The 206976-nt window shown below is 71.7% G+C and carries 225 protein-coding genes, 4 tRNA genes, 1 pseudogene and 1 riboswitch (1 of these 231 only partly in view); of the genes and pseudogenes, 152 read left to right on the top strand and 78 right to left on the bottom strand.

Features of this window, described 5'->3' with window-relative positions:
• The 6 genes from WFK95_RS16860 to WFK95_RS16835 form a co-directional block, all read right to left on the bottom strand.
• Positions 1 to 151 (bottom strand): acyl-ACP desaturase (locus WFK95_RS16860; protein ID WP_336671311.1); only part of this gene is annotated, 151 nt, incomplete at its 3' end.
• Positions 152 to 307: 156 nt separating this feature from the next.
• Positions 308 to 946, bottom strand: coding sequence for a response regulator transcription factor (locus WFK95_RS16855; RefSeq protein WP_224647394.1), 639 nt, complete (start codon positions 944 to 946; stop codon positions 308 to 310).
• On the bottom strand, positions 943 to 2097 hold the full coding sequence (locus WFK95_RS16850) for a sensor histidine kinase (RefSeq protein WP_224647393.1): 1155 nt from the start codon (positions 2095 to 2097) through the stop codon (positions 943 to 945). Before WFK95_RS16850 ends, WFK95_RS16855 begins: the two co-directional genes overlap by 4 nt.
• Positions 2098 to 2161: 64 nt before the next feature.
• Complete coding sequence (locus WFK95_RS16845; protein WP_224647391.1) at positions 2162 to 2992, bottom strand: ABC transporter permease; 831 nt, start codon at positions 2990 to 2992, stop codon at positions 2162 to 2164.
• Entirely contained in the window at positions 2989 to 3951 is a 963-nt protein-coding gene (locus WFK95_RS16840; protein ID WP_224647389.1) for an ABC transporter ATP-binding protein, read from the bottom strand. Before WFK95_RS16840 ends, WFK95_RS16845 begins: the two co-directional genes overlap by 4 nt.
• Positions 3948 to 4229, bottom strand: a complete 282-nt coding sequence (locus WFK95_RS16835) for a hypothetical protein (RefSeq protein ID WP_224647387.1) — start codon at positions 4227 to 4229, stop codon at positions 3948 to 3950. The genes WFK95_RS16840 and WFK95_RS16835 overlap by 4 nt, the downstream gene beginning before the upstream one ends.
• Before the next feature lie 191 nt (positions 4230 to 4420).
• On the opposite strand from WFK95_RS16835, the gene WFK95_RS16830 reads away from it, so the two are divergent.
• From WFK95_RS16830 to WFK95_RS16815, 4 genes are read left to right on the top strand one after another with little or no spacing between them, the layout of a single operon-like run.
• Entirely contained in the window at positions 4421 to 5353 is a 933-nt protein-coding gene (locus tag WFK95_RS16830; protein WP_336671301.1) for a carbohydrate ABC transporter permease, read from the top strand.
• Positions 5354 to 5379: 26 nt separating this feature from the next.
• A complete protein-coding gene (locus tag WFK95_RS16825) occupies positions 5380 to 6183 on the top strand; it encodes a carbohydrate ABC transporter permease (protein WP_224647399.1) in 804 nt (267 codons plus the stop codon).
• 38 nt (positions 6184 to 6221) lie between these two features.
• Positions 6222 to 7538, top strand: coding sequence for an ABC transporter substrate-binding protein (locus WFK95_RS16820; protein ID WP_336671300.1), 1317 nt, complete (start codon positions 6222 to 6224; stop codon positions 7536 to 7538).
• 47 nt (positions 7539 to 7585) lie between these two features.
• On the top strand, positions 7586 to 8656 hold the full coding sequence (locus WFK95_RS16815; protein WP_224647382.1) for an ABC transporter ATP-binding protein: 1071 nt from the start codon (positions 7586 to 7588) through the stop codon (positions 8654 to 8656).
• On the opposite strand, the gene WFK95_RS16810 is transcribed toward WFK95_RS16815, so the two are convergent.
• On the bottom strand, positions 8570 to 9823 hold the full coding sequence (locus tag WFK95_RS16810) for a glycosyltransferase (protein ID WP_443081567.1): 1254 nt from the start codon (positions 9821 to 9823) through the stop codon (positions 8570 to 8572). The genes WFK95_RS16815 and WFK95_RS16810 overlap by 87 nt on opposite strands.
• Before the next feature lie 109 nt (positions 9824 to 9932).
• Between WFK95_RS16810 and WFK95_RS16805 the strand changes: the two genes are divergently transcribed.
• The 3 genes from WFK95_RS16805 to WFK95_RS16795 all read left to right on the top strand — a co-directional run bounded on the left by WFK95_RS16805 (position 9933) and on the right by WFK95_RS16795 (position 11364).
• On the top strand, positions 9933 to 10349 hold the full coding sequence (locus tag WFK95_RS16805; protein ID WP_224647380.1) for a VOC family protein: 417 nt from the start codon (positions 9933 to 9935) through the stop codon (positions 10347 to 10349).
• A 53-nt stretch (positions 10350 to 10402) separates the two neighbouring features.
• A tRNA-Lys gene (locus WFK95_RS16800) sits at positions 10403 to 10475 on the top strand.
• A 304-nt stretch (positions 10476 to 10779) separates the two neighbouring features.
• Positions 10780 to 11364: a YdeI/OmpD-associated family protein gene (locus WFK95_RS16795; protein WP_336671298.1), complete on the top strand. Its 585-nt coding sequence runs from the start codon at positions 10780 to 10782 to the stop codon at positions 11362 to 11364.
• Positions 11365 to 11420: 56 nt separating this feature from the next.
• On the opposite strand, the gene WFK95_RS16790 is transcribed toward WFK95_RS16795, so the two are convergent.
• The 3 genes from WFK95_RS16790 to WFK95_RS16780 are packed head-to-tail and all read right to left on the bottom strand — an operon-like array spanning position 11421 to position 12668.
• Complete coding sequence (locus WFK95_RS16790; protein WP_336671297.1) at positions 11421 to 11915, bottom strand: SRPBCC family protein; 495 nt, start codon at positions 11913 to 11915, stop codon at positions 11421 to 11423.
• Complete coding sequence (locus tag WFK95_RS16785) at positions 11912 to 12241, bottom strand: ArsR/SmtB family transcription factor (RefSeq protein ID WP_336671296.1); 330 nt, start codon at positions 12239 to 12241, stop codon at positions 11912 to 11914. The genes WFK95_RS16790 and WFK95_RS16785 overlap by 4 nt, the downstream gene beginning before the upstream one ends.
• Positions 12242 to 12281: 40 nt before the next feature.
• A complete protein-coding gene (locus WFK95_RS16780; RefSeq protein WP_336671295.1) occupies positions 12282 to 12668 on the bottom strand; it encodes a DoxX family protein in 387 nt (128 codons plus the stop codon).
• A 78-nt stretch (positions 12669 to 12746) separates the two neighbouring features.
• Here WFK95_RS16780 and WFK95_RS16775 point away from each other — a divergent pair, with 78 nt between their 5' ends.
• From WFK95_RS16775 to WFK95_RS16740, 8 genes are all read left to right on the top strand, one after another.
• The gene (locus tag WFK95_RS16775; protein WP_224647370.1) at positions 12747 to 13589 is read left to right on the top strand and encodes a sigma-70 family RNA polymerase sigma factor; all 843 of its coding nucleotides are present in this window, start codon (positions 12747 to 12749) and stop codon (positions 13587 to 13589) included.
• Positions 13590 to 13755: 166 nt separating this feature from the next.
• Positions 13756 to 13828: transfer RNA gene (locus tag WFK95_RS16770), tRNA-Glu, on the top strand.
• A gap of 25 nt (positions 13829 to 13853) precedes the next feature.
• Positions 13854 to 13930: transfer RNA gene (locus WFK95_RS16765), tRNA-Asp, on the top strand.
• A gap of 42 nt (positions 13931 to 13972) precedes the next feature.
• Positions 13973 to 14046: transfer RNA gene (locus tag WFK95_RS16760), tRNA-Phe, on the top strand.
• A gap of 82 nt (positions 14047 to 14128) precedes the next feature.
• Positions 14129 to 14410: a hypothetical protein gene (locus WFK95_RS16755; protein ID WP_336671294.1), complete on the top strand. Its 282-nt coding sequence runs from the start codon at positions 14129 to 14131 to the stop codon at positions 14408 to 14410.
• An 80-nt stretch (positions 14411 to 14490) separates the two neighbouring features.
• Positions 14491 to 14928: a DUF6264 family protein gene (locus tag WFK95_RS16750; RefSeq protein WP_224647366.1), complete on the top strand. Its 438-nt coding sequence runs from the start codon at positions 14491 to 14493 to the stop codon at positions 14926 to 14928.
• 257 nt (positions 14929 to 15185) lie between these two features.
• Positions 15186 to 15374, top strand: a complete 189-nt coding sequence (locus tag WFK95_RS16745) for a hypothetical protein (RefSeq protein WP_224647364.1) — start codon at positions 15186 to 15188, stop codon at positions 15372 to 15374.
• A 98-nt stretch (positions 15375 to 15472) separates the two neighbouring features.
• Positions 15473 to 16420 carry an LppP/LprE family lipoprotein gene (locus tag WFK95_RS16740; protein WP_224647362.1) on the top strand — a complete coding sequence of 316 codons (948 nt, stop codon included), beginning with the start codon at positions 15473 to 15475 and terminating at the stop codon, positions 16418 to 16420.
• A 13-nt stretch (positions 16421 to 16433) separates the two neighbouring features.
• Here the strand turns inward: WFK95_RS16740 and WFK95_RS16735 are convergent, their stop codons facing one another.
• Positions 16434 to 17057, bottom strand: a complete 624-nt coding sequence (locus WFK95_RS16735; RefSeq protein WP_224647360.1) for a TetR/AcrR family transcriptional regulator — start codon at positions 17055 to 17057, stop codon at positions 16434 to 16436.
• A 178-nt stretch (positions 17058 to 17235) separates the two neighbouring features.
• On the opposite strand from WFK95_RS16735, the gene WFK95_RS16730 reads away from it, so the two are divergent.
• On the top strand, positions 17236 to 18621 hold the full coding sequence (locus WFK95_RS16730) for a lipase family protein (protein WP_336671293.1): 1386 nt from the start codon (positions 17236 to 17238) through the stop codon (positions 18619 to 18621).
• Between the two features lie 7 nt (positions 18622 to 18628).
• On the opposite strand, the gene WFK95_RS16725 is transcribed toward WFK95_RS16730, so the two are convergent.
• Positions 18629 to 19690, bottom strand: a complete 1062-nt coding sequence (locus tag WFK95_RS16725; protein ID WP_336671292.1) for a ferredoxin--NADP reductase — start codon at positions 19688 to 19690, stop codon at positions 18629 to 18631.
• 87 nt (positions 19691 to 19777) lie between these two features.
• Between WFK95_RS16725 and WFK95_RS16720 the strand changes: the two genes are divergently transcribed.
• The 7 genes from WFK95_RS16720 to WFK95_RS16690 all read left to right on the top strand — a co-directional run bounded on the left by WFK95_RS16720 (position 19778) and on the right by WFK95_RS16690 (position 28103).
• The gene (locus WFK95_RS16720; RefSeq protein WP_336671291.1) at positions 19778 to 20758 is read left to right on the top strand and encodes an alpha/beta hydrolase; all 981 of its coding nucleotides are present in this window, start codon (positions 19778 to 19780) and stop codon (positions 20756 to 20758) included.
• Positions 20758 to 21612, top strand: a complete 855-nt coding sequence (locus WFK95_RS16715; RefSeq protein WP_224647351.1) for an SDR family NAD(P)-dependent oxidoreductase — start codon at positions 20758 to 20760, stop codon at positions 21610 to 21612. The genes WFK95_RS16720 and WFK95_RS16715 overlap by 1 nt, the downstream gene beginning before the upstream one ends.
• Positions 21613 to 21650: 38 nt before the next feature.
• Positions 21651 to 22574, top strand: coding sequence for a ferritin-like domain-containing protein (locus WFK95_RS16710; RefSeq protein WP_336671290.1), 924 nt, complete (start codon positions 21651 to 21653; stop codon positions 22572 to 22574).
• A 17-nt stretch (positions 22575 to 22591) separates the two neighbouring features.
• Positions 22592 to 24076 (top strand): flavin-containing monooxygenase, encoded by a 1485-nt coding sequence (locus WFK95_RS16705; RefSeq protein ID WP_336671289.1) that lies wholly within the window; start codon positions 22592 to 22594, stop codon positions 24074 to 24076.
• Between the two features lie 9 nt (positions 24077 to 24085).
• The gene (locus tag WFK95_RS16700; RefSeq protein ID WP_336671288.1) at positions 24086 to 24856 is read left to right on the top strand and encodes a MerR family transcriptional regulator; all 771 of its coding nucleotides are present in this window, start codon (positions 24086 to 24088) and stop codon (positions 24854 to 24856) included.
• Positions 24857 to 24921: 65 nt separating this feature from the next.
• Positions 24922 to 25767: a formate dehydrogenase accessory sulfurtransferase FdhD gene (gene fdhD, locus WFK95_RS16695; RefSeq protein ID WP_336671287.1), complete on the top strand. Its 846-nt coding sequence runs from the start codon at positions 24922 to 24924 to the stop codon at positions 25765 to 25767.
• Positions 25764 to 28103 (top strand): FdhF/YdeP family oxidoreductase, encoded by a 2340-nt coding sequence (locus tag WFK95_RS16690; RefSeq protein ID WP_336671286.1) that lies wholly within the window; start codon positions 25764 to 25766, stop codon positions 28101 to 28103. Before fdhD ends, WFK95_RS16690 begins: the two co-directional genes overlap by 4 nt.
• 28 nt (positions 28104 to 28131) lie before the next feature.
• On the opposite strand, the gene WFK95_RS16685 is transcribed toward WFK95_RS16690, so the two are convergent.
• The 3 genes from WFK95_RS16685 to WFK95_RS16675 all read right to left on the bottom strand — a co-directional run bounded on the left by WFK95_RS16685 (position 28132) and on the right by WFK95_RS16675 (position 31465).
• The gene (locus tag WFK95_RS16685) at positions 28132 to 29892 is read right to left on the bottom strand and encodes an MFS transporter (protein WP_336671285.1); all 1761 of its coding nucleotides are present in this window, start codon (positions 29890 to 29892) and stop codon (positions 28132 to 28134) included.
• Positions 29893 to 30009: 117 nt separating this feature from the next.
• A complete protein-coding gene (locus tag WFK95_RS16680; protein ID WP_336671284.1) occupies positions 30010 to 30843 on the bottom strand; it encodes an acyl-[acyl-carrier-protein] thioesterase in 834 nt (277 codons plus the stop codon).
• Between the two features lie 25 nt (positions 30844 to 30868).
• Positions 30869 to 31465, bottom strand: a complete 597-nt coding sequence (locus WFK95_RS16675) for a DUF1269 domain-containing protein (RefSeq protein WP_336671283.1) — start codon at positions 31463 to 31465, stop codon at positions 30869 to 30871.
• Positions 31466 to 31596: 131 nt separating this feature from the next.
• Here WFK95_RS16675 and WFK95_RS16670 point away from each other — a divergent pair, with 131 nt between their 5' ends.
• From WFK95_RS16670 to WFK95_RS16665, 3 genes and pseudogenes are all read left to right on the top strand, one after another.
• A complete protein-coding gene (locus WFK95_RS16670; RefSeq protein ID WP_336671282.1) occupies positions 31597 to 32511 on the top strand; it encodes an FAD-dependent oxidoreductase in 915 nt (304 codons plus the stop codon).
• 10 nt (positions 32512 to 32521) lie between these two features.
• Positions 32522 to 32836 (top strand): annotated as a pseudogene (locus WFK95_RS24770) (DUF6882 domain-containing protein); the annotation flags it as partial.
• Between the two features lie 70 nt (positions 32837 to 32906).
• Complete coding sequence (locus WFK95_RS16665; protein ID WP_336671281.1) at positions 32907 to 33191, top strand: hypothetical protein; 285 nt, start codon at positions 32907 to 32909, stop codon at positions 33189 to 33191.
• A 44-nt stretch (positions 33192 to 33235) separates the two neighbouring features.
• On the opposite strand, the gene WFK95_RS16660 is transcribed toward WFK95_RS16665, so the two are convergent.
• Positions 33236 to 34417: a serine/threonine-protein kinase gene (locus WFK95_RS16660; protein ID WP_336671280.1), complete on the bottom strand. Its 1182-nt coding sequence runs from the start codon at positions 34415 to 34417 to the stop codon at positions 33236 to 33238.
• Positions 34418 to 34456: 39 nt separating this feature from the next.
• On the opposite strand from WFK95_RS16660, the gene WFK95_RS16655 reads away from it, so the two are divergent.
• Positions 34457 to 34744 carry a DUF2277 domain-containing protein gene (locus WFK95_RS16655; RefSeq protein ID WP_224647334.1) on the top strand — a complete coding sequence of 96 codons (288 nt, stop codon included), beginning with the start codon at positions 34457 to 34459 and terminating at the stop codon, positions 34742 to 34744.
• A gap of 41 nt (positions 34745 to 34785) precedes the next feature.
• Here WFK95_RS16655 and WFK95_RS16650 read toward each other — a convergent pair whose 3' ends face one another.
• The gene (locus tag WFK95_RS16650; protein WP_336671279.1) at positions 34786 to 35688 is read right to left on the bottom strand and encodes a hypothetical protein; all 903 of its coding nucleotides are present in this window, start codon (positions 35686 to 35688) and stop codon (positions 34786 to 34788) included.
• 107 nt (positions 35689 to 35795) lie between these two features.
• Here WFK95_RS16650 and WFK95_RS16645 point away from each other — a divergent pair, with 107 nt between their 5' ends.
• The 9 genes from WFK95_RS16645 to WFK95_RS16605 all read left to right on the top strand — a co-directional run bounded on the left by WFK95_RS16645 (position 35796) and on the right by WFK95_RS16605 (position 44018).
• Positions 35796 to 36677: an ABC transporter ATP-binding protein gene (locus tag WFK95_RS16645; RefSeq protein WP_336671278.1), complete on the top strand. Its 882-nt coding sequence runs from the start codon at positions 35796 to 35798 to the stop codon at positions 36675 to 36677.
• The gene (locus tag WFK95_RS16640) at positions 36674 to 37438 is read left to right on the top strand and encodes an ABC transporter permease (protein ID WP_336671277.1); all 765 of its coding nucleotides are present in this window, start codon (positions 36674 to 36676) and stop codon (positions 37436 to 37438) included. The genes WFK95_RS16645 and WFK95_RS16640 overlap by 4 nt, the downstream gene beginning before the upstream one ends.
• Positions 37439 to 37487: 49 nt before the next feature.
• Entirely contained in the window at positions 37488 to 37880 is a 393-nt protein-coding gene (locus tag WFK95_RS16635; protein WP_224647330.1) for a DUF5313 family protein, read from the top strand.
• A gap of 9 nt (positions 37881 to 37889) precedes the next feature.
• Entirely contained in the window at positions 37890 to 38768 is an 879-nt protein-coding gene (locus WFK95_RS16630; RefSeq protein ID WP_224647329.1) for a DNA-3-methyladenine glycosylase family protein, read from the top strand.
• Positions 38769 to 39110: 342 nt separating this feature from the next.
• Positions 39111 to 39485 carry a 30S ribosomal protein S12 gene (gene rpsL / locus WFK95_RS16625; RefSeq protein WP_224647328.1) on the top strand — a complete coding sequence of 125 codons (375 nt, stop codon included), beginning with the start codon at positions 39111 to 39113 and terminating at the stop codon, positions 39483 to 39485.
• The gene (gene rpsG / locus WFK95_RS16620) at positions 39485 to 39955 is read left to right on the top strand and encodes a 30S ribosomal protein S7 (RefSeq protein ID WP_068522691.1); all 471 of its coding nucleotides are present in this window, start codon (positions 39485 to 39487) and stop codon (positions 39953 to 39955) included. The genes rpsL and rpsG overlap by 1 nt, the downstream gene beginning before the upstream one ends.
• A gap of 129 nt (positions 39956 to 40084) precedes the next feature.
• Positions 40085 to 42190, top strand: a complete 2106-nt coding sequence (gene fusA, locus WFK95_RS16615; protein WP_224647327.1) for an elongation factor G — start codon at positions 40085 to 40087, stop codon at positions 42188 to 42190.
• A gap of 122 nt (positions 42191 to 42312) precedes the next feature.
• The gene (gene tuf / locus WFK95_RS16610) at positions 42313 to 43503 is read left to right on the top strand and encodes an elongation factor Tu (RefSeq protein WP_224647326.1); all 1191 of its coding nucleotides are present in this window, start codon (positions 42313 to 42315) and stop codon (positions 43501 to 43503) included.
• 155 nt (positions 43504 to 43658) lie between these two features.
• Positions 43659 to 44018, top strand: coding sequence for a DUF732 domain-containing protein (locus WFK95_RS16605; RefSeq protein ID WP_224647325.1), 360 nt, complete (start codon positions 43659 to 43661; stop codon positions 44016 to 44018).
• Positions 44019 to 44025: 7 nt separating this feature from the next.
• On the opposite strand, the gene WFK95_RS16600 is transcribed toward WFK95_RS16605, so the two are convergent.
• Positions 44026 to 44883 carry a hypothetical protein gene (locus WFK95_RS16600; RefSeq protein ID WP_336671276.1) on the bottom strand — a complete coding sequence of 286 codons (858 nt, stop codon included), beginning with the start codon at positions 44881 to 44883 and terminating at the stop codon, positions 44026 to 44028.
• A 121-nt stretch (positions 44884 to 45004) separates the two neighbouring features.
• On the opposite strand from WFK95_RS16600, the gene WFK95_RS16595 reads away from it, so the two are divergent.
• Positions 45005 to 45820: an SHOCT domain-containing protein gene (locus tag WFK95_RS16595; protein ID WP_224647323.1), complete on the top strand. Its 816-nt coding sequence runs from the start codon at positions 45005 to 45007 to the stop codon at positions 45818 to 45820.
• Positions 45821 to 45865: 45 nt separating this feature from the next.
• Here the strand turns inward: WFK95_RS16595 and WFK95_RS16590 are convergent, their stop codons facing one another.
• Positions 45866 to 46024 carry a DUF5302 domain-containing protein gene (locus tag WFK95_RS16590; protein ID WP_224647322.1) on the bottom strand — a complete coding sequence of 53 codons (159 nt, stop codon included), beginning with the start codon at positions 46022 to 46024 and terminating at the stop codon, positions 45866 to 45868.
• Positions 46025 to 46123: 99 nt separating this feature from the next.
• Between WFK95_RS16590 and WFK95_RS16585 the strand changes: the two genes are divergently transcribed.
• Positions 46124 to 46942 (top strand): SDR family oxidoreductase, encoded by an 819-nt coding sequence (locus WFK95_RS16585; RefSeq protein ID WP_336671275.1) that lies wholly within the window; start codon positions 46124 to 46126, stop codon positions 46940 to 46942.
• Position 46943: 1 nt separating this feature from the next.
• Here WFK95_RS16585 and WFK95_RS16580 read toward each other — a convergent pair whose 3' ends face one another.
• Positions 46944 to 48059: an alcohol dehydrogenase catalytic domain-containing protein gene (locus WFK95_RS16580; RefSeq protein ID WP_336671274.1), complete on the bottom strand. Its 1116-nt coding sequence runs from the start codon at positions 48057 to 48059 to the stop codon at positions 46944 to 46946.
• Positions 48059 to 49081 (bottom strand): ferredoxin--NADP reductase, encoded by a 1023-nt coding sequence (locus WFK95_RS16575; protein ID WP_336671273.1) that lies wholly within the window; start codon positions 49079 to 49081, stop codon positions 48059 to 48061. Before WFK95_RS16575 ends, WFK95_RS16580 begins: the two co-directional genes overlap by 1 nt.
• Before the next feature lie 122 nt (positions 49082 to 49203).
• On the opposite strand from WFK95_RS16575, the gene WFK95_RS16570 reads away from it, so the two are divergent.
• A complete protein-coding gene (locus WFK95_RS16570) occupies positions 49204 to 49956 on the top strand; it encodes a M50 family metallopeptidase (RefSeq protein ID WP_224647315.1) in 753 nt (250 codons plus the stop codon).
• A 96-nt stretch (positions 49957 to 50052) separates the two neighbouring features.
• Entirely contained in the window at positions 50053 to 51540 is a 1488-nt protein-coding gene (locus WFK95_RS16565) for a flavin-containing monooxygenase (RefSeq protein ID WP_224647314.1), read from the top strand.
• Here the strand turns inward: WFK95_RS16565 and WFK95_RS16560 are convergent.
• The gene (locus tag WFK95_RS16560) at positions 51525 to 52136 is read right to left on the bottom strand and encodes an alpha/beta hydrolase family protein (protein ID WP_224647313.1); all 612 of its coding nucleotides are present in this window, start codon (positions 52134 to 52136) and stop codon (positions 51525 to 51527) included. The two genes, WFK95_RS16565 and WFK95_RS16560, sit on opposite strands and share 16 nt — an antisense overlap.
• A 33-nt stretch (positions 52137 to 52169) precedes the next feature.
• On the opposite strand from WFK95_RS16560, the gene WFK95_RS16555 reads away from it, so the two are divergent.
• The gene (locus tag WFK95_RS16555) at positions 52170 to 53264 is read left to right on the top strand and encodes a CaiB/BaiF CoA transferase family protein (protein ID WP_224647312.1); all 1095 of its coding nucleotides are present in this window, start codon (positions 52170 to 52172) and stop codon (positions 53262 to 53264) included.
• Between the two features lie 122 nt (positions 53265 to 53386).
• Positions 53387 to 54772, top strand: a complete 1386-nt coding sequence (locus tag WFK95_RS16550) for a serine/threonine-protein kinase (RefSeq protein ID WP_304941281.1) — start codon at positions 53387 to 53389, stop codon at positions 54770 to 54772.
• A 111-nt stretch (positions 54773 to 54883) separates the two neighbouring features.
• On the opposite strand, the gene WFK95_RS16545 is transcribed toward WFK95_RS16550, so the two are convergent.
• The 3 genes from WFK95_RS16545 to WFK95_RS16535 form a co-directional block, all read right to left on the bottom strand.
• Complete coding sequence (locus WFK95_RS16545) at positions 54884 to 55594, bottom strand: S1 family peptidase (RefSeq protein ID WP_224647311.1); 711 nt, start codon at positions 55592 to 55594, stop codon at positions 54884 to 54886.
• A 120-nt stretch (positions 55595 to 55714) separates the two neighbouring features.
• Complete coding sequence (locus tag WFK95_RS16540) at positions 55715 to 56197, bottom strand: hotdog fold domain-containing protein (protein WP_224647310.1); 483 nt, start codon at positions 56195 to 56197, stop codon at positions 55715 to 55717.
• A 39-nt stretch (positions 56198 to 56236) separates the two neighbouring features.
• The gene (locus WFK95_RS16535; protein ID WP_224647307.1) at positions 56237 to 57250 is read right to left on the bottom strand and encodes an alpha/beta hydrolase family protein; all 1014 of its coding nucleotides are present in this window, start codon (positions 57248 to 57250) and stop codon (positions 56237 to 56239) included.
• A gap of 364 nt (positions 57251 to 57614) precedes the next feature.
• Here WFK95_RS16535 and rpsJ point away from each other — a divergent pair, with 364 nt between their 5' ends.
• From rpsJ to rpsQ, 11 genes are read left to right on the top strand one after another with little or no spacing between them, the layout of a single operon-like run.
• Positions 57615 to 57920: a 30S ribosomal protein S10 gene (gene rpsJ, locus WFK95_RS16530; RefSeq protein WP_003938093.1), complete on the top strand. Its 306-nt coding sequence runs from the start codon at positions 57615 to 57617 to the stop codon at positions 57918 to 57920.
• A gap of 19 nt (positions 57921 to 57939) precedes the next feature.
• On the top strand, positions 57940 to 58605 hold the full coding sequence (gene rplC, locus WFK95_RS16525; protein WP_224647306.1) for a 50S ribosomal protein L3: 666 nt from the start codon (positions 57940 to 57942) through the stop codon (positions 58603 to 58605).
• Positions 58602 to 59255, top strand: a complete 654-nt coding sequence (rplD, locus tag WFK95_RS16520) for a 50S ribosomal protein L4 (protein ID WP_224647305.1) — start codon at positions 58602 to 58604, stop codon at positions 59253 to 59255. The genes rplC and rplD overlap by 4 nt, the downstream gene beginning before the upstream one ends.
• Positions 59255 to 59566 carry a 50S ribosomal protein L23 gene (gene rplW, locus WFK95_RS16515; RefSeq protein ID WP_068522672.1) on the top strand — a complete coding sequence of 104 codons (312 nt, stop codon included), beginning with the start codon at positions 59255 to 59257 and terminating at the stop codon, positions 59564 to 59566. Before rplD ends, rplW begins: the two co-directional genes overlap by 1 nt.
• Entirely contained in the window at positions 59567 to 60403 is an 837-nt protein-coding gene (gene rplB / locus WFK95_RS16510; protein WP_224647304.1) for a 50S ribosomal protein L2, read from the top strand.
• Positions 60404 to 60417: 14 nt separating this feature from the next.
• Complete coding sequence (rpsS, locus tag WFK95_RS16505) at positions 60418 to 60699, top strand: 30S ribosomal protein S19 (protein WP_068573204.1); 282 nt, start codon at positions 60418 to 60420, stop codon at positions 60697 to 60699.
• A complete protein-coding gene (rplV, locus tag WFK95_RS16500; RefSeq protein WP_068522669.1) occupies positions 60699 to 61097 on the top strand; it encodes a 50S ribosomal protein L22 in 399 nt (132 codons plus the stop codon). The genes rpsS and rplV overlap by 1 nt, the downstream gene beginning before the upstream one ends.
• A gap of 2 nt (positions 61098 to 61099) precedes the next feature.
• Positions 61100 to 61909, top strand: a complete 810-nt coding sequence (gene rpsC, locus WFK95_RS16495; protein WP_068522668.1) for a 30S ribosomal protein S3 — start codon at positions 61100 to 61102, stop codon at positions 61907 to 61909.
• 4 nt (positions 61910 to 61913) lie between these two features.
• Positions 61914 to 62330: a 50S ribosomal protein L16 gene (rplP, locus tag WFK95_RS16490; protein WP_224647303.1), complete on the top strand. Its 417-nt coding sequence runs from the start codon at positions 61914 to 61916 to the stop codon at positions 62328 to 62330.
• Positions 62330 to 62560, top strand: coding sequence for a 50S ribosomal protein L29 (gene rpmC, locus WFK95_RS16485; RefSeq protein WP_013128010.1), 231 nt, complete (start codon positions 62330 to 62332; stop codon positions 62558 to 62560). The genes rplP and rpmC overlap by 1 nt, the downstream gene beginning before the upstream one ends.
• Complete coding sequence (gene rpsQ / locus WFK95_RS16480) at positions 62557 to 62841, top strand: 30S ribosomal protein S17 (RefSeq protein ID WP_068573211.1); 285 nt, start codon at positions 62557 to 62559, stop codon at positions 62839 to 62841. Before rpmC ends, rpsQ begins: the two co-directional genes overlap by 4 nt.
• Before the next feature lie 85 nt (positions 62842 to 62926).
• On the opposite strand, the gene WFK95_RS16475 is transcribed toward rpsQ, so the two are convergent.
• On the bottom strand, positions 62927 to 63445 hold the full coding sequence (locus WFK95_RS16475) for a hypothetical protein (protein ID WP_336671272.1): 519 nt from the start codon (positions 63443 to 63445) through the stop codon (positions 62927 to 62929).
• Positions 63446 to 63547: 102 nt separating this feature from the next.
• Positions 63548 to 64099, bottom strand: a complete 552-nt coding sequence (locus tag WFK95_RS16470) for a hypothetical protein (RefSeq protein WP_224647301.1) — start codon at positions 64097 to 64099, stop codon at positions 63548 to 63550.
• Between the two features lie 393 nt (positions 64100 to 64492).
• Here WFK95_RS16470 and WFK95_RS16465 point away from each other — a divergent pair, with 393 nt between their 5' ends.
• Both WFK95_RS16465 and WFK95_RS16460 read left to right on the top strand, forming a co-directional pair.
• Positions 64493 to 65884 carry a DEAD/DEAH box helicase gene (locus tag WFK95_RS16465; protein WP_224647396.1) on the top strand — a complete coding sequence of 464 codons (1392 nt, stop codon included), beginning with the start codon at positions 64493 to 64495 and terminating at the stop codon, positions 65882 to 65884.
• A gap of 87 nt (positions 65885 to 65971) precedes the next feature.
• Positions 65972 to 66298 carry a bacterial transcriptional activator domain-containing protein gene (locus tag WFK95_RS16460; RefSeq protein WP_224647300.1) on the top strand — a complete coding sequence of 109 codons (327 nt, stop codon included), beginning with the start codon at positions 65972 to 65974 and terminating at the stop codon, positions 66296 to 66298.
• Here the strand turns inward: WFK95_RS16460 and WFK95_RS16455 are convergent.
• From WFK95_RS16455 to WFK95_RS16445, 3 genes are read right to left on the bottom strand one after another with little or no spacing between them, the layout of a single operon-like run.
• Positions 66224 to 69496, bottom strand: coding sequence for a helicase HerA domain-containing protein (locus tag WFK95_RS16455; RefSeq protein WP_224647299.1), 3273 nt, complete (start codon positions 69494 to 69496; stop codon positions 66224 to 66226). The genes WFK95_RS16460 and WFK95_RS16455 overlap by 75 nt on opposite strands.
• A complete protein-coding gene (locus tag WFK95_RS16450) occupies positions 69493 to 70173 on the bottom strand; it encodes a hypothetical protein (protein ID WP_336671271.1) in 681 nt (226 codons plus the stop codon). The genes WFK95_RS16455 and WFK95_RS16450 overlap by 4 nt, the downstream gene beginning before the upstream one ends.
• The gene (locus WFK95_RS16445) at positions 70173 to 71207 is read right to left on the bottom strand and encodes an endonuclease domain-containing protein (protein ID WP_224650088.1); all 1035 of its coding nucleotides are present in this window, start codon (positions 71205 to 71207) and stop codon (positions 70173 to 70175) included. Before WFK95_RS16445 ends, WFK95_RS16450 begins: the two co-directional genes overlap by 1 nt.
• A gap of 130 nt (positions 71208 to 71337) precedes the next feature.
• On the opposite strand from WFK95_RS16445, the gene WFK95_RS16440 reads away from it, so the two are divergent.
• From WFK95_RS16440 to WFK95_RS16400, 9 genes are all read left to right on the top strand, one after another.
• Positions 71338 to 71550, top strand: a complete 213-nt coding sequence (locus WFK95_RS16440; RefSeq protein WP_224650090.1) for a type II toxin-antitoxin system VapB family antitoxin — start codon at positions 71338 to 71340, stop codon at positions 71548 to 71550.
• Positions 71547 to 71960, top strand: coding sequence for a PIN domain-containing protein (locus WFK95_RS16435; protein ID WP_224650092.1), 414 nt, complete (start codon positions 71547 to 71549; stop codon positions 71958 to 71960). Before WFK95_RS16440 ends, WFK95_RS16435 begins: the two co-directional genes overlap by 4 nt.
• A 202-nt stretch (positions 71961 to 72162) precedes the next feature.
• A complete protein-coding gene (rplN, locus tag WFK95_RS16430) occupies positions 72163 to 72531 on the top strand; it encodes a 50S ribosomal protein L14 (protein ID WP_013128004.1) in 369 nt (122 codons plus the stop codon).
• Position 72532: 1 nt separating this feature from the next.
• On the top strand, positions 72533 to 72838 hold the full coding sequence (gene rplX / locus WFK95_RS16425; protein WP_068522658.1) for a 50S ribosomal protein L24: 306 nt from the start codon (positions 72533 to 72535) through the stop codon (positions 72836 to 72838).
• Between the two features lies 1 nt (position 72839).
• Positions 72840 to 73403 (top strand): 50S ribosomal protein L5, encoded by a 564-nt coding sequence (gene rplE / locus WFK95_RS16420; RefSeq protein WP_013128002.1) that lies wholly within the window; start codon positions 72840 to 72842, stop codon positions 73401 to 73403.
• 3 nt (positions 73404 to 73406) lie between these two features.
• On the top strand, positions 73407 to 73592 hold the full coding sequence (locus WFK95_RS16415) for a type Z 30S ribosomal protein S14 (protein ID WP_224650095.1): 186 nt from the start codon (positions 73407 to 73409) through the stop codon (positions 73590 to 73592).
• A 169-nt stretch (positions 73593 to 73761) separates the two neighbouring features.
• The gene (locus tag WFK95_RS16410; RefSeq protein WP_336671270.1) at positions 73762 to 75102 is read left to right on the top strand and encodes a phosphatase PAP2 family protein; all 1341 of its coding nucleotides are present in this window, start codon (positions 73762 to 73764) and stop codon (positions 75100 to 75102) included.
• A gap of 30 nt (positions 75103 to 75132) precedes the next feature.
• Positions 75133 to 75873 carry a hypothetical protein gene (locus tag WFK95_RS16405; RefSeq protein ID WP_224650099.1) on the top strand — a complete coding sequence of 247 codons (741 nt, stop codon included), beginning with the start codon at positions 75133 to 75135 and terminating at the stop codon, positions 75871 to 75873.
• A gap of 193 nt (positions 75874 to 76066) precedes the next feature.
• Positions 76067 to 77206 (top strand): cellulase family glycosylhydrolase, encoded by a 1140-nt coding sequence (locus tag WFK95_RS16400; RefSeq protein WP_255604042.1) that lies wholly within the window; start codon positions 76067 to 76069, stop codon positions 77204 to 77206.
• A gap of 10 nt (positions 77207 to 77216) precedes the next feature.
• Here WFK95_RS16400 and WFK95_RS16395 read toward each other — a convergent pair whose 3' ends face one another.
• Positions 77217 to 78452, bottom strand: coding sequence for a hypothetical protein (locus tag WFK95_RS16395; RefSeq protein WP_336671269.1), 1236 nt, complete (start codon positions 78450 to 78452; stop codon positions 77217 to 77219).
• Between the two features lie 107 nt (positions 78453 to 78559).
• Here WFK95_RS16395 and WFK95_RS16390 point away from each other — a divergent pair, with 107 nt between their 5' ends.
• Positions 78560 to 79075 carry an OsmC family protein gene (locus WFK95_RS16390; protein WP_336671268.1) on the top strand — a complete coding sequence of 172 codons (516 nt, stop codon included), beginning with the start codon at positions 78560 to 78562 and terminating at the stop codon, positions 79073 to 79075.
• Here WFK95_RS16390 and WFK95_RS16385 read toward each other — a convergent pair.
• The gene (locus WFK95_RS16385; RefSeq protein ID WP_336671267.1) at positions 79050 to 79436 is read right to left on the bottom strand and encodes a hypothetical protein; all 387 of its coding nucleotides are present in this window, start codon (positions 79434 to 79436) and stop codon (positions 79050 to 79052) included. The genes WFK95_RS16390 and WFK95_RS16385 overlap by 26 nt on opposite strands.
• Positions 79437 to 79731: 295 nt before the next feature.
• On the opposite strand from WFK95_RS16385, the gene rpsH reads away from it, so the two are divergent.
• The 9 genes from rpsH (at position 79732) to map (ending at position 85333) form a co-directional block, all read left to right on the top strand.
• Entirely contained in the window at positions 79732 to 80130 is a 399-nt protein-coding gene (rpsH, locus tag WFK95_RS16380) for a 30S ribosomal protein S8 (RefSeq protein ID WP_068533016.1), read from the top strand.
• A gap of 14 nt (positions 80131 to 80144) precedes the next feature.
• Entirely contained in the window at positions 80145 to 80684 is a 540-nt protein-coding gene (gene rplF, locus WFK95_RS16375; RefSeq protein WP_224650109.1) for a 50S ribosomal protein L6, read from the top strand.
• 3 nt (positions 80685 to 80687) lie between these two features.
• Positions 80688 to 81092, top strand: a complete 405-nt coding sequence (gene rplR, locus WFK95_RS16370) for a 50S ribosomal protein L18 (RefSeq protein ID WP_304941292.1) — start codon at positions 80688 to 80690, stop codon at positions 81090 to 81092.
• A 43-nt stretch (positions 81093 to 81135) separates the two neighbouring features.
• Complete coding sequence (rpsE, locus tag WFK95_RS16365; RefSeq protein WP_224650111.1) at positions 81136 to 81786, top strand: 30S ribosomal protein S5; 651 nt, start codon at positions 81136 to 81138, stop codon at positions 81784 to 81786.
• A gap of 3 nt (positions 81787 to 81789) precedes the next feature.
• Positions 81790 to 81969 carry a 50S ribosomal protein L30 gene (gene rpmD / locus WFK95_RS16360; RefSeq protein WP_068522648.1) on the top strand — a complete coding sequence of 60 codons (180 nt, stop codon included), beginning with the start codon at positions 81790 to 81792 and terminating at the stop codon, positions 81967 to 81969.
• Positions 81970 to 81972: 3 nt separating this feature from the next.
• A complete protein-coding gene (rplO, locus tag WFK95_RS16355) occupies positions 81973 to 82431 on the top strand; it encodes a 50S ribosomal protein L15 (RefSeq protein ID WP_068573249.1) in 459 nt (152 codons plus the stop codon).
• Between the two features lie 255 nt (positions 82432 to 82686).
• Complete coding sequence (gene secY / locus WFK95_RS16350; RefSeq protein WP_224650113.1) at positions 82687 to 84000, top strand: preprotein translocase subunit SecY; 1314 nt, start codon at positions 82687 to 82689, stop codon at positions 83998 to 84000.
• Positions 83997 to 84542 (top strand): adenylate kinase, encoded by a 546-nt coding sequence (locus WFK95_RS16345; RefSeq protein WP_224650115.1) that lies wholly within the window; start codon positions 83997 to 83999, stop codon positions 84540 to 84542. The genes secY and WFK95_RS16345 overlap by 4 nt, the downstream gene beginning before the upstream one ends.
• A 56-nt stretch (positions 84543 to 84598) precedes the next feature.
• Positions 84599 to 85333 carry a type I methionyl aminopeptidase gene (map, locus tag WFK95_RS16340; RefSeq protein ID WP_336671310.1) on the top strand — a complete coding sequence of 245 codons (735 nt, stop codon included), beginning with the start codon at positions 84599 to 84601 and terminating at the stop codon, positions 85331 to 85333.
• On the opposite strand, the gene WFK95_RS16335 is transcribed toward map, so the two are convergent.
• Positions 85317 to 86264, bottom strand: a complete 948-nt coding sequence (locus WFK95_RS16335) for a tetratricopeptide repeat protein (protein ID WP_336671266.1) — start codon at positions 86262 to 86264, stop codon at positions 85317 to 85319. The genes map and WFK95_RS16335 overlap by 17 nt on opposite strands.
• A 106-nt stretch (positions 86265 to 86370) precedes the next feature.
• On the opposite strand from WFK95_RS16335, the gene WFK95_RS16330 reads away from it, so the two are divergent.
• Positions 86371 to 87159 (top strand): MerR family transcriptional regulator, encoded by a 789-nt coding sequence (locus WFK95_RS16330; RefSeq protein ID WP_336671265.1) that lies wholly within the window; start codon positions 86371 to 86373, stop codon positions 87157 to 87159.
• A gap of 69 nt (positions 87160 to 87228) precedes the next feature.
• Positions 87229 to 87903: a hypothetical protein gene (locus WFK95_RS16325; RefSeq protein ID WP_336671264.1), complete on the top strand. Its 675-nt coding sequence runs from the start codon at positions 87229 to 87231 to the stop codon at positions 87901 to 87903.
• 24 nt (positions 87904 to 87927) lie between these two features.
• Here the strand turns inward: WFK95_RS16325 and WFK95_RS16320 are convergent, their stop codons facing one another.
• The 5 genes from WFK95_RS16320 to WFK95_RS16300 all read right to left on the bottom strand — a co-directional run bounded on the left by WFK95_RS16320 (position 87928) and on the right by WFK95_RS16300 (position 91935).
• Positions 87928 to 89142, bottom strand: a complete 1215-nt coding sequence (locus WFK95_RS16320) for an RNA polymerase sigma factor (RefSeq protein WP_336671263.1) — start codon at positions 89140 to 89142, stop codon at positions 87928 to 87930.
• Positions 89143 to 89147: 5 nt separating this feature from the next.
• Positions 89148 to 89540, bottom strand: coding sequence for a YciI family protein (locus WFK95_RS16315; RefSeq protein ID WP_336671262.1), 393 nt, complete (start codon positions 89538 to 89540; stop codon positions 89148 to 89150).
• 197 nt (positions 89541 to 89737) lie between these two features.
• The gene (locus WFK95_RS16310; RefSeq protein ID WP_336671261.1) at positions 89738 to 90160 is read right to left on the bottom strand and encodes a PIN domain-containing protein; all 423 of its coding nucleotides are present in this window, start codon (positions 90158 to 90160) and stop codon (positions 89738 to 89740) included.
• Positions 90157 to 90396: an AbrB/MazE/SpoVT family DNA-binding domain-containing protein gene (locus tag WFK95_RS16305; RefSeq protein WP_224650140.1), complete on the bottom strand. Its 240-nt coding sequence runs from the start codon at positions 90394 to 90396 to the stop codon at positions 90157 to 90159. The genes WFK95_RS16310 and WFK95_RS16305 overlap by 4 nt, the downstream gene beginning before the upstream one ends.
• Positions 90397 to 90633: 237 nt before the next feature.
• The gene (locus tag WFK95_RS16300) at positions 90634 to 91935 is read right to left on the bottom strand and encodes a bifunctional o-acetylhomoserine/o-acetylserine sulfhydrylase (protein WP_224650142.1); all 1302 of its coding nucleotides are present in this window, start codon (positions 91933 to 91935) and stop codon (positions 90634 to 90636) included.
• Between the two features lie 60 nt (positions 91936 to 91995).
• Here WFK95_RS16300 and WFK95_RS16295 point away from each other — a divergent pair, with 60 nt between their 5' ends.
• Entirely contained in the window at positions 91996 to 92529 is a 534-nt protein-coding gene (locus WFK95_RS16295) for an NUDIX hydrolase (protein WP_224650144.1), read from the top strand.
• A gap of 107 nt (positions 92530 to 92636) precedes the next feature.
• Positions 92637 to 92858, top strand: a complete 222-nt coding sequence (gene infA / locus WFK95_RS16290) for a translation initiation factor IF-1 (protein ID WP_005140011.1) — start codon at positions 92637 to 92639, stop codon at positions 92856 to 92858.
• A gap of 73 nt (positions 92859 to 92931) precedes the next feature.
• On the opposite strand, the gene WFK95_RS16285 is transcribed toward infA, so the two are convergent.
• On the bottom strand, positions 92932 to 93669 hold the full coding sequence (locus WFK95_RS16285; RefSeq protein WP_224650146.1) for a S1 family peptidase: 738 nt from the start codon (positions 93667 to 93669) through the stop codon (positions 92932 to 92934).
• A 261-nt stretch (positions 93670 to 93930) separates the two neighbouring features.
• On the opposite strand from WFK95_RS16285, the gene rpmJ reads away from it, so the two are divergent.
• The 6 genes from rpmJ to rplQ all read left to right on the top strand — a co-directional run bounded on the left by rpmJ (position 93931) and on the right by rplQ (position 97505).
• A complete protein-coding gene (gene rpmJ / locus WFK95_RS16280) occupies positions 93931 to 94044 on the top strand; it encodes a 50S ribosomal protein L36 (protein ID WP_013127970.1) in 114 nt (37 codons plus the stop codon).
• Positions 94045 to 94227: 183 nt separating this feature from the next.
• A complete protein-coding gene (gene rpsM / locus WFK95_RS16275; RefSeq protein WP_224650148.1) occupies positions 94228 to 94599 on the top strand; it encodes a 30S ribosomal protein S13 in 372 nt (123 codons plus the stop codon).
• Positions 94599 to 95009, top strand: coding sequence for a 30S ribosomal protein S11 (rpsK, locus tag WFK95_RS16270; RefSeq protein WP_068522638.1), 411 nt, complete (start codon positions 94599 to 94601; stop codon positions 95007 to 95009). Before rpsM ends, rpsK begins: the two co-directional genes overlap by 1 nt.
• A 21-nt stretch (positions 95010 to 95030) precedes the next feature.
• On the top strand, positions 95031 to 95636 hold the full coding sequence (gene rpsD / locus WFK95_RS16265; protein ID WP_224650151.1) for a 30S ribosomal protein S4: 606 nt from the start codon (positions 95031 to 95033) through the stop codon (positions 95634 to 95636).
• 80 nt (positions 95637 to 95716) lie between these two features.
• Positions 95717 to 96775, top strand: a complete 1059-nt coding sequence (locus WFK95_RS16260) for a DNA-directed RNA polymerase subunit alpha (protein ID WP_224650154.1) — start codon at positions 95717 to 95719, stop codon at positions 96773 to 96775.
• A 34-nt stretch (positions 96776 to 96809) separates the two neighbouring features.
• Positions 96810 to 97505: a 50S ribosomal protein L17, sunset domain variant gene (rplQ, locus tag WFK95_RS16255; protein WP_224650156.1), complete on the top strand. Its 696-nt coding sequence runs from the start codon at positions 96810 to 96812 to the stop codon at positions 97503 to 97505.
• Positions 97506 to 97566: 61 nt separating this feature from the next.
• On the opposite strand, the gene WFK95_RS16250 is transcribed toward rplQ, so the two are convergent.
• Together WFK95_RS16250 and WFK95_RS16245 are read right to left on the bottom strand one after the other, a co-directional pair.
• Positions 97567 to 98025 carry a hypothetical protein gene (locus WFK95_RS16250; protein WP_224650158.1) on the bottom strand — a complete coding sequence of 153 codons (459 nt, stop codon included), beginning with the start codon at positions 98023 to 98025 and terminating at the stop codon, positions 97567 to 97569.
• Between the two features lie 97 nt (positions 98026 to 98122).
• The gene (locus tag WFK95_RS16245) at positions 98123 to 99310 is read right to left on the bottom strand and encodes an FAD-dependent monooxygenase (protein ID WP_224650161.1); all 1188 of its coding nucleotides are present in this window, start codon (positions 99308 to 99310) and stop codon (positions 98123 to 98125) included.
• An 87-nt stretch (positions 99311 to 99397) separates the two neighbouring features.
• Between WFK95_RS16245 and WFK95_RS16240 the strand changes: the two genes are divergently transcribed.
• From WFK95_RS16240 to WFK95_RS16170, 15 genes are all read left to right on the top strand, one after another.
• The gene (locus WFK95_RS16240) at positions 99398 to 100279 is read left to right on the top strand and encodes a winged helix-turn-helix domain-containing protein (protein WP_336671260.1); all 882 of its coding nucleotides are present in this window, start codon (positions 99398 to 99400) and stop codon (positions 100277 to 100279) included.
• The gene (gene truA / locus WFK95_RS16235; protein ID WP_336671259.1) at positions 100276 to 101103 is read left to right on the top strand and encodes a tRNA pseudouridine(38-40) synthase TruA; all 828 of its coding nucleotides are present in this window, start codon (positions 100276 to 100278) and stop codon (positions 101101 to 101103) included. The genes WFK95_RS16240 and truA overlap by 4 nt, the downstream gene beginning before the upstream one ends.
• A 68-nt stretch (positions 101104 to 101171) precedes the next feature.
• Positions 101172 to 101816, top strand: coding sequence for a DedA family protein (locus WFK95_RS16230; protein WP_336671258.1), 645 nt, complete (start codon positions 101172 to 101174; stop codon positions 101814 to 101816).
• Positions 101817 to 101875: 59 nt separating this feature from the next.
• Positions 101876 to 102334, top strand: a complete 459-nt coding sequence (locus WFK95_RS16225) for a prevent-host-death protein (protein ID WP_336671257.1) — start codon at positions 101876 to 101878, stop codon at positions 102332 to 102334.
• 2 nt (positions 102335 to 102336) lie between these two features.
• Complete coding sequence (locus WFK95_RS16220) at positions 102337 to 102684, top strand: hypothetical protein (protein ID WP_336671256.1); 348 nt, start codon at positions 102337 to 102339, stop codon at positions 102682 to 102684.
• 68 nt (positions 102685 to 102752) lie between these two features.
• On the top strand, positions 102753 to 103955 hold the full coding sequence (locus tag WFK95_RS16215) for a type VII secretion-associated protein (RefSeq protein ID WP_336671255.1): 1203 nt from the start codon (positions 102753 to 102755) through the stop codon (positions 103953 to 103955).
• Between the two features lie 17 nt (positions 103956 to 103972).
• A complete protein-coding gene (locus WFK95_RS16210; RefSeq protein WP_224650180.1) occupies positions 103973 to 104269 on the top strand; it encodes a hypothetical protein in 297 nt (98 codons plus the stop codon).
• Complete coding sequence (locus WFK95_RS16205; RefSeq protein WP_224650182.1) at positions 104269 to 104571, top strand: YbaB/EbfC family nucleoid-associated protein; 303 nt, start codon at positions 104269 to 104271, stop codon at positions 104569 to 104571. Before WFK95_RS16210 ends, WFK95_RS16205 begins: the two co-directional genes overlap by 1 nt.
• Positions 104572 to 104674: 103 nt before the next feature.
• Entirely contained in the window at positions 104675 to 104968 is a 294-nt protein-coding gene (locus WFK95_RS16200; RefSeq protein ID WP_374201355.1) for a hypothetical protein, read from the top strand.
• A gap of 2 nt (positions 104969 to 104970) precedes the next feature.
• Complete coding sequence (locus tag WFK95_RS16195; protein ID WP_224650188.1) at positions 104971 to 106344, top strand: WXG100 family type VII secretion target; 1374 nt, start codon at positions 104971 to 104973, stop codon at positions 106342 to 106344.
• 89 nt (positions 106345 to 106433) lie between these two features.
• Positions 106434 to 106724, top strand: a complete 291-nt coding sequence (locus tag WFK95_RS16190) for a PE domain-containing protein (protein ID WP_224650190.1) — start codon at positions 106434 to 106436, stop codon at positions 106722 to 106724.
• 2 nt (positions 106725 to 106726) lie between these two features.
• Entirely contained in the window at positions 106727 to 107680 is a 954-nt protein-coding gene (locus WFK95_RS16185) for a PPE domain-containing protein (RefSeq protein WP_336671254.1), read from the top strand.
• On the top strand, positions 107677 to 108399 hold the full coding sequence (locus WFK95_RS16180; protein ID WP_224650195.1) for an ESX secretion-associated protein EspG: 723 nt from the start codon (positions 107677 to 107679) through the stop codon (positions 108397 to 108399). Before WFK95_RS16185 ends, WFK95_RS16180 begins: the two co-directional genes overlap by 4 nt.
• Before the next feature lie 69 nt (positions 108400 to 108468).
• Entirely contained in the window at positions 108469 to 108768 is a 300-nt protein-coding gene (locus WFK95_RS16175) for a WXG100 family type VII secretion target (RefSeq protein ID WP_224650197.1), read from the top strand.
• A 32-nt stretch (positions 108769 to 108800) separates the two neighbouring features.
• Entirely contained in the window at positions 108801 to 109094 is a 294-nt protein-coding gene (locus WFK95_RS16170) for a WXG100 family type VII secretion target (RefSeq protein WP_224650199.1), read from the top strand.
• A gap of 64 nt (positions 109095 to 109158) precedes the next feature.
• On the opposite strand, the gene WFK95_RS16165 is transcribed toward WFK95_RS16170, so the two are convergent.
• Positions 109159 to 110610, bottom strand: coding sequence for a type VII secretion protein EccE (locus WFK95_RS16165; RefSeq protein ID WP_336671253.1), 1452 nt, complete (start codon positions 110608 to 110610; stop codon positions 109159 to 109161).
• Between the two features lie 130 nt (positions 110611 to 110740).
• Here WFK95_RS16165 and eccB point away from each other — a divergent pair, with 130 nt between their 5' ends.
• Entirely contained in the window at positions 110741 to 112159 is a 1419-nt protein-coding gene (gene eccB / locus WFK95_RS16160) for a type VII secretion protein EccB (protein WP_336671252.1), read from the top strand.
• Between the two features lie 3 nt (positions 112160 to 112162).
• Here the strand turns inward: eccB and mycP are convergent, their stop codons facing one another.
• On the bottom strand, positions 112163 to 113422 hold the full coding sequence (gene mycP / locus WFK95_RS16155) for a type VII secretion-associated serine protease mycosin (RefSeq protein WP_336671251.1): 1260 nt from the start codon (positions 113420 to 113422) through the stop codon (positions 112163 to 112165).
• On the bottom strand, positions 113422 to 114924 hold the full coding sequence (gene eccD, locus WFK95_RS16150; RefSeq protein ID WP_224652007.1) for a type VII secretion integral membrane protein EccD: 1503 nt from the start codon (positions 114922 to 114924) through the stop codon (positions 113422 to 113424). Before eccD ends, mycP begins: the two co-directional genes overlap by 1 nt.
• A 188-nt stretch (positions 114925 to 115112) precedes the next feature.
• Between eccD and eccCa the strand changes: the two genes are divergently transcribed.
• The gene (gene eccCa / locus WFK95_RS16145; protein ID WP_308011494.1) at positions 115113 to 119162 is read left to right on the top strand and encodes a type VII secretion protein EccCa; all 4050 of its coding nucleotides are present in this window, start codon (positions 115113 to 115115) and stop codon (positions 119160 to 119162) included.
• Here eccCa and WFK95_RS16140 read toward each other — a convergent pair.
• The 4 genes from WFK95_RS16140 to WFK95_RS16125 are packed head-to-tail and all read right to left on the bottom strand — an operon-like array spanning position 119140 to position 123141.
• The gene (locus WFK95_RS16140; protein ID WP_224652003.1) at positions 119140 to 119466 is read right to left on the bottom strand and encodes a hypothetical protein; all 327 of its coding nucleotides are present in this window, start codon (positions 119464 to 119466) and stop codon (positions 119140 to 119142) included. The genes eccCa and WFK95_RS16140 overlap by 23 nt on opposite strands.
• A 47-nt stretch (positions 119467 to 119513) precedes the next feature.
• Positions 119514 to 120314, bottom strand: coding sequence for an LLM class flavin-dependent oxidoreductase (locus WFK95_RS16135; protein ID WP_224652001.1), 801 nt, complete (start codon positions 120312 to 120314; stop codon positions 119514 to 119516).
• A 1-nt stretch (position 120315) separates the two neighbouring features.
• Positions 120316 to 121749 (bottom strand): hypothetical protein, encoded by a 1434-nt coding sequence (locus WFK95_RS16130; protein ID WP_336671250.1) that lies wholly within the window; start codon positions 121747 to 121749, stop codon positions 120316 to 120318.
• A gap of 54 nt (positions 121750 to 121803) precedes the next feature.
• The gene (locus tag WFK95_RS16125; RefSeq protein ID WP_224651180.1) at positions 121804 to 123141 is read right to left on the bottom strand and encodes a hypothetical protein; all 1338 of its coding nucleotides are present in this window, start codon (positions 123139 to 123141) and stop codon (positions 121804 to 121806) included.
• A gap of 272 nt (positions 123142 to 123413) precedes the next feature.
• On the opposite strand from WFK95_RS16125, the gene rplM reads away from it, so the two are divergent.
• The 7 genes from rplM to WFK95_RS16090 all read left to right on the top strand — a co-directional run bounded on the left by rplM (position 123414) and on the right by WFK95_RS16090 (position 128765).
• The gene (gene rplM / locus WFK95_RS16120) at positions 123414 to 123863 is read left to right on the top strand and encodes a 50S ribosomal protein L13 (protein ID WP_224651183.1); all 450 of its coding nucleotides are present in this window, start codon (positions 123414 to 123416) and stop codon (positions 123861 to 123863) included.
• Positions 123860 to 124363 (top strand): 30S ribosomal protein S9, encoded by a 504-nt coding sequence (gene rpsI, locus WFK95_RS16115; protein ID WP_224651186.1) that lies wholly within the window; start codon positions 123860 to 123862, stop codon positions 124361 to 124363. The genes rplM and rpsI overlap by 4 nt, the downstream gene beginning before the upstream one ends.
• Positions 124364 to 124455: 92 nt before the next feature.
• Positions 124456 to 125790 carry a phosphoglucosamine mutase gene (glmM, locus tag WFK95_RS16110; RefSeq protein ID WP_336671249.1) on the top strand — a complete coding sequence of 445 codons (1335 nt, stop codon included), beginning with the start codon at positions 124456 to 124458 and terminating at the stop codon, positions 125788 to 125790.
• A gap of 57 nt (positions 125791 to 125847) precedes the next feature.
• Complete coding sequence (locus tag WFK95_RS16105) at positions 125848 to 126537, top strand: HAD family hydrolase (protein ID WP_255604193.1); 690 nt, start codon at positions 125848 to 125850, stop codon at positions 126535 to 126537.
• Between the two features lie 72 nt (positions 126538 to 126609).
• A complete protein-coding gene (locus WFK95_RS16100; protein ID WP_224651195.1) occupies positions 126610 to 126906 on the top strand; it encodes a hypothetical protein in 297 nt (98 codons plus the stop codon).
• A 3-nt stretch (positions 126907 to 126909) separates the two neighbouring features.
• Complete coding sequence (locus WFK95_RS16095) at positions 126910 to 128574, top strand: hypothetical protein (RefSeq protein WP_224651198.1); 1665 nt, start codon at positions 126910 to 126912, stop codon at positions 128572 to 128574.
• A gap of 8 nt (positions 128575 to 128582) precedes the next feature.
• The gene (locus WFK95_RS16090) at positions 128583 to 128765 is read left to right on the top strand and encodes a hypothetical protein (RefSeq protein ID WP_224651201.1); all 183 of its coding nucleotides are present in this window, start codon (positions 128583 to 128585) and stop codon (positions 128763 to 128765) included.
• A gap of 27 nt (positions 128766 to 128792) precedes the next feature.
• Here the strand turns inward: WFK95_RS16090 and WFK95_RS16085 are convergent, their stop codons facing one another.
• Positions 128793 to 129638, bottom strand: coding sequence for a hypothetical protein (locus WFK95_RS16085; protein WP_308011481.1), 846 nt, complete (start codon positions 129636 to 129638; stop codon positions 128793 to 128795).
• Between the two features lie 37 nt (positions 129639 to 129675).
• Here WFK95_RS16085 and WFK95_RS16080 point away from each other — a divergent pair, with 37 nt between their 5' ends.
• Genes WFK95_RS16080 through tsaE form a run of 4 tightly spaced genes read left to right on the top strand, consistent with a single transcriptional unit; the run spans position 129676 to position 133751 of the window.
• A complete protein-coding gene (locus WFK95_RS16080; RefSeq protein WP_224651207.1) occupies positions 129676 to 131082 on the top strand; it encodes an NAD(P)H-hydrate dehydratase in 1407 nt (468 codons plus the stop codon).
• 13 nt (positions 131083 to 131095) lie between these two features.
• Positions 131096 to 132235 carry an alanine racemase gene (gene alr, locus WFK95_RS16075; protein ID WP_224651210.1) on the top strand — a complete coding sequence of 380 codons (1140 nt, stop codon included), beginning with the start codon at positions 131096 to 131098 and terminating at the stop codon, positions 132233 to 132235.
• Complete coding sequence (locus tag WFK95_RS16070) at positions 132232 to 133302, top strand: alpha/beta fold hydrolase (RefSeq protein WP_224651213.1); 1071 nt, start codon at positions 132232 to 132234, stop codon at positions 133300 to 133302. Before alr ends, WFK95_RS16070 begins: the two co-directional genes overlap by 4 nt.
• Complete coding sequence (tsaE, locus tag WFK95_RS16065; protein WP_224651215.1) at positions 133299 to 133751, top strand: tRNA (adenosine(37)-N6)-threonylcarbamoyltransferase complex ATPase subunit type 1 TsaE; 453 nt, start codon at positions 133299 to 133301, stop codon at positions 133749 to 133751. The genes WFK95_RS16070 and tsaE overlap by 4 nt, the downstream gene beginning before the upstream one ends.
• Before the next feature lie 10 nt (positions 133752 to 133761).
• Here the strand turns inward: tsaE and WFK95_RS16060 are convergent, their stop codons facing one another.
• Positions 133762 to 134394 (bottom strand): VOC family protein, encoded by a 633-nt coding sequence (locus tag WFK95_RS16060; RefSeq protein ID WP_224651217.1) that lies wholly within the window; start codon positions 134392 to 134394, stop codon positions 133762 to 133764.
• Between the two features lie 6 nt (positions 134395 to 134400).
• Between WFK95_RS16060 and WFK95_RS16055 the strand changes: the two genes are divergently transcribed.
• Positions 134401 to 136806: an HNH endonuclease signature motif containing protein gene (locus WFK95_RS16055; protein WP_336671248.1), complete on the top strand. Its 2406-nt coding sequence runs from the start codon at positions 134401 to 134403 to the stop codon at positions 136804 to 136806.
• 25 nt (positions 136807 to 136831) lie between these two features.
• On the opposite strand, the gene WFK95_RS16050 is transcribed toward WFK95_RS16055, so the two are convergent.
• Both WFK95_RS16050 and WFK95_RS16045 read right to left on the bottom strand, forming a co-directional pair.
• Positions 136832 to 137695: an alpha/beta fold hydrolase gene (locus WFK95_RS16050; protein WP_224651221.1), complete on the bottom strand. Its 864-nt coding sequence runs from the start codon at positions 137693 to 137695 to the stop codon at positions 136832 to 136834.
• On the bottom strand, positions 137692 to 138045 hold the full coding sequence (locus WFK95_RS16045) for a DUF2834 domain-containing protein (protein WP_224651223.1): 354 nt from the start codon (positions 138043 to 138045) through the stop codon (positions 137692 to 137694). The genes WFK95_RS16050 and WFK95_RS16045 overlap by 4 nt, the downstream gene beginning before the upstream one ends.
• A gap of 79 nt (positions 138046 to 138124) precedes the next feature.
• Between WFK95_RS16045 and WFK95_RS16040 the strand changes: the two genes are divergently transcribed.
• From WFK95_RS16040 to tsaD, 4 genes are read left to right on the top strand one after another with little or no spacing between them, the layout of a single operon-like run.
• On the top strand, positions 138125 to 138754 hold the full coding sequence (locus tag WFK95_RS16040) for a TetR/AcrR family transcriptional regulator (protein WP_224651225.1): 630 nt from the start codon (positions 138125 to 138127) through the stop codon (positions 138752 to 138754).
• A 49-nt stretch (positions 138755 to 138803) separates the two neighbouring features.
• Complete coding sequence (gene tsaB, locus WFK95_RS16035; protein ID WP_224651227.1) at positions 138804 to 139394, top strand: tRNA (adenosine(37)-N6)-threonylcarbamoyltransferase complex dimerization subunit type 1 TsaB; 591 nt, start codon at positions 138804 to 138806, stop codon at positions 139392 to 139394.
• The gene (gene rimI, locus WFK95_RS16030) at positions 139387 to 139857 is read left to right on the top strand and encodes a ribosomal protein S18-alanine N-acetyltransferase (protein WP_224651229.1); all 471 of its coding nucleotides are present in this window, start codon (positions 139387 to 139389) and stop codon (positions 139855 to 139857) included. The genes tsaB and rimI overlap by 8 nt, the downstream gene beginning before the upstream one ends.
• The gene (gene tsaD / locus WFK95_RS16025) at positions 139854 to 140888 is read left to right on the top strand and encodes a tRNA (adenosine(37)-N6)-threonylcarbamoyltransferase complex transferase subunit TsaD (RefSeq protein ID WP_336671247.1); all 1035 of its coding nucleotides are present in this window, start codon (positions 139854 to 139856) and stop codon (positions 140886 to 140888) included. Before rimI ends, tsaD begins: the two co-directional genes overlap by 4 nt.
• 10 nt (positions 140889 to 140898) lie before the next feature.
• Here tsaD and WFK95_RS16020 read toward each other — a convergent pair whose 3' ends face one another.
• Complete coding sequence (locus tag WFK95_RS16020) at positions 140899 to 141327, bottom strand: MarR family winged helix-turn-helix transcriptional regulator (RefSeq protein ID WP_336671246.1); 429 nt, start codon at positions 141325 to 141327, stop codon at positions 140899 to 140901.
• A 139-nt stretch (positions 141328 to 141466) separates the two neighbouring features.
• On the opposite strand from WFK95_RS16020, the gene WFK95_RS16015 reads away from it, so the two are divergent.
• Positions 141467 to 142954, top strand: a complete 1488-nt coding sequence (locus tag WFK95_RS16015) for an MFS transporter (protein ID WP_374201364.1) — start codon at positions 141467 to 141469, stop codon at positions 142952 to 142954.
• Between the two features lie 109 nt (positions 142955 to 143063).
• Complete coding sequence (locus tag WFK95_RS16010; protein ID WP_336671245.1) at positions 143064 to 143327, top strand: (4Fe-4S)-binding protein; 264 nt, start codon at positions 143064 to 143066, stop codon at positions 143325 to 143327.
• Positions 143328 to 143333: 6 nt separating this feature from the next.
• On the opposite strand, the gene WFK95_RS16005 is transcribed toward WFK95_RS16010, so the two are convergent.
• Positions 143334 to 144194, bottom strand: a complete 861-nt coding sequence (locus tag WFK95_RS16005) for an AraC family transcriptional regulator (protein WP_336671244.1) — start codon at positions 144192 to 144194, stop codon at positions 143334 to 143336.
• A gap of 72 nt (positions 144195 to 144266) precedes the next feature.
• Between WFK95_RS16005 and WFK95_RS16000 the strand changes: the two genes are divergently transcribed.
• Positions 144267 to 144959, top strand: a complete 693-nt coding sequence (locus WFK95_RS16000; RefSeq protein ID WP_336671243.1) for an alpha/beta hydrolase — start codon at positions 144267 to 144269, stop codon at positions 144957 to 144959.
• A 46-nt stretch (positions 144960 to 145005) separates the two neighbouring features.
• Here WFK95_RS16000 and WFK95_RS15995 read toward each other — a convergent pair whose 3' ends face one another.
• Positions 145006 to 145464 carry a MarR family winged helix-turn-helix transcriptional regulator gene (locus WFK95_RS15995; RefSeq protein ID WP_374201365.1) on the bottom strand — a complete coding sequence of 153 codons (459 nt, stop codon included), beginning with the start codon at positions 145462 to 145464 and terminating at the stop codon, positions 145006 to 145008.
• A gap of 61 nt (positions 145465 to 145525) precedes the next feature.
• Here WFK95_RS15995 and WFK95_RS15990 point away from each other — a divergent pair, with 61 nt between their 5' ends.
• From WFK95_RS15990 to groL, 5 genes are all read left to right on the top strand, one after another.
• The gene (locus WFK95_RS15990; protein ID WP_336671242.1) at positions 145526 to 147091 is read left to right on the top strand and encodes an MFS transporter; all 1566 of its coding nucleotides are present in this window, start codon (positions 145526 to 145528) and stop codon (positions 147089 to 147091) included.
• Positions 147092 to 147138: 47 nt separating this feature from the next.
• Positions 147139 to 148890 (top strand): DUF2339 domain-containing protein, encoded by a 1752-nt coding sequence (locus WFK95_RS15985; RefSeq protein WP_336671241.1) that lies wholly within the window; start codon positions 147139 to 147141, stop codon positions 148888 to 148890.
• Positions 148891 to 148970: 80 nt separating this feature from the next.
• On the top strand, positions 148971 to 150344 hold the full coding sequence (locus tag WFK95_RS15980) for a DUF445 domain-containing protein (protein WP_336671240.1): 1374 nt from the start codon (positions 148971 to 148973) through the stop codon (positions 150342 to 150344).
• Positions 150345 to 150514: 170 nt separating this feature from the next.
• Positions 150515 to 150814, top strand: a complete 300-nt coding sequence (groES, locus tag WFK95_RS15975; RefSeq protein ID WP_068528650.1) for a co-chaperone GroES — start codon at positions 150515 to 150517, stop codon at positions 150812 to 150814.
• Positions 150815 to 150912: 98 nt separating this feature from the next.
• Positions 150913 to 152520, top strand: coding sequence for a chaperonin GroEL (gene groL, locus WFK95_RS15970; RefSeq protein WP_224650269.1), 1608 nt, complete (start codon positions 150913 to 150915; stop codon positions 152518 to 152520).
• Positions 152521 to 152596: 76 nt separating this feature from the next.
• Here groL and WFK95_RS15965 read toward each other — a convergent pair whose 3' ends face one another.
• Positions 152597 to 152899: a WhiB family transcriptional regulator gene (locus WFK95_RS15965; protein WP_224650256.1), complete on the bottom strand. Its 303-nt coding sequence runs from the start codon at positions 152897 to 152899 to the stop codon at positions 152597 to 152599.
• Between the two features lie 376 nt (positions 152900 to 153275).
• Between WFK95_RS15965 and WFK95_RS15960 the strand changes: the two genes are divergently transcribed.
• Genes WFK95_RS15960 through WFK95_RS15950 form a run of 3 tightly spaced genes read left to right on the top strand, consistent with a single transcriptional unit; the run spans position 153276 to position 155948 of the window.
• Complete coding sequence (locus WFK95_RS15960; protein ID WP_336671239.1) at positions 153276 to 154154, top strand: hypothetical protein; 879 nt, start codon at positions 153276 to 153278, stop codon at positions 154152 to 154154.
• 20 nt (positions 154155 to 154174) lie between these two features.
• Positions 154175 to 154747, top strand: coding sequence for a sigma-70 family RNA polymerase sigma factor (locus tag WFK95_RS15955; protein ID WP_224650252.1), 573 nt, complete (start codon positions 154175 to 154177; stop codon positions 154745 to 154747).
• Position 154748: 1 nt separating this feature from the next.
• A complete protein-coding gene (locus WFK95_RS15950) occupies positions 154749 to 155948 on the top strand; it encodes an anti-sigma-D factor RsdA (RefSeq protein ID WP_336671238.1) in 1200 nt (399 codons plus the stop codon).
• 77 nt (positions 155949 to 156025) lie between these two features.
• On the opposite strand, the gene WFK95_RS15945 is transcribed toward WFK95_RS15950, so the two are convergent.
• A complete protein-coding gene (locus WFK95_RS15945; protein WP_068522523.1) occupies positions 156026 to 156415 on the bottom strand; it encodes a DUF5319 domain-containing protein in 390 nt (129 codons plus the stop codon).
• 84 nt (positions 156416 to 156499) lie between these two features.
• Between WFK95_RS15945 and guaB the strand changes: the two genes are divergently transcribed.
• The 7 genes from guaB to WFK95_RS15910 all read left to right on the top strand — a co-directional run bounded on the left by guaB (position 156500) and on the right by WFK95_RS15910 (position 164766).
• Complete coding sequence (gene guaB / locus WFK95_RS15940; protein WP_304941293.1) at positions 156500 to 158038, top strand: IMP dehydrogenase; 1539 nt, start codon at positions 156500 to 156502, stop codon at positions 158036 to 158038.
• A 59-nt stretch (positions 158039 to 158097) separates the two neighbouring features.
• Positions 158098 to 159276: a GuaB3 family IMP dehydrogenase-related protein gene (locus WFK95_RS15935; protein ID WP_224650249.1), complete on the top strand. Its 1179-nt coding sequence runs from the start codon at positions 158098 to 158100 to the stop codon at positions 159274 to 159276.
• Positions 159277 to 159388: 112 nt separating this feature from the next.
• Positions 159389 to 161158 carry a GMC family oxidoreductase gene (locus WFK95_RS15930; protein ID WP_336671237.1) on the top strand — a complete coding sequence of 590 codons (1770 nt, stop codon included), beginning with the start codon at positions 159389 to 159391 and terminating at the stop codon, positions 161156 to 161158.
• 26 nt (positions 161159 to 161184) lie between these two features.
• Positions 161185 to 161841 carry a DNA alkylation repair protein gene (locus tag WFK95_RS15925; RefSeq protein WP_336671236.1) on the top strand — a complete coding sequence of 219 codons (657 nt, stop codon included), beginning with the start codon at positions 161185 to 161187 and terminating at the stop codon, positions 161839 to 161841.
• Positions 161842 to 161915: 74 nt separating this feature from the next.
• Positions 161916 to 162296, top strand: coding sequence for a hypothetical protein (locus WFK95_RS15920; RefSeq protein WP_224650243.1), 381 nt, complete (start codon positions 161916 to 161918; stop codon positions 162294 to 162296).
• A gap of 51 nt (positions 162297 to 162347) precedes the next feature.
• Positions 162348 to 163919 (top strand): glutamine-hydrolyzing GMP synthase, encoded by a 1572-nt coding sequence (gene guaA / locus WFK95_RS15915; protein ID WP_224650241.1) that lies wholly within the window; start codon positions 162348 to 162350, stop codon positions 163917 to 163919.
• A gap of 40 nt (positions 163920 to 163959) precedes the next feature.
• Positions 163960 to 164766: an SDR family oxidoreductase gene (locus tag WFK95_RS15910; protein WP_336671235.1), complete on the top strand. Its 807-nt coding sequence runs from the start codon at positions 163960 to 163962 to the stop codon at positions 164764 to 164766.
• On the opposite strand, the gene WFK95_RS15905 is transcribed toward WFK95_RS15910, so the two are convergent.
• Both WFK95_RS15905 and WFK95_RS15900 read right to left on the bottom strand, forming a co-directional pair.
• Positions 164699 to 164947, bottom strand: coding sequence for a hypothetical protein (locus WFK95_RS15905; protein WP_224650237.1), 249 nt, complete (start codon positions 164945 to 164947; stop codon positions 164699 to 164701). The two genes, WFK95_RS15910 and WFK95_RS15905, sit on opposite strands and share 68 nt — an antisense overlap.
• Entirely contained in the window at positions 164937 to 166310 is a 1374-nt protein-coding gene (locus tag WFK95_RS15900; RefSeq protein WP_336671234.1) for a PspC domain-containing protein, read from the bottom strand. The genes WFK95_RS15905 and WFK95_RS15900 overlap by 11 nt, the downstream gene beginning before the upstream one ends.
• Positions 166311 to 166453: 143 nt before the next feature.
• On the opposite strand from WFK95_RS15900, the gene WFK95_RS15895 reads away from it, so the two are divergent.
• Together WFK95_RS15895 and WFK95_RS15890 are read left to right on the top strand one after the other, a co-directional pair.
• Positions 166454 to 167881 carry a PspC domain-containing protein gene (locus tag WFK95_RS15895; protein ID WP_336671233.1) on the top strand — a complete coding sequence of 476 codons (1428 nt, stop codon included), beginning with the start codon at positions 166454 to 166456 and terminating at the stop codon, positions 167879 to 167881.
• On the top strand, positions 167878 to 168549 hold the full coding sequence (locus WFK95_RS15890) for a LuxR C-terminal-related transcriptional regulator (RefSeq protein ID WP_224650231.1): 672 nt from the start codon (positions 167878 to 167880) through the stop codon (positions 168547 to 168549). Before WFK95_RS15895 ends, WFK95_RS15890 begins: the two co-directional genes overlap by 4 nt.
• A gap of 11 nt (positions 168550 to 168560) precedes the next feature.
• Here WFK95_RS15890 and WFK95_RS15885 read toward each other — a convergent pair whose 3' ends face one another.
• Together WFK95_RS15885 and WFK95_RS15880 are read right to left on the bottom strand one after the other, a co-directional pair.
• Positions 168561 to 169733, bottom strand: coding sequence for a serine/threonine-protein kinase (locus tag WFK95_RS15885; protein WP_336671232.1), 1173 nt, complete (start codon positions 169731 to 169733; stop codon positions 168561 to 168563).
• Between the two features lie 17 nt (positions 169734 to 169750).
• Positions 169751 to 170299, bottom strand: coding sequence for a CGNR zinc finger domain-containing protein (locus tag WFK95_RS15880; RefSeq protein WP_224650227.1), 549 nt, complete (start codon positions 170297 to 170299; stop codon positions 169751 to 169753).
• Positions 170300 to 170349: 50 nt separating this feature from the next.
• On the opposite strand from WFK95_RS15880, the gene WFK95_RS15875 reads away from it, so the two are divergent.
• The 3 genes from WFK95_RS15875 to WFK95_RS15865 all read left to right on the top strand — a co-directional run bounded on the left by WFK95_RS15875 (position 170350) and on the right by WFK95_RS15865 (position 174562).
• Positions 170350 to 171855, top strand: a complete 1506-nt coding sequence (locus WFK95_RS15875; RefSeq protein ID WP_336671231.1) for an amino acid permease — start codon at positions 170350 to 170352, stop codon at positions 171853 to 171855.
• A gap of 401 nt (positions 171856 to 172256) precedes the next feature.
• Entirely contained in the window at positions 172257 to 172958 is a 702-nt protein-coding gene (locus WFK95_RS15870) for a hypothetical protein (RefSeq protein WP_336671230.1), read from the top strand.
• Entirely contained in the window at positions 172955 to 174562 is a 1608-nt protein-coding gene (locus WFK95_RS15865) for a DNA polymerase Y family protein (protein ID WP_336671229.1), read from the top strand. The genes WFK95_RS15870 and WFK95_RS15865 overlap by 4 nt, the downstream gene beginning before the upstream one ends.
• A 19-nt stretch (positions 174563 to 174581) precedes the next feature.
• On the opposite strand, the gene WFK95_RS15860 is transcribed toward WFK95_RS15865, so the two are convergent.
• The 3 genes from WFK95_RS15860 to WFK95_RS15850 form a co-directional block, all read right to left on the bottom strand.
• Positions 174582 to 175892: a hypothetical protein gene (locus WFK95_RS15860; protein ID WP_336671228.1), complete on the bottom strand. Its 1311-nt coding sequence runs from the start codon at positions 175890 to 175892 to the stop codon at positions 174582 to 174584.
• 91 nt (positions 175893 to 175983) lie between these two features.
• Entirely contained in the window at positions 175984 to 177255 is a 1272-nt protein-coding gene (locus WFK95_RS15855) for a serpin family protein (RefSeq protein ID WP_336671227.1), read from the bottom strand.
• Positions 177256 to 177278: 23 nt separating this feature from the next.
• Positions 177279 to 178187 (bottom strand): amidohydrolase family protein, encoded by a 909-nt coding sequence (locus WFK95_RS15850; RefSeq protein ID WP_336671226.1) that lies wholly within the window; start codon positions 178185 to 178187, stop codon positions 177279 to 177281.
• A gap of 91 nt (positions 178188 to 178278) precedes the next feature.
• Between WFK95_RS15850 and WFK95_RS15845 the strand changes: the two genes are divergently transcribed.
• Positions 178279 to 178740 (top strand): MarR family winged helix-turn-helix transcriptional regulator, encoded by a 462-nt coding sequence (locus WFK95_RS15845; RefSeq protein WP_224650212.1) that lies wholly within the window; start codon positions 178279 to 178281, stop codon positions 178738 to 178740.
• 9 nt (positions 178741 to 178749) lie between these two features.
• On the opposite strand, the gene WFK95_RS15840 is transcribed toward WFK95_RS15845, so the two are convergent.
• Positions 178750 to 179793 carry an FAD-dependent monooxygenase gene (locus WFK95_RS15840; protein ID WP_336671225.1) on the bottom strand — a complete coding sequence of 348 codons (1044 nt, stop codon included), beginning with the start codon at positions 179791 to 179793 and terminating at the stop codon, positions 178750 to 178752.
• A 46-nt stretch (positions 179794 to 179839) separates the two neighbouring features.
• Here WFK95_RS15840 and WFK95_RS15835 point away from each other — a divergent pair, with 46 nt between their 5' ends.
• Entirely contained in the window at positions 179840 to 180379 is a 540-nt protein-coding gene (locus tag WFK95_RS15835) for a TetR/AcrR family transcriptional regulator (RefSeq protein ID WP_224650208.1), read from the top strand.
• 10 nt (positions 180380 to 180389) lie between these two features.
• Here WFK95_RS15835 and WFK95_RS15830 read toward each other — a convergent pair whose 3' ends face one another.
• Both WFK95_RS15830 and WFK95_RS15825 read right to left on the bottom strand, forming a co-directional pair.
• On the bottom strand, positions 180390 to 180866 hold the full coding sequence (locus WFK95_RS15830; protein WP_336671224.1) for a hypothetical protein: 477 nt from the start codon (positions 180864 to 180866) through the stop codon (positions 180390 to 180392).
• 21 nt (positions 180867 to 180887) lie between these two features.
• Positions 180888 to 181601 carry an MspA family porin gene (locus tag WFK95_RS15825; protein ID WP_336671223.1) on the bottom strand — a complete coding sequence of 238 codons (714 nt, stop codon included), beginning with the start codon at positions 181599 to 181601 and terminating at the stop codon, positions 180888 to 180890.
• A gap of 112 nt (positions 181602 to 181713) precedes the next feature.
• Here WFK95_RS15825 and WFK95_RS15820 point away from each other — a divergent pair, with 112 nt between their 5' ends.
• Both WFK95_RS15820 and WFK95_RS15815 read left to right on the top strand, forming a co-directional pair.
• Positions 181714 to 185010: an error-prone DNA polymerase gene (locus tag WFK95_RS15820; protein ID WP_336671222.1), complete on the top strand. Its 3297-nt coding sequence runs from the start codon at positions 181714 to 181716 to the stop codon at positions 185008 to 185010.
• Between the two features lie 16 nt (positions 185011 to 185026).
• Positions 185027 to 185431 carry a nuclear transport factor 2 family protein gene (locus tag WFK95_RS15815; protein WP_336671221.1) on the top strand — a complete coding sequence of 135 codons (405 nt, stop codon included), beginning with the start codon at positions 185027 to 185029 and terminating at the stop codon, positions 185429 to 185431.
• Here the strand turns inward: WFK95_RS15815 and WFK95_RS15810 are convergent.
• Together WFK95_RS15810 and WFK95_RS15805 are read right to left on the bottom strand one after the other, a co-directional pair.
• Positions 185361 to 185924 carry a pyridoxamine 5'-phosphate oxidase family protein gene (locus WFK95_RS15810; protein ID WP_224651062.1) on the bottom strand — a complete coding sequence of 188 codons (564 nt, stop codon included), beginning with the start codon at positions 185922 to 185924 and terminating at the stop codon, positions 185361 to 185363. The genes WFK95_RS15815 and WFK95_RS15810 overlap by 71 nt on opposite strands.
• Entirely contained in the window at positions 185921 to 186358 is a 438-nt protein-coding gene (locus WFK95_RS15805; protein ID WP_224651077.1) for a PaaI family thioesterase, read from the bottom strand. Before WFK95_RS15805 ends, WFK95_RS15810 begins: the two co-directional genes overlap by 4 nt.
• A 56-nt stretch (positions 186359 to 186414) precedes the next feature.
• Here WFK95_RS15805 and WFK95_RS15800 point away from each other — a divergent pair, with 56 nt between their 5' ends.
• Positions 186415 to 186996, top strand: coding sequence for a TetR/AcrR family transcriptional regulator (locus WFK95_RS15800; RefSeq protein WP_224651080.1), 582 nt, complete (start codon positions 186415 to 186417; stop codon positions 186994 to 186996).
• Between the two features lie 3 nt (positions 186997 to 186999).
• Here WFK95_RS15800 and WFK95_RS15795 read toward each other — a convergent pair whose 3' ends face one another.
• Together WFK95_RS15795 and WFK95_RS15790 are read right to left on the bottom strand one after the other, a co-directional pair.
• Positions 187000 to 187875 (bottom strand): patatin-like phospholipase family protein, encoded by an 876-nt coding sequence (locus WFK95_RS15795; protein WP_224651089.1) that lies wholly within the window; start codon positions 187873 to 187875, stop codon positions 187000 to 187002.
• Positions 187872 to 188474 (bottom strand): CHAP domain-containing protein, encoded by a 603-nt coding sequence (locus tag WFK95_RS15790; protein WP_224651098.1) that lies wholly within the window; start codon positions 188472 to 188474, stop codon positions 187872 to 187874. Before WFK95_RS15790 ends, WFK95_RS15795 begins: the two co-directional genes overlap by 4 nt.
• Before the next feature lie 41 nt (positions 188475 to 188515).
• Between WFK95_RS15790 and WFK95_RS15785 the strand changes: the two genes are divergently transcribed.
• Complete coding sequence (locus tag WFK95_RS15785) at positions 188516 to 188749, top strand: DUF167 domain-containing protein (RefSeq protein WP_224651101.1); 234 nt, start codon at positions 188516 to 188518, stop codon at positions 188747 to 188749.
• A gap of 85 nt (positions 188750 to 188834) precedes the next feature.
• Positions 188835 to 189000, top strand: a riboswitch (cobalamin riboswitch).
• A 164-nt stretch (positions 189001 to 189164) separates the two neighbouring features.
• A complete protein-coding gene (metE, locus tag WFK95_RS15780) occupies positions 189165 to 191453 on the top strand; it encodes a 5-methyltetrahydropteroyltriglutamate--homocysteine S-methyltransferase (RefSeq protein WP_224651103.1) in 2289 nt (762 codons plus the stop codon).
• 54 nt (positions 191454 to 191507) lie between these two features.
• On the opposite strand, the gene WFK95_RS15775 is transcribed toward metE, so the two are convergent.
• From WFK95_RS15775 to prpD, 4 genes are all read right to left on the bottom strand, one after another.
• The gene (locus WFK95_RS15775) at positions 191508 to 194894 is read right to left on the bottom strand and encodes a pyruvate carboxylase (protein ID WP_224651166.1); all 3387 of its coding nucleotides are present in this window, start codon (positions 194892 to 194894) and stop codon (positions 191508 to 191510) included.
• A 289-nt stretch (positions 194895 to 195183) separates the two neighbouring features.
• Positions 195184 to 196299, bottom strand: a complete 1116-nt coding sequence (locus tag WFK95_RS15770) for a bifunctional 2-methylcitrate synthase/citrate synthase (RefSeq protein WP_224651108.1) — start codon at positions 196297 to 196299, stop codon at positions 195184 to 195186.
• Positions 196299 to 197213 carry a methylisocitrate lyase gene (gene prpB, locus WFK95_RS15765; protein WP_224651170.1) on the bottom strand — a complete coding sequence of 305 codons (915 nt, stop codon included), beginning with the start codon at positions 197211 to 197213 and terminating at the stop codon, positions 196299 to 196301. Before prpB ends, WFK95_RS15770 begins: the two co-directional genes overlap by 1 nt.
• A 17-nt stretch (positions 197214 to 197230) precedes the next feature.
• On the bottom strand, positions 197231 to 198736 hold the full coding sequence (prpD, locus tag WFK95_RS15760) for a 2-methylcitrate dehydratase PrpD (protein ID WP_224651110.1): 1506 nt from the start codon (positions 198734 to 198736) through the stop codon (positions 197231 to 197233).
• Between the two features lie 147 nt (positions 198737 to 198883).
• On the opposite strand from prpD, the gene WFK95_RS15755 reads away from it, so the two are divergent.
• Together WFK95_RS15755 and WFK95_RS15750 are read left to right on the top strand one after the other, a co-directional pair.
• Positions 198884 to 200323: a short-chain fatty acyl-CoA regulator family protein gene (locus tag WFK95_RS15755; protein ID WP_224651115.1), complete on the top strand. Its 1440-nt coding sequence runs from the start codon at positions 198884 to 198886 to the stop codon at positions 200321 to 200323.
• Between the two features lie 35 nt (positions 200324 to 200358).
• The gene (locus tag WFK95_RS15750) at positions 200359 to 202224 is read left to right on the top strand and encodes an alpha/beta hydrolase (RefSeq protein ID WP_336671220.1); all 1866 of its coding nucleotides are present in this window, start codon (positions 200359 to 200361) and stop codon (positions 202222 to 202224) included.
• Between the two features lie 33 nt (positions 202225 to 202257).
• On the opposite strand, the gene WFK95_RS15745 is transcribed toward WFK95_RS15750, so the two are convergent.
• Positions 202258 to 202722, bottom strand: a complete 465-nt coding sequence (locus WFK95_RS15745; RefSeq protein WP_224651128.1) for a tRNA (cytidine(34)-2'-O)-methyltransferase — start codon at positions 202720 to 202722, stop codon at positions 202258 to 202260.
• Between the two features lie 49 nt (positions 202723 to 202771).
• Entirely contained in the window at positions 202772 to 203362 is a 591-nt protein-coding gene (locus tag WFK95_RS15740) for an HdeD family acid-resistance protein (RefSeq protein WP_224651131.1), read from the bottom strand.
• A gap of 87 nt (positions 203363 to 203449) precedes the next feature.
• On the opposite strand from WFK95_RS15740, the gene WFK95_RS15735 reads away from it, so the two are divergent.
• The 3 genes from WFK95_RS15735 to WFK95_RS15725 all read left to right on the top strand — a co-directional run bounded on the left by WFK95_RS15735 (position 203450) and on the right by WFK95_RS15725 (position 206155).
• Positions 203450 to 204316 (top strand): bifunctional methylenetetrahydrofolate dehydrogenase/methenyltetrahydrofolate cyclohydrolase, encoded by an 867-nt coding sequence (locus WFK95_RS15735; RefSeq protein ID WP_224651134.1) that lies wholly within the window; start codon positions 203450 to 203452, stop codon positions 204314 to 204316.
• On the top strand, positions 204316 to 204627 hold the full coding sequence (locus tag WFK95_RS15730; RefSeq protein WP_224651137.1) for a DUF3017 domain-containing protein: 312 nt from the start codon (positions 204316 to 204318) through the stop codon (positions 204625 to 204627). Before WFK95_RS15735 ends, WFK95_RS15730 begins: the two co-directional genes overlap by 1 nt.
• A 109-nt stretch (positions 204628 to 204736) precedes the next feature.
• On the top strand, positions 204737 to 206155 hold the full coding sequence (locus WFK95_RS15725; protein ID WP_336671219.1) for a hypothetical protein: 1419 nt from the start codon (positions 204737 to 204739) through the stop codon (positions 206153 to 206155).
• Positions 206156 to 206176: 21 nt separating this feature from the next.
• On the opposite strand, the gene metX is transcribed toward WFK95_RS15725, so the two are convergent.
• On the bottom strand, positions 206177 to 206976 hold the 3' portion of the coding sequence (metX, locus tag WFK95_RS15720; RefSeq protein ID WP_224651140.1) for a homoserine O-acetyltransferase MetX. The gene runs 349 nt beyond the window's last position; the window shows 800 of its 1149 coding nt (coding positions 350-1149); its start codon lies off the right edge, out of view — the gene reads right to left on this strand; its stop codon occupies positions 206177 to 206179.

Below are 206976 nucleotides of genomic sequence, written 5' to 3'. Positions count from 1 at the left end.
GGGCGGCGAAGTTCTTGCCGTCCGACCACGGGATGTAGTCGTGGGGGCTCCAGTCCTTCGTCATCGAGAGATGGCGGTTGACGTTGTCCTCGGCGACACCGGAGAGCTCCTGCAGGAGCTCCAGCTGGGTCAGTTGGCGGGTCGACATCATTCCTCTTTCGACGTTTGGATCAGTTCCAGATTATCCCGAAAGTCTACGCACTTCGGTCGTTGTACTCAACGTCCCCAGCGGAAAGTGACCCTTTCGGGTAAGGGACGCACCAGGTGCATCGCCATGGGACGTGGGTACGTTACACCGAGACGAGGGTCACAGGATCCAGCCGAGCTCGCGGGCCCGCACCGCCGCTTCGTACCGGTTCGCGGTTCCCAGCTTCGCCATCGCGGACGAGAGGTAGTTGCGCGTGGTGCCCGCGCTGAGGTGCGCCCGCTTCGCGATCTCCTCGACCGACGCGCCGTCGACGGCGAACTCCAGCACGTCGGCCTCGCGCGGGGTCAGTGGCGAATCGCCCGCGCTGATCGCCTCCGCCGCCAGCTCGGGGTCGACGTACCGCCCGCCGCCGTGGACGGTGCGGATGACCTGCGCCAACGTGGCCGCCGGCACCGTCTTCGGCAGGAAGCCGCGGACCCCCGTCGCGAGGGCGCGCTTGAGGTAGCCGGGCCGTCCATGGCTGGTCACGATGAGCGTCGCGGCGCCGGGCGTCCGGCGCAGCAGCTCGGCCGCGGTGTCGATGCCGTCCGGGCCGGGCATCTGCAGGTCGATCACCGCGACCGCGGGCGGGAGGCCCTCGGTGACGCGGCGCTCCCACAGCGCGATCAGCTCGGTGCCCGACGCCGCCTCCGCGGCCACCGAGATGTCCGGTTCCAGGTCGAGCAGCGCGGCCACGGCCGTGCGGATCAGGTGCTCGTCGTCCGCGATGACCACCTCGATCTCGGGTGTCTCGGTCATGCCGCCTCCCAGGTTGCGGTCAGGGTGAACTCGTCGCCGTCGTGCGCGGCGTCCAGTGCCGCGCCCACCGCCCGGAGCCGCCCGCGCAGCCCGTCGATGCCCGACGGTGCGCCGTCGCCCCCGGTCGCGGGGCCGGCACCGTCGTTGCGCAGGACCAGGCCCGACGGGCGCAGCGTGAGCACGGCCTGCGTGGCCGTGGAGTGCTTGACGATGTTGGTGGTGCCCTCGCGGACGACCCAGGCGGCGGCCTCGTGGAGTGCGGGCGGGATCTCGTCGGGCTCGCCGATGACGCGGAGCTCGCAGCCCGCGGCGGAGAGCAGGGAGCGGGCTCCGGCGACCTCGGTGGCGAGGTCGATGGCGCGGTAGCCGCGGACCAGGGTGCGGGCATCCTCCATCGAGGAGACCGCGAGGGCCTTGACCTCGTCCATCTCGCCGGCGGCGCGTTCGACGGCGCCCGCCCGGGCGAGCGTGGCGGCGAGCTCGCTCTTGACGGAGATGGCGGAGAAGGCGCGGCCGACCACATCGTGCAGGTCCCGGGAGAAGCGCAGGCGTTCCTCGGCGACCTCGAGTTCGGCCGCGAGCCGCTTGCCGTTCTCCAGCTCGGTGAGGATCTGCATGCCCCAGACGGTGCTGCGCGAGGTCCACATCAGTGCGGCCCCCACCACCAGCAGCAGGAAGCTGACCTGCCAGGCTTCGGGCCCGCGGGTGAGCAGCGGGGTGAGGACGGCGCCGGCGACGAGGACGAACCAGCGGTGCCGCACGAACGGGATCACGCCCGCGGACGCCATGAAGAAGGTCATCGATGCGGTGACCGCGGCCTCGTTCTTGTCCACGCCGGGGAATCGGGCGGCGACGATGGTGGCCAGCCAGACGCCGGCGACCCCTACGACCGCGAACCGCCAGGCGAGGCGTCGCTGGCGGTCGGTCGCGCGGATCGCGAGGTCGGGCTGTGCCTCGATCCCCGCGATCGAGGCGAGGCCGGCGATGACGATGCCGATCGCCGGCCAGGCGCGGGTGCCACTGACCAGGAGCATGGTGACCACGCCGACCATCACGCTCTGCAGGACGAGCCGGGTGTAGAGGCGGTACTTCTCCACACCCGGCATGTCCCGCCACCACGCCACGACGCGGCGCAGCGGGGCGGGGATCACTCGATCACCCGCGGTCGTCCCAGCGGAACCACTTCCGAGTGAGGACGAGGGACGGCAACGGGCGTCACCCGCGGTCGTCCCAGCGGAACCACTTCTTCGCGAGGATGACTGCGATCACGGTCCATACCGCCAGTGTCGCAAGCGGGCGGCCGGTCTCGCCGAAGGTGGCGGCGAAGCCGAGCGTCGCGGCGTCGTCGGGCGCGCCGGGCGCGAGGCCCGCCTGCCCCAGCCGGATGAGGTCGGAGATCGCGGCGAAGGGCGTCCAGTCGGCGATCAGGGCGAGCCGGTCCGGGAGGATCTGCCGGATGTTCGCCATGCCCACCATCGAGATCACCATGACGGGCATCGACGTGATCTGCGCGGCCTCGGCGTTCTTGGTCATGGCGCTGGTGGCGAGTGCGAGCAGCGTGAAGATCACCAGGCCCGCGGCGAGCGCGAACACCATGAGCAGGGCGTTCACGGGCAGCGGCCCGCCCGCGCCGTACACGGCGCCGGCCACGATGACCGCGCCGAGCACGGTGAGGGCGATGCCCGGCACCGCGGGGGCGGCGAGGATCTGCAGGTCGGAGGACTCGCCGGTGCGCAGGCGCTTGAGCACGCCCTCGGAGCGACGGGTCGTGACCATCGACAGCACCGAGTAGTACTGCACGAACAGCAGCGCGAAGACGGCGAACATCTCCATCGTGATCGCCACGCCGAGCGGCTTCGGGGCCGCATCGCCCCGGGCGAGGAAGAACAGCAGTAGCGGCGTCCCGATGGGGAAGACGGTCCCCATGAAGAGCAGCGTCTTGTTCCGGCGGAACTGCAGGAACTCGGCGTGCGCGAGGGCGCGCAGCGGGTGCCGGCCGTATCCGACGGCGGGCGCGGACGGGGTCGCGGCGGTGGTGGCGGTCATGCGGGGGCTCCGATCGGCTCGTCGGCGACGGTCTCGTCGCCGCTCGCGATGGTGAGGAAGACGGACTCGAGGGAGGGGTGCCGGGCCTGCAGCCCGGACAGCGCGAGGTCGCGGCCGGCGGCCCACCCGAGGAGGGCGTGCAGGTCGTCCTGCAACCGGAAGGTGCGCAGGGTGACGCGGCCGGCACCGTCGGCCGCGGCGGACCAGCCGTCGGCGAGCGACGGCAGGGGCACGCCGGGGTCGTCGAACGAGATCTCGGCGGGGTGGCCGCCGACGATCTCGCGGAGCGTCCCGAGCCGGGCGATCGCGCCACGGTGCATGATCGCGATGCGGTCGGCGAGCGCCTCGGCCTCGTCGAGGTAGTGCGTGGTGAGCACCATCGTGACGCCGTCGCGCTTGAGCTCGCTGAGCAGCTTCCAGGTGGCGCGGCGGCTCTCGGGGTCGAGGCCGGTGGTCGGCTCGTCGAGGAACAGCAGCCGCGGCTGTCCGATGAGCGCGCACGCCAGGTCGACGCGCCGCTGCTCGCCGCCCGAGAGGGCGCCCACCCGGACGTCGGCGCGCTCGCGCAGGTTCACGCGGTCGAGCACGGCGTCGGCGGTGGTGGGGTTGCTGCAGGTGCCGCGCCACATCTCGAGGGTCTCGCGCACGGTCAGCTCGGCGGGCAGGCCGCCGGACTGCAGCATGATGCCGGTCAGCGGGCGGACCCGGCGCCGCTCGGCGTGCGGGTCGAGGCCGAAGACGGCGAGCTCGCCGGCGCTGGGCCGGGCGAGGCCCTCCAGCAGGTCGAGGGTCGAGGTCTTGCCGGCGCCGTTGGTGCCGAGGAGCGCGAAGACCTCGCCGGCCTCGACGCGCAGGTCGATGCCGCGGACGGCCTCGAAGGCGTCGGCGCCGGTGCCGTACGTGCGGCGCAGACCGGTCGCCTCGATGACGGGGCCGGGGGCGGACGCGGGGGCGCTCATCGACGGTCCCACTTCCGCATGCCGAGCACCCACCGCACCGCGAGGTGCAGCGCGGCGACGCCGGCGACGATCGAGGCCAGCACGACGGGCGGCTGCAGCACGACCACGACGAGCGCGATGAGCACGACCGTCGCGACGATCACGGCGCCCTCGCGGGCCCGGGTCGGGGCGGGGCCGAGTCGGCACACGTCGACGAAGAAGTCGTGCAGCCCGCCGGACGACGGTGCCGCCGGCGGATGGTCGGGACGGTGGGCGGTGTGGAGATCGTTGGCGTTCATGCATTCAGCTTGTCCGCGATCCGGGCCGCCCAGTAGTGCGCGCTGTCAGCGGTTTCCCGCAGGTTGTCACCGATTCCCGATGACATCTGTCATGCCGGGCGGCCGCACCGCCCCCGTGCGATCATGAATTCGTTACCGAATCTTTTCCCGTTCTTCCTCCGCCGGACGGGGAAGTGCAGCACGCTACGGCAGTGACCGCCACGACCGAACGGGTGGAGCCATCACCCAAGACGGGGCTGGCCGCCAACCTGGTACTCAAGGACAACCTGCTGTTCCTGTTGTTCGTCGTGCCGAACCTGGTGCTGCTGGCCGTCTTCACCTATCGCCCGCTGATCGACAACGTGCGCCTGAGCTTCCAGGACTGGTCGCTCGCCAGCGTGGACCCGGCGCGGTGGATCGGTCTCGACAACTATCGCGAGTTCTTCTCCAAGGCGGAGAGCTGGCAGGTCGTCACGATCACGCTGATCTTCACGGTGAGCGCGGTCATCTTCTCCATGGTGCTGGGCCTTGCGCTGGCGATGCTGCTCGATCAGAACCTCAAGGGCCGCAACCTGGTCCGCTCCGCGGTCTTCGCGCCCTTCGTGATCTCGGGCGCGGCGATCGGCGCAGCCTTCTACTTCGTCTTCAACCCGCAGTTCGGGGCGGTCGCCTCGATCCTGGCGTGGCTCGGCATCGAGAGCCCGGACTTCTACCAGAATCCGGGCTGGGCGCTATTCCTGGTGACCTTCACCTACATCTGGAAGAACCTGGGCTACACCTTCGTCATCTACCTCGCCGCGCTGCAGGGGCTCAACAAGGACCTCGACGAGGCCGCCGCGATCGACGGCACGCCGCCGTGGCGCAAGTTCGTGCGCGTCACGCTGCCGCAGCTACGGCCCGCGACCTACTTCCTGTCGATCACCGTGCTGCTCAACAGCCTTCAGGTCTTCGACATCATCAACATCATGTTCCCCGCGGGCGGCCCGCAGGGCGGCACCACGACGATGGTCTTCGACATCTACTGGCAGACCTTCCGGAACCAACGCGCCGGCTACGGCGCGACCATCGCGACGATCATGTTCCTCGTGCTGCTCATCGTGACCGTGGTGCAGGTGCGGATGATGGATCGGGGGGACGAGAAGTGAGCGGATCGCCCACGGGCACCACCGGAATGAAGGCGCTCGGCTACCTCGGCATGGCGGCGACGCTGCTGCTCGTGGCCGTGCCCGTGTACTTCATCGTGATCACCTCGTTCAAGGACCGGCCGGACATCTTCGTCTCGCCCGCGACGTGGTGGCCGCCGACCTGGTACCCCGAGAACTACAGCTACGTGACGCAGGAGATCCCGTACTGGCAGTACCTGCGGAACTCGGCGATCATCACCCTCGTCACCGGGACCATCAAGTTCGTCCTCGGCGTGAGCACCGCCTACGCGCTGGTCTTCCTGCGCTTCCCGTTCAAGAAGCTGCTGTTCCTCGTCGTGATCGCGGCGCTCATGGTGCCCAACCAGATCACCGTCATCTCGAACTACGCGCTCATGGCGGACTACCGCAACACCTTCGTCGGCATCATTCTCCCGCTCGCGGGCGTCGCCTTCGGCACCTTCCTCATGCGCAACCACTTCCTCTCGCTGCCCAAGGAGATCGTGGAAGCGGCGCGCATGGACGGGGCCGGTCACCTGCGCCTGCTGTTCCGGGTGATCCTGCCGATCTCCATCCCCACGATGGTGGCCTTCGCGGTCATCACGCTGGTGAACGAGTGGAACGAGTACCTCTGGCCGTTCCTCATGTCGGACAACGCCGCCGTCGCGCCGCTGCCCGTCGGCCTCACCCTGCTCCAGAACACCGAGCAGGGGGTGAACTGGGGGCCCGTCATGGCGGCCACCCTGCTCACCGCCCTGCCGATGCTCATCGTCTTCCTGATCCTGCAGCGGCAGATGATCAAGGGCCTGACCTCCGGCGCCGTCAAGGGCTGACCGGGACCACCACAGAAGAAACACCAAGGGAGAAACTCATGGGCGACTTCACACGGCGCGGATTCCTCGTCACCGGCCTCGCGGCGACCGCGGCGGTGGCGGCGGCGTGCGCGGGCTCGGGTTCGGGCGGCGGCTCGTCGAACTCGGGCAGCGGCGGCAGCGGCGGCGACATCACGCTGCGCTTCCTCAGCAACCACCCCGGCAGCTCGAAGGCGACCGAGCAGGCGTTGATCGACGAGTTCCAGAAGGCCAACCCCGGCATCAAGGTGGAGCTGCTCGACGGCGGCAAGAACTACGAGCAGGTGGCCCAGAAGTTCCAGACCTCGCTCTCCGGCGGCGACAAGGCCGACATCATCGTCGTCTCCGACGTCACCTGGTTCAACTTCGCGCTGAACAAGCAGATCGCGCCCCTCGACGACCTCTTCGGCGCCGCCGGCCTCAAGCCCGAGGACTACGTCGACTCCCTGCTCGCCGACACGAAGTTCGAGGGCAAGCACTACGCCGTGCCCTTCGCCCGCTCGACGCCGCTGTTCTACTACAACAAGGACGTCTGGAAGAAGGCCGGCCTCGAGGACCGCGGCCCCAAGGACTGGGACGAGTTCGCGCAGTGGGCACCCCGCATCCAGGAGGCCATCGGCGGCGACAAGAAGGCCATCGTGATCGCCGACGGCGAGAACTACATCGACTGGGTCTTCGAGGGCTGGAACTGGTCCAAGGGCGGCGCCTACTCGGACGGCTGGGACCTCAAGTTCACCACCCCGGAGTCGATCGCCGCGGCGAACCAGCTCAAGGACGTCATCGGCAAGTGGGGCCGCCTGGCCACCACCCCGGAGAACGACTTCGGCGCCGGCCTGGCCGCCGTCACCCTGCAGTCCACCGGCTCGCTCAAGACGATCAGCACCACCGCCAAGTTCGAGCTCGGCACCGCCTTCCTCCCCGGCCCCGCCGGCAAGTCGTGCCCCACCGGCGGCGCGGGTGTCGCCGTGGCCGAGGGCATCTCGGCCGACCGCAAGGCCGCCGCGGTGAAGTTCATCGAGTTCCTCACCAACACGGCGAACACCTCGAAGTTCTCGCAGGCCACCGGGTACATGCCGGTGCGCAAGGCCGCCGTCGACGAGCCCTCGATGAAGGCATTCATCGAGAAGAACCCGAACTTCGGCACCGCCGTCAAGCAGCTCCCGCTGACCCGCAGCCAGGACAACGCCCGCGTCTTCGTGCCGGGCGGCGGCGAGGACATCGGCCGGGCGCTGCAGCAGATCGCGACCGGCGGCGACGCCGCGGCCGTGCTCGGGGCGCTGCAGAAGACCATCCAGGGCAAGATCGACTCGCAGATCAAGCCCAAGCTGCCGAAGTAGTCCCGGCAGCAAACGGTTCCGTACGAACTAGGAGTGACAGGAAGACCATGGCAACGGTGCGTTTCGACGGTGCGACCGTCCAGTACCCGGGCGCCGAGCGGCCCTCGGTCAGCTCGCTCGACCTGGACATCGCCGACGGCGAGTTCGTCGTGCTGGTCGGCCCGTCGGGCTGCGGCAAGTCGACCAGCCTGCGGGCGCTGGCCGGGCTCGAGGCCGTCACCGACGGGCGGATCCTCATCGACGACGTCGACGTCACGGCGGTCTCGCCGAAGAAGCGCGACGTGGCCATGGTCTTCCAGAACTACGCGCTCTACCCGAACATGACGGTGGCGCAGAACATGGGCTTCGCGCTGCGCAACGCCGGTGTCTCCAAAGAGGACACGGCGAAGCAGGTGGCCGAGGCGGCGGCGATGCTGGAGCTGGAGCCCCTGCTCGACCGCAAGCCCGCGCGGCTCTCGGGCGGGCAGCGGCAGCGCGTCGCGATGGGGCGCGCCATCGTGCGCCACCCCAAGGTCTTCGCGATGGACGAGCCGCTGTCGAACCTCGATGCGCGGCTGCGGGTCTCGACCCGCTCGCAGATCTCCGCGCTGCAGCGGCGACTCGGCGTCACCACGCTCTACGTGACGCACGACCAGGTCGAGGCCATGACCATGGGCGACCGCGTCGCGGTGCTCAAGGACGGGCTGCTGCAGCAGGCCGCGCCGCCGCGCGAGCTGTACGACGACCCGGTCAACACCTTCGTCGCGGGCTTCCTCGGCTCGCCCGGCATGAACCTGCTCACCGTGCCCCGCACCGACGCCGGCGCCGACCTCGGCGGTGCGACCGTGCCCGTGCCGCGCACCGTCGAATCCGGTGCGACGGTGACCGTCGGCCTGCGGCCCGAGGCCTTCGACGTGGTCGCGGCGGGCACCCCGGGCGCGGCGAAGGGCACCGTCGCGCTGGTCGAAGAGCTGGGCGCCGAGGCGCTCGTCTACGTGACCGTCGACGGTCAGGACAAGCCCGTCGTGGCGCGCGCCGACCGCGCGTCGACGCTACGAGCCGGCGAGGAGACCGGCCTCGTCCCGGCGGCGGAGCAGGCGCTGTTCTTCCACGCGGAAACGGGCGACCGGCTGCGCTGACCGTCCGCCGCGCAGGAACATCCGCCGCTGCGCGGTCGCCCGGTGCAGGTCCAGCATCGCGTCCACCGCGCGGTCCCAGGTGTACTGCTCGGCACATGCCCGCGCGGCCGTGCGGTACTCGTCGCGCTCCAGGACCGCCCGCACGGCCGCGGCGAAGGCGGCCCCCGTGTCGGCCGCCGGAAGCCCGCACCCGTCGCGGGTCACGTCGGCCAGGGCGCTGTTGCGGGACACCACGATCGGCGTGCCGGAGGCCAGCGCCTCCATCGCGCTGAGCCCGAAGGTCTCGTGCGGGCCGGGGCAGATTGCGACGTCCGCCGCCGCGAGCAGGTCGGCGAGGGCGTCGCGGTCCGCGAGGTGCCCGGTGAACGTGACCGGCAGACCGCGGGCCTGCCGCCGCAGCTCGTCGGCCATCGCGCCGTCGCCCGCGATCACCAGGCGGGCGCGGACACCGTCGGCCACGAGGGCCCGCACCACCTCGATCCCGCGCGCCGGGTGCTTCTCCATCGAGAGTCGGCAGGACTGCACGAGGAGGACGTCCGCAGCGGTGTCGTGCGGCCCGCTCGCTCCGCTCCCGGCGCCGGTGGCCCAGCGGGCGCGCGCCGATGGGGTGGCGCGGTCCGGGCGGAAGGTCGCGAGGTCGACGCCGAGCGGCACCGTCTCGACGTTGGGCGCCTGCACGCGGGCGAACTCCTCGCCGGCGAAGGCCGTCGTGCAGACGACCGAGTCGTAGCTACGGGCCGTGCCCAGGTTGGCCACGTCGGCGGCCCAGGTCGCGACGCGGAGCGGGGCGCCGAGTTCGATCATCCGGTCCAGGCGCTCGTGGCTGATCATGATCGAGCCGATGCCGTGCGCCTTCGCCCACGGGCCCATGCCGCGCAGCGTGAGGCGGTCGGAGACCTCGAGGCTGTCGGCGCCGAGGCGGGGGAGGAGCCGGCGGATGAGGACCGGGCTGGCGGCCCGGTAGCCCTCCACCTTGAAGAACTTGCGGCCCGGGACGGTGATGCGGCGGACGCCCGAGTCCAGCACCTCGTCGTCGTGCCCGCGGCCCGCGACCACCAGCGTGACGGCGTGTCCGCGGTCGACGTAGCCCGCGCCCAATTGGTCCACGGCGGTCCGCAGGCCGCCGGAACGGGGCCCGTAGAAGTTCGCCAGCTGAACGATGTGCATCGGCTGCATCCCGCCAGGCTGCCCGCGAGGTCGGTCGCGGGGGTGAACGGGCGGAATCCGCTGGACGAACTGTATGAACTTGTCGGTCCACGGGAGCAGAATCAGGGGCATGACCGTACGCCTGAACCCCTACATCAGCTTCTCCGACAACGCCCGCGAGGCGCTCGAATTCTACCGGGACGTCTTCGGTGGCGAGCTCGAGATCTCCACCTTCGAGGGCATGCCGCCCGAAATGCTCTCGGACCCGAACGACGCCACCAAGGTGATGCACGGCCAGCTCACCACGGCGGACGGCTTCACCCTCATGTGCGCCGATACACCGACCGGGATGCCGCGGAACGTCGGTGACGACGTTTCCGTCTCCCTGTCGGGCGACGACCTCGCGAAGCTCACCGGGTGGTGGGAGAAGCTGTCGGCCAGCGGCTCCGTCACCGTCCCGTTCGTGCAGGCACCGTGGGGTGACACCTTCGGCATGTGCATCGACGGCTTCGGCGTGCACTGGATGGTCAACGCCGCGGCGTCTTGACCCGGCCCTGCGCATGTCCCGTCGCCGGTCAGTCGCTAGACTGACCGGCGCTAGGGCCTCTAGCTCAATTGGCAGAGCTCCGGACTTTTAATCCGTTGGTTGTGGGTTCGAGTCCCACGGGGCCCACTCAGAGTTCCTTGTTCCTTCGAGCCGACAAGCCGATCCTTGTGGTAGGTATGGCGTGTGGCCTCTCCTTACCCTCCGACGCGTCTGCCTCGCTGCGAGCTGTGCGGCGGCACCCAGGTCGGGAATCTCGCCGTGTGGGGTGCCGGACTACATCCGATGTCGCAGACAGTATGGGCAAACGTTCTGTCGGAGTTGGCCGCGGTCGTATCTCTCGGGTGCGGAAACACGAGGATGTTTGCGACCAACCTCGACAGGGTTCGGAGAGAGGCTCAGGCCCATCCCGAGCGGTTCACGTGGTGACTGCGTGCGGAGCGGTGGTCTGGATGTACTGGAATTCGTCACCGTCGATGAGTGGGAGCGCTGGCTCGAAAACCACCATGCGGACGCGGGGGAGGCTTGGCTGCGGATCGCGCGACGAGGATCCGCGGTTCCGGGGCTGACGATCGAGGACGCGCTGGACGGGGCGCTCTGCTTCGGCTGGATCGACGGGCAGCGGAGGTCGAACGACGCCGACTCCTTCCTCCAGCGCTATTCGCCGAGGCGCCGCACCAGCTCGTGGTCGCGGATCAACGTGGAGAAGTTCGAGGCGCTGGCCGCCGCGGGGAGGGTGCGGCCGGCGGGCTACGCGCAGCGCGACGCCGCGCGGGCGGATGGGCGCTGGGACGCCGCGTACGCGTCCCAGCGCACCGCCGAGACGCCACCCGATCTCAAGGCGGCGCTGGCCGAGAACCCCGCCGCTGCTGCGGCGTTCGAGGCGCTGAGCCGGTCCGATCGTTACGCCGTGATCCTCACGTTGCTCAAGGCCCGCACTCCGCAGCGGCGCGCAGAGCTCGTCGCGCGGGCCGTCGCCGACCTGAATGCCTCAGGAATTCGAGCCCAGGACCCGTAGACGTGCTCAGGTGCACCTCCATGCTCGAAGAACTCGACATCCTGAGGTGTCGGCGACTACTGCACCGCCCCGCCCTCGGCGACCGCGCGGAAGCGGTCCAGGTACAGCGGCCAGCCGTTGGCGCCACCGATCCCGGCGGACGCCTGCTCCCAGCCCTCGCCGTGCCGGTCCAGGTGGCGGTGCTCGATCTCGACCCGGGTGCGCTCCGGAGTCTCGGCGACGAAGCGGATCTCGACCTCGCTGGTCCGCGTGGGATCGGTCTCGATCTGCCACTGCGGGCTGATGTCCCAGCTGATCGTCAGCGAGTTCGGCGGATCGCATGCGAGTACGCGCGCCCAGGTGCAGACGGTGCCGTCCGTCCCGACGTCGTAGATCGTGCCGCCAGCCTGCGGTTCGAGCACGGTCTTCGCGATCGGCACGGCGAGCAGGTTGTGATCGCGCGGCTTGATCTCGTCGAAGCGCTCGGTGAACACGCGATAGGCGAAATCGATGGGCACGTCGACGGTGATGTCGACCTGCAGTGCGGTGGGGGCGGACGATGCGGCACTCATGACGGTGGATTCCCTTCCTCGGCATAGGCCTGTTCGGCCAGCTGCTTGAACGTGGTCAGCGTCTGCGTCCAGTAGCCCTCGAGCTCGCGCCGCAGGGCGGCCAGCCCGTCGGGCCGGGGCCGGTAGAGGCGCTCGCGTCCCTGTTTGCGCACGTCGACGAGGTGCGCGTCGAGGAGGACGCGGAGATGCTGCGAGACGGCGGGGCGGCTGACCGGCAGGTCCCGCGCGATCTCGGTGACCGAGCAGGGGCCGGCAGCCACCCGCGCGAAGACCGTTCGCCGAGTGGGATCGGCGAGGGCGGACCAGGGGTCGGCTGCGACGGACACAATGCGTAAGTTACTACTTACGCATTGTGTCGTCAACAGGTCAGGCGCCGTACGGCGCGAGCGCGATCCGGCCCCAGGCCACGAACGCGAGGGCGGCGATGAACACGATGTCGCCCGCCATGTACCCCCACTCGTCGCGGCGGAACCGCGTCGTCGCGGCCCCCGACATGAACAGGGCGAGCCCGCACGCGGCGAGGGGTGAGAGCACCGTCGCCACCCCGGTGACGGCGGGCAGGATCAGCCCCAGCCCGCCCGTCACCTTGATCGCCCCGATCGCCTTCAGGTGGGCGTCGCCGAAGTCGTCCACCCAGTGCTGGTTCGCGCCGAGGGCCCGGTAGCGATCGCGGGGGAGCGCGAGCAGGGCCAGGCCGCCGGCGGTGAAGCCGAGGGCCAGGACGGCGGTGATGATCCACAGTGCGATGTTCATGGCGGTGTCCTCTCGTTACCTTCGCCCGTTCGGGCTCGTCACAGGTCTGACGGATCACCGCATGGAAAGGTAACGACGATGGACCGCACTGAGCAGTTCGAGCAGCACAGGCCGCGACTGATCGCGGTCGCCACCCGCGCCCTCGGGTCCCGCGCGGACGCCGAGGACGCGGTCCAGGAGGCGTGGCTGCGGCTCGACCGGTGCGACGGTCCGCCGATCGAGAACCCGGGCGGCTGGCTCACCCGCGTGGTCGGACGGATCTGCATCGACGTCCTGCGCGCCCGTACGGCGCACCCCGAGACGGAGTTCGACGACGTTGATCCCATCGTCACCGACGACGACGGGCCGGAGGACGTCGCCGTCGCCGCGGACGCTGTCGGGCTCGCGCTGATGGTGGTGCTCGACTCGCTCAAACCGGACGAGCGCCTGGCCTTCGTCCTGCACGACCTGTTCGCGGTGCCGTTCGCCGAGGTCGGCGCCATCGTCGGCCGCTCGCCCGACGCCGCGAAGATGGCGGCGAGCAGGGCGCGGCGCCGGGTGCAGGGCGGCCCGTTGCCGATCGCCGAGCGCCGCGAGCAACGCGCGGTCGTGGACGCCTTCCTCGCCGCCGCGCGCGGCGGCGACTTCGAGGCCCTGCTGCGGGTGCTGGATCCCGACCTCACCTGGACCCGCCGGACGCCTCGCGGCGAGGTGGTCACCATCGGCGCGAACGCGGTGCTCGACGCGGTGCGACGGGGCGACCCGAGCCGGATCGAGGCACGCCGGGTCAACGTGAACGGGTCGCCCGGGATCCTGGTCTGGGGGCCCACGGGGAAGCCGGTCGGGCTCATGGCGTGCACCGTGGTCGGCGGCCGGATCGTCGACGTGGTCTCCATCATCGACCCGGCGCGGCTGGCGCGGATGGATCTGCCCGCACGATGATCGCTGGGGCCTGTTCAGCCGCTGTTCACCGCCGCGGCCCGAGGCCGTCGATTTCTGGCCCCTGACCAGCCGATTTGGGAACTGGGTGGAATGTGCCATAAGCTATCCCAGCTCCCAACGGAACACGGAAGCGGTGCGGAGAGCGGCTTCAAGTCGCCCGAAGCGAGCCCCCTTCGTTTAGTGGCCTAGGACGCCGCCCTTTCAAGGCGGTAGCGCGGGTTCGAATCCCGTAGGGGGTACGTCGCAAGACGGAAAATTGCATATGGCCCTGTGGCGCAGTTGGTTAGCGCGCCGCCCTGTCACGGCGGAGGTCGCGGGTTCGAGTCCCGTCAGGGTCGCCATCCGAGTTCGGAAGAACTCGGCGGTGACGGTTTTACCGGCACGGCCAGGTAGCTCAGTTGGTACGAGCGACCGCCTGAAAAGCGGTAGGTCGCCGGTTCGATCCCGGCTCTGGCCACAAGCAAAACCCCCTGTTCGCAGGGGGTTTTCTTGTGTCCGGAGACGGTGTGCGCCCGCGGCCGATCCGGGGGATTCACCTGATGTGCCGACGCCGGCCGCACGACAGAGTGGACGCGAGCGCCGGCACCGACGTGGGGAGCTACGGCTTCTACATCTTCGACCGGATCTCGCTCGCTGGGCAGCTCATCCGGCGTTCGGCGCCGTCGGATCCGGGACCGCCGAAGGACCGCACGCCCCTGGATCCGGTGCGGAAGGCGGAGGCGAAGCGGCGGGCCGCGGCGGGGGAGAGCACAGAGCGGATCGCCGAGGACTTCGACGTGCACCCGAGCGTGGTCTACAGCGCGGTCCACTCGTTCGACTGACGGCGCATGAGTACTTCCCCCTAGAAGGCCGCGCACTGTTACGGATTCCGGGCAACGGGCCGACGCGCCATGATCGACAGGTGAACGAATCCTCGCGCGGAGGCACCCCCGCAGCCGCCGGTCACCAGGTGCCGCAGTACCCGTACCGGGCGGCGATGCCCGTCGGGCGGCAGGTGCCGACCCACTGGCCGGCGTGGCGCATCGTCGACCTGGTGGCGACGATCGCCCTGTTCGTCGGGTACGCGGTCGGGGTCCTCGGGCTCCTCTACTTCAGCATCTTCTGGGTGATGGCGACGGACTCCTGCGGCGCGAACGACTGCGACTACGACAGGCTCGGCACCGCGTACGTGCTGAACGACCTCGGCGGGGTCGTCGTGTACGCGGTGGCCCTCGTCGTCGCCGTGATCCTCGTGGTGCGGAGACGGCCCGCGTTCTGGCTGCCGCTCGTCGGCGGCGCCGTCCAGGTCGGGCTGTTCCTCGCCGCGATGAATCAACTCAGCGGAGTGACCGCGGCGTAGGCGTTCGCCGCCCTCGCCTCGTCGGGAACGCGGGTTGTCGCCGTTGGGTCACAGCTCACCGGGATGTTCGCGCTGGTCACGGCACCGAAGTGCAGCCATCGCGCCAATGCGGTGAAGTGAAACAAGGGTTCTGTTCCGTACATGTACGGTTGCGCGGCATGCGTGCAGGCGGCAATCATGTCGTTCTCTCCGCGAAACGTCTCCGTGGGGCCCGGCCCGCGAACCGCGCGGGCCGCACGACGAAGGAACGAGCAGTGGTGACTGTGCGACTGTATCCGGGCGACCGGGTTCGATACCTCGAGGAAACCGCCGCCTTCGGCACCCTCCTCTCCGTGCCGTACGACGAGGAGGCCTCGGTACGCCTCGACGACGGCAGGGCGATCCGCGTCCCGGTCGACCGCATCTCGCGGATCTCGGAGCACGCCGCGACGAAGGTCGTCGACTGAGCTGCACTACACGGTGGTAACGATTGCCTGGTGATCACCGAACGAGAGGACGACGGCGCACCGCTGGGGGCTGCGCCGACCGTCGTTCGGGGGAATGCATGATCAGGACATCGAAGGCCGCCATCGCGCTCGTCGCCGCACTCGCTCTCACCGGCGGGTGCGGCGACGGATCCACCACGGCGGGGGACGCACCGTCGACCTTCGCGGCGCCGGCGACGAGCGCGCAGGCCGGAACCGGAGAGGCCCGTGCGGGTGCCACGACGCCGCCCGGCGCGGGCGGCGACTCACGCCCCGTGACGCAGGGGAGCGGGAAGTGCCTGGACCTCTCCTCCTCGACGGTGCGGGATGCGGTGGCGAAGCTCCCGTCGTTCCGCGGCAACGGATTCACCGCCACGCGTGGCACCGACGCGAGGGAGGGCTCCTGCCCCACCCTGATGTGGGCGCGCGCCGACCTGACCGGCGGTACGGGGAGCTCGCCCGTGTGGATCCTGTTCTTCGACCGCCAGGGCTACCTCGGCACGGCGACCAGCCGGTACACCACGTTCACCGGTGTCTTCGGCAGTACCGACGACTCCGTCGCGGTCTCGTACCGCTGGCTCAACCCGGGCGACAGTACCGCCGGCGTCTCTGGCGGCCCCGTGATCGTCACGTACACGCTCTCGGGACGCACCGTGACGCCCGACAAGGACGTACCGCCCCAGGTCTTCGACGGTGGCGCGCCCGCGCCCACTTCCACCGCGCCGCACGCGCCGACCGCGACGCCCGCGCCGGTCTCGCACTGCTCGGAGGCGACCCCTGAAACCCTGCGGACCAACGCCCAGATGAACTGGGGCGCGCAGATCGTCCAGCCCTTCGCCGTCGACTCGGTCGCCTGCGCCGACGACTGGGCGACCGCGCGCATACCGGCGCGCGAGGCCTATCCGCAGAGCGCAAAGCTGTTGTTCCGCTACACCGGCGGCGGCTGGAGCGGCGTCGCGTTCGGCAGCGGCTTCTCGTGCACGGAGAAGGGCGTTCCGGCGGCCATCGCCGCCCGGCTCGGCTGTTAGGCCTGGGCGTCGATCAGCTGAGGACTCCGGAGGTGATCAATCGCATCAGCGCCGCGGTCACGGTGGCGAGCTCGATCTCCGGGCGGGTCGCGTACTCCACGGTGGCGGCGTTCACGGCGCCCTGGAAGACGGTCCAGTCGAAGGTCCGGTCGCGGGCCTCGATGAGACCCTGCGCGGCGATGGACCGGCTCGCCGCATCGAGGATTCCGCTCCAGCTCTCCCGTGTTCTGCGCCGCTGCTCCTCCAGTTCGGGCGAGACGCCGACGACCTCGATGAAGCACAGTCGCACCCGCCGGGGATCGGCGCGGAAGTGATCGAAGTAGGCCCCGAGGCCGACCCGGATCCAGGGTTCGAGCTCTGTCATGTCGCTCGGGAATCCGTCGACCGCAGCCGTGAGGGAGGCCATGGCGTTCGCATGGACCTCCGTGTAGATCGCCGTCAGTAGCGCCTCGCGGTTGGCGAACAGCTCGTAGAACTGCCGGGAGGACAGGCCCGCCTCGGCGCACACGGCGGGCACGCTCGCCGCCGAGTACCCGTCACGGGCGAACACCTCGAGTCCCGCCTCCATGAGGCGCTGTCGGCGCTGGGCGCGCCGGAGCTCGAGCTCCTCACCGCCGTACTGCTTGGTCCGTGCCACGGGATGACGATACCGCCGAGGCGTGTGTCCGACGTCCATCTGAAACAGATTCGTTTCGATTTGGCGTTTCCGCGCCCGGCCGCGTGCTAGTGTCCGTCATCACAGTGACACACATATGTTTCACACTAACCCCCGGGAGGGTAACGTGGCAGCTCGTGGCGGTATTTCGCGACGGATCGTGAGGCTGGTCGGCGCCGTGGTCCTGGCGTTCGCGATGGCGGTGACGGGGCTGCCCGGCGTGGCCTCGGGCGACGCGGTGCGCCCGGCGACGGTGCCTGTCGAGCCGGCTCCGGCGATCCCGTTGCCGGCCGAGTTCGACCCGTCGTTCTACGCGCCGCCGGCCGCGGCCTACGCGGACAAGAAGCCTGGAGAGATCGTCGCGGCGCAGGCGATCAACGCAGCGAACTTCGGCGTTCTGCCCCTCAATGTGGACGCGTGGAAGGTGTCCTTCCGTACCGAGAACACCCGGGGAGAACCGATTCTCGGTGTGACCACCCTGCTCAAGCCGCGGGGTCGGACTGCGGGTGCGCGGCACGTGGTGTCCATGCAGTTGGCGGAGGACGGACTGGCGCAGTACTGCGCCCCGTCGTACGCGGTACAGCAGTGGTCGCTGAGCCTCCCCGTGCAGAACGCCGCGATCCCGTTCGAGATGCTGGTGGTGCAGGGCGTGCTGCAGCAGGGCTACGCCGTGTCGATACCGGACTACCAGGGCGCGGCGTCCGCCTACGGGGCGGGCCCGTTGCACGCGCGGATCACCCTGGACGGCCTGCGCGCGGCGCGGGACTTCGGTCCGCTGGGGGTGTCGAAGGACAGCCGGATGGCGATGTTCGGCTACTCGGGCGGCGCCATCGCGACCGGTCACGCGGCGGAGCTCAAGCGCAGCTACGCCCCGGAGCTGCCGATCGTCGGCGCTGCCGAGGGCGGCGTTCCCGCGGATCTCGGTGTGGTGCTCGACGTCGCGAACGGCCAGGCGACCAGCGGGCTGATCTTCGGTGCGGTGCTCGGACTCACCCGCGAGTACCCCTACTTCCGGGAATTCCTCGAGAAGCACCTCGACCCCGCGGGGAAGTTCCTCGCTGCGATCAAACAGCCCTTCTGCGTGGGTGTTCAGGCCGCGACATTGCCCTTCGTCAACCTCAAGGGCATGATCCGGTGGCCGGGCGATCCGCTCACCGCGCCGCCCGTCCGGCGGGTTCTCGCCGAGACGAGGATGGGCACAGTGCTGCCGGACATGCCGATGTACATCTGGAACTCGAATCCCGACGAGGTGATTCCAGTCGGTCAGGTCAACCGGCTGGTCGCCGACTACTGCGCCAAGCCCGGGGCGAGGGTGACGTACACGAGGGACCACTTCAGCGAGCACATCACCGGTGAGGTCGTCGGCGCGCCACTCGCGCTGCTCTGGCTCCGGGATCGCCTGGAGGGCAGGCCCGCCCCGTCCGGCTGCTCCACGAAGGACGCGGGTTCGATGGCTCTCGATCCGGCCTGGTGGCCGACCTTCTCGCAGGTGGTCGGCGGCGATCTGGCTGCGCTCTTCGGGCACGCGATCGGGGCCGGTCGCTGATCGCGGGTCAGTCGAACTCGACCTCCAGATCGTCGGCCCGGGGGAGTGACTGGCAGGCGAGCCGGACGCCGTTGCCGAGCTCGTAGTCGTCGAGGGTGTCGTTGACCAGCATGTGCACCTCGCCGCGGCGCAGCGTGAAGGCGCAGCCGCCGCAGTTGCCCTCGCGGCACACATAGGGAGCGTCGAGGCCCCGGTCCAGGAGCGCGTCGAGCAGCACCTGGTCGCGGGGCCAGGCGATGACGGTGGTCTCGCCGTTCAGGCCGACGGTGGCGGTCGCGGCACCGTCCGGCGATGTCGGGCCGCCGGCCGGCGCCCCGGAGGGCGTGGCGGCGAACGGATCGCCGGTCAGCGACGAGAAGGCCTCGCGGTGGATGCGCGCGCCGTCGATGCCCGCGGCCGCGGCGGCCTCGGTGGCGCAGTCCATGAACGGGGCGGGGCCGCACAGGTACGCCGACGTCGCGACGGTCGGCGCGGGCAGGAGTGCGCCGAGCGCCGCGGCGTTTGGCAGACCGCGCTCGGACTCGAGCCAGTGGGTCAGGCGCAGCCGCTCGCCGTACGCGCCGGCCAGTTCCGCCAGCGCGGCGTCGAACACGACGGAGCCCCGATCCCGGTTCGCGTAGACGAGCGCCACCGGCACGGCGGACTCCGCGAGGGCGGCCCGCAGGATCGAGATCACCGGCGTGATGCCGCTCCCGGCGGCGAACAGCACGAGCGCGTCGGGGGAGTCGCGCACGGTGAACCGCCCGCCGGGCGGGAGGGATTCGAGGATCATCCCCGGCTTCGCGTTGTCGCACAGCCAGTTCGAGGCGTAGCCCCCGGCCGTCCGCTTGACGGTGACCTGCAGATGCGGATCGATCCCGGGCGTGCTGGAGAGCGAGTAACAGCGCGGCGCCCAGGTGGTTCCGTCCTCCGGCGTGCCCGGCACGCGCAGCGTCAGGAACTGTCCGGGCAGGTAGTCGAAGCGTTCCCCGGCGGGGCGCGCGAAGACGAGGGAGACCGCGTCGGCGGTCTCCTCGATCACGTCGATGACCTCGAGGGGGTGCGACTGCGCGGGCGTCGATGGATCCACGTGCTCTGCTCCTTCGTCGGGGACCCGGACGCTACCGCGATAACTGTGCCATTGACAAATGGCACGATTGCTGGTGGTGTGGATGACATGCGAACAACGACACCGGCGCCGCCGGTCCCGTCGGCCTCGACGACCCGTTCCGACCTCGCAGCCGCGCTGACCCGCTACGGATTCGGCGCCGCCACCGGGTTGATCCCGATGAACGCGCCCGGGGTCCGGCTCGCCCGCGGCCTCGTGGCCGCGATCATGGGCGCCCTGGGCTCGACCCCGCGGGGGACCGCTGTCACCGCGGTGCGGGCCCCGGTGCGGGGCGACTGGGTCCTCGGTCCCGGCGTCACCTACGGCCGGCGCGCGATCTACTACGTGCACGGCAGCGCCTACGCGATCTGCTCGGCGCGCACGCACCGCAGCCTCGCCGCGCGACTGTCCGCCACCACCGGGCTCCCGGTCTTCGTCGTGGACTACCGGCTCGCGCCGGAGCACCCCTTCCCGACCGCCGCGGGCGACATCGCCGTCGGCTGGGACTGGCTCCTCACCCAGGGCTACGCGGCCGAGGACCTGGTGATCGCCGGTGATTCGGCCGGTGGTCACCTCATCTGCGACCTGCTGCTGCACCGCGCTGCCACCGATCGCCCGCAGCCCGCCGCGGCCGTCCTGTTCTCCCCGCTCATCGACCTCACCTTCGCCCTCGCCGCAGAGCAGGAGCGCGTGCGGCGGGACCCGGCCATCTCCGCCGCCGCGGCGAAGCGCCTGGTCGACCTGTACACCGCCGGCGTGGATCCGGAGCATCCGCGCCTGCGCCTCGACTTCCAACGCTCGGACCGGCTGCCGCCCTTCCTGATCCAGGCCGGCGGCGCCGAGATGCTCTCCGCGGACGCACGGTACCTCGACGCCGAGCTCCGCGCGCACGGCGGCGCGAGCACGCTCGAGATCTGGCCCGGCCTCATGCACGTCTTCCAGGCGCTGCCCCGGCTCGCGCCGGAGGCCGACGCCGCGCTCCTGCGGGTGCGCGACTTCCTCGCCGCACTCGACACCGTTGCGGCTCACACTGATTCGGAGGCCTCCTGATGTTCGGTATCGACCGATTGTTGCACCACCTCGTCCGCGATCCGATCACCGGCGACGCGAAGGCCGTCGTCACCGGCGCCGGCAGCGGCATCGGCCGTGCCTTCGCGCTCGAACTCGCCGGCCGCGGCGGGGAGGTCGTCTGCGCCGACATCGACGAGGGCCGCGCGAAGGAGACCGTCGGGCTCATCGAGGCCCGGGGCGGGAGGGCGCACGCCGTCGTCGTCGACGTGGCCGACCGGGCCGCCGTCGAATCCCTCGCGGCATTCGCGCGCACCGTCTTCGACGGTCCGCCCACCCTGGTGATCAACAACGCGGGCGTCGGCATCGGCGGCCGTCCCGTCGGCGACATCGGGCTCGACGACTGGAACTGGGCCCTGGGCATCAACCTGTGGGGCGTGGTGCACGGGTGCGAGCTGTTCGCGCCCATGCTCCGCGAGGCGGGCCGCGGCGGCATCATCAACGTCGCCTCCGCCGCCGGGTTCGCGGCCGCGCCGTCGATGGGGCCGTACAACGTCTCGAAGGCCGGCGTGATGTCGCTGTCGGAGACCCTCGCCGCCGAGCTGGCCGGGACCGGCGTGAACGTGACGGTGCTGTGCCCCACCTTCGTCAAGACCAATGTCGCGCGCGACGGCCGGATCACCGAGGGCAGCAAGAACCTCGCCGGCACCCTCATGAAGCTCACGGGCATCTCGCCCGACGGGGTCGCCGCGCAGACCCTCGACGCGCTCGACCTCGGCCGCCTCTACGTGGTGCCCCAGCTCGACGCGAACGTCATCTGGCACCTCAAGCGCCACTTCCCGACCCCCTACGTGCGCGGACTCGGCCTGCTCACCCGGCTGCTCCCCGCCTCCTGACCGGACACCCTCTCCGCCACCCCGAAAGGACCGCTCTCATGGCCATGGACCTCGACAACATGCTCCAGATGATCAAGGACCGGCAGTGGGCCCTCGTCGACATCGACTGGGACGCACCCGGCGCCGAGCTCATCGACCCCGAGCTGCACGCCAAGCTCAAGCCCTTCCTCTCCGACCTGATGTGGATCGAGAACGTGGGCGCCCGCGGCTTCGCCGCCATGGCGCGCAAGGCGCCGACCCCCACGCTCAAGAGCATCTACGAGCACTTCCACGCGGAGGAGCAGAAGCACGCCAACGCCGAGCTCGCGCTCATGCGCCGGTGGGGCATGCTCGACGACGACGAGATCCCGTCGCCGAACATCAACGTGCAGCTCGTGATCAACTGGCTCGACCAGCACTCCGACGGCATGTCGCTCTCCTTCCTCGGCACCGTCATCCCCATGCTCGAGGTCGCCCTCGACGGCGCCCTCATCAAGTTCATCACCGACGAGGTGAAGGACCCGGTAGCGCAGGAGGTGTTCAAGCGGATCAACGCCGACGAATCCCGCCACCTCGCGGTCGACTTCGAGGTCATGGACATGCTCGGCCACGCCGACCTGCGCAAGCGCACCATCGACTTCGTCGGCGGGTGGGTCAAGCCTTCGCTGCTCATCGGCTTCCTCAGCTACGTCCCGCTGCTGAACAAGATGCGCGACAACATCGTCGAGATGGGCGTCGACGAGGAGCGGCTGTACGGCGCCATGAAGCGTTACCGCGCCGCCGGCGATCGCAGCGAGTACATCAAGCGGCTCCCCATGTTCCGCGTGGTGGCCTGGCACGGCAGCTGGGTGATCAACCGCACCAACCGGCTCTACCACGTGCCCGCGGACACGCTGGTGAAGGCGACCTCCCTCATCCCGTTCCCCCTGGTGCACCGCACACCCACCTGGTCGCAGGAACTGACCTACGAGCCCACCGCCTGACGAGGATCTGATCAGCCATGACCCACTCCGTAGCCGTCATCGGCGCCGGCTTCGCCGGCATCGGCGCCGCCATCCGCCTCCGCGACAAGGGGATCGACGACTTCGTCGTCCTCGAACGCGACACCCGCGTCGGCGGCACCTGGCGCGACAACACCTATCCCGGCGCCGCCTGCGACATCCCGTCGCGCCTGTACTCCTACAGCTTCGCGCCCAACCCGGACTGGTCGCACACCTACTCCGGCAGCGCCGAGATCCTCGACTACATCGACCGCATGGTCGAGACCAGCGGCGTCGCACCGCACATCAGGTTCGAGCACACCGTGACCGGACTCGAGTACGACGCCGACGCGGGGGAGTGGACCATCGCCCTCGAGGGCCGCGAGCCGCTGCGCGCCCGGTCCGTGATCCTCGCCTCCGGCCCCCTCGCGAACTGCTCCTTCCCCGCGATCCGCGGCATCGAGGACTACGAGGGGCACAAGATCCACAGCGCCCGCTGGGACCACGACTACGACTTCACCGGCAAGAAGGTGGCCGTCGTCGGCACCGGCGCCAGCGGCGTCCAGATCGTGCCCGAGTTGGTGAAGAAGGCCGCCTCCGTCAAGGTCTTCCAGCGCACGCCCGGCTGGGTGCTGCCCCGGATCAACACCGAGACCGGCGAATTCACCAAGGGGCTGTACCGCTCGATCCCCGGCGCGCAGCAGCTCGCGCGCGCCCTGTGGTTCTGGGGCCACGAGTCCGTCGCGCTCGGCGTCGTCTGGAACACCCCGCTCACCCGCGTGGTGGAGGCCGTCAGCAAGCTGCACCTGCGGCTGCAGGTGCGCGACCCGTGGCTGCGCCGCCAGCTCACCCCCGACTTCGCCGCGGGCTGCAAGAGGCTCCTCATGACCAGCGACTACTACCCGGCGCTACAGCGCGACAACTGCACCTTGGTCACGTGGCCCATCGCGCGCATCGCGCCGCAGGGGATCCGCACCGTCGAGGGCGTCGAGCACCGCTTCGACTGCATCGTCTTCGCCACCGGCTTCGACGTCTCCAAGACCGGCTCGCCGATCCCCGTCACCGGGCTCGACGGACGCGTACTGGCGGACGAGTGGAGCGGCGGCGCGTACGCCCACCGCAGCGTCGCGGTCTCCGGGTACCCGAACCTGTACGTCACCTTCGGCCCCAACTCCGGCCCCGGGCACAGCTCGGCGCTGGTCTACATGGAGGCGCAGATCGACTACATCACGGACGCGATCGCCCAGCTGGTCGGCAACGGCTGGAAGGCGCTCGACGTGCGCGCCGACGTGCAGGCGGAGTACAACCGCGAGATCCAGCGCCGGCTCACCTCGACCACCTGGAACTCCGGCTGCAGCAGCTGGTACCTCACCGACGACGGCTTCAACGCCACCATGTACCCGGGCTTCGCCTCGCAGTACGTGGGCCAGCTGCGCGCCGTCGACCTGCGGGACTACCGGATCCTCGTGCACGAGGAGGCGGGTGCGGCGGTCGCCGCCGGATAGCATGCGGCTATGACCGAGTACCGGATCGACGACCTGGCCCGGGTGTCGGGGACGACGACCCGCAACATCCGGGGCTACCAGGAGCGCGGGCTGCTGCCCCAGCCCCTGCGCCGGGGCCGGGTCGCGATCTACACCGAGAAGCACCTCCGGAACCTGCTCGCCATCAACAAGCTGCTCGGCAACGGCTTCAACCTGGGGCACATCGCGACCTTCCTCACCAACCCCGGCGCGAGGATCGGCGACGCGCTCGACCTCAACGACATCCTCGACGAGCCGTGGGCGTCGGCGGACCGGCCGGTGCTGAGCCGGGCGGAGCTCGAGTCGCGGCTCGGGCCGCTGGACGAGGACGCGCTCGCCGCCCTCCTCGGCGCCGGCATCGTCACCGAGACCGCGGAGTCGGGGCGGTACGAGGCGGCCGACCGGCACATCATCGGCAACCTCGCGCGTCTGGTGGCCAAGGGCATGGACCTCGCCGTGCTGGTCGACGTGCAACACCGTTTCGTCGCCAAGATGAACGAGGCGGCCGAGATCCTCATGGCCGCCGCGCACGACGAGGTGGACCGGCGCCGCGGACCCGGCTGGCTCCCATCGTCCGACGAGGACGTCGCCTGGGCGGTCGGACTGCTCGGCGCCATGCGTCGCGCGGGCACCGAGAACGCCCATGCGGCCCTGGACCGGGCCCTCGACGCCGCGCTCGATCAGGAGCTGCAGGCGCACAAGGTCGCGTCGGACGACCGGGCCGGAGCCGGCGGCGACGCAGGTGGCGCGGCACGCGGCTGACGGGCCGTCTCCGCCTCCCGCCGATGCCGTGATCGCGCGGAAGACACGGGTGTAGCGTCAGGGGCATGGGTCGGATCACGGTGCGTCGAGCGGTGGTCAAGGTCACCGTCGGCGGTGATCCGCTGCGCCGCATCGACACTCTCGCCGTGGAGGAGCCACTCGAGATCCGCGTCGCCGGGTCGCCGCTCGCGGTCACCATGCGCACCCCCGGGAACGACGTCGAGCTCGCCGCGGGCTTCCTCGTCTCGGAGGGCGTCATCGGCTCCGCGGACGAGTTCCGCTCCGCCATCCACTGCGGCGGGCCCGGCACCGGCGGGGAGATCAACGAGTACAACGTGCTCGACATCGCCCTCGCGGAGGGCGTCCGCCCGCCCGCACCCGACGTGACCCGCAACTTCTACACCACCAGTTCCTGCGGGATGTGCGGCAAGGCCAGCATCGACGCGGTCCGCACCGTCTCGCGCTTCGACGTGCGGACCGACCCGGTCGTCGTCGGCGCGGAGCGGGTCGCGGCGCTGCCGGACCGGCTCCGCGCGGGACAGGCCGTCTTCGACAAGACCGGGGGCCTGCACGCCGCCGGGCTGTTCGACGCCGAGACCGGCGAGCTGCTCGTGCTCCGCGAGGACGTGGGCCGGCACAACGCCGTCGACAAGGTGATCGGCTGGGCCCTGCTGCAGGGCCGGTTGCCGCTGCGCGGGGTGATCCTCCAGGTCTCCGGGCGCGCCAGCTTCGAGCTGGTGCAGAAGGCCGCGATGGCGGGCATCCCCGTGCTCTCCGCGGTCTCGGCACCGTCGTCCCTCGCGGTCGAGCTCGCCGACGAGGCCGGCCTCACCCTGCTCGGCTTCGTCCGCGGCGACCACATGAACGTCTACTCCCAGCCCCAGCGAGTGCGACAGGAAGTCCTGACATGACCACCGATCACCAGCCCCAGGCCCCGGCCCACGTGCCCGGGCTCCTGCCCGACGTCCCCCGCCAGGGTGGCTTCGGACCGGTCACCGACGGCGCCTGGTCCAGTTCCCCGTACCACCACGCGGCGGCCTCCTGGGGCGCCGCCAAGTCCGTCGGCACCATCCTGTTCCAGCAGCGCGAGCTGATCCGCGGCACGCACTCGATGTTCGTGATGAACCACCCCACCGGCTACGACTGCCCCGGCTGCGCCTGGCCCGATGACAAGAAGCTCACGCTGGACTTCTGCGAGAACGGCGTCAAGCACGTGACCTGGGAGATGACGCCCAAGCGGGTCAAGCGCGACTTCTTCGCCGAGCACACCGTGACCGAGCTCGCGGACTGGACCGACTTCGACCTCGAGGACCAGGGCCGGCTGACCGAGCCGATGGTCTACGACGAGGCCTCCGACAGGTACGTCCCGATCGGCTGGGACGCGGCGTTCGCCCTGGTCGGCGACGCCCTGCGCGGGCTCTCGAGCCCGAACGAGGCGGCATTCTACACGTCCGGCCGGCTCAGCAACGAGGCCACCTTCCTCTACCAGCTGCTGGCCCGCGAGTACGGCACGAACAACCTCCCCGACTGCTCCAACATGTGCCACGAGGCGTCGGGCCGCGCGCTGCAGGCGTCCATCGGCACGGGCAAGGGCACCTGCGACCTGGAGGACTGGGAGGAGGCGGACGCCCTGTTCATCATGGGCGTCAACGCGGCGTCGAACGCGCCGCGGATGCTGACCGCCCTGGCCGACGCCACGCGGCGCGGCGCGCAGGTGGTGCACATCAATCCGCTGGTCGAGGCCGGCGCGACGAAGACGATCGTCCCGCACGAGATGGTCGACATGGCGCTGTTCAAGGCGACCTCGGTGTCCGACATGAACATCCAGGTGCGGCCGGGCGGCGACCTCGCATTGATGCGGGGCATGGCCAAGGTCGTCTTCGAGGCCGCGGAATCGGATCCGACGGTGCTCGACGCCGCGTTCCTGCGTGATTGCACCGCCGAGTTCGAGGCCTACCGCGACCTCGTGGCGGCCACGAGCTGGGACGAGATCACCGCCCAGGCGGGCCTGCCGGAGTCGGAGATCCGCCGCGCCGGGCGTGTGTACCTGGACGCGGACAAGACGATCATCGCGTGGTGCCTGGGCATCACCCAGCACGAGCACGGCGTGGACACCGTCCGCGAGATCACCAACCTGCTGCTGCTGCGCGGCAACATCGGCCGGCCCGGCGCGGGGCCCTCGCCCGTGCGCGGCCACAGCAACGTGCAGGGCAACCGCACGTGCGGCATCGACCACCGCCCGCCGCCGTGGATCGACAAGCTCGACGAGGTCTGCGGCATCGTCTCCCCGCGGGCCGGCGGCCTCGACACGGTGAACTCGATCGAGGGCATGCACGACGGCCGGGTGAAGGTCTTCGTCGGGATGGGCGGCAACTTCGTGCTCGCCGCGCCCGACACCGCGTACACCGCGGCCGGCCTCCGCAAGACCGACCTCACCGTGCAGGTCAGCACCAAGCTCAACCGTAGCCACCTCGTGCACGGCCGTAGGGCCGTCATCCTGCCCTGCCTCGGCCGCACCGAGAAGGACGAGCAGCTCGCGGGCCTGCAGGGCGTGACCGTCGAGGACGCGATGAGCATGGTGCACATCTCCCGCGGCAAGCGCCGGCCCGCGTCGAAGGAGCTGAAGTCCGAGATGGCGATCATCGCCGGTATCGCGAAGGCGACGCTGCCCGACAGCCGGACGCCGTGGCAGTCCTACGTCGACGACTACGACCGCATGCGCGACGTGATGGCGCAGGTGCTCCCCGGCTTCGAGGGCTTCAACGAGCGGCTCAAGAACCCGGGTGGGTTCCGCATCCCGCAGCCCGCCCGCGAGCGGGACTTCCGCACGCCGTCCGGCCGGGCGAACTTCTCGCTGGCCCCGATGCCGAACGTGATCCCCGCGGACGAGGACGTGCTCATCCTCGGCACCATGCGCTCGCACGATCAGTGGAACACCACGATCTACTCGGCCAACGACCGGTACCGCGGCATCAAGAACCTGCGCGAGCTGATCTTCCTCAACGAGGCCGACATGGCCGCCCGCGGCCTCGCCGAGGGCGACTTCGTGGACATCACCTCCACCTCGCGCGACGGTTCGGAGCGCACGCTGCGCCGGTTCCGGGCGCTGAAGTACGACCTCCCCCGGGGCGCCGCGGCCGGCTACATGCCGGAGATGAACGCGCTCATCGGGATCGCCGACTACAGCACCCAGTCCGACCAGCCGCTCATGAAGAACGTCGCGGTGCGGCTGGCCAAGTCGGCCTAGCCCGGGAGCCGGTGGGCCCCGGAACCGGTCAGTACCGGGCGATCGTCTCCACCTCGTCGGCCTCGGACTCGAGGGTCTCGGGGTCGTCGTCGGGCGTACCGTCGGCCTCCTTGCCGCCCGTCAGCAGCGAGGCGACCGCGCCGAGGAGGCAGACGACCGCGGCGAAGGAGAAGGCGAGCTCCAGGCCCGAGCGGAAGGGCTCGGCGATGAGGTGCGGAAAGAACTGCAGCCCGGTGAGGTGCTGGGTCTGCTCGGCCGTGAGGTGCAGCTGCGCCAGGTGCGGGCCGAGCAGCTCCTGCACCGGGTTGTAGCCGAGGAAGGCCGCGAACAGCACCGCCACCGGCGGCAGCGCGGCGATCTCCGAGGCGTACTGCGGGGGAACGCCGTTGGCCTGGAGCCCCGTCGACATCGCGCCGGGCAGCGAGCCCGACAGGCCCGCGATCATCAGCGAGAAGAACAGGCCGATCGAGAGCACCATGGCCGAGTTCTGGAAGGTCGTCATCATGCCCGAGCCCGACCCGCGGGACGTCGCGGGCAGCGAGTTCATCACGACCGCGCGGTTGGGCGAGCCGAACATCCCCATGCCGACGCCGTTGACGAACAGGATGACGGCGAAGGCCCAGTAGGCGAAGTCGACCGGCAGGGCGATGAGCGCGAGGAAGGTGAGCGCGGTGATGACGAGGCCCACGGAACTCAGTGCGCGGCCGCCGATCCGGTCCGAGAGGGCGCCGGAGATCGGGGCGGAGAGCAGGAATCCGACGGTCATCGGCACCATGTAGATGCCCGCCCACAGCGGCGTCTGCGTGTAGTCGTAGCCGTGCTGCGGCAACCAGATCCCCTGCAGCCAGATGATGAGCATGAACTGCAGCCCGCCGCGGCCCAGCGAGCCGCAGAGGTTCGCGGCGTTGCCCCATACGAACGCCCGGTTCCGGAACAGGTGCAGGTCGAACAGCGGGGAGTCGACCCGGAGCTCGATGACGCAGAAGACCGCGAGCACCGCCGCGCCGCCCAGCAGGCAGGCGAGCACGAACGGCGAGGTCCAGCCCATCGCGTGGCCGCCGTAGGGCTGGATGCCGTAGGTGATGCCGACCAGGACCGCGATGAGACCGACGGCGAAGGTCAGGTTGCCCCACCAGTCCATCGTGGCCGGCACGCGGGCGCCGCGGTCCTCGAGCTTCAGGTACGCCCAGACGGTGCCGATCACCCCGAAGGGCACGGAGACCAGGAAGATCAGGTGCCAGTTGATCGGCGCGAGGAGGCCGCCGATGATCAGGCCCAGGAACGAGCCGGCGATCGCCGCGACGCTGTTGATGCCGAGCGCGAGCCCCCGCTGGTCGGGCGGGAAGGCATCGGTGAGGATCGCGGAGCTGTTCGCCATGAGGAAGGCGCCGCCGATGCCCTGCACCACGCGCCAGCCGATGAGCCACAGGGCCGCGGCGTGCCCGTCGAACCAGGTCGCCGCCAAGAAGATCGACGAGATCGAGAAGATCAGGAAGCCCATGTTGTACATGCGGGCCCGCCCGAACATGTCGCCGAGCCGGCCGAAGGCGACCACGAGGACCGCGGTCACGACCAGGAAGCCCATCATCATCCACAGCAGGTAGCTGGTGTTGCCCGGCTCCAGCGGGTTCAGGTGGATGCCCTTGAAGATGTCGGGCAGCGCGATCAGCACGATCGAGCTGTTGATCGTCGCGATCAGCATCCCGAGGGTGGTGTTGGACAGGGCGATCCACTTGTACGAGTCGCTGTGCGGCTTCGATGCGGGGGTGTCGAGCAGGGCCGGCGCCAACGTTCCGTCCTTAAGGTTAGAAGATCTTATATATCTACCTCAAGGAGCTTAGGCCTGCGAATGGAGTGCCGTCACGCGGGGCGGGAGGGGTGCGCCTTTTCGACCGATTCGGAGCCGTCAGACCCGCCACTCGATCCGGTCGACCTGCTCCGGCGGCCACGGCGCGGGAGGGTTGAAGGGCTCGCCGGGGAGGGCGACCACGGAGACGGCGGAGGCGGGCTTCCGGGCGGGGGCGCCCTCGTCGTCGAGGAGGTACAGCCACTGCCGGTAGCCGGCGTCGTCCCGCTCGGACCGCACCTGCACGCTGGAACCCAGCGGGATCGGCGCGAGGTACTCGATGATCGCGCGGTGCGGGGCCGCGAGCAGGGCGTCGCCGTTCAGGTCGTCCTCGACGAGCTGCAGGTACGCGGCGTTGTTGAGGTGCTGGTACGGATCGAAGTCGGTGGCGCGCAGTTTCACGGTGTAATCGCCCGCCGAGGGTTCGGGCGGTGTGGCGGTATTGAGCGCCTTCCAGCGCAGCCGGGTCTCCGTCACGTACTGCTGCAGGTACTCCATGCCGCCATCGCTGATGTGCGTCGGCATCCCCGAGTCGGCGCTGAACCGGATCCAGAAGGCCTCGGTCTCGACGTGCCCACCGGCGCTGCCGCGCAGCGTGATCCGCATGTTGCACCACCGGGAGCTGGTGGACTCGCACCAGCGCAGGAGGGTCACGTCCGAGGGCCAGTGCAGCGGCTCGAGCACGTCGATGATGCTGCGGCGCACCAGCCAGTACGGGTCGGTGGCGTCGAAACCGCGGTGGAACATCTCGTCGTTCGCCATGTCCTGCAGGTAGCGCGCGACCCCGTCGAGCCGGACCCGCCGCTCGGGGTCGACGTCACCCGTGCGGACGGGCCAGCTCCTCTCGAAGGAGGGACCGGGCGGCGCTGCCTGCAGGAACTCGTAGTCACTCACATGGCGAGCCTAACGACGTGGGTGGTCAGTCGCGGCTGAACTTGGCCTTGAGCGCGTTGATCCGGTCCTCGTTCTTGTCGTGGCGCTCCTGCTTCTTCTGCTCGTGCGCCGCCTTGCGGGCGGCCTTCGCCGCGGCGTCCGCGGCGTCCTGCTGCGCCTCGAGCTCGCTGATCACCTCGTCGAGCGGGCGGCGCGCGATGCGGCCGCCGGCCCGCGCGACCTGCGCGTCGAGCGCATCGGTCGTCGGCTCCTCGGTCTGCACGATGATCGCGTTGTTGCCGGGCGGGAGCTGCTGCGCGAAGAGGGAGATCACGTCGTCGCTGTCGTCGAGGTTGCTCGCGTCCACCAGCGCGCCGGTCGCCGTGCCCACCGACATGCCGAGCAGCATGCCCACCGGGCCGCCGAGCACGCCCACGAGCATGCCGATGAGCGAACCGCTGAGGGTGCCCGTGCCCGTGGTGCCGTCGGTGGTCTCGGGGATGTCGTAGGTACCGTCCGCGTTGCGCTCGACGATCGCGGAGGACACCACCCCGTACGTGTCCGCGGTGTTCTTGAGGTTCGAGTACTCCTCGTACGTGGCGGCGCGGGTGGGCAGGGAGATGACGGCAACGTATTCGCTCATGGCACTTCCTTGTATCCGTGGGTGATTCGTTCGGGTGGTGACGCTGCAAAGCCTACGCTGCGATCGTGAAGAGGCGGTGGCATCGCGGGAACGGCCGCCGCGGCCGGCGGTGGGCATGACAGGCTGTCCGCATGGCTGAGGTGACGATCGTCGGTGCCGGCGTGATCGGACTGTCGTGCGCGGTGCGCCTGCTCGAGGCGGGGCACGGCGTTCGCGTGTACGGGCGGGAACTCTCGCCCGGCCTGACCTCCGCGGTCGCGGCCGCCGTCTGGTATCCGTACCTCGCCGAGCCCCGCGACCGGGTGACCGGATGGTCCGCGGCGACCCTCGCCGAGTTCTCCGCGCTCGCCGACCGCGGCGTCGACGGTGTCGTCATGACGCCCGGCACCGAGATCTTCCGCGAGCCCGTCCCGGAGCCGTGGTGGACCTCCGCCGTGCCGTCGGTCGAGCGGGTCGTGGCGCCGCGGCCCGGCTACGCGGAGGGGTGGAGCTTCGTCTCGCCCGTCATCGAGATGCCCGTCTACCTGCCCTGGCTCGCGGGCCGCGTCCGCGAGCTCGGCGGCACCGTCGAACAACGGGAGGTTCGGTCCGTCGACGAGCTGGACGGCACCGTCGTCAACGCGACCGGGCTGGGCGCGCGCGAGTTCGTCGGCGACACCACCCTGGAGCCGGTCCGCGGGCAGGTGGTCTACCTCGAGCAGGTGGGCGTGGACCGGTGGTGGATCGACGATTCCGCGCTCGACCTCGGTGTCACCACCTACGTCGTGCCGCGCTCGAACGACGTCGTCGTCGGCGGCACCGAGGACCACGGCGCCGAGGACCTCACCGTCGACCCGGCCACCGCGGACGCCATCCTCGCCCGGGCCCGCGCGCTCGTCCCCGAGCTCGCGGATGCGCGGGTGCTCGGCCACAACATCGGCCTGCGGCCGTCCCGCCCGACGGTGCGCCTCGAGCGCGAGGGCGACGTCGTCCACTGCTACGGCCACGGCGGCGCCGGGGTGACCCTGAGCTGGGGCTGCGCAGACGAGGTCGCCGCGCTCGTCTAGCATCGCGCACATGACGATTCTGTTCCCCGACCTGCAGGAACTGCACGACTACGGTGCGCTCTACGCCGCATTGAGCCAGATGCTGCTGCAGGAGGGCGTCCAGGAGCGGCTGGGCCCGTTCGACTGGTCGGTGGACCTCGAAGAGGGGACGCTGGACTTCAGCGCGCAGACGTCCGACGCCGGGATACGGACGGGCGTCGAGCTCGTGGCCAGCGTCGCACCGGGGCCCCGGTCGGTCCTCTGGGGGCGGGCTATCCGCGGTGCCGGGCCGGGCGGGCAGAGCATCCTGGAGATCGGTCGGGAGCACGGCCTCGCCAGCCTCGTCGCGGACGAGGTACCCATCCCCGTCGACGGGCGGCGGCACCACGTACCTTCCGGGCGCGGGAGGTGGGGCCGTGGCGGTGCTGTTGCTCTCGCCCGTCGACTTCGCGGTGCCGCTCGTGGACCACCGCCTCCCCGCGCGGCTATCCCTGGCTCTGGCGCAGGGCATGATCGAGGATCATCGGAGCGCGGTGAACGGCCTCGCGGCGATGTCGGGCTGGGAGATGAACTGGGCACCGGACTGGACCCGGGTCGACGTCGCCGATCCGGTGACCGGGAACTCCGCATCGCTCGAGTTCGAGCCCGAGCGCGGCAGGTTCATTCGTATCCAGGGCAGGCTGTCGCCTCCGTCTGTGTGATCCATTGTGTGACTGAGTGTTCCGACTTCCGGCGGGTGCCGCGGTCAGCGGGTGCCGTAGTCGGGCGTGCGCGGCGGGGCGGAGGCGCCGGTGGGCGGGAGGACGCGGGTCGTGACGCGGACGGAGCTGGGCGTGGTCGGAGTGACGGTGGTGTCCGAGGCCCGCAGGAACGTGAAGCCGAGGAAGCCGGCGACGGTGAGGACGCCCACCAGGAGAACCGCGATGCCGCCCTTGAGGATCCCGGTGCCGCGGGACGATTCGGTGGGCTCCGGGGCGGGCCCGGCCGCGCGGAGTTCCGTGCGTGCGAAGTGCTCGGCGGCGGGCGTCGTCGTAGGAGGCACTGCCGGCAGGGCGATCGCCTGCGTCGTCGGAGGTGGGGCGGGGACGGGCGCCGCTCCGGACAGCGCGGCGACGAACGACGCGCAGTCCTGGAAGCGGTCCCGCGGCTCCTTCGCCAGCACCGTCGCGAACACCGCGTCGAGGTAGCCGGGCAGGGTGGGCACGCGCTCGGTGATCCGGGGGATCGGCCGGTTCAGGTGCGCGGACATGAGGGCGACGGAGGTGCCGGCGTACGGGGTCGTGCCCGTGAGCATCTGGAACGCGGTGCAGCCGAGCGAGTAGACGTCGGCGCGCAGGTCCAGCGGGCGGCCCTCGATCGCCTCCGGCGCGATGTAGCTCATCGTGCCCACGGTGACCCCGGTCGAGGTCAGCGACGTCGTCTCCCCGGCGGCCTTGGCGATCCCGAAATCGACGAGCTTCACCGTCGTCGCGCGGCCGCCCGTCAGCCGCACCAGGATGTTCGCGGGCTTGACGTCCCGGTGTGTGATGCGGTGCTCGTGCCACCCGAAGTCGAGCGCCGCCCCGGCGCCGGCGACGATGTCGGTGACCAGGCCCAACGGCATCGGCCCGTTGCGCGCGAGGATCACCGCGACGTCGTCGCCCGCGACGTACTCCATCGCCAGCCACAGTCGGCCGTCGACCTCGCCGCGGTCGTACATGCCCACGATGTTCGGATGCGACAGGATCGACAGGACGTCCGCCTCCCGGCTGAACCGCGCCTTGAAGTCCGCGTTGCGCGAGACGCTCGAGTCCAGCAGCTTCAGCGCGTCCCGGCGGGGCAGCCGGGGATGCTGGACGAGGAAGACCTCGCCCATGCCCCCGCTGCCGAGGCGGCGCAGTACGCGATAGCCCGCGATCTCCTGCGCCTCCCCCGTTCCCTCTCCCATGCGACAGCAATTTACCCGGGACGGGACTACCGTCGGAGTATGTGCCGGAACATCACTGAACTGCGGGGACTCGAACCCGCCGCCACCGACGAGGAGATCGAGGCCGCCGCGCGGCAGTACGTGCGCAAGGTCTCGGGGATTCAGAAGGTCAGCGACGCCAACCACGACGCCTTCGAGCTCGCGGTCGCCAAGGTGACCGCCGCGACGGAGGAACTGCTCGACGCGCTGCCCGCGCGCCGGCAGCCGCCGAAGACGGTGCCGCCGCTGCGCCGCCCGGAGGTCAGGGCGCGGATCGAGGCAAGAGCCGCCGCGGCCGAGTCCGCGTGACCGGACCGGCCTCGCTCCCGTGACGTTCGGCGGGACTTAGCTCAGTCCCCGTCGTCGGTGGTCGTGGTGTCGCCGGACCCGGTCGCGTCGGTGGGCGTGGTGGCGTCGCCCGACCCGGGGGCGTCGACGGTGGCCGACGGGCTCTGCCCGGCGCCCGCGGCATCGTCGGGGCTCGTCGACCGCGCGCCCGCGCTCGTCGGCCCGCCGGTCGACGGCGTCGAGAGCGCCCGCTCCAGGATCCGCGCGTTCTCCGCCGCCACCGCGCCCGCGGCGTCCAGCCCGGCCTGCACCGCGGCGACGGGGTCGCCGGACTGCGCGAGCGTCGTCGCGGCGGAGTTCGCGGTCTGCGTCGCCCCGAGCAGCGAGAGCTCCGGGACGTAGAAGGCCGCGGCGAAGAAGGCGTTCGTCCCCTGCACCACCGCGGTCTCCGCCGGGCCCTGGGGCACCGGCGTGATGCCGAAGGCCGGAGGCGTCGTGAGCGGCGGCGGCGTCGGCGCAACCGGGGGCAGCGGCTGTTGCAGCGCCGCGTACAGATCGGTGCGCAGCGCCCCGACCGAGCCGGTGCCGCCCCCGATCCGCATCAGATCGAGCAGGCCGATGACCACGCCGTTCTGGAACCGCGGCACCACCTGATTGAGATCGTTGCCGATGATGCCGGTCATCGCCGCATCCGCGGGACCGGTCACCGCCGCCGCCCCCGCGCCGAGCGCGCGGAACGGGCCGCCCGCGGCCGCGGCGAGCGCCGCGCCCGGCGCGGCGACCACCCCTGCGGGCACCCCGATCGCGCCCTGCAGCGCGTACGGGCAGATCGCGGCGCAGTTCTCCAGTTGGTTCTGCGCGAACTCGCCGAGCAGCGCGCCCGGCGGCGGCGACGCCCCGAACGCAGGGGCGGCCGCGCACAGCGCCAGCGCCGCCGCGAGGGAGAGGGAGTGCCGCACACGCATGGCAGTGAATCTACTCCGTCTGTGATACGCATCACAGAGCGATCTCCACCCCGGCCTCCACCCGCGGGTGGATCCGATCGGCGCAGGTCGCGGGCATCGTCGACGGCATGACACCGGCACTGGAACTCAGATCCCTGACCAAGACCTACGCGACCCCGACGGGGGAGCGGGTCACTGCCGTCGACGGCGTCGACCTCACCGTCCGCCAGGGCGAGGTGGTCGCCTTCCTCGGCCCCAACGGCGCGGGCAAGAGCACCACCATCGACATGATCCTCGGCCTCATCACCCCGGACGCCGGCACCGCGACGCACACCGGCACCGTCGCCGCCGTGCAGCAGTCGGGCGGGCTCCTCCCCGCGCTCACGGTGCAGGACACCGTCGACCTGATCGCGTCGCTGCACCCCGGTTCCGATCCGGACGCCGCGATCGCCCGCGCCGGCCTCGACGACCTGCGGCGGCGCACCGTCGGGAAGTGTTCCGGTGGGCAGCAGCAGGCGCTGCGGTTCGCCCTGGCCCTGCTCGCCGAGCCCGACCTGCTCGTCCTCGACGAGCCCACCGCCGGCATGGACGTCGACGCCCGGCGCCGGTTCTGGGCCGCCGTCCGCGCCGACGCCGGCCGCGGCACGACGGTCCTGTGCGCCACCCACTACCTGGAGGAGGCGGACCAGTTCGCCGACCGGGTGGTCATGATCGCGGGCGGGCGGATCGTCGCCGACGGCGCCACCGCCGACGTCCGGGCCGCCGCCACCGGCCGGCGGGTCTCCGCGGTCCTCGGCCCCGACGGTGCCGCCGCCCTCGTCGCGGCCGTGCCCGGCCTCCGCGTGGCGGAGGTGCGCGGCGAGCGCACCGTCTTCGCCGTCGACGGCGACCCGCGCGCGTCCGACGACGCGCTCCGCTTCCTGCTCACCCGTACCGACGCCCGCGACGTGGAGACCCTCACGCACGGTCTCGAAGAGGCGTTCCTGCAGCTCACCGAGGAGAAGGCATGACCACCATCGCGACCTGGGGCCTGACGCCCCGCTTCCTGCTGCTCGACGTGCGGCGCCAGCTGCGCAACCGGCAGACCCTCATCATCACGACCGTCCTGCCGGTGGTGCTGTACCTGGCGCTGCACGCCCAGGCGGGGCCGGACGCGCGGTTCGCGCACGGCGACTTCGCCGCCTGGATGATGATCGGCCTCGCGCTCTACGGCTCCGCGGCGGCGGCCACGACGACCGCCGCCCAGGTCGCGGCGGAGCGCTCGACCGGCTGGGTGCGCACCCTGCGGCTCACGCCCCTGCGGCCGCCCGGCTACATCGCCTCGAAGGTGGTGAGCGCCCTGACCATGTCGGCGTTCCCCGTGATCGTGCTCGCGGCGCTGGCCGCGGTGACCGGCGCGCAGGCCGAGCCGCAGGTCTGGGTGCTCTCGCTGCTCCTCGCGTGGCTCGGCTCGGCGCTGTTCGGCGCGCTGGGGCTCGCCCTCGGGCTCGCGCTGCGGCCCGAGATCGTGATGCACGTGCCGGGGCTGCTGCTCACGGTGCTCGCCTTCGGCGGCAACGTCTTCTTCCCCCTCTCGGGCGGGATGCTGACCGCCGCGCAGCTCACGCCGATGTACGGGATCACCGCGCTCGCCCGCTACCCGCTGACCGGCGGCGAGATGCTCTCCGGCGGGCACGTCTCCCTGCTCGGGGCCGTGGTCAACGTGGTCGTGTGGTTCGCGGTCTTCGCGGGCGCCGCGGCCCTCGCATACCGGCGCAGCGGCGAGCGCTGAGCGGTTCGCCACGATTGTGAGCTGAATCACACCGGCGTAGCGTGGGGGCATGTCCACGACTACGCGAACCACACCGAACCTCCTCGAGCGGGTGAAGTACCTCATGGGGATGCGCCTGCCCGACTCCATGCGCGACTGGGTGGTCAACGACGCCACCGGCCCCGGCCACAACCGTCGCTTCTTCATCCGCGGGGCGCTGATGTTCGTGCCCTTCCTCGTCGTCGCCCTGCTGCTCCCGTCGCCGCTGTGGGTCAAGCTCGCCCTCGTCGCGATGATGGCCCTGCCGGCCATCGTCTTCGTCGGCGGCCTGCGCTCGATCTACCTGCAGGAACTGCTGGTCGACAACGGCATCGACCCGCACACCGAGAGCGGCAGCCAGCTCGCCGAGCACCGTCGCCGCGCGCAGGTCTACGAGGAGAAGTACCGGCACCGGGCGGCGTAACCTCGCCGGGTGACGGCAGAACGCTCATGGGCTCCGGGGTACTTCCTCGACCTGCACGGCACCGTCGGCGTGCTCCGCCGCGGCGCGGGCGATCCGGCCTACGCGCGCACGCCCGACGGTGCGCTGTGGCGGGCCGTGCACACCCCGGACGGGCCGGGGACGCTGCGCCTGCGCCTCGTCGACGGCACGGTGACGGCGCAGGCGTGGGGGAGCGGCGCGGACTGGCTCCTCGACCACGCCCCCGCGATGGTCGGCGCGGACGACGAGCCGTCGGCCCTGGTTCCGCGCCACGACGTCGTCGAGCGGGCGGTCGCGGCCTCGCCCGGACTGCGCCTGACCCGGTCGAACCGGGTCTGGGAGACGCTCGTCCCGACGGTGCTGGAGCAGAAGGTCGTGGGCGCGGAGGCGTGGCGGTCCTGGCGGTACCTGGTCCGACGGTTCGGCACGGTCGCCCCGGGGCCGACGGGCGGACCCGACCTGCGGGTGCCGCCGCCGCGCGCCGCCTGGGCTGCGATACCCGGCTGGGAGTGGCACCGCGCCGGCGTGGAACCCGTCCGGATGCGCACGATCATCGGGGCGAGTGCTGTGGAGGTCGAGCATCGGCCCGCGAAGCTCGGGGCCCTCCCCGGCATCGGGCCGTGGACCGTCGGCGACCTGCTGGGCCGGGCGTGCGGCGACCCGGACGCCGTGCCCGTCGGCGACTACCACCTGCCGCGGATCGTGGGAATAGCGCTCGCGGGCGAGGCGTTGGACGATCCCGGAATGCTCGACGTGCTCGAGCCCTATCGGGGTCAACGCGGGCGGGTGATCAGGCTGCTGGTCCGAGCGGGCGTCGACCGCGAACGCCGCGGGCCACGGGTGGCCGTGCGCGACTATCGTGGCCTGTAGGCAATGCATTTTGACCAGTGTGAGTTCAGGCGGGTAAGCTAGGTCGCCGTGCCTGGGTAACCAGGACTGTTCACACGTGTCCATGGCTAGGCCGGACCTCCGGAACCGCCCACGGATACGCGACACGCCCGACCTCGGGGTACGTGCGAGGCCGGTAGCTACTTCCCGGAAACGGGACTGACCAGCGGAAACGGCGAGAGTCGTTGAAGCGGGTGGGGCCGCGCTGCGGAAGTCGTTCTCCCCTTCGCGGGGGCGCGCGGCTTGCCCGGAGCTACAACCGCAGCAGCAGGAAGAGTCGACCGTGCGGTCGGCGACAGCCGAAACGAAGGAAACAGCGCTTCTATGCCAACTATCAACCAGCTGGTCCGCAAGGGCCGCCGGGACAAGGCCACCAAGACGAAGGTGGCCGCCCTCAAGGGCTCGCCGCAGCGTCGTGGCGTGTGCACCCGCGTCTACACCACGACCCCGAAGAAGCCGAACTCGGCTCTCCGTAAGGTCGCCCGCGTCCGCCTGACCACCTCGGTCGAGGTCACCGCGTACATCCCCGGCGAAGGCCACAACCTTCAGGAGCACTCGATGGTGCTCGTCCGCGGCGGTCGTGTGAAGGACCTCCCGGGTGTTCGCTACAAGATCATCCGTGGCTCGCTCGACACCCAGGGTGTCAAGAGCCGCAAGCAGGCCCGCAGCAAGTACGGCGCGAAGAAGGAGAAGGGCTGATGCCTCGTAAGGGACCGGCGCCCAAGCGCCCCGTCGTCAACGACCCCGTCTACGGCTCGCAGGTCGTCACGCAGCTCGTGAACAAGGTGCTCCTGGACGGCAAGAAGTCGACCGCCGAGCGCATCGTCTACGGCGCGCTCGAGGCCACCCGTGAGAAGACCGGCACCGATCCGGTTCTCACCCTCAAGAAGGCGCTCGACAACGTGCGCCCGTCGCTCGAGGTGAAGAGCCGCCGCGTCGGTGGCGCCACCTACCAGGTGCCGATCGAGGTGAAGGCCGGTCGCGCCAACACCCTGGCTCTGCGCTGGCTGGTGACCTTCACGCGGCAGCGTCGCGAGAAGACCATGGTCGAGCGTCTCGCCAACGAGATCCTCGACGCGAGCAACGGCCTGGGCGCTTCCGTGAAGCGTCGCGAGGACACCCACAAGATGGCCGAGGCCAACCGGGCGTTCGCGCACTACCGCTGGTGATCTGATCCCGCGGGCCGGCCCACCGGCCGGCCCGCGGGACACCGGAGAACCGCTGCCGCTACCGAGCTGCAGGTGCCGCTCCCGCGGCGGAGTTCCAACCATCCTTTAACGAGAACGAGGCTTACCACCGTGGCACAGGAAGTGCTTACCGACCTCACGAAGGTCCGCAACATCGGCATCATGGCGCATATCGATGCCGGTAAGACCACCACTACCGAGCGCATCCTCTTCTACACCGGTGTGAACTACAAGATCGGTGAGACCCACGACGGTGCCTCGACCACCGACTGGATGGAGCAGGAGAAGGAGCGTGGTATCACCATCACCTCCGCCGCCGTGACCTGCTTCTGGAACGGCAACCAGATCAACATCATCGACACCCCCGGGCACGTCGACTTCACCGTCGAGGTGGAGCGTTCGCTCCGCGTGCTCGACGGCGCCGTGGCCGTCTTCGACGGCAAGGAGGGCGTCGAGCCCCAGTCGGAGCAGGTCTGGCGTCAGGCCGAGAAGTACGACGTCCCGCGTATCTGCTTCGTCAACAAGATGGACAAGCTGGGCGCCGACTTCTACTTCACCGTGCGCACCATCGAGGAGCGCCTCGGCGCGAAGCCCCTCGTCCTGCAGCTGCCGATCGGCGCCGAGGATGCCTTCGACGGCGTCGTCGACCTCATCGAGCAGAAGGCCATCACCTGGCGCGGCGTCGTGCCGACCGGTGCTGAGCCGACCATCGAGGAGATCCCCGCCGATCTCGTCGACAAGGCCGCCGAGTACCGCGAGAAGCTGCTCGAGACCGTCGCCGAGTCCGACGAGGCTCTGATGGAGAAGTACTTCGCCGGCGAGGAGCTCTCGATCGAGGAGATCAAGGGCGCCATCCGCAAGCTCACCGTCTCGCGCGAGCTCTACCCCGTGCTGTGCGGCTCGGCGTTCAAGAACAAGGGCGTGCAGCCCATGCTCGACGCCGTGATCGACTACCTCCCCAGCCCGCTCGACGTCCCCTCCATCGAGGGTCACGCCGTGGGCGACGAGGAGAAGATCATCTCGCGCAAGCCCAGCAAGGACGAGCCCTTCTCGGCGCTCGCCTTCAAGATCGCCGCGCACCCCTTCTTCGGCAAGCTGACGTTCGTCCGCGTGTACTCGGGTCACATCGACTCGGGCACCGGCGTGCTCAACGCCACGAAGGGCAACAAGGAGCGCATCGGCAAGCTCTTCCAGATGCACGCCAACAAGGAGATGCCCGTCGAGGATGCGACCGCCGGTCACATCTACGCGATGATCGGTCTCAAGAACACCACCACCGGTGACACCCTGTGCGACCCGGCGAACCCCATCGTCCTCGAGTCGATGACGTTCCCGGACCCGGTCATCAACGTCTCGATCGAGCCGAAGACCAAGTCCGACCAGGAGAAGCTGGGCGTCGCGATCCAGAAGCTCGCCGAGGAGGATCCCACCTTCTCCGTCGAGCTCGACGATCAGACCGGCCAGACCGTCATCGGCGGCATGGGCGAGCTGCACCTCGACATCCTCGTCGACCGCATGCGTCGCGAGTTCAAGGTCGAGGCCAACGTCGGCAAGCCGCAGGTGGCGTACCGCGAGACGATCCGCAAGACCGTCGACAAGCACGAGTACACCCACAAGAAGCAGACGGGTGGCTCCGGCCAGTTCGCGCGCGTCATCATCAAGCTCGAGCCGCTCACCGAGGCCGAGGACGGCGTCACCTACGAGTTCGTGAACGCCGTCACCGGTGGTCGCGTGCCGAAGGAGTACATCCCCTCGGTCGACGCCGGTGCGCAGGACGCGCTGCAGTACGGCGTGCTCGCGGGCTACCCGATGGTCAACGTCAAGGTGTCGCTGCTCGACGGCGCGTACCACGACGTCGACTCGTCCGAGATGGCGTTCAAGATCGCCGGCGCGCAGGCCTTCAAGGAGGCCGCGCGCATGGCCGGTCCCGTCATCCTCGAGCCCATCATGGCTGTCGAGGTCACGACCCCCGAGGATTACATGGGTGACGTGATCGGCGACCTCAACTCCCGCCGTGGCCAGATCCAGGCCATGGAGGAACGCAGTGGTGCCCGTGTCGTCAAGGCGCAGGTCCCGCTGTCGGAGATGTTCGGCTACATCGGCGACCTCCGGTCGCGGACCCAGGGCCGGGCTAACTACTCCATGGTCTTCGACTCGTACGCCGAGGTTCCGGCGAACGTGGCGAAGGAGATCATCGCGAAGGTGAACGGGGAGTAATTCTCCCCGCTCTCCGGAGCGTGACGCCACAGAACAATTCCGCGGCGTCGAACAACTGAAGTAAATACACCCGCTTGTGGGGCAACCGGCCTCTCAAGCACCTACGTCCAGGAGGACATCAAGTGGCGAAGGCGAAGTTCGAGCGGACGAAGCCGCACGTGAACATCGGCACCATCGGTCACGTCGACCACGGCAAGACCACCCTGACGGCTGCCATCACCAAGGTTCTGGCCGAGAAGTACCCGGACCTGAACGAGGCCTCGGCCTTCGATCAGATCGACAAGGCGCCGGAGGAGAAGGCTCGTGGTATCACGATCAACATCTCCCACGTCGAGTACCAGACGGAGAAGCGTCACTACGCTCACGTCGACGCTCCCGGTCACGCCGACTACATCAAGAACATGATCACCGGTGCGGCCCAGATGGACGGCGCGATCCTGGTCGTGGCCGCCACCGACGGCCCGATGCCCCAGACGCGTGAGCACGTGCTGCTCGCCCGCCAGGTCGGCGTGCCCTACATCCTGGTCGCCCTGAACAAGTGCGACATGGTCGACGACGAGGAGATCCTCGAGCTCGTCGAGATGGAGGTCCGCGAGCTGCTGGGTTCGCAGGAGTTCGACGAGGACGCCCCCGTCGTCCGCGTTTCGGGCTACCAGGCGCTGCAGGGCGACCCCAAGTGGACCGAGTCGATCCTCGAGCTGATGAACGCGGTCGACACCGCGATCCCGGATCCCGAGCGTGAGACCGACAAGCCCTTCCTCATGCCCGTCGAGGACGTCTTCACGATCACCGGTCGTGGCACCGTCGTCACCGGTCGTGTCGAGCGCGGCATCGTCAACGTCAACGAGGAGGTCGAGATCGTCGGCATCCGCGAGAAGTCGACGAAGACCACCGTCACCGGCATCGAGATGTTCCGCAAGCTGCTGGACTCGGGCCAGGCGGGCGACAACGTCGGCCTGCTGGTCCGTGGCCTCAAGCGTGAGGACGTCGAGCGCGGCCAGGTCGTCGTGAAGCCCGGCACCACCACTCCCCACAAGGAGTTCGAGGGCCAGGCGTACATCCTGTCGAAGGACGAGGGCGGCCGCCACACCCCGTTCTTCAACAACTACCGCCCGCAGTTCTACTTCCGTACCACGGACGTGACCGGCGTCGTGACCCTCCCCGAGGGCACCGAGATGGTCATGCCCGGCGACAACACCGAGATGAGCGTCAAGCTCATCCAGCCGGTCGCCATGGACGAGGGCCTGCGCTTCGCGATCCGCGAGGGTGGCCGCACCGTCGGTGCCGGCCGCGTCACCAAGATCATCGCCTGATCTTCGGTAACCAGCCGTGAACGGCGCCTCTCCCTTCGGGGAGGGGCGCCGTTCCGCGTTTCCGGGCTTCTCGGGTTCGCGCCCCGGCGTTCGCGCGATCGGCGATAATCGCCACGACACGTGGGCCGGGCCCACCGGAGGCGAGGAGCGAGACGATGCCGAAGCTGATGAGGGCGGTGGCGGCCGCGGCCGTGGCGCTGGGGTGCGCCGCGCTGGTGCAGGCGCCCGCGCAGGCCGACGGCCGGCTCGACGAGGGCCGGTTCGTCGTGGCCTCGAAGAACCTCCACGACTTCACCAAGCCGTTCGGCGATCGGACCACCGACGCCCAGATGGTCCGGTTCGGCTACCGGGCGTGCGCCGCGCTCGACCGGAACCCGGGGAGCACCGCCGGGGCGACGCGCGCGCTCTACAACGACGAGCGGGCGTACCCGCTGTGGGAGCGGCAGCAGCTCGTCTTCTACGCGGCGCAGTACCTGTGCGTCCGCCACTGGGACCGGTACAAGACGTACCCCTGATGGCCGCTCAGCGCGCCAGGTAGCGCGCGAAGGTCCAGCCGTAGATCGCGGACTCCAGGTCGTGCCGGGCCGCGGCGATCGTGACCTCCACCAGCGCGCGCTCGACGAGCCGGGACCGGAGCGCCGCACCGTCGGGCGGGCCGCCGCCGGCGGTCAGCGACCGCGGCGGGGTGCGCGCCAGGTTCAGCGCATCGGCGAGGGCGTCCTGGTCGAGCAGCAGCTGATCGCCCACCGCCGCGGGCACGTCCCGGCCGGCGGCGAGGTACCGTCGCGCCTCCGCGCGGGCCTCGTCGACGCCGATCGCGTACTCGGGCTCGACGGTGATCCGCCCCAGGTCGCGGAGGAGGGCGCGGGCCTGGCGATCGGCCTCGTCGGGGTGCAGGGTGCGGATGTGCGCGACGCGGGCGGGGGAGGCGACGGCCTCGAAGCGCGTGACCCGGTACGGCAGTACCTGCCCGGGATGGCGCTCGCCGACGAGCTTCCACGGGCCGTTCGGGATGTGGTGCGCCCGGCTGGGGTGGGTGGTGGCGACCGCGTGGATCGTGTAGCCCTCGGCCTCCGCGAACTCCACCAGCTGCCGCACGGGATCGTCGACGGTGGCCCACGCGGCCGCCGTGGGGACGTTCCACAGCACGCGCACGCCCGCGGGGACGATGGTGCCGAACGGCAGCCAGCCGGCGTCGGTGGTGGTCACGACGAGCAGCGGCTCGGGCCCGCGGGTGAGGTAGGCGGCGGCCCAGTTCAGGCCCGACTCCGGCAGGTGCGGACCGCCCCGGAGCGAGCCGAGGATCGACCCGATGACGGCTCGGACCTGATGGACGGCAGGGTTTTCCGGCGGCACGCCCTCGGGTACCGGGCGGCGCACGATCGGTACGGGGATCAGTAGCGGAAGGTCGATGACACCCTCCTCGTGCGACCGTCGTAGTGCGATCGCAAGTCTATCGGATGCCCTGTGGGGTCGCCCGACGCGTCCGTACCCTGCATCCATGGACACAGCACGCGCCGATCGCGGCTTCGTCGGCACGTTCCTCCGGACCCTCGCCTTCGTGATGCTGTGCGGGATCGTCGGGCCGATCTTCCTGGTGCTGTACTTCGTGATCGGCGACCGGTCGCTGCAGTGGATGTTCTGGACCGGCGCGGCGATCACGGTGCTCAACGTGCTCATCGCCTTCGCCATCGCGTACGGCGCGGACAACCGGCGCGAGAAGATCGCCCGCATGATGGCGACGGGCCGGATGGCCCTCGCCGACCTCACGTCGGTCGAACAGACCACCGTCGAGATCAACGGGCAGCCCCTGATGAAGCTCGGCCTGCGGATCCACGGCGACGGGGTGCCGACGTTCGACGCGCAGATCCGCAAGACGGTGCCGATCGTGGCGCAGGGGCTGCTGCACCGCCGCGTGCTCGCGGTCGTCGTCGACCCCGCGACGCGGGAGTTCGAGATCGACTGGCAGGCGTCGGCGCTGGTGGCGGGTTCGGTGCCGGCGCAGTTCTCGTCGGCGGAGGACGGCCGGACCTACGACCTCAGCGGGCAGCCCGGCCCCCTGATCGCGATCCTGGAGGTCCTCCGCCGGCACGGGATCGCGACGGACGGCACCGTCGACCTGCGGAACGGCGATCCGTACCTCCGGCAGGAGGTGATGGCGATCGTCCGGCAGTACGGGCGGCAGCCGGGCGCGGCGGCCACCGACGGGAGGTCGCTCACCGAGCGGCTGGACGAGCTGGACGCGCTGCGGGCGGCCGGGCGGATCAGCGAGCGCGAGTACGGGGAGGCCCGGCGGCGGCTGCTGGGAACGACGTAGGCCCGGCGATCCCTGTCGGGTTCGCCGGGCCGTCGCGCGGTTCCGCTATCCGCTCTTGCGACGGAACTGCTGCTGGTGGCTCTCCGACCCGTGCGGGGTCGCGGGCTTCGCGGACCCGTCCAGGTGGGCGGAACCCTTGCGGTTCGACGCGTTCTTGCGTTCGAGTGCTTCCTTGAACTTGTCGGCGATACCGTCGTCGGTCATGGGGTCTCCTCTGGTCGGCGTGCGTTCACGCTAAACCGGACCGGGGCGGATGTCATCCGATTTGCCGCGAATCCGTTCGCAGGGGGAAGGATGGGGGATATGAGCATGTACGTGGTGACGGGTGCGGCGTCGGGTCTCGGCGCGGCGACGGCGGAGCGGCTGCACGCCGCCGGGCACGGCGTGATCGGCGTCGACCTGCGCGGGACCGACGTCGAGGCCGATCTCGGGACGCCCGGGGGCCGGTTCGAGGCCGTCGCGCGGATCGGCGAGCTGGTGGGCTCCGCGCCGCTCGCCGGCTTCGCCGCGTTCGCCGGGCTGGGGCCGGCCGCGGGCCGCTCGGGCGCGTCGGTCGTCGCGGTGAACTACTTCGGGGCGGTCGACCTGCTGGTGGGGCTGCGGCCCCTGCTCGCCCGCGGGCCGTCGGCGGCGCTGCTGGTGAGCTCGAACTCCACGACCACGCAGCCGGGCTGGCCGCTGCAGCTGGCCGAGATGTGCCTCGACGGCGACGAGCACGCCGCTTCCGACCTCGCCGACTCCTACGGCGAGTACGCCTCGATCCTGGCCTACCCGGCGACGAAGGCCGCGCTGGCCTACTACGTGCGTACGCACGCCGCCGAGTACGTGCGGCAGGGCATCCGGCTCAACGCCATCGCGCCGGGGCTCATCGATACCCCGATGACGCAGGCCGGGCGCGCCGACCCGCAGCTCGGCGCCGCGATGGACGCCTTCCTCGAGCTGATCCCCGCCGGCCGCGCCGGGAAGCCGGAGGAGATCGCCGCGCTCGCGCAGTTCCTGCTCGGCCCCGAGTCCGGGTACTGCGTCGGCTCCGTCGTCTTCGCCGACGGTGGCCTCGACGCCCAGCAGCGCCCGACGGACTGGCCGCGGCCCGCGTCGCCTCCGGAGGCGCCCGAGGCGTAGGTCAGAAGCGGATCACCTGGCGGACGGCGGCGCCGTCGGCCAGGGAGTCCATACCCTCGTTGATCTGCTCCAGCGTGATGACGCCGCTGATCAGCTTCTCGACCGGCAGGCGGCCGGCGCGCCACATCTCGACGTACCGCGGGATGTCGCGCTGCGGGACGGCGGAGCCGAGGTAACTGCCGATGATGGTGCGGGCCTCGGCGGTGAGCACGAGCGGGCTGATCTCGGACCGCGCAGCGGGATTCGGCAGCCCGACGGTCACTGTCCGGCCGCCGACGGCGGTCGCCGCCACCGCGGATTCGAAGGCCTTCGGGTGGCCCGCCGCCTCGATCACGACCGGCGCGCGCACGCCGGCCTCGGCGAGTTCCGCAGGGGTGTAGGCGGCGTCGGCGCCGAGGGCGCGCACCTGCTCCAGCTTTGCGGGCTGCGCGTCGACGCCGATCACGCGGCCGACGGCACCGTCGGCCTGCAGGGACAGGGCGGTGAGGACGGCGGCCATGCCGACCCCGCCCAGGCCGACGACGATCACGTCGTCGCCGTTCGACGGTGCGCCGGCGTTGAGCACCGCACCGCCGCCGGTGAGCACGGCGCAGCCGAGGACGGCCGCGATCTCCGGCGGCACATCGGCATCCACGCGGGTGACGGAGCGGGCGTCCACCACGGTGTGCGTCGCGAAGCCGGACACCCCGAGGTGGTGGTGCACCTCCGCGCCGTCGCGCGACAGTCGCCGGCCGCCGCCCAGCAGCTCGCCGGCGTTGTTGGCGACGCTGCCCGGCGTGCACGGAAGCTGGCCGTCGGTGCGGCAATTGGCGCACTCGCCGCAGCGGGGGAGGAAGGCCATGACCACGCGGTCGCCGACCGCGACGCCCTCGGTGCCGGGCCCCAGCGCCTCGACGATGCCCGCGGCCTCGTGGCCCAGCAGCATCGGCACGGGGCGGACGCGGTTGCCGTCGACCACCGACAGATCCGAATGGCACAGGCCCGCGGCCTCGATGCGGACCAGGAGTTCGCCGGGGCCCGGCGGCGCGAGCTCGAGCTCGCCCACCGAGATCGGCTGCGACCGCGCGTACGGACGCGCGCGCCCGATCTCCTCCAGCACCGCTCCGCGGATCCGCATCAGTACTCGACCTCCAACTCCGGCGACGTCGGCTTCGCCTGGCACCCCAGAATGTAGCCGTCCTCGGCGTCGTCGGGGTCGAGTCCGTCGGTCACCGCCATCGCGACGGTGCCCTTCGTCAGCTTGCACAGGCACGTGGCGCACTCGCCCGATTGGCAGGAGTACGGCACGTCGTGGCCGTTGTTGATGAGCACGTCCACCAGCGACTCGCCCTCCGGCCACGGCACGGTGAAGCTCGCGCCCAGGTTGTGGACGGTGACCTGCGGCGAGTCCGCGGTGACCTCCACCTCGTGGGGCACGATGTCGGCGAAGGCGTCGCCGGTGAGCGAGGCGTAGATCTCCTGGTGCACCTGCTCGCGCGGGGTGCCGATCACCCTGGCGGCCTCCTTGCAGGCGGCCATGAACTCGTCGCGGCCGCACAGGTAGGTCGCGCGCGAGTGGTACGGCGTGAGCAGCGCGGACAGCATGTCGGCCTCGGGGATGCCCCGCTCTGACTCCATCCACCAGATCACCGTGAGCCGTTCGTGTTCCGCCTCCAGTCGCGCGATCTCCGCGCGGAAGATCGTGGCCTCCGGGTCGGCGTTGGCGTACAGCAGCGTGACCGGCTGCGTGCCGGCCTTGAGTGCGGCCGCCAGGATCGACATGATCGGCGTGATGCCGCTGCCCGCCGCGAGCAGCAGCAGCGGCACGTCGAGGCTCTCCGGCACGAAGACGCCCGACGGCGGCAGGACCTCGAGCTCGTCGCCCGCGGTGACGTTGTCGCAGAGCCAGTTCGAGGCGTACCCGTCGACGGTCCGCTTGACGGTCACGCCGGGCTTCGCGTCGTCGAACGGGGAGGTGTACAGCGAGTAGGAGCGGGCGACGGACCCCGTGCGCTCCGACGGGACCCGGACGGTGACGAACTGGCCCGGCCGGTAGTCCCACTCCGCATCGAAGACGAAGGACTTCGCGAGCGCCGTCTCGTCGATCACCTCGGTCACGGTGACGATCTGGCTGCGGCTCGAATGGGGGGTGAGGCTCATGCGTCCAGGTTATCGGCCGAGCGTGCGGTGGATTCTGCCCGCCCAGCGGGCACTATCGACCGCACGGGCCGGGAGAGTGCGGACTCAGCGTTCCCACAGCGGCCGTGACTACCGTGCACCGGGTGGATCCCGCCCTTCCCGACGCCCTCGCCCACGCCTGGGACCGCGTCGTCGCCGACGTGGCCGACCGCCAGCCCGCGCCGAGCGCCGCCGTCCTGGTGGGCACGGCCGTCGCGGCCCTCGTCCTGGTCCTGTGGCGGCCCGCGTGGCGCCGGGCCCGGCACGTGGTGACCATCGCCCACGAGGGCGGCCACGCCGTGACCGCCGTGCTCTGCGGACGCCGGCTCAGCGGCGTCCGCCTGCACTCCGACACCTCCGGGCTCACCGTCTCCCGCGGGCGACCCCGCGGGCCCGGCATGGTCACCACGTTCGCGGCCGGCTACCCGGCGCCGACGGTGATCGGCCTGGTCGCCGCCGTCTTGCTCTCCCGCGGCTACGCCCTGGCCGCGCTGTGGGCCGCGGTGCTCCTGCTGGCGCTGCTGCTCCTGCAGATCCGCAACTTCTTCGGCCTGTACGTGGTGCTCCTCGCCGCCGCGGTCGTGGTCGCCGTCTCCTGGTGGGCGGCCCCGGACGCGAAGGTCGCGCTGGCCCACGTGGGTACCTGGTTCCTCCTCTTCGGGGCGCCGCGCGCTGTCGCCGAGCTGCAGTCCCTGCGCCGTCGCGGGCGGGGCCAGGAGAGCGACGCCGACCAGCTGGCCCGGCTGACCAGGATCCCCGGCGGCGTGTGGGTGGCGCTGTTCGCGGCGACGACCGTCGGGGGAGCGGTGCTGGGCGTCGTGCTGCTGGCCGCGCGGGCGGGCGCGACTCCGCCCTGAGTAGGAGGCGGCGGGATGCGCCCGGTTCTACACTGACGTAGATTTCAACTGACATTCCGTTCACAAAAAGGGCAGTGGACGATGGAGGGACTGGACATGACGCACGACGTGATCATCGTCGGCGCGGGGTTCGGCGGCATGGGTGCCGCGATCGAACTCCTCGGCCGCGGTCGCAACGACATCCTCATCCTCGAGCGCGAGGAGGACCTGGGCGGGACGTGGCACGTCAACCACTACCCGGGCCTCGCGGTCGACATCGCCTCGGTGACCTACTCGTACTCCTTCGAGCCCAACCCGAACTGGTCGCGGCTGTACGCGCCCGGCTCCGAGCTCAAGGCCTACGCGAGCCGGGTCGCCGACAAGTACGGGCTGCGGCCGCTGATGCGCTTCGGCGTCGACGTCACCGGCGCCGTCTGGGATCCGCAGGCCGCCGAGTGGGAGGTCACCGTCGTCCGCGACGGCGGCCTCGAACAGAAGCTCCGCACCCGCTACCTCATCACCGCGACCGGCTTCCTCAGCCAGCCCAAGCTCCCCGACATCGAGGGCATCGACGACTTCGCCGGCACCGTCATCCACAGCGCGAAGTGGGACGACGACGCCGACCTCGCCGGGCAGCGGATCGGGATCATCGGCACCGGCGCGACCGGCGTGCAGCTGGTCCCGGAGCTGGCGAAGGTCGCCGGGCACCTCACCGTCTTCCAGCGCACCCCGATCTGGGTGGTGCCCAAGGTCGACTTCGACGTCCCCGGCCCGGTGAAGGCCCTGTTCGGCCGCCTGCCCGTGACGCAGCGCGCGGCGCGGCTCGCGAACTCGACGGCGCTCGAGGTGCTCAGCACCGTCGGCGTGCTCAACTACAAGTACGGGCACCGCTTCAACGACATCGCGGCGCTGCTCGCCAAGGCGCACCTGCGCGCGCAGGTCCCGGACCCGGAGACGCGGGCGGCGCTCACCCCGTCGTACTCCTTCGGCTGCAAGCGGCCCACCTTCTCCAACACCTACTTCCCGTCCTTCAGCCGCGACAACGTGACCCTCGAGGCCTCGTCCATCGCCCGGGTGCTGCCGCACGGCATCGAGATGGCCGACGGCACCGTCCACGAGCTCGACACCCTCGTGCTCGCCACGGGGTTCTCGCTGTGGGAGAAGAACTTCCCCGCGATCGACGTGACCGGCCGGGACGGGCGGAACCTCGGCGAGTTCTGGCGCGAGGGGCGCTTCCAGGCCTACGAGGGCATGGCGGTGCCGAAGTTCCCCAACTTCTTCAGCCTGCACAGCCCGTACAGCTACACGGGCCTGAGCTACTTCTGGACCATCGAGGCGCAGATGGTGCACCTGCGCCGCGTCTTCGACGAGATCGACCGGACCGGCGCGCGCACCGTCGAGGTGACGGAGCAGGCGAACGCGAAGTTCCTGGAGACGATGTCGTCGCGGCTGGGGCGGTCCGTCTTCCAGCTGGGCGCGTGCGAGGGCAGCCGCAGTTACTACTTCGACCCGCACGGCGAGGCGACGCTGCTGCGGCCGAGCTCAGTGATCGGCGCCCGCCGCGACGCCCGCACCTTCCCGATCGAGGACTACGCCTTCGCCTGATCCAGCAGCGCGATCACGGCGTCGGCGGCCTTCGCCGGTGCGCCGGACTTCGCGGGCGCCAGGTCGTGCGCGGCCGCGACCTCGACGGTGGTGGTGGGGCCCGCGATGAGCGCCGCGGCCTCCGCCATCTCCTCCGGCGAGGCGAAGGGGTCGCGCCGGCCGTGCACCAGCACCGTCGGGACGGCGATGTCCGGCAGGTGCGCCGTGCGGGCCTTCTCCGGCCGCCCGGGCGGGTGCAGCGGGTAGGACAGGAGGAGAAGGCCGTCGGGCCGCTCCGGTCCCTCCGCGACGGCCATCGACGCCATCCGCCCGCCGTAGCTGTGCCCGCCCCACAGGATCGGGCCGTCCAGCTCCAGGAGCCGGGCGGTCTCCGCGAACGAGGCCCGGTCGGCCGCCTGGCCCGACGGTGACGGCGGCCCCTTCGGCCGCAGCCGCCGGAACGGGAGGTCGATGCGGACGGTGCGCACACCGCGCTGCGCGAGTTCCTCGCCGAGCAGCCGCAGCATCGCCTGGTCGCGGTTGCCGCCCGCGCCGTGCGCGAGCACGAGATTCGCTCGCACGTCACCGTCGGGGTCGTGAATCGAGAGCCAGGTCACCCGCCCAGCCTACGGGCAAGTTAACGTGCATTCATGACTGATTCGAAGCAGGGTCCCCTCGCGGGACTGAAGGTGGTCGAGTTCGCAGGTCTCGGCCCCGCCCCGCACGCCGCGATGCTCCTCGCCGACCAGGGCGCCGACGTCGTCTCGGTGCAGCGCCCCGGCATCGGCGTGAACGGCATCACGGGCACGCCATCGGGCGTCAAGCGCGGCCGCACCATCGTCGAGGCCGACCTGAAGAACCCCGCCGACATCGCCACCATCCTCGAGCTCATCGACCGCGCGGACGTGATCGTCGAGGGCTTCCGCCCCGGCGTCATGGAGCGCCTGGGCCTCGGCCCCGACGTGGTGCTCGAGCGCAACCCCCGCATCGTCTTCGCCCGGATGACCGGCTGGGGCCAGGACGGCCCGTTCGCGCAGCGCGCCGGCCACGACATGAACTACATCTCCCTCACCGGCCTGCTGCACGCCATCGGCCGCAAGGGCGAGCGTCCCGTGCCGCCGCTCAACCTCGTCGGCGACTTCGCCGGCGGCTCGATGTTCCTCGTCTTCGGCGTGCTCGCGGCGCTCTACGAGCGCAACACGTCCGGCAAGGGGCAGGTCATCGACGTCGCCATGGTCGACGGTGCCTCCCTCATCGGGCAGATGCAGTGGGACTTCCGGGGCCAGGGCATCTGGAGCGACGAGCGCGGCGTGAACACCCTCGACGGCGGCGCGCCCTTCTACGACACCTACGAGACCTCCGACGGCAAGTACGTCTCCGTCGGCGCGATCGAGCCGCAGTTCTTCGCCGAGCTGCTCGACAAGCTGGGCCTCAAGCAGGAGGACCTGCCCTACCAGCTCGATCAGGCCCGCTGGCCCGAGCTGCGCGCCGCTCTGGAGGCCGCGCTGAAGACGAAGACCCGCGACGAATGGGCCGAGGTCTTCTTCGACTCCGACGCCTGCGTCGCGCCGATCCTCACCTTCGAGGAGGCCTCGAAGCACCCGCACATGGCCGCCCGGCAGAACCTGCAGGAGGTCGGGGGAGCGATGGCCCCGATGCCCGCGCCGCGCTTCTCGCGCACGCCCGCCGCGACGCCCGAGGCGCCGAACCCCGAGGCCGTCGACCCGGCGACGCTCTGGCGCTGATCCCGGCTTCCGAAACCGGCGGAAATCGCGGCCGCGCCGCGCTATTCGCGGCGTGATCGCAAATAACGCCGGTTTCGGGAGGTATGCCGGAAGCCGTCGGCGGTGGCCGCTAGGATTCGCGCATGTCGATGCAGGCCGGTGCAGAATTCGCCGGGTTCCGGGTGGTCCGCCGGTTGGGCGCGGGTGGCATGGGCGAGGTCTACCTCGTCGCGCACCCGCGGCTGCCCCGCGAGGAGGCGCTGAAGATCCTCCCGCAGGACCTCTCCACGGACGAGTCCTACCGCGTGCGGTTCAACCGCGAGGCGGACCTGGCGGCCACGCTGTTCCACCCGAACATCGTGGGCGTGCACGACCGCGGCGAGGCCGACGGCAAGCTGTGGTTGTCGATGGACTACGTCGCCGGCGTCGACCTCGACGCCCTGCTCCGCGACCGGCACCCGCGTGGGCTGCCCGTCGCCGACGTGGTCTCCGTCATCACCCAGGTCGCCTCCGCGCTCGACCACGCCCACGGCAAGGGCCTGATCCACCGCGACGTGAAGCCCGCGAACATCCTGCTCGCCGAGTCGGGCGCCGACGCGGGCGGCCGCGTCCTGCTCGCCGACTTCGGCATCGCCCGCCGCATGGACGACGACGCCGGCCTCACGGCCACGAACACCGCGGTGGGCACGGTGACCTACGCGGCGCCGGAGCAGCTGGCCGACGAGGCCGTCGACGGCCGCACCGACCAGTACGCCCTCGCCGCGACGGCGCTGACCCTGCTCACGGGCCGCAGCCCCTTCGCCGGCACCACGCCGGGCGCGGTGATCAGCCGGAAGATGCGCGGCGAGGTCCCGCGCGCCGCCGACACCGATCCGCGCCTCGCGCCGCTCGACCGGGCGCTGTCCACGGGCATGGCCGCCGACCCGGCCCGGCGGTTCCGCACCTGCGCCGACTTCGCCCGTGCCCTCGAGGCCGAGGCAGCGTACCTGGGCTCGGGCCCGGTGCCGCCCGCGACGCCGCAGCCGACGCGGGCGCAGACCCCGCCGCCGGCCCCGCAGACTCTGCACACCCCGCCGCCGTACGGGCAGGCACCGGCGCCCGCGCCGTACGGGCAGGCGTCGATGCCGGGTCCCGCGGTCGCGCAGCCGGGGCCGGGACCCGGGCCCTACGGCTCGCAGCCCTCGTTCCCGGCGTTCGGTGCCGCGCCCGCCCCGGCGAAGCTGCCCTGGCAGGCGATCATCGCCGCGATCGTCCTCATCCTGTGCGGGATCTTCGGCGTGCTGCTCGGGATCTCGGGATTCGCGGACCCGGAGATCGGCGTGCCGCTGGGCGTGCTCTGGGTGGTGAGTTCCCTCGCGGGCCTGGTCGGCGCCGGCCTGCTCTTCGCGAAGCGGACGCGCACGGCGCTGATCGTCGCGACCGCGTCGGCGGTGATCCTCGGCGCCACGTGCTCGGGCCTCATCGCGACCGTGCTGGTCCCGATCCTGCTGTGGGCGCCGAAACCTGTCCGGGCCTGGTACAGCGAGTAGCGCGCGGCGGACTCTCGGATTCCGTCCGAGATGGACAGCGTGTCCGAACCGGACAGAATTCGAGAGTCGACGAGACGATGGCCGGTCCGGTCCCGGCCGCCGGCCGGGCTGCTAGCCGACGACGAGCGACGTGCCGGTGGCGCGGAGCGTGGAGCCCAGGTCGTAGAACAGCGAGCCGCTGCGGGCGAGCGGACCGTCGAACGTGGCGGCGCGGCTCGCGATGCCGAGCGCGGCGTTGTCGGAGCTGCGGATGAGCGGGCCGCCGCTGTCGCCGACCTGCACCGGGATCGTGGTGGCGATGTAGCCGCCGTCCACACTCACCACGGAGCCGCAGCGCCAGCCCGACGAGACGCCCTGGCTGCACACCGCGTCGCCGGGGCGGGCGGTGCCCACCGAGGTCGGCCGGACGCGGCCGCCGGGGGCGGCCTTCGCGAGCTTCGGGTCGAGGGTGAAGACGCCCCAGTCGGGGGCGTCGGGCACGACGAAGGTGTCGGACTTGGTCAGCGCGGGCGCCGACGAGCCGGTGTTCACGCCCACGATCCGCCCGTTGACGACCACCTGCTGGCCCTGGGCGCCGCAGTGCCCGGCGTACAGGCCCACGCGGGTGCCGTCGGCCCGCTGGCCGACGAAGCCGACGGTGCACCCGCGGCCGTCGGCGACGTTGCCGACCAGCTTGGTGACCGTGAGCACGGAGCTGCCGGGGGAGACGGTCGCGACCGGCTCCGCCTGCGCGGAGGCGGGCAGGATCAGCGCGGCGACGCCGCCGAGGACGGCCACGGACGCGGCGGCGTTCCTCGGGAACGACGTGATGGTGCGGCGCATGATCCTCCTCGGGTGGGCGCAAGACTGTGCGACGGTAGCGTGCCACACGCCACACCGCCTGTAAACCGAGTGAACGACGATGCGCAGGTCAACTCGAGTGACTCGAGTTGCGAATTTTCCCTACTTCGAGGGCTTGGGTGTGACCCAGGTCGTGATCTTCGCGTGCACGACCTCGGTGCCCTTCTTGTCGCGGACGGCGATGTCGACGACCACGTCGCGCCCGGTGGTGATCGCGTCCCAGTCGATCTCCTCGGCCAGCGTCGCGGTGGCGACGAGCGAGGACTCGGCCTTGGCCAGGTAGTCGACGGTCATCGACTTCGGCAGCCAGCGGTGCGTGCCCGGCGTGGACGCCTCCATCACCATGCCCATGCCCACCTCGGCGAGGTTGCAGGCCGCGATGGCATGGAAGGTGCCGATGTGGTTCTGCACGAACCACCACTTCGGCCCGTGGACCACGGCGCGGCCGTACTCGATCTCGGAGATGTACGGGGTGACGGAGGCGAAGTACGGCGCCTTGAGCGACGCGGCGGCGGAGAAGGCCAGCTTGCCGAGCGGCTTGTCGCTGAGCGTGCGCCACATCTTGTACGTGGTGGTGTCGGTCATGGCCGCTATCTTACTCCACGGTAAGTTCGACGGTGCGCGTCACCGGGGCGGGTTCGCCGCGAGCGCGTCGAAGCCCTCGCGGGCCAGCTTCACGATGGTCTCGCGGATCCGCGGCCAGTACGGCGAGCGCACGTTGACGGGGGTGCCGTGGTTCGCCCCGTCGAGCTCCACCAGCAGCGACGGTGCGCCGAGCGCCCGCGCCGCCGCGACGAAGTCCACCGACTCCGACGCGGGCACGATCGAATCCTCCGAGCCGTGGATCGCGACGGACGGCATGAGCGGATCGATCCGCTGGATCGGGTTCGCCAGCGCGTACCGCTCCGGCACCCGGTCCGGCATGCCGCCGAGCGCCTTGCGGACGTGGTCGTTGAGGCGCGAGCTGGTGCGCATGTCGAGCACCCCCGCCATGGAGACGAAGGCGCGCGGGGTCACCGTCGGGCCGCCGCCCGCCGGCCAGGTCACTCCGGGCGACCCCGCCGGGAGCGTGCGCCGGGTGGCCGCCCACGCCGCGAGCTGGCCGCCTGCGCTGTGCCCGACCAGGATCACGTTCGACGGGTCCAGGGCCGGCGCGGACTCGGCGAGGGTGGGGACGTAGTCGACGGCGTGGCCCACGTCGGTGAAGGTGGTCGGCCAGCCGCCGCCCGAGCCGACCCGCCGGTACTCGACGTTCCACACCGCGAGGCCCTGCGCCTGCAGCGCCCGCGCGACCTCGGCCATGTACCCCGCGCTCGACCGGTTCTTCCAGCCGCCGCCGTGGATGAGCACCACCACGGGCAGGCTGCGCGGCGCGTGGGCGCCGCGGGGGAGGTAGAGGTTGCCGTAGTTCTGGCGGGGATCCGCGTTCGGGGCGGGGTAGCGGTAGCGGATCGCGTCGTCCCGCACCGCGGCGACGGGACGCGGCACGGCCCGGGACTTCGAGGCCGCGGCCGAGGACAGTGCAGCGGCACCGTCGACGGGGGTCACCGCGCAGCCGGAGCCCAGAAGGACACCGGCGCACAGGAGGACGGCCAGGAGCAACGCGCCCGGCCTCGGCGCGACGCTCCGTTCGGTCATGCCCGATATTCTTCCAGAGCGCGCCCCGGCGACGCGTGTGACGCGAATCGCACCGGCGGGATCGACCGGTTCGATTTGAAGATGCGGCCCGAGCAGTGCATACTGGTCGGGTTGCCTTGTCGGGCGGCGCGGTCCTGTATGGGGCCGTCCCACCGGCTTCGGTATCGCCCGGCTCCCCTCGAGGGAGCCACCGGAACACACGGCGGAGTATGAGCGCCAGCGCGACACGCCCGACCGCGTGGACCGGAGCAATTTGATACATGAACAGCGTCGATCGACTTCAAGCGGGATACGTTCCCGCAGGTGATTCAGCTGTCCGTGTGTCTGGCAATACGTTTGAACACTTGACGGAAGAGGACACAGCGTGGCGGGACAGAAGATCCGCATCAGGCTCAAGGCCTATGACCATGAGGCGATCGACGCGTCTGCTCGGAAGATCGTCGAGACCGTGACTCGCACCGGCGCCCGTGTCGTCGGTCCCGTGCCGCTGCCGACGGAGAAGAACGTGTACTGCGTCATCCGCTCGCCGCACAAGTACAAGGACTCGCGCGAGCACTTCGAGATGCGTACGCACAAGCGGCTGATCGACATCCTGGACCCGACGCCGAAGACGGTCGACGCGCTGATGCGCATCGATCTGCCGGCCAGCGTCGACGTGAACATCCAGTAAGCGGCTGCGGAGAAACGATATGACTGAGAACAAGATCAAGGGAATCCTGGGCACCAAGCTCGGCATGACCCAGGTCTTCGACGAGAACAACCGGGTCGTCCCGGTCACCGTCGTCAAGGCCGGGCCGAACGTGGTCACCCAGATCCGTACCCAGGCCGCTGACGGCTACGACGCCGTCCAGCTCGCCTTCGGCGCGATCGACCCCCGCAAGGTGAACAAGCCCGTCTCGGGCCAGTTCGCCAAGGCCGGTGTCACCCCGCGTCGCCACATCGCCGAGCTGCGGCTCGCCGACGCCGATGCCGCCGCCGACTACGAGGTGGGCCAGGAGCTGGGCGCCGACGTGTTCGAGGCCGGCAACTTCGTCGACGTCACCGGCGTCAGCAAGGGCAAGGGCTACGCCGGCGTCATGAAGCGCCACGGCTTCTCGGGCCTCGGCGCCAGCCACGGTGTGCAGGCCGTGCACCGTGCGCCCGGTTCCATCGGTGGCTGCGCCACCCCGGGTCGCGTCTTCAAGGGCGTCCGGATGGCCGGCCGCATGGGCTCGGACAACGTCACCACGCAGAACCTGTCCGTGTTCAAGGTGGACGCCGAGGCCGGCGTCCTGCTGATCAAGGGCGCCATCCCCGGCCGCAAGGGCGGCCTCGTGATGGTCCGTACCGCAGTGAAGGGTGGTGCTCGCGCATGAGCAAGCTGACTCTTGATGTGAAGACCGCCGACGGCAAGGTCGACGGCACCGTCGAGCTCCCCGCCGAGATCTTCGACGTCGAGCCCAACATCGCGCTGATGCACCAGGTGGTCGTCGCGCAGCTCGCCGCTGCGCGTGCCGGCACGCACTCCACCAAGACCCGCGGCGAGGTCCGCGGCGGTGGGCGCAAGCCGTACCGCCAGAAGGGCACCGGCCGCGCCCGCCAGGGCTCGACCCGCGCGCCGCAGTTCAACGGCGGTGGCACGGTGCACGGCCCGCAGCCGCGCGACTACAGCCAGCGCACCCCGAAGAAGATGAAGGCCGCCGCCCTGCGCGGTGCCCTCACCGACCGGGTTCGCGAGGACCGTATCCACGTCGTCACCGAGCTGGTGTCCGGCCAGGAGGCGTCGACCAAGACCGCGCGCCTGTTCCTGGCCGCGCTGTCGGAGCGCAAGAAGTTCCTCGTGGTCGTCGGCCGCGAGGACCTGACCGCGCAGCGCAGCGTCCAGAACCTGCCGAACGCGAAGTGGATCTACTCCGACCAGCTCAACACCTACGACGTCCTGGACGCCGATGATCTGGTGTTCAGCCGCGAGGCTCTGGGTTCGTTCATCGCGAGCGCCACGAAGACCGAGGAGGCGAACGCCTGATGGCCACCGCAACCATCCCCGCCGACCCGCGGGACATCCTGCTCGCGCCGGTGATCTCCGAGAAGGCCTACGGCCTCATCGAGGAGAACACGTACACCTTCGTGGTGCACCCGGACGCGAACAAGACGCAGATCAAGATCGCCGTGGAGAAGGTCTTCGGCGTCAAGGTCGACAGCGTCAACACCTTGAACCGCCAGGGCAAGCGCAAGCGCACCCGTGCCGGTTACGGTCAGCGCAAGAGCACCAAGCGCGCCATCGTGACCCTGAGTGCCGATAGCAAGCCCATCGACATCTTCGGAGGCGCGAGCTAAATGGCTATCCGTAAGTACAAGCCGACCACTCCGGGTCGCCGCGGCTCGTCGGGCTCGACGTTCGACGAGGTCACGCGTTCGACCCCGGAGAAGTCGCTGATCCGTCCGCTGCACGGCCGTGGTGGCCGTAACGCGCACGGCCGCATCACCACCCGGCACAAGGGTGGCGGCCACAAGCGCGCCTACCGTCTGATCGACTTCCGTCGTCACGACAAGGACGGCATCAACGCCAAGGTCGCGCACATCGAGTACGACCCCAACCGCACCTCGCGGATCGCACTGCTGCACTACTTGGACGGCGAGAAGCGTTACATCCTCGCCCCCAAGGACCTGAAGCAGGGCGACATCGTGGAGTCGGGCCCCAACGCCGACATCAAGCCGGGCAACTGCCTGCCGCTGCGGAACATCCCCGCCGGCACGGTGATCCACAACGTGGAGCTGCGTCCCGGTGGCGGTGCCAAGATGGCCCGCTCGGCCGGTGCCAGCGTCCAGCTGCTGGGCAAGGAGGGCGCGTACGCGACCCTGCGTATGCCCTCCGGCGAGATCCGTCGCGTCGACGTGCGCTGCCGCGCCACCGTCGGCGAGGTGGGCAACGCCGAGCAGAGCAACATCAACTGGGGCAAGGCCGGCCGCATGCGCTGGAAGGGCAAGCGCCCGACCGTCCGTGGTGTCGTCATGAACCCGGTGGACCACCCGCACGGTGGTGGTGAGGGTAAGACCTCCGGTGGTCGCCACCCGGTGAGCCCGTGGGGCAAGCCCGAGGGCCGCACCCGCAAGAACAAGGCGAGCGACAAGATGATCGTCCGTCGCCGCAAGTCCGGTAAGAACAAGCGCTAGGAGGGAGTTAGAGAATGCCACGCAGCCTCAAGAAGGGCCCGTTCGTCGACGACCACCTCCTCGCGAAGGTCGACGTCCAGAACGACAAGGGCACCAAGCAGGTCATCAAGACCTGGTCGCGCCGCTCCACCATCATCCCCGACTTCATCGGTCACACCTTCGCCGTCCATGACGGTCGCAAGCACGTGCCGGTGTTCGTCTCGGAGAACATGGTGGGTCACAAGCTGGGCGAGTTCGCCCCGACGCGGACGTTCAAGGGCCACATCAAGGACGACCGGAAGGCGAAGCGCCGCTAATGAGCAACGACACAGCAGCACAGACCTCGGCGTCGGCGACCGCACGTTTCGTGCGCGTCACGCCCATGAAGGCCCGTCGCGTCATCGACCTGGTCCGCGGTAAGGACGCCGAGCAGGCGCTCGCGATCCTGCGGTTCGCGCCGCAGGCCGCGAGCGAGCCCGTCGCCAAGGTTCTCGCGTCGGCCATCGCCAACGCGCAGAACAACCTGGGCCTCGACCCGCGCACCCTGGTCGTCTCGGAGGCGTACGCCAACGAGGGCCCGACCATGAAGCGCATCCAGCCGCGGGCCCAGGGCCGCGCGTACCGGATCCGCAAGCGCACCAGCCACATCACCGTGGTGGTCGAGTCGGTCGAGTCGAAGAAGCCCGCCGCCAGCCGGAACCGGAAGGGAGCGTAAGCATGGGTCAGAAGATCAATCCCCACGGCTTCCGCCTCGGCATCACCACGGACTGGAAGTCCCGCTGGTACGCCGATAAACAGTACTCGGAGTACGTCAAGGAAGACGTCCAGATCCGTAAGCGTCTGACCGACAGCCTCGAGCGTGCCGGCATCAGCAAGATCGAGATCGAGCGCACCCGGGACCGCGTGCGGGTGGACATCCACACCGCGCGTCCGGGCATCGTCATCGGCCGCCGCGGCGCCGAGGCCGATCGCATCCGCTCGGAGCTGGAGAAGCTCACCAAGAAGCAGGTGCAGCTCAACATCCTCGAGGTGAAGAACTCCGAGGCCGACGCCCAGCTCGTCGCGCAGGGCATCGCGGAGCAGCTGAGCAACCGCGTGGCGTTCCGCCGCGCGATGCGCAAGGCGATCCAGTCGGCGATGCGTCAGCCGAACGTCAAGGGTATCCGGGTCCAGTGCTCGGGTCGCCTTGGCGGCGCGGAGATGAGCCGCAGCGAGTTCTACCGCGAGGGCCGCGTGCCCCTGCACACGCTGCGCGCCGACATCGACTACGGCCTGCACGAGGCGAAGACCACCTTCGGGCGGATCGGCGTCAAGGTGTGGATCTACAAGGGCGACGTCGTGGGCGGCCGGCGCGAGCTGGCGGCACCGTCGAACGACGACCGTCGCGGCCCGCGTCGTGAGCGCCCGCAGCGCCCGCGTCGCAGCGGCGCGTCGGGCACGACCGCCACCAGCACCGAAGCCGGTCGCGCCGCAACGGAGGAGACTCCTGTGGCGGCGGCTCCGGCTGCAACGAACCAGGAGGGCTGACGCCATGTTGATCCCCCGTCGGGTGAAGCACCGCAAGCAGCACCACCCCGGCCGTTCCGGCCAGTCCAAGGGCGGCAACCATGTGACGTTCGGTGACTACGGCATCCAGGCTCTCGAGCCCGCCTACATCACCAACCGTCAGATCGAGTCCGCTCGTATCGCCATCAACCGGCACATCAAGCGTGGCGGCAAGGTCTGGATCAACATCTTCCCGGACCGCCCCCTCACGAAGAAGCCCGCCGAGACCCGCATGGGTTCCGGTAAGGGTTCGGTCGAGTGGTGGGTCGCGAACGTCAAGCCCGGTCGCGTGCTGTTCGAGATGACCTACCCCAATGAGGAGACCGCTCGCGAGGCCCTGCGTCGCGCCCAGCACAAGCTCCCCTGCAAGACCCGCATCGTGACCCGAGAGGAGCAGTTCTGATGTCGAACACCGTCGCCGCTGATCTTCGCGGTCTCACCGCGGACGAGCTGGTGGAGAAGCTGCGCGAGGCCAAGGAGGAGCTGTTCAACCTGCGGTTCCAGATGGCCACCGGGCAGATGAGCAACAACCGTCGCCTGCGCACCGTGCGTACCGACATCGCCCGGATCTACACGATCCTGCGCGAGCGGGAGCTCGGCCTGGCCTCGGGCCCGGAGGGTGACGCCGCATGAGTGAGAACGGAAGCAATGTGACCACCGAGGAGCGGAACAGCCGCAAGGTCCGCATCGGGTACGTCGTGTCCGACAAGATGGAGAAGACCATCGTCGTCGAGCTCGAGGACCGCGTGAAGCACTCCCTGTACGGCAAGATCATCCGCACCACCTCCAAGGTGAAGGCGCATGACGAAGAGGGCGTCGCCGGTGTCGGCGACCGCGTCCGGATCATGGAGACCCGTCCGCTGAGCGCCAGCAAGCACTGGCGCCTGGTGGAGGTGCTGGAGAAGGCCAAGTAGGCCCACCCGCACCGCACAGACGACGAAGGCCCCCGTCCACTCCGCGAGGAGAGGACGGGGGCCTTCGCGTCGTTCCGGGGTGGGGTCAGAGCTTCTTTCCGACGGCGACGACCGCGTTGCAGGCGTCGTACACGCGCTGGAGGGCCGGGTTGGACAGCTTCCACGTGGCGCCTTCGCTGCCGCGGGCCGTGCGGTCGGCGGCGAGGGCGCGCGAGTACTCGGTCAGGCGGGTCTGGTAGGTCCGCAGCGCCGCGACCAACTGCGGGTTCGACGCGGCGCGGCCGATGGTGCCCGGCAGCGTGCCCAGCTCGACGCGCAGCGCGTTCTGCTCGGCGTCGAGCGTCGGGGCGATGCCCTCCCAGGTCCAGTCCTTGTTCTTGGTGGCCTGGACGGCGGCGCGGCTCGCGGCCTGCCGCGGCGCGCGGTTGGTGTTCCACAGGTCGTACGCGGCGCGGGCGGGCGAGGCCGCCGGCGCGCCGGGCGCCGCCGGCGCGCCGGGAACCGGCGTCGGCGCGGCGGCGGCGACACCGGCGAGGGGAGTGGCGAGGGCGGCGGCCAGCAGGCCGGCGGAGACGGTGCGGGCGCCCCAGATACGAATGGTCACGATGATTACCTCTCGATGTCAAATGATGAACATCAAGAAGATAGCCCGGCGAACGACGTCAGTGTACGGAAATCTTCGTGATCTCGAACACGTAGTTGTCGATCAGGCGCAAACGCGACGCACGGCGCTGGCCGCATCGCCCAGCGCCGAGAACGCCGGGTTGCTCTTGACCCAGGTGTTCTCGCCCGAGCCGCGCGCGGCCTGATCGGCCCGCAGGCCGTCGTTGTAGGCGTCGAGCTTGGCCTTGTAGTCCGTGATCGCGGTCTTGATCGTGGGCGCGAGGTTCTCCGTCGCGATGATGCCCGGCAACCGGCCGGTCTCCGTGGCGATGGCGGCGAACTCCGCGTTGATCAGGCCGGTGATGCCGTCCCAGGTCCACTTCGGGTCCTTGGTGAAGGCGACGGTGGCGCGGCTCGCGACGATGCGGGTGTCGTACCCGGACTGCCACGAGGAGCACGCGGACTTGCCCGCGGCCGCCGCGGCGGCGGCCCGCGACGACGCGATGGTGCTCTGATAGGCGGCGACGTCCTGCGGGTCCGCCGAGCCGGTCCCCGCCACCGAGCCGCAACCGGCCAGTGCGAACAGTGAAGCCCCGACGACCAGTGCCGCGCCCCCGCGGCCGCGGAGCGGATGGATCCTCGTACGTGCGGTCATGATCATGCCTCCCCTGGTGCGCGTCGACGTGCGCGCCTTATGACTGCATTGTCGCTCATGAATCGCCTCCGCGTTTCATGAGGGTGCGAACGCACAGTGTGTGAGCATCGGCACTCCACCATCGATTATGCGGGACGATGCGAACAGGTTTGCTATGCTGTGGAACATGCGGGACGGTGACGTCCCGCGCCGTCGTAGGGCACCCGGGCCCCTGACTCGCCGATCTCGGCTCGAGACCATTTCCCGGTTCTTTTCTTGCGGCGAACGGATGCGGCCACCGCCGCCTTCGCCACCACCACCGTTAGGTACCCCCTTACCGTGAGCACCCCTGTGTCCACCCGTTCCTTCGCCGACCTCGGCGTCCCCTCGAACCTCATCGCCGCCCTGAACGACATGGACCGCAGCACGCCGTTCCCCATTCAGGCCGACACCCTCCCCGACACCCTCGCCGGCCGCGACGTGCTCGGCCGCGGGAAGACGGGCTCGGGCAAGACCCTGGCCTTCGCGATCCCGCTGGTCGCGCGCATCGCCGGGCATCGCGCCCCCGCGGGCAAGCCGTCGGGCCTCGTCCTCGCCCCCACGCGTGAGCTGGCCACCCAGATCACCGCCACCGTCGAGCCGCTGGCCCGCGCCGCCGGCCTGCGCGTCACCACGATCTTCGGCGGGGTGAAGCAGACCCGCCAGGAGCAGGCGCTGAGCAACGGCGTCGACATCGTCGTCGCGTGCCCCGGCCGCCTCGAGGACCTGATGCGGCAGCGCATCGTCGACCTGTCGCGGGTCGAGGTCACCGTGCTCGACGAGGCCGACCACATGGCCGACCTCGGCTTCCTGCCCGTCGTCACCCGGATCCTGGCCGCGACCCCGGCCGGCGGCCAGCGGATGCTGTTCTCCGCCACGCTGGACAACGGCGTCGACAAGCTGGTCCGCAAGTTCCTCACCGACCCGGTCTCGCACTCCGTCGACCCCGAGAACTCGCCGGTCGTCGCCATGACGCACCACGTCTTCGAGGTGGGCGGCAAGGACGACAAGAACGAGCTGGTGCGCGCCCTCGCCTCGGGCACGGGCCGCCGCATCCTGTTCACCCGCACCAAGCACCAGGCCAAGAAGCTGGCGAAGCAGCTCACCGCCGACGGCATCCCCGCGCGCGACCTGCACGGCAACCTCAGCCAGCCGCAGCGCGACCGCAACCTCGAGGCCTTCAGCACCGGCACCGCCCGCGTGCTCGTCGCCACCGACATCGCGGCCCGCGGCGTCCACGTCGACGACATCGAGCTCGTCGTCCACGTCGACCCGCCGGCCGAGCACAAGGCCTACCTGCACCGCAGCGGCCGCACGGCCCGCGCCGGCAACGAGGGCACCGTCGTCACCGTGATGACCTCCGATCAGCGCAAGGACACCCAAGCGCTGCTCAAGAAGGCCGCGATCAGCGCCCGGCCCGTCGCCGTGACCGCCGCGTCGCCGGTCGTCGTCGACCTCGTCGGCGAGGTCGCGCCGTACGTCACCCCCGAGCCCGTCGCGCCGCAGCCGCAGCAGCAGCGCAGGTCCGGCGGCGGTCACGCCCCGGGCCGGGGCCGCGCCGGGCGCGGCAAGGGCACCGGGCAGCGGTCCGACGGTGCCGGTCGCGGCCAGGGCGGTTCCGCCGGTCAGGGCGGCCAGCAGCGTCGTCAGGGCCAGGGCGGCCAGCAGCGCTCCGGCGCCCGGCAGGCACCGTCCGGCCAGGGCCGCCCGCAGGGCCAGGGCAGCGCCCAGCAGCCCCGCCGTCGCGCCACCCGCCCCGCGGGCTGACGCCCGCCCGCACAATCGGGTAGTCGGCTACTCGTTCGCAGCGCGCCTCGCCGGGGTCCAATGGACCCAGGGAATCGGAGGTGCGCGATGGACGGATCGAACGGCGGCCGTGACGCCGTCGAGGCGGCGACCGCGGCGGTGCGCCGCGACCCGCTCCGCGCGGACGCGCACCGCGCCCTCGCCCGGGCCCACCTCGACGCCGGCGACCTCTGCGGGGCCCGCGCCGCGGTGCAGCGCTACGCGCAGCTGACGCGGCGCGAGCTCGGCGCCGAGCCGGCGCCGGACCTCTGGACGATGGTCGGGCTGCCCGCGTGGACCCACGCGCGTGCCGCCCGGTCGTCAGCCGCGGGCGATCGCCAGCACCTCGTCCTCGGTGGGCGGACTGGCGGCGTGATGGCTCAGGCACATCGGTGAGTGCAGGCGCACCGTCGCCGCGCCGGCCCCGAGATAGAAGTCGCCCGCGCCCAGCCCGCCGATGCCGTCGAGCCGCCCGCCGCGGGCGGCGGCCAGGTCCTTCGCGGCCTGGATCTGCACCGGCGCGTTGAGCTTGCCGTAGAAGTGCGTCGCGCTGTTGCCGACGATCTTGTCGTGCAGGCCCTTCGGGGCCTGCGTCGCGAACACCAGCCCCAGCCCGTACTTGCGGGCCTGCGAGGCGAGCAGCAGCGTCGACTCCGTGGACGGCTTCACCGACCCCGACGGCGCGATCTGTTGCGCCTCGTCCATCACCAGTAGCGAACCCAGCGGACGATCGCCCGCGGGATGGCGCTTGATCCAGGAGAACAGCGCCAGTTGCAGCTGCGCGACGAAGGTCTGCCGCTGCGTCTCGTCGGGCAGGCCGATGAGGCTGATCACCGAGATCCGCGCGCGCTTGCCGTCCGCGGGGGTCAGCAGTGTCGCCGGGTCGACCGCCTCGCCGCGGCCGCCGAGCAGCGGGTTGTTGATGAGCGCCGCCTGCAGGTTCGCGGCGAGCTCGGGCGCCAGCTTGTCGGCGCTGCCGAGGCTGCTGCGCGTCGAATCCCACGCGCCGAGGAACTCGGCGAACGCCCGGATGTCGGCGCGGCCGATCTCCCGGCCGTAGGCGTCGAGCGCCTCGCGCAGGATCGCGCGCTGCTGCTCGCGGCGCGATCCGCCCACGCCGACGTGCTGTTCCAGCGCGCTCGCGCACGCCTCCACGGCCATCGCGAAGCCTTCCCGCGCCTCCTGCGCGTCGAGATCGTCGCCGTCCATGCCCGCGCGCAGCGCCGCGAAGTCCGGGATCGGCTGCAGCACCAGCGGTCGCGCGGACGCCCGGTTCGGCGTCCACACCACCACGTCCGTGTCGGCGAGGTAGGTGCGCGCCCGCTCGGCGTCGCCCTCCCACCAGCCCGACGGCTCCTGCGGCCACGCCTCGCCGAGCCGGGACAGGTCGTTGTTCGGGTCCAGCACGATCGCCGACACCCCGCGCAGCGCGCACTCCTCGATGAGCCGGCGGATCAGCACCGTCTTCCCCGAGCCGGAGCCGGCGAAGATCGCGGTGTGCTTGCGCAGCTCGGCGAGGTCGACGGTGACGGGCGCGTGGTCCGGGCCTAGGCCGACGGCGATGCCCGCCGGGCCCGACGGTGCCGCCGGCGCGGCCGGGACCTCGGCCTTCGGTGCCGCGGGCTCCGGGCGCGGGGTCGGCGGCCCGCCGAACATGACGTCGGCGACGGAGCTCGACAGCCCGCCCACGCGGCCCACCGCGTCGCCGGGGATCATGCCGCGGGCGCGGCGCGAGGCGGGGCGCTCGGCCGCGGGCTTCGGGGCGCCGTCGAGCCCCGCGAACATCCGCAGCCCGTGCGCGGGCCGCCGCGCCGTGAGCCAGTCGTCGAGGCCGTCGGGCCCGTTCGCGATGATCCGGCCCAGCGCGTCGAGGGTGGCGAGATCGGCCTCGTCGAGGGGGAGCAGCTCCGCGCCGCGCTCCACGGCGTCGGCGATCACCGACGACGCCTTCGGGCTGGTCGGCCAGGGCGTGGAGCGCAGCAGGAAGAGCTTGCGCCGGTCCATCCCGGCGGCGACGCCGGCCGCCGTCGCGGCGCTCTGGACGCGGTTGGTGGTGGCGACGGCGTTGGAAGCGGGGATCGCGCGGAAGGCCCAGTGCTGCTCGTCCTCGACGCGGCCGGGTAGGCGGCGCCGCAGCCGGCCGTCGAGCTGCTTGTTGCCGCGCTCGATCTGGAAGCCGTCGCCGCCGTCCTCGCGGGTCCACGCCCGCAGGCCGGCCTCGATGAGGCCGCCCATCCGCTTGTCGGCGACGGCCTGGTCGGTCGCCACGTCGCCGACGCGGGCCCGGATCCGCAGCGCCTCGAACTGTTCGTCGATGCGGGCCAGCACGTCGACGGGCGGGTCCGCGGGGGGCTCGGCGGGCTCCATCGGCGTCGGCTCCGGGACCGACGGCGCCACGCGCGCCGGCCCGTCGTCGAAGGAGGCGAGCTCGAAGTCCGTGCGGGTGGTGACGCACGCCCGGATGTGCGCATCGACCTTGGTGAGCAGGTCGCGCGGGGTGTGGTGCACCGCGGAGGCGAAGGCCTCCGGCGCGATCGGCCAGGTGGGGTGCGGCGGGACGAACTCCTTCGCGCGGTACGCGGCCGTGAGCCTCCGCTCGACGATGGCGCGGGCGATGGCACCGTCGGGCAGCGACTTGAGCGGGCCGACCACTCGGAACCGGGCGGCGACGGATGCGGTGGCCCGGCTGGAGAGCGTCTCCCACGCCGTCGGCAGCATGCAGGCGACGGTCACCGTGCGATAGAGGCCCTGGCGCAGCGACATCAGGCCGTGGCCCACCTGCTCGATGACCTCGCTCTCCGCGGCGTCCGGCGCGGTGAGGGTGGCCGCGGACTGCGCGAGCAGGGTGTCGATCTGGTCGACGGCGAAGACGGTCGCCGCGGTCTCCGCCATGAACGCCGAGACCGCGCGGACCGTCTCCACGGCGGGGAAGCCGTGCGCGGGCAGCCCCCAGTGCAGGCGCTCGGCGGCGGTCTCCTCGACCTCGATGTCGTCGAGGAAGGCGGAGCCGAGGTCGGCGAGACGGGTGTCCGGGGAGGCCAGCAGCACCAGCGCGCGCAGCACGCCGTGGTACTGCCGCACCTGCGGGCGGCGCTTGCTCATCGCGGCGACGAGCGCGTCCAGGCCCTCCGGCGTGGGCACCGCGTCGCCCGAGAACTCGCGGCGGTGCGCGCGCGAGAGCCCGGCCTCGTCGGAGAGCAGCCACAGCAGCTGCGCGAGCTGGGTCTCGTGGTCGCGGGCGGGGCGCAGCAGCGAGCTGCGCAGCGAGGTCAGCGCGGCGCGCCAGAAGTCGGAGGCGTCGAGCAGCTCCAGCAGCACGAAGTAATGGCCGGCCGCCTGCACCTCGGACCGGAACCGGGTGAGCAGGTGGGTCTTCCCGGTGCCCGCGTTGCCGGTGATCACCAGGCCCGTCGGGGAGGCGCCGGTCGACGCGACGGCGTCGCCGAGGGCGTCCTCGAGGTCCTCCCAGACGTCGGTGTGCAGGCCGTCGACGTGCGTGTCCTCCGCTGCGGCGTCCCACACCTCCTCGTACGTGGGCGCCCAGCTCAGGCGGACGGAACGCAGCGCCGCGCGCTGGGTGTCGGAAAGCGTCATCGGGTGATCCGTATCGCGTGCAGGGGACGGCCGCCCAGCTGCAGCGCGGCGGCGTGATCGTCCGGGGTGAGGGCCTTGAGGTTGTCCTCGGCGACGATGTGCACGCCGGGCTCGGGGTACAGGGCGCGCAGGCCCTCGTCGACGACGGTGCGCGGCACGCCGGGCAGCGCCGCCCGCAGGTCGCGCAGGGCCACCCAGGCGCCCAGCGCCGCGACCGCGCGGTAGGCGGCCCGCACCCGGTCCGCGGGCGGGCCGTCGGGGACGGATTCGTGCCGGGCGGGGGCCGGCGGCACCGTCGGGGCCGGAGCGGGCGGGGGCGGATCGGCGGGCGTGACCACCTCGCCCAGCGCGAGCGACTCGCGGCGCAGGTACCGGCCGATGCCGGCGGCGAAGGTGAACAGCGCGCGCAGCTGCGGCGTCGCGCGCGGCGGGGGAGTGGACTCGAGCAGTTCCGAGGCCGCGGCCCAGCCGCGGTCGGTGAGGGAGAGCAGCAGCGCGCGGCGCTCGCCGACCTCGACGTCCAGCAGGCCGCGCTCGACCAGCTTGCGCCGCGACGGGGCCTCCAGCGCGGGGCCGAGCAGCTTGAGGTCGGGGTTGCGCACCGGCTCGACGGCCGACGCGAGCACGAGCAGCACCGCGGATTCCGTGCCCGTGAGCCCCGCGATCGACTCGCCCATCACGCACCCCTCCCGTGGCCCGATCCCGTTGCAGTGACCAATGTACGGATGATCGACATGGATTCCGCGAGGTCGTCCATGATCCGCGCGTTGGTCAGCCGCAGCACCCGGAAGCCGGCCAGCATGAGGTCGGCGTCGCGGCGCCGGTCGGCCTCGTACTTCTCGCGTCCGCGGTGGTCCGGCCCGTCGACCTCCACCACCAGGCGGGGCTGCGGGAACAGCAGGTCGACGCGGACGGGCCGGGCCAGCGGCCCCAGGTCGATGGCGTAGTTCCAGTGCCGCGCGGATGCCCACGCCTGGCCCACCAGCCCCCGCTCGAGGCACTGCTCCGCCGCGCTCGCCGGGTGCGGCTTGCCCGCGACGGGCGGGAACGCGGGCAGCGGCTCGAGCCCGACGGTGAACTCCGACGGCCCGCGGCGCGGCTCCGCGGCGAGCGGCGGACCGTCGACCACCGGGAACCGGTCCAGCGGCGCCGCGCCCGGCCCGAACAGCCAGACGCTGCTGTCTCCTCGCGCCAGCCACTGTGACGCGCTGGAGAGGGCGTCGCCGAGGTGCGGGGCGAGTGGCCGTTCGACGTCGATCGCGAGCGCCACCGACGGGGCGTGGTAGCTGCGGGTCAGGGCGTACTCGAGGGCGTCCCGACGGTCGGCGGCGGGCAGCTCGGCGAAGCTGCGGCCCGACTCGGGCCGCAGCGCCGCGGTGGCGAGCGCGCCGAGCGCCGTGCCGATCCCGGCACCGCCGTCGTGCCGGTGCGCGAGCTCGCGGGCGGCGAACCGGTCGAGGATCCCGCCGGATTCGGGGGCGAGCGACGGGTCCGGCAGCCAGGCGGGAAAGACCTCGAAGGCCACGGCGACCTCCCGGGTCAGCACGTCGTCGATGATCGCGCCGGGGGAGGAGGGCAGCGGCTGCGTGAGGCCCGGGAAGACCACGACCGGGTCCTGCGGCCCGCGGCGCTCGGCGGCGGAGGCGAGCGCGGCGGCGGAGGTGCCCCGCAGTCGCGCCACCCCGCGCGCGGGCAGATCGGAGAGCTGCACGAGATGAAGTTACGGCATCGCGATCGCATCCGTAGGTGCCTGTCGCCCGGCGAATCCGATCCTCCGAGCGGCGAGCGCGGATCACGCCGTCTATATACTCTGATATATAGCGATCGAAAGGTGGTCTCCCATGGCTGTCACCAGCGTCGACCTCGACCCCCGACTGATCGAGCGGGCTCGGGAACTCACCGGGGAGCGCTCGAACCGCTCCGTCATCGATCTCGCCCTGCGTCGGCTCATCGCGTCGAAGCAGAAGGGGGCGATGATCGACGGCATCGCCGGGCTCGCCGGACTCCCCGATGGCCTCGGCGCGCCCGTCGTCGATCCGACCGCGACGCCGTGACGGACTACCTCGTCGACAACTCCGTCTGGACGCGGCTCGCGACCGGAGACGAGAGGATCGCGAACCGCCTGCGGCGCATAGAACGGTCACCTGCGGATCTGTTCGTGACGTGCCCGCCCCAGGTGCTCGAGTTCTGTCACAGCGCGCGAACGCCCGACGAGCACGAGCTCTATCGGGACCGGATCACGATGGGCTTCCCGCTCGAGCGTGCCCCGGACGAAGATCTCGTCCTCGATATGCAGGCCGCCCTGTGGTCGTCCGGGCTCGTCCGCGCCGCGGGCCCCGTGGACATCCTCATCGCCGCGTACGCCATCGTCAACGACGCGACCGTGCTCGCCGCCGACCACGACTTCGAGCACATCGCCCGCGTCAGCGATCTCACGCACGAGTACATCGCGCCGGCGACGTGATTCGTGATCGGCGAGATCGGGGCGGCACCGTCGGACATGATGGCCGGCGGCCGGCGCCCAACCGGGCACGATTCGACATCTACCTGCGACTTCCCCTATCATGGACGGGTTGCCCGGCGCCCTGTGGTGCCAGGCGGCTGACCACGCGTGTTCGGGTCGGAAATCCGGCGCGCATGAAAATCCAGGTCGAGGAGACTCTCTAGTGATTCAGCAGGAATCGCGGGTGCGGGTCGCCGACAACACGGGTGCTAAGGAAATCCTCTGCATCCGCGTGCTCGGTGGAAGCTCGCGCCGCTATGCCGGCATCGGTGACATCATCGTCGCCACCGTCAAGGACGCCATCCCCGGCGGCAACGTCAAGCGCGGCGAGGTCGTCAAGGCCGTCATCGTGCGGACCGCCAAGGAGCGCCGCCGTCCGGACGGTTCGTACATCAAGTTCGACGAGAACGCCGCTGTCATCATCAAGAACGACAACGACCCTCGTGGCACCCGCATCTTCGGCCCGGTCGGCCGCGAGCTGCGCGACAAGAAGTTCATGAAGATCGTTTCGCTGGCTCCGGAGGTGCTCTGACATGAAGGTGCACAAGGGCGACACCGTCATCGTGATCTCGGGCCCCGACAAGGGTGCCAAGGGCAAGGTCGTCGAGTCCTTCCCGAAGGCTGACAAGGTCCTCGTCGAGGGCGTCAACCGGATCAAGAAGCACACCAGCACGTCCGCCACCGCGCAGGGCGGGATCGAGGTCCGCGAGGCTCCGATCCACGTCTCCAACGTGATGGTCGTCGACTCGGACGGCAACCCCACCCGCGTGGGTTACCGGACCGACGAGGAGACCGGCAAGCGCGTGCGGATCTCCCGCAAGAACGGGAAGGACATCTGAGATGACCACCTCTGAGAAGACCCAGCCGCGCCTGAAGGCGCGCTACCGCGCCGAGATCAAGGACGCGCTGAACAGCGAGTTCGACTACGCCAACGTGATGCAGATCCCCGGCGTCGTCAAGGTGGTCGTGAACATGGGCGTCGGCGACGCCGCCCGTGACGCCAAGCTCATCAACGGCGCCGTCAAGGACCTCGAGCTGATCACCGGCCAGAAGCCGGAGATCCGCAAGGCCCGCAAGTCCATCGCGCAGTTCAAGCTGCGTGAGGGCATGCCGATCGGCGCGCGCGTCACCCTCCGTGGCGACCGCATGTGGGAGTTCCTCGATCGCCTCACCTCGATCGCGCTCCCCCGTATCCGCGACTTCCGCGGCCTCAACGGCAACCAGTTCGATGGCAACGGCAACTACACGTTCGGCCTGAACGAGCAGTCGATGTTCCACGAGATCGACGTGGACTCCATCGACCGCCCGCGCGGTATGGACATCACCGTCGTCACCACTGCCACCAACAATGAGGAAGGCCGCGCGCTGCTCAAGCACCTCGGCTTCCCCTTCAAGGAGAACTGAGCCATGGCAAAGAAGGCGCTGGTCAACAAGGCCAACAAGAAGCCGAAGTTCGCCGTCCGCGGCTACACCCGTTGCAACAAGTGCGGCCGTCCGCACTCGGTGTTCCGCAAGTTCGGCCTCTGCCGTATCTGCCTGCGCGAGATGGCGCACGCCGGCGAGCTCCCCGGTGTGCACAAGAGCAGCTGGTGAGTCCCACCCGAGCCTGACTCGGGACTGATTCGCGCGAGGGCGCGCACTCCGCTTCGGCGGGGTGCGCGCCCTTCGTCGTCTGCGGGAGGCGGTCGTTCCACGCGATTCGCGTCACGAAACGCGCAGCGGATTCACAGTGTTACCCGCTTGTTAACTATGCTGTCATCTCATGTTGGTGCGTGAAGACTTCGCGCTCCCGCGGGGTCCACGCGGTGAGCGTCCCCGCAGCGGGTTCCGGAACAGCCCGTGGATGTGGGCCGTGCTCGCGGTCGTCGTCTTCGTCGCCGCGATCCAGGCCGCCGCGACGGTCTACGGCCTCGCCGGCCCCGTCGAGGGCCTGGCCAAGGATTTCGTCGGCCGCCCCGTCACCGGCGAGGTGAAGATCGCGGCCCTCGCGCTCGCCCTCATGTGCATGCCCGCGCGCCTGCGCCTGCCGTTCGCCGGCGTCGTCGTCGGCACGGAGGTCCTGTTCAACGCCGAGCGCCTCGCCGCCGGTTCACCCCTGCACTTCGGCAACGGCGTGATGTGGGGCCTGGTCGCGCTGGCCGCCTACGCCGGCCTGCGGCTCACCGGCCGCGAGCAGGTGGCGGCGTTCAAGGCCGCCGGCGTCGCGGGGATCCTCATCGTCGCGAACGCCTGCTCGTCCGTGTGGCTGGGGCTCACGATGGAGGCGCTGCCGTACGTCGCCGACCACTTCGTCGAGGTCGCCGACCGCGCGCTCGGCAGCCCGTCGTGGGTGATGGGACGGTTCGTGCACGAGCACGGCTGGTACCTCGCCCTGATCACCAAGGTCTACACCTACCTGCCGGTGGGGGCCGCGGTGGTGGCGTACTTCCAGCTGCGCCGAAGCTCGACCGAGGGCTTCCCGCGGCACCACATCGTGCGGTCCTTCGTCCTCATCGGCGCGATCGGGCCCATCGTCTACTTCCTGTTCCCCGTCGTGGGTCCCGCGTACGCCTTCGGCAACGAGGTGGCCGGCGCCGGCTGGATGAACGTCTGGCCGCACGTCGTGCCCACGTCGCTTGAGCCGGTCTCCGCGTACTTCAGCCAGGCGGCGCCCCGCAACTGCATGCCCAGCCTGCACACCGCCTGGGCGACCGCGATCCTCGTGCACTCGCTGCGCGGGCCGCGCCTGCTCAAGGTGTTCGGCGTCGTCTGGTGGGTCTGCACGATCTCCGCGACGCTCGGCATCGGCGCGCATTACGGCGTCGACCTCATCGCCGGCTTCGTCTTCGCGCTGACCCTCGAGGCCGCGATGGTCCGCCCCGAGGACGGCTGGCACCCGCGCCGGATCGCCACCGTCGTGGGCGGGGCGCTCGCCTTCGTCGCGATCCTCCTGTCCATCCGCTACCTGAGCGTGCCCATGGCGCAGAGCGGCTACCTCGCCGCCGGCGCCCTCCTCGGCGCCGCCGGCGCGATGGCGGTCGCCTACGCGCGGATCGCCCGGCCCCCGTCGCCCGACGGTGCCGTCGCGCCCCGTCCGGTGGGGGAGCAGGCGCTCGCCGCCTGACGACTACGCTGTGGATCGTGGGTGATTCCGATGCGTAACACGATCATCGCGGGCGCGCTCGGCGTCGCGGCGGTCGCACTGATCGGTACCCGGTTCGTCGGCCCGATCGGGCTGCTGTTCCTGGCCGGCGCGCTGATCGTCGTCATGGTCGTGCTGCTCGCGGGCGGCGGCGACCCGGCCGCGGTGCGTCGGGACGATCCACTGCGGTTCGTCGACGTGAAGCCCGCCCCTGAGCGGCCGCGTGCGGAGCGCGCGCAACCGAAGCCGGCCCCGGCACCGTCGGGCCGGGCGCTGTGGGACCGGGCCACCGGCCGGCACGACACGGTGCTGGGGGAGTACGCGGCCTACGAGCTCGACCCCGAGATGCTGCTGCGCTTCCCCGCGATGTGGGACTTCAGCTCGCCGAAGGTGATCGCCTTCCACGACGCGCTCGAGCACGCCGGGGCGCTGCGCACCGACGAGTACCCCGGCGACGAGTCCGCCGCGGAGTACGCCGAGGCCGTCACCGACCTGCGCACCTCCTGGTACGCCGCCGATCGGTACGCCCGCAGCACCGGCTCCGACGGCCTGGCCGACGAGGACGTGCGCGACCTCGACCGCGGACTCAAGCTGTACCGCCACGCGTCGTCGAGCGTCGCCGCCGAGCGGGCCGCGTACCTGAACCAGGTGGTCAGCACCGTCGACAAGCTCGTCGACCGCGGCGTGCTCCCCGCGCCGCCCCGCTTCCGCGCCGAGCTGGAGGCCGAGGCCCGCAAGGCCATCGAGGGCTGACACCCGTTCCGAAACCGGCCGAATTCTGCGTGACGATGCGAATACGTCGTCGCGAGCCCGGAAACGGCCGGTTTCGCGACGCGCGACGGCACCCGGCCTTCACCGATCTGTGATTGTTGTTGCGTATGGTGTTGATGTGACTGCTGTGACTCGACGGGTTCTGCTGGGGACCGCCGCCGCGCTGCCGGCCGTGATGGTGGCCGCGCGCGCCGCCGCCGACCCCGGCTCCGGGACGGGGGCGGGCGGCACGGTCGGGCCGACGACCCCGGGGGCCACCACCCCGGGCGCGACGCCCGCCGGGCCGGCAGCGCGCTGGACGCCCGAGCGGGCGCAGCAGTGGCGCACGCAGAACCCATGGATGGTCGGGGCCAACTACATCAACGCCAACGCCGGGAACCAGTTCGAGATGTTCCAGGCGCAGACCTTCGACCCGAACCGGATGAACCTCGAGCTCGGCTGGGCCCGCGGCCTGGGGATGACCACCATGCGCGTCTTCCTGCAGGACCAGCTGTGGACCGCCGATCCCACCGGCTTCGTGCAGCGCCTCGACGCCTTCCTCACGATCGCGAACAACAACGGCATCAAGATCATGTTCGTGCTGTTCGACTCGTGCTGGGACCCGAACCCGAAGCCCGGCGTGCAGCGCGAGCCGACGCCCGGCGTGCACAACTCGACGTGGGTGCAGAGCCCCGGCGCCGCGGGCCTGACGAACGCCGACACCGCGGGCCTGCAGGCCTATGCGACCGGCGTGGTCAAGGCCTTCGCGAACGATCCCCGCGTGGTCGCGTGGGACGTGTGGAACGAGCCGGAGAACCTCGCCGACTCGTACCCGCTGAGCCCGCCCGACAAGGTCGCCCGCGTCGCGAAGCTGTTGCCGCAGGCCTTCGCGTGGGCCCGCGCCGGCGGGCCGACGCAACCGCTGACCTCCGGTGTCTGGGCCGACACGCGCCCCGAGATCCGCGCGATCCAGCTGGAGCAGTCCGACGTGATCAGCTTCCACAGCTACGACCCGCCGGAGAAGTTCCGCGCCATGGCCGCCGACCTCGCCAAGCAGGGGCGCCCGATGCTCCTCACCGAGTACATGGCCCGCCCGCAGGGCAGCACCATCGAGACGATCCTGCCGATCTGCAAGGAGCTCGGCATCGACGCCTACCAGTGGGGCTTCGTGGCCGGCCGCAGCCAGACCTACTACCCGTGGGACTCGTGGAAGCAGCCCTACGTCGGCGCGCGCCAGCCGCAGCAGTGGTTCCACGACCTGCTCTGGCCCGACGGCCGCGCCTACCGCGACGCCGAGGTCGCCACGGTCCGCCGCCTCACCGCCGCCCGCACGTAGACGCCGGCATCTAGTCGGTGCGCACGAAGGCGCCGTCCAGCCGGTAGTAGGCGCTCGCGTTCGAGCCCGGCCCGAGGCCGACCTCCATCACGGGCGGCGCCGTCCGGTCGGAGGTGTGGGCCCGGCTGTCCTCGTCGACCTCGATGCCCAGGGCGTGCGCGTCGATCGGCAGCACGGAGAAGCGTTGCACGAGGTCGGCTCGCGCTCGCTCGATCCCGGCGGCCGTCACGACGCGCAGCGCGAACGCCGAGCTGCTCGTCGATCGCGACGGGCTGAGGCTCACCTCGGGGAACTTGCCGACGGTCTCCTTGAGGGTGCCGGAGCGGCCGCCGCCCGAGATCCGCATCTCGACGGTGCCCTTCCCGCTGCCGACCGAGCCGACGTTCGGCGCGAAGACGCGGTACTGCAGCTCGTCGATCACCGGCTGCGCGGGATCGAGGCCGTTCGTGCGCAGCAGTCGCTCGGCGATGGGGAGGAGACCGTCGACCTTCGCGAGCGCGAGGTTGTCGGGCAGGTTTCCCGCGGCGTCGGTCTCGACGTCCACGCCCGACATGCCGAAGGTCGCGACCAGGCGCTTGTCGCCGCTTCGCCGCTCGATCTCGATGCCGTCGGACGCGTGGGGAGAGCTCCGGTCGATGCCGATCGTGTCCGCGGCCGCGGTCACCTTCGCCGCCGTCGCGGTGAGATCGAGCCCCGCGATGTCGGAGGCGCGGAAGGCGGAGTCGGCACGGTCGTTCGTGGAGTTGCGGGTCGGCTCGTACCACTTGTCGCCGCTGCGGGAGAAGTACGCGGAGACGCGTTGGCCGGTGGTGAGGTCCAGCGTCGTCACCCGGGTGGTGTTCTCGTCGATGTCGATCTCGAGGAGGGAGTCCGCGCCGCCGGGCTGGATCTCTCCGGCCTTCGCGATGGCGCGCCGGAGCTCGGTCGACGGGTCCGCCACCGGGCTCGCGGAGCCGGGCGCCACCCCTGCCCCGGCCCTGCTCGATGCCGGCGAGCCCGACCCCCGCGACTCCGTCAGCACGATCGCCGCGGGGAGGCCGGCGGAGACGATGAGGATGCCGGTGACGAACGCGGCGACCAGCCCCATTCCCGGCGGCGCGGACCGCAGCCGCCACGCGAGTACGCCCGCGACCACGACGGTCCCGATCGCCCAGGCCAGGGAGGCGGCACCGTCGGACGCGACGGCCCCGACCAGGCCCACCGTGGTGAGCACGGAGAGCAGGGCGACCGTCAGGAAGGTGGACACGCGCTCAGCGTATCGGCAGCGAATCACGCTGACCGCAACCGCTGTGCGGCCGCGGGAACGGACATATGTTCCGCGAAGGAATCAACCGTCCGAATCAGGAGTGCCCCATGACCGCATCCGCCACCGGAACGCTCGCCGCCATCATCGACGCGACCGACCAAGCCGTCACCCGCAACACCGCCAACGCGCACGTCGTCTTCGCGGCGACGGCCGTCCCGCAGGGCGCGGTCGGCAGCGTCACCACGGCGCGCCAGCACACCCTCGTGGTCGACGAGCCGCCGACGCTCGGCGGCGACGACACCGCGATCAACCCCGTCGAGGCCTACCTGGGCGCGCTGCTGTCCTGCCAGGTGGTGACCTACCGCTTCTACGCCGACAAGCTGGGCATCACCATCGACGAGCTGAAGCTCAGCGCCGAGGGTGACCTCGACGTGCGCGGCTTCTTCGGCCTCGACGAGACGGTCCGCCCGGGCTTCACCGCGGTCCGCGTCACGGTCGACATCACCGGCCCGGACACCGAGGAGCGCTACCGCGAGCTGACGGAGACCGTCGACAAGCACTGCCCGGTCCTGGACCTCACCCAGAACCCGACGCCGGTCACGACGACGCTGCGGGTGAACTGACCCGCGGACCCGTCGCGGCGAGCGCGCCGTAGAAGACCAGCAGCGACGAGGCCGCCGCGAAGTTCAGCCGCAGGTCGCGCGCGCGGATGTGCAGCCCGACGGCCGTGCAGAAGTACAGCGTCAGCATGATCGCGGTGAGCCGGGCCAGACCCGGCCACCGCGGTGCGGCCGCGAGGCCCAGCGCCGACGCGCCCTTGACCAGCGGGAAGAACCAGCGGCCACCGTCGGGCCAGCCGACGTCGTCGAGGCACTGCGCGACGTACGGGATGGGCTGGATGCAGATGGCGGCGTCCGTGGCCTGCCCGGCCGCGGCCGCCTGGTAGAGCCGGGGATCGCGGACGAGATCGTTCACCGAGGGCATGATCCTCACGCTAGGCCGCCCGGCGCCGGGGGACAAGAGCCTCCGATTCGACTCTGACCGGCACTTTCTCTACACTAGTGAGGTTGCCTGTCGTGCTTCGAGCACGGCCGGCGCACTTCCCCGAACCGGTTCGCCGGTCCGGAATCCCTGCAGTGCAACGGTATTGCAGGACGGTTTGCTTCGTAGTAGGCCCACCGTCGGACGTTCCAGGCCCGCCTTTCGCGCTGTCGAGAGCCAGGCACCAGACCGCCGGCGATGTATGGGAACCGCTGCGAGAAAGGTAGACGAATCTGTCATGACCATGACTGATCCGATCGCAGACTTCTTGACCCGTCTGCGCAACGCCAACTCGGCGTACCACGACGAGGTGACGCTCCCGCACTCGAAGATCAAGGCGAACATCGCCGAGATCCTCAAGCGTGAGGGCTACATCACCGACTTCCGTACCGAGGACGCCGAGGTCGGCAAGAACCTCGTCGTTTCGCTGAAGTACGGCCCCAGCCGTGAGCGTTCGATCGCCGGCCTGCGCCGCGTGTCGAAGCCCGGTCTGCGCGTGTACGCGAAGTCCACCAATCTGCCGAAGGTCCTGGGCGGCCTGGGCGTGGCGATCATCTCCACGTCCTCGGGCCTCCTCACGGACCGCCAGGCAGCCAAGCAGGGCGTGGGCGGCGAAGTCCTCGCTTACGTCTGGTAAGGGGACAGAAACTTATGTCGCGAATTGGTAAGCACCCCGTGGTCGTTCCCACGGGCGTCGACGTGCAGATCGCCGGCCAGGACGTCACCGTCAAGGGCCCCAAGGGCCAGCTGGCGCTGACCGTCTCCGAGCCGATCTCGGTGTCGAAGAACGATGAGGGCGCCATCGTGGTCGCCCGTCCCGACGACGAGCGGCGCAACAAGGCGCTGCACGGTCTGTCGCGGACGCTGGTCGCCAACATGGTGACGGGTGTGACTGAGGGTTACACCAAGAAGATGGAGATCTACGGCGTCGGTTACCGCGTGGCGCTCAAGGGCAAGGACCTCGAGTTCTCCCTGGGCTACAGCCACCCGGTCCCGATCGAGGCGCCCGAGGGCATCACCTTCGTGGTGGAGAGCCCGACCAAGTTCTCCGTGTCCGGCATCGACAAGCAGCAGGTCGGCCAGGTCTCGGCGGTCATCCGCAAGCTCCGTCGTCCCGACCCCTACAAGGGCAAGGGCGTGCGGTACGAGGGTGAGCAGATCCGTCGCAAGGTCGGAAAGACGGGTAAGTAACTCATGGCAACTCAGACTGAGAACAAGAAGCGCATCCCGATGGGCAAGGACGTCTCGACGCGCCGTCGTACGTCGAAGGCCCGTCGTCACTTCCGCCTGCGCAAGAAGATCGAGGGCACCGCGGTCCGTCCGCGGCTCGCGGTCAAGCGCTCGAGCCGGCACATCCACGTCCAGCTGATCGACGACCTCAAGGGCCACACGCTGGCCGCGGCGTCGACGCTGGAGGCGGACGTCAAGGCTGCGGGCGGCGACAAGTCGGCCCAGGCCAAGAAGGTCGGCGAGCTCATCGCGGCCCGTGCCAAGGCTGCCGGCGTGGACGCCGTCGTGTTCGACCGTGGTGGCAACAAGTACCACGGCCGGATCGCCGCGCTCGCGGACGCCGCTCGCGAAGGCGGGCTGACGTTCTGATGACTCGTACCAGCATGTTTTCCACCGAACGAAAGGCAGCCTGATGCCCGGACGTCAGCGTCGTGACGGCGGCAGCAACGGCCCCGCCGGAAACAACGGTCCCGATAACAACAGCAACGACCGCCGCGGCGGCCGTGGTGGCCGCGACCGCGATCAGCGTGGTGGCCGCGAGGCCGAGAAGAGCCAGTTCATCGAGAAGGTCGTCACCATCAACCGCGTCTCGAAGGTCGTGAAGGGTGGTCGTCGCTTCAGCTTCACCGCCCTCGTGATCGTCGGTGACGGCCAGGGCATGGTCGGTGTCGGCTACGGCAAGGCCAAGGAAGTTCCTGCGGCCATCCAGAAGGGCGTCGAGGAGGCTCGGAAGAACTTCTTCCGCGTCCCCATGATCGGCAACACCATCGTGCACCCGGTGCAGGGTGAGGCCGCGGCCGGCGTCGTGCTGCTGCGTCCCGCCAGCCCGGGTACCGGTGTCATCGCCGGTGGCGCCGTGCGTCCCGTGCTCGAGGCGGCCGGCGTCCACGACGTCATCGCCAAGAGCCTCGGCTCGGACAACGCCATCAACGTGGTGCACGCGACCGTGGCCGCTCTCAAGGAGCTGCAGCGTCCCGAGGAGGTCGCGGCTCGTCGCGGCCTGCCCATCGAGGACGTGGCCCCGGCCGGCATGCTCCGCGCCCGTGCAGGTCAGGGAGCGTAAGTCATGGCAGAGCTGAAGATCACCCAGGTGCGAGGCCTCGTCGGGCTCAAGCAGAACCAGCGCGACAGCCTGCGCACCCTGGGCCTCAAGGGCATCCGCAAGTCGGTCGTCCGTGAGGACACCCCCGTCAACCGCGGCCTGATCCAGGTCGTATCGCATCTCGTGGAAGTGGAGGAGGTGTAAGCAATGGCTATCAAGCTGCACGATCTCCGTCCCGCGAAGGGCGCGAAGACGGCCAAGACCCGCGTGGGTCGCGGTGAGGGCTCCAAGGGTAAGACCGCCGGTCGCGGCACCAAGGGCACCAAGGCGCGCAAGAACGTCCCCGTGAACTTCGAGGGCGGCCAGATGCCGCTGCACATGCGGCTGCCGAAGCTCAAGGGCTTCAAGAACCGCAACCGTGTCGAGTACCAGGTGGTGAACGTCGGCGACATCGCTCGCCTGTTCCCGCAGGGCGGCACCATCGGCATCGACGAGCTCGTCGCCGCCGGTGCGGTTCGCAAGAACCGTGTCGTCAAGGTGCTGGGCGACGGCGAGATCAGCGTCAAGGTGGACGTGACGGCGACCAAGGTCACCGGCGCCGCCAAGGCGAAGATCGAGGCCGCCGGTGGTTCGACCACCGAGCTCAAGCCCTCGGCCGAGGCCTAGTCCTCGCGCTCGAAACGTGGACGCCGCGGTAGGCGCCGGTCACCGGTGCCTACCGCGGCTCTCGTTTCACTGCACGACGGTGCCGGTTGTCTCCTGCCGGCCGGTACCCACCGTGAACAGCCGTGATGAGTACGGCTGTTAGAGTTCATACGTTTGCAGGATTACCCATGAGGACGTCCTGCTCCGCCGCGTGCGGAGCAGATGTCCACGAGCGTGGGGCGGCCCGTCCGGGCCGCCCGGCTGCCAGGAGGATGTGTGCTTTCGGCCCTAGTCCCGATCTTCCGGACCCCGGAGTTGCGGCGGAAGATCCTGATCGTCCTGGGCATCCTCGTGCTCTACCGGCTCGGCGCCACGTTGCCGTCGCCCGGTGTGAACTTCGGAACCATCACCGAGTGCGTCGACAAGGCCACGAGCGGCGACAGCGGTCAGGTCTACTCGCTGATCAACATGTTCTCCGGCGGCGCGCTGCTGCAGCTGTCGGTGTTCGCGATCGGCATCATGCCGTACATCACCGCGTCGATCATCATCCAGCTGTTGATGGTGGTCATCCCGCGCTTCGAGACGCTCCGTAAGGAGGGTCAGGCCGGCCAGGCGAAGATCACGCAGTACACCCGCTACCTCACGGTGGCGCTGGCGCTGCTGCAGGCGACCGCGATCGTCGCGATGGCCTCGCGCGGCAATCTGCTGCCCGACTGCCCCGGCATCCTCGCCGACAACGGCATCTTCTCGCTGACCGTCATCGTCGCCACCATGACCGCCGGCGCGATCCTGGTCATGTGGTTCGGTGAGCTGATCACCGAGCGCGGCATCGGAAACGGCATGTCGCTGCTCATCTTCGCCGGCATCGCCTCGCGCCTGCCCGCCGACGGCCAGCAGATCCTGCAGAGCCAGGGCGGCCTCGCCTTCGGCCTCGTCTGCTTCGCGGTCTTCCTGATCCTCGTCGCCGTCGTCTTCGTCGAGCAGGGGCAGCGCCGCATCCCGGTGCAGTACGCCAAGCGCATGGTCGGCCGCAAGATGTACGGCGGCTCGTCGACCTACCTGCCGCTCAAGGTGAACACCGCCGGCGTCATCCCGGTCATCTTCGCCTCGTCGCTGCTGTACCTGCCGCAGCTGGTCATCCAGCTCGTCGCGAGTGATTCGACCGCGGGCTGGGTGCAGTGGATCCAGACCAACCTGGTGAACCCCGGCAGCACCTGGCACATCGTGATCTACTTCGCGCTGATCATCTTCTTCACGTACTTCTACGTCGCGATCACCTTCAACCCGGAGGAGCGCGCCGACGAGATGAAGAAGTTCGGCGGCTTCATCCCGGGCATCCGTCCCGGCAAGCCGACGGCCGACTACCTGAACTACGTCCTGCAGCGCATCACGCTGCCCGGCTCGCTGTACCTCGGCATCATCGCGATCCTCCCGAACCTCTTCATCGAACTCACCGGTAGCGGCTCGAACATGAGTAATCTGCCGTTCGGCGGCACGATGGTCCTCATCATCGTGGTCGTGGCGCTCGATACCACGAAGCAGATCGAGAGTCAGTTGATGCAACGTAACTACGAAGGATTCCTCAAGTGAGACTCGTTATTCTGGGCCCTCCCGGCGCCGGCAAGGGCACGCAGGCGGAGCGGCTGTCGGAGAAGTACGGCATTCCGCACATCTCGACGGGCGACCTGTTCCGCGCGAACATCAGCGAGGGCACCGCGCTGGGCGTCGAGGCCAAGAAGTACATGGACGCCGGCGAGCTCGTCCCGTCGTCGGTCACCGTCGACATGGTGCGTTCGCGCCTGGCGGAGCCCGACGCGAAGAACGGCTTCATCCTCGACGGCTTCCCGCGCGCCACCGACCAGGCGGACGCGCTGGGTGAGATCCTCGCCGAGGGCGGCCAGAAGCTCGACGCCGTGGTCTCCTTCGAGGTCCCCGAGGACACCGTCGTCGAGCGCATGCTCGCCCGCGGCCGCGCGGACGACACCGAAGAGGTCATCCGTAATCGCCTGCACGTGTACGAGAACCAGACCGCGCCGCTGCTCGCCTACTACGGCGACTTCGTCACGCACATCGACGCCGTCGGCACCGTCGACGAGGTCCTCGGCCGCGTGACCGCGCAGCTCGACAAGTGAGTCGTTTCCGCCGTAAGAAGACCGTGCCCTTCCGCTCCGCGGGAGAGCTCGACGCGATGGCCGCCGCGGGCGCCGTCGTGGGCCGCGCGCTCGTCGCGGTCCGCGACGCCGCCCGCGTCGGCGTTTCCACCCTCGAACTCGACGAGGTCGCCGAGACGGTGATCCGCGAGGCCGGCGGGGTCCCGTCCTTCAAGGGCTACCACGGCTTCCCGGGCTCGATCTGCTCCTCGGTGAACGAGGTCGTGGTGCACGGCATCCCGGATCGCTCGACGGTGCTGGCCCTCGGCGACCTGGTCTCCATCGACTGCGGTGCGATCCTCGACGGCTGGCACGGCGACTCCGCGTGGACCTTCGGCGTGGGCGAGCTGTCCAAGGCGGACGAGGACCTCTCCGAGGCCACGCGCCTCGCGATGGAGGCCGGCATCGCCGCCATGCTCGACGGCAACCGCCTCACCGACGTCTCGCACGCCATCGAGACCGCCACGTACGCGCAGTCGGCGCGGCTGGGCCGCGAGTTCGCGATCGTCGACGGTTACGGCGGCCACGGCATCGGCCGCGAGATGCACATGGAGCCCTTCCTCGCCAACGAGGGCGACCCGGGCAAGGGCCCGCACCTCGTCGTCGGCTCCACCCTCGCGATCGAGCCGATGCTCACCCTGGGCACCCCCGACACCTCCGTCCTCGCCGACGACTGGACCGTCGTCACGGACGACGGTGCGCGGTCCGCGCACTGGGAGCACACCGTCGCCGTCACCGCCGACGGTCCGCGCATTCTCACTCCACGGCCGTAGAGGGTCGCAAAGGGATCCAGATCAAGTCCATCCGATCGAGCCGATCCTGGACAACGTCCTCGCCTAGTACGCGAACAGCCGCCCAGAGGTGCGCGTTCGCCGCAAGGGGCTGGGGGTGGCCAACGTCGCCACGGAGCAGCATGACGCCAGCGGAGAAGGATGCCTCGCCGTGTGGAACGGGAGTCGACGATGCTGCCTTGAGGTACCAGTTGAGCGACTGCTCCGGATCCCTGGGCAAGCCGCGGTCCCCCACCCCGTAGAACGCTCCGAAATTGTGCATCGCGCGAACGCTGCCGAGCTCGGCGGCACGCTCTAACCATCGGATTCCAAGATCGTCGTTGCGTTCCACGCCGCACTCCCCAGTCAGGAAGTACAGCGCCAGCTGGAATGCGGCATCCGCATCGTTGCGATCGGCTGCCTCGCGGAAGTACTCCATCGCCGCCTCGAGGTTGCGCGAGACTCCGAATCCTTCCTGCGTCAGTAGCCCCTGCATGAAGAGTGCGCCTGTCTGGCTCGGATCCTGGTCGGTGATGCTCCTTAGACGGGCCCATGCCTCGCTGGCGAGATCTGTCCGACCTGAATGGTAGATCGTGTCGACAACCATGATGGATCCATCCCGGTGGCCGAGAGTGTCGGCCCGACGGAACGCGTCCAAGGCGTTGTCGATGTGCCTCTCTATCAGTCTCGACCTCCACGTCCCGCCAGCCCGATAGAGCGTGCCCAGTTCGATGAAGGCATCGGACATGCCGCGCGCTCCGGAGGTTTCGAGAGCCTCGATCAGCTTCTCGCCAGCGTCCGCTGCGACGGCGGAGGCCAGCTCCGGAACTTCCGCCGATTCTGCCGAGAACTCCATTGCGGCGTTCAGAAGAGAAGTCGGATCGGTGTCCGGTGTGCCGAGGAGCGAAAGCAAGTTCGAATAGCTAGTGGACATGGGTATAGGTTACTGGCCTGAAGATCACGGAGCCGAAGCATGTTGGTGCGTTGTTCTACGAGAATGGCTTGACCCTCACGCCGCGTAAGGGAACAAGGTGGTGGATGTGAACGAACGGAAGCCCTTCCACACGGTCGGCGCCATCGCGCGGATGACCGGGGTCAGCGTCCGCACGTTGCACCACTACGACGAGATCGGGCTGGTCCCGCCGTCGGCGCGCACCAGCGCCGGCTACCGGGCCTACTCGGACGACGACGTCGAGCGGCTGCACCGCGTGCTGACCTACCGGGAGCTGGGCTTCCCGCTCGAGCAGATAGCGACCCTGCTCGACGATCCGTCGGCCGACGCCATGGCCCACCTGGAGGCGCAGCACAAGCTGCTCTCCGAGCGGATCGACCGTTTGCACCGGATGGTCGCGGCTGTGGAGGACATGATGAACAGCAAGAAGCGGGGGATCACCCTCACCGCCGAGGAGCAGACCGAGATCTTCGGCGCCGACTGGCTCGGCGAGGGCTACGCCGACGAGGCGGAGCAGCGCTGGGGCGACACCGACGCGTGGAAGCAGAGCGCCGAGCGCACCGCGAAGCTGAGCAAGGACGACTGGAAGCAGCTCAAGGCCGAGGGCGACGCCCTCGAGGCCGCGCTCGCCGACGGCCTGGCCCGCGGCGTCGCGCCCGGCTCGCCCGAGGCGAACGAGCTCGCCGAGCGGCACCGCGCCGGGATCGACCGCTGGTACGACTGCGACCACGCGATGCAGGTGTGCGTGGCGCAGATGTACGTGACCGATCACCGGTTCATGAAGCACTACGAGGACATCGCGCCGGGCCTCGCCCAGTACGTGGTCGACATCGTGACTGCGAACGCCGAGCAGCAGAAGAGCGCGGAGCAGCAGTAGCCGGACGGGCACGGCGGATCGTCTTCGAACGACGCCGTGCCCGTGCGTCGCGGTACGTACGCTGGTGACGTGGACCAGCTGGTGGAACTCGTCAAGGACTACTGGTGGCTCGTCTTCGTGCTCGGCGGCAGTACGAAGGGCCTGTCGGTCTGGTATGAGCGTCGCGCGGCGCGCCGCCTGGAGAAGTACCGCATCAAGCAGGAGACCAAGGTGGCCCTCGCGACGGCGAAGGGCATGGGCCGGGTCGACGCGGCGCAGGTCCAGCGGGAGCTCGAGCGCGCCGTCGCCGCCCACGACGGCGTCGACACGCGCTGGTTCGGCTACGAGACGGACCTCGCCACCATCCTGGACTTCCCGATGATGGTGGACATGCGGGAGCCGCTGACCGTCGACTTCCACAAGGCCAAGCGTCGCGCCGACCTGCTCCGCCCGGATTCGCCCGACGAGGCGTCCGCGTCGGACGTCGAGCAGTACCGCGACGCGGTGCACGCGTACGCCGGCGCGTTCGACGTCGCGGAGCAGGAGGCGAAACGCCGCCGCCGCGGCGACTTCTCGCCGCCGGAGCAGGAGCGCCTCGCCAAGGCGCAGCGGCTGCTCGCCGTCGCGCTCGACTCCTCCGCGACCGGCCCGGAACGCCAGCAGGCGTATCAGCGCGCGCGGGCGGAGCTCGACGGCCTCATCGACCTGCCGCGATCCGCCACCGTCGCCCTGGAGAACCAGGTCCGCGCGGCCCTGGAGCGCTGAGCACCCGGCCCTCGGGCGTCGGCGTCATGCACCGAGGTCGCCCAGCCGCCGGTTGAGGTACCGCTGTTCGGGGAGGCTCGCCGTGCGCGCCGCCGCGATGCGGTACGCCGCGGCCGCGTCGTCGGTGCGGCCCGCCAGCTCGAACAGGTGCGCTCGGGCGGCGGGGAGCCGGTGTCCGTCGCGCAGCGCGCGGTCGTCGTCCAGGCGGGCGAGCAGCGCGAGGCCCGCCTCCGGCCCGTACGCCATCCCCACCGCGACAGCGTGATTGAGCGCGACGGTGGCCGACGGCGCGACCCGCTCGAGCATGCGGTACAGGACGACGATCTGCGCCCAGTCCGTGTCGTCGTAGGTGTCGGCCTCCGCGTGCACCGCTGCGATCGCGGCCTGCAGAGCGAAGGTGCCCACATGGCCGCGGGGGAGCAGCTCCTCGAGGATCGCCACGCCCTCGGCGATCGCGTCGCGCCGCCAGCGCGAGCGATCCTGCTCGGCGAGGGGGACGAGGTCCCCGCGGTCGTCCACGCGGGCCGGCGCTCGCGCGTCGGTGAGCAGCATGAGCGCGAGGGCGCCGGCCGCCTCGTCGTGGTCGGGGAAGGCCGCGACCATCCGCCGGGTCAGGCGCAGCGCCTCCGCCGTCAGCTCGTCGTCCAGCAGGTCGGTTCCGGAGCTGCGGGTGTACCCGGCCGTGAACATCAGGTGGCACACGTCCAGGGCGGCGGCCACGCGACCGGGGAGTTCCGCGCCGGACGGCACGGGGAAGGTCGCGCCGGCGTCCCGCAGGGCGGCCCGGGCGCGGGTCAGCCGCTGCGTCATCGTCCGGGGAGGTACGAGGTACACGGCGGCGATGCGCTCCACGCCGAGTCCGGCCACGGCGCGCAGGGCCAGCGCGACCTGGGAGGGCCGGCTCAGCGCCGGGTGGGCGCAGAGCAGCAGGAGGTCGACGGTGTCGTCGGCCGACGAGACCTCGGCGGCGGTCGCTCGTCGTGCGTCGGCCTCCTCGCGACGGGTGCGGGCGGCCTCCGACCGCCATCGATCGATGAGGCGCCGCTGCGCCACGCGGATCAACCACCCGCGCGGATCGTGCGGCGTCCCGTCGCGCGGCCACTGCCGGACCGCGGCCTCGGCGGCCTCCTGCGCCGCGTCCTCGCACGCCGCGAGATCGGCGCGGACGCGGAGGAGCGCGGCCAGGACGTGCGGCGACTCGCGCCGCCACACGTCCTCGAAGGCGTCGCCGGCGGGCACGGCGCTCAGGATTCGTCGCCGCCCGGGACCATGACCGGGCGCAGCTCGACGGTCTCGCCGGGGCCGGAGAACTGCGCGGCCACGGCTTCGGCCCGCTGCCGGTCCTCCACGTCGATCAGGAAGAAGCCCGCGAGGTGCTCCTTCGTCTCGGAGTACGGCCCGTCGACCGCGAGGGGCGCGTCGTCGTGCCAGCGGTACAGGCGCGACGAGACGGGATCGCCGAGCGCCTCGCCCCCGACGAGCTCGCCGCGCTCGTCCAGCTCGGTGAGGAGCCGCTCGAAGTCGGCGTCCATCCGTGCCTTCACGGCGGGGTCGAGGTCGCGGTACTCGGGCAGGAAGTCCCCGGTGGGGTGTCCCCAGGGCTGGGGATTGGAGTGGATCAGGATGACGTACTTCACGGCTCGCTCCTCTCGGCGTATCGCGCCGGATGCGCGGTACGAGGGGACGTCGAAGCCAGGATGGCCGATGTCGACACGACGTGGCCGGCGAATCCGTCAGGTGCGTTGGTCTGGAGGCAGCATCGACGTGCCGGGATCCGCCACCGTGGCCCTGGAGATCCAGGTCCGGGCTGCGCTGGAGCGGCGAGCGAGATCGATCACGAAGCGATGAGGATCGTGGTCACGCCGATGGCGTTGTAGGTGCCGCGAGCGCGGCCGTCCCGTGTCGCGAGCACTGCGCCGTTGTCGAGGGCGGCGAAGGCGACGAGTGCGTCGTACACCTGTCCACCCGCGATGTTCGTCTCCACACAGCGGTGGTGGACCTCAGCTCCTGCCGCCGGTGGGAGCGCGAACTTCTCGGGAAAACTGTCGTCGATCAATCGGGCAGCGTCGTCGGGCGTCAGGCGATGTTCGCCGGGCAACCGGGTGAGAACCGAGTAGGTCTCGGCGAGCGCACGCCCGCTCAGCGCGAGCCGCTTACCCTTCGCCCAGGCGGCGACGGCGGCATGGTGGTCGTGCTCCGCGAACAGAAGTGCAACGGCTACGGACGTGTCCACTGCGATAGCGACGTCGTCGGTCATTTGCGCCCGGCGTCGATCAGGGCGAAAACCACCTCGTCGGTGAGGGGGCCGCCGCCCACCGCGACGAGGCGACCGTCTTCGTCCCGCTCCAGCCGGGCCGTACGACCACCGGGAGTGATCTGAACTCCGCTGCCGTACCAGGAGATGTCGACCACCGAGCCAGGCGTGATGCCGAGGGCGTCGCGAAGCTGTTTCGGGACGAGTATCCGGCCCACGGAATCCACTGTTGCTTCCATGGGGCCAAGTTACCAGGCGCATCCCAATCGAATCCCAGTGAAATCCCTGTCCGGATCGGACAGAATCCGAGAGCGCTCAGACGATGGCACCCCCGAGTCCGTGACTCGGGGGTGCCATCGAGGAGAACCTGATCTCAGGTACAGCCGCGCTGCACGGCCGCGGTCCAGGCGTCGTCGTCCTGGAGGGCGGAACGGACCGCCCGTCGCAACCACCGCAGCGCGCGCATCGCAGGCTCCCTAGGACGCGTTCGCCGCGGCCTTGAGGCCGAGCTGCAGGTCGGTGAGGATGTCGTCGATGTGCTCGATGCCCACGGCCAGGCGCACCAGGCCCGGCGTGACGCCGGCCTCGAGCTGCTCCTGCTCGGTGAGCTGCGAGTGCGTGGTCGACGCGGGGTGGATCACCAGCGACCGCACGTCGCCGATGTTCGCGACGTGGCTGTGCAGCTCCAGGGCGTCGACGAAGGTCTTGCCCGCGGGCACGCCGCCGGCCAGCTCGAAGGCGACGATGGCGCCGGCGCCCTTGGGCAGCAGTTCCTTCGCGCGGTCGTAGTACGGCGACGAGGGGAGGCCGGCGTAGATCACGGAGGTCACGCCCTCCTGGCCGGAGAGGTACTCGGCGACCTTCTGCGCGTTCTCGACGTGCCGCTCCACGCGCAGGCTCAGCGTCTCGATGCCCTGCGAGAGCAGGAAGGCGTTGAACGGCGAGATCGCGGGGCCCAGGTCGCGCAGCAGCTGCACGCGGGCCTTGAGCGCGAAGGCGGGCGCGCCGAGGTCGGCGAAGACGACGCCGTGGTACGACGGGTCCGGGGTGGTGAAGTTCGGGTGCCGGCCCTGCGTCCAGTCGAAGTTGCCGCCGTCGACGATGACGCCGCCGATCGCGGAGCCGTGGCCGCCGAGGTACTTGGTGGCCGAGTGCACGACGATGTCGGCGCCGTGCTGGAGCGGGTTCAGCAGGTACGGGGTCGCGACGGTGTTGTCGACGATGAGCGGCAGACCGTTCTCGTGGGCCACACCGGAGACGCCGGCGATGTCGAGCACGTGGCCGCGCGGGTTCGAGATGGTCTCGGCGAAGAAGGCGCGGGTGTTGGGGCGGACGGCGGCGCGCCACTGCTCCAGGTCGTCCGGGTTCTCGACGAAGGTGACCTCGATGCCCAGCTTGGCGAGGGTGTAGTGCAGCAGGTTGTACGTGCCGCCGTACAGGTAGGGCGAGCTGACGAGGTGGTCGCCCGACTCGGCGACGTTGAGGATCGCGAGCGTCTCGGCCGCCTGGCCCGAGGCCACGAGCAGCGCGGCGACGCCGCCCTCGAGCGCGGCGATCCGCTGCTCGACCGCGTCCTGCGTCGGGTTCATGATGCGGGTGTAGATGTTGCCCGGCTCGGCCAGCCCGAACAGCGCCGCGGCGTGATCGGTGTTGTTGAACGTGTACGACGTGGTCTGGTAGATCGGCAGCGCACGCGCGTTGGTGGCCCCGTCGGGCGCCTGCCCGGCGTGGATCTGCGTGGTCTCGAAATGCCAGTTCGGGCTGTCCGGATTGCTCATGGCCCCGATACAAGTGCACGCGCGGTGCGGTGTCCAGGGTTTGGCTCATACTGTGGAGAAATGACGGACGAGATCGTGGCGCTCTACGACGACGCCGGGCGCCCCGCGGGGGCGGCGCCGCGGTCGCGGGTGCGCGCCGAGAACCTGCGGCACGGCACCACCGGCGTCCTCGTCTTCGACTCCGCCGGCCGGATCTACGTGCACCGCCGCACGCCGATCAAGGACGTCTACCCGGGGCTGCGCGACTTCACGGCGGGCGGGGTGCTCCTGGCGGGGGAGTCGCCGGACGACGGTGCCGCGCGCGAGGCCTTCGAGGAGCTCGGGGTGCACGGGGTGGAGCTGCGGCCCGTCGGCGTGCGGGCCTACGAGGATCCCCGTACCCGGTTCGTGTGCTTCCAGTACGTCTGCACGTACGACGGGGTGGTCGTGCACCAGCCCGAGGAGGTGGAGAGCGGCGCGTGGACGACGCCGGACGATCTGCTCGCGGCGGTCGCCGCGGACCCCGCCGACTTCGTTCCCGACTCGGTCGAACTCGCGTTGCACCTCGTCAAGGCCGGGGGCGGTTCCGGGCAGGATTCGTCGGACGAGTCCTGAGCGCGTAGAATAGGTGGGTAGCGCGGCGTTCGGCCGCATGCCCGTCTGTTCAGGAGGGGCACAGGTCGCACACGGCGTCCGCTGAAGACAACAGGATCGTGGAGGGTATGGCGAAGAAGGACGGAGCCATCGAGGTGGAGGGCCGCGTCGTCGAGCCGCTCCCCAACGCAATGTTTCGCATCGAGCTGGAGAACGGGCACAAGGTGCTCGCCCACATCAGCGGCAAGATGCGGCAGCACTACATTCGTATTCTGCCCGAGGACCGGGTCGTCGTGGAGCTCTCTCCGTACGACCTGACGCGCGGGCGCATCGTCTACCGGTACAAGTGACCGCGTAGCGCGCAGCACGAACAGACGAGAAAGACCCACCCCGCGGGGTGGGTCTTCTTCGTGTTCGGGGTGGCTAGACCGCCAGGCGCAGGCCGCCGGCCTGGGCGAGGACGAAGCCCAGGTCCCAGTAGTCGGAGACCTCGGAGCCGTCGGAACCGGGCTCGGCCGAGCCGGTGGCGTGGATGCCGAGGGCGGCACCGTCGGACAGGCGGATCAGCGACGCGCCGCTGTCGCCCGAGCGCAGCTTGAGGTCGGTGCGGAAGCGGTTGGCGGTGAGGTCGGTGACGGTGCCGCAGACCCAGCCGCTGGTGCGGCCCTGGCTGCAGACCTTGTCGCCGATCCGGGCCTTGCCGAGCGAGCGCGGCGCGGCCTTGCCGAGGCGGTTGACGAGCGGCACGCCCTGCTTGAAGGAGACGGTGCCCCAGTCGGGGTGCGAGATGTTGGTCGAGACCTCGCGGCCGTCGATCGTCTTGGTGGGCGGGTTCGAGGACTTCTCGATCTTGCCGACGGAGATGAGCGCGCGGGCCTGGCCGGGCGCGGGGACGGTGACCTCCTGGCCGGCCTTGCCGCAGTGCCCGGCGGTGACGCCGACGCGGCGGCCGTCGGGGGTGGTGGCGAGCACGCCGAGGGTGCACGCGGCGACCTCGATGCCGTCGGCCGTCTCCTTCTGCACGATGTCGATCTCGGAGCCGGGGCCCACGACGACGCGCGGGGCGGCCGTCGCGGGGGCGGCGGAGACCAGGAGGGAGGCCGCGACGCCGACGGCGGCGGTGGCGGCGACGCCCAGGCGGCGGGAGAGGGACAGAGGCATCGCGGGTCCTTTTCGATCGAGGATCAGATCAAGGGAATTTAGAGTGGCGAATAGTGCATCACCGGTCGTTCCTGAGGCTAGCATGAGAGCTTCCTCGCGCGCGGTGCTCGCGCGCCGTTCGCGGCTGATTTGGGGCCGACGGGCGCGAAGCGTACACTGGATCATCGCGTGCGTGCGCGGCTTCGTCGTGCGTGCCGTGGCACCCCTCCGGCTACCGGTGGCGGTGCGGAAAAACACTGAGAACAACTGGATAGGACTGACGTGAAGGTCAACCCCAGCGTCAAGCCGATCTGCGAGAAGTGCAAGGTGATCCGCCGTAACGGTCGGGTCATGGTGATCTGCGACAACCTGCGCCACAAGCAGCGTCAGGGCTAGATCAGTGCGCTTCGAGCGGTTCGCCGCTTGAACACACGATGACCTCTCCGCACCAGCAGGGGCAGACGAGCCCCTGTGCACCCCCGGCTCGGAGGCCGGGGCCTCGGCCGGCGTGAAAGCGCCGGAACCACCGAGGACGGACGGGGAGCAGACCTCCGACTTAGAAGAAGGAAACCGCCAAGAATGGCACGTCTTATGGGTGTCGACCTCCCGCGCGAGAAGCGCATGGAGATCGCACTGACCTACATCTACGGCATCGGCCGTACCCGCGCGACTGAGATTCTCACCGAGACCGGTGTGAGCCCGGATCTGCGCAGCAAGGACCTCAGCGACGAGGACCTGACCAAGCTCCGTGACTTCATCGAGGGCACGGACTACAAGGTCGAGGGTGACCTGCGCCGCGAGGTGCAGGCCGACATCCGTCGCAAGATCGAGATCCAGTGCTACCAGGGCATCCGCCACCGTCGTGGCCTGCCCGTGCGTGGCCAGCGCACCAAGACCAACGCTCGCACCCGTAAGGGTCCGAAGAAGACCATCGCCGGAAAGAAGAAGTAATGCCTCCGAAGTCGCGCGCCACGGGCGCGAAGAAGGGCGTTTCGCGTCGTCGCGAAAAGAAGAACGTCCCGCACGGCCACGCTCACATCAAGAGCACGTTCAACAACACGATCGTCTCGATCACGGACCCCAGTGGCAACGTGATCAGCTGGGCCTCCTCGGGCCACGTCGGCTTCAAGGGCTCGCGCAAGAGCACCCCGTTCGCCGCGCAGCTCGCCGCCGAGAACGCTGCCCGCAAGGCGCAGGAGAACGGCGTCAAGAAGGTCGACGTCTTCGTCAAGGGCCCGGGTTCGGGCCGCGAGACCGCAATCCGCTCGCTGCAGGCCGCCGGCCTCGAGGTGGGCACCATTTCCGACGTGACGCCGCAGCCGCACAACGGCTGCCGTCCGCCCAAGCGGCGTCGGGTCTAGGGAAGGTAGGAGAGAGAAACCATGGCTCGTTATACCGGCCCTGTCACCCGTAAGTCCCGTCGTCTGGGCGTCGACCTCGTCGGCGGTTCCGAGGCGTTCGAGCGTCGTCCTTACCCGCCCGGCCAGCACGGCCGCGCGCGGATCAAGGAGTCCGAGTACCTGCTGCAGCTCAAGGAGAAGCAGAAGGCCCGCTTCATGTACGGCGTGATGGAGAAGCAGTTCTCGCGCTACTACAAGGAGGCCAAGGCCGCCACCGGCAAGACCGGTGACGCCCTGCTGCAGATCCTCGAGACCCGCCTCGACAACGTCGTCTACCGCGCCGGTCTGACGCGTACCCGTCGTCAGGCCCGCCAGCTCGTGACCCACGGTCACTTCACGGTGAACGGCGTCCGCGTCGACGTTCCCTCGTACCGCGTCTCGCAGTACGACATCATCGACGTCCGCCCGAAGTCGCTCGGCACCACGCCGTTCCAGATCGCGCGTGAGACCCTCGGCGAGCGCACCGCTCCGGCGTGGCTCCAGGTGGTCCCGTCGTCCCTGCGCATCCTCGTGCACCGCGTGCCCGAGCGTGAGCAGATCGTCGTGCCCTTCCAGGAGCAGCTCATCGTCGAGTACTACTCGAAGTAAGTAGTACGGGCCGCCGGTAGATCGCCGGCGGCCCTCTACGGGCGTCAAATAGCGGACGCCCAGAGAGAAGGAAATACTCAATGCTCATCTCGCAGCGACCCACCCTCAGCGAAGAGGTCATCTCCGAGGCGCGCTCGAAGTTCATCATCGAGCCGCTGGAGCCCGGCTTCGGCTACACGCTGGGCAACTCGCTCCGCCGCACGCTGCTGTCGTCCATCCCGGGCGCGGCCGTGACCAGCATCCGCATCGACGGCGTGCTGCACGAGTTCACCACGGTCCCCGGTGTGAAGGAGGACGTCACCGACGTCATCCTGAACCTCAAGGGCCTGGTCGTCTCGTCGGAGGACGACGAGCCGGTCACCATGTACGTGCGCAAGCAGGGTCCGGGCGCCGTCACCGCGGGCGACATCGTTCCCCCGGCGTCGGTCACCGTCCACAACCCCGACCTGCACATCGCCACCCTGAACGACAAGGGCAAGCTCGAGATCGAGCTCGTCGTCGAGCGGGGCCGCGGCTACGTGCCGGCCGTGCAGAACAAGGCGTCGGGCGCCGAGATCGGCCGCATCCCGGTCGACTCGATCTACTCGCCCGTGCTGAAGGTGACCTACAAGGTCGAGGCCACCCGTGTCGAGCAGCGCACCGACTTCGATCGTCTGATCCTGGACGTCGAGACCAAGAACTCGATGACCGCGCGTGACGCGCTGGCGTCGGCGGGCAAGACCCTGGTCGAGCTGTTCGGGCTCGCCCGGGAGCTCAACGTCGAGGCCGAGGGCATCGAGATCGGCCCGTCGCCAGCCGAGGCCGACCACATCGCGGCGTTCTCGCTGCCGATCGAGGACCTCGACCTGACGGTGCGCTCGTACAACTGCCTCAAGCGCGAGGGTGTGCACACCGTGGGCGAGCTCGTGGCCCGCACCGAGTCCGATCTTCTCGACATCCGCAACTTCGGTCAGAAGTCGATCGACGAGGTCAAGGTCAAGCTGCACGCGCTGGGTCTGGCCCTCAAGGACAGCCCCGCGTCGTTCGATCCGTCGCAGGTCGACGGGTACGACCCAGCCACCGGTACCTGGAGCGACGAGCCGTCGTTCTCGGGCGACGCCGATGGCGACCAGGATTACGCCGAGACCGAGCAGCTCTGAGCTGAACAGCTCTTAACCACCCACAGGAGAAACAATGCCTAGGCCCACTAAGGGCGCCCGGATGGGCGGCTCGGCCTCGCACCAGAAGCACATTCTGGCGAACCTCGCGACCGCGCTCTTCGAGCACGGCCGCATCGAGACCACGGAGGCGAAGGCCAAGCGCCTGCGTCCCTACGCGGAGAAGCTGATCAGCCATGCCAAGCACGGCAAGCTGGCCAACCGCCGCGAGGTCATGAAGGAGATCCGCAACAAGGACGTCGTGCACGTGCTGTTCGCGGAGATCGCTCCGGCCGTCGCCGACCGTCAGGGCGGCTACACCCGGATCATCAAGACCGAGAACCGGAAGGGCGACAACGCCCCCATGGCGGTCATCGAGATCGTGACCGAGCAGCTCGCCGCCACCGAGGGGGCGCGTGCCACGCGCGTCGCCGCCTCGCAGGCCGCTGCCAAGTCCGCCGCCGTCGAGGCTGCGGAGATCGTCGAGACCGAGGCTCCGGCCGAGGGCTCGGACCTCCCCGCCGGCGCGCACGCGCCGCTCGAGGACGTCAACGAGGCTCCCGAGGGCTTCCCGATCAAGGGCAACGCCGACTCGAAGCTGTACCACCGTCCCGGTACCCGCTTCTTCGAGTCGACGGTCGCCGAGATCTGGTTCGCCGACGACGCTTCGGCCGAGGCCGCGGGCTACTCGCTGCCGAAGTCGCAGCAGGAGGATGCCTCCGACTCGGAGTAGTCACCCACGCACGCAAGCCCGCCACCTGCATCGCAGGTGGCGGGCTTCGTCGTTCGGCGGGTCAGCGCGTCGTGGCGATCACGGCGTCGACGGTGGCGCGCACCTTGTCCGCCGAGACCCGCGGCAGGGTGAACCGCGCGAGGTAGGCCTCGTTCGTCACCCGCGACCAGTCGCAGGTGACGGCGATCAGCGACCCCGTCCCCTCCGGGGTGAACTCCCACGACCACTCGACGCCGACGGGCGGCTTCCCGCGCCCGGCGGGCAGCCACGCGATCCGCCGATCCGGTTCGAAGGCGGTGACGTGGTTGTCCACCGAGTACGGCCGCCCCTGCTCGTCGGTCATCTCCATGCCGAAGATCTGGCCGACGCCGGTGATCGTCTCGGGGCTGCCGTCGGAGACGCCGCGCAGCATCCCGGATCCGTCGGCCGCCGCGTGCACCGCGGGCCGGGCCAGCGCCGCGAAGAGCACGGCCGGCGGGACATCGGCGAACACGGTGACGGTCTGCGCGGTTTCGGTCATGGGCCCGACGCTACGCCGCTCACGATGTCGACTTCTGTGCATGCGGACGTGCGCTGGTGCACGCGCATAGCCGCAGAACCCGACATCGTGAGCCGCGTCAGGCGTAGGCGGGCAGATCGATGCCGTCGGCCTTCGCGAACTGCGCCGCCCAGATCAGCCGCATCGGCCACGTCATGGCCGTCCGGTACGTGAGGTCGCCGAGCGCGACGCCGATCCGGCCCATCGGCGCGAACCCGGCGGGGCTGCCCGGCGGCAGCTCCTGCGCCTTGGTCACGAACGGCCGCATCACCGCGTCGTACCGGGCCAGTGCGCGGGGGACGTCGCCGTCGGCGCGGCCCAGCTCGCCGGCGAGGACGTACGCGCCGACCAGCGCGAGGGTGGTGCCGAGCCCGGTGAGCGGGGTGGGGCAGTAGCCCGCGTCGCCGACGAGCGCGACGCGGCCGCGGGTCCAGCCGTCCAGCTTCACCTGCGCGAGGTCCTGGTACGCCCAGTCGTCCGCGGTCCGCATGGCGCCCAGCAGCTGCGGCGCGACCCACCCGATGTCGGCGAACTCCCGCTCGAAGAGCGCGAACTGCTCCTCGCGGCCCAGCCGCCGCGGGTCGGTGCCGCGGATCGCGAGCCCTGCCTTGACGGTGCCGTCGGTGCGCGACGGCCGGACCGAGACCACGCGGCCCCGGCGGCCGGTGTGCATGAGGTACCAGCCGCGGGTGTCCTCGTCGATGGTGGCGGTGAACCACGCGTACCGCAGGCCGATGGGCTCGAGCGCGGCGGCGTCGGGGCCGAAGGCGGCGCGGCGCACGGCGGAGCCGAGGCCGTCGGCGCCGATCACGAGGTCGAACTCCCGCACCGGTGCCTTCTCGAAAGTCACGCGGGCTGCCGCGCCGTCCTGCTCGATCGCGGTCACGGTGTCGTCCCACAGGTACTCGACGTCGTCGGGCACCGCGTCGACCAGCACCTCGGCGAGGTCGCCGCGCAGGATCTCGTGCGTGGACACCACGCCGTTGCCGCCGAAGGCCTCGACGGGCATGGTCGCGCCGCGGCGCCCGCGGCCGTCGACCTTGACGAGGCCGCGCTGGTCGAGCAGCCGCTCGGTGGTGGCGGGGCCGAGGCCGAGGCGGTCGATCACGGTGCGGCCGGCGCCGCGCAGGTCGACGGTCTGGCCGCCCGCGCGCAACGACGGTGCGCGTTCGACGATCGTCACGCGGTGGCCCTGGCGGGCGAGGAGGAGGGCGGCGGCGGGACCGGCGATGGACGCGCCGCTGATGAGGACTCGGAGCTGATTCATAGGGCGAACGTACGCCGTATCGAGTGCATCGCGCTACAGTGTTGACGTGGATGTTCACACGAAGTGCACTAGTGCATCGGGGCTCGGATGACGCGCGCCGAGGAGGTCGCGGCGGTGCTCCGCGAGCGCATCGCTTCGGGGAGGCTGCGGTCGGGGGACCGGGCACCGTCGACCCGGGCGATCATGCGCGATCACGGCGTGGCGATGGCCACGGCCTCGAAGGTGCTGGCCCTGCTGCAGGCCGACGGCCTGATCGACTCCGCCCCGGGCAGGGGGAGCGTGGTGCTGAGCCCGGACCGCCCGCGCGCCCCCGAGCTGACCGCCGCCGACGTGATCGCCGCGGCCGTCGCCATCGCCGACGCCGAGTCCCTGCAGGCCGTCTCGATGCGCCGGCTCGCTGCAGCGCTGGAGATCCCGACGATGGCCGTCTACCGCTACGTCCCCAGCAGCGACGAGCTGCAGTCGGCGATGCTGGACCGCGTGCTGGCGGAGCTGCCCATCCCGCCCCGCACCGCGGACTGGCGCGCCGACGTCGAGGCGCTGCTCCGCTCCCTGTGGGAGACCATGCAGGCCCACCCGTGGCTCGCCGCCGCGATGTCGATGACCCGGCCGGCGGTGCTGCCCGGCGCGATGCCGATGTCGGAGCACCTGCTCGCCGCCCTCCGCGCCGCCGGACTCAAGCAACGCGAGGCCTTCACCGAGTACCTCTGCCTGCTCAACCTGGTGCGCGGCCTGGGCGCGACGATCGAGCCCGAGCTCGCCGACCGCGCGGCGACGGGCGTCACCGAGGACGAGTGGATCGACACCCAACTCGACGAGCTGCGCGCCGCGGCACCCGCCGACCGGTTCCCGGTGATGGCGGAGATGCTGCACACGAGCTACCCGTACGACGCCGACGTACTGCTCGACACCGCGCTCACGCGCTACCTGGACGGCCTGGCGGCAGCGGTAGAGTCACGCGCGACATGATTCGCTACCGCCTCGACATCGCCTACGACGGCACCGACTTCAGCGGCTGGGCCCGCCAGCCCGAGCGCCGCACGGTGTGCGGCGTGCTGGAGGAGGCGATCGGCACGATCCTGCGCAGGCAGGTGCAGCTCACCGTCGCCGGCCGCACCGACGCGGGGGTGCACGCGACGGGCCAGGTCGCGCATTTCGACCTGCCGGACCCCGTCGTGCTGCCCGACGGCCTGGTGCGCCGCCTGGCGCGCATGCTCCCGCAGGACGTCCGGGTGACCGCGATCCGCATCGCCCCGCCGGAGTTCGACGCCCGCTTCTCCGCGCTGCGCCGCCACTACGAGTACCGCCTCACCGACGCCCCCTTCGGCGCGAACCCGCTGCGCGCCCGCGACACCGCGCCGTGGCGACGGCCCGTCGACCTGGAGCGGATGCAGGAGGCGAGCGACCGGCTGCTGGGCCTGCACGACTTCGCCGCTTTCTGCCGCCGCCGCGAGGGAGCCACGACGGTCCGCGAGCTGCAGCGCTTCGCCTGGCGCCGGGACGACGACGGGGTGTTCACCGCGGAGGTCTCCGCCGACGCCTTCTGCTGGTCGATGGTGCGCTCCCTCGTCGGGGCGGTCGCCGCGGTCGGGGAGGGCCGGCGGTCCGCCGACTGGGTCGCCGGGCTGCTCGACGAGCGCGAGCGCTCCAGCGCCATCAACGTGGCCGCCGCCTGCGGGCTCACGCTGGTGCGCGTCGACTACCCCGCCGACGACGAGCTCGCCGAGCGCAACCTGATCACCCGGGAGAAGCGCGAGGTCGACGGCCCCTCCGGCGGCTGTTGCGGCGACTGACGGAGCTTGGGGCGCCGTTCGCCCGGAGTTCATGATCGCGTCGTACGGCGCGTGGATACTCGGGTGATGTGAACCCCTTCGACGTCACCGGCTTCCTCGGCTCCGCGGGCCTCATCGGCCTGGTGCTGCTGATCTTCATCGAGACCGGTCTGCTGGTGGGCTTCATCTTCCCGGGGGATTCGATCCTGTTCACCGCGGGCATCTTCGCGGCGCAGCCCCAGCCCTTCGCGCAGCTGTGGCAGCTGCTGCTGTTCCTGCCGATCGCGGCGATCATCGGCGACCAGTGCGGCTACGCCCTCGGCCGGTACGCCGGCCCGAAGGTGATGCGCGGCAGGGTCATGAACTTCATCGGGCAGGGCCCCGTCGACAAGACGTACGCCTTCTTCGACAAGTACGGCCCGTTCACGGTGCTCTTCGCGCGGTTCATCGGCATCGTCCGCACGCTGGTGCCGGTGCTGGCGGGCTTCTCGAAGATGGACCACCGCAAGTTCACCCTGTTCTCGGTGCTGGGCTCGATCCTGTGGTGCGACGGCATCGTGCTACTCGGCTACTTCCTCGGCGGCATCCCGCTGCTGCGCGACCACCTCGAGGTGCTGTTCATCGGCTCCGCGCTGACGATCATCATCCCCATCGCCGTCACCGTGATCACCCGCCGCCGCGCCCGCAAGCGCGAAACCGCCGAATCCGCCCCGGCGGAGCCCGCCACGCACTGACGGGCGGTGTTGCGGAAGACCTCCTCGACTTCCGAATACATTCCGAATAGTATCGGGGTATGACTTCGGCACCATTCCGCACCACGACGCGCCGGTCCTCGGACCTCAGTAAGCACTCGGCCGAGGTGTTCGCGGAAGCCGAGGACCATCCGGTCACGGTGACGCGACGGGACGGCGAGAACCTCGTCCTCATGTCGCAGCGCGAGGCCGAGGGACGTGCGCGTCTCCTCGAGTTCGCCGCTCAACTCATCGGTGTGGCGGTGGACGACGACGGGCCCCTCGCCGAGCGGATGGCGAGGGCGTTCCCGTGGATGCTCGCCCTGTCCGCGGAGGGGCGCGTCCGGTGCGCCAAGGACCTCGTCGATGCCGCGCGGGCTTCCTTCTCCACGGATCAGCCTCACCTGGTGATGGCGGAGCTGACGTCGTGGCGGGAGACGGCGACTGCCATCGCGGCGGGCCTCGGCAGCGCAGAAGTGGAGTGGTTGGACGCCGACGGCGCCCCGGTTGAGCGGCCGTAGCGGTGGCGAACAAGCGCGGTGAACTCGTTCCCCGGCCTCCGAAGAAGGTCGAGTACGAGATCCGGTTCGCCACCACGAACTCCAGGAAGGGCTGGCAGGATCTCGCGGCGACGATCCGCGGCCCCCTCGCCGACGCGGGGGACTTCCTGACCAGCACGCCCACGACGAGGACGCCGACCAACTATCCGCTGCGGGACGAGCTCGCGGTCGTCTCGCGGGGCGGTAAGACGTTCGAGCGGTGGCAGCACAAGCCGACGATCAAGGGCACCGCCCGAATCTGGTTCTTCGTCGACGACCGCACCGTCTACCTGGAGCAGGTCCACACGAGCCATCCGAACGAGACGAAGTAGGCGGCGGGTCTCCGCGGTACTTTTCGAATTCGGATCTGTGGTGAGTCCGACCGCGCTACAGTCCAGCCATGATCGGGTTGGGGGACCCGGAGCGCATCGTCATCGACTGCGCGGGGGACGAGTGGTACGTACGCGGGCCGGACGGTGTCGTGCGGTCGACGGCCGCGCCGCCGGACGTCGACGAGTTCGTCGCGCCCGCCGTCGCGACGCGACAGTGGGCGCAGTGGCTGGCCGAGGCGGCGAGCGGTAGCGCACTGTCGCGCGCGTGGACGGTCCTGGCGCCCAGCGTCTTCGGCGCCCCGCGGCGCAGCCTGATCGCCGCGGCGGCCGCCTCGCTCGGGGTCGACGCCGCGGTGCTCCCGCGCGCGGAGGCCCTCGTCCGCGCCGCCGGCGTCCTCTACTGCCGACGCGCCCTCGTCCTCGAGTGCCGCGGTCCGGTGGCGCAGGCGCACGTTCTCGTCCTCGCCGACGGTGCCTGGCGCCCCGTCGCGTCCGCTTCCCACCCGGACCCGCTCCGCGCCGCGCGGAAGGTCTTCGGCGACGACGTCGACCAGGCCCTCGTCGACGGTCCGCCCGAGATCTACCACCGGGTCCGCCGTGCGCTGGCCACGGTCCACCTCTGGCGCGTCGTCCGGATCGAGCCGGAGCAGGTGCTCGCGCCGACCCCGGACCCGCGGCCCGCAACGGCACCGCCCGCGCCCGAGCCGGAACCGGAACACACACCCGGACAGCGCGGCCCGCGGCGCTGGCCGCTCGTCGCGGCGGGCGCGGGCACCGTCGGAGTGGTCGCCGCGGGTGCGGTGGCGTGCCTGCCCGGCGCTCCGCCGTCCGCGCCGGAACGTCCGGCGCCGCCGGTGGAGTCCTTCGTCCGCGTCGCCTTCGACGGTGCCTCCGTCGACCTGCCGCAGGGCTGGGCGGTCACCGAGCCGGGCCCGGACCGGCGGCTGGCGGTGGCGGACGACGGCCGCCGCGTCACCGTGGTGCGGACCCGGCTGCGGGCACCGTCGGACCTCGCGGCCGTCGCGGCCGACCTGGAATCGGCCCTCGCGCGACGGTCCGACGGCCGCATCACGGACCTCGACCCGAGCACTCTCGTCGGGGGCCGCGAGGTGATCGGCTACCGCGAGCAGATCGACCCGGAGCGGTTCGTGGACTGGTACGTCGTGGTCGCGGGGGCGGCGCAGCTGAGCGTCGGCTGCGAGGCGGGACGCACCGCGGCACCGCTGGCGGGCGCGTGCGAGCGCGCCGTCGGCACCGTGCGGGAGGAATGAAACATGAAGGGGGAGAGATGACCATCGCGACATCCACCAATGGCGGGGTGCGGGTGCGGGCCAACGATCAGGGGACGCCGTTGCACATCGCCATCGAGCGGACGGAGCTGCGGCGCGAGCCGCAGGACCTGGCCGACGCGATCGTGCGGCTGTGCCGGGAGGCCGCGGCCACTGCCGGCCTGCAGCGCCGGGCCGAACTGGAACGCGCCGGTGTGGGTCCGGAGGTGCTGCGTGCCATGCGACTTCCGGAGCCGGCCGCCGCGCCGGCACCCGACCGGGACGAGTCGGTCGGCACCTGGCTGCGGAGGGTCTGATGAGCGCCGAGATGGACCGCATCGAGGCCCGCGCGCACGAACAGCTCCGGGTGCTGCGCCGCACGAGCACGGAGCTCGACGCCGTCCGGGTCGTCGTCTCCAGCCCGGACGGCGCGATCCGCGTGGAGCTCGACGGGGTGTGCGCGCTCGTCGGGCTCACGCTGACCCCGGCGGCCTGCCGGTCCGACGGTGCCGTCCTCGGGCGGCGCATCGTCGACGTCTGCGCGGTCGCGGCGCGCGAGGTGCAGGCGCGCCGTGCCGCGGTGATGGAGCGCTTCCACACGGACTTCGCGGTGAGCTGATCCGAGGAATCGGGATCCGATCCCCGCGCTGGTGCGTCCAATTCATGAGGGCCTTGCGCACCGGGCCCGCTGTAGACGATGGGGGAGAGCAATGTTCTTGGCGGTGAATTCGGCGATCTCGGCCTTCGGGGCGGCCAACGCCGGTATCGGAGCGGCGGTCGCGACGGCGGGATCGGTGGACGCGGCGGCCAACGTCGCGGCGCTGAACCCGGCGCTCGGCCTGATCGGGCAGGACTTCCTCGCGGCCTTCACCGCCGCGCAGGCGGTCCACGTGGAGTCCGTCGCGGAGCTGGCCGTCCTCTACGGCGGGATCGCGGCGTCCTCGGCCGGCACGGTCGCCGCGTACGGCCTGACCGAGGCGGGCAACGTCGCCGGGCTGGGCTCCGTGGGGATCTGACGGTGGCCGATCCCGTAGGGGTACCGGTCGCGCCGGACACCGCGCTCGATCCCGCGATCCGCGCGCTCCTGGACCGGCCCGTCAACGAGGTGCTCGCCGCGCTCGGACTGCCGCCGGTGCCCACGGCGCCGGAGAAGCCGCCGCAGCAGGAACTCCCGGCGGCGCCCAAGGGGGTGCCCGAGGCCCCGCAGGTCCCCGGCTTCGACGTCGCGGGCCTGGTCAAGCCGATGACGGACCTGCTGTCGACGTTCGGCTCGGGCAGCTTCGAGGGGCTCGATCCGTCGGCGGCGCTGTCCGGCGCGTCGAAGGCTCTGGAACAGGGTGCCTCGATGGGGATGCAGGCGATCAGCCAGCTGTCGTCGGTGTGGCAGGGGCCCGCCGCCACGGCCGCGACGGGCAAGGGCGTCGAGGCGGCGACCGGCACGGGTCTGGTGGCGGAGCAGGGCGCCGAGCTGTCGACCGCGGTCGGCGAGGCCGCGACGGTCGTCGGCACCGGCGAGGCCGAACTGCAGGCGATCATCGACTCCTTCATGGCGGTGATCTCGGCGCTCGGCCCGTCGCTGTGGCTCCCGCCCGGCCAGGCAGCGGCCGTCGCCGCCGCGCAGGAGCACCTGGCCCACGCGACGGAGGTCGTGGCGCGCACCAAGAGTCAGCTCTCCGGGCTCAGTGCCCAGGTGGGGGCCGCCGGCCGCAAGGTGCCGGTCGCCACCCCGCCCACGACGGCGGCCACCGCGGCAGCGCAGGCCGCCGCCTCGATCATTCCCGGCGTCGTCTCCGCCGCGACCGGGGCGGTGACGGCCGTCGGCAAGCTCGCGACCGACACGGTGTCCGGCGCGGTGAAGACCGCCGTCGGCGTCGCGACCTCCGCGGGCGAGGCCCTGAGCGGGCTCGCGGAATCCGCGACGGAGACCGAGGACGACGCCGCGACGAGCACGGAAACGACCGCCACGGACGACTTCCCGTCCGCGGCGACGCTCACGGGCGGCGGCACCGGCGGGGGCGGCTCCGGCACGGGCGGCGTCGGCGTCGGCGGGCTCGGTTCCGGCGTCGGCGCCGCGGCCACGTTGTCGCAGCCGCAGTCCGCCGCGCCGGCGGCCCGCACCCCGCTGGTGGAGGGTGGTGCCCGGACGGTGCCGGCGTCGTCGGACGTCGTGTCGCGCGGAGGCATGGCGGCTCCGATGATGCCGATGAATGCCGCGGGAGCGGCGGGCGCCCGCGGCGCGTCGGCCGGCGACCACGCCGTGCCCGACTACCTCGTCACCAGCGACAACGGGGAGAGCGTGCTCGGTGATCTGCCGCTGGTCGGCCCGCAGGTGGTGGGCGACGCGCTACCGGCGGAGCAGTACGACGAGCCGGACGTGGAACTTCGTCTCTGAGAGGCGGAACCGTACCGGGAGCCGGTGCGTCTAATGGATAGGGACTACTTCGGGGGGGAGTGCACATCGTGTCCGGTAGCAAGCTGAGCATGGATCCGCAGGAGGCGCGGGAGATCGCCCGCGGCATCGAGCGGATCGTGGAGGATTTGCGCGGCGCGCAGAAGCGCTTCGAAGCGCACGCCGCACCGGCCGCCACGGGCCGGGACGAGGTCTCGCAGACGGTGGCCCGTACTGCGCAGCGCATGGGGGAGAACCAACTCCGCGCAGCGGAGACCGCGGTCGCGGATCTGCGGCGCCTCGGCGAGGCGGTGTCGCGGCACGTCACCACCGTGCAGCGCGGCGACGCGGAGCTCGGCACCACCCTCGGCCTGGTGGTCTGAGCGTGCTCCGCGATTCGGGTTTCACCGGCGTCGACTGGGCAGCCCGCACCACGGAGCGGCTCGCGGGCGACCTGCTGGGCGGGGCGGGCGCACAGCCGCTCACCACCGCCGCGCAGGAGACCGCCCGTCTCGCGTCGGCGTACGGCACGGCCGCCGTCCAGCTCGACCGACTCGTGGTCCGGCTCGACGGCGCGGTGGACCTGGGTCGTGAGGAGTCCGACGTGCGTCGCACCGGCCCGCTGCCGGAGTACGCGCGATGGCTCGCCCGGCACGCCGCGGATCTCGCGGAGTACGCGGCCAAGCTCGCCGGGCAGGGCGCGGCGTACGAGACCGCGGCCCGTGCGATGCCGTCGGTCGCGGACGCCGCCCGGATCCGCACGGACCGCGAGAACGCTCAGGCCGCTGCGGCGGCGGGCGGTGCCGAACCCGCGGTCGCCGCCCTGGTCGGTGCCGCTGCGGATTCCGAGCGCGTCGAGCAGCAGGCGCACGGCACCGCCGCGGCGGTCATGGCAGGCTTCGAGCGGGCCGCGGAACCGCTGCGCGCGCCGTGGGAGTTCGCCGCACCTCCGAAGGTGCCGGGATCACGCACGAAGCCGCCGAAGGACAAGGGAACGGGCGGATCGGGAACGAGCCGCGGTGCGGGCGGAGGCGGAGTCGGAATGCCGGCGCCCGCGCTCGGAGCATTCCCGATCGGAGCGCTGCAGCGCGACCAGGGCGGCACCGGAACGACGCCCGCGCCGACGTCGAACACCACGTCGCCCGCCGGCCGCGGTATCCCGATGATGCCCGCCGGCATGATGGGCGCGGCCGGCGCCGCGGCCGCGGCGAAGCACGCGGCGCAGCCGACGGGCGCGGTGCCGTCCGAGGGGATCGACGACGAGGCCGACGCTTTCGTGGTCCACGCCGCGCCCGCGGTGCTCGGCGCCCACGGCGAGTCCATGGTGGAGGAGCCGTGACCGCCCACGCGGTGGCCGCGCTCAGCGCGCGGTTCGGCACCGAGGTGCCGCCGGTGCTTTGGACGCCGCCCGACCCGCGGCGCGCAGTCGCTCCCGTCGCAGACGCGGCGCCCCAGGCCGAGCTCGACGCCGACGAGTCCACCGCCCTGGGCGTGCTCGCCGCGCCGCAGGTGCGGATCGAGGCCCGCGCCACGGGCGCGCTGTTCACCCGGCTGTGCCTGGCCAGGTCGGGCCACCTCACCGCGCGAGTGGTGCGCGCGGCGGGCACCGCCACAGTCGACCTGCCGCACTGCGACGGCTCCGCGGATCGGCTGGCGACGCTCGTCGCGCCGGTCCTGGGGCCGGGTGCTCCCGCGGATCCCGCTGTTGCGGCGTCCTTTCCGGCAGAGGCCGGGCGGGCGGCGCTGCGGGCGGGCGACGCGGGGGAGATCGGCGCCGCGCTGCGCGCGATCGGGGTCGACGCGGATGCGGCGCGGCTGATCGGGCGGGTCTTCGCGCGCTCGCAACGCAGCGTCGAATTCACGGTGCACGCGGGCGATCACCGCTGTGCGGCGGTGGTCGCGGTCATCGACTCGCCCACCGGGCGGGTCGTGGTGCGGACGGCGAGCGAGCCGGGCGCGGGGGCGTGGATCTCCGTCGCCGAGGGCAGCGCGCACCGCATCGGCAGGGCGCTGCGGCGCGCCTGCGAAGAACTTCCGGGGGGCGGCTGGACGCCGTGACCGGGGACGGCGCGCACCATCCGGGTGCGGGCCGACGGTGCCGGCACGTCCGGCGGGAGGAGTTGTGACATGGCAGGGACCAAGGCCGAACTCGCGGCGATGAAGACCGGCGCCGACACGCTGGACGACCTGGGGGCGCAGATGAAGGCGACCCTGAGCCAGCTGCGCGGTGACGTGGAGGCGACGCAGGGGGTGTGGGCCGGTGCGGCACAGGTCGCCTTCCTCGGCGTGATGGCGCGGTGGGACGAGAGCGCGGCGAAGGTCAACACTGCGCTCGTCGACATCAGCACGATGCTCTCGGGCAACACCGCGAGCTACCGCGCGCAGGAGGAGGAGAGCACCTCCACCATCACGGCACTCAGCCTCTGACCGCATCCGAGAGACATAGGGGGACTACAAGCATGAGCGACATGATCCGATACGACTACGCCACCATCCGGGGCGCGCTGGACGACATCGCGCAGCGCACCACCGTGCTGATTCAGCAGGCCGACGCGATCCGCACCGAACAGAACAAGTTCGCGACCGCGTGGGAGGACCCCGAGTCCGCGACCGCCTACCAGGCGGTGCAGACGCGGTGGAACACCGGCTTCGAGGACATCAACGACCTGCTGACGCGGGTCAAGACCGCGGCCGAGAACGCCGTGGTGTCCATGCAGCAGACCAACTCCAAGGCCGCGGCGGGGTGGCAGTAGCCGCACCACCGCACGCGAGCGGGCCCGGCAGCCTTCCGGCTGCCGGGCCCGCTCGTCTTCCGCGCTACGCGACGAGCCGCAGCGTCGCCGCGCCACCGTCGGTGCGCACGGTGAGCATCCCCGGCAGGGGCTGGCTGAGGACGACGTCGGCCTCGGTCACGGGAGAGATCCCGGCCTGCTCGATCCGCCACACCGTTCCCGAGGGCTCCACCGCGCCCGGGGTCAGTCCCGCGGCGGTGCCGTCGAGCACCGTCACCGTGTAGTCGCCGGGGCCGAGCTCCGCGAGCTGCTGCGGGTAGCGCCAGCCGGAGATCCACAGGTGGCGAGGCGATCCCACCCAGTTCACGAGCGGCTGCCACATCGCCGGCCGGCCCGTCACGATCAGCACCCGCGCACCGGTGGCGACGGCCCGTTCCACGAGCTGACGCGCCGGATCGTCGGCCACGGCGGCCCAGACGGTGCGCACGCCCCGGCCGTGCAGCCGCGCCGCGACCGGTCCTCCGGTCGCGTCCGAGCCGAGGATCTGGCCGCAGCCGCCGAGCGGGACGTGCACGGCCCCGAGCGCGTCCTGCGGGCCGGTGGCCTCGTGATCGCCGCGCCGCCCGGCCTCCGTCGAGCCGTCGGCGGATCGCCACGCCCCCACCCGGACCCCGCCCGACCGTCCCGCACGCACCGAGATGGCGGCGCGACCGGGTGCATCGATGGAGAACAGGGGCCCGAGGTCGCCCTGCGCGAGCGCCTCGGGATCGCACGGGACTGAGCCGGCCGGCGCCTCGGGGTCGACACCGGCGGCCTCCGCGGGACGCAGCGGGACCGCGGTGATCCCCTGTGCGCGCAGCACGTCGACGGTCCGCTGCGCCGCGAGTGCGGCGACCCGCAGTTCGCCGGACGGTCCGCCGCCCCGCCGCGCGCACGCCGCCGAGCAGTCGCCGGGATCGATCGTCACCGCGACCAGCACGTCCGACCCGGCCCAGCGGTGCAGTGGGCCGAGGAGCTGCTGGTAGCGCATCCGCGGCGCCGGAGGCTCCCCCGGAACCCGCCCGCCCGCGAGGAGCAGGTCGATCCGCGCCAGCGGGGTGTCCGCGTGCCGGAGCAGGTCGGCCAGCAGGCGCAATGGGATCGCCGGGTCCTCCGGCCGCAGCATCGTCACGAGCCGCGGGGCGGGCGGCGCGAGCCGCACGAACGCGGTCAGCCGGCGCTCGGCGCGGCGGACCCCGATCTCGCCGCCGCCCGGATACGGCGCCGCCTCGACGAGCGCGCCGGCGGCGGCATGCACTCGGAGCCGGTCCGCCGCGTACTCCGCGCCCGACGTCCCGCGCACCCGGACGAGGGCTCCCGCGCCGACCGTCAGCGCCGCAGTGGCGGCCGCCCAGTGCGGCCCGCCCAGGGCGGCGGTACCCAGTCCCGCGGCGGCCGCGGCGGCCTCCGCGAGGAGGACCGAGCCGCTGGACGGCCACGCAGCGCGGTGCCAGCGCCCGGGCGCGACGAGTCCGGTCGATCCAGTCGCCTGTTCCATGTTCCGTCTCCCCCAGAAAGAGCGCCGTCTCCCCCGAAACGTGCTGCTGTGCGCCGAAAGTACCGTAATCTGAGGGCCTGTAGGGCCGCTTCGGGGGAAGCGGCCGACACGCACCTTGGGGGAGGGCGTCATGCGGAAGCAGTTGACCACGCGCGCACAGGTCAGCGGGTACCGGTTCATCCTGCGGCGGATGGACCACGCGCTGCTGCGCCGGGATCCACGCATGATCTCCGATCCGATGGCGTCGCAGTCGCGGTCGCTGATCGTCGGCCTGGTGCTCGCGCTCGTGATCACCGGCGGCTGCGGCGTGCTCGCCCTGCTCCGGCCGCAGGGCGCCGTGGGCGACGCGAAGATCGTGCTGGCCAAGGAGTCCGGCGCGCTGTACGTCCGAGTCGAGGACGTGCTCCACCCGGTCACCGGGCTCGCCTCCGCGCGCCTCGTCGTCGGCGAGGCCGCGCAGCCGACGTCGGTGAAGGACAAGCGGCTCAGCGACTTCCGTCGCGGCCCAGAGGTGGGCATCGTCGGCGCGCCCGCGCAGATCCTCGGGCCCGTCGCAGCGTGGACCGAGGGGGCCGCGCCGTGGCTGCTGTGCGACCGCACGCGGCCGGCGCCGTCGGACCGGCCCACCGCGCGGGACGGACTCGACACGATGGTCTCCTCGATCGACACCGGGACCGCGGACGACGGCGCCGTGCTCGTCCGCCGGGACGACGATCACTTCCTGCTCTTCCGGGGCGTGCGCGCGCCGGTGAACCCGTCGGATCCGTTGGTGCGCAGGCTCGCCGGGATCGACGGCGCCGCGGCCCGCGCGATCAGCGCGCCCCTGCTCAACGCCTTCGAGCCGATCGATGCCATCGCGGTGCCGCAGATCCCGGGTCGCGGCCAGCCGTCGAACGCGGTGAGCGGGTCCCGCGTCGGCGACGTCGTACGCGTCTCCGACACCGACCGCGACCGCCTGTACGTCGTCCTCGCCGACGGCGTGCAGCCCGTCGGCACGTGGGCCGCCGACCTGATCCGCGCCGGCGACCCCGCGGGCACCGCGATCGGGACGGTGTCGGCGTCCGCCGTGGCCGCGGCGGCCACTCGACGCGCCGTCCCGGTCGCCGACCTGCCCGATCGCCGCCCCGCGGTACGGACCGTGCGCGACGCACCCGTGATCTGCGCGGCCGCGTCGACCGACGGCGCGGGCGGCGGCACGGTCGAACTGCGGACCTTCCGGGCCGCGCCCGGCCCGGGTGAGCCCGTCGCGCTCGCCGGTGCCGACGGTGCCGGGGACGCCCTCGACTTCGCGTCCATCCCGTCCGGCTCGGGCGAGTACGTGGTGGCGGCCGAACCCGGCGGCGAGCGCCGGGACGGGCTGTTCTACGTCTCGGACTCGGGGGTGCGGTACGGCATCCCGAACGCGGCGACGGCCCAGATCCTCGGCCTGCAGCACAAGGCGCGACCGGTGGCCTGGTCCGTGCTGGCCGCGATTCCCGCGGGGCCCGACCTCACCCGCGCCGCCGCCGCAGTGACCCGCGACGGCACGCCGATCACCGTCGACCGCTGAGTCTCAGCGGCGTGCCAGGCACGCCGCGACAGCGGCCACGGCCAGGAGCGCGACTCCGGCGAGGGCGTACGTCCGCGGACGCGTGTCCGGCGCCGGCGCGGCGGACACCTCCAGCCGGCCCGGCGCGGGAACCTCGCCGGGCAGCACTGCCGACACCGCGGCCACGGGATCGACGATCCCCGCGTCGCCCATCCCCGCGGATCGCCGCGCGGTCGCCAGGATCCGATTGCGCACCTGCGCCGCCGTCAGCTGTGGGAACCGCGCCCGGACCAGGGCTGCCACCCCGGCCACGTACGGCGCGGAGTAGCTGGTGCCGGCGAGCGGGGTGGTTCCCTCGCGGGTCACCTGCGCGTTCGCGAGCCCCGCGCCGCGGGGCTCGAGGGTCGTCACGTCGGTGCCCGGTGCGGCGACGGTGACCCACGGCCCGGCGAGCGAGAACTCGGCGGCCCGGCCGTCCGGCTCCGTCGCGCCCACCGCGATCACCTGGTCGGCGAACCGCGCCGGCGAGGCGATCGTCACCGGCGCAGCCGGATTCGCGTTCTGTTCGGCGCAGGCGCTGCCCGAGGAGACGTTGCCGGCGGCCGCGACCACCACGACGTTCCGGTCCGCGGCGTAGCGCACGGCCCGGCCGAGAGCATCGTCGCCGAGCGCGGACGCCGAACCGGCGCAGGCCACTTCGGAGATGTTGACCACCGTGGCGCCCAGGTCCACCGCGCGCACCACGGCGTAGGCCATGGTGGTCACGTTGCCGTGGCTGTTGGCGCCGCGTTGCTGGGCCTCGAAGGCCGCACTGGCCTGGCGGATCGCGATGATCGACGCCGCGGGAGCGACCCCCGCGAAGGCGTCTCCCGGGGCGGGCCGACCCGCGATGATGCCCGCGACCGCCGTGCCGTGAGCGTCGCAGTCGTCGCGACCATCGCCCGACGAGACGTAGTCGCCGCCGGCGATCACCTCGCCGAGCCGTGGGTGGGGCGTGACCCCGGTGTCGATCACCGCGACTTTCTGGCCCTCGCCGCGGGTGAACCGCCAGGCCTGGTCGAAGCGCAGGGACCGGGCGGCGTGATCCGCACGCGTGTAGTCGGTTCCGGGCTGTGTGCGCAAGGTGTTGCACTGGGACCGCTGGACCGTGGGGGCGAGCGGGGCGACGGGGCCGCGCGGCGCACCGTCGGGCGGCGGATCGGCGGATGCGGGCCCGACGGGGACCGCGGGAACGGCGAGCGCGAGCACCGCCGCCGCGGTCGCGGCGCGGATCCGCCGACCCATCAGAGGTTCCGGACGGTCGCGTAGACGTCCCACACCCAGCCCAACAGGGGCCCGGCGGCGGCGATCGTGAGGTACTCGCCGAGCTCCGCCAGACGCCGCTGCACCGGGCTGAAGACGACGCCGGGGGCGAGCGCGCCGCACGCGAGCGCGAGCACCCCGATCAGCGCGAGGCCCACCAGACCGATCACCGGCCACGAGCCGAAGCCCCACGCCAGGCTGGTGGCGGTGCCGATCGCGATGACCGCCCCGGCGAGAACGCCCGCTCCCGCCTGCAGCGGCTCCGTGTGGGTGCGGCCGCGCAGGCAGAAGGCGACGGCCATGACCAGGGCGAAGGCGAGGTGATGGCCCGGAAGCTCGCGGGACGCGGCGCCCACGGCGAGGGTGGCGATCGCGCCCGCGACCGCGGCACCCACGGTGATCCCGGTGCAGATGAGCTGCGCCAGGGCGGAACGCGGCGGGACGACGCGCTCGGGCTGGTCCTCGTCCAGGCCCGCTGCCACCGCGCCGATCCCGGCGACGGTGGGCGGCGGGTCGTCGTCGATGGGGTCGATCCGCTCTCCGGCCGCGGGTACGTGCGGCAGCGGCAGGCGGGCGGCCACGGCGGCGATCCGGGCCGCGAAGACCAGCACGAGGTAGGCGGCGATCGCGATGGTGGCGGCGATCGCGGCCCGCCGCCCGGGCAGCCACAGCGCGGCGAACATCGCCGGTCCGGCGAGCGCGGCCGCGGCGAGCAGCGCCGTGTGCACCACCGTGCCGCGGCCGGTGAACCGCAGCGCGACCAGCGCGGCCACCGCCGCCGTCGCCGTGGCGAGGAGCCCGTGCGCGGGGCCGTACCGGCCGTCCGCGCCCAGCGGCACGATCAGGACGCCGGTCGCCCCGGCGAGCGCCGTCGCGCACACGGCGAGCGCGGTGGGCACCGGCCCGGGAGCGGCCATCCGGCGGACGGAGAGCAGGGATCCGGTGAGCAGCGCCAGCGCCGCTGCGCCGCACCACAGCTGCGCGAAGACGTGGTCGACCGCGGGCCGGGCGCCGTCGGCGCTGCGCGGGGCCAGGCCCAGGCGCAGCGCGACCGCCCCGGTCGCGAGCGTCGCCAGCCCGAGCACCACGAGTCCGACGATCAGGGCCGCCCGCTCGTCCCAGCGCCGGCTCGCGACGAGATCGGCCGCGGTGCGGTCGAAGACGTCGTCGAAGATCGGCGGCGGGGGCGGCGCCTCCGCCACGAACAGGACCAGCAGCGCACCGTCGGCGATGCCGGCATCCGCGGGGGTCTGCGGACCGGGCAACGGCTCGCCCCCGACCGGCGCGAGGCGCCAGGGGCGCGACCACGCCGACTCCGCGGAGCCGCCGATCCGGTCGCCGAAGAGTCGCACCAGCTCCGGGATCAGCACCTCCGTCGGCGTGAGCAGGGGCAGGGAGACGTCCACCTGCGCACCGCCGCACAGCACCGAGACGCGGCTCAGCCGCGCCACCTCGGCGGTCGTCTCCTCCATCACGTCGGTCATAGCGTCCCCTCGCATGCCGTCATCCGCGCCCGCGGAACAGGGCCCGATACTCATTGGACGCACCAGGTCGGCGATCGGTTCCCATTCGCGCGAAGTTCGCGGAAAGTCTTCCGCGTGCGATCGCGAGGGTGCACAGTGATGCCACGACGGCGCGTGGGGGCGCGCCGCAGTCCCGGGGGAGACCGAGGGTGACTGACACGACCGACGTGGTTTTCGAGCCCGTCACAGAGGGTTTCGCGCGCAAGCAGCGACTCGCGCCGCCGCGCACGCCGGGCGGCGAGGTGGCGCTGCAGGCGCCGCCCGAGATCCCGCGCGCGGTTCCGGGCGGGCTGCTCGGCAAGCTCCTGCCCGTCGTAATGGTGGTCGCCGTACTCGGCATGATCGCGCTGATGTTCACCTCGGGCAGCGCCATGATGCAGAGCCCGTTCATGATGATGTTCCCGATCATGATGCTGATGTCGATGTTCGGCATGTACGGCATGAACAACCGGGGCAACGGGACGTCCGCGGCCGAGCTCAACGAGGACCGCAAGGACTACCTGCGGTACCTGGGGCAGATCCGGGCACAGGTGGATCGCACCCGCACGGAGCAGCGCGCAGCCCTGGAGTGGATCCACCCCGACCCGGCGGCGCTGCCCGGCTGCGTCGGCACCCGCCGGATGTGGGAGCGCCGGCCCGCCGACCCCGACTTCCTGCACGTGCGCGTCGGCGTCGGCAGCCAGCGCCTCGCCACCCGCCTGGTGCCGCCGGAGACCGGCCCGCTCGAGGACCTCGAACCGGTGTCGACGGTGGCGCTGCGCCGCTTCGTCCGGCACGGCGCGTCCGTGCCCGGGCTCCCCGTCGCGGTGGCCCTGCGCGGCTTCCCCGCCGTGGGTCTGAGCGGGCCCCGCGCCGAGGTCTTCGACGTCGCCCGGGCGATGCTGCTCGCCCTCGCGGCCCTGCACGGCCCCGACCACGTGCGGATCGTCGTCGCCGCTCCCGACGTCGACTCCGCCGAGTGGGGCTGGCTGAAATGGCTGCCGCACGTGGCGCATCCGACGGAGTGCGACAGCCTCGGTCCCGTGCGGACGGTCTACGGCTCGGCAGCGGAGCTCGAGGACGCCATCGCGCCCCAGCTCGCCGATCGCGGGCCGTTCGCGCGTTCCGCGCCCGTCGATCCCGCGCGTGCGCACTACGTGATCCTGCTCGACCGCGGGATCGCCGTGACGCCCGGCGGCGCGCTCGACGCGGCCGTCGGGATCGACGGCGTGACCGTGCTCGACCTCTCGCCCGAGCCCGACTCGCTCGCGGTCCGCGGGGGCCTGCAGCTGGTCATCGACGACGCCCGGCGGCTGGGCGCGCGCAGTGCGGGCGGGGTGGAGTACTTCGCGCAGCCCGACGCGGTGACCGCGGGCGCCGCGCAGGTCACGGCCCGCCGGATCGGCCGGTTCCGCCCGGCGTCCATGGCCGAGCTGCTCGACTTCGACGGTGACGCGGGCGCGAGCGATCCGGGCCTGCCCGCCCTGATCGGCATCGCCGACGCCGCCGCGGTCACGCCCGAGACGGTGTGGCGCGAGCGCACCGCCCGCGAGCGGCTGCGGGTACCGATCGGGGTCGGGCCGCGGGGCGAGCCGGTGGAGATCGACCTCAAGGAGGCCGCGGAGAACGGCATGGGTCCGCACGGCCTGTGCATCGGGGCCACGGGATCGGGAAAGTCCGAGTTCCTCAGGACACTGGTGCTCTCGATGGTCGCCACGCATCCGCCCGAGGCCCTGAACCTGGTGCTCGTCGACTTCAAGGGCGGTGCGACCTTCCTGGGCCTCGAGTCGCTGAACCACGTCGCGGCGGTCATCACGAACCTCGAGGAGGAGATCGCGATGGTCGACCGCATGCGCGACGCCCTCTCCGGCGAGATGAACCGACGGCAGGAGGTGCTGCGCCGGGCGGGGAACTTCGCCAATGTCGGTGAGTACGAGAAGGCCCGCCGCGCGGGTGCTCCGCTGGAGCCGATGCCCGCGCTCGTGGTCATCGTCGACGAGTTCTCCGAGTTGCTCTCGCAGAAGCCGGATTTCGCGGAGCTGTTCGTCGCGATCGGCCGCCTCGGCCGGTCGCTGCACATCCATCTGTTGCTCGCCTCGCAGCGGCTCGAGGAGGGCAAGCTGCGGGGGCTGGATTCGCACCTGTCCTACCGGATCGGACTGAAGACGTTCTCCGCCAGCGAGTCCCGAGCCGTCCTCGGCGTGCCGGACGCCTACCACTTGCCGTCGACGCCGGGCGCGGGCTTCCTCAAGTTCGACGCCGACCCGCCGCGCCGCTTCCACGCCAGCTATGTCTCGGGCGAGTACGAGCCACCCGCCGCCGCGGCGGCGGCGGTGCGCCGCGGCACGGTCGGTAGCGTCGCGGTCCGCGAATACCTCAATGCGGCGGCTCCGATCGAGCGGCGGCGGTCGCCCGGGCTTCCCGAGGGGCTCATGCGGATTCCCGCGCAGCCGGGAGATCCCGTGCCTCCGGCCGCCCCGTCGGGCGGATCCGCGCCAGGGGTCGGCGCACCGTCGCTCCTGCAGACGATGGTCGCGCGCCTGGCCGGGCACGGCCTGCCCGCCCACGAGGTCTGGCTGCCGCCGCTCGACGAGTCGGCTGCGGTGGGCGAGCTGGCGCAGCACCTGCGGCGCAACGACTCCACGCCGCTGCGCGTCGCGATCGGCGTGGTCGATCGGCCGTACGACCAGCGGCGGGACCTGCTGCTGGTCGATCTCAACGGCGCCCAGGGCAACGTCGCCGTCGTCGGTGGTCCGCAGTCGGGCAAGTCGACCGCCCTGCGCACTCTGATCGTCTCGGCGGCGCTCACGCACACCCCGCGGCAGGTGCAGTTCTACGCGCTCGATTTCGGTGGCGGTTCGCTCGCGAGCATCGCCGGTGTTCCCCATGTCGGCTCGGTCGCGGGCCGCCTCGACCCGGACCGGGTGCGGCGCACCGTCGCGGAGGTCACGGGCGTGATCCGGCGGCGGGAGGCGGCTTTCCGTGAGCACGGTGTCGCGTCGATGGAGCAGTACCGGGCCCACCCCGCCGCGGCGGCGGATCCGTTCGGCGACGTCTTCCTCGTGATCGACGGCTGGCAGGTGCTGCGCAGTGAGTTCGAGTCGCTCGAGCCGCAGGTGAACGCCATCGCCGCGCAGGGTCTGTCCTACGGCGTGCACCTGGTGATCGCCGCGTCGCGATGGGGCGAGGTCCGCCCCGCGGTGAAGGACCAGCTGGGCACGCGGATCGAGCTGCGGCTGGGCGATCCGATGGATTCGGAGATGGGCCGTCGGGTGGCGGGTTCGGTGCCCGTCGGCCGGCCGGGTCGCGGCATCACCTCGGATCAGCTGCACATGCTCGTCGCGCTGCCCTGCGGCGCGGAGTCCGAGGACCTGCCCGCGGCGCAGGAGGCACTGGTCGCCGAGATCGGCGAGCGGTACGCGGACCACGCGCCGGAGGTGCGGATGCTGCCCGATCTGGTACTCCGGGACCGGATCCCGGCCCGCCGGGACGCGCCGCCCACGCACGCCGTCTTCGGCGTCGGCGAATCCGAGCTCGCCGCCGCGACACTGCAGTTCGAGTCGCAGCCCTTCTTCCTGGTGCTGGGCGACAGTGAATGCGGCAAGACCGAGACCCTGCGGACGATCATCGCGGGCCTCGTCGCCGGCGGCACCCCGCAGCAGACGAAGATCGTCCTCGTCGACTACCGCCGGACGCTGCTCGGCGTGATCGAGAGCGACCACCTCGCGGGCTACGCCTCGTCATCGGATGCGCTGAGCCCCATGGTCGCGCACCTCGAGCGGGTCCTGCGCGAGCGCTGCCCGGGTGCGGACGTAACGCCGCAGCAGCTCAAGGACCGCTCGTGGTGGACCGGCCCGGACATCTACCTGATCGTCGACGACTACGACCTCGTCGCGAGCGCCACCGGCAACCCGCTGGCGCCGCTGCTGGAGCTGCTGCCGCAGGCGCGCGACATCGGCCTCAAGGTGATCGTCGCGCGGCGCAGCGGCGGCCTCGCCCGTGGCCTGTACGAGAGCTTCCTCGCCCGCATCCGCGACCTCGCCGCCGACGGCCTCGTCATGAGCGGCTCCCGCGAGGAGGGCATCGTTCTGGGCGCGGTCAAGATGTCGCCGCAGCCGCCCGGCCGCGGCACCTGGGTCTCCCGGGCGCGCGGCGTGGAGCTGGTGCAGGTGGCGATGGTCGACGAACCGGAGGGCGCTACCGGTCCCGGATCGCTGTGATCGTCCCGGTCATCACCGGCCACGGGGGCTGACGCAGCACGGCGAGGGTCGCGAGTGTGGCGGCGACGAAGCCGGTCGCCACCCCGATGAGCGCGATCCGGTCGGCGTCGACGGCCGGCGACCACACCGCCTGCCCGTCCCGGACGGAGTAGACGCCGATCGCGGAGACGCGGTCCTCGCCGCTGCGCCGGCGCCGCACTCGGGAGACGGTGATCACCGTCGTCCCGTCGGGCGTGACGTGCGGATCGCCGAACACCACGCCCTGCGGGGCGGCACCGGGCACGGACCTCAGTTCTGGGCGCATGCCTCCATCATGCGCCTGCACGGTCGGGGACGGGCAGCGTCGGCGCGTCACGTCCCGGCCAGGCGCGAGACCACCGGGCGCATCGCCTCCAGGGTGTGCCCGCCGAGCGCGATGAGCGAGAAGCCGTACTCCTCGCGGCGGCGGATCAGCGTCTCGCAGATCTCGTCCACGGAGCCGTCCACCAGCGCGGGGGAGTCCACGGCGCGCAGGGCGTCGAGGTCGGTGCCGATGAAGGCGCTCACGTAGTCGGGCGCGAAGCCGTTCACCGCGAAGATCGAGCAGGCCAGCTCCACCCGGTCCCGCAGCGGCGCCGTCAGCGCCGCGAGGGCCTCGGCCGTGGTGGTGGGCGCCGTCGCGACGGCCACCGTGTCGGCCCGCTCGCGCGCCACCGCGAGGGCCTTCGGGCCGCCCGCGGCCATGAGCACCGGGGTGTGCCCGGCACCGTCGAGCGAGGCCAGGGCGTCGAGCGTGTCCACGACGCGGGCGAGGCGCTCGGCGCCCGTGCCGAAGGGCACGCCGAGGGCGGCGGCGTCGCCGGCCACGTCGGGCCGGCCCGTGCCGATGCCGAACCGGTACCGGCCGCCGCTGATCGTCGCCAGCGAATGCGCCTGCCACGCCGCGTGCTTCGGATCGTGCAGCGGCGCGGCCACCACGTAGTTCGCCACCTCCAGCGTCGTAGTCGCGCCCAGCGCCACCGCGGCGGAGGTGAAACCGTCGGGCAGCGGGTAGTTCTCGGGGAGCGCGAGCACGTCGAAGCCGTCGGACTCCACCGACCGGGCGTAGGTCGCCCAGTCGCCGAGCTGCGGCACCGGCAGTGCGGTCACCGCGAAGCGGAATGGTCTGGTCATGTCAGGAACCTCCTTGCTCCGGGCCGGCGGCGCCGGAATCGTCGGGCTGGACGAAGCGGAAGTGCGATCGCTCCCGTTCCATGTACCGGCGCTCGTAGACGCCGTCGATGCGCTTGCCGTCCACGGTGCCGCTCAGGTGCAGCTTGTCGCCGTCGACGCGCGCGGTGATGCGGAGGGGAGCGTCGCCCTCCTTCTTGCGGAGCGCGAGCACGTCGCCGTCCACCTCGAGCCCCCACGCGGTGGTGTACCCGGAGGGCTCCTGCGTCACCACGCTGTCGTACGCGGTGCTCAGCGACTTCAGGGCCGCGTTGGAGTCGTTGCCGCGCAGGGTGATCGCCACGTTCGACCACGGCGCCGGATCGCGCTGGGCGAGCCCGGCAGGGGCACCGTCGACGGTGAAGGACGTGGCCCGCCAGACCCCGTCGAGGTCGGAGCGCGGGGTGTGGATCACGTAGGTCATGAGCGCGCCGCTCGCCGTGAGCACCATCATCAGGATCCCCGCGATGCCGAACTTGAGGACCTGCCCGGTGATCCGGGCCCACGAGCGGCTCGCGCCGGCGACGGGCAGCGGCGGCACCGGGGTCGCGGTCGGGCGGTTCAGCGCGGCCCGCACCAGGTTCGGCGCGTACGGCACGGTGAGGGCGATCGCGATGATCAGCAGCTCGCCCGCGATGATCTTCACGGGCACGTCGTAGAACAGGTTGAGCAGGAAGACCTGGCCCATCGCGACGATCGCGACCAGCGATCCCAGCACCGCGGTGCGGCGCCACAGCAGCAGCACGCCCGCCGTCAGCTCCACCAGGCCGGTGATCACCATGTACGGGACCGACGCGCCCATGAAGCCCCACAGCGTGGAGAACAGGCTGGTGTCGCCGGTGAGCTGCAGCTGGTGCGAGGGCAGTGCCATGAAGCCCATCTGGGTGGGGATCACCTTGGCGATGCCGTAGAACAGCATCGACAGCGCGAGCGCGAACCGCGCGAACACGCCGAGCAGCCCCAGCAGGGAGCGGTAATTGGGGCGGTTCCGGTCGAGCGCCGTCCACACCACCACGATCACCAGGCCGACGAGGATCCAGCCGAGGTGCATGGACCATTGCCACCGGTTGTCGCCGCCGCCGGAGATGACGATGTCGACGCCCCCGCCGGTGGTGACGAAGCTGCCGATCTGCGCGAGCAGCCACCAGATGCCGGACGCGTTCCACAGGATGGCGAGACCCGCGTTGCCGTACACGGACAGCAGCAGGATGCCGCCGCCGAGCACGAACAGCAGGCGGAAGGCCAGCTTCTGCGCGTTCGACCACACGGGCTCCGGCGCGGGCGGCTCGGACGGCGGCGGGGGCCCCGGCAGCGGCGGGGGACCGGGCAGGGGCGGCACCCCCGGCCCGGGATGGTTCGACGGTGCGGACTGGCCCAGGGGGCTCTGGGGTGCGCTCATGCCGTCATCGTAAGTCCGGCTCACGACCACTCCTAGTGACAGATGTAACGGGGCTCAGGGGAAGTCGAGGGTCGGTGCGTCCTCGTCGGGGACGGGGTGCGTGAACCGCAGCGGCTCGGAGTCCCGCTTCATCGGGCGCCGCTCGTAGGCGGCCACGATCTCGCGGCCGTCGACCCGCCCGCTGATCGTCAGGCGGTCGCGGTCCGGCTGCGCGTACTGCAGCACCGTCTCGGGGCCGGACTTGCTCGGCTTGATCGTGAGCGCGGAGTCGCTGACGTCGAGGAGCCAGGGCGTGACCCGTGCCGCGGAGTCCTGGGTGACGAAGGCGTTGTACGTCTCGCCCGCGGCCTCCCACATCCCGCGACCGCGGTAGGTGATGGCCACGTTGATCCACGCCGGGTCGGTGGCGAGGGCCGCCTCGCGACCGTCCACCCGGAACGACGTGGCGTGCCACGTGCCGTCGACGTCGCCCCGCGTCTCCGAGAGCGCGGACTTCATCATGACCCCGGCGGCGAGGCCGACCCCGGTGATCGCGATGAGGGCGAGCACGGCCGCCGTCTTGCCCGTGCGGCGCAGCCACGTCCGGTCGGAACCCGCGGCGGGCCAGATCGCGGGCATCGGCCCCGTCGCACGGCCGAAGCCCGCGCGGATCAGGTTCAGCCACTGCGGCGCGAGCAGGGCGATCGCGATCACCAGGAACTCGAAGCAGAGGAACTTCACCGGCACGTTGTAGAAGCTGTCCATGAGCAGCACCTGCACCATGGAGACGATCGAGCCCAGCGCGCCCAGGATCCAGGTGCGGCGCGAGAGCAGCAGGATGCCGGAGATCAGCTCCACGAGGCCCGTCACGATCGAGTAGCCGTCCGAGGCGCCCATGAAGCCCCACAGCATGTTCATCCGGCTGATGTCGCCGGCGGGCTGCAGCGCGTAGGTCGGTAGCTGCATGAAGCCCATCTGCGTGGGGATCGCCTTGCCCAGGCCGTAGAAGATCATGCCGCTCGCCAGCGCGATCCGGCCGACCTGCCAGAGCAGCCCGCCGAGGCTGCGGTAGTCGCCACGGCCCCGGTCGAGCAACGTCCAGACGGCGGTGATCACGACGGCGACCACGGCCCAGCCGATGTGGTACTGCCAGATGCCCATCGAATCGCCCGAGCTGTTCAGCTCGGGGAGCTGCAGCTCCGTGCCGGTGACGAGCGCGCCGAGCCGGGCGAACGGGCCCTGCACCACGGACATCACGGGCGCGAACTGCAGGCTGCCGAAGACGGAGAGGATGGTCAGGCCGCCGCCCAGGGTGAAGAGCAGGCGGAAGCCGATGAGCTGGGCGGTGGTCCAGCGCGGGGGCGGGGTATCGGTCGCGGGCGCGGCGGGCGCCTCCACGGTCGGGGTGGTCATGTCCTCGACGCTATTTCCCGACGGTGCCCCACCACATCCGGGAAAGCCCCCTACCGGACCCTGAGCCGCGGCACCGTCGGGCAGGGATCAGGCCGTTTTGACCTGCGGCGGGGCACCCGCGTACTCTGGTCCGCTGGTGTGTGGCGCCGCGCTGCCCTCCGGTCGTAGGACCGGGGTGCGATGCGGAGTCGAGCCCCGGGTCTCCGTTGGTCGCCGGGAGCGCTCTTGCCGCACATGGGACCGGCATCGAACCATCGAGCAGAGGATCTCCTGTGCCTACTTACACCCCGAAGGCGGGTGACGTGACCCGGCAGTGGCACGTCATCGACGCATCCGACGTGGTGCTCGGCCGCCTCGCCGTCGCAGCTGCCACCTTGCTGCGCGGCAAGCACAAGCCGACCTACGCCCCCAACGTTGACGGCGGCGACTACGTCATCATCATCAACGCCGAGAAGGTCGCCCTGTCGGGCGCCAAGCTCACCGACAAGCGGCACTACCGCCACTCGGGCTTCCCGGGCGGCCTGAGCTCGCGCACCATCAGCGAGGTCCTCGGCTCCAAGAACCCGGAGCGTGTGGTGCAGAAGGCTGTTCTGGGCATGATCCCGAAGAACAAGCTGGGCAGCGCCATCGGCGGCAAGCTGAAGGTCTACGCCGGCCCGAACCACCCCCACACCGCGCAGCAGCCGGTTCCCTACGAGATCAAGCAGGTGGCGCAGCAGTGAGCGACACGATCGAGAACAACGAGACCGACGCCGAGGTCGTTCCCAACGAGTACACCTCGGAGACCCCCGAGGCCTCGGCCGAGACCCGCGCCCCCCGTGGCCCCGTCGTCGTCGAGCGCCCCATCCAGACCGTCGGCCGCCGCAAGGAGGCCGTGGTCCGCGTGCGTCTGACCGCCGGCACCGGCAACTTCGTGCTGAACGGCCGCACCATCGAGGACTACTTCCCCAACAAGCTGCACCAGCAGCTGGTGAAGTCCCCGCTGGTCACCGTCGAGCGCCTCGAGTCCTTCGACATCGCCGCCAACCTCACCGGCGGCGGCCCGTCGGGCCAGGCGGGCGCGCTGCGCCTCGCCATCGCCCGCGCGCTGATCGAGGTCTCGCCCGAGGATCGCCCCGCGCTCAAGCGCGCCGGCTTCCTCACGCGTGACCCGCGTGCCGTCGAGCGCAAGAAGTACGGCCTGAAGAAGGCCCGCAAGGCTTCGCAGTACAGCAAGCGCTGATTGCAGGCTTTCACCAGGGCAGGCACCCGCATCCGTGCGGGCGCCTGCCCTGGTCTCGTTTCCACCCATCTCTACGTGTGAGGTACTGACCCATGGGGCGTCTGTTCGGGACCGACGGTGTGCGCGGCCTGGCCAACAAGGATCTGACCGCCGACCTGGCGCTGCGGCTGTCGGCCGCGGCCGCGGCGGTGCTCGGTGCGCATGATCTCGAGGGCCGGACGAGGCCGTTCGCCGTCGTCGGCTGGGACCCGAGGGCCTCGTCGGAGATGCTGTCGGCCGCGGTCTCCGCGGGCCTGACCAGCGCCGGCGTCGACGTGCTGCTCGTGGGCGTGCTGCCCACGCCCGCCGTCGCCCACCTGGTGGCCGAGTACGACGCCGCGCTCGGCGTGATGATCTCCGCCTCGCACAATCCCATGCCGGACAACGGCATCAAGTTCTTCGCCTGCGGCGGGCACAAGCTGGAGGACGCGCAGGAGGACGCCATCGAGGCGGCCCTCGACGATCCCGCCCCGCCCCGCCCCACGGGCGCCGCGATCGGCCGGGTCAAGCGCGCCTTCGACGCGGTCGACCGGTACGTCGCGCACCTCGAGTCCGCGGTGCACGTCCCGCTCACGGGCCTGAAGGTCGTCGTCGACGCCGCGAACGGCGCCGCCTCGACGGTGGCCGCCAAGGCCTACCGCGACGCGGGCGCCGAGGTCATCGCGATCCACGACGCGCCCGACGGCCTGAACATCAACCGCGACTGCGGCTCGACGCACCTCGAGAGCCTGCGCGCGGCGGTGCTCGCGCACGAGGCCGACCTCGGCCTCGGTCACGACGGCGACGCCGACCGGTGCCTCGCGATCGACGCGGCCGGCCGCACCATCGACGGCGACGCCATCATGGCGATCCTCGCGATCGCGATGAACGAGGCGGGGGAGCTCACCGACCACACGCTGGTCGCGACGGTGATGAGCAACCTCGGCCTGCACCTGGCGATGAAGGCCGCGGGCATCACGCTGCGGACCGCTGCGGTGGGCGACCGGTACGTGCTCGAGGAGCTGCGCACCGGCGGCTACGCCCTGGGCGGCGAGCAGTCGGGGCACATCGTGCTCCCGGCGCTCGGCACCACGGGCGACGGCGTGCTCACGGGGCTCAAGATCATGGAGCGGATGGCGCAGACGGGCTCCTCGCTGGCCGAGCTGGCGTCGGTGCTCACCGTGCTGCCGCAGGTGCTGGTCAACGTGCGCGTGATCGACAAGGCTGCGGCGATGGCCTCGTCGGACCTGGCCGCGGCGCTGGCCGCGGAGGAGGCCGCGCTGGGCGAGGCCGGCCGGATCCTGCTGCGCCCGTCGGGCACGGAGCCGCTGGTCCGCGTCATGGTCGAGGCGCCCACCGAGGAAGTCGCCCGCGGCACCGCGGAGCGCCTCGCGGGTCTCATCTCCTGACCGTGCCGTTCTCGGAACACCTTGTCGAAACGTTTTCATTACCGGTAGCGTGTGGCTATGACCGGTTACGAGGGTGTGCTGTTCGACTTCTCGGGGACGCTGTTCCGGCTGGAGCCGGACCCGGCGTGGTTCGCGGGGCTCACCGCCGCCGACGGACGCGAGCTCGACGACGCCGCCCAGCGCGAGCTCCTGTACCGGATGACGGTGCCCGTCGGCGTCCCGGTGCCGATGGAGGGCGATGCCCTGCGGACCTGGCACGCCCGCGACCTCTCCTCCGCGGACCACCGCGGCGCCTACCTGCACGTCCTGCAGCGCTCCGGCGTCGCCGACGAAGGCGAGCGGGAGCGGCTCTACGGCGAGTTCTCCAACCCGCTCAACTGGTCGATCTACCCCGACACCGCCGCCGTCCTCCGCGCCGCGCGCGAGGCCGGCCTGAAGGTGGGCGTGCTCTCCAACATCGGCTACGACATCCGCCCCGCGTTCGAGCGCGAGGGCATCGATGGCCTCGTCGACGAGTTCGTCCTCTCCTTCGAGGTGGGCCACGCCAAGCCCGACCTCGCCGTCTTCCAGGCCGCCACCGCCGCCCTCGGCCTGCCGCCGGAGAAGGTGCTCATGGTCGGCGACAGCGAGGAGGCCGACGGTGCCTCCCGCGCCATCGGCTGCGGCTTCGCGCAGGTCGAGCCGCTCCCCGTCGACGACCGCCCCGCCGGACTGCTGGACGCGGTCCGGGCCGCCGGCGCGATCTGAGGAGACTCCGGGAACCGATCCGCCCGCTGGTGCGTCCAATGAGTAAGGGGACGTGTGAGCGAGGGGGATCGCATGGGCACGAAGATCGATCCGGCCGCGGTGTCGAAGGCCGGCGGCAGCTATTCGATGGTGGCCGACAACCTCGGTACCGTCGCCGGTCGTGTCCGCGGCTTCACCGCGGAGGCCGGTGACTTCGGGCGGAAGTACCAGTCCGACGGTGCCGCCTACGCCGCCACGATGGAGAGCCTGGCGAAGGGCGTCGACGCATGGCAGGTGGGCTCGCGCGCCTGCGGTACGGGGCTGACCACCTCGGCGTCGGCGCACAAGTCCACCGACGACAGCGGCGCCGCCGCGGTCACCGGGGCCTGATCCGTGGCGGAGCAGACCGTCGACCAGATGCTCGACGGGGGCGCCGGCTGCCTGCAGTACTTCAAGGAGATGCTCGACCTGGCGAAGAGGATCTCGAGCAAGCAGTGGCCCGACTGGCGGGACCACGTCTGCCGGAACTACGACAACGAGCGCGGCATCGACCTCGCCTCGCTCCGGGGTGACGCCGTCATGCTGCGGCAACAGGCGACGGCGGCCACGCAGGCCGTGACGGATCAGGCCGCAGCGCGGACGAGCGTGCAGACGGCGTGGCCCGACAACGCGGGCCGGCAGGCCGTCACCACCCTGAACGCGCACCAGACCCGGAGCGAGCCGGTCGCCACGATCCTGGAGCGGACCGCCACCGCAGCCGAGGCGGTGCCCGACGCCGTGGTGGCCGCCGTCGCCACGAAGATCTCCGACCTGAGCGAGTTCGACAAGGCGTCGTTCGGTCTGGGAGACGTCGGGTTCTGGGACGGCGCCAAGATCGCCGGGGGACTGATGGCCTCCGTGGCCCTGGGGCCGCTCGGAGCGCTCGTCTCCGTCGACGGGGCCTCGGCGGCCGTGGAGCGGTTCGAGGCCCAGCTGGCGAAGGATCTCACGCGCTTCGACCAGGTCGTGGCGACCGCGGTCTCGGCCGTCCAGGCGGCCTACGCGACCGTGCCGGCGGCGGCGAAGGGCATCGATTCGTCGGCGTTCCCGGCACCGTCGTTCGGCACGATCACGGCGACCAGCACCGAGACCCCGACCAGCCCGACCACGGCGTCGCCGGTCACCAGCGGTGGCGGAGGAGGCGGCGGGTCACCCACGACGTCGTCGCCGTCCAGCACGTCCCCGACGTCCACGAGCCCGACCAGCACCAGCCCCACTACGACCGGCACGACGACGAGCCCGACCAGCACCAGCCCCACGACCACCGGCACGACGACCTCGCCCACGACGACCGGCGCGAGCACCACCCCGTCGACCGCGACACCCAGCACGGGCACCGGTACCGGCACGGGCAGCGGCACGCCGTCCTGGCTCTCGCAGCTGCTCCCGAAGATCGCCGAACAGCTCGGCCTGGGCGACAAGTCCACCGGCGACGGCAAGGACACGGACAAGACCGGCGACAAGGGCGCCGACAAGGCCGGTGACAAGGACACCAAGAGCGAGAAGGTGCTCGGCGTCGACGCCCTCGGGCGCACCGTCACCGCGACCCTCAGCCCGGACGGCAAGACCGTCGAGGTCACCGCGAAGAAGCCGGACGGCACCGTCGCTGAGAAGGCCACGCTCACGATCGGCGAGGACGGCAAGCTCACCCCCGTCGACGGCACGACCGGCGACGGCAAGGACGGCACCGGTGCCGGCGGCAAGGGCGAGGACGGCACCGGCAAGACCGGCGACGCGAAGCCGGGCGAGACGAAGCCGACGCAGAACGACGCCGGAACGGGCGGCGGCGCAACGCCCGCCACTGCGTCCCCGTCCGGCGCGGGCGGCGGTACCGGCGGTGGTGCGACCCCGTCGGCCGCCCCGAGCCCGGTCGTGCCGAACGTCCCGACCGCGCCGGCGGCCCCGGCGAAACCGTCGAACACCGGCGATCAGAACCCCGCGCCCGCGGAGGAACCGTGCCCGCCCGGCGAATCCGCCGACCAGGGCACCGGCGCCGAATTCGCCGTCAGCGGCAGCTAGGAGAGGCGATGAGCAGCACCGACCCGTGCCCCGAAGACCACGCCCGTGCGATCCGCATCGCCGAGCGGCAGGACCTGTTCGACGAGCTGCTCCGCGTCGCGGGCGTCGCGCCGGAACCGGCTGAGGTCACGCAGCCGATCCCGGTGATCACACGCACGGAGCAGCCGGAGTCGTGGCTCAGCGCGGGCTGAGCGCGGGCGAGCGCCGGGCGCGGGGACTCAGGCCAGACTGCGGAGGCGCTGCAGGGCGCTGGGCTGCTCGGGCTCGGCGTTCGGGTCCCAGACGTACGAGCTGTCGCCGAGGTCCGCGCCGACCTCGGTGAAGACCTTGTACTCCTTGTCGTCGGCGAGCCCGCCGAGCAGGTAACCCGTCAGCAGCGCGCGGACCATCTTCTGCGTCGACTTGTCGGAGCCGCCCGCGCCGAGGGCGCCACGCAGCGAGATGCCCTCCGCCAGGCCGCCGGGCTCGGCGCCGGGCACGATCCGCAGCTCCGTCGGCCCCGCGTAGCGCAGCGACAGGACGCCGGCGTTCGAGGTCATCGAGTGCTCGTCGCCGGGCGCGCCCAGGATCAGCGCGTTCGCGTGGGTGCCGGTCGCGGCCTTCTCCGCCTGCGGCGACGTGGGCGCCGGGAACAGCGCGGCGAGCCACTCGACGCGGGAGTCGGCCGCGGCGGCGATCAGCGCCGCCCCGGTGCCCCAGCCGTGGCCGACCACGGCGCGCTTGGCCTTGTTCACGGTGATCGCGCCGTCCCCGAGCCGGACCTCGGTGATCACGTCGAGCGCGGTGCCCAGGTCGATCGCGAGGCGACCGTCGGAGGCCAGCATGCCGCCATCGGTGTCCGGCGCGGCCACCACGAGGCCCCACGAGGCGAGGTGCTCCAGCGTCTTGGAGTAGCGCTTCGACGGCGTCAGCCAGTCGTGCGCGAAGGCCACCGCCGGCAGGTTCGAGCCGCTCTCGGGCGTGTAGATCACGCCGGGCAGGCCCGCGACGCCCAGGTCGCCCTTGAGCACGCGGTGCGGCCCGCGCTTCTGCAGCTTCTTCACCAGCTTGCCCGCGTCAGTCACGCAGCTCACGTTAGCCGATCTGCCGTACCGTGGCGGCGTGCGGCACTTCCACCATCCCGACTCCGTGCGCGCGGCCGAGGCGCCCCTCCTCGCCGCCCTGCCCGACGGTGCCCTCATGCGCCGCGCCGCGTACGGACTCGCGGGCGTCTGCGCGCAGGAACTCGTCGACCACACGGGCGGCACCGCGGGCCGGAGGGTGACGCTGCTCGTCGGCTCCGGCGACAACGGCGGCGACGCGCTCTTCGCCGGTGCCTTCCTCCGCCGTCGCGGCGTTGCCGTGGAGGCGGTGCTGCTCGCCCCCGACCGTGCGCACGCCGCCGGGCTCCGCGCCCTCGAGCGCGCGGGTGGGCGGGTCGTCGCGGTGCCGCGCCGTCCGGACCTGGTGGTCGACGGCATCGTCGGGATCAGCGCGCGCGGCGCGCTGCGCCCGGAGGCGGCGGACCTCGTCGCCGGGATCGCCGCGCCGATCGTCGCGGCCGACACGCCGTCGGGCGTCGACGTCGAGACCGGCGTCGTCCACGGCCCCGCCGTGACCGCCGCGGTCACCGTCGCCTTCGGTGCCCTCAAGCCCGTGCACGCGCTCGCCCCCGCGCAGTGCGGCCGGGTCGAGCTCGTCGACATCGGCCTCGCGCTCGGTGAGGGCGAACTGCGCGCCTACGACGACGCCGACCTGGCCGCGCTCTGGCCCGTCCCCGGCCCCGCCGACGACAAGTACAGCCTCGGCGTGCTGGGCGTCGTCGCCGGCGGCGACGCGTACCCGGGCGCCGCCGTGCTGGCGACGGGGGCCGCGATCCGCGCGACCTCCGGCATGGTCCGGTTCGCCGGCTCCGCCCGCTCCGCCGTCCTCGCCGCCTGGCCCGAGGCAGTCGCGAGCGACGACGTCGCGGGCGCCGGACGGGTGCAGGCGTGGGCCGCAGGTCCGGGCATGGGCGTCGACGGTGCGGCCGCGGACCGTCTGGCCCGGGTCCTCGACCAGGACCTCCCGACGGTGCTCGACGCGGACGCGCTCACGCTGCTCGCCGAGCACCCGGGCCTCCTCGCGGGCCGCACAGCGCCGACGGTGCTGACCCCGCATGCCGGGGAGTTCGCGCGGCTCGTGGGCCCCGTCGGCAACGACCGGGTCGCGGCCGTCCGCGAGGCGGCCCGCGACCTCGATGCGACGGTGCTGCTCAAGGGGCACGTCACCGTCATCGCGGCGCCCGACGGCACCGTCGTGGCCGACACCGCGGGCTCGTCCTGGGCCGCGACGCCCGGATCGGGCGACGTGCTGACCGGGCTCGTCGGCAAGCTCCTCGCCTCCGGTCTCGCCCCGCTCGACGCGGCCGCCTGCGCCGCGCGGGTGCACGGCCTGGCCGCGGCCCGCGCCGCCGGCGGCGCCCCGACGCACGCCGGCCCGATCAGCGCGGCGGTGCCGCGCGTCCTGCGCGACGTGCTGCGCGACTAGGCTGAGCGGCGCCATGAAGACATCGATTCCCGCGACCGGGCTGGAGCGGCTGACCGCGCAGATCGACCTGGGTGCGGTCGCGCACAACACGCGGATCGTCGCGGATCACGCGCCGGGGGCCGCGGTGATGGCGGTGCTCAAGGCCGACGCCTACGGCCACGGCGCCCTGCCCGTCGCGCGGGCGGTGCTCGCCGGCGGCGCCACCGAGATCGGCGTGACCACTGTCGACGAGGCCGTCGCGCTGCGCGAGGGCGGCGTCACCGTGCCGCTGCTCAGCTGGCTCAGCACGAGCGGCTTCGAGCGCGCAATCGAGGCCGACGTGCGGATCGGCGTCAGCTCGCCGCGCCAGCTGGCCGCCGTCGTGGCTGCCGCGCAGAACGTCGGGCGGCCCGCGACGGTGCACGCCAAGATCGACACCGGGCTCAGCCGCAACGGCGTCTCCGCGGCCGAATGGGCCGCCACCCGCGACGCGCTCGTCGAGGCGGAGCGCGCCGGCACCGTCGAACTGCAGGGCGTCTTCACCCACCTGGCCCACGGCGACGAGCCGGAGCACCCGTTCCTCGACGTCCAGCGCGAGGCGCTCGCCGCCACCGTCGCCGACGCCCGCGCGCACGGCCTGACGCCCACGCAGGTGCACGCCGCGAACTCCGCGGCCGCGCTGACCCGCCCCGACCTGCACTTCGACCTGGTCCGCCCCGGCATCGCCCTCTACGGCGGAGTCCCGGTGCCCGGCAGGGACTTCGGGCTCCGGCCGGCGATGACCTTCGCCGCGCCCGTCATCCTGATCAAACGGATCCGCGCAGGCGACGGGGTCAGCTACGGGCACAGCTGGATCGCGCCGCGCGACACCGTCGTCGGGCTGATCCCCGCCGGGTACGCGGACGGGGTGTGGCGCCCGCTGAGCGGCCGCATCGAGGTCGCGATCGGCGGCCGGCGTTTCCCGCAGGTCGGCCGAGTCTGCATGGACCAGAGCGTGATCGACCTCGGGCCCGACGGCGGCGGGGTGTCCGAGGGCGACACCGCCGTCCTCTTCGGCGACGCGCCGGGCGCCGACGTCGCCGCCGATTGGGCGGAGAAGGTCGGCACCATCGACTACGAGATCCTCACCGGCGTGCGCGGGCGCGCCGTCCGGACCTACACGGGGGAACTGTGAACGACGACCGCGGCCGCATCCACATCCCCGAGCGCCTGCCCGGGCCCGCCCTGCTCGCCGGCCTCGGCACCGGCGTCGCCGTCGCCGCACTGACGGGGATCGCCGCCGCCGCAAGGGTTCTCGGCGTCCGCGGCGCGGGCGACGACCCCGTCTCGCCCGACGACCTGGTGTTCCGGTCCGACCGCGAGTCGATCGTCATGAGCCCCGACGGTGTGCCGCTGCACGTCCGCGAGGTCGGCCCCCGGACCGCGCCGGTGACGGTGCTGTTCGTGCACGGCTTCACGCTGCGGACCGCGTCCTGGGTGCTGGTGCGGAACGAACTGCAGGCCCGCTGGGGCGACGACGTGCGGATGGTCTTCCCCGACTGTCGCGGCCACGGCGATTCCGGCTCCTGCACACCGGAGCAGAGCACCGTCGCCCTGCTCGGCGACGACATCGCCACCGTCCTGCGGGCCCTTGTGCCCGAGGGGCCGGTCGTGCTCGCCGGGCACTCGATGGGCGGCATGGCGATCTGCGCGTTCGCGACCGGACATCCCGAGATGGTCGGCCCGAGGGTGGTCGGCGCCTCGCTGCTCGGAACCGCGTCGCACGCCCTCACCGACGTGGGACTCGCTGCGGCGCTGCGCAACCCGGTGCTCGACGTGATGCGCGCGGCCATCCGTTTCCTGCCCTCGGTCGTCGGCCGGGGCCGCGAGGTGATCAAGCCGCTCGCGACGCCGTTCGTCACCGCGGGCGCCTACGCGCCCGGCGATCGGAGCGCGACCATGACCGACTTCTCGTCGACCATGAGCCTGTCGGCGCCGCTCGGCACCTACGCGGGTTTCATGCCCGCGCTGGAGGAGTACGACGAGCGCGGCGCGCTCCCGGTGCTGCGCCGCATCGCGACGTCGGTCGTGTGCGGCGACCACGACTGGATGACGCCGCTGAGCAAGTCGAAGGCGCTCGCCGACGAACTCGACTCCGAGCTCATCGTGCTCGCGGAGACGGGGCACATGTTGATCCTCGAGTCCGCGCCGCGCGTGGCGCGGGCGATCGCCGACCTCGTCGCGCGGGCGGTGCCGCAGTGAGCCGACCGGTGCGGGGCGAGCGGGTCCTGCCCGAGGTGGAGGACACCGAGGCTCTCGGCCGGGAGCTCGCGGGTGAGCTCGCCGCGGGCGACCTCGTGATCCTCGACGGTCCGCTCGGGGCCGGGAAGACCGCGCTGACCCGCGGGATCGCCGCCGGGCTCGGCGTGACCGGGCGGGTCTCGTCGCCGACGTTCATCATCGCCCGGGAGCACCGTCCGGGCGCGTCGGGCGGCCCGGGTCTCGTCCACGTGGACGCCTACCGCCTCGGCGGCCTCGACGAGCTGGACGCGCTCGACCTCGACACTGACCTCGAGGACTGCGTCGTCGTCGTGGAGTGGGGCGAGGGCGTGGCCGAGCGCCTCGCCGACCGACACCTCATGGTCCGCCTGCGGCGCGCCGAGGGCACCGACGTCCGCACTGTCACCTGGGAGTGGGTCGACGGGGCCTGACCCGGCTCGTTCAGTCCCTGCCGGCCACGGTGCAGATGCAGGCGTGATTGCCCTGGGCGTCCGCGAGCACCCAGAAGCTGGGGGCATGCGTGCCGGACACCAGCCGGCCGCCGGCCGCGACCGCGGCGTCGATGCGGCCCCGCGCCTCCCGCGGGTCGACCCAGACGTCCAGGTGGAAGCGCTGGCGCGGGGGCTCGTGCGCGTCGGTGCGCTGGAACCAGAGAATCGCGTCGGCGCCGTGCGCGCGGATCTCCAGATCGCCGTCGTCGTCCTGCACTTCGGCGCCGAGCACCGCAGACCAGAAGGGTGCGATCTCGGCGGCGTCCGCCGTGTCGAGGCCCAGCTCTACCACCGACGACTCCCCGGGATTCGCGGTGATCTCCCGCTCGCGCGCGATCTCCGAGAACCGCGCGGCGAGCCGGCGGTCCCGGTCGGTGACGCCGCCGGCGTCGTGGCTGTAGAGCAGGACGTCGACGGTGCCGTACCGCAGAGTGAGGTCGGGGTGGTGGTTCGCGGCCTCGGCCGCGGCGGCGAACGCGGTCACCAGCTCGAGCCCGGCGGTGAAGTCGCGGGTGCGGAACCGGGTGTGCAGGCCGCGGACGAGCGGCGCCCAGTCGGGGAGGGGATCGGTGTTCTCGCTCATGACTCCATGGTGCTCCCCGGCACCGACAAGTTCGCGCGATCCCTCATGTTCGGCTCTTGCAATCACATCGAACAAGAGTGCGATGAAGGCATGAACGGACCCGGCGCGTTGACGAACCTGCCGGAGGCTCTGGTGCCTTCGGGGTTGGCCGACGGTGCGGCGGGTTCCGGGGTGTTGGAGTCGGTACTGGTGGCGCAGCGACGGTCGGAGTGCGTTGCGTTCTGTCGGACGATGTCGGCGGTGTATGCGCTGTTCCGAGACCGGTACGGGGAGCGGGAGTCGGCATTCCTGGCATCGGATCCGATCGGTGGCGCGGATTTCTATGCGGTGCGGCGGGAGCTGTCGCTGGCCTACGAGGCCGTGAAGGCGGAGATCTCGGTGGCGCTGCGGATCGGGCCGACGGCCACGGAGACGGTGATCGAACAGGCGGTGGGTTTCGTCGAACGCCTGCCGCGGGTGTTCGCGTTGATCGGCCGCAATGTGCTCTCTCCGCGGGGTGGGATGGAGGCGCTGAGCCGCGCGCGGGCTCTGACCGGGGCGCAGGCGGTGGAGTTCGATGAGCGGCTCGCGGATCTGTTGACCGCGGATCCGCTGCAGCTGGTGTCGGTTCCGGCGTTGCGGGAGGCGGCCGATCTCCTCGTTCACGAGATCGATCCGGTGGCGGCGGAGCGTCGGCGGCGGATGGCGGAGGAGGACCGTCGGGTGACGTTCCGTCCGGCGGAGGACGGGATGGCGGCGGCGTACGCGCTGCTGACGGCGCATGAGGGCCTCGAGCTCGGGGTGCGGGTGGACGAGATCGCCGAGACGGTGTGCGAGTCGGACCCGCGGACGGCGGCGCAGCGGCGGGCGGACGGGCTGATGATGCTGGTTCGCGGGTACGTCACGCTGGGCTGCTGGTGCACGGTGCCGGGCTGCCCGTTGCAGGAGGCCCGCCCGGTGGGGGATGCAGGCTCGGACGACGAGGGTGTGCGGGTGGTGACCCGGTACCGCACGTTGATCCACGTGGTGGTGAACGAGAAGACCCTCGCCGACCCGGGCAACAGCGATGCGGGGTTTCTGATCGGGCACGGTCCCATCACCGCGCAGTACGCCCGCGATCTCGCCGCCCGCGACGATGCGGTCCTGCGCCCCTTCGGCGACGAGCTCCCCGACGGAGCCGAGGTTGAATCGGAGGGCGTCGCGGCAGACACCGCGGCCGCGAGCGATCCGGAGCCGAGGAGCGGCGTCGAGTCGAGCGTTGACCTCGCCGGCGCAGCGAGCGTTCCGGCTGACGAAGCTGCCGATTCCGTTGTTGATGCCGCGTGCACCGGCGGGGCGTGGCCTGCTGCGGATGAGGTGTCGCTCGTCGGCGCCGATCACGAAGTCGACCGCGAGCAGCCTGACCCCCCGGCCCGGCCGTCGCCTCGGCCGCCGCGGCCGGTCTGGTTCCGCTCGCCGGGACTCGACGTCACGCGCCGCGCCCCCGCGAGTGTCCTGCTCGCCGCGCGCTGCTGCCACGCGGATCTTCCGATGCCGACCGACCCGCGCGCTTTCCTGATCATCCCGACCGAGACTGATCTTGGTGTGTCGGAACCCGGCGCGCCGGAACCAGATGCACTGGAGCAGGATTCGTCGGATCCCCGTGCGCCGGAACAGGATGCATCGGACCTCGCAGCGCCGGAACTCGAACCGGCCGAAGCAGGTTCGACCGCATCGGATCCCGCGTCGCCGGCGGAGGTGAAGCCCTCCGCTGTGGGTGCGTCTTCGCCGGACGACGAACCGATCGCTGCCGTAGAGGGGACAGCTCTGCCCAAACCCACCCTGACAGCGGTGAGCCCGCGGGCGCTGGTGATCGCGCAGGGCAGCAGCGGCTACCGGTTCTCCGCCGATCTCAACCGCTACCTCGCGCTGCTCTACCCGCGCTGCGTCTTCCCTCTGTGCACCCGGCCGGCTTCGCGCTGCCAGATCGACCACGCCCGCGAATACGACCACCGCGACCCCACCCGCGGCGGCGCCACCACCGCCGGTAACGGCCAGCCCCTCTGTCTGCCCCACCACCAGCTCAAGACCGCCGGCCTGTGGACCGATGCCCGCCTGCCCGACGGCCGCATTCTCTGGATCGGTCCTACCGGCGAGCGGATCATCGTCGACCCCACCCGCACCATCCTGGCCATGTTCCCCGACCTGGCCCGGATCGCCTGGACCACACCCGAAGCCGCCTCGCAACGGAAGGCGCCTTCACCCGGCGGCCCCACCCGACTCCAGAGGGAACACGCTCGACGCGAACGGCTGCGCGCCGCACACCTCGACGCCCTCGTCCGTGAGCGCGACGAACGCGAGAACGTCAGCTCCGTCGAGCACCACCTCGAGACGGTCCTCGCCGGACGGAATCCCGCGCATCACCCACCGCCGGACGAACCCCCGCCCTTCTAGTGGTCGGGAGCGCTCGGGGCGGGAGCTACCGGGAGGGTAGCGCGGCGATCTCGGTGATCGCCCGCACGACGGCCTGCGGATCGTCGAGGGAGACGAAGGTGCGGGCACCGTCGACCTCGACGAACCGGGTGCCGCCCGGGCGGTCGTCCCCGAAGGCGGCGGCGAGGCGGCGGCCCAGCGCGGGCGTGAAGCACCGATCGGCCGTGCCCCACACGAGCGTGACCGGTCCGGGGAAGTCGCGCATCGTCGGCGAGACCCGCGCCAGATCGGGCGGATCGATACCGGCGAGCAGCGTCGCGAGGTCGGCGCGGATCTTGGCGGCCACCTGCGTCGGTCGCACCCAGGACGCGGTCACGCCCGGGTCGGGATCGGTGACGAGCAGCCCGAAGCCGACCGGCGAGTGCCGCAGCGCCGTCGAGCCCAACATCGCCATCATCGGGCGGACCAGCGCGCGACGGCTCAGCAGCGCGAAGAACGTCGCGAAGGGCTGCGGCGGAAAGACCTCGAAGGCATCGCAATTGGTGAGCACCACCCGGCCGATCAGCTCGGGCCGATCATGCAGCACGTACTGGCAGACCGCGCCGCCCGTGTCGTTGCCGACGAGCGTGCAGCCCTGCAGGCCCTGGTCCTCGATGAAGTCGGCGACCATGCGGGCGACGCCGCGCGGACCGTCGGCGACGGCCTTCGGGCAGGCGATGCGGTGCGAGCCGAGCGGCCATGTGACCGACCAGCACCGGTGCCCGGCGGCGCCGAGCGTGCCGGCGACGCGGTCCCAGAGCTGGAGGTCGACGACCGCGCCGTGCACGAACAGTACGGGCGGGTGGTCGGAGGTCTCCGGCCCGTAGACGTGGAAGTCGACGGTGCCGGTGGGGAGCGAGGCGAGGCTCATGCGAGGACTCCGGACGGCGCGGGCGCGGCGTCGCCGGTCGCCCGGGCGTCGCGGGTCTCGCGCAGGTAGAGGTACAGGGGGAGCGACAGCGAGAGCCCGACGAGGCAGGTCGCCGGGATCACGAGCCACCAGCGCCGCACCCCGAGCCGCTGCGCGTCCGCCGACGACCACACGAGGAAGACGACGATCGACAGCAGCACGTCGGCGGTGAAGCCCGAGGCCGCTCCGTTCGGGAACAGGCTCGTGGCGAACAGGGGGAGGTCGAGGCCCTCGGCGGCGAAGAAGCCGCCGAAGAAGGCCCACGGCACCACGGTGCCGATCACCATCATGAGCAGGTAGAACCACCGCATGGCACACCCTTCCGAGAGTCGGCGGCTAGAGTCGGAGCGAAGTTACGAACACTCGGTATGAAAGTTACGTGCAGCCTGTATGGAAGTCAATGGTGAAGATCGGGGCGGCCGCCGGACCCAGGCGGAGCGCACCGCCGCGACCCGCACCGCGCTGATCGCCGCGGCCCGCGAGCTGTTCGCCGAGCACGGCTACGCCGGCGTCGGCACCCAGGCGATCGTCGAGGCCGCGGGCGTCACCCGGGGCGCGCTCTACCACCAGTTCGGAGACAAGCGCGGACTGTTCGAGGCCGTCTTCGACGCGGTGGAAGAAGCGAGCATCGGGGCCGCCGGACGGGCCGCCGTGGCGGCCGCGGAGGATCTCGGGCCGGTCGACACCATGCTCGTCGCCGTCGACACCTTCATGGCCGCCATCGCCGATCCCGGCGTCACGCGGATCACCATGATCGACGCCCCCGCGGTGCTCGGGTGGGAGGGTTGGCGCGCCCGCGGCGAGAAGTACGGGCTCGCGGTGATCGAGTCCCTGCTCGCCGGGGCGATGGACCAGGGGCACATCACCCCGGAACCGACGCGCCCACTCGCGCACGCGCTGCTCGGGATGCTCGACGAATCCGCTTTGTACATCACCCGGGCCGCCGATCCCGACGCCGCGCTGGCCCAGATGCGCGCCGTCATCGCTCGCGTGGTGCGCGGGCTGATACTCCCGCACTGACGCCCGAGCGGATTCGGGGTGCGCGGCGCCGAGGCGGTAACCTGCAGGTATGTACGTGCTCGCCCTGGACACCGCCACGCCGGCGCTCACGGTGGGCATCGTCGACTCCGAGACCGGCGCCGTGCTCGCCCGCCGCGACCGCACGCACGCGCGCGGCCACGCCGAGGTGCTCGTGCCCTACCTGCTCGAATGTCTCGCCGAGGCCGGACTGGAGCGCGCCGACCTGGGCGCCGTCATCGTCGGCTGCGGCCCCGGCCCGTTCACGGGCCTGCGGGTCGGCATGGCCACCGCCGCCGCCTTCGGCGACGCCCTCGGCATCGAGGTGCACGGCGTGTGCAGCCTCGACGCCATCGCCGCCGAGGCGCTCACGCGGGGCGAGAGCGGCGACGTGGTCGTCGTCACCGACGCTCGCCGCAAGGAGGTCTACTGGGCCCGCTACGCCGACGGTGTCCGCACGGAGGGTCCGGGCGTCATCAAGCCCGCGGAGCTGGACGTCGACGGCGCGCGGACCGTGGAGGGATCGCCGACGCCGGCGAGTCTGGTCGCGGTCGGCAGGCATCTCCTCGGCACCGCGCCGCAGCCGCTCGTGCCGCTGTACCTGCGCCGCCCCGACGCCGTCGAAACGGCCGCGCGTGCCTGAGATCCCGATCGGACCACTGCGTCCCGACGAGGCCGAGCGCTGCGCCGAACTGGAGACCGTCCTGTTCGCCGGCGACAACCCCTGGCCCGCCTCGGCGTTCACGCCCGAGCGACACACCCGCTTCTTCGCCGCCCGCGACGACGCCGCGGGCGGCAGGCTCGTCGGCTACGCCGGCATCGGCCTGCTGGGCAACACCTTCTTCCCCGAGTCCGAGGTGCTCACCATCGGCGTCGACCCGGAGTATCAGGGCAGGGGAGTGGGATACGCGCTCCTGCGCACTCTCCTCGATGAGGCCGACCGGCACGGCGGCGCCGTCTTCCTCGAGGTGCGCACCGACAACGACACCGCCCGGACGCTGTACGAGCGCAACGGATTCGCCGTCGTCGGGGTGCGGAAGAACTATTACCGTCCGTCCGGGGCCGACGCGTACACGATGAAGCGGGAAGCGCAGGGACAGCGATGATCGTCATGGGTGTCGAGAGCTCGTGCGACGAGACCGGCGTCGGCATCGTCGACTGGGATCCGGAGTCGAAGACGGCGCGGCTGCTCGCCGACGAGGTCGCCTCCTCGCAGGAGGAGCACGCCCGCTACGGCGGCGTCGTTCCCGAGGTCGCCTCGCGCGCCCACCTCGAGGCCATCGTGCCGACGATGCAGCGCGCCCTCGCCGCGGCCGGCGTCGACCGGCCCGACGCGCTCGCCGTCACCATCGGACCCGGCCTCGCGGGCGCCCTGCTCGTGGGCGTCGCGGCCGCGAAAGCCTATGCGGCGGCGTGGGACGTGCCCTTCTACGGCCTCAACCACCTGGGCGGACACGTCGCCGTCGACACCCTCGAGCACGGCCCGATGCCGCCCTGCATCGCGCTGCTCGTCTCCGGTGGGCACACGCACCTGCTGCACGTGACCGATCTCGGCGCCCCGATCACGGAGCTCGGTACCACCGTCGACGACGCCGCGGGGGAGGCCTTCGACAAGGTCGCCCGCCTGCTCGGCCTCGGCTATCCCGGCGGACCCGTGATCGACGAGCTCGCGCGCCAGGGCGACCCGAAGGCGATCCGGTTCCCGCGCGCCATGACCCGGCAGCAGGACGCCCGGCACGACTTCTCCTTCAGCGGGCTCAAGACCGCGGTCGCGCGGCACGTCGAGGCGGAGAACGCCGCGGGCCGCCCGCTGAACGTGCCCGACATCGCCGCGTCCTTCCAGGAGGCGGTCGCGGACGTGTTGACCTTCAAGGCGATCCGCGCCGCGCAGGACGTCGGCGTGGAGACGATGGTGCTCGGCGGCGGCGCCACCGCGAACTCGCGCATCCGCTCGCTCGCGCAGGAACGCTGCGACGCCGCGGGCATCGAACTGCGCGTGCCCAAGCCGCGGCTGTGCACCGATAACGGCGTGATGATCGCGGCGCTCGGCGCGCACGTCATCGACGCGGACCCGACGCCCACGGATCTCGGCGCCGCGACCGACCCCGGGCTCTCGGTCACGCTCACGAAGTTGTAGGCGGGGGTCCTCAGGCCTCCCCGGCGCGCGCGGCAAGCGCCGCGTTGAGGGCGGTGAGGCCGGAGATCAGCGCCTCGCGGTCGGTCTCGTCGAGGTCGGCCATGATCGACCCGATGCCGCGCAGCTTGACGTCGCGGTCGCGCTGGAACGCGGCCCGTCCGGCGGCGGTCGCGCGGATGCGTTTCGGGCCGGAGACGGCACCGTCGGCCTCGAGCAGGCCGTGCTCGATGGCCTTGTTGACCTGCCTGTTCACGGTGGATTGCTCCAGCTCGAGCTCGGTGGCGATCTCCTTGAGTGTGCTCGGCCCGGCGTAGTCGAGCAGCAGCAGCACCATGTACGCCGAGCGGTCGAGGTGCAGCTCCATCGACCGCGGGCGCGCCCGCATGTGCCGCCCGAGGGCGGTGATCTCCCGCTCGAGGCGGCGCGCCGCGTCGTCCATGCTTCCTCCTCGAGGATCGATGCGCCGATTCTGTCAGGCGCGGAATGTCCGTGTTGCACGGTGCGCGCTCGAGGCATATGGTTGCACAGTTCAACGATATGTATGTTACACACATTCAATCGTTCCCCCACGTAGAGAGGTGGTCCCCGTGACCAGCACCGCTACCGGACAGGGCGCGCTCGCATCGAGCGGCTCCCGCCGGAACCACCCACTCGTGACCGTGATCATCCTGTGCTTCGGCGGCATGGTCGCCGCGCTCATGCAGTCGCTCGTGATCCCGATCCAGCCCGAGCTGCCGCAGCTGCTGAACACCTCGACGGCGAACGCCTCCTGGGTCATCACCGCCACGCTGCTCGCCGCCGCCGTCGCCATGCCCATCGGCGGCCGCCTCGCCGACATGATCGGCAAGCGTCGCGTCCTCATCCTCAGCGCCGCGCTGCTCGTCGCGGGCTCGCTCGCCGCGGCACTGTCCACCGGGCTGCTCCTGATGCTGCTCGGCCGCGTGCTGCAGGGCCTGGCCATGGCCTTCATCCCCGTCGGCATCTCGATGATGCGCGAGGTCACGCCTCCCGCGATGACCGCGACGGCCGTCGCCGCCATGAGCGCGACCCTCGGCGTCGGCGGCGCCATCGGCCTGCCGCTCTCGGCGTGGATCGCGCAGACCTACGACTGGCACATGCTGTTCTGGGTGTCGACGGTGCTCGCCGGGCTCATCCTGGCCGCCGTCCTGTTCGTGCTGCCCGACGGTGCCCCCGGCGTCGGCGGCCGGATCGACGTGATCGGCTCGATCGGCCTCGCCGTCGGGCTCGTGGCGACCCTCGTCGCCGTCTCCAAGGGCAACGACTGGGGCTGGGCGTCCGGCACCACGCTCGGACTGCTCGTCGGCGGCCTCATCGTGCTCGTCGCGTGGGGCTTCTTCGAACTGCGGCACGACGATCCGCTCGTCGACCTGCGGACCTCCGCGCGGCCCCGCGTGCTCATCACCAACATCGCGACCGTGACCATCGGCTTCGGCATGATGGCGATGATGCTCTGCGTCCCGCAGATCATGGAGTACCCCACCTCCACCGGATTCGGCCTGGGCAAGAGCATGCTCGAGGCTGGCCTGTGGATGATGCCCGGCGGCATCATGATGATGATCTTCGCGCCGGTCTCCAGCATCCTCATCAAGAAGGTCGGCCCCGCCGTGACCCTCGCCAGCGGCGCGTTCGTCGTGGCCGGCGGCTACGTGCTCGCGTATTTCCTCATGGACGCCGCCTGGAAGCTCTCGCTCGCGTCGATCGTCGGCACCGTCGGCGTCGCGATCGCCTACGCCGCCATGCCCACGATCATCATGTCCTCGGTGCCGCAGAGCGAGACCGGCGCCGCGATCGGCCTGAACGCGCTGATGCGCTCGCTGGGCACCACGATCTGCTCCGCCGTCGCCGCCGCGATCATCTCCGCCAAGTCGGTGACGATGGCCGGGCACGTGATCCCCACGCAGGGCGCCTTCGAGACGATCTTCGTGGTCGCCGCCGTCGCCGCGCTGCTCGCCGGCGTCATCGCGCTGATGATCCCCAAGCCCCAGGTGGAGGACCCCGCCGAGACGGACGCTCCGGCCGAGGTCGCCCCGGCCGCTGCGAAGTAGCGCTCCGCGACGGTATTCCTCCGCGCGACTGATCCCGCCCCGTTCCTCCTGGAACGCGGCGGGATCCGTCGTCCGGTGGGAGAATCGGTGGCAGGACGAGGAGGTCGTCATGACCGAGGGCACCGACCGGCCGCGCATCATCGAATACGCGGGAGACGGATTCGTCATCACCTGGGAACCGGCTCGCTGCCGGCATGCGGCGGAGTGCGTCCGGGGACTTCCCACGGTCTTAGACAACACGCGCCGCCCCTGGATCGTCACCGACGGTGCCACGGTCGACGAGGTCGTCACCGTCGTCGACCGGTGTCCGAGTTACGCGCTCGGCTACCGCACCGCCGACGGGCGGTCGCGATCCGCGCCCGCGGGGGCGTGAGGACCGCTACTGCTGCGCGCGCCAGCGCAGGGGAGGGGTGCCGAAGCGGCGGTGGAAGGCCCGGCTGAAACCCGCCTCCGACGCGTAGCCCACCGCGCGGCCCACTTCCGCGACGGGGGAGTCGGTGTCGCGCAACAGCTCTGCTGCCCGATCGAGTCGCCGCGCGGCGACGTACGCGGCCGGCGGCACGCCCAGCGAGCGGGTGAACCGTGCTGCCAAAGCCGACCGTGACAAGGCGGCGACGCGGGCGAGTTCGTCGATGCTCCAAGGGTGTTCGGGGTGCGCGTGCACGGCGGTGAGCACCGGTCCGAGCCGTGGGTCCATCGCGGCGGTCAGCCAGCCGGGGCCGGACTCCGCTCCCGCCGCCCACTGGCGCAGTGCGTGGATGAAGAGCAGGTCGAGGATCCGCGCCGCCATGACGTGGCTGCCCGGGCTCGGCGAATCCGTCTCGGCGAGGAGCAGTTCCAGGCTCGCGCGCAGCCACTGCGCGTCGGGCGCCGCCCCCGAGCAGTGGATCACCGGTGGCAGCACCGCGAGCACGGGGTCGGCGACGGCGTGGTCGGCCGTGAACTCCCCGGTGACCCAGTCCGCGCCCGCGGGACCGGACAGCACGTGCTCGTCGCCCCGGGGGAGCAGCGCCATGTCGGAGGGGCCCAGCGCCACCGTCGTGCCGCCGACGCGCACCGTCATCCCCTCGGATACCGCGAGGTGGACGACCCGCCGTCCTGTGATGCGCAGGCTGACGGGCCGGGTGGAGGACCCGCGGCGCACGCGGTCGCCGCGCAGGTGCACGGCGCGAAGCAGCGCGCTGAGGGCGTCCGGCGCATCGTCTGGACGATCGGCAAAGAAAGAGGGTGAATCAGGCATGGTATTTGACCTTGCATCCTTCTAGCGTGGACAGGGCAAGGATAAGCCACTGCACACGAAAGGTCACTACCGATGACGAAGCCCACGATCGTCCTGGTCCACGGATTCTGGGGCGGGGCCGCCCACTGGGGAGATCTCATCGTCGAGCTGCGTCGCCGCGGCTACCCCGAGCTGCGGGCCGTCGAGAACCCGCTCACCTCTCTCGCCGACGACGCCGAGCGCACGCGGAAGATGGTCGCGCAGGTCGACGGTCCCGTGCTGCTCGTCGGCCACTCCTACGGCGGCGCCGTGATCACCGAGGCCGGGAACCAGCCCAACGTCGTGGGCCTGGTCTACGTCGCGGCCTTCGCGCCCGACGTGGGCGAGAGCCCCGGCGCGATCACCGAGCAGCACCCGCCGGCCGCCGTCGACGCGATCGCCCCCGACTCCGACGGCTACCTGTGGATCGCGCAGGACCGCTTCCGCGACAGCTTCGCCCAGGACCTCGACGAGGACGCCGCGCTCGTCATGGCCGTCACGCAGAAGGCCCCGCTCGGCTCGACGTTCGGCGACACCGTGACGGATCCGGCCTGGCGGCACAAGCCGAGCTGGTACCAGGTGTCCACGCAGGACCGGATGATCCACCCGGACAACGAGCGCCGGATGGCCGAGCGCATCGGCGCCCGCGAGGTGATCGAACTCGACGCGAGCCACGCCTCCCTGGCCTCGCATCCCCGCGAGATCGCGGATCTCATCGACCGCGCGGTGACCGGCCTCGACGGCTGACCGTCGGGTCGATCACTCCGAGCCGAGGTTCACTCCGAGCCGAGGCTCACTCCTCGCCGCAGAGGTACTCCCGCATTCCGCACTCGGCCGATTCGGCGCGCAACACCGCGCGCTGGGTCGGCCGAGCCGCGTCGTAGCGCTGACGGCCGCTGTCGGTGATGGCGGTGAACACCGACCGTCGATCGCTCTCGCACATGCTGCGGGTCGCGAGGCCGTCCTTCTCGAGGCGCGCGACCAGACGCGAGAGCGCCGACTGGGAGAGGTGCACGTGCTCGGCCAGGTCGGCCATGCGCACGTTGGCGCGGTCCCCGGCTCGGGCCAGTTCGAGCTGTTCGAGCACCTCGAACTCCGACGAGGTCAGCTCGTGCGCCGCGAGCGCGCGGTCGAGCGCGCAGGTCATGCGGGAGTAGTCGCGCATCAGCCGGTGCCACTGCTCGGCCAGCGCGTCGTCCGCGGGGGTGCAGGTGCTCACGTCGACCGGGGCGACGTCGCCTTTGACGCTCATGCCCGCAGTCTACACCGGACCGACGCAAAATATTCCTGCGCATTAAATGTGGACACATTTAATGCGTGCGCATAGAGTCTCCGGAGTGACCACGACACACGAACCCCCGACAGCACCGTCGAACCCGACCCCCGGGAGGGAAGAACTCCACGTCACCACCGCCTCCGGCTGGACCTCCCGGACCTGGCTGCTCCTGCTCGTCCTCTGCGGCGCCCTGTTCCTCGACGCCCTCGACATCTCGATGGTGGGCGTGGCACTGCCCTCCATCAAGGCCGCCCTCGGCATGGACCCGTCGTCCCTGCAGTGGATCGTCTCCGGCTACGTCCTCGGCTACGGCGGCCTGCTGCTCCTCGGCGGTCGCGCCGCCGACCTGATCGGCCGGCGTCCCGTCTTCCTCGGCGCCGTCCTCGTCTTCGGCGTGGCCTCCGTCGCCACCGCCTTCGTCGACATGCCGACCGCACTGATCGCGCTGCGCTTCATCAAGGGCGTCGCCGCGGCCTTCACCGTCCCCGCCGGCCTGTCGATCATCACCACGACCTTCGCCGAGGGGCCGGCCCGCAACAAGGCCTTCTCCATCTACACGGTCGCCGGAGCCTCCGGCTTCTCGATGGGCCTGGTCTTCGGCGGCCTGCTCACCGAGGTCTCCTACCGGCTCACCCTGCTGTTCCCCGGCCCGGTCGCCCTCGCGCTGGTCATCCTGGGGTGGAAGGTCATCCCGCGCACCGCACCGTCGGAGACCTTCGCCTTCAAGCGCTTCGACGTGGCCGGGGCCCTCACCTCGACCGGCGCGCTGCTGATCCTCGTCTACACGGTGGTCCAGGCGCCGCACCTCGGCTGGACCTCGGCCACGGTGCTCACCCTGTTCGCCGTGTCCGCGCTGCTCGCGGTCGCCTTCGTGGTGATCGAGGCCAAGCACCGGCACCCGCTGGTCCGGCTGGGCATCCTGCGCTCCGTCCGGCTGGTGCACGCCAACCTTGCCGGCTTCGTCATGTTCGGCGGGTACGCGGCCTTCCAGTTCCTCGTCACGCTGTACGTGCAGGACTCGCTGGGCTGGAGCCCCGTCGCCATGTCGCTGGCCTTCCTGCCCGCCGGCCTGCTCGTGGTGGCCTCGGCGACCAAGATCGACGCCGTGCTCGACCGCGTGAACAGCACCGTCCTCGTCGCCGTCGGCCTCACGGCCTTCCTCGGCGCGTACGTCTGGTTCCTCCGCGCGGAGGCCGGCGCCAGCTACTGGCTGTTCCTGTTCCCGACGATCCTGCTGCTCGGCGTCGGCTTCGCCCTCACCTTCCCGGCCGTGAACTCGCAGGCCACCGAGGGCGTGGACGACGACGAGCAGGGCCTCGCCTCCGGCCTGCTCAACACCTTCATCCAGGTGGGCGGCGCCGTGATGATGGCCGTCGTCACCGCGATCACCACCAGCGCGGGCGCTCAGGCCGTGCCGGGGCAGCTGCTGCCCGGCATGACCACCGCCATCGCCGTGGTCGTCGGGCTCACCCTCGTCGGCCTCGCCGGCACGGTGACGGTCCTCGCCCTCGCCCGCCCGGGCCGGTCCGACGGTGCCGCCGTCCCCGGTCCCGACTCCGCTCCCGGGGTGAAGGCCGAGGTGGGAAGTACCGCCGTCGACTGAGTAGTCCTACGCTGCCGCGCCGCACCCCGGCGCGGCAGCGTAAGGGCATGCCTCAGACCGCCCCGCAATCAGACGCCTGGATCGCCCGGCTCGCCACCGAACTCGATATCACCGTCCGCCGGTTGCAATGGATGCAGACCGAACTCGACGTGATGCGGCGGCCCGTCGCCGTCCCCGTGCTCATCAGCCAGGTGCAGCGGCCGGCGCCGGCTCCCGTGCCGGCGCCCCAGCCGCGCCCGGTGCCGCCGCCTCCGCCGATTCCCTTCCCGGCTCCCGCGCCCGCGCGGCCGGTGCGGCCGCCCGTCTTCACCGTCGCGCGGGTGCTCGCCGGCGCGGGCGTGCTCGTGACGCTGATCGGTGTCGCGCTGCTCCTCGTCCTCGCCGCGCAGGCGGGGCTCCTCGGGCCGGCGGTCCGCGTCGGCCTCGGGACCGCGCTCGCCGCGGGCCTCCTCGGCGCCGCGCTGTGGCTGCATCGGCGCCCCGGCGGACGCATCGGGTCCATCGCCCTCGCCGCCACCGGCGTCGCCGCGACCTACCTCGACACCGTCGCCGTCACCGGGATCTACGAGTGGGTGCCCCCGGTCGTGGGGCTCACCCTCTCGGGCCTCATCGCCCTCGGCGGGCTCGCGCTCGCCCAGCGGTGGCGCAGTCAGTGGCTCGGGATCGCGCTCTACGCTCCCGTCTACCTGCTGGCGCCGCCGCTCGCCGACAACGCCTACCTGCTCGGCGGCTTCACCCTGATCCTCGCCATCGCCTCGATCGGCGTCTCGCGTCCGGCCTCGTGGCCGTGGCTGCACGTGGTCCGCTCGGCCGGCACCTCGCTCACCCTCGCGGCGCTCGCCCTCGGCGCCGGATCGGCCGACGCGCTCCCGATCCTGGGCGCGACGGTGCTCGGCGCCGTCGTCGGCCTCCTCGCCGCCGCCGATCCCGACGCCCGCGCCGGCCGGTGCCGGCCGCTGGTCTCCGCCGGGATCGTCTCCGCGGCGCCCGTGCTGCTCGCGATGATCGCCGCCCCCGAATGGGCCGCCGCGTTCGCCGCCCTCGCCCTGGTCGCGGCGACGATCGCGCTCGGCCTCATGCCGGGTACCGTGCCCGCGGTCCGCGGCGTGTGGTTCGGCGTCGCGGCCTTCGCCGCGCTCATCGGGTCCGTGCTCTGCGCGCCCGCCGCCTCGCTGCCCGCGGTGCTGCTCGCCCTCGGGATCGGCGCGCTGATCGCCGCCGGCCGCGAACCGTCGGCCTGCTGGGCCGGCGCGGCCCTCGGCGGACTGGGCCTCGCCGTCGCGCTCGAGCGGTACGGCGCGACGACGACCCTGCTCGACGATGCCGTCCGCCGCGGCGCGGGCACCGCCCCCGCGATCGCGGCCGCCGTCCTCGCGCTGGTCTTCGCCGTCGTTGCCGCATGGCGACTCGTCCCGCAGGTGCCGGAGGAGAGCCGGAACCTCATCGGCGTGGTCTGCGGCGTCGCGGCCCTCGGTGCGGCGACCGCGCTGCTCGCGAACCTCGGCTGGGCGCTCGGCGGTGCGGAGGGCGCCCGCTGGGGCCACGGCGTCGCCACCGTCGCCTGGATCACGACCGGCGCGTACCTGCTGCTGCAGCGGCGCCACGACTGGGGCACGGCCGGGAACGTCGCCGGGCTCGCGCTCATCGGCGGCGCCGTCGCCAAGCTCTTCCTCTTCGACCTCGCCGCCCTCGACGGTGCGGTGCGCGTGATCGCCTTCCTGCTGGTCGGCATCACCCTGCTGGGGGTGGGCGCGGCCTACGCGGCCCGGTCGGACCGGGCCCGGCGCACCGTCGGATGACGGGACCGCGCCTGGTGGAGTAGCACGCCCTCGTGTGATTCACATCACGTTCACCGATCGTCGTGCGTAGGGTGTCCGCCATGCAGACCTGGGCCGAGATCACTGCGGACGTTCAACGGAACTGGCTCATCTACCTGTCCATGCCGATCATCGCGGCGCTCATCGGCTACGGGACCAAGGTGGTCGCGATCCGGATGATGTTCCGGCCGCACCAGTTCAAGGGCATCGGCAAGCTCGGCTGGCAGGGCATCATCCCGAAGCGGGCGCCGCAGATGGTCGAGGTGCTGTGCGACACCCTCACCGACCGGCTGGTCTCGGCCTCGGACATCCTCGAGAAGGTCGACGCGGACGAGCTGGGTGATCGCATGGAGCGGCAGCTGCGCCGCGAGGTCGCGCGGATCGTGCCGGAGGTGGCCGCCGAGTACCAGCCCGCGCTGTGGAACCTGCTGCCGTCGACCGCCCAGGAGCTGGTGATCCAGCGTGCCCAGGTCGTCGCGCGGGACCTCATTCCCAAGCTGGTCGCGGCGATCCGGGAGAACATCGACGAGGTCTTCGACCTCAAGGAGATGGTCACGCGCGAGGTGCTCGCCGACCCCGACGTGCTCGAGAAGATGTTCCTCGACGTGGGCCGGCGCGAGTTCGCCTTCATCCGCAACAGCGGCCTCGTCTTCGGCTTCTTCATCGGCCTGCTGCAGGCCGCCTGCTGGGCGCTCTTCCGCAATCCGTGGATCATGCCGCTGTTCGGCCTCTTCACCGGCTGGTTCACCGACTGGGCCGCGCTGCGGCTGATCTTCAACCCGAAGGAGCCGAAGAAGTACCTCGGCTTCATCCCGTGGCAGGGCCTGTTCCAGAAGCACCGCATCCCCGTCTCCGAGGAGTACGGCGCGCTCATCGCCACCCGCGTGCTCACCGCGGAGCGGCTGGTCCGCTCGCTGTTCACGGGCCCGCAGCGGGACCAGCTGGTGACCGTCGTGGCGGGCGTGCTGCGCGAGGCGATGGAGGACGAGATCCCCAGTGTCGAGAAGGCGCTGCGGAGCAACGCGCAGAACCTCGGGCTCGACAAGGTCGGCGTCGGCCCGCTCACGGCGGGGAACCTGGTCGGCGTGGTCGCGGACGCGGTGGGGATGGTGGGCGGCGCCGTCGGCGGGCAGGTGGGCAGGGTCGTGGGCGGCCTCGACATGGCCCAGATCGGGCCGATGTCGCGCGCGGGCGCGGACGACTTCGTCGCGTCGATGCCGGTGATGCTGGGGGACGCCAACGACTATCTCGACGCGAAGCTCGACATCCGCACGACGATGGTGCAGAAGATGGCGGCGATGACCCCCGACGAGTTCGAGGGCGTGCTCCGTCCGGCGTTCCAGGCGGACGAGAAGACGCTCATCATGGTGGGCGCGATCCTCGGCTTCCTCGTCGGTGAACTGCAGGTTCTGATGGTGGAGCATCTCACTCACTGAATTGTCCGACCACCGCCCTTGAGTGCTAGCACTCCCATCGGTAGAGTGCTAAGTGGTTCGTGTGCGCGGGGAGATCCGCGCGCACAAGGTGACGCCGGCACCCGCGACGACGGCTGTGACTTTCGGGCCACCCTGACATACAGAAGATTTTCCACACATGGAGGCGAACTGTGGCGAGCGTGAACATCAAGCCGCTTGACGACAAGATCCTGGTGAAGGCCACCGAGGCCGAGACCACCACCGCGTCGGGCCTGGTCATCCCGGACACCGCCAAGGAGAAGCCGCAGACCGGCACCGTCGTCGCCGTGGGCGAGGGCCGCGTGACGGAGCAGGGCAACCGGGTTCCGACCGGCATCAACGAGGGCGACACCGTGCTGTTCAGCAAGTACGGCGGCACCGAGTTCAACTACGACGGCGAGGAGTACCTCGTGCTCTCCGCGCGCGACGTCCTGGCCGTCATCGGCAAGTAACGGCGCACACGTGCGAATTCCGGACCGCCCCGCCCCTGGGAATCAGCCCGGGACGGGGCGGTCCGGCCGTTTCCGCAGAGCTTGAGGAGCTTTGAAACATGGCTAAGCAAATCGCATTCGACGAGTCGGCGCGCCGCAGCCTGGAGGCCGGTGTCGACGAGCTCGCCGACGCGGTCAAGGTCACCCTCGGCCCCCGTGGCCGCCACGTGGTGCTGGCGAAGGCCTTCGGCGGCCCCGTCGTCACCAACGACGGCGTGACCATCGCCAAGGAGATCGAGCTGGAGGACCCGGTCGAGAACCTGGGCGCCCAGCTGGTGAAGTCCGTGGCGACCAAGACCAACGACATCGCCGGCGACGGCACCACGACCGCCACCGTGCTCGCACAGGCGATCGTCAAGGAGGGCCTGCGCAACGTCGCGGCCGGCGCCAACCCGATCGAGTTCGGCAAGGGCATCGGCGCGGCGGCGGACAAGGCCGCCGAGATCCTGGTCTCGCAGGCCACCCCGGTCGACGGCGAGAAGGCGATCGCGCAGGTCGCGACCGTCAGCTCGCGCGACGCGGAGCTGGGCGCGATGATCGGCTCCGCGATGACCAAGGTCGGCGCCGACGGCGTCGTCACGATCGAGGAGAGCTCGGGCGTCGAGACCGACGTCGTCGTGACCGAGGGCGTGCAGTTCGACAAGGGTTACATCTCCCCGAACTTCGTCACGGACCTCGAGGAGCGCAAGGTCGTCTTCGACGACGCCCTGGTGCTGCTGGTCCGCGACAAGATCACGTCGCTGCCCGACTTCCTGCCGCTGCTCGAGAAGATCCTCGAGACCGGCAAGCCGGTGCTGATCGTCGCCGAGGACGTCGAGGGCGAGCCCCTGTCGACCCTGGTGCTCAACACCCTGCGCAAGACCATCCGCGCCGTCGCCGTGAAGGCGCCGTTCTTCGGTGATCGCCGCAAGGCCTTCCTCGAGGATCTCGCCATCGTCACCGGCGGCACCGTCATCAACACCGACCTGGGCCTGAGCCTGGCCACGGCCGGCATCGACCTGCTGGGCAGCGCCCGGCGCGTCGAGGTGACCAAGGACGCCACCACCATCGTCGACGGTGCCGGCTCCTCGGAGGACGTCAAGCAGCGCGCGGCGCAGATCAAGGCCGAGATCGAGAACAGCGACTCCGACTGGGACCGCGAGAAGCTCTCCGAGCGCCTCGCGAAGCTGGCCGGCGGCGTGGCCGTGATCCGCGTGGGTGCGCACACCGAGACCGAGCTCAAGGAGCGCAAGCACCGCGTCGAGGACGCCGTCTCCGCCGCGCGCGCCGCGGTCGAGGAGGGCATCGTCTCCGGCGGCGGCACCGCGCTGGTCAAGGTCAGCGCGCAGCTGGCCGACCTCGAGGACGGCGCCGAGGGCGACTTCAAGCTGGGCGTGCGTGCCTTCCGGCGCGCGCTGACCGCCCCGCTGTACTGGATCGCCACCAACGCCGGCGAGGACGGTGCGGTCATCGTCAACCAGGTGACCGAGACCGGCAAGGGCTTCAACGCCGCCACGCTGGTCTTCGGCGATCTCATCGCCGACGGCGTCATCGACCCGGTGAAGGTCACCCGCAGCGCCGTGGTGAACGCCGCGTCGGTGGCGCGGATGATCCTCACCACCGAGGTCACCGTCGTCGACAAGCCGGCCGAGCAGGCCGAGGACGCGCACGCGGGCCACTCCCACTAGGAGCGGCTCCCGAGCTCGCGCAGAACGGAGCGCCCCCGACCGGCCGGTCGGGGGCGCTCCTGCGTTCCGTGGGGCGTCAGCCCGCGATGCGGCTGGTCTTGACCCGCGACTTCGACGCGAGGGCTGCGCGCTCCGACTCCGACAGGCCGCCCCAGATCCCGTAGGGCTCGGCGACGGTGATCGCGTGCGCGCGGCACTGGGCGAGGACGGGGCACGTCCGGCACAGCTCCTTGGCGCGCCGCTCGCGCTGCGCACGAGCCCGGCCGCGCTCGCCGTCGGGATGGAAGAACACCGAGCTGTCGACCCCGCGACACACGCCGTGCATCTGCCAGTCCCAGAAGTCCGAGTTGGGACCGGGGAGCTCGTTGGGTTGAGGCATGCGCATTCTCCAAACACTCGGCGGTCTCGCGGGCGTGGAAACGTCGTTGTTCCTCTCGCGCTCTCACCGTAGGCAGTTCGCTAGACGAAGGTCAACCCGCTCGGGGGTATCCGGGGGGTGATTCGATCAGCGTGAGAATTAACGTCGTGTTCATTCATCCCGGCGGTATGCATCCTGGGAATTGCGACCGTGAACCGAGTGTCCTGTGAGGGATTCCTGCAGGTGATGCTATGTTTCGATTTATCGTACGCCGTAACGATGGATGGTTCGGTGGCGGTCGACGGGCCGGAATCGCCTTACATGCCGGTAACGTCAACGCCTGTGAACGGGCTCCGTGCGCCATTGTCACGCCTGCAAATTCTGGAAGGTTAAATCTTTGGAAACTGGACAGTCGGGCGCCTCCACGGAGGCGCTCCTCGTGGCGGCGTTCGGAACGGACTGCGGTCCCGTCGGTCCGCTCGACGGTCCGCAGGGACGGGTGTGGCTGCGGTCGGTGGCGCTGGCCGGCGCCGGGCGGTTCGCCGCCGCGCGCGCCCTCACCGCGGGGGTGTCCGACGGTTCCTTCGGATCCGCCGCCCGGTGTCTCGAGGCGTCGATGCTGCGGCAGTCCGGCCGGCACCGCGCCGCCACGGTTCCCGACGGCGCCGCCTTGGCGATTGCATACACAGGGTGTGAACAACCTGTGTACGGCATGAGCGTGGCATTGACGATCGACGCGACGGTGGGGCTCGCGGCGGACGCCCTGGGGACCGGACGGTACGCCCTCAGTGCGCGGCTCCTCTCGCGCGCCGACGAGCACCTCGCGGCGTACGACGCCGGTGCGGCCGCGACGGCCGGGTCCGACGGTGCGCCGTCGGGGCCGGTCCCGTGGTGGACGGTGCCCCGCGCCCGGCTGCGCCGGGACTGGGTGGCCGCAGAGCTCGCCGTGTACTCCGGGGACACCGCGGGCGCGGCGGACGCCGTCGACGCCCTGCTCACGGCCGATCCGGGACCGGGCCGCCCGCGTCATCACGCGAAGACGCTCCTCATCGCGGGCGCCGGGGCGATGGCCTCGGGGCAGGCCGACCGGGCCGCGGAACTTGTCGAGAACGCGTACCGGGTCGCCACCGAGTCGGTGTTGAATCCTCTAAGGTGGGCCGGTGCGAAAATGATGAGCGGCACGTCAGGGGAGGAGCGGGGCGCGGGGGCGGCACGGATCGCGGCTGCTCTGGAGGAGGAATGGGTTCGTGATGGCGCGGATCTGGCAGGGGTGTAACGGCGGAATGCAGGCTGGCGATGAATCTGACAGGTGAGGAGCTCGACCGGGCCGTGCGCGAAGCAGCGCAGGGCGACAGGTCTGCGCTCGCAGATGTTCTCGACACCATCCGACCCCTCGTCGTGCGGTACTGCCGTGCGCGGGTCGGGGGCGGCGAGCGTCACTCGCTGTCGGCTGAGGATCTCGCGCAGGAGGTGTGCATGGCTGTGATGACGGCGCTGCCCCGTTATCAGGACCAGGGGCGTCCCTTCATGGCGTTCGTGTACGGAATCGCCGCGCACAAGGTCGCGGACGGCTTCCGGAACGCTTCGCGTAACAAATCCGACCCCGTGGGCGAGATTCCAGAGAGAGCGTCGCTGGAAGGCGGGCCCGAGAGCCACGCGCTCGCCACCGAGGCGAGCCGTGACATGGCCCGACTGCTCAGCACGCTCCCCGAGAAGCAGCGCGAGATCCTGATCCTCCGCGTGGTCGTCGGCCTGTCGGCCGAGGAGACCGCGGAGGCCGTGGGCGGTACCGCCGGTGCCGTTCGCGTGGCCCAGCACCGCGCGCTGACCAAGCTGAAGAACCAGATCGCGAAAGAAGGTGAGAACTGACATGGCCGACGAGAACAACAGGGGCGACAACCACGGGGGCTTCGACCCGCACGACCCCGAGCGCACGGCCGCTCACCGTCTGGGTCCGCCGATGCGCCCGATGCGGCCCGGTGCACCTCGCGACCTGGGAGCCGACGACACCGGCTTCGTCGACCGCGTCACCGACGACGGCGCGCCCGTCGACGTGGCCGCGGTCCGCCGCGACGACGACCTGATCGAGGCGCTCGCGGCCGGCGGTGCCGTCACCACCGCGGATCAGACCGAGTTCGCTCTCGCGTCGCTGCTCGCGGACTGGCGCGACGAGATCGTCACCACGCCGGTCCCGGCCGGCCCGTCGGTCGACGAGATGGTCGCCGCCACCGGAACCGGGCGCCGTACGCGGGGCTTCCGCCCGGCTCGGCCCACCCGTCCGGTGCCCCCGCCTCCGGCCCCCGCGGCCGACGGCCCACCGTCGGGCGACGGGAACGGCGACGTGACGCCGATCGGTGACGCCCCGTCGCGGCGCGGCAAGCGCTTCGGCCTGGTGGCCGGCGCGGCCGCCGCTGCCGTGGCGATCCTCGGTGGCGGCACGGTGCTCGTGAACTCCGCGAGCCCGGGCGACGGTGCGCTGTGGAGCGTCAAGGAGGTCGTCTTCTCGGACGCCGCCTCGCAGACGATCGCCACCTCGGAGGCGAAGGCGCAGCTCGAGAGCGCGGACAACGCGATCGACTCCAGCAACCAGGCGGAGGCGCAGGCCGCGCTGGTCAGCGCCCGGCAGCAGGCCGCGAAGGTGAAGAACGAGAAGGACCGCGCCGCGCTCGAGGAGCGGATCCGCGCCGCGGAGGCGCGCGCCGGGCTGCCGGTCGGATCGACCGACCTGCCCACCTCGACGCGACCGCCGTCACCGTCGCCCTCGCCGTCGGTTCCGCCGACGTCGACGACGGAGCCGACGGTCACGCTGCCGACGGAGCCGACCCGCCCGACGACGCCGACGTACCCGACCCGGCCGACCACGCCGACGACGACGGTGCCGACCACGACGCCGGAGCCGACGACCACGACGCCGACCACCACGACGACCACGGCCCCGACCTCCGCGACGGAGCCCACGACGCCGACGACGACCACGACGCGGCCCCGGCCGACCGCCACGACGACGACCACGACGGCAGCGGCCGGGTCGATCCTGACGGTCGTGCCGGAGGACTGGCTCCCGCGGTAGCGACCGCATGACGAACAGCGAAGGCCCCCACCGCGCGGTGGGGGCCTTCGCCGTGTCCGGGTGCGACTAGCGCCGGATCACTCCTCGTTCGCGAGGTTCATCGCCGCATCGGCGTAGCCGCGGCAGTAGTCCCACGTGACGTAGGCGTCGGGCGCCGGATCGTAGGCGGGCTCGTGCGGGCGGACGGTGCCGTCGACGAGCAGCTGCAGCAGGTTCGCGCGCAGCATGTCCCAGTCGTGGTAGTGATCTTCCTGACAGTCGTCGCAGCAGATCACCAGGCCGCGGACGCCGCGGTGCGCGAGCAGCGCCTCGTAGACGGAGAGGTCCGCGAGGTCCTCCTCGACGGCGAGTCGTTCGGCGGGATCGAGGGGCTGACCAGGGTCGAGCGAGTCCAGCGCGGCCGTCGGGTCGCTCGGGTCGTCGGCGAACGGGTCCGGCGGGAGGCCGGGAGGAAGATTGTTGCGCACGCCCCCACGGTACGCAGGAATGACCGGGGAAGGCCAGTCACACGCGCGTGACGAGCACAGGAATCCGCCGCGTACCATGGATACATGACGCGCTCCGCCTCTCCCGCGCCCGCACCCGGCAACGTTTTCATCGGGGGCGACGACCCCGCGAAGGTGGCGATGCTCGGCCTCACCTTCGACGACGTCCTCCTCGTTCCCGCCGCCTCCGACGTGATCCCGTCGGGGGTCGACATCTCCACCAAGCTCACCCGCGAGATCACGCTCAAGGTGCCGCTGATCAGCTCCGCGATGGACACCGTCACGGAGGCCCGCATGGCCATCGCGATGGCCCGCAACGGCGGCATGGGCGTGCTCCACCGCAACCTCTCCATCGAGGCGCAGGCGCAGCAGGTCGAGACGGTCAAGCGCTCCGAGGCCGGCATGGTCACCGATCCCGTGACCTGCAGCCCGTCGAACACGCTCCGCGAGGTCGACGAGATGTGCGCCCGGTTCCGGATCTCCGGCCTGCCCGTCACGGACGAGAAGGGCACGCTGGTCGGCATCATCACCAACCGCGACATGCGCTTCGAGGTCGACTTCGACCGCCCCGTCGCCGAGGTGATGACGAAGACGCCGCTGATCACCGCGCAGGAGGGCGTCACCGCCGAGGCCGCGCTGGGCCTGCTGCGCCGGCACAAGATCGAGAAGCTGCCCATCGTCGACGGCAGCGGCAAGCTGACCGGCCTGATCACGGTCAAGGACTTCGTCAAGACCGAGCAGCACCCGAACGCGACCAAGGACTCCGACGGCCGCCTGCTGGTCGGTGCCGCGGTCGGCGCGGGCGACGAGGCGTGGGAGCGCGCGATGGCGCTGCGCGACGCCGGCGTCGACGTGCTGGTGGTCGATTCGGCGCACGGCCACTCGAGCGGCGTGCTCAACATGATCGAGAAGCTCAAGCTCGAGCTGGGCGACGATGTGCAGCTCATCGGCGGCAACGTCGCCACCCGCGGCGGCGCGGCGGCGCTGGTCGCGGCCGGCGTCGACGGTGTCAAGGTGGGCGTGGGCCCCGGCTCGATCTGCACCACCCGCGTGGTCGCCGGCGTCGGCGCCCCGCAGATCACGGCCATCCTCGAGGCGACCGCGGCGTGCGCGCCGGCCGGCGTCCCGGTCATCGCCGACGGCGGCCTGCAGTTCTCGGGCGACGTGGCGAAGGCCCTCGCGGCCGGTGCCTCGACGGCGATGCTCGGCTCGCTGCTCGCGGGCACCGCGGAGTCGCCGGGCGAGCTGATCCTCGTCGGCGGGAAGCAGTTCAAGAGCTACCGCGGCATGGGCAGCCTCGGCGCCATGCAGGGCCGCGGCCAGGCCAAGTCCTACTCCAAGGACCGCTACTTCCAGGACGACGTGCTCTCCGAGGACAAGCTGGTCCCCGAGGGCATCGAGGGTCGCGTGCCCTTCCGCGGCCCGCTCGGCTCGGTGATCCACCAGCTCACCGGTGGCCTCCGCGCGGCCATGGGTTACACCGGCAGCCAGACCATCGAGGACCTCAACCGCGCCCAGTTCGTGCAGATCACCGCGGCGGGTCTGAAAGAATCGCACCCGCACGACATCACGATGACGGTCGAGGCGCCGAACTACACGCGCTAGAACCCTGCTGAACAGGCACATTCGGAGCGGTCGCTCCGGAACCGGAAGGACTGAGCGCGTTGCGCGACATGGTTGAGATCGGCATGGGCCGCACGGCCCGGCGCACCTACGAGCTGCAGGACGTGAACATCGTCCCCTCGCGGCGCACCCGTTCCTCGAAGGAGGTGTCCACCGCCTGGCAGCTCGACGCGTACCGCTTCGACACCCCGATCCTCTCGCACCCGACGGACGCGATCGGCTCGCCGGAGTTCGCGATCGAGCTCGGCAAGCTGGGCGGCCTGGGCGTGCTCAACGCGGAGGGCCTGTTCTCCCGGCACCGCGACGCGGAGGCCCAGCTGGAGCAGGTCGTCGAGCTCGCCGCGTCCGACATCACCGGCATCGCGGCGATCCGCCGCCTGCAGGAGCTGCACGCCGCGCCGCTCGATCCCGAGCTGCTGGCCGCGGCCGTCGGCCGGGTCCGGGACGCCGGGGTGACGGTGGCGGTCCGCGTCTCTCCGCAGCGCGCCCGCGAGCTGACGCCGGTGCTGGTCAAGGCGGGCATCGACCTGCTGGTCATCCACGGCACGATCATCTCCGCCGAGCACGTCTCCAACGAGGAGTCGGCGGGGGAGCCGCTCAACCTGAAGACCTTCATCGGCGACCTCGACGTCCCCGTCGTCGCGGGCGGCGTGAGCGATCACCGCACTGCGCTGCACCTGATGCGCACGGGCGCCGCCGGCGTCATCGTGGGCTACGGCTCGGCCGAAGGCGCCACCACCACCCGCGAGGTGCTCGGCATCGGCGTCCCGATGGCGACCGCGATCGCGGATGCCGCTGCGGCCCGCCGGGACTACCTCGACGAGACCGGTGGCCGATACGTGCACGTGATCGCCGACGGCGACATCTACAGCTCCGGCGACGTCGCCCGCGCGATCGCGTGCGGCGCCGACGCCACGATGCTGGGCGCGCCGCTGGCGATCGCCGCCGAGGCGCCGGGCAAGGGCTGGTACTGGCCGTCGGTGGCCGCACACCCGTCGATGCCGCGCGGCGCGGTCGCGCCCGCGCAGCTCGGTGGCCTGGACGCGGGGGAGGGTGCCGCCGCCGGCACCGCCCCGTCGCTCTCGACCATCCTCACCGGCCCGTCGACGGAGCCGAACGGCCAGTTGAACCTGGTCGGCGGCCTGCGCCGGTCGATGGCCAAGGCCGGCTACAGCGAGCTCAAGGAGTTCCAGAAGGTGGGGCTCAACGTCGCGTACTGAGCGCGAAGCCCTGTTATTGAGTGGCGTTTAGTAGTACCGTTACCCGTCAGTAGGGCCGTTTCAGCCGCGGCCCGGTGACACATGTCCGCCACGGACGGGTGAGGGGTTCCAGATGGCCAAGGCAGTCGGGCAGAAGTCGGGCGACCACTTCGACGTGCTCGTGATCGGGTCCGGGTTCGGCGGCAGCGTCACGGCGCTGCGCCTGACGGAGAAGGGCTACCGCGTCGGCGTGCTCGAGGCCGGGCAGCGCTTCGAGGACGAGGACTTCGCCGAGAGCACCTGGAACCTCAAGAAGTTCGTCTGGGCGCCGAAGTTGGGCCTCTACGGCATCCAGCGGATCCACCTGCTCAACGACGCCGTGGTCCTCGCCGGCGCCGGCGTGGGCGGCGGCTCGCTGAACTACGCGAACACGCTCTACAAGCCGCCCGCGCCGTTCTTCAACGACCCGCAGTGGAAGCACATCACCGACTGGGACGACGAGCTCAGCCCGTTCTACGACCAGGCCCGCCGCATGCTCGGCGTGGTGAAGAACCCGCACGAGACCCCGTCGGACCGCGTGATCAAGCAGATCGCGGAGGAGATGGGCGTCGCGGACACGTTCACCGAGACCCCGGTGGGCGTGTACTTCAACCAGCCGGGCCGCACCGACGCGGACCCGTTCTTCGGCGGCGCCGGCCCCGCCCGCACGGGCTGCACCGAGTGCGGCCAGTGCATGTCGGGCTGCCGCGTGGGCGCCAAGAACACGCTGATGAAGAACTACATCCACCTCGCGGAGGCGGGCGGCGCCCGCTTCATCCCGATGACGACGGTGACCGCGCTGCGCGAGGGCCGCAAGGGCGTCTGGGAGGTGTCGACGGTGCGCACCGGTGCCGTCGCGCGCAAGAACCGGACCGTCTACACGGCCGACAACGTGGTCTTCGCCGCCGGCACCTGGGGCACGCAGACGCTGCTGCACTCGCTCAAGGACACCGGCGCGCTGCCGCAGCTCTCGGACCGGCTCGGCGTGCTCACCCGCACCAACTCCGAGTCGATCCTGGGTTCGGCGCGCACGGTCGCCGACCCGTCGCAGGACCTCTCGCAGGGCGTCGCGATCACCAGCTCCTTCTACCCGACGCCCGACACCCACATCGAGCCGGTCCGCTACGGCCCCGGCCGCAACGCCATGGGTCTGCTGCAGACCCTGCTCGTCGACGGCGGCGAGAAGCGCACCCGCCTCGGCGGCTTCCTCAAGGGCCTCGCGAAGAAGCCAACGGACCTCAAACTGCTGCTCACGCAGAAGGACTGGGGTCAGCGCGTGCTGATCCTGCTGGTGATGCAGAGCCTCGACAACTCGATCACCACGTACACCAAGAAGATTCCCGGCTCGAAGAAGCGGCGCATGGTCTCCAAGCAGGGCCACGGCGCGCCGAACCCGACCTGGATCCCCGCGGGGAACGAGGCCGCGCGGATCGGCGCGGAGAAGCTGAACGGCGTGGCCGGCGGGACGTGGGGCGACATCTTCAACGTCCCGATGACCGCCCACTTCCTCGGTGGCGCAGCGATTTCGGAGACGCCCGAGACCGGCGTCATCGACCCGTACCACCGCATCCACAACTACCCGTCGCTGTTCGTGGTCGACGGTGCCGCCATCTCCGCGAACCTCGGCGTCAACCCGTCGCTGTCGATCGCGGCCCAGGCCGAGCGCGCCGCGTCGCTGTGGCCGAACAAGGGGGAGCAGGACCCGCGTCCCGCGCAGGGCGCCGGCTACCAGCGCATCGCGCCGACCGCGCCCAAGGCGCCCGCCGTGCCCGCGGGCGCGCCCGGCCAGCTGCTGCTGCCGCTGCCGAAGGTGCGTCCGGCACAGGAGGCGCCGGCGCAGCAGGACGCGGACTCCCAGGCCTGATGGTCCGCGCCGCTACCCTCGGTGTCATGACGCGAGTCGAGGAGATCGTGGCCGAGCTAGCGGCGCTGGAGGACCCGAAGGCGCGGGCCGTCAACGAGCGGCACGGCGACCCGCACGGGGTGAACCTGACGAAGCTGCGGGCGCTGGCGAAGTCCCTCGGCACCGACCGCGAGCTGGCCGGCGAGCTGTGGGACTCGGGCGACGTGGCCGCGCAGCTGGTGGCCCTGCTCATCGCGAAGCCGAAGCAGTTCACCGCGGACGAGCTGGACGCGATGCTGCGCACCGCGCGCAGCGACAAGGCGCACGACTGGCTGCTGAACTACCTGGTGAAGAAGTCGGCGCACGCCTCCGCCCTGCGGGAGCGGTGGTGGGGCGACGCCGACCCGCGGGTCCGCGCGGCCGGCTGGGCCCTCACGACGCACGCGGTGACCACCGCCGACCTCGACCGGGACGCGCTGCTCGACACCATCGCCCGCGAGATGCGCGACGCCGAGCCGAAGCTGCAGTGGGCCATGAACGAGACCCTCGCGACCATCGGCATCGAGGACGAGTCCCGCCGTGCCCGCGCCGTCGCCATCGGCGAGGACCTGCAGGTGCTCGCGGACTACCCGGTGTCGAAGGGCTGCACCTCGCCCTTCGCGCCGGCCTGGATCGCCGAGATCGTCCGCCGCCGCGAGGCCTAGACCGGGCGTTATCAGGGGCGGAACCCGGAGAAACCCTGATGACCGCGGCGGGCCCGGCGCCGTAGCGTGACCGCATGTCCGCAGGATTCCCCCTCGTCACCGTCCTCATCCGGCCCGACGACGAGCCGCGCGTCACCGCGTCGATCGCCGACCGGCTGGGCGCGGGTTCGGCCCTGTTCGAGTTCGCGAGCTCCCCGGAGGACCCCTCGCTGCTGCGGCAGTGGGCGATCGAGCACCCCGGGACCCCGTCCGCCGATCGACGGTGCCGGGTGCTCTGGGCCCGGTTCGACGAGGCCGACGTCCACCGGGTCGCCGAGGCGGCGATCGACGTCCTGTCCCCGCACGCGCGGGGAGAGAACGAGGCGATCCTCGCCGGACGGCGGGTCCGCGTCACGCCCGACGAGTTCCCCTGGTACGCCCACGTGCCGCTCTGGGAGCTCGTGGACGTGCCGTGATGTCCCGCCCTCTGTCGGAACGCGGCCCCGCCCGCGACTAGACTGAGCCGGGTGACGGACTCCTCACCCAACCCGGTTCTGGTCGTCGACTTCGGCGCGCAGTACGCGCAGCTGATCGCGCGCCGCGTCCGCGAGGCGCGGATCTACTCGGAGGTGGTGCCGCACACCATCACCGCCGAGGAGGTGCGCGCCAAGAACCCCGCCGCCATCGTGCTGTCGGGCGGCCCCGCGTCGGTCTACGCGGAGGACGCGCCCAACCTCGATCCCGCGGTCTTCGACCTCGGCGTCCCGGTCTTCGGCATCTGCTACGGCTTCCAGATGATGGCCCGGGCCCTCGGCGGCACCGTCGCCAACACGGGCGGGCGCGAGTTCGGGCGCACCACCCTCACCCCCCAGGGCGACGGTGTCCTCCACGTGGGGCTCCCGGCCGAGCAGCCGGTGTGGATGAGCCACAACGACGCCGTGCAGGTCGCGCCCGAGGGCTTCGCGACGGTGGCGTCGACCCCCGGCGCCCCGGTCGCGGCGTTCGAGAACGTCGGCAAGCAGATGGCCGGCGTCCAGTACCACCCCGAGGTCCTGCACAGCCCGCACGGCCAGGAGGTGCTCACGCGCTTCCTGTACGAGATCGCCGGGCTGAAGCCCACCTGGACCGCGGCGAACATCGCCGAGCAGCTCATCGAGGACGTCCGCGCCCAGGTCGGTGACGGTCTGGCGCTGTGCGCGCTGTCCGGCGGCGTGGACTCCGCCGTCGCGGCCGCTCTGGTGCAGAAGGCCATCGGAGACCGTCTGACCTGTGTCTTCGTCGATCATGGGCTGCTGCGGCAGGGCGAGCGCGAGCAGGTGCAGCAGGACTTCGTGGAGGCGACGGGCGCGCGCCTGATCACCGTCGACGCTGAGGACACCTTCCTCGGGCACCTCAAGGGCGTCTCCGATCCCGAGGAGAAGCGCAAGATCATCGGCCGCGAGTTCATCCGGTCGTTCGAGGACGTCGTCTCCGAGGCGCTGGGCGCGCGGGCGGCCGAGGGCCACACCATCGACTTCCTCGTCCAGGGCACGCTGTACCCGGACGTGGTGGAGTCGGGCGGCGGCGCGGGCACGGCGAACATCAAGAGCCACCACAACGTGGGCGGGCTGCCGGAGGACCTGGAGTTCACGCTCGTCGAGCCGCTGCGCCTGCTGTTCAAGGACGAGGTCCGCGCGGTCGGCCGCGAGTTGGGCCTGCCGGAGGAGATCGTCGGCCGGCAGCCCTTCCCCGGGCCGGGCCTGGCGATCCGCATCGTCGGCGAGGTCACCAAGGACCGGCTCGACCTGCTGCGCAAGGCCGACGCGATCGCGCGCGAGGAGCTCACCGCCGCGGGCCTCGACGGCACCATCTGGCAGTGCCCGGTCGTGCTGCTCGCCGACGTCCGCAGCGTGGGCGTGCAGGGCGACGGCCGAACCTACGGCCACCCGATCGTGCTGCGCCCGGTCAGCTCCGAGGACGCGATGACCGCGGACTGGACGCGGGTGCCCTACGAGACGCTCGAGATCATCTCCACCCGCATCACGAACGAGGTCGAAGAGGTCAACCGCGTGGTGCTCGACGTGACGAGCAAGCCGCCGGGGACCATCGAGTGGGAATAGCGGTCACGATCTGACCGGTGCCGCCGGTACCGTCGTTGCCATGACGATTCTTGTGACGGGTGCAACGGGCAACATCGGACGGAAAGTGGTCGACGAGCTGGTGGCGAGGGGTGTCACGGACATCCGGGCGTTGACCACCAACCCCGCGAAGGCGGCGCTGCCGAGCGGGGTGGAGGCCTTCAGCGGTTTCATCGGCAAGCCGGAGACGCTCGACGGCGCCTTCGAGGGCGTGACCGGGATGTACCTCGCGCCGTACGAGCCCACGGCGGCGGAGGTGCTGCGCCGGGCCAAGGACGCGGGCGTCCAGTACGTGGTCGCCACCTCCGGGAGTGCGCACTGGCAGGCGCTCACCGACACGATCCTGGCGAGCGGCATCGACGTGACCGTCCTGGGACCGGGCGAGTTCATGGAGAACTTCGCGGGCTGGGCGGGCCAGGTCGCCACCGGCGTGGTCCGCGAGCCCTACCCGGACGCGGGGAGCGCGCCGATCTCCATGGAGGACATCGCTGCGGTCGCAGCCGCGCTCCTCGCGGCCGACGATCACGCCGCGCACGTCGGGAAGGTCTACGAGCTGACCGGGCCGAGCTTCCTCACCCGGGTCGAGATGGCCGCGCAGATCGGCGAGGGCATCGGCCGCGAGGTCGGCTTCGAGCAGATCAGCCGCGAGGCGGCCGAGGAGGCCCTGCGCCCCGAGATGGGCGACATGGCCGGCTGGTACCTGGACCTGCAAGACGCCTCCCGCCGGTACCGGCAGGAGGCGAACTCGCTGGTCGAGGAACTCAGTGGGCGTCCGGCGATGAGCCTGGCGCAGTGGGCGGAGCGGAATCGGAGCCTCTTCGCGGCCTGATCAGGGTCACCCCCGCCACGACGACGGCGCCGATCGCGAGGATCCCGAGCAGGGTGCCGGCGTCGATGAGGCGGGGGCCGCCCACGATTCCCCAGGCGGCGATCGCGAGGGCCGCGATCCCGGCGACCAGGAGAGCGGGCGACGTGCCGCGCTCGCGGCCGGAGCTGTTGTCAGCGGACACGATTCACCTCCACATTGCCCACGTTGCCCTGGGCGTCGATGGTCAGGGTGGGGGCGCCGGGGGTCACGACGCTGTTCAGCGCCGTGGGGCAGTCGGAGTCCCCGACCGACACCTGGCACTGCACCTTGACGTTCATCGCGGCGGGGATCTGGATCTGCGTGTCGCCCACGCCCACTCGGGTGGTCACGGTGCGGTCGTGGTCGAGGGTGAGCTGCCGCAGGTCGAGCTGGAGTGAGCCCACCTGCAGGACGTACTGCTCCTGGAGGTCGGTGGGCGAGGGCACCACGAACTGCTTGTCGCCGCGCGGGGCGTCGGCGAAACCGCTCATCACGTTCTGCGCCATCGTGCCCACGATCACGAAGCCCGCCAGGGGGATCGCGACGGCGAGCAGGCCGTAGCCGCTGCGCCGGAAGGCGCCCGCGACGAGTCCGGTGCCCACCACGCCGAGCACGATGGCGGCGGCCACCACCGGCGAGATCGGCACGCCGAACACGAGGTTGACGGTGGCGATCGCCGCGGCCGTGAGCAGCGCGATGCCGAGCGTGACGGGCGTGATCCGGGTGCGGCGCTTGGGCTCCACCGGAACCGGGGCGTGCGCCGCCGCCGGCTCGGGCAGGTCCCACGCGAAGGGCGCGGCGCCCAGCGGATCCCAGCGCGGCGGATGGATCTCCTCGGTGACCTGCGTCTGCACGCGCGGGGCCTCGGGGGCCGGCGCCTTCCGCAGGTTCAAGGGCTCCGACGGTGCCGATGCCTGAGGGGGCTGCGAGGTCGCGTCCGCGGGGCTCGCCTCCGGGGCCTGCTCGGGAGCCGGTGCGTCGGCCCTCGGCGCCTCGGGGGCCGCGGTGGCGCGCGGATCAGTGGGCGTCCACACGGGCTGCCAGGGGAACTGGGCCGCGGGCGGCTGCCACGCCCCGACGGGGGCCGCCGGCGCGAGCCGCGTGGAGACGGCGGTGCCGGGCGGCGGCACGGGCAGGCGCTGGTGCAGCGCGTACCAGCCGGCCGCCAGCAGGGCGAGGCTGATGATCCCGGCGCCCGGCCAGGACGAGCTCATGCCGCTGCCGAAGCTCACCGCGATCACCGCGGCGATGATGAGGACGAAGGTCGGCGGGCCCGAGCGCTGCACGGGCGTGCCGTACGCGTACTCGGACTCCTTGGGGAGCACGAAGACGCCGACGATGTAGGCGACGAAACCGAGTCCACCGAGCACCGTCGCCCCGATGAACGCCGCGCGGACCAGCGCGACGTCCACCTGGTAGCGGCGCGCGAAGCCCGTGCACACGCCGGCGATCGGCGCGTTGCGGGCCCGGAGCGGCCTGGTCTCCCACATCTGCCGGAGCTGGCTGGAGAGGGTTGTCGTATCCATGCCTTCGATCCTGCGGGCCGCGGCCGCCCCGGTCCATCGGGATCTACCCTGAAATCGCGGCGCCGCGCCTCGGGGTGAGGGGTGATCTTTCAGGGGCTTCCCCGATACCCGCGGGCGAGGATCCGTGCCACCATCGAGGGATCATGAGCAGACGAGCACAGCGCCGGTGGGCGCGGAACCAGGCTCGCCAGCAGGCGTGGCAGCAGGGCTGGCAGAACTGGCAGCAGGGGTGGCAGCAGGGTGCCGAGCAGGCCTCGGCCGCCCCGTTCCGCGCGCCCGCGCCGTCGTCCGCCGTCCCGCCGGCCGCCACGCGGCCCGCCGTCGTCCCGCCCCCGGTGCAGCCGGCCCCGGCACCGTCGTACCCCCGCCTGTACCGCCGCAACGGCGGCGCGGTGATCGGCGGCGTGTGCGGCGGCATCGCCGATCACCTCGGCGTCGACGCCACCAAGGTCCGCATCGCCTTCACCCTGCTCGCGCTGCTGGGCGCGGGCGTGGTGATGTACGCGCTGCTGTGGTTCATGTGCCGCCCGGGCGCCGACACCGAGCATCCCGACCCGGCCGAACGCCGCCAGGGCCTCGCGCTGGCCGTCCTCGGCGTCGTCGGCGCCGCGACCCTCGCCTCCGTGGCGAGCAACACCAGCGCCGGCTTCGTGGTCCCCGTCCTGGTCATCGGGATCGGTGCGGCCCTGGTCTGGCGGGAGGCCGACTCCGCCTCGCGGACACCGGCGTCCACGCACGCGGGCGGCTCCCGGCTCATCACCGGGCTGCGGATGCTGGGCGGGGTCACGCTGGTGATCGTCGGCCTCGCCGTGGTCTTCCTGGGGCGGGTCGACGTGGCCGCCATCCCGACGGCGCTGGCCGCCGTCGTGCTCACGCTGGTCGGCGTCGCGCTGCTCACCGTGCCGATCTGGGTGCGCATGTGGCGCGACCTCGGCGCCGAGCGCGCCGCCCGGGTGCGCACCATCGAGCGCGAGGAGATCGCCTCGCACCTGCACGATTCCGTGCTGCAGACGCTCGCCCTCATCCAGAAGCAGTCCGCCGACGGTGCCGCCGTCAAGCGCCTCGCGCGCAGCCAGGAGCGCGAGCTCCGGGAGTGGCTGTTCGGCGGCTCCGAGGCCCCGGCGCAGTCCCTGGCCGCGGCGCTCAAGGCCGCCGCGGCCGACGTCGAGGACGCGCACTCGGTCGCGGTCGACGTCATCACCGTGGGCGACGTCGAGGGCGCCGAGCTCGGCGTCGACGACCGGTTCACGGCCCTGCTCGGCGCCGCCAAGGAGGCGATGGTGAACGCCGCCAAGCACTCCGGCTGCGAGAGCATCGACACCTACGCGGAGGTCGACGAGGCGTCGGTGTCCGTCTTCGTCCGCGACCGCGGCGTCGGATTCGACCTCGACGGGGTACCGTCGGACCGGCAGGGCCTGGCCAAGTCGATCCGGTCCCGGATGGAGCGCCGCGGCGGCAGCGTCGCGGTCCGCACCGCTCCGGGCCGGGGCACCGAAGTGCGGCTGTCGATGGCGAGGCTCGCCGAGGGCGACGAGACGGTCGCGCCGGAGACAGCGGAGGAGAGTGCGTGAGCTACCGGGTGTTCCTGGTCGACGATCACGGCGTGTTCCGGTCCGGCGTGCGCGCCGAGCTGGCCCGTGAGGATTCCATCGAGGTGGTGGGCGAGGCCGGCACCGTCGGCGAGGCGGTGGCGGGGATCCTCTCCGCCGGCCCCGACGTGGTGCTGCTGGACGTGCACATGCCCGACGGCGGCGGCGTCGCCGTGCTGCGCGGCGTGACCGACGGCGCCCCGCGCGCGAAGCTGGAGAAGGCGCCGGTCTTCCTCGCGCTCAGCGTCTCCGACGCGGCGGAGGACGTGATCGCCACGATCCGCGCCGGCGCCCGCGGCTACGTCACCAAGACGATCTCGGGGGACGAGTTGGCGGATGCGGTGCGCCGCGTCGCCGAGGGCGACGCGGTCTTCTCGCCGCGGCTCGCCGGCTTCGTGCTCGACTCCTTCACCGGCCGCTCGCCCGTGCCGGAGCCCGCGCTGGACCCGGAGCTGGACTCGCTCACCCCGCGCGAACTGGAGGTGCTGCGCCTGCTGGCGCGCGGCTACACCTACCGGGAGATCGCCGAGGACCTGTTCATCTCGGTCAAGACCGTCGAGACGCACGCCTCGAACGTGCTCCGCAAGACGCAGCAGAGCAACCGCAACGCCCTCACCCGCTGGGCGCACACCCGCCACCTCGCGGACTGACCGCGCCGGGCTCAGCCCAGCGCGATGATGATGCCCGCGATGATCGCGGCGAGCACGATGAAGCCGCCGATGATCCACGCCGCGAGAACGGTGTTCGACATCTTCGACGGCGGCGCCACCGGCGGCGGCACGTAGGCGCTGGGCCGCGGCGCGGGCGGGATCGGCCGCTTCCGCTCGATCGGGCCCGACGCCGTCGTGCGCGCCGACGGTGCCCGGTCGCCGGGGGTGCGCTCACCGGCGGTGCGCCGCAGCCACACCGCGGGCGCGCCCTCGGTCGCCTGCAGCGGGGCGGCGAGGATCGCGGCGGGGTTGCCGCCGCCGGCCGCGACCGCGGCGAGCCGGTCCCGCGCCTCGATCAGCGAGGGCCGCCGCTTCGGGCTCGGCTGCAGCATGTCCAGGATGACGCGGACCAGCGGACCGTCGTTCTTGGGCGGATTGATCTGTCCCAGCGCGACTTTGTGCAGCAGGGCGATCGAGTCCTCGTCGACGCCGAAGGGCGGCGCGCCCTCGAGCGCGGTGTACAGCGTCGCGCCGAGCGAGTACAGGTCGGAGGCCTCGGAGGGCTCGGTGCCGCGGGCCACCTCGGGGGCGAAGTAGGCGGGCGTGCCGGTGATGATCCCGGTGGGGCCGGCGTCGTCGCCCTTGGCCCGCGCGATGCCGAAGTCGGAGAGCTTGACGGTGCCCGACGCACGGCCGCGGTTCGCGATCAGGATGTTGCCCGGCTTGATGTCCCGGTGGATGATCCCGGCCTCGTGCGCCTCGACGAGGGCGTCGGCCATCTGCGCGCCGATCTGCGCCACCTGCCGCTCGGGCATCGAGCCGGTCATGTGCAGCACCTGGGCCAGCGAGCGCGAGGGCAGGTACTCCATCACCAGCCAGGGCTCGCCGCGGTCGAGGGCCACGTCGTACATCGCGACGGCGTTGCGATGCTGCAGCCGGGCCGCGAGCCGGCCCTCGTGCAGGGCGCGCCGGCGCAGCTCGTCGGCCTCCTCCTGGGTGAGCCCCTCGGTGGAGATGACCTGCTTGGCGGCGACGTCGCGCTCGAGGCGCTCGTCGCGGGCGAGCCACACGGCGCCCATGCCGCCGCCGCCGATCTTGGAGGTGAGTCGGTAGCGCCCGGCGACCAGGTGATCGGGCCCGGGGACACCCCTGATCGCGCCGCTCGCACCCGTCGTTTCCGCCACGCCGTTGATCCTAAGGGTCAGGCCCGGCGCGCGCGGTACGCGGCCACGTTCAAGCGGTTGTTGCAGCCGTCGTCGCAGAATCGGCGGGAGCTGTTGCGGCTGAAGTCCACGAGCACCCCGGCGCAGTCCGGCGCGGCGCAGCGCCGGAGCCGGTCGAGGGCGTCGGCGCGGACCACGTCGACCATGCCCATCGCGGGCTCGGCGAGGAAGCGCTCCGCGATCGGCGTCGCGTCGTTCCAACCGTGCAGGTGGTACGGCCAGTCGTCGTGCCGCACGAGCTGGGGGAGGACCGCCGCGTCGCGCAGCATCCGGTTCACCAGGTCGACGGTGCCGGCCTCGTCGCCCGCGAGGTCCCACAGGCCGCGCAGGACGCGGCGCACGGCGTGCACGCGGTCCAGCTCGTCCTCGCGCAGGGGGATGGGCCCGGTCCAGCCCCAGCGCTCCACGAAGGCGCGGAGCGCGGCGACGTCGGGCAGGCGCTCGGGGCGCTCCGTGCGCGCGTCGGAGGCGGTGTTCACCAGATCGGCGGCGCTCGCGAGGGCGGATCGGGTGTCGTAGGAGAACATGACGCTGCGAATGCTAACCGGATGGGCGTTGCGGTCGCTACTCTCATCGGGTGTCCAGCCCTCTTGGAATCACCCCCGACGACTCCCTCCGCCAGGGACTGCAGAGCCGCCACATCAGCATGCTCGCGCTCGGCGGCGCGATCGGCACCGGTCTGTTCGTGGCGTCCGGCGCCACGATCAGCCAGGCCGGCCCCGGTGGCGCCCTCCTGGCCTACGCGCTCATGGGCGTCATGGTCTTCTTCCTCATGCAGAGCCTCGGCGAGATGTCGGCGTACATGCCGTGCAGTAATCCGTTCGAGGAGTACGGCAGCCGGTTCGTCAGCAAGTCCTTCGGCTTCGCAGCCGGGTGGAACTACTGGTTCAACTGGTCGATCACGCTGGCCGCGGAGGTGGTGGCGGCCGGCCTGATCATGAAGTTCTGGCTGCCCGACGTGCCCACCTGGATCTGGTCGGTGATCTTCCTCGCCGGCCTGTTGGCCCTGAACCTGTTCGCGGTGAAGGCCTTCGGCGAGGCCGAGTTCTGGTTCGCGTCGATCAAGGTGATCGCCGTGGTGATCTTCCTGATCGTCGGCGTGCTGATGGTGTTGGGCGTGGTCGGCGACGGCCCGGCCCCCGGCTTCTCCAACTGGACCATCGGCGACGCGCCCTTCGTGGACTGGCCGCTGGGGATGCTCTCGGTCTTCCTCATCGCGGGCTTCGCCTTCCAGGGCACGGAGATGATCGCGGTCGCGGCGGGCGAGGCGATCGAGCCGAAGAGCGCCATCCCGCGCGCGGTGCGCACCGTCTTCTTCCGGATCCTGGTCTTCTACATCGGCACGCTGACGATCATCGCCTTCCTCATCCCGTACACCAGTCCCGAGCTGCTGGACGCCTCCGCGGAGAACGTCGCGGTGGCGCCGTTCACGCTGGTCTTCAAGCTCGCGGGCATCGACGCCGCGGCGTCGATCATGAACGCGGTCATCCTCATCGCCATCCTCTCCGCCGGCAACGCCAGCCTGTTCGCCGCCACGCGCGCGCTGTACGGCCTGGGGGTGGAGGGCAACGCGCCGAAGATCTTCGCCAAGGTGACCAAGGCCGGCGTTCCCATCGCTGCCACGGCGGCGACCACCGTGATCGGCTGCCTGTGCTTCCTCGCCGGCCCGAAGGGCGATGGTGCCGCGTACACGGTGCTGGTCGCCGCCTCGTCGGTCGCCGGGTTCGTGACCTGGATCGGGATCGCGTGGGCGCACTACAAGTTCCGTAGGGCGTGGAACGCGCAGGGGCGTTCGCTCGACGAGCTTCCCTACAAGGCGTGGCTGTACCCCGCGGGACCGATCGTGGCGCTGATCATGTCGATCGCAGTCGTCGCGGGCCAGGGCTACCTCGCGTCCGAGGACTCCGAGACGGGCGCCAGCATCAGCCTCTGGCTCACCACGTATGCGGCCCTGATCCTGTTCCTCGGGCTGTGGTGGGGACACAAGCTCATCACCAAGGCGCCGACCGTCGACCCGAAGACCGCGGATCTGTCGCCCGTCGCCGCGGCCTCCGCGCACCACGATCCGGATCGCGTGGGCTGATAGTCGATCGCTCGAGGAAGGCGGATCGCCCCGGTACACGGGCGATCCGCCTTCGTTGGTCCGGGCGCGGCGAGGGTAGGGGAGTGATGACCTTCGCGTACTCGACCATCCTCATCCCGAGGTTCTGCGTCCCACCGGCGACGTGATGCGTGCGATGCATCGCCTCGCCGCGAAAAATGCTCGTGAACTGCGACGATCGTGTGATGCGCCGGGCGCATCACTCTGCTGGAACCCCTCTCACCTCGGCGCTTGACGCCGTTCGGATCGCGGATCTACGCTGAGATAAGATCGAACAGAAGTTCTAGTCATGTCTTCCCCGTGGCTCGGCTTCCGCACTGATCGGTGACGCGGGATCCGAAGGTAGGGGAGGGGTGTGACACATGTCCGCACGTGTTCAAGCGTTGGCAGGCAATCGCGAGGAGAAGCTGGCGGAGCTGCGCAAGCGGCTCGCGACGCTGCCGGAGAAGCATCGTCCGGCGAAGGTGCAGGCGCCGGTGGAGGCGCCGCTGCAGGACGAATCAGCGCAGCTCGGCATGGGTGTGCTGCCGGTGCACGAGGAGCTGGCCCGACTGCTGCCGGGCGGCGGCCTGCCGCGCGGCACGGTCGCGGAGCTCTCGGGCGCGGGCTCGCTCGCGGTCTCGCTGGTGGCCGGCGTCTCGCGGGCGGGATCGAGCGTCGCGTTGTGCGGCGTCTCCGGCTTCGGCATGGCCGCCGCACTCGAACAGGGGGCCGATCCGGAGCGGATCGCGCTCATCGCCGGCCCGCTCGCGGACCCGGTGGCCGTCGCCTCGATCCTGCTCGACGGCGCCGACGTGGTGCTGTGCGAGCTCGGGGGCATCGCGGTGCCGCCCAGCCGCGGCCGCGCCATCGCCGCCCGGGCCCGTTCCCGGGGCTCGATCCTGCTGGTCACCGGCGGCCGCTGGGAGGGCGCCGCGCTGCACCTCGGCGCGCGCGTGCGGGGCTACACCGGCCTCGGCGCCCGGCCCGGACGCGGCCGGATTCGCGGGATCGACCTGGTCTTCTCCGCCCGCGGCCGCGGCTGCGTCAACCCCTACCGGGGCGCGGCGCAGGGCGAGCCCGCAGGCCTGGCGGTGGCCCGATGACCGTGCCCGCCGCGAAGGAGCAGCGCATCCTCGCCCTGTGGTGCCCGGACTGGCCGGCGGCCGCCGCGGCGGCGGATGCGGACCTGCCGCCCGACCGCCCCGTCGCCGTCCTGCACGGCAACCGGGTCGTCGCCTGCAACGCCCCGGCCCGGGCCGACGGGGTGCGCCGCGGCATGAAGCGCCGCGAATCCCAGGCCCGCTGCCCGGGGCTGCACATCGCCCAGGCCGACGAGGGGCGGGACGCGCGGCTCTTCGAGCCCGTGGCGGGCGCCGTGGCGGCGCTGATCCCGCTCATCGAGGTGCTGCGCCCGGGGCTCGTGGTGATCCCGGCCCGGGGCGCGGCGCGCTTCTTCGGCGGCGAGGAGCAGGCGGCCGAGCGCCTCGTGGACGCGGCGTCCTCGGTGGGCGCGGAGTCGCTCGCCGGCATCGCCGACGAGGTCTTCACCGCGGCCCTGGCCGCCCGCCGCGGCGTCGTCGTGCCGCCGGGGGAGTCGGCGGCCTTCCTCGCCCCGCTGCCCATCGCCCAGCTGGGGGCGGAGCCGGCGCTCGCGGGCGGCGACCGCACCGAGCTGCTGGATCTGCTGCGCAGGCTGGGGCTGCGCACCGTCGGCGCCTTCGCGGCGCTCACCGCGACCGACGTGGCCACCCGCTTCGGCGCCGACGCGATCGCCGCGCACCGGCAGGCCCGCGCGGTGCCGGACCGGCCGCCGTCCACCGCGGCCCTACCGCCCGGGCTGGAGGTGGAGCTGCGGCCCGACCCGCCCATCGACCGGGTCGACGCGGCGGCCTTCGCGGGCCGCGCCCTGGCCACGGAGCTGCACGGCAAGCTGTCCGCGGCGGGCGTGGCGTGCCTGCGGCTGGAGGTCTCCGCGATCGCGGAGAACGGCGAGCGGCACAGCCGCATCTGGCGCTGCGCCGAGCCGCTCACCCCGGACGGCACCGCCGACCGGGTGCGCTGGCAGATCGACGGCTGGCTCACCGGCGGCCGGTCCGCGAAGCGGGGCGGGGAGGGCGGCCCGGGCGCCCCGATCTCCCTGCTGCGGCTCGAGCCCGTGGAGGTGGTCGACGCCGGCGCGCTGCAGGCGGGCATGTGGGGCGACGATGCCGACGGTGCCGCCCGGTTCCGCCGCGCCCTGGTCCGGGTGCAGGGCCTGCTCGGCGGGGAGGCGGTGCGGATGGGCGTGCGCAGCGGCGGCCGCGGCCCGGCCGAGCGGGTCACCTGGGTCCCGCTGGGCGACGAGGTGGTCCCGGAGCGCGATCCGGCCGCGCCGTGGCCGGGTCGGATGCCGGAGCCGGCGCCGTCGGTGCTGGTCACGGGCGCCGCGGTCACGATCACCGACGCCGCGGGCGCGGCCGTGCGGGTCACCGAGCGCGGCGTCTTCACGGGCGAGCCCACGCACCTGGTGTGGGGCTCCCGCGACTGGTCGCTCAGCTGGTGGGCGGGGCCGTGGCTGGTCGACGAGCGCTGGTGGGCGGCGGACGGCGCCGCCGAGCCGCGGGCCCGCGCCCAGGTGCTGCTCGAGCCGGCGCCCGGCCGCGACGACGGGCGGGCCCTGCTGCTGCAGTACGCCGGGAGCTGGGAGGTGGAGGGGGTGTACGAGTAGGCGGGCGCCGCCCGCGGAGTCAGCCCGCGCTGCCCGAGAAGGCCACCGAGAGGTACGGGTTGGTGTCCGGCGCCGGGGCGGCCCGGAACCGGTTGCGACGGTGCTTCGCCCGCTTCCCGGGCGTGAGCGCCGTGCCCTCGGAATCCTCGGGGGCGGGCTCGTCACCGGGGTCCACGACGGTGTCGTCCGCCTCGTCGTCCGCCTCGTCGGCCGGCGGCAGAACCCGGTGGTGTCCCGCGGCGGGAACGTCCTCGACGGGGGCGGGCTCGTCCACGGGGGCTGCGACGGTGTCCTCGACGGGCTCCTCGATCGGGTCCTCGACCGTCGCTTCGACGGCCTCCGGTGCTGCGGCTGCGATCGCCTCCCGGCGGCGCACGCGATGGGCGACGGCGAGCGCGGCCAGGTAGGTGACGGTGCCGGCGGCGCCGCCGACCACGAGCGCCCACGCGAGGGGCCGCGCGATGCCGGGGTCCGGCGCCGGGGCGGGCGCGCTGGTCACGGACCGCAGCCGGGTCTGCGTGAGGGCGAGCTGGCCGTCGATGGCGCCGAGCGCCGTTTTCAGCTGTCCCACACCGGTGGTCAGGTTGGTGACGGAGGCGTTGACGTCCTTGCGTGCCGAGGCCAGCTTGGTCAGCCCGTCGCGCAGCTGCCGGGCGGCGCTGCGCGCGGAGGTGAGGGAGGCGTCGGCGTTGGCGGAGGCGCTGCTCAGGCTGCTCGTCATGGTCGAGAGCGTGCTGCGCATGCCGGCCACGTCGTCGAGCGCGCCCACCCCCTTCGACCCGGCGAGCGCGCGATCGAGCTGCGCAACGGCCTCGGCCGAGCCGGGCGACGGGTGCTCGATCAGCCGACCCCGCAGCGCCACGAGGGCGGCACGGGTGCCGGCCGCCACCTGCTGCAGGCCCTGGGTGCGCTCGAGCGCGCCGCCGAGCGTGGCGGTCGCCCGGTTCACCTGGTTCAGGGCGGCGGAGAGGGAGGAGGCCTCGTCGAGGCCCGAGACCAGCTGTTCGGCACCGGTTTTGGCGGTGTCGACGCTGTCGAAGATCTGCGGAACCGAGCTCGCCGAGGTGTTCAGCCCGTTCCCCGCCGAGACCACGGCGTTGGACAGCAGGCCGAAGAGCGCGCGCGACTCGTCGGCGGCCTTGAGGGCGACGCGCGTGTTCTCGGCGTTCTCCCGCTCCTGGGCCGGCGCCGGCGGAGTCGTTCCCGCGGCGATGAGGAAGGTGGCGCCGCCGGCGACGAGCGCGATCAGCACGGCGAGCAGCGCGGTGCCCGTGAGGGCCCACGCCGAGCGGGCCGCCGCGCGGAGCGGGCGGGTCAGCTTCATGGTCATGCCTCAACCTTAACGTGAAGTCGAGACTTTGGTGAAAGGATAACCGCCGGAAGAAATTTGAATTTGCAATGTCAAGGTGGGCGAGTGCGGACTATCCGCCCGGGCGGTTGACCGTCCCCATCATCAGAGGCATCCCCGTCGCCGTGTCGACCACCGAGTACGCGAAGGCCCGGTCCACCACGAAGGGCGCGGGGCCCGGGGCGGGCTCGGGAGTCGGCGCCGCGGTCGCGGTGCCGGCGGCGGTGCCCTTCTCGCCCACGGTGAGCACGGCCGCGGCGCGGGCGTCGGCCAGCCACGGCGCTCCCGGGGCCACGCCGTCGAGGCCCGGGCCGGCGAACAGCCCCGTCAGGCCCACGTCCCGGAGCGGGTCCGCGAGCCCGGTCCAGGTGGTGGTGCGCCACTTGGGCAGGCTCACCTCGTGCGGGGCCGACGGTGCCCCCGCCAGCGCGATCCTGGCGGCGGTGAACCGGCCCTCGCTCGCCGCGTCGGCGAGCGGGGTCCCGGGCGCGGGCAGCACGATCTGCAGCGCGAGCGTGGTGCCGTAGTCGAGCTGCAGCGCCGTGAAGCCCTCGCCCGCGGCGACCCGCGCGGGCACTGTGCCGCGCATCGTGAGCGGGTCGAGCACCGCACCGTCGGCGGCGGTGAACGGCGCGGGCCGGGTGCGGGCGGCGTCGAACGGGAAGCGCCACGCGGCCGCGAGGTAGGCGGTGGTCGCCGCGGCGAGGCGGGTGCCGGAGTCGACGCGCAGCGGCGCGGAGGTGAAGCTGCTGCCGGTGTTCACCGCCACCCACTCGCCCAGCGGTTCGCCCACGCCGGCGCCGAAATCGACGGGGTAGACGCCGGTGTCGTAGGAGGCCGACAGCATGTCCAGGTACTCGGCCCGGACCCGACGGTCCTCGGGCTGCTTCGCGGACAGGAGCGCGACCTGCGACTGGAACAGCGGCGTCGCGGGCGGCGTGTCCGCGGGCACGGTGCCGGGATCGCCCGCCCACTGCGCGGTCTGGCCGGTGAGCGCCGCCATCGCCCGCGGCACGTCCTTCGCGGCGCCGAGCCCGGCACCGTCGAGCTGCGCGGCGGTCTCGCCCTGTGCCCCGGCCCGGAGCATCCCGAGCAGGCTCAGGACGGACCAGGGCGAGACGGCGGTGCTCCCGGCGCGGGGGTCGCCGGCCGCGAGCCGCGCGCCGAGGCGGGTGGCGGTGGATACCAGCGCGGTCACGTCGCCGCGCGTCTCGTCGATCCCCACCTGCTCGAACGCGGTCTTGGACCGTTCGAGCGAGAGGGCCTGCGGCGCCGACGGTGCGCCGCCGCACGCCGCGAGGGTCCCCGCGACGAACAGCGCCACCGCGGCGCGCCGGATCTGCATGAGGGCCATCGTACGGCCCGCGCTCAGGCGCCCGCGCGCTCCAGCAGGGCGCGGCCGTTGTGCCACAGCACCTTGCGCATCCACTCGTCGCCGAGGCCGAGCCGGGCGAGCCCGAAGAGCTGGTGCGCGTAGTCGTAGGGAATGTTGGGGAAGTCGCTGCCCAGCACCACCTTGTCGGCGAGCGCGCCGAGCCGCTCGACGTAGCCGGGCGGCATCGGGGCGGTGCGCTCGGTGAAGTCGGTCGCGGCCATCGTGGTGTCGAGGTACACGTTGGGGAAGCGCTCGGCGAGATCGGCGAACCGGTCGTACTCGGGCATGCCCAGGTGCGCGATGACCAGCGTCAGTTCGGGGTGCCGGCGCAGCACCTCGGCGACCCGGTCGGGGCCCGTGTACGGCCCCTCCACGGGGCCGGAACCGGCGTGGATCACCACCGGGATCCTCGCGGCCGACAGGACCTCCCAGGCCGGGTCCAGCAGGGGATCGTCGGGCGCGAAGACGCCCACCTGGACGTGCATCTTGAACAGTCGCGCACCGTCGGCGACGGCCCGCGCGACGTACTCGCCCACGCCGGGCTCGGGGTAGAGCGTGGCGCAGTGGATCCCGTCGGGCACGCGGCGCGCGAACTCGGCGCACCAGTCGTTGAGCCACACGGCCATCCCGGGCTTGTGCGGATAGGTGAGCGCGGGGATCGCCGTCACGCCCATGCCGCGGATCAGCTCCAGGCGCGTGTCCTCGTCGAACCGGTACCGGATGGGCCACTCGCGGCCGTACTCGGAGCTCGCGCGGTCGAAGAAGTCCCACACCTTGATCAGCATCGGCTCGGGCAGGAAGTGCACGTGGATGTCGGCGAGGCCGGGGATGCCGAGGGTCTTCAGGTAGCCGGCGATCTCGTCGTCGGAGGTCGGTCCCGTCGTCGTGCTCGGACTGCTCATACCGGTCAATGTACCCACCTCGGTGAGGCGCCGTTCACCGAAATGAGGAGGCGGTAAAGTCGAGTCCCGACGTGATGTTCGGGGGTGTGTGATGGTGGACGCGGGAAGCACCCGGTGGTTGTCCGACGAGGAGATGGCGGCGTGGCTGCCCCTCATCCACGTGGCGATGCGGCTGCCGGCCAAGCTGGACACGCAGCTGCGGACCGACTCCGGCATCACCCACTACGAGTTCATGGTGCTCGCGCAGCTCTCGCAGGCTCCGGACCGCACCCTCGGGCTGTCGGCGCTCGCCGAGGCCGCCAACTCCTCGCCCTCGCGGCTCTCGCACGTGCTCCGCAAGCTCAGCGAACGGGGCTGGCTGGTGCGGCACGCGGAGGGGCGCTCGGCGTACGCCGAGCTCACCGACGAGGGCTTCTCCGCGCTCGACGGTGCCGCCCGCGGGCACGTCGCGGAGGTGCGCCGGCTGGTCTTCGACCACCTCACGGCGCGCGACGTCGCGGCGCTGCGGGCCGCGCTCTCCAAGGTCACCCCGGGTCTCGCCGACGAGGCCTGACCCCGGTCCTCAGGCCGCGGCGGCCACCGCCCGCAGCAGCAGGTCCCGCGGGGCGCGCAGCCGCGAAACGAGGGCGACGTGCCGCATCGCCCGCGAGAGCAGCATCGTCCGCTGTCCCGCGCGGCGCCGCGCCGCCTCGTAGGCGCGCAGCGCGGGCGCCGCGTCGCCGCCGACATCGGCCGCCGCGCCGAGGGCGTCGGCCAGGGCGGCGGCGTCCAGCAGGGTCTCGCACGCGCCGCGGCCCAGGTTGGGTGCCATGGCGTGGGCCGCGTCGCCGAGGATGGCGACGTTGCCGCGCACGATCCGCGGCAGCCGCGGCAGGTCGCGCGATCGGTAGTGCAGGGCCGTCTCCGCCTCGATGCCCTCGATGGTCTCGGCCACTCGCGGGGCCCAGCCGCGGTACATCGCGCGGAGGAAGCCGCGCGGGTCCTCGTCCGGGTCCGGGGTGCCCGGCGGAACCACCCGCGGATCGAACTCCGAGTACCAGTTGATGTAGCCCCCGTCGCGGGGCGTGACGCCGAACAGTCTTCCCGGGCCCCAGTATTCGGTGAACACGTCGGTGTCGCCGGGACACCGGCCGATGAGCACGTCGACGCCGAGGGGTCGCGGCGCCACCTCGTGCCCGACGACGTGCGCGCGGACGACGCTGCCGATGCCATCGGCGCCGACGATCACGTCGTGGGTGAGCCCGTCGAGGCCGGCGCGGCGATCGCCGAACCGGACCGCGGGTGCGCACGCGGCGAGGGCTTCGAGGAGCCGGGGCCGCGAGATGATGACGGTGGCGCCCTTCGCTCGTACCTCGGGGCCGAGCCGGTGCCCCTCGGCGCTGCGGATCTCCGCGATCCGCTGATCGATCCCGATCTCCCGCACCGCGTCCGCCGCGCCCACCCGCTCGAGCACCGCCATCGCCTCGGGCCACATCCCGAGGGCGGTGCCGGTGGTGGGGAGCGACGCCGCGCGTTCGAAGACCTCCACCTCCCAGCCCTGCTGCGTGAGGAGCGCTGCGGTGGCCAGCCCGCCGATGCCGCCGCCGATGATCGCTGCCGTGGTCATGACTTCACGGTACTACAAACGTAGTATTCGGGTACAGTCCTCGCTCATGGGCAGACGGGAAGAGGTCCTGGACGGGGCGATCGAGGTGCTCGGCACGCTCGGCCTCCGCGGGCTCACGCACCGCGCCGTCGACGGCACCGCGGGTGTGCCTGCGGGGACGGCGTCCAACTACTTCCGCTCGCGCGCCGCGCTGGTGCGCGGTGTCGTCGAGCGCCTGGTGGAGGAGGATCTCGCCTTCTGGGCCGCGTTCGACGGGGTCCAGGAGTCCACGCCGGGTGACGTGGCGGAGCGTCTCGCGGAATTCGTCCGCTGGTCTATCGGCGACGGTCGGGTGCGGGGCGTGGCGCGGCTCAACCTGTTCGCCGCGGCCGCGGTGGAGCCGGACCTGCGCGAACCGCTCCGGCGTGGGCGTCGTGCCGTCGAGCTCGTCGGTGAGCAGGTCGGTGCCGCCATCGGCCTCGGAGTCGCCGAGTCCGCGCTGGTGATGGACGCCACCGACGCCCTGATCACGCGACAGCTCGCGATGCCGACCGAGGGTTTCGATCCGTTGCCCGCGCTGACGACCCTTCTCACGCGTCTGCGCTGAAGGGGCCCGGCTAGCGGGGCGTCTGAGCGACGACCGTGCCTCGGCCCGCCGGCGGGCCGAGGGTGTCGACGCCGTAGTCCCAGGACTTGCCGTTCGGGGCGCCGATGCCCGCGAAGGGCGGGTTGGGCGCCTGCGGCAGGTTCGGGGCCTGCCCGCTGCCGATCGGAGAGGTCGGCGTGGACGTGGTGGGCGTGGTCGTGGGCACCCCGGTCGGCGGGCAGGCGTAGCCGGGCTGTACGTAGACCGCCTGCTCGTAGCCCGGGCCGCCCATGGCGCTGCACCAGGTGTAGCCGCCCGGCAGGGTCCAGGGCGGAAGGCTGCCGTCCGTCGGGTACGGCACGCGCGTCGTGGCCGGAAGCCCGCTCGGGTCGGCGGACGCGGGCGGGGAGGTCATGGGGAACAGCAGGGAGGTGCCCAGGGCGAGCACTGCGAGGCCGGCCGTCGCGTACCAGGGCGCGCGGGACGGGCCCGTGGACTGTGTGTGCATCGGATTCGTTCCCATCTCGAGTTAGATCGGCAGGGAGGCGGAGTAGGTGAAGACCTCGTTGTCGAACTCGCTGGAGGACATCGTGATCCCCGCTCCGATGCGGACGCCCACGTTGCCGGCGCAGCCGTCGACCTTGACGTGGACGCCCTCGACCGAGACGCCCGCACGGTTCTTCGCGATGGTCTTCTTCCGGACGACCGAGGTGGCGATGCCGCCCGGTTTGATCACGGTGGAGACGTTCGCCGCGGCCCCGAGTCCCGCGCCGACGCCGGCGCCGATGTTGAGGGAGCCGCCGGCGATCGACAGTGCCGGGCTGACGGAGACGCTGGGGCCCACGGTGGCGGAGACGCCGCCGCCGACGGCGACCCCGGAGGCCACGTCGACGGCGCAGCCGATCTGGACGATGAGGGCCATCTCGGCGCCTTCGAAGGGGCTCGAGCCGGCTCCGTCGACGCTCCCGACGGCGGTCGCCTTGAAGAACGCCTCGCGACTGGTGGGCGTGCCGGCCAGGTTGGAGACGGGGTTGACCTCGACGCCCTGCAGCTGGATGCGGACCTTCCAGCCGTCCTTGGTCGTCCGCGAGATCTGAGTGTCCTTCATCGAGGTCGGAGCGCCCACCGCCTGGGGTGCGGCGGCGAACGTTCCCGCTGCGACGGCGAGGGTGCACATGGAGGTGGTGGCAAGACGCGTTGCGCGACCGGTGTTTTGGCGGTCGCGCAGGCGGGCTGAGGTCACGTGGGGAGACGCTAGCAACCGACGATCCAAGCGTCAACTACAAAAATAGTATGACAAGCGTATTCGTTCGACGGCGATAGTCGTATCGAACATGTGAGCGTATGGTGGGGGAGTGGGATGGAGTAACGGGCCGAGCTGGTCGGAGATGGAGCGGGTGCTCTCCGGGCGGGCCCCGGTGCGCCGGGCGGAGGAGCCGCCGGGCGACGGTGGCGACTCCCCGGCCTGGTCCCGCAAGCGGGAGCCCTACGTTCCGCCCCCGGTTCCGCCCAGTGGCGGTCTCCGTTCGTCCCGCGTGCCCTACGCGGAGCTGCACGCGCACACCGCCTTCAGCTTCCTCGACGGCGCCGCGCAACCGGAGGAGATGGTCGAGCAGGCCCACGCGCTCGGCCTGAAGGCCCTCGCGGTCACCGACCACAACGGCTTCTACGGCGTGGTCCGGTTCGCCGAGGCGGCCTTGGAGCTCGGCGTCCCCACGGTCTTCGGGGCGGAGCTGTCCCTGGAGCACGACACCGAACGCACCGGCGCCGAGGACCCGTCGGGCGAGCACCTGCTCGTCCTCGCCCGCGGGCAGGAGGGCTACCGCCGCCTCTCACGCGCCATGGCGGAGGCGCACATGGAGGCGGGGGAGAAGGGGCTGCTGCGCTTCCATCCGGACCGCCTGGCCGAGTGGTCCGGCGGCCACTGGCACATCCTCACCGGCTGCCGCAAGGGCGCGGTCCGGCGCGGCCTCGCCGCCCGGGGGCCCGACGGTGCCGCCGCCGCCCTGGCGCAGCTCGTCGACCGGTTCGGCGAGGGGCGGGTGAGCATGGAGCTCACCGTCCACGGCGTCCCCGAGGACGACGAGCGCAATCATCTGCTGGCCGGCGTCGCGGCGCGGATGGGGGTGGGCACCGTCGCCACCACGGGGGCGCACTTCGCCCGTCCCGGCCAGCGTCACCTGGCGTCGACGCTCGCGGCGATCCGCGCCCGCCGCAGCCTCGACGAGCTCGACGGCTGGCTCCCCGCCGCGGGCGGCGCGCACCTGCGCTCGGGTGACGAGATGGCGCTGCTGCTGCCCGAGCACCCCGGCGCCATCGCGGCCGCCGCCGAGCTCGGTGCCGAGTGCGCCTTCAGTCTCAAGCTGATCGCGCCGAAGCTGCCGCCCTTCGACGTCCCGTCGGGCCACACGGAGGCCACCTGGCTGCGCGAGCTGACCCGGCGCGGGGCGCTGGAGCGGTACGGCCCGCCGGAGTCGAATCCGCAGGCGTACCGGCAGATCGAGCACGAGCTGAACGTGATCGAGACGCTCACCTTTCCCGGCTACTTCCTCATCGTGCACAGCATCGTGACCTTCTGCCGGGACAGCGACATCCTGTGCCAGGGCCGGGGCAGCGCCGCCAACTCGGCCGTCTGCTTCGCGCTCGGCATCACCGCGGTCGACCCGGTGCGCAACCAACTGCTCTTCGAGCGCTTCCTGGCCCCCGAGCGCGACGGCCCGCCCGACATCGACGTGGACATCGAGTCCGACCGTCGCGAGGAGGCGATCCAGTTCGTCTACCGGAAGTACGGCCGCGAGTACGCCGCGCAGGTCGCGAACGTCATCACCTACCGCGGGCGGTCCGCGGTGCGCGATACCGCCCGCGCGCTCGGCTACTCGCAGGGGCAGCAGGACGCCTGGAGCAAGCAGATCTCCAGCTGGGGGTGGCGGCAGGATCCGGTGCCCGAGGGCATCCCGGAGCGGGTGGTCGAGCTGGCCACGCAGATCGCGGACTTGCCGCGGCACCTGGGCATCCACTCCGGCGGCATGGTGATCTGCGACCGGCCGATCGCCGACGTCTGTCCCACCGAGTGGGCGCGCATGGAGAACCGCAGCGTGCTGCAGTGGGACAAGGACGACTGCGCCGCCGCGGGGCTGGTGAAGTTCGACCTGCTGGGCCTCGGCATGCTCAGTGCGCTGCACTACGCGAAGGACCTCCTCGCCGAGCACAAGGGCATCGACGTGGACTTCGCGCAGCTCGACCTCACCGACGAGAACGTGTACGAGATGCTCTGCCGCGCCGACTCGGTGGGCGTCTTCCAGGTGGAGTCGCGCGCGCAGATGGCCACGCTGCCGCGCCTGAAACCGCGGACCTTCTACGACCTCGTGGTGGAGGTCGCCCTCATCCGGCCCGGCCCCATCCAGGGCGGCTCGGTGCACCCGTACATCCGCCGTCGTAACGGGCTCGAGAAGCCGGCGGTCGAGCACCCGTCGATGTGGAAGACCCTCGAGCGCACCCTGGGCGTGCCGCTCTTCCAGGAGCAGCTCATGCAGCTCGCGACCGACGTGGCCGGCTTCTCCCCGGCGGAGGCCGATCAGCTGCGCCGCGCCATGGGGTCGAAGCGCTCCACCGAGAAGATGGAGCAGCTGCGGCAGCGCTTCTACGACGGGGCCCGGCACCGGCACGGCATCGAGGGGGAGGTGGCCGACCGGATCTTCGAGAAGCTCGCCGCGTTCGCCAACTTCGGGTTCCCCGAGAGTCATTCGCAGTCGTTCGCGTCGCTGGTCTTCTACTCCTCGTGGTTCAAGCTCTACCATCCTGCGGCCTTCTGCGCCGCGCTGCTGCGGGCCCAGCCGATGGGCTTCTACTCGCCGCAGTCCCTCGTCGCCGACGCGCGGCGGCACGGCGTCACGGTGCACGGGCCGTGCGTGAACCGCAGTCTGCCGTGGGCGGATCTGGAGAACGCAGGGGCGGAGGTCCGGCTCGGGCTGGCCGCGATCCGCACCATCGGCGACGACCTCGCCGAGCGCATCGTCGACGAGCGGAAGGCGCACGGCGCCTACGCCGGCCTCACCGACCTCACCGCCCGCGTCGAGCTCACGGTCGCGCAGTCGGAGGCGCTCGCGACCTCCGGTGCGCTGGACTGCTTCGGCCGGGATCGGCGGCAGGCGCTGTGGGAGGCCGGCGCCGCCGCCCGCGAGCGCCCGGACCGGCTGCCGGGCACGGCCACCGCGGGAGCCCCGCCCACCCTGCCCGGGATGAGCGAGACGGAGCTCGCGGCGGCGGACGTGTGGGCCACGTCGGTCACCGTCGGCAAGTACCACACGGAGTTCCTCCGGCCCGCCCTCGACCGGCTCGGCGTCGTCCGCGCCGACCGCCTGCTCTCGCTGCCCGACGGTGACCGCGTGCTGGTGGGCGGGGCCGTCACGCACCGGCAGCGGCCCGCCACCGCGGGCGGCGTCACCTTCATCAACCTCGAGGACGAGACCGGGATGGTGAACGTGGTGTGCAGCCAGGGGTTGTGGGCGCGGTACCGGCGGCTCGCGCAGTCGGCGCCCGCACTGCTGGTGCGGGGGAAGCTGCAGAACGCGGAGGGCGCCGTCACCGTCGTCGCCGACCGGCTGCAGCGCATGGACCTGTCGGTGCCCTCCCGGTCCCGCGACTGGCAGTGAGGGTAGCCTTGGGCAAGTGACCGAGGAGGCGTACGAACCGGACCGCACCACGGCGCCGGAGCTGCGCGAGGTGCTCGCGGACCTCCGTCGCCGCGAACCCGTCTTCCACGGCCCCTGCTGGCGATCATTGCAGGACTTCGACGACGCGGTCGCGCAGGACTTCTGGGAGGTCGGCGCCTCGGGGCGACGGTACAGCCGCGAGCACATCCGCGCGGTGCTCGCCGAGCGTATGGCTGTGCCGCAGGACGAATCGGACTGGGAGACCGGCGAGTTCCAGGTGCGCGCCATGGGGGCGTCGGTCTACCTGCTCACGTACACGCTGGTGCAGGGGGAGCGCAGCACCCGGCGGCTCACCGTGTGGCGGCGCCGCGAGAACCGGTGGACGGTGATGTTCCATCAGGGCACCGTCGTCGCGGACTGACTCGCCGCTCACGCGTCATCGAGCCGAGACGGACCGGCCGGGCGTCGTCGAAGCGGAGGTCGCGCACCCGGGACAGGTCGGCCCAGAAGGCGCGCCCGCCGGGGGTCCTGCCGAGCGGGCCGACGACCCTGCGGAACCGGGCGATCTCCTCGGGGAGCGCGGGCCGCGCCGGGCCGGCCGTGCCCACGAGCTGGACCCCGGGGCTCTGCTCGAACCGCCCGCGGAGCAGCGCGCGCAGCCAGCGGAGCGGGCCGCTGTCGACCGCCAGCACCGTCACCCGGGGGTCGAGTGCGAGGTTGCGTGCGAGCCGCGCGTTGAACACGTCGAAGTAGATGCCCGAGCGGGCCTCTCGATCCAGCAGGATCGAGCCGATGGGGGTGACGTGCGGGGAACCGTCGGGATTGCGGGACGCGACCGCGCAGTGCAGCGACGAGCGCACGGCGCGGCGCACGGTGGTGCGCGCGGCCGCCCACGGTACGTCCGGGGCGGTCACCGCGACGTCCCCGGGGCGGTGACGAAGACGGTGCCGCGGGCGATGGCGCACAGGCGCGGCTCGCCGTCGCCGGACTCGTGCCAGATCTCGGCGGTGGCCACGGCGTGCGTTCGGGCCCGGTGTACGACCGTCGCCGCGGTGCGCAGTCGCCCGTCCCGCGCCGCGCGGAGGTAGTTCACGTCCACGCCGCCGGTGAGTACGTCCGTGCCGAGGACCGACCCCGCCGCGAAGGTCAGCGCGTTGTCGGCCAGGTACGCGAGGACGCCACCGTGGGCGACGCCGAACTGCTGTCGGTGCCGGTCCTCGATGTCGAGGACCAGCTCCGCAACGCCCCCGCCGAACGCCGTGATCCGCGCGCCGACCACGGCGTTGAAGGGCTGGGCGTCGAGGATCGCCGAGGCGAGGGCGAGGGACTCCGCGTTGGGTTCGAGCATGACGGCTCCTTTTTGGGGACTTCTCTCTAAAACAGGTCTAACATAGGATCGCGGTCATGGGAAGGCCGAGGCTGCACGATCCGGACGGGCTGCTCGACGCCGCCGTCCGGCTCTTCGCGCGGGACGGGACGCGGGGCCTCACGGTGGCCGCTGTCGTGCGGGAGTCCAAGTCGCCCAGCGGATCCGTGTACCACCTCTTCCCCGACCGTCCCACTCTGCTCGCGGCCGTCTGGCTCCGGACGGTCCGCCGGTTCCACGAGGACTACACCGCGGCCTGGGGAGACCTCGCGGCTAGCTCCGACGCCGCGTCGAGCGCGCGGTGGATCGTGGAGCGCTGCCGCGCCGACCTCGGCGAGGCGCTCGTCCTGCAGGCCGGACCCCAGGCGTTCGCCGTCGACTCCTGGCCGGCCGCCGCGGCCGCCGAGTGGGCGGCGCTCGACACCGAGCGGCAGGACCGGATCGCGGGGATCGTCGGCCGAGTGGCCGCGGATGCGGGATGCTCGCGTGCCGACGTCGCCTTCGCCCTGTACGAGCTGCCCCTCGCGGTCGCGCGCCGGCACCTCGTCGCCGGCGAGCCGCCGCCGCCCGCCGCGGCGGATCAGGCCGAACGCCTCGCCGGACGACTGCTGCGCGACTGAGGGCTATCCGGCGAGGGCGAGGAGCGCGGCGTCCCGGCCGATCTCGACGGCGCGGGAGATCAGCGGACCGTCGCCCGAGAGCCTGCCGACGGCAGGGCTCCCGGATGGGACCCAGACCTGCAGCACCTCGGCGGTGCCGACCGCGGCCGGCTCCGGAGCGGGGGCGGCGCGGCGGGCGGTGAAGTACGCGTCCAGGACCCACTGCTCGGCGCGGGAGGAGCGGGGCGCCGCGTCCTCCGAGGTGGTGCGCAGCACGAGCAGGTGCGTGGCGCCCTGATCGATCGGGGTGGCCAGGGGTACCTTCTCCGCGAGGCCGCCGTCGAGGAACTCCCGCCCGGCGAGCCGCACGGGCCGCCCCGCGAGCAGAGGGAGGGCGGTCGTCGCGCGCAGCGCGGTGCGCAGCGTCGCGGCGTCGGTGACGTAGGGCGCGAGGTCGGCCACCCGGCGGGTGTGCGCGTCGACGGCCAAGGGGTGCAGGGAGATCGGGCTGGCGAGGATGGCGGCGAAGTTCATCGGCGTGACGTCGGAGTAGACCCGGTCCACCAGGTGTTGCGTGTCCACCACGACGCCGCCGCGCAGCGCCCGCCGCGGGTGCACCACGCGCTCGGCCAGCACCTCCTCCCAGCCCCACGAGGGCAGCCACCGTCGGCCCTCGCCGGAGACCAGCCACGCCGCGTTGAGGCCGCCGCCCGAGGTGCCGTAGATCGCGTCGACGGCGGGCAGCAGGCCGAGCTCGTCGACCGCGATCGCCATCCCCGCGGAATACGCGGAGCGCGAGCCGCCGCCCTCGATGCACACGGCGATCCGCAGCCCGTCGGAGCGCTCTCCCGGAAGGCTTCCGGAGGTGAGCCGCGCTCGCAGCGCCTCGAGCACCGTCATCGGGCCGGCACCCCGTACCCGGCGAGGCCGAAGGTGTCGGTCAGCCGGTACGTCCAGGCGCTGATGCCGCCCTCCTGGTTGCCGCCGACGGTGGTGACGCTGTCGCCCGACACCGCGACGACGAAGTTGGTGTGCTGGCGCATCGCCGGGTGCTCCGGCGTGTACAGCACGACGTCGCCCGGCTGCGGCCGGTACGCGGTCGCCGACTCCAGCTTCCCGGCCTTCTGGAAGTACTCGGTGAGCGTGTACACGCCGGGGATGCGCCAGGTCCCGGAGTTCGGGTTGTGCAGCGGCAGGCCGGAATCGCGGAGCACCGTCGAGACGAAGTCGGCGCACCAGGGCTCGTCGACGCCCTCCGAGAAGTACGTGCCCGGGCGGTTGGCGTCGAACTCGCGGCGCACGTTCTCCAGGATCCGGACGCGCGCGGGATCGAGGCCCGCGGTCGAGACCGCGGGGTAGACGCGGGGCTTCAACTCGGCGGGGAGGTGCTTCGTGAGCGGCGTCTGATGCACGCTGGAGAGCCACACGACGCCGCCCGCGAGCACCACCAGCGCGGCGACCACCGCGGCGGCGACGAGCCCTGCCTTCCTCAACCCCATGAATCCACTGTACTCAGTGGTGAACCTGCGATCATGGGGCGATGAGCCCGCGCACCGTGACCTGCAGGATCAAGCCCGGCAGCCGCAAGGGCCCCGCGGTGGAGGTCGACGATGCCGGCGCGCTCACCCTGTTCGTGCGCGAGCCGGCCACCGAGGGCAAGGCGAACAAGGCCGCCGTCGAGTTGCTCGCCTCCCACCTCGGGGTGCCGAAGTCCCGCGTGCGGCTGATCGCGGGGCAGACCAGCCGGCTCAAGCGGTTCGCCGTCGACGACTGAGGTGACGCCCGCCGTCACGGAGCGGCATGGCATGCTGGAAGGTGCAGCTGGTATGTCGCGCCGAAGCCTCGGGCCGCGACAACTCGGTGCCGTGGGGAACCGCGGATCGAGAGGGAACCCGGTGGGAATCCGGGACTGTCCCGCAGCGGTGAGCAGGAACGAAAGTCGCGACGAATGCACTGGGCCGCAGAGCCTGGGAAGCAGCGACCGGTAGGAGCCCCAGGGCGCGCCTGCGAGTCCGAATACCTGCCCGCTGTACCGGACGCGCCGCGTCCGGTGGTGTGCCGCCTCGCGGACCGGGCGTGCGACCGCACAGGACGAACGGACGTCGCACGTCGACGGTCCGCGAGTCGTGCGTACGTGCGTCCGGACGGGTGGCCCGCCCTGGCTACGCACGAAAGGAACGGTCCTTCACGTGACCGCACCGAATTTCACCCGCACCGTCCTCGGTGTTCCCCGCATCGGCCCCCGGCGCGAGCTCAAGCGCGCGATCGAGGGCTATTGGAAGGGCTCGATCACCCGGGCCGAGCTCGCATCCACCGCCGCCGGCCTCCGGCGCGACGAGTGGGCACGGCTGGTCGCCGCCGGGCTGGATTCCGTCCCCACCAACACGTTCAGCTACTACGACCAGATGCTCGACACCGCGGAACTGCTCGGCGCCCTGCCGCCCCGGGTCGCGGGGATCGAGGATCCGCTCGACCGGTACTTCGCCGCGGCGCGCGGTACCGCCGAGGTCACCCCGCTCGAGATGACCAAGTGGTTCGACACGAACTACCACTACCTCGTTCCCGAGATCGGGCCGGCGACCGCCTTCGCGCTGCACCCCGAGAAGGTGCTCGGCGATCTGGACGAGGCGCTGGCGCAGGGCGTCCCGGCGCGCCCGGTCGTCGTCGGACCGCTCACCTTCCTCGCGCTCGCCAAGCCGGTCGACGGTGCCGGTGAGCCGCTCTCCCGCCTGGACGAGCTCCTGCCGCTCTACCGGGATCTCCTGGCGCGGCTGGCGGCCCGGGGTGCGCAGTGGGTGCAGATCGACGAGCCGGTGCTGGTGACGGAGGCGGGCCTGTCGCTCGCCGGCGAGGCGGCGCGGGTGTACGGCGAGCTCTCCTCGGCCGCCGACCGGCCGTCGATCCTCGTGGCGACGTACTTCGGCTCGCCGGGGCCGTCGCTGGAGGCCCTGGCCGGCACCGCGATCGAGGCGGTCGCCGTCGACCTGGTGACCGATCCCGCCGCCGTCGCGGCGGTCGCCGCCGTGCCGGCGCTCCAGGACAAGCTGCTGCTCGCGGGCGTCGTCGACGGGCGCAACGTCTGGCGCACCGACCTGGCATCGGCGTCGGCGACCCTGGGCATGCTGTCCGGGTCAGCGGGTGCGTTGGCCGTGAGCACGTCCTGCTCGCTGCTGCACGTGCCCTACGCGGTCGCCGCGGAGATGGCGCCCGAACCCGCTGGCGCCGAGGGGGTTCGCGCCTGGCTGGCCTTCGCTCAGGAGAAGATCGACGAGGTCGTCGTCCTCGCCCGCGCCCTCACCGAGGGGCGCCCCGTGGTCGCCGCGGAGTTCGGGCGGAGCGCCGCGGTCCGTGCGGCCCGCAGCGCGGATCCCCGCCTGAACGATGCGACGGTGCGCGACCGCCTCATCGCCCTGCGCGCCACCGGGACCGGCCGAACCGCGGCCGCCGATCGCGCCGTGGTCCAGCGGGACCGGCTCGATCTCCCGTTGTTGCCGACCACGACCATCGGCTCGTACCCGCAGACCGGCGCGATCCGGGTCGCCCGCGCCGACCTGCGCGCGGGGAGGATCGACGAGGCCGAGTACGTGCGGCGCATGCAGTCCGAGATCGCCGATGTGGTCGCGCTGCAGGAGGAGCTCGGCATCGACGTCCTCGTCCACGGCGAGCCCGAGCGCAACGACATGGTGCAGTACTTCGCGGAGCGCCTCGACGGCTTCCTCGCGACCGAGAACGGGTGGGTGCAGTCCTACGGCACTCGGTGCGTGCGGCCGCCGATCCTGTACGGCGACGTGCACCGCACCGATCCGATGACCGTCTCGTGGATCACCTACGCGCAGACGCTCACGGAGCGGCCGGTCAAGGGCATGCTCACCGGGCCGGTCACGATCCTCGCCTGGTCGTTCGTCCGCGACGACCAGTCGCTCGCCGAGACGGCCGACCAGGTGGCGCTCGCGATCCGCGACGAGACGGTGGACCTCGAGCGGGCGGGCGTGCAGGTCATCCAGGTCGACGAGCCCGCGCTGCGTGAGCTGCTGCCGCTGCGGGCTGCGGACCGCTCGGCCTACCTCGCTTGGGCAACGGGCTCGTTCCGGCTGTCGACCTCGGGCGTGGCCGACGGCACCCAGATCCACACGCACCTCTGCTATTCGGAGTTCGGCGACGTGATCGGCGCGATCGCCGATCTCGACGCGGACGTGACGTCGATCGAGGCCGCGCGGTCGCGGATGGAGATCCTCGCCGACCTCAACGAGGCGGGCTTCGCCAACCAGGTCGGGCCCGGTGTCTACGATATCCACTCGCCCCGGGTCCCGGCGCAGGAGGAGATCGAGTCGTCGCTGCGTGCGGCCCTGGACGCCGTGCCGGCGCAGCGGCTGTGGGTGAACCCGGACTGCGGCCTGAAGACCCGCGGTCAGCAGGAGACGGTGGCCGCCCTGCGGAACCTGGTCGCAGCGGCGAAGGCGGTGCGCGCCACGCTGTGAGAGAAGGAAGGGCCCGGCCGCGTTCGCGCGGCCGGGCCCTGTCCGTGGTGCGGGTCAGCCCTCGATGACGGCGACAAGGTCGCCACCGTCGACCTGGGTGGCCCCGGCGAGGGCGACGCGGGTGACGGTGCCGGCGACGGGTGCGGTGATCGCGGCCTCCATCTTCATCGCCTCGATCGTCGCGATCTGGTCGCCGACCTCGACCGTGGAACCGGCGTGGACCGTGGGGGTGACCATGCCGGCGAACGGCGCGGCGACGTGGCCCGGGTTCATCTTGTCCGCGCGTTCCGCGGCCGGGATGTCGGCCTTGACCGAGTCGTCGCGAACGGCGACGGTGCGGAGCTGGCCGTTGAGGGTGCACACCAGCGTGCGGTTGCCGTGCTCGTCGGGCTCGCCGACGCCGTCGAGCTTGATGAGCAGCTCGACGCCGGTCGCGAGCTGTACGCGGTGCTCCTCGCCCTGCCGCAGCCCGTAGAGGAACTGGTTGGTCGAGAGCTTCGAGACGTCGCCGAACTCCGCGCGGTGCTCGGTGAACTCGCGCATCGGACCGGGGAACAGCAGGCGGCTCAACGCCGCTCGCCGCTGCTCGCTCGTTCCGGCGAGTTCGGCGGCCTCGTCGGCGGGGACCTCGGTCACGGGCGTCGCGCCCGCGCGGCCCTCGAGGGCGCGGGTGCGCAGCGGTTCCGGCCAGCCCGCGGGCGGGGTGCCGAGCTCGCCGCGGAGGAAGCCGATCACGGAGTCGGGGATGTCGTACTTGCCGGGGTCGGCGGCGAACTCGTCCGGGCTGACGCCCGTGCCGACGAGTGCGAGCGCGAGGTCGCCGACCACCTTCGACGACGGCGTGACCTTGACCAGGCGGCCGAGCATGCGATCGGCCGCGGCGTAGGAGTTCTCGATGTCCTCGAACCGCTCGGCCAGGCCGAGCGCGCCGGCCTGCTGCCGCAGGTTCGACAGCTGGCCGCCGGGGATCTCGTGGTGGTAGACCCGCCCCGTCGGGGCCTTGAGGCCGGACTCGAACGGCGCGTAGGCCCCGCGCACGGCCTCCCAGTAGGGCTCGAGCGCGCAGACCGCGTCGAGGTCGATCCCGGTGTCGCGCTCGGTGTGCGCGGTTGCGGCGACGATCGACGACAGCGAGGGCTGGCTGGTGGTGCCCGACAGCGGCGCCGCGGCGCCGTCGACGGCGTCCGCGCCGGCGGTCCACGCGGCGAGGTAGGTGGCGAGCTGCCCGCCGGGGGTGTCGTGCGTGTGCACGTGCACGGGCAGGTCGAACTCCTTGCGCAGCGCGGTGACCAGTGTCGTGGCCGCGGCGGGCCGGAGCAGCCCGGCCATGTCCTTGATCGCCAGGATGTGGGCGCCGGCCTGCACGATCTTCTCCGCGACGCCGAGGTAGTAGTCCAGGGTGTACAGGTCCTCGGCGGGGTTCGACAGATCGCCGGTGTAGGACAGCGCGCCCTCGGCGACCGCGGTGTTGGTGGCGAGGACGGCCTCGATCGCGGGCCGCATCTGCTCGACGTCGTTGAGCGCGTCGAAGATCCGGAACACGTCCACCCCGGTCGCCGCCGCCTCGGCGACGAACGAGTCGGTCACCTGCTGCGGGTACGGGGTGTAGCCGACGGTATTGCGGCCGCGCAGCAGCATCTGCAGGCAGATGTTCGGCAGCCCCTCGCGGAGGGTGGCGAGGCGCTCCCACGGGTCCTCGTGCAGGAACCGCAGCGCGACGTCGTAGGTGGCGCCGCCCCACGCCTCCACCGAGAGCAGTTGCGGCGTGAGCCGGGCCTCGTACGGCGCGATCGTCGCCAGCGCCGAGGTCCGCACCCGGGTCGCGAGCAGCGACTGGTGCGCGTCGCGGAAGGTGGTGTCGGTGACCGCGAGCGCGGTCTGCGCGCGCAGGTCCGCGGCGAAGCCGGCGGGGCCGAGCCGCTCGAGTCGCTGTTTCGATCCCTCCGGCGCGGGCGCCGAAAGGTCCACCGCGGGAAGCTTGTCGACCGCGTAGATCTTCGTCGGGCGCACGCCGTGCGGCTTGTTGACGGTGACGTCCGCCAGGTAGCGCAGGATCTTCGACGCCGTGTCCGAGGAACCGCGCGCGGTGAGCAGCTCCGGGCGCTGCTCGATGAACGAGGTCGTCACCTCGCCGGCGACGAACGCCGGATCGGCCAGGACCGCCTGCAGGTAAGGGATGTTCGTCGCCACGCCGCGGATGCGGAACTCCGCGAGTGCGCGACGGGCGCGGACGATGGCCGTCGCCCGATCGCGGCCACGAGCGGTCAGCTTGACCAGCATCGAATCGAAATGCGGGCTGATCTCCGCGCCCACCGACGTGCCGCCGTCCAGGCGGATGCCCGCGCCGCCCGGAGACCGGTACGCGGTGATCCGGCCGGTGTCGGGCCGGAAGCCGTCCGTGGGGTCCTCCGTCGTGATGCGGCACTGCAGGGCGGCGCCGTTGAGCCGGATCGCGTCCTGCGTCAGGCCCAGCTCCGGCAGCGTGGCGCCCGCGGCGATCTTCAGCTGCGCCGCCACCAGGTCCACATCGGTGACCTCCTCGGTCACCGTGTGCTCCACCTGGATCCGCGGATTCATCTCGATGAAGACGTGCCGCCCCTCGGGGTTCACCAGGAACTCGACGGTGCCCGCGCAGCTGTAGCCGATCTCCTTGGCGAAGTTCACCGCGTCCGTGCAGAGCCGCTCCCGCAGCTCGTCGGAGATGTTCGGCGCCGGGGCCATCTCGATGACCTTCTGATGCCGCCGCTGCAGCGAGCAGTCGCGCTCGTACAGGTGGATCACGTTGCCGACGTTGTCCGCGAGGATCTGCACCTCGATGTGCCGCGGGTCGATCACGGCCTCCTCGAGGAACACCGTCGGATCGCCGAACGCCGATTCCGCCTCCCGCGAGGCGATCTCGATCGCGTCCCGCAGGTCCTCGATCGCCGTGACGCGGCGCATGCCGCGCCCGCCGCCACCTGCGACGGCCTTGACGAAGACGGGGAAGTGCATGTCCTGCGCGGCCGCGAGGAGCTCGCCGATGTCCGACGACGGAGCCGACGAATCGAGCACAGGCAGACCCGCCGCCCGCGCCGCCGCGATCGCCCGCGCCTTGTTGCCCGTCAGCTCCAGGACGTCCGCCGACGGCCCGACGAAGGTGATGCCGTTCGCCGCGCACGCCGCAGCCAGGTCGGGGTTCTCCGACAGGAAGCCGTACCCGGGGTATACCGCGTCCGCCCCGGCCTGGACCGCGATCCGGATGATCTCCCCGACGGTCAGGTACGCGCGGACCGGGTGGCCCTCGGCGCCGATCTGGTACGCCTCGTCCGCCTTCTGGCGGTGCGGGGAGTTGCGGTCCTCGTACGGGTAGACGGCCACCGTCTTCGAGCCGCTCTCCACCGCGGCGCGCAGGCCCCGGATCGCGATCTCACCACGGTTGGCCACCAGGACCTTGTCGAACATGTTCACCGGCGGTCGGTCTGCGGCGATGCCTGTCACTGGAGTGCTCCCGTCGTTGCATGTGGTTCGGTCCTATGGGGCGGCGTGCTGGGGGTGTCAGCCCGACGCTGTTCGAGAGAGACCCGATCAATCTTATCCGGAAGTGCGCGAAATGCTGAGTGAATGCTGGAGCCGCTGAGATATCCCGCGTCGGTGAGGCCAAAACATCCGATCTATTGCGTTCGGCAATCGGCTGCGCGAACCGAGTGCGGCGCACGAAACCCTGCTCGACCAGCATCGTATCAAACATATTTTATGTCTCAATGGCTCGCTGGGGAACCCCGACGTACGCGGACAGCGGACGAATCAGCGCGTTCGCCGCCGCCTGCTCGATGATGTGGGCGGTCCACCCCGTGATGCGCGACATCACGAAGATCGGCGTGAACACCTCCGTGTCGAATCCGAGGAGGTGATACGCGGGCCCCGTCGGGAAGTCCAGATTGGGCTTGATGCCGGTGGTGTCGTGCATCGTCTTCTCGAGGACCTCGTACATCCGTACCCACTTCTCCCCATCGGTACGCGCCGCGATGTCGAGGAGGGCCTGCTTCATGGTCGGAACCCGCGAGTCCCCGTTCTTGTACACGCGATGCCCGAAGCCCATCACCTTCTCCCGACGGTCGAGCTTGTCCCGCATCCATGCCTCGGCGTTCGCGGGATCACCGATCTCCTCCATGTCGTGCATGACGGCCTCGTTGGCGCCGCCGTGCAGCGGCCCCTTGAGGGCGCCGATGGCGGCGGTGACGGCGCTGTACATGTCCGACAGGGTGGATGCGACGACCCGCGCGGCGAAGGTCGAGGCGTTGAAGCTGTGCTCCGCGTACAGGATCAGCGACACCTCGAAGGCGCGGACGAGTTCCCGCTCGGGGATCGCGCCGAAGCACATGTGCAGGAAATTCTCCGCGTACCCGAGGCGGGGGTCCGGAGGGATCGGGTCGAGACCTCGGCGCCGGCGATGATCCGCCGCGACGATCGTGGGGAGGACGGCCAGCATGCGCAACCCCTTGGCCTGCAGTGCCTCCGGTGAGCAGTCCCACTCGTCCGGGTCATCCGCGCCGAGGAAGCTGATCGCCGTCCGGACGACGTCCATCGGGTGGCACGCGGCGGGCAGCCGCGCGATGAGCTCCAGCAACGAACGGTCCGCGGCCCGCGCGGCGCGCTCCGAGGCCTCGAAACGGACGCGCTCCTCGGGCGAGGGGAGCTCGCCGTTCCACAGCAGGTACGCGACCTCCTCGAAGCTGCACTGCGCTGCCAGGTCCTGTACCGCGTACCCGCGGTAGGTGAGCGAGTTGGTCTCGGGCTCGACCTTGGAGACGGCAGTCGTGTCCACGACGACGCCGGCGAGGCCCTTGTGGATGGTCGGACTGGTCATCATTGGCTCCTGGACAGTGTGAAATCGAATATGCCGGAATCGAAATCGTTGTACCGCTCGTACTGCAGCAACTCGTACAGGCGGCTGCGGGGCTGCATCCGGTGGAGCAACGCCTGCTGAGTGCCTTGCGCGGCGATCTCCCGCAGGCCCTCCTCCGCGGCGAACATCGCGAGGCGCAGCGTGGTGACCGGGTAGATCACCGCGTCGTAGCCGATCGACTCGAGGACGCCGGCATCGATCAGGTCGGACTTGCCGAACTCCGTCATGTTCGCGAGCAGGGGCGTGTCCACCGCCGCTCGGAACCGCTCGAAGTCGGCGGCGGTGTGGAGCGCCTCGGTGAAGATGAGATCCGCTCCGGCGTCCGCGTAGGCCCGCGCGCGAGCGATCGCCGCGTCGATCCCCTCGATCCCCGCCGCGTCCGTCCGAGCGCAGATCACGAAGTCCTGGTCGCGCCGCGCCGCGACCGCGGCGCGCAGGCGACGTACGGCCTCGTCGACGGGGACCACGGCCTTGCCGTCGAGATGACCGCACCGCTTCGGGTTGACCTGGTCCTCCAGGTGCAGGCCCGCGAGGCCCGCGTCCTCGAGAATCGTCACGGTGCGCGCCGCGCTCATCGGCTCGCCGAAACCGGTGTCGGCGTCCACGAGCGTGGGAAGGTCGGTGACCCTGGCGATCTGCTGTGCCCGGGTCGCGACCTCGGTCAGGGTGGTGAGACCGATGTCCGGCAGGGCCAGGTCGGCGGCCACCACGGCGCCCGAGACGTAGACGCCCTCGAAGCCGATCTCCTGGATCAGCTTCGCCGTCAGTGGATTGAAAGCGCCGGGAAGCCGGACGATCCGGTCCGAGGAGAGCGCGGCGCGGAAGGCCTTGCGCTTGTCGCTCGCCGAGGCCCGCGCCGCGATCAGGCCGCTCACGGCGGATTCGTCGCCGCTCATCGGAACAGTCCCGGGTTCAGCTCCGGGGTGCGGGCGAGCGCCTCGTCGGACGCGGTGAAGGTGAGCCGATCGAGCTCGCCGGCCCCGAGCGATCCGGCCCGCTGCGCGGCCTCGAGGAAGCGGTCCTGCTCGGCCTTCTCGACGACGCCATCGGCGAGGGTCCGGAACTTCTCGATGTACTGCTCGCGCGCGAAGGGCCGGGCGCCGAGCGGGTGCGCGTCGGCCACGGCGAGCTCGTCGACGATCACCTCGCCCGAGGCGAGGGTGATCTCGGCGCGGGCGCCGAAGGCCTTCTCGGACGGGTCCGTCGAGTGGTAGCGGCGCGTCCACTCCGGGTCCTCGGCGGTGGAGATCTTCTTCCACAGCGCGACGGTGTCGGGGCGCTGCGCTCGCTCGGGGGCGTACGACCGCTCGTGATGCCACCCGCCGTCCTGGAGCGCGACGGCGAAGATGTACATCACCGAGTGGTCCAGCGTCTCGCGGGAGGCCCGGGGGTCGAACTTCTGCGGGTCGTTCGAGCCGGTGCCGATGACGTAGTGGGTGTGATGGCTGGTGTGCAGGACGATCTTCTCGATCAGCTCGAGATCGCCGACCCGCTCGCGCATCCGGCGCGCGAGGTCGATCGGCGCCTGGCTCTGGTACTCCGCCGAGTGCTCCTTGGTGTAGGAGTCGAGGATCGCGCGCTTGGCCTCGCCGGGGCCGGGGAGCGGCACGGCGTAGCTCGCCTCGGGACCGCCGAGGAGCCGCGCGATCACGCCGTCCTCGCCCTCCCAGATGGGCGACGGTGCGCCCTCGCCGCGCATCGCGCGGTCGACGGCCTCGACCGCCATCTTTCCGGCGAACGCCGGGGCGTACGCCTTCCAGCTGGAGATCTCTCCCTTGCGCGACTGCCGGGTGGCGGTCGTCGTGTGCAGCGCCTGCCCGATCGCCTGGTAGATCGTCTCGGTGGGAAGGCCGAGGAGGGTGCCGATGCCGGCGGCGGCGGAGGGGCCGAGGTGCGCGACGTGGTCGATCTTGTGCTCGTGCAGGCAGATGGCGCGCACCAGGTCGATCTGGATCTCGTAGCCCGTGGCGAGGCCGCGGAGCAGGTCGGCGCCCGTCGCGCCGCGGTGTTGGGCGACGGCGAGGATCGGCGGGATGTTGTCGCCGGGGTGGCTGTACTCGGCCGCGAGGAAGGTGTCGTGGAAGTCCAGCTCGCGCACCGCGGTGGCGTTGGCCCACGCCGCCCACTCGGGCGAGAAGCGGCCGGGAACGCCGAATACGGTCGCGCCGGGGGAGTAGGGGTGCGCGACGGCCTGGGCGCGGGCGTTGGCGACCGGACGGCGCGCGACGGACGCGGCCGCCACCGCGGCGTTGTCGATGATCCGGTTGATCACCATCTCGGCGGTGTCGTCGGGCACGGCGACGGGGTCCGCCGCGACCTGCGCGATCTTCCAGGCGAGGTGCTCCTCGCGCGGGAAGTTCTCAGCTGAGCGGTGGGTGCGCACGGGGTGCGTCTGCACGTCGGGACTCCTTCTTGCCGGGATCGGTGATTCACACGCTATGCACGGCGGACGGTCCGCGAAATGTGTTGCACGTGTGGAATCGTGCAAAGGGCTGTTCGGCCTTTTGCGAATGTTGTGGAAATCGCGCGGGGTAGCATTCGCGACATGCAGAAGCTGTTCGTGGGTGCGCGCATCAAGCGCCTGCGGGACGACCGCGGCCTCACCCAGACCGCGCTCGCGAAGGCGCTGGAGCTGTCCGTCAGCTACGTGAACCAGCTCGAGAACGACCAGCGGCCGCTCTCCGTGCCGGTGCTGCTCAAACTGAACTCCACCTTCGACCTCGACGTCGGCTTCTTCGCGGCGGAGTCCGACGCCCGCCTCGTCGCGGACCTCCAGGACGCGCTGGCCGAGGGCGGCGACGGGGCCGCGGCGACGGCGGGCGAGGTCGAGGACCTGGTGGCGCGGTCGCCGGCGGTCGCCCGGGCCGTGGTCGCGATGCACCGCCGGCTCCGGGGGGCGACGGAGCAGGTCGAGCGGCTGTCCTCGGGGGTCGCGGCGGGGGCCGGCGGCGCGGTGGCCACGCCGTACGAGGACGTGCGGGACTTCTTCTACGACCGCCGCAATCACATCGCCGACCTCGACGACGCCGCGGAAGGTCTCTTCGAGAGCCGGGGCCTCACCGTCGGCGGGCTCGATCTGCAGCTCGCGCGGCTGCTCCGGGACGAGCACGGGGTCACCGTCCGGATCCGGGACGGCGAGCCGGACCGGTCCGGGCCCCGTCGGCACTACGACCCCGAGTCCCGCGTGCTCACGCTCGCGCGGCGGCTGGACCACGGGCAGCGCGCCTTCCAGATCGCCACGCAGATCGCCTTCCTCACCCGGGGCGAGGCGATGGATCGGATCGTCGGGGAGGCCACGACGCTGCCGACCCGGTCGCGGGAGTTGGCGCGGGTGGGACTCGCGAACTACTTCGCGGGCGCGCTGGTCCTGCCCTACGAGCGGTTCCTGCGCGCGGCCGAGGAACTGCGGTACGACGTCGACCTCCTCGGGGCGCGGTTCGAGGTGGGCTTCGAGACCGTGTGTCATCGGCTCTCCACGCTGCAGCGGCCGGGCCGTCGCGGCGTCCCCTTCTTCCTCGTGCGTACCGATCGCGCGGGCAACATCTCGAAGCGGCAGTCCGCCACCGCGTTCCACTTCTCCCGCGTCGGCGGGGGCTGTCCGCTGTGGGTGGTCCACGACGCCTTCACGTCCCCCGGCCGGATCCGCACCCAGGTCGCGCAGATGCCGGACGGCCGCGCCTACCTGTGGGTGGCGCGCACGACCTCCGACCGCGGGGCGGCCGGATACCTCGGGCAGGGGAGGGATTTCGCGGTGGGCCTCGGGTGCGACCTCGCGCACGCCCACAAGGTGGTGTACTCGCGCGGCCTCGCCCTCGACGACCCGGAGTCCTTCGTCCCCATCGGGGCGGGATGCAAGGTGTGCGACCGCCCGCGGTGCGCGCAGCGCGCCTTTCCGCATCTCGGCAGGCCGATCGAGGTGGACGAGAACCGGGCCGAGCCGATTCCGTACTCCTTTGCACGCGCATCCGACGCGGAAAGGGCATGATTACGCGCAACACACGCATCCCCAGGGGAGGTCGGATGAACGACGAGGTCGAGCCCGCGGCCGCCGAGGCCGGTACCGAGGCCGAGGCAGACGCCGCGCCCGCTGCCAAGGCTGTCGAGGCCGGTACCGGGACCGATGGCACCGGCGCGGAGGTCGCCGTCGCGAAGAGCGACGCCGAGGTCGCGAAGCCGGACGGGGGCGAGTCCGGCGCGGCCGCACTGCTCGACCGGTTCCGCGCCTGGTGGTCGCACCGCTACACGTTCACCGGCACCGCGGTCGGGCTCGTCTTCCTCTGGCTCTCGCTGACCCCGTCGCTGCTGCCGCGCGGCCCGCTGTTCCAGAGCCTCGTCAGCGGCGGTTCCGGCGCGCTCGGCTACATGTTCGGCGTCTTCGGGGTGTGGCTCGTGCGGTTCATGCGGTCGCGGGACTCCACCCCGCCCGTGCCGCGCAAGGCGTGGTGGGGACTGGCCGGCATCGGCATCGTCGGGACGACCGGCATGGTCCTGTTCTTCGACTCCTGGCAGACCAGGCTGCGCGACCTGATGGACGTCGAGTACCTGCGTTTCGTCGACTACCTGGAGATCGGCGTGCTGTCGATCGTGCTCCTCTACGTCTTCGTCGAGGTCGGCAAGGGCGTGCGCACGCTGGTGCGCTGGATCGCCGGCAAGCTCGGCACCTACTGCCCGCCCCGCGTCGCGGCGGTGGTCGCGGTCGGTCTCGTGCTGCTCCTGTCCGTCGGCGTGATCAACGGCGTCGTCGTGCGCGGCGCCATGGACGCGATGAACAACACCTTCTCGAAGGTCAACCGGGAGGGCGGGACTGACCGGCCCGCGCCCACCAGCGCGTTCCGATCGGGCGGTCCGGGCTCGCTCGTGGAATGGTCCTCGCTGGGCAAGCAGGGGCGCGTGTTCGTCTCCAATGCGCAGACCGTCGAGCACCTCACCGCCTTCAACGGCGCCCCCGCCATGGAGCCGATCCGGACCTACGCGGGCCTCGGCTCCGTGGACTCCGACGACCCCAACCGGTACCAGGCGATCGCGGAGAAGACCGCGCAGGAGCTGGAGCGCACGGGTGGCCTGCAGCGCAAGGTGGTCGCGGTGGCGATGACCACCGGAACCGGTTGGGTCAACGAGGCGGAGGCCGGGGCGCTCGAGTACATGTACAACGGCGACACCGCGATCGTCAGCATGCAGTACTCGTTCCTGCCGAGCTGGCTGTCCTTCCTCGTCGACAAGCAGAACGCCCTGGACGCCGGCCAGGCGCTGTTCGAGGCGGTTGACAAGCGGGTCAAGGCCCTGCCCGAGGGGCAGCGACCCAAGCTCGTGGTCTTCGGCGAGAGCCTCGGCTCGTTCGGCGGGGAGGCCCCGTTCCTCTCGCTCAACAACCTGCTCGCCCGGACCGACGGTGCCCTCTTCTCCGGTCCCACCTTCAACAACGAGATGTGGGTGCGTCTGACCGAGCAGCGCGACGCGGGCTCGCCCGAGTGGCTGCCCGTCTATCAGCAGGGGGCCAACGTCCGGTTCGCCGCCCGCGCCGAGGATCTCGCGAAGCCGACGGGGCCGTGGAACGGGCCGCGCGTGGTCTACCTCCAGCACGCGTCCGATCCGATCGGCCGGTGGACCCCGGACCTCGCCTTCAGCAAGCCGGACTGGCTGCGGGAGGAGCGCGGTGTCGACGTGCTGTCCTCGGTGTCGTGGGTGCCGATCGTGACCTTCCTGCAGGTCTCCGCCGACATGGCCGTCGCCGTCAACGTCCCGGACGGGCACGGGCACAGCTACGTCAAGGCCGCCGCGGACGCCTGGGCCGCGATCCTGGAGCCGCCCGGCTGGACGCCGGAGAAGACGGCGAAACTGCGGCCGATCCTCAACAGCCAGAACGGCTACAACGAGCCGACGGGCTAGCCGCGGCGGGGCGGCGCCGGTGTTCCGGCGCCGTCAGAGGGCCCCGTCGAAACCGTTCTGCCGCCACGCCTCGTAGGCGACGATCGCCGCGCTGTTCGCGAGGTTGAGGGAGCGGCGGCCGGCGAGCATCGGGATGCGGAGCGCCTCGGTGATGTGCGGGTCCCCGAGCACCTCCGGCGGGAGCCCCGTGGGCTCGGGGCCGAAGAGGAGGACGTCGCCGGGCCCGTACGCGACCTCGTGATGGTGCCGCGTCGCGTGCGCGGTGTAGGCGTAGACGGTGCGCGGCTCCAGCGCCGCCCAGGCGGCGTCGAGGTCGGCGTGCACGCTCACGTGCGCGAGGTCGTGGTAGTCCAGGCCGGCGCGGCGGAGCTTGGGCTCGGAGAGGTCGAAGCCCAGCGGCTCGACCAGGTGCAGCTCGCATCCGGTGACGGCGGCGATGCGGATCGCGTTGCCCGTGTTGGGGGCGATCCGGGGCTCGAAGAACAGAATGCGGAACACGGGTGACGATCCTGTCACCCGTGTCCCGCAGTCGCTGGAGGAGGGGCCGTCAGCCGACCAGGTCGGAGACGCGCTGCTGCACCTGCTTGGCGGTGCTGCGCAGCTGGAACGCCGAGATGACCTGCACGATGCCGATGGCGACGGCCCAGATGCCGGCGACCAGCACGAGCACCTCGACCGAGAACGGGTAGGCGATGAGCACCGCGCCGCCGGCGAGGCTGATCAGGCCCAGGATCACGACCCACACGCGGTTGGGGAGCTGCTTGTCGGAGATGCCGATCACGATGGACGTGACGCCCGAGAAGATCCAGCTGACGCCGATCCAGATGCCGAGGATCGCGACCGAGTTGACCACGTCGTCCCGGAAGCAGGAGACGCCGAGGACGAGCGCGAGCGCGCCGCTGATCACGGTGAGCACGCGGTGCTGCGTCTCGCCGAGGATGCCGGCGATCACCTGGAACGCGCCGGTCAGGAGCAGGAAGACGCCGAAGAGGATGCCGACGACGAGCGTGGTCGGTCCGGGCCACACCGCGATGATGACGCCGAGCACGATGGAGAGGACGCCGAGGGCGAGGATCGCCTGCCACGTCGACTTGACGCCCTGCTGGATGCCCTGCTGGAGGGGGTTCTGATGAGTCATGGAGTCAGTATCTGTTGGATGGCGAACGAAGGCGACTCGAACCGGCGGAAATCGTCGTGCTGATCCCAGGGCGATAGGATGTGGGCCGTGACGGCGCTTGTACTGGACGGTAAGAAGACCCGCGACGAACTCTTCGAGAGCTTCCGAGAGCGCGTGGCGGCGCTGCGGGCCCGCGGGGTCGTCCCCGGGCTCGGCACCGTGCTCGTCGGGGACGACCCGGGCTCGCGCTCCTACGTCAAGGGCAAGCACGCCGACTGCGCGAAGGTCGGCATCGAGTCGATCCGCCGCGATCTCCCGGAGGAGATCACGCAGGGCGAGCTCGAGGCCGTGATCGACGACCTCAACGCCGATCCCTCGTGCACCGGCTACATCGTGCAGCTCCCGCTCCCGAAGCACATCGACGAGAACGCGATCCTCGAGCGGATCGACCCGGCCAAGGACGCCGACGGCCTGCACCCGACGAACCTGGGCCGGCTCGTGCTCGGCGCCGCGGGGCCGCTGCCCTGCACCCCGCACGGCATCGTGCACCTGCTGCGCCGCTACGACGTCCCGCTCGACGGGGCGCACGTCGTGGTCGTCGGGCGCGGTGTCACCGTGGGGCGGCCCATCGGCCTCCTGCTCACCCGCCGCTCCGAGAACGCCACGGTCACGCTGTGCCACACCGGCACCCGGGACCTGGCCGCTGAGGTGCGCCGGGCCGACATCGTGATCGCCGCCGCCGGCGTGCCCGGACTGATCACCGCCGACATGGTCAAGCCCGGCGCCGCCGTGCTCGACGTCGGCGTCAGCCGCACCGAGGACGGCCTGCGCGGCGACGTCGCCCCCGAGGTCACCGAGGTCGCCGGTCACCTCTCGCCGAACCCCGGCGGCGTCGGTCCGCTGACCCGGGCCTTCCTGCTGGGGAACGTGATCGACGCCGCGGAGCGCGATCTCGCGCGTTCGGACGAGGCCTAGTGGCCGAACCCGCGGTCGAGCAGTACCGGCGCGCCCGCATGGTGCGCGCCGTGATCGCGAACGCGGGGTACGTGGCCGTCGTGGGGGTACTGACCACGGGGATGGTCCTGGTCGGGCTGGAGTACTGGCGCCGCGGCCTGTACGTCTTCGGCGCGGGGACGGGCCTCGCCGCGGTCCTGCGTGCCGCCCTGCCCGAACGGAGGCAGGGGCTGCTCCGGGTGCGGAGCAGGTGGTTCGACGTCACCGTGCTCGCCCTGGCGGCTGCGGCGATCCTCTTCGTCTCGTACGGGATCAAGGCGCTCGGCACCTAGCCAACCCGCATACTCGAAACTTCGAATTTACATTCTTGTATGTAACGTTTAGGCATCGGGTATGATGTGCTCAGGTAACGGTTCGTCGAGCGATCCGATCGGAGGTGCCATGCGGATCTCGTCCTTCGGTGCCTCCGTCGGCTCCGGACCCGTGCACTGCGTGCTCCTCGACATCGAGGACGGGCACGTGGTCGGCCGCGAGGCGCGCACCATCGATCCCGGTCCGTACCGCCTCGGGCGCCGCGGCAACCTGCTGTCCTCGGGCTTCGACCTCCTCGCCGGCCATGCGGAGCGCGACGTCGACGCATCCGCTGTGACCGTCCGTTCGCGGCGCGATCTGCTCTCCGTCCGCCTGGGCGCGCGCGGCGGCGTCCGCGCGGCGGGGATCGTCCGCGAGGCCGACGCCGTCCTGCGAGGCCTCGGCGAACGCGGCTCCATCGCCCGCTACGACACCGCGCTCGTCGCCGACCTCGGCGCCGATGAGACGCGCCTGTACACCGTGCGCGACGGTGCCGTCGTCGCCGAGCGCCGTACCCGCGCCGTCGTGCTCGACGGGGCCGGGGCCGCCTCGACCGACGACGTCGCCGCGCTCGTGCGCTCGGCGGCCTCCGCCGCCCCCGAGGCGATGGCACTCGTAGGCTCCGGCGCGCTGAACACCGTAGTGCGGGAAGCGATCGCCGGGGTGGCTCGGGACGCCGGCATCGAACCGCTCCTCATCGACGAGCCCGAGACCATCACGGCGTCCGGTGCCGCGTTGATCGCGGCGGACCGCCGGGCGGCGGGCGCCGCGCCGTCGTCGCTGGTCGACAGCGGCATCGGCGTCCTGGGCGGGCACAGCGTCCGCCTCACCGCGGCGATCCTGCCGCTGCTCGTGGTCGCCGCGCTCACCGGTGCGGTGCTGGCCACGGGGTACGCGACGGGGATCATCGGCCCCGCCGCGCGCAGCACGGAGCAGGTCGTCCCCACCTCCTCCGACTCGGTGACCTCCGAGGAGGACGAGTCCGCGTCGGAGACCAGGATCGCCACCGTCACGTCGTCACTGCCGCCGGAGCGGCCTGTCGTGCCCACTACCGTGGCGCCCGAGCCGGGGCGCGGGGACGCGGTCACCCCGACGATGACGACCTTCGCGCCGCCGCCCGTGGTGCCCACCACGACTCGGCCGCCGGTTCCCACGTCGCCGACCGCTCCGCCGACGTCGCCGACGGGAACCCTCCCGACCACGATCCTCCCGAGCATTCCTACCGGCACCCCGACCGGCACCCCGACGGGGTCGCCGTCCGGGACCACGGGGCCGGGCACGCCGACGGAGGGTACGGGCACGAACCCGCCGAGCCCGGACGCCCCGCTGCCCATGCCGGGGAACGGCCTCGTCGCCCCCGGCGCCGGCGGCGCGCAGGGCACGGGCGGCTCGAGCTCGAATCCGGTGAACACCGGAGCGGCGCAGTCGGATCCGTCCTCCGCCGAGGTGGCGCCGGGGCCGGCGATCGGCGACGTCGCGGCGCCGACGGTGACCGAACCCGCACCCTGACGGGACGTTCCGCCCGGCGGGTCAGCGGCGCGCGAACTCCAGGGTCCGGCGCAGCAGTGCCGCCACGGCGTCCATCTCGGTGAGGAAGCCGTCGTGCCCGTCGCGGGAGTGCACGATCACCAGATCGTCACTGCCGGGCAGCGACTCCGCGAGCTCGCGCTGCAGGCGCAGGGGGTAGAGGCGGTCGGAATCGATGCCGCCCACCACGACCGGGACCCGGCAGCCCCGCAGGGCCGCCTCGACGCCGCCGCGACCGCGGCCCACGTCGTGATGGTTGAGCACGTCGGTGAGCACCACGTAGCTGCCCGCGTCGAACCGGTTCACCAGCTTCGCGGCCTGATGCTCGAGGTAGGAGGTCACGGCGTACCGGCCGCCCGCGCGGGGATCCTCGTCGCCCTGCGGCCGGTTCTCGAACCGGCTGTCCAGCTCGACCTCGGTGCGATAGGTCAGGTGCGCGATCCGCCGCGCGACGCCGAGGCCGGCGTCGGGATGCGTGCCGCTGTCGTGGTAATCGCCGCCCTGCCAGGCCGGATCGGCCTTGATCGCGGCGATCTGCGTGGTCTGTGTGCCGATCTGGTCGGCCGTGGCGCGGGCGCCCACGGCGAGGACCAGCGCCGAGCGCAGGAAATCGCCGTACATCAGGGCCCATTCGAGGGCCCGCGCGCCGCCCATCGACCCGCCCACGACAGACGCGATGTCGTGCACGTCCAACGCGCGCAGCAGCGCCGCCTCGGCCTCCACCTGGTCGCGGACCGTGATCACCGGGAAGCGGGAGCCGTAGGGGCGACCGTCCGGCGCGATCGACGCGGGCCCCGTCGAAC

It is taken from the genome of Tsukamurella sp. USMM236, from assembly GCF_037148755.1.
Classification (GTDB): Bacteria; Actinomycetota; Actinomycetes; order Mycobacteriales; family Mycobacteriaceae; genus Tsukamurella.
The sequence above is the reverse complement of the archived record's forward strand: the minus strand, read 5'-3'. Positions and strand labels throughout refer to the sequence as shown.

Bases quoted from the DNA above. Each gene is read 5' to 3' on its own strand.
- WFK95_RS16595 (WP_224647323.1), top strand. From the start codon at position 45,005: ATGGACACAGCACGCGCCGATCGCGGCTTCGTCGGCACGTTCCTCCGG.
- WFK95_RS15880 (WP_224650227.1), bottom strand. From the start codon at position 170,299: ATGTTCTCCTACGACACCCGATCCGCCCTCGCGAGCGCCGCCGATCTG.
- WFK95_RS16540 (WP_224647310.1), bottom strand. From the start codon at position 56,197: ATGACCGACACCACCACGTACAAGATGTGGCGCACGCTCAGCGACAAG.
- WFK95_RS16440 (WP_224650090.1), top strand. From the start codon at position 71,338: ATGGCTGTCACCAGCGTCGACCTCGACCCCCGACTGATCGAGCGGGCT.
- WFK95_RS16820 (WP_336671300.1), top strand. From the start codon at position 6,222: ATGGGCGACTTCACACGGCGCGGATTCCTCGTCACCGGCCTCGCGGCG.
- mycP (WP_336671251.1), bottom strand. From the start codon at position 113,422: ATGGGTCGGCGGATCCGCGCCGCGACCGCGGCGGCGGTGCTCGCGCTC.
- WFK95_RS16655 (WP_224647334.1), top strand. From the start codon at position 34,457: ATGTGCCGGAACATCACTGAACTGCGGGGACTCGAACCCGCCGCCACC.
- WFK95_RS15920 (WP_224650243.1), top strand. From the start codon at position 161,916: ATGTCCGCAGGATTCCCCCTCGTCACCGTCCTCATCCGGCCCGACGAC.
- tsaD (WP_336671247.1), top strand. From the start codon at position 139,854: ATGATCGTCATGGGTGTCGAGAGCTCGTGCGACGAGACCGGCGTCGGC.
- WFK95_RS16715 (WP_224647351.1), top strand. From the start codon at position 20,758: ATGTTCGGTATCGACCGATTGTTGCACCACCTCGTCCGCGATCCGATC.
- WFK95_RS15985 (WP_336671241.1), top strand. From the start codon at position 147,139: ATGCCTCAGACCGCCCCGCAATCAGACGCCTGGATCGCCCGGCTCGCC.
- WFK95_RS16305 (WP_224650140.1), bottom strand. From the start codon at position 90,396: ATGGAAGCAACAGTGGATTCCGTGGGCCGGATACTCGTCCCGAAACAG.
- WFK95_RS16460 (WP_224647300.1), top strand. From the start codon at position 65,972: ATGGACGGATCGAACGGCGGCCGTGACGCCGTCGAGGCGGCGACCGCG.
- WFK95_RS15795 (WP_224651089.1), bottom strand. From the start codon at position 187,875: ATGACGGTGCTCGAGGCGCTGCGAGCGCGGCTCACCTCCGGAAGCCTT.
- WFK95_RS16020 (WP_336671246.1), bottom strand. From the start codon at position 141,327: ATGGACGACGCGGCGCGCCGCCTCGAGCGGGAGATCACCGCCCTCGGG.
- WFK95_RS15790 (WP_224651098.1), bottom strand. From the start codon at position 188,474: ATGGGGTTGAGGAAGGCAGGGCTCGTCGCCGCCGCGGTGGTCGCCGCG.
- fdhD (WP_336671287.1), top strand. From the start codon at position 24,922: ATGGGTCGGATCACGGTGCGTCGAGCGGTGGTCAAGGTCACCGTCGGC.
- tsaB (WP_224651227.1), top strand. From the start codon at position 138,804: ATGTACGTGCTCGCCCTGGACACCGCCACGCCGGCGCTCACGGTGGGC.
- WFK95_RS15835 (WP_224650208.1), top strand. From the start codon at position 179,840: ATGGGCAGACGGGAAGAGGTCCTGGACGGGGCGATCGAGGTGCTCGGC.
- WFK95_RS16055 (WP_336671248.1), top strand. From the start codon at position 134,401: ATGGTGCTCCCCGGCACCGACAAGTTCGCGCGATCCCTCATGTTCGGC.
- rplD (WP_224647305.1), top strand. From the start codon at position 58,602: ATGAGCAAGCTGACTCTTGATGTGAAGACCGCCGACGGCAAGGTCGAC.
- WFK95_RS16050 (WP_224651221.1), bottom strand. From the start codon at position 137,695: ATGAGCCTCGCCTCGCTCCCCACCGGCACCGTCGACTTCCACGTCTAC.
- WFK95_RS15860 (WP_336671228.1), bottom strand. From the start codon at position 175,892: ATGACCATGAAGCTGACCCGCCCGCTCCGCGCGGCGGCCCGCTCGGCG.
- WFK95_RS15755 (WP_224651115.1), top strand. From the start codon at position 198,884: ATGCAGAAGCTGTTCGTGGGTGCGCGCATCAAGCGCCTGCGGGACGAC.
- WFK95_RS16580 (WP_336671274.1), bottom strand. From the start codon at position 48,059: ATGCGGATCCGCGGAGCGGTGCTGGAGGAGATCGGGCGCGCGCGTCCG.
- WFK95_RS15925 (WP_336671236.1), top strand. From the start codon at position 161,185: ATGACGCGAGTCGAGGAGATCGTGGCCGAGCTAGCGGCGCTGGAGGAC.
- WFK95_RS16555 (WP_224647312.1), top strand. From the start codon at position 52,170: ATGACTGATTCGAAGCAGGGTCCCCTCGCGGGACTGAAGGTGGTCGAG.
- rpsG (WP_068522691.1), top strand. From the start codon at position 39,485: ATGCCTCGTAAGGGACCGGCGCCCAAGCGCCCCGTCGTCAACGACCCC.
- WFK95_RS16645 (WP_336671278.1), top strand. From the start codon at position 35,796: ATGACACCGGCACTGGAACTCAGATCCCTGACCAAGACCTACGCGACC.
- WFK95_RS16450 (WP_336671271.1), bottom strand. From the start codon at position 70,173: ATGGGCGAGTCGATCGCGGGGCTCACGGGCACGGAATCCGCGGTGCTG.
- rpsE (WP_224650111.1), top strand. From the start codon at position 81,136: ATGCCCGGACGTCAGCGTCGTGACGGCGGCAGCAACGGCCCCGCCGGA.
- WFK95_RS16720 (WP_336671291.1), top strand. From the start codon at position 19,778: ATGCGAACAACGACACCGGCGCCGCCGGTCCCGTCGGCCTCGACGACC.
- WFK95_RS15770 (WP_224651108.1), bottom strand. From the start codon at position 196,299: ATGACCAGTCCGACCATCCACAAGGGCCTCGCCGGCGTCGTCGTGGAC.
- WFK95_RS15855 (WP_336671227.1), bottom strand. From the start codon at position 177,255: ATGCAGATCCGGCGCGCCGCGGTGGCGCTGTTCGTCGCGGGGACCCTC.
- eccD (WP_224652007.1), bottom strand. From the start codon at position 114,924: ATGACCGACGTGATGGAGGAGACGACCGCCGAGGTGGCGCGGCTGAGC.
- glmM (WP_336671249.1), top strand. From the start codon at position 124,456: ATGGGGCGTCTGTTCGGGACCGACGGTGTGCGCGGCCTGGCCAACAAG.
- rpsQ (WP_068573211.1), top strand. From the start codon at position 62,557: ATGAGTGAGAACGGAAGCAATGTGACCACCGAGGAGCGGAACAGCCGC.
- WFK95_RS16005 (WP_336671244.1), bottom strand. From the start codon at position 144,194: ATGCCTGATTCACCCTCTTTCTTTGCCGATCGTCCAGACGATGCGCCG.
- WFK95_RS16585 (WP_336671275.1), top strand. From the start codon at position 46,124: ATGAGCATGTACGTGGTGACGGGTGCGGCGTCGGGTCTCGGCGCGGCG.
- WFK95_RS16285 (WP_224650146.1), bottom strand. From the start codon at position 93,669: ATGCCTCTGTCCCTCTCCCGCCGCCTGGGCGTCGCCGCCACCGCCGCC.
- WFK95_RS16805 (WP_224647380.1), top strand. From the start codon at position 9,933: ATGACCGTACGCCTGAACCCCTACATCAGCTTCTCCGACAACGCCCGC.
- WFK95_RS15900 (WP_336671234.1), bottom strand. From the start codon at position 166,310: ATGGATACGACAACCCTCTCCAGCCAGCTCCGGCAGATGTGGGAGACC.
- WFK95_RS16590 (WP_224647322.1), bottom strand. From the start codon at position 46,024: ATGACCGACGACGGTATCGCCGACAAGTTCAAGGAAGCACTCGAACGC.
- WFK95_RS16300 (WP_224650142.1), bottom strand. From the start codon at position 91,935: ATGAGCAATCCGGACAGCCCGAACTGGCATTTCGAGACCACGCAGATC.
- WFK95_RS16810 (WP_443081567.1), bottom strand. From the start codon at position 9,823: ATGCACATCGTTCAGCTGGCGAACTTCTACGGGCCCCGTTCCGGCGGC.
- WFK95_RS15845 (WP_224650212.1), top strand. From the start codon at position 178,279: ATGGTGGACGCGGGAAGCACCCGGTGGTTGTCCGACGAGGAGATGGCG.
- WFK95_RS16125 (WP_224651180.1), bottom strand. From the start codon at position 123,141: ATGACCACCCCGACCGTGGAGGCGCCCGCCGCGCCCGCGACCGATACC.
- WFK95_RS15830 (WP_336671224.1), bottom strand. From the start codon at position 180,866: ATGCACACACAGTCCACGGGCCCGTCCCGCGCGCCCTGGTACGCGACG.
- WFK95_RS15785 (WP_224651101.1), top strand. From the start codon at position 188,516: ATGAGCCCGCGCACCGTGACCTGCAGGATCAAGCCCGGCAGCCGCAAG.
- WFK95_RS15990 (WP_336671242.1), top strand. From the start codon at position 145,526: ATGCGTGCGCATAGAGTCTCCGGAGTGACCACGACACACGAACCCCCG.
- WFK95_RS15850 (WP_336671226.1), bottom strand. From the start codon at position 178,187: ATGAGCAGTCCGAGCACGACGACGGGACCGACCTCCGACGACGAGATC.
- WFK95_RS16390 (WP_336671268.1), top strand. From the start codon at position 78,560: ATGACCGCATCCGCCACCGGAACGCTCGCCGCCATCATCGACGCGACC.
- groL (WP_224650269.1), top strand. From the start codon at position 150,913: ATGGCTAAGCAAATCGCATTCGACGAGTCGGCGCGCCGCAGCCTGGAG.
- WFK95_RS16710 (WP_336671290.1), top strand. From the start codon at position 21,651: ATGGCCATGGACCTCGACAACATGCTCCAGATGATCAAGGACCGGCAG.
- alr (WP_224651210.1), top strand. From the start codon at position 131,096: ATGAAGACATCGATTCCCGCGACCGGGCTGGAGCGGCTGACCGCGCAG.
- WFK95_RS16250 (WP_224650158.1), bottom strand. From the start codon at position 98,025: ATGACCGAAACCGCGCAGACCGTCACCGTGTTCGCCGATGTCCCGCCG.
- WFK95_RS16775 (WP_224647370.1), top strand. From the start codon at position 12,747: ATGGACCGCACTGAGCAGTTCGAGCAGCACAGGCCGCGACTGATCGCG.
- WFK95_RS16650 (WP_336671279.1), bottom strand. From the start codon at position 35,688: ATGCGTGTGCGGCACTCCCTCTCCCTCGCGGCGGCGCTGGCGCTGTGC.
- WFK95_RS16790 (WP_336671297.1), bottom strand. From the start codon at position 11,915: ATGAGTGCCGCATCGTCCGCCCCCACCGCACTGCAGGTCGACATCACC.
- WFK95_RS16855 (WP_224647394.1), bottom strand. From the start codon at position 946: ATGACCGAGACACCCGAGATCGAGGTGGTCATCGCGGACGACGAGCAC.
- WFK95_RS16105 (WP_255604193.1), top strand. From the start codon at position 125,848: ATGACCGGTTACGAGGGTGTGCTGTTCGACTTCTCGGGGACGCTGTTC.
- rplW (WP_068522672.1), top strand. From the start codon at position 59,255: ATGGCCACCGCAACCATCCCCGCCGACCCGCGGGACATCCTGCTCGCG.
- WFK95_RS15950 (WP_336671238.1), top strand. From the start codon at position 154,749: ATGGCCGACGAGAACAACAGGGGCGACAACCACGGGGGCTTCGACCCG.
- WFK95_RS16190 (WP_224650190.1), top strand. From the start codon at position 106,434: ATGGATCCGCAGGAGGCGCGGGAGATCGCCCGCGGCATCGAGCGGATC.
- WFK95_RS16840 (WP_224647389.1), bottom strand. From the start codon at position 3,951: ATGAGCGCCCCCGCGTCCGCCCCCGGCCCCGTCATCGAGGCGACCGGT.
- WFK95_RS15865 (WP_336671229.1), top strand. From the start codon at position 172,955: ATGACCGTGCCCGCCGCGAAGGAGCAGCGCATCCTCGCCCTGTGGTGC.
- rplO (WP_068573249.1), top strand. From the start codon at position 81,973: ATGGCTATCAAGCTGCACGATCTCCGTCCCGCGAAGGGCGCGAAGACG.
- eccB (WP_336671252.1), top strand. From the start codon at position 110,741: ATGCGGAAGCAGTTGACCACGCGCGCACAGGTCAGCGGGTACCGGTTC.
- WFK95_RS16045 (WP_224651223.1), bottom strand. From the start codon at position 138,045: ATGCGGTGGTTCTACCTGCTCATGATGGTGATCGGCACCGTGGTGCCG.
- WFK95_RS16405 (WP_224650099.1), top strand. From the start codon at position 75,133: ATGCGTAACACGATCATCGCGGGCGCGCTCGGCGTCGCGGCGGTCGCA.
- WFK95_RS16215 (WP_336671255.1), top strand. From the start codon at position 102,753: ATGATCGGGTTGGGGGACCCGGAGCGCATCGTCATCGACTGCGCGGGG.
- WFK95_RS15895 (WP_336671233.1), top strand. From the start codon at position 166,454: ATGAGCAGACGAGCACAGCGCCGGTGGGCGCGGAACCAGGCTCGCCAG.
- WFK95_RS16675 (WP_336671283.1), bottom strand. From the start codon at position 31,465: ATGAGCGAATACGTTGCCGTCATCTCCCTGCCCACCCGCGCCGCCACG.
- rplV (WP_068522669.1), top strand. From the start codon at position 60,699: ATGAGCAACGACACAGCAGCACAGACCTCGGCGTCGGCGACCGCACGT.
- WFK95_RS16815 (WP_224647382.1), top strand. From the start codon at position 7,586: ATGGCAACGGTGCGTTTCGACGGTGCGACCGTCCAGTACCCGGGCGCC.
- WFK95_RS16170 (WP_224650199.1), top strand. From the start codon at position 108,801: ATGAGCGACATGATCCGATACGACTACGCCACCATCCGGGGCGCGCTG.
- WFK95_RS16415 (WP_224650095.1), top strand. From the start codon at position 73,407: ATGGCAAAGAAGGCGCTGGTCAACAAGGCCAACAAGAAGCCGAAGTTC.
- infA (WP_005140011.1), top strand. From the start codon at position 92,637: ATGGCGAAGAAGGACGGAGCCATCGAGGTGGAGGGCCGCGTCGTCGAG.
- WFK95_RS16090 (WP_224651201.1), top strand. From the start codon at position 128,583: ATGAGCAGCACCGACCCGTGCCCCGAAGACCACGCCCGTGCGATCCGC.
- WFK95_RS15725 (WP_336671219.1), top strand. From the start codon at position 204,737: ATGCGGATCTCGTCCTTCGGTGCCTCCGTCGGCTCCGGACCCGTGCAC.
- WFK95_RS16205 (WP_224650182.1), top strand. From the start codon at position 104,269: ATGAGCGCCGAGATGGACCGCATCGAGGCCCGCGCGCACGAACAGCTC.
- WFK95_RS16400 (WP_255604042.1), top strand. From the start codon at position 76,067: ATGGTGGCCGCGCGCGCCGCCGCCGACCCCGGCTCCGGGACGGGGGCG.
- WFK95_RS16295 (WP_224650144.1), top strand. From the start codon at position 91,996: ATGACGGACGAGATCGTGGCGCTCTACGACGACGCCGGGCGCCCCGCG.
- WFK95_RS16545 (WP_224647311.1), bottom strand. From the start codon at position 55,594: ATGCGCCGCACCATCACGTCGTTCCCGAGGAACGCCGCCGCGTCCGTG.
- rpsD (WP_224650151.1), top strand. From the start codon at position 95,031: ATGGCTCGTTATACCGGCCCTGTCACCCGTAAGTCCCGTCGTCTGGGC.
- WFK95_RS15965 (WP_224650256.1), bottom strand. From the start codon at position 152,899: ATGCCTCAACCCAACGAGCTCCCCGGTCCCAACTCGGACTTCTGGGAC.
- WFK95_RS16040 (WP_224651225.1), top strand. From the start codon at position 138,125: ATGGAAGTCAATGGTGAAGATCGGGGCGGCCGCCGGACCCAGGCGGAG.
- rpsK (WP_068522638.1), top strand. From the start codon at position 94,599: ATGCCTCCGAAGTCGCGCGCCACGGGCGCGAAGAAGGGCGTTTCGCGT.
- rplF (WP_224650109.1), top strand. From the start codon at position 80,145: ATGTCGCGAATTGGTAAGCACCCCGTGGTCGTTCCCACGGGCGTCGAC.
- WFK95_RS16000 (WP_336671243.1), top strand. From the start codon at position 144,267: ATGACGAAGCCCACGATCGTCCTGGTCCACGGATTCTGGGGCGGGGCC.
- WFK95_RS15740 (WP_224651131.1), bottom strand. From the start codon at position 203,362: ATGACTCATCAGAACCCCCTCCAGCAGGGCATCCAGCAGGGCGTCAAG.
- WFK95_RS16240 (WP_336671260.1), top strand. From the start codon at position 99,398: ATGACGCGCGCCGAGGAGGTCGCGGCGGTGCTCCGCGAGCGCATCGCT.
- WFK95_RS16640 (WP_336671277.1), top strand. From the start codon at position 36,674: ATGACCACCATCGCGACCTGGGGCCTGACGCCCCGCTTCCTGCTGCTC.
- WFK95_RS15800 (WP_224651080.1), top strand. From the start codon at position 186,415: ATGGGAAGGCCGAGGCTGCACGATCCGGACGGGCTGCTCGACGCCGCC.
- WFK95_RS16565 (WP_224647314.1), top strand. From the start codon at position 50,053: ATGACGCACGACGTGATCATCGTCGGCGCGGGGTTCGGCGGCATGGGT.
- WFK95_RS16455 (WP_224647299.1), bottom strand. From the start codon at position 69,496: ATGACGCTTTCCGACACCCAGCGCGCGGCGCTGCGTTCCGTCCGCCTG.
- WFK95_RS16670 (WP_336671282.1), top strand. From the start codon at position 31,597: ATGGCTGAGGTGACGATCGTCGGTGCCGGCGTGATCGGACTGTCGTGC.
- WFK95_RS16165 (WP_336671253.1), bottom strand. From the start codon at position 110,610: ATGGAACAGGCGACTGGATCGACCGGACTCGTCGCGCCCGGGCGCTGG.
- WFK95_RS16060 (WP_224651217.1), bottom strand. From the start codon at position 134,394: ATGAGCGAGAACACCGATCCCCTCCCCGACTGGGCGCCGCTCGTCCGC.
- WFK95_RS15955 (WP_224650252.1), top strand. From the start codon at position 154,175: ATGAATCTGACAGGTGAGGAGCTCGACCGGGCCGTGCGCGAAGCAGCG.
- rpsM (WP_224650148.1), top strand. From the start codon at position 94,228: ATGGCACGTCTTATGGGTGTCGACCTCCCGCGCGAGAAGCGCATGGAG.
- WFK95_RS16845 (WP_224647391.1), bottom strand. From the start codon at position 2,992: ATGACCGCCACCACCGCCGCGACCCCGTCCGCGCCCGCCGTCGGATAC.
- WFK95_RS16135 (WP_224652001.1), bottom strand. From the start codon at position 120,314: ATGACCAGACCATTCCGCTTCGCGGTGACCGCACTGCCGGTGCCGCAG.
- rplE (WP_013128002.1), top strand. From the start codon at position 72,840: ATGACCACCTCTGAGAAGACCCAGCCGCGCCTGAAGGCGCGCTACCGC.
- WFK95_RS16335 (WP_336671266.1), bottom strand. From the start codon at position 86,264: ATGTCCACTAGCTATTCGAACTTGCTTTCGCTCCTCGGCACACCGGAC.
- WFK95_RS16130 (WP_336671250.1), bottom strand. From the start codon at position 121,749: ATGAGCGCACCCCAGAGCCCCCTGGGCCAGTCCGCACCGTCGAACCAT.
- WFK95_RS15995 (WP_374201365.1), bottom strand. From the start codon at position 145,464: ATGAGCGTCAAAGGCGACGTCGCCCCGGTCGACGTGAGCACCTGCACC.
- guaB (WP_304941293.1), top strand. From the start codon at position 156,500: ATGACGCGCTCCGCCTCTCCCGCGCCCGCACCCGGCAACGTTTTCATC.
- WFK95_RS16410 (WP_336671270.1), top strand. From the start codon at position 73,762: ATGTTGGTGCGTGAAGACTTCGCGCTCCCGCGGGGTCCACGCGGTGAG.
- WFK95_RS16755 (WP_336671294.1), top strand. From the start codon at position 14,129: ATGTGCCGACGCCGGCCGCACGACAGAGTGGACGCGAGCGCCGGCACC.
- WFK95_RS16535 (WP_224647307.1), bottom strand. From the start codon at position 57,250: ATGACCGAACGGAGCGTCGCGCCGAGGCCGGGCGCGTTGCTCCTGGCC.
- rpsH (WP_068533016.1), top strand. From the start codon at position 79,732: ATGACCATGACTGATCCGATCGCAGACTTCTTGACCCGTCTGCGCAAC.
- WFK95_RS16740 (WP_224647362.1), top strand. From the start codon at position 15,473: ATGATCAGGACATCGAAGGCCGCCATCGCGCTCGTCGCCGCACTCGCT.
- WFK95_RS16690 (WP_336671286.1), top strand. From the start codon at position 25,764: ATGACCACCGATCACCAGCCCCAGGCCCCGGCCCACGTGCCCGGGCTC.
- WFK95_RS16605 (WP_224647325.1), top strand. From the start codon at position 43,659: ATGCCGAAGCTGATGAGGGCGGTGGCGGCCGCGGCCGTGGCGCTGGGG.
- WFK95_RS16705 (WP_336671289.1), top strand. From the start codon at position 22,592: ATGACCCACTCCGTAGCCGTCATCGGCGCCGGCTTCGCCGGCATCGGC.
- rplP (WP_224647303.1), top strand. From the start codon at position 61,914: ATGTTGATCCCCCGTCGGGTGAAGCACCGCAAGCAGCACCACCCCGGC.
- WFK95_RS16310 (WP_336671261.1), bottom strand. From the start codon at position 90,160: ATGACCGACGACGTCGCTATCGCAGTGGACACGTCCGTAGCCGTTGCA.
- rpsS (WP_068573204.1), top strand. From the start codon at position 60,418: ATGCCACGCAGCCTCAAGAAGGGCCCGTTCGTCGACGACCACCTCCTC.
- WFK95_RS16385 (WP_336671267.1), bottom strand. From the start codon at position 79,436: ATGCCCTCGGTGAACGATCTCGTCCGCGATCCCCGGCTCTACCAGGCG.
- WFK95_RS15840 (WP_336671225.1), bottom strand. From the start codon at position 179,793: ATGACCACGGCAGCGATCATCGGCGGCGGCATCGGCGGGCTGGCCACC.
- rplR (WP_304941292.1), top strand. From the start codon at position 80,688: ATGGCAACTCAGACTGAGAACAAGAAGCGCATCCCGATGGGCAAGGAC.
- WFK95_RS16465 (WP_224647396.1), top strand. From the start codon at position 64,493: ATGGACCGCAGCACGCCGTTCCCCATTCAGGCCGACACCCTCCCCGAC.
- truA (WP_336671259.1), top strand. From the start codon at position 100,276: ATGATTCGCTACCGCCTCGACATCGCCTACGACGGCACCGACTTCAGC.
- WFK95_RS16210 (WP_224650180.1), top strand. From the start codon at position 103,973: ATGACCATCGCGACATCCACCAATGGCGGGGTGCGGGTGCGGGCCAAC.
- WFK95_RS16660 (WP_336671280.1), bottom strand. From the start codon at position 34,417: ATGGGAGAGGGAACGGGGGAGGCGCAGGAGATCGCGGGCTATCGCGTA.
- rpmC (WP_013128010.1), top strand. From the start codon at position 62,330: ATGTCGAACACCGTCGCCGCTGATCTTCGCGGTCTCACCGCGGACGAG.
- WFK95_RS16825 (WP_224647399.1), top strand. From the start codon at position 5,380: ATGAAGGCGCTCGGCTACCTCGGCATGGCGGCGACGCTGCTGCTCGTG.
- WFK95_RS15980 (WP_336671240.1), top strand. From the start codon at position 148,971: ATGCAGACCTGGGCCGAGATCACTGCGGACGTTCAACGGAACTGGCTC.
- WFK95_RS16140 (WP_224652003.1), bottom strand. From the start codon at position 119,466: ATGCGCCCAGAACTGAGGTCCGTGCCCGGTGCCGCCCCGCAGGGCGTG.
- rplB (WP_224647304.1), top strand. From the start codon at position 59,567: ATGGCTATCCGTAAGTACAAGCCGACCACTCCGGGTCGCCGCGGCTCG.
- WFK95_RS16245 (WP_224650161.1), bottom strand. From the start codon at position 99,310: ATGAATCAGCTCCGAGTCCTCATCAGCGGCGCGTCCATCGCCGGTCCC.
- map (WP_336671310.1), top strand. From the start codon at position 84,599: ATGGCCGCCGCGGGCGCCGTCGTGGGCCGCGCGCTCGTCGCGGTCCGC.
- WFK95_RS16575 (WP_336671273.1), bottom strand. From the start codon at position 49,081: ATGAGCCTCACCCCCCATTCGAGCCGCAGCCAGATCGTCACCGTGACC.
- rplX (WP_068522658.1), top strand. From the start codon at position 72,533: ATGAAGGTGCACAAGGGCGACACCGTCATCGTGATCTCGGGCCCCGAC.
- WFK95_RS16175 (WP_224650197.1), top strand. From the start codon at position 108,469: ATGGCAGGGACCAAGGCCGAACTCGCGGCGATGAAGACCGGCGCCGAC.
- WFK95_RS15750 (WP_336671220.1), top strand. From the start codon at position 200,359: ATGAACGACGAGGTCGAGCCCGCGGCCGCCGAGGCCGGTACCGAGGCC.
- WFK95_RS15775 (WP_224651166.1), bottom strand. From the start codon at position 194,894: ATGTTCGACAAGGTCCTGGTGGCCAACCGTGGTGAGATCGCGATCCGG.
- rplQ (WP_224650156.1), top strand. From the start codon at position 96,810: ATGCCTAGGCCCACTAAGGGCGCCCGGATGGGCGGCTCGGCCTCGCAC.
- WFK95_RS15910 (WP_336671235.1), top strand. From the start codon at position 163,960: ATGACGATTCTTGTGACGGGTGCAACGGGCAACATCGGACGGAAAGTG.
- WFK95_RS16700 (WP_336671288.1), top strand. From the start codon at position 24,086: ATGACCGAGTACCGGATCGACGACCTGGCCCGGGTGTCGGGGACGACG.
- WFK95_RS16635 (WP_224647330.1), top strand. From the start codon at position 37,488: ATGTCCACGACTACGCGAACCACACCGAACCTCCTCGAGCGGGTGAAG.
- WFK95_RS15805 (WP_224651077.1), bottom strand. From the start codon at position 186,358: ATGCTCGAACCCAACGCGGAGTCCCTCGCCCTCGCCTCGGCGATCCTC.
- rpsC (WP_068522668.1), top strand. From the start codon at position 61,100: ATGGGTCAGAAGATCAATCCCCACGGCTTCCGCCTCGGCATCACCACG.
- WFK95_RS16550 (WP_304941281.1), top strand. From the start codon at position 53,387: ATGTCGATGCAGGCCGGTGCAGAATTCGCCGGGTTCCGGGTGGTCCGC.
- WFK95_RS16225 (WP_336671257.1), top strand. From the start codon at position 101,876: ATGACTTCGGCACCATTCCGCACCACGACGCGCCGGTCCTCGGACCTC.
- rpmD (WP_068522648.1), top strand. From the start codon at position 81,790: ATGGCAGAGCTGAAGATCACCCAGGTGCGAGGCCTCGTCGGGCTCAAG.
- WFK95_RS16010 (WP_336671245.1), top strand. From the start codon at position 143,064: ATGACCGAGGGCACCGACCGGCCGCGCATCATCGAATACGCGGGAGAC.
- WFK95_RS16100 (WP_224651195.1), top strand. From the start codon at position 126,610: ATGGGCACGAAGATCGATCCGGCCGCGGTGTCGAAGGCCGGCGGCAGC.
- WFK95_RS16780 (WP_336671295.1), bottom strand. From the start codon at position 12,668: ATGAACATCGCACTGTGGATCATCACCGCCGTCCTGGCCCTCGGCTTC.
- WFK95_RS16260 (WP_224650154.1), top strand. From the start codon at position 95,717: ATGCTCATCTCGCAGCGACCCACCCTCAGCGAAGAGGTCATCTCCGAG.
- WFK95_RS16470 (WP_224647301.1), bottom strand. From the start codon at position 64,099: ATGACCGCACGTACGAGGATCCATCCGCTCCGCGGCCGCGGGGGCGCG.
- WFK95_RS16835 (WP_224647387.1), bottom strand. From the start codon at position 4,229: ATGAACGCCAACGATCTCCACACCGCCCACCGTCCCGACCATCCGCCG.
- WFK95_RS15930 (WP_336671237.1), top strand. From the start codon at position 159,389: ATGGCCAAGGCAGTCGGGCAGAAGTCGGGCGACCACTTCGACGTGCTC.
- rplC (WP_224647306.1), top strand. From the start codon at position 57,940: ATGACTGAGAACAAGATCAAGGGAATCCTGGGCACCAAGCTCGGCATG.
- rpsL (WP_224647328.1), top strand. From the start codon at position 39,111: ATGCCAACTATCAACCAGCTGGTCCGCAAGGGCCGCCGGGACAAGGCC.